Source organism: Bacillus sp. BB51/4, assembly GCF_008368845.1.
Taxonomy (GTDB): Bacteria; Bacillota; Bacilli; order Bacillales; family Bacillaceae_G; genus Bacillus_A; species Bacillus_A wiedmannii.
On record NZ_QOSC01000009.1, the window covers coordinates 1 to 230,686 of the forward strand.

The window sequence follows — 230,686 nt, forward strand, 5'->3', positions numbered from 1 at the left end:
CGTTTCTTTTTCATGGTGTTGGATGATTATTATAAAATAGCCTCTTCTAATGATTGAGTGCTAAATCCAAGAATTGATTTTTGAGTGTTATTTTCATGATCTTTTACAATGATATATGGAACGCCCTGTACCTTAAAGGATTCAAACTCTTCTTTTCCTTCTGGGGTATTAGGGGTACCGCCCCATCGCTATCAAGCTAAGATAAATTTGTATCCATATAATCAAAAAAACGCTATTCTTTTTGTAGAAATATACAGAAAGGATGGCGTTTTTGATGAATCCTATCATTTCCAATGAACTGAATCTTTTCGCACAAGAGCTACAATACTTTTTATCTCCAATAGTCCTACAAGATATCGCCAAACAAGTTGGTTTTGTACAGCGATCTAGTAAGTATCAAGCAAACGAACTCATTGCCCTTTGCGTATGGCTCAGTCAAGAAATCGCTAGCACATCGCTTACACAATTGTGCAGTCAGTTAGAAGCCTCAACTGGGGTACTGATGAGCTCAGAAGGATTGAATCAACGCTTTAATCCAGCAGCTGTCGCATTTCTTCGAGAAGTCTTTACTTCTCTTCTCACACAAAAACTCTGTTCAAATCACTCGCTTTCTGCACACATGATCTCTACTTTCAATCGTATCCGTATTTTAGATGCGACAGTGTTTCAACTGCCTGATCATTTCGCCACTAACTATCAAGGTTCAGGCGGGAGTAGTAATACGGCAGGCGTGAAAATCCAATTGGAATATGATTTACTTAGTGGTCAATTTCTTAACGTGCAGCTTGGACCAGGAAAGAATAATGATAAAACATACGGTACCATCTGCCTTGAAACCGTAGAGGCGGGTGATTTGTGTTTACGTGATCTTGGTTACTTCGATTTAGGAGACTTACAAACTATTCATGATAAAGAGGCTTACTATATCTCGCGGTTGAAGCTGAATACACGCATTTATATCAAGAACCCTGAGCCAGAATACTTCAACAACGGCACGTTAAAAAAGCAAACAGAATACATCCAGCTTGATATGGCACAAATGATGTCGGGTCTAATCCCAGGTGAAACGATAGAAATCCCCGAGGCATACATTGGCCAAAATCAGAAGCTTCCAGCACGTGTCATTTTCCATCGTTTAACCGATGATCAAACGCAAACACGCCTGAAAAACCAAGCGATACGTGAAAAGAAAAAAGGCATCGTCATGAAGGAGAAAAGTAAACGTTTAATGGGTATGAATGTATATATCACGAACACGTCTCTAGAAGGAGTACCAACGAACTACGTGCACTCATTGTATTCACTTCGTTGGCAGATTGAAATTTTGTTTAAAACGTGGAAGTCATTTTTTGAAATTGATGAATGTAAAAATATTAAAAGAGAACGCCTAGAGTGCCATTTATATGGACAACTCATCGGCATTCTCCTCTGTTCTTCTACGATGTTTCAAATGCGACAGTTTCTGCTTGAAAAGACAAAGCAGGAGCTGAGTGAATACAAAGCGATTTATATGATTAAAGATTACTTTCCGTTACTGTTTCAAGCGATAGCCGTTGGCACAGAAGAAATTTTAAAAATTCTGTATCGTCTTTATCTGCTGCTCAAAAAGAACGGTCGTAAATGTCATCGGTATAAGAAGATGACCGTCTTTGATATTCTAGGGATTGTGTATAAAACGACGGTGAAGCATAGACAATCTGCCTAGCGAAAAAATCACGTTTTAATAGGCTTCTTTAGCATGCCTACTTTTCTATCAATTGCTAGTTTTGAAACAAGGATCGTTTCTTATCTAGTAATTTACTTGGTTAGCTTGATGGGCATGTGATGCTACCCCAAATATAAGTATTGAGTCAATGTATTCATCTCAAAGCGTAAAAAAAGACACAATGGAAAGTGTCTTTTTTACGTTGACATGCTATGAAAGAAAATGTAGTGATTAATCATAGTTTGTTGGATTCTTCTTGGTTGATAGTAGTATAACATTATCATTAGTGCTTTTAAATGAGATTATACGTATATACAACTTTTGTTATATTTAGTTTGTAGCTATGTTTTTTCTTCTTATATATGGTGCACACCTTGAAATTGTATAATGTCCTTCCATAAATCCTCCCTCATTGAAGTAGAGCGAACATCTATACTAGGAAAGAAAAAAGGAACATTTTAATAATAGAACTAAATTTTATAGTAAAATAGATACCATCGTATGAATGTACATTTTAGATATAAGCCCAATGAACCATGTGCTTATAGAATTGAGAAAGACCTTAAAATAAATAAGTTGTTTATTTTAATACTGTAATGCTTCAAGCAGTATAGTTGGGAACGTCAGGAACTTAAATGATTCAATAAGATTCAAACTATATAAAAGTTAAAGTATACGACTCAGGAAAAGAAGGTTTTGTAGTGTGCTGCACATTCAAGAATTAATTCTTACGTAGGGAGTGCTTATATGAAAAGATTGAAACATGTAATATTGCTAGTATTTTGTTTCTTATGTCTAAGTAGTTGTAATCAAGCAAATGGAGCTGAGGTACAAGAATATATAAAAAAAAAACACGGTATTGATGTTGTTGTAACAGATTGGAGCCCGATAAATGAAAATAATGGTGGTAATACCTACCATACTGTGCAAGAAAAAAATAACAAATATCTAAAATTCCGAGTAAAGGTACAAGGTCTCCTCTATTCATATCCAGTAGGTGATGAATACCAATATGGAAAAAAAACATATGAGGAATATAAGAAATTCAAACCAACACTAGAAGAAATGAAAAAATTAGGCTACGTGGAATCTGAAACGGAAAATGCTCTTCAATATATTTTAGATAGTAAAGATCCAGATGAAGGAAAACCAACTAATGAATTATTATTAACTTTGCAAATGAGTAACGAGATTGACTTTAGCCAATTGGATTCAGTAGAATTAGATCGTTTATATGCTCTATTTCAACTCATTCAGAAGAATAATAAAAAGATAACAGAACTAGAGATTAAGGATCAAAATGGTGAATCTTTAGGCGGACCTTTTAAAAATGTACAAAAAATAATAACAAAAGAAGAACTGTTACAAACAATGAAATCTACGATGTCAGATGCCATAAACAAATATTAAGGATAGTTTATAGAATAAAAATTATTGTATCTACTCTATTGATATTTTCATATTTGGAGAGTAGATAGTAAATGGTTGAATGTAAAAGGGAGATTTCAAATTGAATTCTCCCTTTACAATTTACTTGAAAAATAATGTCCCCTTATAAGTTTCGATATAGATGCGTCCTTCTTTTTCTTCTTTTATTTCGCTATCAAAATATTTTATCCAATCAACAATCCCTCGATCACTTTCTGTGACATTTTCTCTTACATATAGATATGAATGAATTGATTTATAAAAAGTATAGTTAGTTAAAAGTCTTTGACCAAGAGAAATAGGAGTATCTGAATTTGGAGTCTCCTGAATTATATATGGAGATGGGAGAATGTTATTACTGTTAACATGTACATAATATTTGGATTGATTAATGGCCCATTTCATCCATATTATTTGAACTATTATTATAACTATGGTTACCGTTTTTTGTGTTTTTTTTAAATTTTGTCCTGTAAAAGAGTAGTAGGTAAAAATCGGAATAGTAAATAAACCAACCAAAGCTACCCATTTGTCTATTGGTGCACCATTTATCCAAAAGATAAATCCTAAAGCTTTTGTAAATAAAAATAAACAAACAAGACTTGTGAAAATTATTGATAAATAGTATGTTTTATTTTTCATGATTTTCTCCCAAAATATATGTTCATAAACAAATATAAAAGTATTTTAAAAAGTGTATATCATATAGATGTAAAGTGCAAAATAGTAACCTAAATTAAATATTGCAAGCATAACACGTTGGTAAGTTTTACTGGCTCCAGCTGAAAATAAAACGCCTATAAGTGGTGCAATTAAACCAACTTTCCAAAAGATATTCGCTGATCCACCTATTTGTAATGTATGCTCATTTATTATAGTTAAAAGAGCGTAAGGTACACATATTAAAGATAATATAGCCCATTTGTTCAAAGTCCCACCTCTTTTCGATGTTTTAATATAAATAAAATGTTAATTCTACTCATAGATTATTATATTAATTAAAGATTTGTATAGGAAATTTTGCTTTGGAATGCTAAAATAGTTTCTATTTTATATTTATTAAAAATAGAAAGTCAGAAAAAATAAATCCAAGCTATAAATATACTTCTGGTACAAGGATACTATTCTTTACAATTCAATATCTTAAAGTTTCTCTACGACTAGCTTTTTCACTTTTAATCTATACGTATTTTTATATAAATACACGGATGCTAATAATCTTGATAAACGAGTAAAAATTAAAAACGTGTTTTGAAAAAAGATTGAACAAATCAACCTAAGATTCTATTCTATATTTTTTTAGCTGCGTAATCACCATAAAAGTAAGTGACCCTTAACTCATCGTATTTAGGAGTAGCAATTATAGTGTATTTGCCATTTTCATCGACTTCAAACAAAGCTATGTTACTATATTCCGAACCCACAATATGATTTAGATTTGAATCATCTACTAACCTCTCAATCCGTTGAGGAGCATAATTTATTTTGGGAATGGGACAATAACAGCACTGGTAAGGCATACAAATTAGCGACACCGGAACAAGAAGAAGCATACATTCTAGAACAAGCGAAGTCTGAAAAACAATAAAGGGGTATTGTCACATCGGTATCAAACTAATAAAAAGAGATGCCCCTAAAATAAAAAAACACGCTACTCTTTCTGTAGATTGATAGGAAAGGATACCGATGAGATATTCCCTCTATTTGTCCCGTATCGATACGCGAGAAACAACATTATTTATTATACGCCAAAGCAATAACAAAAACGGACCTGTTATCAGGTCTCTTCTCGCATTTTACTGTTATATTCCTAAAAAAAATAACTTAAGTCATACAACCTTCTTTACTCCTAGTTACTAAATATTAATTATGTTCATAATTTTTTAACATGTATAGACGGGTATATATGTTATAATCAACTTAGCAAATTACAAATAAATTTGCATTTCCTGTGCCCCTTACCTCCCAGTAAGGGGCGTACCCTTTTATAAATAATTATTTCAATAAAACTTTTTTCACAGTACTTTCACGTCAATTTCCCAAATATAAGAACTCTCATATGTTAGACTTAGTACAACCTTTTCTAAGGAACTATATGCCGATACACGAATCCTTATTTATATAGGGATTTTTTGCATAAAACATAATAAGACATAAAAGAAGAATTCAAAAAAAGAAGGAGATTATCCCCTTCTTTTTTTGAATTATGTGTCCCTCATTATTTACTATAACCACGATTCAGTTTAGTTAACTTTTCATTAATGTTAAAAATTCTTACTCTAATATCTTTAACACCAGCTGCTTGAAGTCTGCCCTTGTGCATTTCCACATATTTTTCAGCATCTTGTTTTTCTTCAAATACATAAATGCCTCCAGCTTCTTTCGTTTCTTCATTCTCTGTCCATATTTTCCACTGGAACCCTTCTTCTTCGTTAATACTTTTTGCTAAATCCCGAAATGCTTTTTCCATCTCTTCACCAAAAGGACCTTCAAACGGAAAATCTACTTGTAGTAAATATGCCATTTTCACTCACTCCTATTTTCAATATTTTTCAATTCGAATGCAGGTAATATCTTAAATGAGTGCTGCTGTTATTCCTGCACTCATTTGAAATTTTATCTACATTTTCACAACCCCTATCTATAAAATAATTACAAAATAATATCAACTTGAACGCATAAAGTTTAACAGTTTTCGGTTATGTTTAAAAAATATGATACAAACTGATCCCTAAACTAAGGACAAACAAAACAAGCGCAGGTATTGCTTTCTTAAAGGGATCTCTCACTAGTACAATAAGAGTTAATGCAGCTGCAAGCATCGTACCACCTAACAACAATCCTGCTAATAAAGCTGCCATTGGAACCCAAATTCCTATCAACATTCCAATCGCTCCTACAATCTCAAAAGCTCCGGTTAAGAAATTAAAAAACGAAGGTAAACCAAATCGCTTGAACTCCTCTGCCATTTTCCCAGATATAATTTTCGTACCTGTCATTAAAAAGAAAACAAACAATACAACTTTTACTACATTGATTAATATTAAAATTGCAATCACATCTTTCTTATTTATTTGATAAAATTCACATGCTATAGCATATATAATATGAAAATTTGACTGGTACTAGGAAAAAAGGTGATTCTGAATCAATTATCATACAAAATAAAGCTATCTCTCCATTCCTTCAAATAAAAATATATGCTATAGCATATATTTTACCTAAAATACAATTTGTTCCTTATAAATAGCATAGCATCAATAAGGAACAAGTATTAATAGCGTGTATCATACAATTTGTTTAATAATGATTGTAATACTTTAATCTCTTCCTCGCTCAGATTACTCGTAACGAAATGGTGAGCATCTTTTACTACAGGCAGGATTTCTTTTTTTAACTCGTCACCTTTTTCAGTTAAAAATAGGTTGTGTGAACGCCTATCTTGGTCATTCAAAGCCTTCTTTACAATCCCTTTTCTCTCCATTGACTGTATCATTCTTACGACAGTAGTTTGATCTTTATCAATAGCTTCTGCTAACTCCTTTTGAGTAGTGCCCCTTTGGCTACAAAGAACACTAATAATCCCCCACTGCTCTGGCGTAACTCCATAAGGCTTTAATTTCTTCGTAAAATAATTAGTCATTTTCACATCAGTACGATGAACAAGATAGCCTATTAAATCATGTAAATTCATATATCACCTCTATAAATTAAGATATAAAAGGATATAGCATACCAGTCAATTATTCACAATGAATTTGTTTGTTTCACTATTTATATGCTATGACATATATATTAAATTAGGTCATTTTAATTGTCAAATGAATTAACTATTATTTTTCTACAGTATCAGTTCAGCTTATTTAAAAATAAGAAAATCCCGTATTCAATAATAATACGGGATTTTTATACATAAGTTTATTTTTTAAATTAACACTTATTCGAAAGAAGTTCATTTGTTACATATTACTTATCTAATTAAGAAACATTCAGATACCAGCCCAAACATCTTTTCCATATCGCCCTTCATCTTGCACACGATCTAACCAATTCCTTGCTTCTTGTTCACTGACTTCATGAATTTCTTGATATGCTTGACACAGCGTATCTTCTACGTCAGGAGCCATTTTACTTCCATCACCACATATATAAAGGTGAGCTCCATTATCTAATAGTGAAATTAAATTGATTCTATCTTGTTTTATTAAATGCTGTACATATGTTTTTGGATATCCTTCTAGGCGAGAAAAAGCTGTGTGTAAAGAGATTAATCCATCTCTTTCATCATTTTCTAGTTCTGTACGATAGAGATAATCCTTTTCAGGATGACGACAACCAAAATATAGATGTGCTTGTCCTAAGTTCATACCTTTTTGTTTTTGAACACGACGCGCTTGCAAGAATCCACGGAATGGTGCAATTCCAGTACCTGGTCCAACCATGATAATTGGTGTTTCTGGATTTTCAGGTAATTGAAAGTTCGATTGTGGCGTTCGAATGAAACAGATAATCTCATCTTTATTATGACGCTGAGCTAAATAATTAGAAGCGACTCCTTCATATGTCCCTTCCCCACTCCATGCAGGTGCATGAACAACACCAACCGTAATGCTCAAACGATCCTGTGCAACGAGTGGAGAGCTTGAAATAGAATAGTAACGCGGTTTGAGCGCAGGAAGAAGTTCTAAAAAGCGTTCAAATCGGAGTTCACAAGCCTCATACTTTTCAAGAAGATCCAACATTGACATACGTTTCTTTAATATTTGTTCATGATAAACTCCCTCTTCCAATAATGATTCCAATTCCTTTTTATGAGGAGGGCATGCTGTGAATGTCACCATTTCTCGTATTTGTGCTCGAGTGGCTGCTTCTTGAACTTCTACACTATAACTAAGAAGGTCAAATAAACTAACAGGACTGTCTAAAGGTATGTGATTTACACTCCGTCCACTTGCACTCAGTATGACTTGATCCTTCCCATTTAATCCAAAGCGTTTTAAAATTCGGTTGACATTTTTCTCACTATTAATTGGCAGCACCCCAAGGTGGTCACCTTCTTGATACGTAGCGCCTTCTGGCAAGGATATCTCAATATGTCGCGTGCTTCTTTCACTGCTAGATGATTGAAGTTCACGATTTTCTAGTATAGATGCATAAACTGCTTCATATGTTCGCGCAAGAGGCGATCCTCCAAGACGACTAACAAATTGTAAACTTAATGTACTGCGTTCTTTCTCAATATTTTTGTTAAGTTCCAATCCAAATGCCTTCATCGCATCAGACCACATACTTTGTTTCCATTGCTCGAGCTGTTCCTCGAAATCACCACTTGCATCCGCTTCTCCACGTGTAGAAAATCTTGTTGCTCCTTTTTGAGCCATTTGCTCATCAATGTATCTTGGAATTCGCTGATAAGTACTAGCCCAATTATGATCTCCACAACCAAAAACTGCGTATTGAACACCTTTTAGCTCATCCGGTTTTAATTCCTCCAACCATTGCACAAACTGCCCTGCATTACTTGGTGGTTTTCCATTATAAGAAGAAGTTACAATAAGAACCGCCCCTTCTTTTGGCAGACTTCCAATTCGATCGTTAAGAGCTACCACTTCCGTTTGAACACCTTCTAAACTAGCTGTATCTGCTAGTTCTCTTGCAATACCTTCTGCTACCCCTGTATCCGATCCATATAGAACAAGAAGTGAAAGATTATCGGCTCCAATAATAGAAGGAGTCTTCAGAACTTGCTGTTCAATTTCATCGTTTTTCAGTTTCTCCTCTATAGGCGCAAGAACAGTAGTATGGCTAATAGTTTGATTTCGGGGTAGAATCCTAATTTTAAAATCACCAGGCTTTAGCGTTAATGTTTGTTTTACGTCCAGCTGATAGTCTTGATAATCGATGAATTCAAAATGTTGAAGAAGCATTCCCATTACGAGTGTGGCTTCATGAAGTGCAAACTGCATACCAATACATGCTCGTTGACCATTTCCAAATGGCTTATAAGCATGATGAGGAACCTTATCCAGCTCTTCAAATCGTTCAGGTTGGAATTCTTCCACATTGTCTCCCCACGCGTCTTTATCCCTATGTAGCTGTGGAATAAGAACAGAAATACGATCTTCTCCTTTCTTAATTGGATATTTCCCACCAATCACTGTATCCTCTTTTGCATAGAGACTGAATGCTGGAGCAGTAGGCCATAGACGTAGCGATTCATTTAAAATCATCCGGATATACTTTAATTTCATAACTTGTTGGTATGTTGGAGTGGGATCTGTTAAAACCCGATCTACTTCTTCATAGGCTTTTTTCAATTTATCTGGATTCTTTAATAAAAAATAGATTGCAAAAGATAATAATCCACTTGTTGTTTCATGCCCTGCTATTAAAAAAGTGATAATTTGGAAACGAATATTTTCATCATCTAATTTTTCACCAGTTTCCGGATCCTGCACATTTAACATACGAGAAAGTAAATCATTTTCTTCCTGATTTCCACTACTTTTACGTTCAGCAATAATATTATCTACTAAAGAAAACATAGATTGAATATCATGCTGAAATTGACGTTTCGTTCTCCACATGAGTTTATCTTCTATATCCAGCCGCTGTAATTGGTGCATCGCCTCATCTAGAGCACGGCTCATGCTAGTAATAAAAGGATGAGGGGTCTCACGATAATAGCTATTAAATCGATAATTAAAACCACATAGACCAATTGTATCCAATGTAAGGCGAGTCATATCCTCCGGAACATCTACGTTTTCATTCGGATTAAGCCGTGCCCATTTTTGAACGAGTTGTACAGCAATATCGACCATCATAGCATGATAATCTTTCATTGCTCGTTGGCTGAATGTAGGCATCAAAATATTATGAGCTTTTTTCCAGTTAGGCTCGTGAGTCTCGCTTGTAAATAATCCGTCTCCAGCAAAGGCGCGAACTTTCGCTAAAGCACCCTCTATACTTTTATCAAATCTTGTTTCGTCACAGACTTCTGCTACCAGTTCATGTCCAGAAACGACAATGATGGTATCACTTAAAGTTTGAATTCGAAAAATGGGACCATACTCTTCCGCCAGCTTGATAAACGATAAGGTCGGTTTATCTTTATCGATTAATGGGAGATTCCCCAGCAATCCATATGTTTTAGGTTGAGGAATGGCAGATACTTTTTTATCCATTAAAAACACCCTTTCAAAAAAGCATGAAATAAAATATCCCATTCAATAAAAAGAAGATAGCAATGAATCGCCTGGGATAAAGATATGTAATTGATTACCTTATTTTATCTTTTCCCTAACTATTCACGATTATGATATTGCTTATCAGGTTGTTAATCTAAGTTGTTTGTTGATATTAGATTTATAACTTGCAGAGAAAATACTAAATTAAAATGAAGCGTATTATTATAATGTTTATCAGAAATTGAGAGCTAAAGATTGTAGTATTGGGAAAACCAGTAGTTCCTAATGTCAATTCAAACAAATACGATAAGCAAGTATACTGTGTTACTAATGAAATAGGATCTGATATGAATATCAGATCCTTTTTACTATATTTCACTGGTTCTTTTCCAAATTTAAATACCAGCGCCTTAGCAGCAGAAATTTGCATTTCTTCATAGTCTAACTAAACAGTAAAAACTTATAGGAATCATGATCTAAAGTTTTATTTTACTCTACCGATTTAACCTCTCGACAGCTTCCGCGCTTGTATCTACACGTTTAACGAAAAAAACTAATAGTAGTGCAACAATATTCATGCCAAGCGCTACATAAAATGAATATTGAATTCCAGATAATAAAGCCTTCTGAGTTAACATTGCCTTCGTAGCTTCTGTGAAGGTTGTTGGATCTACATCAGCCATTAGACTTTCAGCTTTTGTTTTTGTTACCGAATTCATAATCGTAACAAGGATAGCAGTACCAATTGAACCGGATACTTGTTGAGCTGTATTATTAACAGCTGTACCGTGCGGATTTAAGCGCGTTGGCAATTGATTAAGACCATTTGTCATAAGTGGCATCATCACCATCGCCATCCCAAACATCCGCAGTGTGTAAATAAGAATAATATGCGTGTGACTAGAGTCGAGTTGCAGATTTGCTAGCATATAAGTTGAAACGGCTGTAATGAAAAGTCCTACTATACCAAGAATGCGAGGGCCATATTTATCAAATAGTTTACCTGTAATTGGTGACATAATCCCCATTATTACCGCACCTGGAAGCATCATCAGCCCAGAGCTCAGCGGTGAAATACCGCGGACGTTTTGTACATAAGCTGGGGTTAAAATCATACCCGAGAACATGGCCACTGCGTTAACAATCGCAATTACAGACGCAAGTGCAAACATTGGGTACTTATAAACACGTAAATCCAATAACGGTTCATTCATTTTTAATTGACGTATAATGAAAGCAATTAGGGCAATAGCGCCTATGATTAAGGCTGTTAAGACCACTTTATTCGTCCAACCGTCGGTGCTTGCAGAACTGAATCCATATAACAAACCGCCAAAACCGACAGAAGATAATAGTAATGAGAGATAATCAAGTTTTGCATTTTTGTTTTGTTTCATGACATTCTCCGACTTCCAAATCCCTAACAGTAAGCTAATGATTGCTAACGGTAAAATCATTTCAAAAAGCAAACGCCAGTCATAATACTCTACAATATAACCTGATAGTGTCGGTCCAATTGCTGGAGCTGTAATCATAACTAACCCAAAAATCCCCATCGCTGTTCCCCTTTTTTCTCTTGGAAAGCTTACTAGCATAATATTCATTAACAAAGGCCCCATGACTGAAGAACCTGCTGCTTGAACCATCCGACCAGTAAGTAATAAACTAAAGTTCGGTGCTAAAGCCGCTAAGACCGTACCAAGAATAAAAATCAACATAGATGTAATAAATAAGCTCCTATTGGAGAAGCGGGTTATTAAAAATGCTGAGGCTGGAATTAATATACCACTTACAAGCATATACCCTGTAGAAAGCCACTGAATCGTTGAATAATCTTTTATGTCTAAATCCTTCATTATTGATGGCAAGGCTACATTTAAAAGCGAGTTATTTAGAAACGAAACAAATGCTCCAATAAAAAGGATTACAAGCATTAAATATGGTGGCTTTCTTTTATGTAATGTTTCACTCATATATTCATTTACCCCTTCATTATAAATTCCATTAATTCGTTTAAGTCGTTTGTATATCTGCACAAGAATACATTATCCTTGCAGTATTTTGCCAAACTCTTCGAATGGATATTCTCTTTTTAGTAATTCTATTTGCTCAACATAACATTTTAAAATCTTTTTTATTGATTAAACCTTTATAAACGCGTTTGTTAACCGAAATTAAATTAGGCTGAATTTTGAGGTGGAGTTGTCTTATTGCCCGCAAATAGTAGGATAAATCAACAAGACCATACACCTATTCCTCTAAATACAGGCTTGTAAATCTAGTTATGTAACCATCCATAAAAAGGAATATTACATAGGCTAAGTCTAACATTACATTTTTAAAGTGAGGGGAATAAGCTTATGCACCAATATTGGTATTTGAATTCAAAGGGCGACGAGGAACACTATAATAACCAAATTGCAATGTCATCATTATATTCACAGCCCCTAATAACTAAAGCCGAGGGAATGAATGGTCTGAGGATCTCTGAGAATTGTAGTCCTCGAGTCTATCCATTTGGTTGGGATTCACCAGCCAATTATACGGGTTTCAATCCTCAAACTCCTCCCTTCTCTTTAGGTCAGCCAATCCATTATGCAGGGATGATGCCCCAAGGACATCCTGCTAATTGGACTCCATTACCAGGCCATGCAGGTAATTTCCAAAAACCTCCCTTACCCTGGGCTCAACCATTCAATCATACAGGGATGTTCGCACAAGGTCATCTCGCCGCTTTACTATCGCCACCAGCTAAAGCTTTTAATTTTAATACCAATAATAACTGGGGTATTTTTGGAAACCCTCCAGGATGGGGAGGACAGGTAAGTCCTATGGGATGGGGGAATAACGGTCAGCCAGGAATGCTTGGAAACTTACTGACAGTAGGAAAAGGCACCATGAATGGAATCGGAATGCTTAGTAGTCTACTCGGTATGGGAAAGCTCTTCTTTTAGTTAATTAGAACGGGCGGATAAACATGTCCCCTCAATGTATTTATTGTATGGTTCCAGTACTCCCTCCAAGCTCGTTTCCTCTCCTTTCAAATTATAAAAACATCTATTACCTTGTATGTGGTAACTTGATAGAGATTTCGTACGCTAAGCAAAACGCTACAAAAAACCGGTTCCTTTACGAAAGAACCGGTTTTTTGTAGCGTTTATTTATTTGAAAAGTAGTCAAATCTTTTTTCACTAATTAACACTTTGAACACGGCCAATTTGTCCATCTTGTAATCGAACTTTAATGCCGTATGTATGTGTTTCACTATGTGTTAAAATGTCTTTCACAACACCACTTACAGTTTTACTATAGTCATTATCTAATTGAATAACTACATGTGAACCAACTGAAATTTGTGATCTTGTTGGTTTCCCACCTGTTGCTTGTGTGGTTTTTTCTTGTTTTTGTGTTCTCTCTTGTTGTATAGACTGTTGTTGCTGAGTCTTCTGCTCTTGTTGTTTACGCTTTTCTTCTACTCTTTGTTGCTCTTCTTGCTTACGTTTTTCTTCTTCTACTCTTTGCTGCTCTTCTTGTTTACGCTTCTCTTCTTCTACTCTTTGCTGCTCTTCTTGTTTACGCTTCTCTTCTACTCTTCGTCTTGTTTACGCTTCTCTTCTACTCTTTGCTGCTCTTCTTGTTTACGCTTCTCTTCTACTCTTTGCTGCTCTTCTTGTTTACGCTTCTCTTCTTCTGCTCTTTGTTGCTCTTCTTGTTTACGTTTTTCTTCCTCTGCTCTTTGTTGCTCTTCTTGTTTACGTTTTTCTTCCTCCGCTACTTTTTTATCTTCATCTATTTTTTGCTCATCTGATGCTACTTTTAACTTTTCTTCATCACCTTTACAAGCACTTAAAGACATTACACACAAACTCAAAAGTACAAAAAATAACAATTTCTTTAACATTAAAAAATCCTCCTATATATACATTACAAATCAATAACTTTCATAGCATAACAAAAATATATGTATTTCTTTGTCAAAATTTTTCGTAAATATTTAATTGCTACTAAAAGACTGACACTACAATAAAAGCAGAAATTATTATATCGATTCGTGCACAGGAATTACGTTCGTTTGCTAATCAAGTGAACTTAATTAATAAAATACAAGGAAAAACCTTCATCTTATGTATGAAAGGATCTTTCAATTAAAGATCCTTTCATATTGCTCATTTAACTAAATAAAGTGAAACTTTAATCAGTGGGGGTTTTCTTCATCCCCCACTGATTATTAGTTGAACCAATCGGACTTTTATGGGCAGTTGATCCCCCACCTAACTTCTTTGCTTTCGCTGAATTTTGAGGTGGGGGTCTTACTGCTCATTAAAGTGGGATAAATTGGTTAATTACATAACGCTTTTCTAACTTTCCTTGCGAAGCTTAGCGGATCATCAACGTCTTCGATATTAACGTAAATTAAATTCGGCTCATCACATAACCACTCATTGTGTATAGACGAAACGATTATTCCTTGTTTAATAATTGTAGCAACAAACCCATTGACTTCTCTTTGCAATAGCGCTACCCGGCCTAAACATAATGCTCGTCCAGTTTTATTATCTCGTGATTCGAATGAGAAGGAAGTTGTTACTCTAAAACGTTTTCCTAAGATAGTTGCTTGTATTTCATCCCGATTTATTGTTGCCACGCATTTTCCACCGGCGAATCCTTCTTGGCCACCGATAATTCTTGCAAACTGTTGACAAATTAATTCATCATTACACGCCATACCTTGAATCATCCCCCTTTTACTGTTAGGTTATGAATGAATACGTCGGTCTGAAACGGTAATGAATCTATTCTATTACAAAAAAGATTATCGGAATCTCACGAAATCTATTATATGGTAAAACATTTTTAGAGAGCATAAAAAAAACACCCTAAGGTGCCATCCTCCGACTTGAGAATCATATCTATGTATGGAGAAATTTTGAAAAGAGAAGTTTCTAACTATAATTTATAGAGCTCTTATACCATGAATTACTTACGTACATATTCCCTTATTTACCCGAAGAAGAATCCCGTTATATTACTTTCTGACCAGTCTCGTTAAAGCCATCCCAATAAATCCAGCACCCATCCCTATTAGCCATCCAGCATGCGTATCGCCTAATATAGATCCCACTCCTCCGCCAAGAAACATGCAGCCAACGAATACTAATCCTCCAATTCCCCAATTCGGTCGTTCCATAATGTAATCACATCCCTTCAATAAAACATATGCGATTAACTAGCCTAACTTTCTTGCATAGGATAGTTAATTATTTTGCTTATGCTTAGCACTTCAGGGAATTCAAAAAAAGCGGAGATTGAGCCATTTGAATGGATTGCAGAAGGAGAGTTTCATTTTTTCATATTAAATAACTTAAGAATGTGTTCCACAATTTATGACTCACCCCACCGCTATCCAGCTCAGAAAAGAAAGCAAAAACGAAAATTATATGCATCATTGACTACTGTTAATGAGACGTTATGTTAACCTCACATGAAGACCCTATTCATCCAAATTTACACAAAGTTGTCCTTGCTGATGGTACAATTAAAATCATGGAGGGATATCATGGGAATTTATTTTGTAATAACACTACTTCTTATAAACGGCACTGCAATATTCTTATTTTTCTTGTCTGTTTCACCAAAAATTAAGGCTAAAAACCTATCTTCAATAATGATCTGTTTAGGGATAAATCTAATCATAAGTCCAGCGGCTTTTCTTATAGGTGGGATAGCTGATTATGCAGGTGTAGCGGCTAATTATGGGGCTTATTTTGCGGGTGAGTCGGCAACAGCCCCTCCTCTAGTTAGTCGTGCACTTTATTTTTTCGGAGGATTTCTCTTTATTCAGGGAATTCCACTGCTCATACTACTTGCAGCTTTTTGGAAGTTTGCAAGGGCAAAGAAAATAAAACAAGTATAGAAGGATGAGTGGATGCCTTTTTAGAGTAGGGATCCGCTTTTTTCTTACTACTAATAATAGGATTTCATGTCATACGATAGAGTTAATACTAGAAAACTGTGAGGATGATTACGTTGATAAAATTTGCAATTAGTTATGCTGCAAGTCTGTTTGCTTTTATTTTTGGATGGTTCTTGATTTCATATATTTCTCATCCTAGCTTTATTCACCCGAACGTTGTATTAGGATTCATTAAAACGATCGTCACTTATGGTAGTATACCGGCTCTTGTAGCTTGTCTAATTGGGGAAGTGTTATACAGGAAAATCAAACGATGTAGAGAATTTCAATTTGGAATTCCTGTATTTATAGGACAAGCAGTTATCTATACACTTATACCATTTCTTTTACTTTTTCCTTTTAAATTTTCCCATTTCTTTGATTTCGTTGCACCTGTTATTATGGGGGCCTTATCTTTTTATTTAGTACGTAGAAAAATATAATTAACTTCAAGAGTGTGACAGGAAGAAGCCGGAGTGAATAAAACCATACTGTGCTCAAAAAACGCATCAATTCCTTGCAAAATCAACAATAAAAAGTATTTGTGGACCCTAGGATTAAACGGAACGAGAACAGTCAAAATGCCGGCATTGCTTTACTTAAAAGAAGAATTGAAAAGTTAGAGAAAAAGAATAAAGGGTTTGAGGAAGAAAATAAGTAATTGCGTGAAAAAGGAAATGTAAAGTTTACTGATTACTTCATGAAATTATAAAATTAGGACCGTACATATTAGACATATCTAAAATGTACGGTCCTTTTGTTTACTAGTGGTTCACTTATCTAACTTAAAGATAAGTATGTGGTCTTTTTACAATTTGAATTTCTTTTTAAGCTTCTTATATTTTCTATACGAACGTCTAACAATGTTTAACATAAAATACGGTATTTTAACAGGGAAAGGAAATTTATAAATGAAAGGCAAATAAAATGTAAAATATGCCTTTTCTAGGTCTCTCCACTTACTATCTTCTTTTGTTTTTAAGAAATCAGATACATCGACTACATATCCCCTTCCCTTTTCCATCATCACATTTTTTCCGTGAACATCACAAGGAGTTAATCCTTGTTCCCTTGCATACTCTAAAGCTGCATTGATATCAAGGATCACCTGCTTAGGAATTTTAATCCCTTTATGAACAGCATCGTATAAGGTAATTTCTTTTAAACGTTTCAATACTATGAAATTTTCTCCTTTATATATAAGCTTCGAATAAGAAGGATGATTTCCGATTCTTCGGTATACTTCTGACTCTTTTTCAATTCCTTCTCCTTCTCGTGCGTAAACTTTCACTACCCAATCTTTATATTCTTTGTGCATAAATACTGCGGCATAATTACCCATCCCTAAACACTTCCAAAGTCTAGGAATATCTTTAACTACTACAGGCTCGAATTCATCCTCACTTCTTATACTTACCTCTTTTAATAATTCGTCCTTTATCAATCCCACAAAACTGTTTATACTCATCATTTCCACTCCGGTTTTGCTAAAAGGGGGCCCACCCACATTTTAACGAAAATATACACTAAGTGAATTTTAGCATAAAACGAGTCATCTTTTTTCTTAAAATAAAAAGATGACTCGTTTTATTTGAACTGTTGAATACTTAATATTTATTCCACTATTCATAGCCAAAAACCGTACAACATAAAAATATCCCCAACTATTTTTACATATTTTCATTTTTTCAGAGGCAACCGTATAAGAGCTTTTATTAGTGCAAGTTCTCTTCGTTCATTGGCCATGCCAAATCCATGTTTGTTCATCGCATAAATATAACTTAACTTTTCATCTGGATCGGCAAGACAGAATGATCCTCCTGCGCCTGGGTAACCAAAAGAGGGATATCTGCTTTCAAATCGGATGCTTAGTACTCTATTTTATAATCTATAAACCTAACAGAAAAAGTTTCCTCAAAACGATAAAAATGAACCTCGGTGCTGTACAAAACACAAAATTATCGTTCTGGGGGTGGTGTGAGCTTTTAACTTGATGGGTATGGGGTACCGCCACATCGCTATCAAGCTAAGCTGCAGTAAGGACTAACTCAAATAGATCTTTTCTGTTTTCTAAAGAATTATTATGACCGATTTAAAAATCTGCATATCAAATAAACCCTAACGGGTTTCACTTTTTTGAATTAAGCGGCTTGATTATCAGACATGGTACAATTGTAAACGACACCTAATATATCAAAGACCGTTTTTTTCTCATACCAATGAGATTTTCTCCCGTTTTGCTGTAGGAGATTGAACAGGCGAAGTAACACCTTGGATAGCTCTTGGGTGTTTTTTTGTATAGTTTGGAATAGAAGAAGAAAATAGCCTTTAATCATATATATGGCTTTATACTCACTAAGCACTCGTTTTTTCTTCATGAGGAGCAATTGGCGCATTTGAAACATGATAGAAGAACAGAGTAGAATGGCAATCAGTTGCCCATACAAATGGCATTCCAATCGTTCTCGTTTTATCTTTTTACAATGATGAATGTGAAAGAATGATTTCCAAGTTTTAAATAAAATTTCAATTTGCCAACGTAAAGAATACCAATCATGCACTTGTCCCATCGGGACAATATCTGTAGGGGTGTTTGTCATATATACATTGATACCACTGAGTCGTTTACTACGAGGGGAATACTTCATTCCTTTCTTTTTTTCTCTTACTGCTTGATCTTGTAATCGTTTTTGTTGCTGTTGTTTTGTTAATCGATGAACAATTACACGAGCTGGCACTTTATCAATCATTCCTACATAAGCATCAGCTATTTCACATGTTTGTCCTGGTTGAAGGGAGTTCATTAACGTCTCCATATCTATCTGTATATACTCTGTACCTTTCTTAATTCTTCCATCTTGAAAATAATCAGGGTTAGGATTTTTTTGATATATACGTGTATTCGACTTGATACGAGAGATATAATAGGCCTCTTTATCTTGTATATATTGAAGGTCTTTTAAATGAAAATAACCTAAATCTCGGATACATAAATCATTCGCTATCACAGTTGGTGCACACAGAGAGCCGTAAGTGCGATCATGTTGTTTACCTGGACCTGTATGAATATGTAGAAACTGTCCACTTAACAAATCATACTCAAGTTGAATTTTTATCCCAGCTGTATGGCTGCATCCTCCTGCACCTGGATAAACCGATGAAAATACATCAGGGAGTTGAAATGCAGTTGAATCTAAAATACGAATACGCTTGAAAACAGAAGTGTATGGATAAGAAATCGGCATAGATGTGGCCAATTTTTTGGTTAGTAGTTCGGCCAGTAGGTGTTGTAAAAGTTGGACGGCCGCCTTATTAAATCGTTGATTCAGTCCCTCAGGACTGATAAGTACTGCTGTTGATGCTTCTAAACAGCTAGATAACTGAGCTAAAGAAGTCATAGCTATATTTTGGCTCACCCATACACATAAAGCTACTAAATCTTTTGCTTGATACTTACTGCTTCGTTGTACAAAACCAACATCTCTAGCAAGATCCCGCAAGGTATTTGGAGATAACAAACTTTGAATCTCTTGAGCAAATGGTTGTAATTCGTCAGACACAGAAACAGACATAAAAAACGCCATCCTTTCCTATGATTCTACAGAAAGAATAGCGCATTTTTTCATTTTAGGGTGGCATTTCTTTTTATTAGTTTGATAGCGAGGTGACGATACCCCTTTATTATTTTTCAGACTTCGCTTGTTCTAAAATGTATGCTTCTTCTTGTTCCGGTGTCGCTAATTCGTATGCTTTACCAGTGCTGTTATTGTCCCATTCCCATAATAAATTATGCTCCTCAACCGATTGAGAGAAATCGCCTTCATACCAACGAACCAACATCTTAAGGTACTGTTCTTTATATTGTAAGGTTCCACTATTACTTTCATCAATCGCTCGACGTACTTTTCCGATATTTTCTGGAGTCATTTTGATAAATCCTTGCTTTTCGTGAGATAATACTTTTTGATGAGTCATTTTGTGCATTGCATTGATTATATGACGATCAGAGTTGAGGTCAAGTATTACCTCTTCCCCTTTAATTCTCTCAGTCTGCTTTTCCTTAACGTCTGAACCTGCATACGTACCGACTTTGTAACCAGTAAAAATACCAACTGCTATAGCAATAACTAAGGTTGATGTGATTTTAATCCACTTTTTCAAACCTCTTACCCCCCTTTTATTGAAGTGTACCATAAAAGAAGAACTGTATACCCATATCTATCTGTGAGGTCTACATAACGCATCATTATCAGTAGTCAATGATGCATGAAATTGTCGTTCTGGGGGTAATTAAAAATCTTAGCTTGATAGCGATGTGACTCTACCCCTATATGGTCTTTTGTGAGAGTGATGGCAATCTTACATGTCAGCACGAGCGTCACCTTTGGTAGCAAGAAGTCCACTGGCGTTAGCCGGCTTGCCCCTTTAGAGGTGGGAGTGTCAATTCTTCTGTATATATTTGAAAAGATTGGCCTTTTTTTGCTGTTTACCTAACTGGGATACTATCAGGTCCCTCTAAGGGCCATTTCTCTTTCTATACTGTCTTTCTCAATGATTTTACATAACGTACTGTAATTAAAATCATACCAATGGTAAATGCAACTATTGATACCAATAATATAGCAATAGATAATATAACTTGATCAACTAATTCTATAGACTTGAATGGTAAAGACCATAAATATCCAAATCCCCACTTTGCTTCTGAAAAAAGAAATAAACCGATTAAAGATAGGATTATATTAACAAATGTAAAAGTGATAGATGTTTTTATAAATAAGAATAATAGGAGTTGCACTATTATAAGAGGAAATGTCGCAACAACAGAAATTAAAAATACTTTAATCATAAATTCTAAAGGAAATGGATCTGTAAAATCAAAATACATTCCTGATACATACAAGCTCATTAAAACTATTAAGTGTATTGCAGAAAATAATAACACACTAGATACAAATTTAGATAAAACAATTTTAAAATTAGTATTTGGAGATAGATGCATTATTTTCCAATTGGTTTTGTTTTCAAACTGACACAAGAAGGCTGTTACCATCCCTGAAATGACAGGGAGAAAAAAACCAACATAGAAAAAAGATATAAACATCCATACGCCCATCCATGAATTATCCAAACCGTGATTATACTCTCCTACCACGAATTTAGTATACATAATCATTGAATATATAATCGGACAAAGTGCTAAGATGAAAAATGTAATTTGTTGTGGGTGTTTTCTTATTTTTATCCAATCGGAATAAATTAAATTTATCATTTGAGATCTCCTTTGTTAGTTTTTATTATCCATTTTAATAAATAAGATGTATCCAATTCCTAAAATAAGAATAGTAATAGGAATTCCTGCTAGCATGTACCATTTATCGTATGACCATAACGTATTAAAAACATCTAGATTATTCACATAATTGATTGGAAAATATAAGATTTGATATGAAATAGGAAACCACCAAAGCTTAGTTGAGCTTAATATATCGCCGAAAAGATACGAAGCTAGAGCTAGTGCAACGATCACTGATTGATTCGATACATTAATGGATATAATGAACGCCAAAGCGCAAAATGGGATGCTAATAAGAAATGGATATAACGTAAAAACAAACACATGCTGCATGGAAACCGCATCTAAAGAAACACCTAAACCTGGAAGTAATAACACTGTACAAATCATATGTATTACGGTTGTAATAATAAGAGCAACCATAACAACAAGGAACTTATTTATATACACACTAAATTTCTGTACTGGATACGTAAATGTTCTTTTCCACGTAGAATTTTTATATTCAACATTGTTTACACTAGCTATAATAAACACCATAAAAAAGTTTAATATGTATTTTAAAATTTGCAAGTTTATACCGAATATAGTTTCTAATTTAATAGTATGAGAATTACTATAGTAATTTAGTCCAGCAAATTCACCTAATGCAAGTATAATAGGTCCTAAGATAACCAAAAACCAAAAATGACTTTTTCTATATTTTATATACTCAGTGGCTAATACATTTCTCATACACTTACAGCACCTTGTTCAACAATATCTAAATATGCTTCCTCTAAATTTTGCTTTTTGGTTTGGAAAGATTGAATAAAAATCTGATTCGTTACTAATAGTTGTTGAATATCATTCAGTGATTTTTCATCGTTATATTCAATACTAAAGATGTTATTATTTACATTGAATGTATAATTGGATTGTTCAAGTAATTTATCAGTAAGAGTCATATTATTAACACTAATTTCAACAATATTTAATGATTGTTTATTTTGTAAAGAAGATAATAAACCTTGGTACTTTATTTCTCCATGATGAATAATCCCGATATGATCAGCCATTTGTTCCACTTCACTTAAAATATGACTTGAAAGGATTATGGTAGAATTAAACATTTTTGGAGCTTTTTTTATTAATTCTTTCACTTCATAAACTCCCTGTGGATCTAAGCCATTAGTAGGTTCATCTAATATTAATAATTCAGGGTTATTTATGAAAGCAGCAGCTAATCCTAAACGTTGTTTCATACCAAGAGAATATTTTTTAAAAGCACGATTTCGATCCTCATATAGTTTAAATAAATTCAAAAGTTCTTTTATATGTTCTTTATCATGAACATTTTTCATTTTAGAAGCAATTAACAAGTTTTCGTATCCGGATAAATGCTCGTAAAAGGTTGGAGCTTCAATTAATGAACCTGTTTTAGATAAGATTTCTATTCTATTCTTTTGTATATCCATTCCCAATACTTCTACAGTTCCCTCATCAGCCTCTATCAATCCTAAAATGATTTTAAAAAATGTAGATTTACCAGCGCCATTCGGGCCTAATAATCCAAATATTTCACCCTTTTTTATAGTTAAATCAATCCCTTTTAAAACATGTTTGTCTTTATATTTTTTATGCAAACCTTTAATGTTTAAAACTTGATTATTCATCATATCAACCACCTGACGTTAGAATTTTAAATCAATTACACGACTCTGGAGGCCCATCTCCGGCACCCGCTATTTTTTTCAATTCATCTTCATCGATTGCACCAATTAATTTTTTTGTATCAAATTCTTGATTACGTAATTTAGCTAATTTTTCATTTTTAGACATAGTAACCATCTTTTTAGAATGTTCAGAAAACAAATATTAGAGTACTTCAAATTTCATTAACAAAGATTGGTGACAGGTTTAGATGTTATAGAAGGTAATTTATGTTGCCTTCTATCTCCAACATCACCAACCTTTTTTATTCCTTTAATATAAAGCTGTCTGTTTAATCCATTGTAAGACGATTAAAGGCATCATTATTTTCTTGAAATCAAATGATAGCTGAATTTGCTCTTCTAACTCTCCATGTATCTGCAATTGCTTTTGTAAGGCTAACATACACTCTGTAGTTTGGTCCTGTAACTTTGGATACATAAATTCTTTTGAATGCTGAATGCTTTCGCTTTGGTTTATCATATATCCAATAGCTATAGGTCCTTTTTCTTCACCTATTCCAGCCTTAAATTCTTGAACATTGATGTCTTTTAAATGAATAAAATAATCATTATAAAAATCTATTGCATAAGCACCTGGGGTAGATATACCAGTTACAATATTCGGTTGAAAAACAAATAGAATAGGTGCCAAAGCTGTAAATATTTGATTGTGAAATGCTTCATATAGAATTTGTGCTAAGGTATTAATATGAATAAATGGTTGAGCTAGACTAATCGATTCTTTTTGGGATGCTTGTTTATTCAATTGCTGTTTGTAAACATGATATGGCAATACGTCTTGTTCATTTGAAAAGTTTTTTAAACGTTGATTATTTTTCCCACCAAGATCCAAATGATAATTTATATTGTTTATCATATCTATAGAACTTTTTGTCTCTAGCATCAGATTAACCACCTCCTTGCTGTCTAACTTTCTGTACCTAAAATATACGTGATAATTTATGTTAATAACAATTAGTAAAATTCAGTTAAAAATATTTAAAATTATTGTTGTTTTTTTCTATATTATTTTACATGTTTTGTAATTCAGGAAAGTTTCTATAGGATTTAACCTTGTACAAATAAAAATATTGCTATCGTTGAAAATAAAATTAACTACTTAGTTTCGTTTAAAGCAAAGTTAATATAATAAAAAAAACAGGTGGAACTTACTTTCCGCCTGTTTTTTATCTATGGATTATTTAATAAGGGTATGTATTTGAAGGAAATCTTGAATATGGGGGATTAATTAATCAGCACCTGGTTGAATATCAGCGTAGAAAGTTGAGATGTCTTCTATACTAGTTTCTGCAGCTACATTTTGTGTAGTATCTGTACTAGTTATATTTTCAAATAAAGAAATACCGGATAACATAATAGCTGTAGTAAGAATGACATAAATTTTTTTGATTTTCATAATTCCAACCTCCAGTAGTAGTTGCTTTGTTAATTTAAATACTAATGGATGTCCTTTGTTACACGGAATTAGTAAAAAATTTTGATTTATAATTCCTTTTTTTTATAAAAACAAGTTACCTATTTAACCAATTTTATTTGTGATTTATCTTATGTTAAATTATATTAATCCAATACCTACTATTACTGCAGAATCACATAGAGGGGATATTGCGGATATCATTACCAAGATCCTTGATTAATCTCCCTCTATCTATGTATTTTTAGTTTGTTTTAATTCGTCGAATTTTCAATTGATATTTTTAGATATTTTGCTGACATTTTATAAGCGCGATTATCAAAAAAATAGTCTCCTAGTTCATGAGCCAGTTCACTTACTAAAGGATATTGTTTCTTTTCTAAACCAATTTCAATTGCTTTTTGCATCTGTTTTTCATATCCATAATCATCTCCTCTTAATTTAGATATCTGCCCCTTCAATCCATATAGTTGAACATTAGCGTAAGGTACATCAAAAATTGATAATAAATCAAACGCTTCATCCATAAATTTATTAACAGTTTTCCAATCTTTAAATTCTATATGAATCTCTATTAAGCTTCGTAATGCGTATACCTTTTGATGTTTTTGTTCGAGAAACTCACTTAATTGCAAACATTCTTCATAGTACTTAATAGCATTAGTATAGTCTTTTAAACCTTGATAAATTTTCCCATAATTATACGAGATTATAGGTGAATACATAGAATCTCCTTTATCTTCCAACCTACTTTCTGCCTGCTGTAAGCATTCAAGAGCCCTGTCATATAATCCATCTAAATCATACAGTATTGCGAGCATTAACAAAGTATCTATTACTTTATTCTTTATATTAAATCTCAAAAATATTTTGTAAGCTTTCTGCGCATACAAACGACTAATGCTTTTATCTTTATACAGCGCTTTATTTACAAGACACAGATTATAATATACACTGGCGTGTTGAGTAGTTTCTTCTAGATCAAGTAAACTCTCTATCTTCACGTAGATTTCATGTGCAGCCATATAATCTTGTTTATTATAAAAATAATAACCTCGAGCCATTAAATAATATATATAATCTTCAGTATACTGGAGGTCTATTTGATTTGGAATAACTTGCACAGCCTGATTTACAATTGCTTCTACATATACTAAGTTATTATTTCGGGAATGATAGTATATTAAAACACCATAAGCCTTTAATAATAAAAGAATAGAGTCTATATCACGAACATACAGTTCTAAAGAAGATAAATCTTTTTCACTTATAATTTTATCATTTTTATACTTATTACATATTCCAAGGAGCATAGGTTCTATATCCCCATAATCTGCATCTACAAGAAAATTGTAATCAACTTCCATCTTTTTAGCGACCTTTTCTAAAAAAGAAACAGAAGGTTTAATTTGTCCATTTTCAATTCTGCTTAAATACGTTATAGAGCATATTTCTGATACTAATTCCCCTTGCGTAAATTCTTTATGTATACGGATTTGTCGAATACGTTCACCAATATTCATATTTCCACTCCTTTCTTCGAATAACCTGGTTTGATTATTTTAGGGCAATATAATAAGAATAACGCCTATATTATCTATCATAGTATGTGTATAGTTTTATGTTCAGAGAGGGAAATGTTATTAATACTTATTTGGATGCATATGAAATTTGTATGCCCGATTTACTAATATCAGATTTTCCACCTTCCACTTACATTACTATATTATACCAATTTACTCATACTTACGCCTAACAAAATTTATCTTTTATACCTTCAGATCTTTAAAATAAAAGTCTTCTGTCTAAAAACGATAAAATAATTAAAGAACCTTATATGTTGCAGAAACTATCTCAAATCACGAAACATGTAAAACAATACAGAAAAAACTATAAAAAATTCACAATTTTTTAATTAAATTTTACTAATTGTTATTAACGGGGTACAGTCCCATCGCTATCAACCTAATAAAACAAAATACCCTCTAAAATTAAAAAATGAGCTGACTTCTCAAAATAAATAACTATAGAGAAAGAAAATTTTCATTTAGGGGGTACTTCAAAACCTTAGCTTGATGGGCATGGGGTACCGCCACATGCCCATCAACTTAAGAAAAGTAAATACCCCCAAAAAGAAAAAATGAGTTGAATTCTCAAAATAACTAATTGTAGAGAAAGAGAATTTTCATTTAGTGTGTACTTCAAAATAATACCATTTAAAATACCGGTTCTTATTAGAACCGGTATTTTTATTATGTATTAAGCTTTAGGATCCATTAATTATAGGATAGCCTATAGATTTAACACATTCCCCTATAGTTAGGTTACTTAGATTTTTTCAATTCTTTGTTTGCTTTATCTATTAACTTAGAAGCAGTCTCTAATCTTTCAAGCCCACCATCAACTTCATATTCTTTACCCTTATCTAAACCTTCTTGTATGATTTCCACCCCATCTTTTACATGAATCATCGCTACACCTACATTATGTTGTACTGGGTGATCTTTTACTTCATACTCTAACTTACTTATTTTGTCCACTAACTGTAAATAAGGTTTAGATACTTCTTTTAACTCTTCTGACTTTTTCTTCATTGACTTGCTACTTTTTACAATACCGTCTATTTCTTTAGATTGTTCGGAGAAATCTTTCATTAAATATGCTAGGTTCTTACTGAAGTCTTCTTTTTTATTCTGTTTAACAGAAGCTTCCATTGCTTCATCTTTCTTAACCTTAGTCTCACATCCAACCCCAGTTAACATTAACATTGGAACTACTAAAAAAGATAAAATCTTACGTTTCATTGACATATACCCCTTTGTTTTAGAATGCTTTTTCTATCCATTCCACTTTTCCTCAGCTATAGCTAGATCTTCAATAATAGTGTTAAACTCTTTATTTAATTGGAGTAGGTTACCTGCATAAATGTCTTCCTTTTTTGCATCATCTTTCGAAACAATAGCGTGCTCTTCATCTATTGCATTACTTCCACAACCAACTCCTCCTACTAATAGCATGAAGGATAACGCAAGTTTTAGTGCCTTTCGTTTCACATCTCTCCCTGCTTTCTTCAAACTCATTTTCTAGTAGTTCAGAAGATAACAAAATTACCACTGTATTAATTTATCTTTCTATTTGATGTCTTTCATCATCTCGTTTGCTTCGTCTATCTTCTTAGAAGCCTTAACTACTGCATCATTACCTATTGCTATTAATTTTCTATCTTTTAATTCTAGACCGTCTCCAATTGATTTAAGTGACATATCTAGTAAACCCATAGCAGTATCCATTGTAAATTGCACATCTTTATACTTTTCGTCATGCTTTAATTTTTTAACCTTTTCAGATGTTTCAAGTAAGTCTTTAGAAGCTAAATCAAATTCTTTCTTCTTCTCTTCTACTGACTTTTGGCCTGTTAATATGTCACTTACGACCTTGGACTGTTCAGAAACATCTTTCATTAGATAGGCTAAGTTTTCTTCATAGTCTTCTTTCTTATTTTGCTCAATAGAAATTTTACTGTCTACTTGTTTTTCTTTTGTAGTACACCCTGCTGCTCCCCCTGCTACAAACATAAGTGAAAATGCTAATAATATTAGATTCTTTACCTTCAAACCCCTACACCCCCAAAAAAATTGTAAGTAATTAACATATGAAACCATAACATAAATTACGTAAATAGACTATAAAAAAATAGCGATTCTTACGATAAATTTTGAGTATTCTAACAACCTTAAAATATGTATCACAATTATAAAGTATCTGGCTCCATATACTTTTTTAATAATCCTATATTCAACTTCTAAAGTTTAGTATTTTGTTGCTTTTTATGCTCCCTAGGATACCGTCAGCATTTTTCAAAATAATCTATGCTATGCCGAAAAATAAAATCAGCTGTCTATGTGGACAGCTGATTTACATAATTATCGATATCGGAAGTTGATTAATATTAGCTTATTTGTCTTATAAGTTAAATCGAGAACAATTAGATTCCAAAATATTTCAGTTCTTTTTGTATGTTATTTAAGGCAAACCTCTTTCGTTTTTTAAAGAAGTTCTTTGGTTCGTTTGAAGATAATCTCCAAAGAAGTCGTATATCCTGCGAGTGTTAGCGTAAGGACTTGAACAAATTCCCAACCATCCTCAGCATGTTCTATAATAATACGCTTATAATCTTCTTTGGGTTGCCCTTTCCATCCATCAATTTCGACTTTCACAAATTTGTAATCATACATATCCTTCCACCTCTTTTTCCCTAATTGTACCATTTAGAAGAAGCGATGTGTTGTACTTTTTTGACTGTATACTCTATACATATGGAGTTAACATAACGCATCATTATCAGTAGCAAGGACAAGGAGGAATCTTCCCCTTACAAGGGAACCTCCTTTCTTTGTTCTATCGACCTATGCATTTTTTATACATTCCTATCCTGGCACGGTTTTAGGGTTCTTTTTTGTTGTTGGATCAACAACAAAAATTGTATTAAATTTTGCATACTCCTAGGGGTCACTATATATGAACGCTACGTATTTGACTTTCTCAATGACCAACATTACTTAACGTGGTAAAATATTATTCGGATGGGAATCCAATGTTATTAAAATTAAAGTGGTTATCAAGTCGGAGGAAGATACCTTAGTGTGTCTTTTCTTTTTAAAATATATAAGCGCACCATCCCTTTCCTAATAGGGGCCTCCCCTCCAGCCTCCTTACAGGGAGAATGATAAGGCTTTTTTTATTTACCCAATTACCGAGCTCTCAAATATTTTAAATAGTTACAATACATGTATTGCTTCAATAACTTATGATTATTCTTAAGAATGTCATTGAAATGTACCAATAGATGTTAGTGCAGCAAAATAAATTGTGTTATGATGTGAGCAAATATAAAGCTATCTAACGGAGGGATTCACATGCCGCATGTTGTGTTTCGTGGAATTACTACTGAACAATTAAAACGCATAAGCAAGCCATTAGTAGAAGAGCTCGCAGAGATTTGTGAGTGTGGTACGGATAATTTTACGTTGGAACTACCAAGTTCTACGTTTGTATTCAATGGAGAAGAAATAGAAGCGTTTCCTCTTATTGAAGTGAAATGGTTCGAGCGTGGACAGGAAATTCGTGATCGATTTGCCAAGGCCATTACTACATATGTAATGGATTTTGGACTTCCAGAAGTAGAGGTTGTATTTACGGTTTTCACAGAATCAGCGTATTATATTAATGGGAAGCATTGTGCAAGTTAGAGCTATTTGAAAGATTTTTGTAACATTTATAAGGGGTAGAACCACATTGCCATCATGCTAAGAAAAGCGAATATCCAAACACAAAAAAATGAACTCAATTCTCATAGACAACTAACTGTGAAGAGATAAAATTTTTGTTTTTGGGGACATCAAAATATTAGCTTGATGGTGTTGTAGCGATCCCCCTTTTAAAATAGTAGAGTATAAACATGAAAAAACTCCTAACAAATTTTGTTAGGAGTTTTTTCAAATACGCGATATTTTTTTAATCTTCACTATTGATTTCTATTGTACCTGTTCTAGCACTAACCTTTAAACTATTTAACAGATTATCAGGTGTCTTGATTTCCACTTCATATTCAAATGTAGATTGTGCTAAGTTGTCATCTTCTAATTCGAATTCCTTTTTCACATTCATAATTTCTCCATTTGTATGCGCTAAAGAAATTTCACGAACTTGTTTCTCTGTGTAGTTTTCATTCTTTTTTGCATAATTGTAACCCATACCATAATATCCCCCAACAATAGCAATACCACTTACTAAAATAGCAATTACACTTATCATTATTTTCTTTTTATGTTTTAACATGTTCATCCACTCCTTAATAATTAATCATCTATTCCAAATCTTGCTTCAAGCGCATTTTCTGCTTGCTCTAATTGATCTTCCAGTATATCGCGTTCTCTTTCTTGCGCTTTATATTGTTCAATAGTTATCGTTCCGGCGTGATAATCTGCTTCTAGCTGATTATCAGATAGATCTATTTTGTCATCTAATTGATCAATTTCTTTTTTTGCTGCTAAGTACGTATTTAAGTTTTCTTCTTTAGCTCCAACTGGTTTCGTGTTATTTGCCTTTTCAACGATAGATGTGATTTCGTTTTTAAAATCTTGTATTTGCTTCGTATCATTCGTAGCAGGCCCTGTTTTGTGTGGTTCTTGTTGTAGTTGAGCACTTTCTTTTTGCAATGTATCATTTTCCACTTTCAGTTGTTGTACTTCTGTATTGTTATCAGCTTGAGTAGAACAAGCTGTTAAAATTAAACAAGACATTGCTCCAATCAACATCCACTTTCTCATTCTGTTTTCCTCCCTTTACATGTGCACCTTATCCTTGCCTTTATGTTACTGAACAAACATTAAAGGAAGATTAATGTACAAAAAAATAAAATGATATAATTAAATAGTTTCTAATCTTTCTTTAATGTTTTGGAATTATAGTGATACATATTAATAAGAAGAAAAGGAGAATGGTAATGCGAGTTCTTATTGTCGAAGATGAACAAGACTTACAAAATATATTGGTAAAACGATTAAATACTGAACATTATAGTGTCGATGCATGTGGGAATGGAGAAGATGCCTTAGATTATATAAACATGGCTACCTACGATTTGATTGTACTTGACATTATGATTCCCGGAATAGATGGCTTACAAGTATTACAAAGATTACGCGCGGACAATCATACAACTCCTGTCTTGCTTCTTACAGCTAAAGATACAATTGATGATCGCGTAACAGGACTCGACTTAGGTGCGGACGATTATTTAGTAAAGCCGTTTGCTTTTGACGAACTGCTAGCAAGAATTCGCGTGTTAATGCGAAGAAATACAGGAAATACATCTAATGTGTTTGAAATCGCTGACCTAGTGGTAGATTGCAATATGCATAAAGTAACAAGAGGAGGCCAGGTTATCACTCTTTCCAGTAAAGAATTTGCTATTTTAGAATATATGATTCGTAATAAAGACGTTGTGCTGACACGAGATAAAATTGAGCAACATGTGTGGAATTACGACTATGAAGGTGGCTCGAATATTATTGATGTTTACGTCCGCTATCTTCGTAAAAAAATTGATAGCCAGTTTGAAACGAAGTTAATTCATACAGTACGAGGAACTGGTTACGTATTGCGAGTAGAATCATGAAAAGACTATCAATCAAAATGAGAGTGACCCTGTGGTATACGGGGCTAATTGTAATTATTATGGCACTCGTGTTAGCTTTTATTTTAACTTCTTCAGATAAAGTTTTGCTTTTTAATATGAAAGATCAATTGAAGAGCACAGTAAAAGAAAGTATTGAAGATATCGAGTATAAGCATGGTCAATTAAAGATGGACGATGATTTTGAAACCTTTGAAGATGGAGTAAATATCATCATTTATAGTAAACAAGGTGAGCCGCTGGCAGGAAATAGTCCAACAAGCTTTAATAAAAAGATATCGCTTAAATCCGATGAAATACAAACTATTAAAGACGGTAATAAAGAATGGATTGTATATGATTTTCTCCATAATGCAGGCGGCGATGAGCAAGTCTGGATTCGTGGAATAATGACTATGAGCCAATTATCATCAACGATGAATACGCTTATCGTGATAACACTCATCTCATTCCCATTACTTATTCTCATTGCCGCAGTGGGAGGATATTTTATTACACAAAGAGCGTTTCGACCTGTGCAACAAATGAGTGATTCAGCTAGTAAAATTGGTGATGGTAAAGACCTTTCGAAGAGAATTCATTTACAAGGTTCACCGAAAGACGAAATGTATCATTTAGCACAAACCTTTGACAAAATGTTTGAGCGATTGGAAACATCGTTCGAAAGTGAAAAACAATTTACATCTGACGCATCTCATGAATTAAGAACACCAACATCTGTTATTATTTCACAATGCGAATACGCTTTATCACTGAGGAATAATCCGAAAGAAATGGAAGAATCGTTAGAAGTAATTTTAAAGCAATCACGTAAAATGTCCGCGCTAATCTCACAACTCTTATTATTAGCAAGAGCTGACCAAGGAAAGCATAATAATTTCCAATTTGAATGTATCAATATGAGTGAATTAACGGAAATCGTTGTAGAAGAGCTTTCATTAATGGTTCAAGAAGCTTCGATTGATATAACAACTCATATAGAGGAAGACCTGTTTATGAAAGCAGATCAAACATTGATGATGCGTTTATTAATGAATTTACTAACGAATGCGATTGCTTATAGCAAAGCGAACGGCACTGTGCATATGCAACTGTTCCGTGATGAAACCAACATAATAGGTAAAGTCTCCGATAATGGCATAGGCATCAGCGAGCAACATATTACGAAAATATGGGACCGCTTCTATCGAGTTGACGCAGCACGAACATCTTCAAGCACCGGAAACACAGGTTTAGGATTGTCGATGGTAAAATGGATTGTCGAACTACACGGAGGAGAAATTACAGTTGAAAGTAAATTAGGAGAAGGCAGTACTTTTACATTTAAACTACCAATTGAAAAACAAGCATAATTTATGAATGTGTGTAGCTCCAGAATAAAGATTCTTCAATCCTTATATAAAAGTAACCGACGCATTTTAATCAGCATCGACTTTATCATTTTGGACAACCTTTTCTGTTAAGTTGATATACATGTAGAAAAAACTATCGAAATAAAACCCCAGAAATCCAAAGGTCTCTGGGGCTTCATTATATATTTAGCTCTTTTTGCTTTTTGTTTTGTTTATGTTTATACAGCAATTTTCGGCTTATGAGAGAAATCAGTAATAAGACCAGTATTAGTACGAAAAGTTGCATAAATGATAAATCAAAATATTTAGCACCTGTAACGATTAACAGTGTAGAAATCGTACCTTTTACAATGAAAAAAATAATAATCCATAATCCGCCTTTTTTCCAGTTCATTTTTATATTACCCTTTCCTACGTTTAAATTCTTTAATGGGACACCTTATTAAAAATCTATTATATTAATAAAAAAGTCATGTCTAATTAAATGCGACGATTCCATAATAAATGAAAATGATATTCAATGTCAATTTTATTGACTATTTAAATACCTGTTTCTTCATCTCAATCTATTTCTACTTTATTTCTTACAGGTAATGAACTCTTGTTTTCAAACAAAAACACCTCCATTGAATTTACATACTTCGTATGTGAATTCAAGAGGTGTTTTTTCATATACCATCAGGTAAGATTTCCTGCTTTATTTATTTCTTGATACGTACCTATTTTCTAGTACACAATAACTGGATCATTCGTGTTCAAACTATCATATACAGTTTTTGCAACATTAGGTAGAAGGTTCACACACCCGCCTGATCCTCCTGTTAAATAAGCATTATTTGCCCAATCTTTTCGCCAGCCTGCATCATGGAATCCTTGACCGCTATTTGTGAATGGAACCCAGTAATCTACTTTAACTGCATAATCAGCTTTACCTACTGCGCTTCCTTTCAGCGTGTATGGTGTTCGTTTATATAGAACGTACCACACACCTGGTGATGTATCTTCACTCGTGCTATGTTTACCCGTTACTACATTTGTTGTGACGACTAATTTCCCATCTTTATAAATCCAAATTTGTTGATCTGCAATTGAAACTTCTGCATATGTGTCTCCGATGCCATTGTTTGCTGTTGTTTCATAACCGATCCCTTCCTTCTTCCAACCATTCCCGTGAATATTAGAAGCAGAAAGCGATTTTTCGCCTTTCTCAAAGGCTTCTTGAACTTGTTTTGTTTCTTTTTCCACATCTAGTGCCCAGCCGTATCCTTGCCCTTTTACTGATATGACTGAACCAGAATGTGTTTTAAAAGCGAAGTCTTTATGTAATGTAGATTTTGCCTTATTAATTTCAGCAACCTTATTCTTAATGTCGCTCGCATCGATTGTTACTTTCATATCCTTTGACATAGTAGCATTTTGAATTAAATCTTTCGCTTTTAATGAATACACTTCATCCTGCACTTTATAATCAACAGACTGCGTAAGAAGATTCTGTAATGCTTTCTCTTCTTTTTTGATGATTGGATCGTCTTCTTTAATAGGCTGTATGTATGCAGACTTTAGATGAATTTCGCTTTTATGCTTCTGCTTGTCGTAATCTTTTAGTAGATTCGTAACGTCATACTGTTTTCCATCAACGCTCTTCGCAATAACAACTTTTCCTTGTTCGAGCTTAGCCATAGCATCTTGAGGCGCTTTTAATTTTTCATTCATAGAAACAAGCTTTTCTTCTACAAGTTTTTTCATCGTTTCACTACGATACTGATCCGCTTCTTTCGGTAGCAATGAATAATCTTTTTCCTTTGTGGAAGGGAAAAATGTCCACTGACTTTTTAATAGTTTCTTAACTTGTGGCAAGTCTTTTTCCGTCAGTTCCGTTTTTGTATCTTGTTCATCTAAAATTTGTTGTTGATCAATATAGACTTTGTTTGCTAGTCCAGATGTTTTTAATTTCTGTATTGCCTGATCAGCGCTCAAACCACCGACTTTTGTATCGTTAATCGTAACATTCGAATTGAAGTGAGTTGCTTGATAATAGCTCATTCCTCCAATAAGAAGTGCAATTACACCGCCACCCGCTGCGATTAGCTTCCAATTTGTAAAACGTTTTTTTGATCTTACCCGTTTTTTCTCAACTTCTTCAACAGATTCATTTACTATATTGTTGTTCATCAATCTTTCCCCCGTATACATAAACGTCAATTGATTTAAACCAAAACCATTGATTAGTGTACCTTATTTTTCCTGAAATTTCATTATTTTTAACCAAGTTTTATTCCATTTAATCGATTAAAGTTAGATTTTTTAATAGAAAGATATATAAAGATGGTAGATAAAGTGAAAAAGGACCACACCAATCGAGTTATTATGAGCCCCTCACATTCACTGAATTTTGAAGGGCGATACTCTCTATAAACATTTTAACCTAGTAAAATAATTTTTAGAAGGTTAAAGTTAGAGGCTGGCACCATAGAATGTATATTATTTATGAAAAATATCCACAAAAAAAGGACTACATGTAGACTCTTTTTTGTGAATATTTTAATGTCGCATTTTTTATAAATTCAAATGCAAACTATTCTTCCCGCTTTTCACCAGGTTTCACAACCTCTACTATCAGCCTAACGAATTTCACCTTATGACCTTTATCATCAACAATTTCAAGTTTCTTAAAACTATTAAATATGTTTGTACCACGCTTTGTTGATACGTTTAATCTTTACAGATGTTGAAGTTTTAGACTCATTCTTTGGTGTAATCCTATTATTAGAACATCCTGCAATGGTGAGACAGCATGTAGCCAATAAAACTAATAATATTAACTTCTTCAAATAGCCACTCCTATATAAGGAAAATATTATATTGAGAAAATTAAACATAACATCGAATCTTTGTAAAAACAATATATTTCCTAGTATTATTATTCAATGGCGAATTAATGGAAACCTTAAGGTTCATTAATCTGCTTATAAGCGGAGAACCTCATGCTCATCAAGTCAATGTCCAATTTCCATTTTATCCGATTCTCAATATTTATTCCAATATAAAAAGATAGCTATTTTTGCTGAATACTAATTATCTCCAAAATGAAAAATACGAGCTGAGTTCCTATAACCCTATATACTTTTATTCAACTAGGTTCTCCCCTGTAACAATCTGAAACAAAGTGGCTGCATGTTTCCCTTCTAATTGAACGTACCGACTATCCCCCGCTATGATCTCTATTTTATCCTTATTAGGACTTACCCAAATTTGATACAACACAGCCTTCGCCTCTATTTTCGGATTTTTAAATTGAAAAATAAAGTGATAATCAGCTGGACGAGACATTTCCACTTTTTTATTTTCAAAATTAGCATCATTTAATATTTTCTTTACTTGCAACACTTCGTTATTATCTGCCACTGCCTTAAAATCTTCATATTCATTATCACCAATATGTTTTTGAACTTGAATTCTTTGATCTTCATTTTCTGATATATTTGAGCAGCCGGTTATTATGAGTATACAGATCGCAATAAAGACTTGAGACCAATTTCTAATTTTCATATTAATACCCTCTTTTCAATACAAAATATTTCGATTTGTAAAATAAAGGTAATTAATTTAAACTTAAAAATATAAATAATAAAGAGAAAGGAGTGTCGTTCTATGCAGTTAAAAACATACACTTGGAAAAGTTATATGTTTCTCATTGTAAGTATATTCGTTACTATTAATCTCTTTCTCTTCGCACCTATTTTAGACAGAGTTGGAGTAGAATATGTCGTGCCTTTCGCCTACTTCATATTAGCTTCCACTGTTATAGCGATCCTATTAGCGGTCATCTCTTTTTGTAGCCAATCTGAGAAAAAAATTTTAGCCATTATCGGTTTATGTTTTACTCTATTTAACACAGCAATTATTTTATTTTTCCTTTGGTTTGGTTACCATTTCACTTAATTGAAATATAAATAAACTCCATAAGCCACAAATAAAATTAGTAACATAGAAATGCTAAGTACCGTATATATGGTCCATTTTACATTTGAACTCATATACTCCCTCCTCTCACCTCCTAATAATTCCAGTATATAACAAAAAAGCATTGGATACCCAATGCTTTTTTACACTTACGCAAATAAAGATGTATTCGCGTATAACGCTGGTGAACCACCTGAATGTACGAATAAAATGTTGTCTTCTTTATTAAATGTACCTTTTTTAATTAAGTCGATTAATCCCGCTACCGCTTTACCTGTATACACTGGATCCAGTAAAATACCTTCTGTTTTCGCAAGTAATTGAACTGCTTCCACCATTTCTGGCGTTGGTAACGCGTAACCTGGTCCTACATATTCATCAAAGCATGTAACAGCTTCGCGCGGGATAAAGTTCGGAATACCAACGTGAGCTGCCGTTTCCTCTACAAGTTTTGCTACTTTCTCTTCTTGTTCTGCTTTTCCTCTACTTACGTTGATTCCGATTACAGGAATGTGACTTTGTGTTCCAGCAAAACCAGTAATTAAACCAGCGTGCATACCAGCACTACCACTTACACAAACAACTGTACTGAAATCAATTCCTTGGTCAAATGATTGTGCCATAATTTCTTGCGCACAAGCAACGTATCCCATTGCACCAGTAGGATTTGATCCACCAACTGGTATTACATATGGTGTATTACCTTTTTCACTTACTTCTTTCGCTACTTTATGCATCTCTTCCATAAGATCTGCTCCGTTTGGTACAACAATTACATTTTCAGCACCTAGTAAATGATATAAGAAATAGTTTCCGTTAAAGTCTGGCTTCTCTTCTGGCTCAAGCCCTTCTTCTAATACAAGAATACATTTCATTTTTTCTTTTACCGCAGCTGCAAGTGTTAGACGGCAATGATTTGACTGAATACCACCAGCTGTAATTAACGTATCTGCACCTTTTGCCTGTGCATCCGCAACTAGAAACTCTAACTTTCTCGTCTTATTACCACCAGCTGTTAAACCAAGTAAATCATCTCGTTTAAAATAAATAGTCGGCCCACCAAGTGCTTCAGAAAAATTGTTTAATTTTTCAATTGGTGTATATGACTCTGTATATTTTTTTCTCGGGAATTTAGCTAAATTCATTAATAACGCTCCTTTTGTACTTCTTTCACAATGTATGTAACGATACTATTATTACATGTAAAAATGATGAAGTCATCTTTCTGGTGGAAAAATGTATTGGAATTCGGTTTTTGTGAATGGAATTGTATTAATAATTTTAACTTTAATACGATACATGAAATTACATTAATGATTTTAACCTAATTACGGTACATGAAATTTATATCGACGATTTTTCAAATATATCGTTCATAACTTGAAATATATCAACGATTTTTTCAATATATCGACGATTCGACATGAGATATCGACTTGCCGACAAAAAGTGACAAAACAAAAAGAGCCCACTCATTCAAAAGTAGGCCCTTACTAATCACTTATTTGCCGAAAATCGAAGAAGCTGCGTTAATCCTGGTTCTAAGTTCATTTCGCCTTTATGACGTACGTATACAGTCTTGGTCCCATCAAATTTTTGAGGGTTCGCTGGATTATACGTCAACCACTCGTTCGTTCCTTCTACAGAGTACTCCATATATTCCGTTGCACCGACAATTACATTTTTACTATCATCAGCTGTTACATTTGGTGCCATTTGTGCGACTTTCGCATCACTAATTAATAGCTTCTTTATATCCTTATCACGTTTATAATCGTAAGCTGTTACCATTACATCGTTACCATATGCTTTCACTTGTAATCCTTGTTTAAATGAATATCCATCTGGAGCAGTCTTCTCTCCGCCATTTGGTCCAGCCGACATCCAGCCTGTTTCAATCCCACCCGTATTTACAACTGTAAATCCTTTTTCATCTCCGCCTGCAATTTTCTTTTTACCAGCCCAGTCTGGTAAGTTTAAATCCCAATGCGTATGACTCGTGAAGAAAACAACTTGCGGATAGTCTTTTAATATATCGTACAACTTATCGACGTTTAAATAATCTTGTAAGTACGGTGATTGTCTTGATCCAGATACTGTATCAGGTAAAACGTGATGAGAGAAAATGAAGATTGGCTTATTTTTATCTTTTTGACTGTACTCTTCTAAATTTTGTTTTAACCATCCTAATTGCTCATCACTCATAAATACTTCATCCCACATTTTTGAATCGTGGTATTTCATATATTTTTCAGTTCCTAAAAATAAAAGCGGATAACCGCCTAATTCTTTTTTATGATATACCTTTTCTTGCCCGCTAAATTGTAAGTAGCGGTTGAATAGCGTTTCTTCCGTTACACCATTTGGCCATGTACTTTGAGAGAGTTTCCCATCAGCTGTCCATTTACCAGCATAAAACTCATGATTCCCAACAGTTGACCATACATTCTCTGGATGCTTATTTTTGTTTAACACACGCTTCACATCATCATATTGCGACTGCTGTCCAGTTGGCGTTATATCTCCATTCATAATAAGCGCTCTAGAAAGTGGCGTCACTTTGTTCATATCTTTTAATACGTGATCAAAATCCCCTAAGTCCCCTTGAATATCACTAATAACGTTAAAAGTTGTAGCTGATTTTCGGATTTGCTCTTTCCCTTCCGCATGTGCTGAAAATGTCGGTAATAACGCCGCCATAACAGCTAATGAAGCAACTGCCTTTTTCATACAAATTCTCCCCCTAATAATAAAATGTACAAACTGACATGTTCTGCTTTCTCTTAGGTGCTTGTCCAATTCACATTATAGGGAGAGATTGTAAAGATAGATGACGTTAAAAGTTAAGTGTTTTTTAAGAGATTTTGTCGTTTTTTGCAAACCACAATTAGCGATTTACACCAATCTAGCTTTCTAGCTTTTAACATTACATACATGTAAATTTTGATGTTAAATCTTTTCGTTTCATACGTTGTTTTTTATTACTTCTAATTTTCGGGAAAAATCCACTAATTAATAATGTTATAATCCATACCATTATTAGAATAAAATTTATTGTATTACCGGAATTCAAGCTGAAAACTCTCCACAAATAGGCAGCACAAAAAACGAGGATAGCAGTAATAATAAGTAAAAATGTCCTAACTACTAATCCGATGTAGGATCTCTTCTCTTGCTTAAAAATGAAAGTTCTTCTACCTTTGTACAATCTAATTACAAATAGCAGCAAATATAAACCAAGTGTGGCTCCAATAACAATTGATGTAATAGAGTTGTTTTTTCTCTGCTCAGCTAGAGAGAAGTAACTTTCAGGTGATTTTCCAGTTTCATATTGAATCCATGCGTGGTAAATATCCTGTCGTAAGTCTATACCACCTTCACTATTCGTGAGGATTACCAATCCATCCTTTGTATTAGGAATGAAACCATAAAAAGAATGCCACCCTCGATTGTCACCAGAATGATAAATTAATTTCCATTGATTAGATAGTTTTTTTTCAAATATACCTAAACCATTCTCCCCTAATACTGGCTTTTGCATTTCCGTAACACGTTCACTTTTGATGACACCATTCCCTTTATTATGTGCATCCATGCTTGCAAGTATCAGTGTCATCATATCGGTAACATTTGTCTTAAGACCTGCAGCAGCCTGTTCAGTAAATTGGTAACTAGGGAGCTCCTCTCCAAAATATCCATAAGCTTTCGAAAGGTTATGGTTTTCAGGACCTTGTAAGAATGAACTAAATTTCATTCCTAAAGGTTTCATAATTTGTTCTTCCATATAACGATCAAACGGTATTTCGGTAACCTCTTCAATTACAAGTTGTAAAATTGTATATCCGCCACCAGAGTAAATTGTTTCTGAACCTGGTTTATTGGTAACCTCCACTGGTTCATTAAGCCATCCTTTTCCAGACAGAGACTCCTCAATAGAGTCAAGATGTTTCCCTGGTGTAACCCCGAGGTATCCTTTATGTGCAGACAGCCCTGCTGTATGGCTTAACAATCTTCTTATTGTGACTTCATTATTATTAAACTCTGCATTGGGTAATTTCCATTTGGTCAGATATTTTCCAACGGGATCATCTAGTGATAAATGCCCTTCATCTACAAGATGTAGGATTCCCCACGCTGTAAGGCTTTTAGATATGGAACCAGCTTGAAATAATGTATCATCATTCACCGCTTTTTTTGTCTTTTTATCTACATAACCGTAGTTTAGTGTATAAGCAATGCGCCCCTCATGTACAATCCCTATTGCAACCCCTGGTACCTCATAATTCCCCTGCCATTTTGGTACCTGTTCATCCAGCTTTTTTTTGAAATCCTCTATACTCCTATCAGTCAACGTGCCCGATTCTGCCCTCACCACATTTGTAAACCATGCTTCATTCGTAATAAATATACAAATGATGAAACATAAAATACTTTTGCATATTATCGATGCTTTTTGTCTATTCTTCATTTGCTCTACCCCTTTTTCAGAATATTCTTTCCATCAATTAGAGTACTCCATTCTAATATCCCATTCTATCGATTTTTATTACTTAACCTTACAAAATTGTAATAAAAATCAAATACCTACTATTGTCCTTTATGCGAGGGAAATGAAATTCATTAAAAAGATAGACATGCAGTTATATTTATGGTTTCAGTTAATGCTCCTAAAATACTAGTTCGGTTAATCAAATAGATATATTCCAAACTACAAAAATTTATAATAGAAAAGGTGGATTTTAGTTTTAATTAGAATTTGACCAAAGTATTGCTGCAAATATTTATTCTATAAAAAGAAGAACCCCACACATTTTGATTAAAATGTGTGGGGTTCTTTTGGCTTCCTTAAATTTTCATGAAAAAGATTGATTATTTTATGTAGCTTACTAAAAAAAACATTTTGTTCAATCAACTAACAGAACAAGATTAAACACTTAACTCGTATTAGTAATTTTTACTGTTTCTGTTGATAAATATAAAAATACTGCCTAACACACTTAATGAAAGTGCAAAATATAATAACAAATCAGGTAGAAATTTCAAAGGAATAATATCAATTAATTGTAAAACAATAATGGCAAGGATACCTAAATATAGAATATTGTACAAAACATTATTTGTTTTATATAGAATTTCTCTTCCTCTTTCGTCATTTGCTTCATCACTTGATTGAAATTTTATTACATACATCTTACTTATCACTATTAAACCAAATAATAAAATTTTTAACAACAACATATGTATCACTCCTCTAGATAATCAAATACGTCGGTTAACGGCTTTTCAAATACATTTGCGATTTTAAAGGCAAGAATTAGAGAAGGATTATATTTATTCTTTTCAAGAGTAGCGATAGTTTGACGACTAACTCCCACTCTTGTTGCCAGTTCTTCTTGGGTCCAACCTTTTTCTGCTCGACAAACTACAATTTTATTATGCAACAATAGTAACACCTCTTGAGATAATTGTAATTTATTTTTTACAAATTGTAAATTATTTTTTACAATATATTTTTAAAATTAAAAATCCTCATAAAAAAGGACATAAAGATTTCTCCCCATGCCTACTAATCTTCTACTTCTTTACTGTATGTATACATAATGCGCTGTTTCAAAAACTTAATAAAAAAGAGAACTACTCTTCAAGCACTTCTCTCTTTCATCCAAACGATAAATATAAAATAAATCATTAAAAATATACTATATAAATTCCATAACGTGGGTATTGCAGCTACACTTAAATAAAGAGTTCCTAGTAACAAGCAATCATAAAAGTTTTTTGTTTAAAAGCGATGTTTTTTTGCCATCGGTTCTATATATGTATTTAATATCCACATTAATACTTTCCATACCTTTTGTTGGCTAGGTGGTAGATGATCGTTATATACATAACTGTATTCGATCTGCTGTGTTGCACCACGATTTCGTTTGAACTCTCCAGCCCCAGCACTACAATGGCAAATTAAATTCTTTTCGATAGAATCCATTGTAATAAGGAGGGAAAGTATACGGTATAAACCTTGTTGCTGGTCAGAGTTTGTATTATAGCCAAGGATCGGCGTTGTCATAACTCCATCCCGAATAAAATAAGCAATGACACCATCAATTGTATCCCCTTTTTTTATGGCCTTTATCTCAAATAAACGATGCTGAAGAGCATTCCATAAATAAGCGGGTGTAAACATTGGGTTATGGGCGGAATATTTTTCGATATATAGTTGGTTGTATAAATGGGAAATTTGTAAAATATCCTCCTTTGTTAATTCTTCATTCGTAATGATTTCATAATTGCTTTTCTCTAATAAGCTTTTATCGTTTAATAAATCTTTTCGTTTTTTTCGATTCATTTTTTTATAGTGTTTCGGATCAAATAAGTATATAGAACGAGACATAATTTTCTTGTAACCTACTGTAGATAGTGCTTCTGTCGTTACAGGATATAATGCGTTATTTAAAGAGCGAAATAAAATTGTATGCTCCGGAAATTTCTCAACAAATAGATTCGTAATTTGTTCGATTTGTTGTTCGTTGATAGAGTGATAAAGGTTTGTTGAAAGCATCCAATTATTTACGACAATTACTTTATTAATATTCGTTCGTCGTAGCCAACTTCCCATAAGATGAATCGGATAGGTTAATAGCTTCTCTAGCCATGGTTTTTTCAACTCCCATAGCTCTTCTAACGCATAAGATACGTAATGTGTATAAGGAGAACATACATATGAATTTTCGAACTCTGCGTTATTAAGAGTAACTGGCAAGATGAGATCATCGATTTCTAATAGAAAGAGCTCCGTGTTAACATTTTCAATACATGCTGTAACGCCCTTTTGAAAAAGAGGCAGGAAACTATCTCGCACATATGCCCCATCTTTTTTGGATTCCCAATCAATACTATGCAAAGAATGAACATCATGTAACTGAATCATTTATGTTCACCAAGCCTTACAAGACTCTCTATTCTTTTTAATTTTTTATCATATACTTGAATATCGTAATGCGAAAAGAAGAACTGTGGTATCGCACACTTTTTAGTAGACCATAGTGTCTGTAATTCTTGCATTACCTTTGATTGACATAATTCCAGATTTTCAGGTAGTGCTTTAAGTTTAATTTCAATTTTGTCTACGCTATGCTGTATTACTTTAAATTCTTGAATGTCACTAGATGCAAACAAAATTGCTCTTCTAATGAAATCTGGAAAAATAGATATTTCTTTATTATCCAATTCACTTATTCCAATAAATATATCGTCACATCGACCATCAATTCGTTCTAACGCTAAGAATGGTGAGCCACAGCTGCACGGCGTTTTTTTCTCAATTAATATGTCATTGAGACGATAGCGTATAATCGGCTGTGTTTTCCTCATGAAATCAGTAATAATGGGAACGAATATCCCTTTCTCTTGATCTAAGTATTCTTTTTCAATATGAACGAGATCTTCATTAATGTGTAACGTCCCCTGCTTGCAGGTGGTAGCAAGAAAACCTTCTGTACATTGGTAAACTTGGTGTACTGTCTGCTTGAAAGTTGCACAAATAAAGTCTCTATCAATATCTTCAAGCACTTCTGCTACAGAGATAATTTTCTTAGGACAAATCGTAATCAGTCCTTCTTGCTGCCAGTCAGCAATGTTCCGTAACATAGACGGGGGTGCAATTAAAATAGAGGGCTGTATTTCATTTAATCGCGTGATATGCTGCTGAAACGAATCTAGTAAATCAAAAAAATGAAATGAGATTCGCTTATTTTTTGTCGCTTCGTATAAATTGCTATTTGCACGTAGGAAAAAAGCAATCGTGTGTTTATGTAGAATGCTAGAAGGAAGCACCTTTCCAATAATCGATCCAGCCCACAACGTTTGTTCTTCCTCAGAAACGAGAAAAACCCCACGATTCCCACTAGTTCCTGATGATAAACCGACAGTTATATTACGAATGGTTGGTGAGAAATTCCGGGTCTTTTCTGCTTCAAATGCTACATGAAACGCTTCTTCCTTTGAAATATGGGCTGTATTTAATGTATCAAAATGTTCCATCATTACTTCTTTATCAATAATAGGGAGCGCAGCCAAATTCCCCTTTTGAATTTCATTTAAAAAAGGCGTATATAACTGGCGATAAAAAGGAGACGCCTCTATCGTGAACAAAAGATGTTTTTCTATTTGTTGTTTATGAAACTGTTCCAACTGTTTACGATTTGAAAATCTCGAGCCATATTTTGTTTTCAAGTATTGCTTGAGAATTCGTAGTTTATTCATAGTACACCCCTGCTTTAATTTTATCCCATGTATGTTCACAATGAGTTGGTACAATTTCAATCTCAGGTGATGTTTGTGATAAATGGTGTAACTTCTCAATATTCTTTCGGTAAGATTTTGGATCGCTCGTTAAAAGGTTGGCAATCTTACTAGGAAATACAAGGTTTTGATACGTTTTACTTAGCCACACTGCGTCTGCACAAAGAAAGACAATTTTTTCACTCTGTAAATGGACGAATATACCGAATTGTCCTGTTGCATGTCCTGTTAAGTCAACAGCAAATAATGAGCCATCATCAAATACATCATACCCCTCTTCAAACTTTCCATATGTAGAAGGTAAGTTAAAGGATGGCTTTTGATCAATGAATGACATCCTTTTCTCTAAATCTATCGGCAGTGTATCTTTTAGACACCCTTTTAATAGAGCACCAAATTTACTTCTCTTTTTAATATCCTCATAAGCTTTTGCGAAGGTTACTATTTTCGCTTTTGGAAAGTCAGGTAAACCAGCTGTATGATCGCCATGAAAATGAGAAAGAATAATATATTTAATTTCTTCTGGCTGAATACCATCAAGAAGAAGTTGCTGTTTAATAGATTGCTCTTCCGTAAAATGAACAGGCGTAAGTTTTGCATATACAGAGTAAGGAAATTTTTTTGTCGCCTCTTTAAAATGCCCCGCGTATCCAGTATCAAATAAAATATAACCTAATACTGGATGTTGGAGTAATCCTACTGTAGCTGGAAAACGGATTTGTTTCCAACTGCCCTTGGAATATGCAATTTTTTCTGGATGTGTGCAATATCCTGTATCATATAGCTTTAAAGATTTGATTTTCATTGTATTTTCCACCAGTCTACAAATTTTGTAATTCCTTCTTCTATACTGATCTTTGGAGTATATCCTAGTTCTTCTTTAGCTTTATCAATATTTAATGTCTGGCTTTTTGACAGGACACTAACAGTATATTTTGTGAGAATAGGTTCTTTTCCAAATAAAATAGTTTTTGAGATTCCTTCTAGTATAGCCGCTAGTGAAAAAGCAGTTTTGTAGGAAATTTTTTTATATCTTACTTCCTTATCCAGACGCTTCATTACATTTTCTATGACCTCATATAAATTTACACGTTCGTCATTTGTTATATTGTACTTTTGTCCTAATGTATGTTTTGGGGAATGCATACAAAGAAGTAAAGCATCTACAACATTCTCAACATACGTAATATCAACAAGAACATTTTCTGTACCAATTCTCGGTAAGGCACCCTTTTCACATACTTTAATAAGACGCGGAAGAATAGCGTTATCTCCTGGTCCGAATAAAGCGCGCGGGCGTATTGTAATAACTGGTAAACCATGCGTGAAAGCTTGATCAATAGCTTGTTCAGCCATGTGCTTCGTTGTTGCATAATGATTTACAAATGTATCAGGAAGTTTCGCGTTTTCTACTACATTTTGTCGCTCATCATAATAGAAATAAATACTTGGTGTTGATACGTGGATAAGGCGTTTTACACCGTACTTTTGACTTCCCTCGATAATATGTTTCGTTCCTAACACATTCGCATTATAAAAATCTTCATATTTGCCCCAAGGAGAAGAAAGTGCGCCGCTATGAAAGATATAATCTTTATCTTTACAAACTTGTAGCACACGATCCCTGTCTTCAAGAGGACAATGAACAAACTCGATTCCATTTTGTTCTAATACCTTACCGATTGTTTTATTTCTCCCCGTTGCCGTTACTTCATAGCCCATATTCTTCAGTCGAAAGGCGAGTTTTTGTCCTAGAAAGCCCGTTCCACCAGTTACTAGCATTTTCATACATCTTCACCATCCCACGATATGTCATATGTTGTTTGCTCTAAAATAGTCCGTTCCTGTTTATAACTTTCACGCCACAATTTATACATGCTAAAAAACTGATAAAAAAATGGTTTCCAATCATTGTGACGATAAACGATATCTGGATAAGAGCATAGAACTTTTAACCATCGCTTACGTTTTTGTTTACTTTTTAAATAAGGAAATCCATATAGAAGCATCGCTAACCGAATTGCACACTCAGAGTTTGGTCTTGGAATGAGTGTATTGTTTACCTTTTCATGAAAGAAGGCCGGCAATATTTCCTCATCGAATAAATGTAATCCACTTGTAGTACGTGGATTACATTCAATCGGAATCGCATCTCCATCCTCTGTAACGATAAAATCAAAAGCAATTTGTCCTGAGAAATTTAGCTCTTTTACAATATGTCTAACAAACTGGTCAATTTTAGGATGATTCATATGCTGAAACGCAATGGTAGCACCTAAGCCTGCCGTGAATTCCGTTTTATACGTAGAGTGAGCTAACACTTCCCCAGATTGTGCAATACTATAGGAACAATGCTGCGTCCCTCGTATAAACTCTTGCATAATATAATTCGACTTATCTATCATGCTTTCTTTTAGAGCATCCTCTTTTGTAATAAATTCCACTTTATCAGAAAATCGGGAAAAAATCGGTTTTCGTACAAAAGGAGTATGAGCTGGTGTTTTATGCATCATTGAGCTTATCGCTTCTTCATCATCTATTCTATATGTTGCAGGTACTTGCCACCCTAAATTCGCTACGAACTGAATAAATTCCCACTTATTATGCAGTAATGAAAGTTTTTGAAAATCATCTACTAATACATGGCAAAATGCGCTTAATTCTTCTCTATATTTAGATATATAAAACACTTCTTCACAAGTAGGAATAAGTAAATCCACATTGTGTCGTTGAATAATGGATAGTAGCGCACGGATACTTTCATTTGTTTTCCATTTTGGAGAAGGAATTTCATAAAAGTAATCCGTACTCTTTGAAACTTTACTTAATGGATAAGGAATACTATCTGCAATAATAACGGTATGTCCAGCGTTATGAAACAGTCTGCATACATGCAGAGTTGCTGGTGCACGTGCCCCTGTAATTAATACTGTTTTCTTAGTATTCAAGAAGGATGCCCCCGATTGAAAGTCCTGCAGAAGTACCTAATAATAGTATTTTATTTCCACGTTGCACTTTCTTTTGCTTAATCGCCTCGAAAAGAGCGACTGGAATAGATGCGGAAATCATATTACCGTAGTCTTCAAAAATGGTCATAAAGCGCTCTTCATCAACCCCTAATTTTTTACGAATGAGTCTCATAGCTGGTCCACTTGCTTGGTGAGGAACAATTAAATCAATATCAGCCAGGGAATAACCAGTATCCATAAGTAGCTTGTCGATAAACTTCAACAAATACTTAGAAGATAGTTTAAAAATAGCTCTTCCATTCATATCGAACAAGAAGTCTTCTTTTCGTTCCTCACTATACTCCCGAGGATGAATCATCGTTCCACCGCCACGAATTTCTGATAAATGCGCACCAGAGCTATATGTTTCCATATGAGAAGCAATAATAGAAGATGTATGATCGCTTTTTGTTATGACTACAGCTGCCGCACCGTCACCGAATAAAATGCTGCTTTCATTTTGTCCCCAATTTAATCCAACGGAAGAAATTTCAGAAGAAATGATAACAACATTTTTATATCTTCCGCATTCCATTGCGTAAGAAATCGTATCAAGTGCTGTTATGAAACTTAGACATGTTGAATTGATATCAAAACATGGAATACCAGAATGCTGTAGCCCGAGCTGTTCTTGAATAAGTGATGCTGTAGAAGGAATTGCCTGTTGAATCGTTCCGCTTCCGCAAATAATACAATCAATATCATCCCAAGTTAACTTAGCATCTTCTACAGCTTTTTTTGCAGCTTCAGCCCCCATATAAGAAGACGTTTCCCCATCAACAAAATATCTTGTTTTTACCCCAGCTTTTTTTAATGTCCAGCCTTCTGGCACATGTAGCATACGATCTATTTCAAAAGAATCTACCTTTCGTTTTGGAAGATATGTACCGATTCCTTTTATACTAATATATCTTTTCATTTTCTATCGCCTCTTAATCTTTTTATAAATTTAAAAACCCTTTACATCTAAACATCGTTGAGGATACATGCAGAAAGTCCTTTTATAAAATTCTGCTATCCCCTTATGTACTTCTAATCCTATTTCTCTTCAAAAAAGAGCAAATTCTCTACTTGAGAACTTGCTCTTTTTGCATGAGAATTCTTCAAATACATACTCTAGAAAAAACTTTTATAGCAATTTAATTATATTATAACAATTATCCGAAAATATTTAATAGTATTTTTTGTAAATAAAAGTGAAAATGTGGTATGAATTTACGTGAGATGGTAGTTTATTGAGCAGCAAATATACACATATGGAGTGTACATACATGTAATTTCAACATCTTCTATTTTCTCTTTTGTTTCCAAAAAAGACACAGAGATTTCTCCCCATGCCTACTAATTCCTACTTCTTCACCGCATGCACATAATGCACCGTCTCAAAAGCTTTTAAATAATCGTTTCGTCCTTCAAAATATAATGTATGAATATCCTTTGGTGCTAAGTGCTCATAAATGAGTAAGCCCGCCTTATCTAATAGTGCTTCCATTTCGGTATAAGAAAAACATGATTTCATCGGTTCTCCGCCTACTGCAGCCATTTTTACCATATTTTCAACTCGATTGGACAATCCTTTTTCTGTAAATAAGTTTTCATCCGGATAATCGAATACGATAGAGCTCCCCTCTGGAATCATCTCGAATAAGTATTCTATTAAACTAGAAAGCTCTTCTTTCGTTAAATAGTACGTAACACCTAATAGGCTAAAGAAAGTCTTTTTATTTTCAAATCCTTCATTTACTAATGTTTGCTTCGAGAAATCTTTAGTAAAATCCATCGAAACAAAATGAAGATTGCTTGGCATTTCATACTCTGCTTCTTTCACTCTTTGTATTTTAAACGCTTGCGTAGAAGGATGATCCACTTCAAATATTTCTATTTTATTTTCTAATTCTCGGTGTCTAAAACTAAATGTGTCTAGGCCTGCACCGAGTATGACGTATTGTTTTGCACCTAATGCAATTTCATGTAGTAATACTCTTTCACAATATGCCGCGCGTGCCAAAGGTGTTGGTGATAATTGAACTTGTGTAATCCATTTTAATATTTCTTGTGGATTGTCTTGAAACTTCTGTGCAATGTCTGTATTGAAAAACTGTATTCCTTGAACCATATTCGTTTCAATATCGTTACGTTCTTTTTGTGGAATGAAATCTTTAGCTACATAATCATCAAAGATTTTAGGACGATCAAATTCACTATGATACGCCCTTCCGAAAGCTGATACTAGCGACGTTACACTCGCTTCACCTTTTTTCACACACATACACTCCTTCATTTTCACAACAAAAATAGGGTTCCCCTTGCCAGGAGAACCCTATTATACACTTTATTTTTATATTGGTAAATTATAGCATAAATAAGTTTTTTTGTCAAGTTTTCAGCCTGCTAGCACGCCAACAATTTGAATATTCTCTAACAGGAAAATTGTCGATTCACACCGAATACCCAAATTATAACAATACATATGGAGGCCAATATGAAAAGATTAGTGATCATTACCGTAGGAAAAACACACAGCGGAAAAACTACATTTGCTAAAGAACTAGAAAAAAAGTTACCCCACTCTTTCGTTATGGATCAAGATAACCAAGCTGAATTCATTAACACGCATTATGAAAAATTACAGCCGGACGAAGGCCCAAATACATTTAAGCACGGTCTTTCGAAATTCATTGTTGATTATGCAAAAGAATATACAAATCTACACCTTATTATTTGCAACTCCAATCGCAGTAAAAACGGAAGATTATATTTACTAAACGAATTATTTCCACAAAATAAATATGTACGCATACTCGTTCATTTTGACATTCCTGATGAAGTACTTTACGAAAGAATAGCTCGAAGCACGCGAAGTACCAATATTTTTAGAGGTGGTTATTCTAGTTTTAAAGAAGTACTCGATCGACAACAGGCTGAATCGCAACATGAAGATGTGGTGGATCCGATAGAAAACGAGGCTAATTATTTGTTTGTCATTCGTAATAGTAAGGATGTAAACTCTACTATAGAAGAAATTATTCATCTAGCTAAAGATTTGCCCCCTACTCCAAAATAAAAGAATTTAAAAATTACATAATCATAGATTATTATGCAAATCCTTCCTCTAACCACTTAACATGGTATATAATGATAAGATAATCTACTTCTATATGCTCAATTTTACACAAAACAGCTCATGCATATGAAAGAAAAGAGGTATAAAAATATGAAAACAAAACAAACAATCGCTGCGTCTACACTAGCTTTAGCAATGATTGCTGGCGCAAACTCTGCTCATGCGGAAGTAACTGATGCTACTCCTCAGCAAAGTACGGGAGATCGATTAGCTGAAATTAAGCAACATAGACAAGAGTTAGATGCGAAATTGCAGCAACACAAAGAAAACGTGGATCAAACATTGAATGAACTTAACAAGGTTAAGGAAAATGTTGATACGAAGGTTAATGAACTACATGAGCGTAAACAAGTTGCTGATGAAAAAATTAACGAAATGAAACAACGTAAACAAGAGTTAGATGCAAAACTTCAGCAAGACAAGCAAATCGCCGAAGATAAAATCGCTGAAATTAAAGAGCATAAAAAACAAGTAGAAGATAAAGTTGCTGAAGTGAAAGAACATAAGCAAAATATCGATAATACGGTTAATGAGATTAAAGAACATAAACAAACTGTCGATGAAAAAGTGAATGAAATTAAACAACATAAAGAAAATATCGATCAAAAGGTTAATGAACTTAAGGAAGTTAAAAAACAGGTAGATGAAAAATTAGCTGAGTTAAAGAAAGCAAAACAAACTGCTGAGGACAAACTTGCTGAGCTAAAAGAAAACAAGCCGAATACTGGAAACACGTTAGAGGAACTTAAAAAAATTAAAGGCAATTTAGATAGTCTTTCCGCTAACTTAGAACTAGCTAAACAAGATGTAAAAAACAAACTAGCTGAATTACAAAAAGCTAGAGAAGATTTACTAAATAAAATTAACGAAATGAAACAAGCGAAACAAACTGTTTCAGACGATTTAACAAAGAAAAAACAAGACTTAGATATTAAAATCAACGACTTTAAACATACTGAGAAAAAAATTGATGACAAATTAGCTGAGGTACATACTACGAAGCAAAATGTAGATAACAAAATTAATGAAGTATCTCAAGCGAAACAAACTGAAACAAAGACTGGTACTACAAACACAAACAATAATGCTAGAGAACTCCCTAACGCTGGTAGTGAGCAATCAAACAATATGGCTTTAGGTATGTTATCTGTCTTAGGCGGCGTTTTATTAGTAACACGAAATAAAATTAAAGCGTTATTCTCAAAATAAGGCCCTTATAACTATATTTTATAAAAAGGACAACCGCACATTTATGTGCGATTGTCCTTTTTCTTTATATTAACTTCCCATCTCTAAGCGTCAATATACGATCACATACATCAAGCATTCTTTCATCATGCGTAATCATAATGGCTGCTTTTTGACTTTCTTTCACTTCACGTTTCATCATTTCTACAACTTCACGTGCGCGTTTTGAGTCTAAGCTTGCCGTTGGTTCATCCGCTAATATTAAATCTGGGTTGTTCATGAACGCGCGAGCGATTGCTACCCTTTGTTTTTCTCCACCAGATAGTTGATTTGGATAATGATTTTTTCTTTCTCCTAATCCAAATGCTGCTAATAAGTGATCCGCGCGCTTTTCAGATTCTTGTTTGTTATCTTTTTTAAGCTTTGCAATGTAAAGCAATTGTTCTTTTACATTTAAGTATGGAACAAGATTTGCGAATTGGAAAATGAAACCGATTTTTTTCAAACGAATGTCTGTCATTTCCTTTTCTGATAACTTCGTAATATTTTGCTCACGAATGTAAATATCCCCTTTTGATGGTGATAATAAAGCACCCGCGATTGATAATAATGTACTTTTCCCTGATCCCGAAGGACCGACGATTCCGATAAACTCTCCAGCTTTCACATCAAGCGACATCGGATGAAGGGCTGTTACTTCCGTATTCCCTTCTCCGTACACTTTACTTACTTTGTCTAATTTTAATAATGAAGTCATTACATCCCGCCTCCAATTGCTTCTAATGCATCAACTTTTAATACTTGATATAACGAAATCAGTGTTCCTAAAATACTAATGACGATAAAGATTGCTGCATATTGTGCAATCATCGGTGTTGTTAATAAGAACGGCATACCTGCTGGTAAAATTTGTTCTAATCCTTGTACAAGAACAATGCTGATTACCATCGCCACAACTGATAAGAATAACGCCTGTACGACTAAGCTATTTGCTAAATAAGAGTTCTTTGTACCGATTGCTTTTAATACACCTAATTGCTGTGTTTTTTGCAGTGTAATGACGTAGAAGAATACACCGATTAGTAACGCAGCGATAACAAGTAAGAACGCAATAATCATCGTTAATGTTCCTTGCTCTTCTTTAAATCCTGGAATACTTTGTAATACTTCTTTTTTGTCGATAACATGTGCATTTTTAATATCTTTATCTGTATTCAGCGCAATTGCACTATAATCTTTTTGGTTTGGTTGTGAAATAGCACCCCATACGTCTTCATTTACATAAACGACTGGTGTATGGCTAAACATTTGATCTTTCGTAAATCCAACGATTTTAAATTCTTTCTTTGAAACAGGATCGATAATTGTATCTCCAATATCGATTCCTTTTTCTTTAATTGATTCATCAGCAACCATTTCGTTGTTTGCTGTACCTAATTTCTCACCTTTTACAATTTTCGGTTCTAAAAATGAATCGCGTTCACTTGAGAAAATAGCAACATCCACTTTTTTCGAACTGTCTTTCTTTTCATACGTTGAAACTTTCACACGAAACGGAACGGCCTCTTTCTCGCCTACTTGATTTACTACGTTATTTACATCGTCTTTCTTAATTTGTGAACGAAGTAATTTATTTTCCGCATCATCTGCTAAGACGAACTTATTTGCCTCCATATTTTGAATCGATGAAGCATTATCATATGATAATCCATTTGCTAATCCTGAAATAACAAGAACTAAAAATGATAATAACACCATAATCAGTCCGATTAATCCGTATCTTAATTTTGATTGTTTTAATTCACGCAGAGCTAAAAACATTTCGCTCGCTCCTTCCTCTTTCTTTCTATGCACTCATCATAAAAAAGAAATATGAACGGAATATGAACAGAAGATTACAGAGGATAAGATTAAATTTTCAGAAAGTATTGAAAATAATTTGAATCCTTGATACAATTCAGTAATAATATTGACCGAGTAATTTTATTTGAGGAGTTGATCATTTTGAAGCCCATGTTAACACTAACTACTTATAGCCAACTAAAAGCAATAAGCGATCCACTACGTGTCGAAATGATGATGCGTCTATGCGAACGACCTTATACAGGACAACTACTATCTGAAAAATTCGGCATTTCAAGGGCTAAAATTCATTATCATTTAAAAGAATTAGAGAAGAATGGTTTTATAGAAATTGTTTATACAGAAGAAAAGAATGGCATCGTTCAAAAGTTTTATCAATCTGTCGCTAGAGGTTTTACCCCTGCTGCTGAACTATTACCTCATTTAGAAATATTAAGTGAATCAGGTCACCAAATCTTTTTACAAATGACAGAAAGAACGAAAAGCCATATTCTCGCTGCACCAGAAGAAGCTTTTACATTACGAAAAGTAAGCGAAGATCCCGCTGAGTGGAATTACGTTTCGTCTTGCTGGGAGTTTGATGCAACGCCAGAACAATTTCAAGTATGGGTGAAAAAGTTTCATGAATTAATGGCTGAATTAAATGAGATTGCAAAAGACGCAGATAAAGATCCAAATAGTAAATCTTATTACATTTCTACTACTGCACTACAAATCGATGAACGAGCGATGCAGCGCTTTGTGAAAAAAGAAGAAAAATCGTAATACGATTTTTTTTACACTAACGGTCAAATTTATTTTACCGAATAATTTTTTTATAAAGGAGTAGATTAAATGGACATATTAAAAAACCGGAATTTCCTCTTATTATTTTTAGGGAGAATTTTTACAAACATAGGAGATAGCTTGTATTATGTAGCCGCGATGTGGCTCGTATACAAGCTGAGTGGTAATCCTTTTTATTCTGGATTAGCTGGTTTTCTTACGTTATTACCTTCTACACTTCAATTTCTTACCGGTCCATTCGTTGATAGATGGTCAATCAAAAACACCCTCGTCATCACACAAGTTTTGCAATGCATTCTTATTTTAATCATTCCTATTACACACTACTTCGATCTATTAACAGTTCAACTACTACTGATTATTATGCCCATCGTAGCCTTTATCGAACAATTCGCCTATCCCGCACAATCAAAAGCTTTACCACTTCTACTGCATAAAACACAATTATTAAAAGGAAATTCACTCTTTTCATTTGCGTATCAAGGCATTGATTTAATTTGCACGACGCTTTCTGGCATATTAGTAGCACTACTTGGCGCTATCACTTTATACGTAATCGACTCTTTTACATTCGCAATTACTGCCCTTTTGTTCTTTTCATTGAAAATGCCAAAGCAAGTAGAAACCAATACATCACTTTCAACTAAACAATATTTCTCTGATTTAAAAGAAGGTTTTTCGATCGTCTTCCGTTCATTAATAGGCGTATTCTTAATCGGTTCAGTAGTCGCTAATTTTTCAATTGGTATGACGATGGCGATACTCCCTTCTTTCGCTGATTCTTTAGGAGGCGTGAAATCATATGGCTTCTTCTTAGCCGCTATATCAGCCGGCAGTTTAATTGGAGCATTATTCAGTTCATGGGTTGGTAAACGCAATGTTGGCCACGTCTCTATTATTGGCTTTGCGACTGGCGCTATCTTTTGGTTTCTCTCTACCATTGTACCGTTTCAATGGCTATCTATTTTCTTATTCGGCCTAGCTTGGATTCCAATTGGTGCGACCAACATATTATTCGCGACAATTAGTCAAATTGTAATCCCAAATCAATATATCGGACGCATCAATACAGTCATAGGAAGTATGGGCAAAATTGCTATGCCGTTCGGTTCCTTAATTGGCGGATACACCGCAAATGTATTTAGTAGCCAACTCATTTTCGCACTCGCTAGCATCGGTATTTTCTTTATTTCTCTCGTATGGCTGCTTCATCCAAAATTACGAGCATTGCCGAAAGCTGATGAAATTACAGCGGATACTTTTGGGGTTCGGTTTAAAGTAGAGCGCGGGAAAGGTACGGCTTTATAGCAGGAACAAATTTAACCCCGTTCTAAATTGGGGACGGGGTTATAATTATTTAATTTTGAATGAAAAATCCTTCACTAAAAATATAACAATAGCACCCACTAAAACGTTCAATTATCGATTTGATGGCCAAGACCCCTGCATTTTCCTTAATTGAATAATTTGGCCTGTATGATAAGCATCATGAAGCATGATGTCTAGTAATTTCCCCTCTAATGAATTTTGTTCCAGCTCTTTTTCGGAAATTGCACTTAATACCTGCCTTAAATTACGCTGAGCATTTTCAGAACGTTCAACGACTTCCTTCCATTCTGTGTCATCATTAGATTGCTTAGTAAGATAAAAAGTGTCATTACCGTCAAGATTATGTGTCCATTCATGGCCTTCCAATTTTGCAGCAAGCCTCTCTTTGTAATAAATGAGATGATTAACGTTCTCCCAAATGGTATTCGTTGCCTCACCAGATGGTTTCCACATAGCCTGTTCGGCTGTAAGTCCTTCTATAGCATGTTTAAACGGTGCATACCAACTCTCTTTATCGAATGTTGAATCTAGTACGTTTAATAACAAGTCAATTCGTTTCAAAGTAATTTCCTCCCTAAATAGTTAAAGTCTCAATGAAATCCTTATAACTCTGTAGAGATTCTACATGTTTAAATAAACTTCCTCCTGAGCTCACTCCACAAACTCGTCCGATTATGTAATGAAAATGACTCACATCTTTTCACTTTACACGTATACTAGAAACCAAAAAAGAAGAGGCCCTTCCGAAGCAGCCTCTTCCATCTATTTCGGAAGCTCAACCTGAACGGTCGTCCCTTCCCCTTTCGTACTATACACTGAAACATTTCCATTATGCAGTTCCACAATCTTCTGCACAATCGATAATCCTAAACCACTACCTTCTACGTTTCTTGCTCTTGCTGTATCTACTTTGTAAAAACGTTCAAAAATACGATCCATTTCTTCTTGCTCCATACCGATTCCGTTATCTGATATAGAGATCATCACACTTGATTCTAATTCTTCTACAACAAATTCAATCGTTCCAGCATCATTTGAAAACTTAATGCTATTCGTAAAAATATTGCTCCATACTTGATGAAGTAAGTTTTCATCACCTTGTATTGTAATGTCCGGCACATCAAATTCCACAGCGATATCTTTTTCCCGCCATTTCCATTCGAGCATAAAAATGACGTCTTTAATTTGCTTCTGCAAATTGAATTCTTTTATTTGTAATACTTTCTCTTCTTTATCTAAAGAAGCGAGCGTAAGTAACTGTTTACATAAACTAGACATTCGCTTACTTTCACCCTCAATAATTCGTAAGTAATGATTTCTTTCTTCTTCACTCATCTTTTCTGATTGCAATGTTTTCGAAAAACCTTGTATAGAAGAAAGTGGCGATTGAAATTCATGCGAGACGTTCGAAACAAATTCTTGTCTCATTTCATCTAATTCTTTTATACTCTTCGTCATCTTCTGGAAGCTTGTAGATAACGTACCAATTTCATCTTTTCGTTTTACATCTAATTCAATTTCATATTTACCACTCGCAATTTTTTGCGTAGCCTTCGTAAATTTACGAATGGGACGAACGATGTAACCTGCTGCAATCGCAATAAAGATAATACTTAATAGTACGATAAATCCAAGTAATACCGCTAAGAAAATTCGCATCTCGCCAAATTGGTTCTGAATGTCGGGACGAATAAATAAAGCGTACTGTTTATCACCGTGTTGCACTGGTACACCGACACTATTTATTAATTCATTATCGAAAAATCCTGTAATAAATAAGCGCGTTGGATATGTGGAAACACCATTAAACGTTTCCCCTTGTAATACTTTATGAACTGTATCGTCGCTAATAGACGTCTTACGAAACGCATTTCCGATACGCTTTCCATTCTTTTGATCATCGACAATATAAATTTCATATCCTAATTTCGCAATAGAATATAAATACGTCTCTTTATTTTCTTCACTTTGCTTTTCATATAACGATTTAACTTCCTCAGCGTACTTTAAAATCTTTTCACTGTTATACGGTTTTAACTTCACTTGATAGTACACATTTGTTAATAAAAAACCGATAATACTACTAAGAAGCATAATCCCAACCGTCATAAATACAAATCTAGAGTATAGTGATTTCATTTTATTTCAACTCCAACTTATAACCGAGTCCGCGCACCGTTGTAATGTGAAAATCGTCTGTTCGTTTTGAGAAACGATCTCGTAGTCTCTTCACATGAACATCAACTGTTCGTTCATCTCCTTCAAAATCCATTCCCCATACTAATTCAATTAATTCTTCTCTTGAAAATGTTCTTCCAGGATAACTAGCAAGTTGTGATAATAACTCAAATTCCTTTAACGGAAGTAAAATCGTTTGACCGTTACACTTCACTTCAACACCTTTACGATCAATTGTCGTTCCGTGAAGTGTAATAATGTCAGCACTCAGCATTTGATAACGACGCAATAATGCTTTCATACGGAAAATGACTTCAGCTGGTTCAAATGGCTTTACAATATAATCGTCCGTACCAGAAATGAATCCTTTTTCTTTATCGACTAACTGATCCTTTGCTGTTAATAAAATAACAGGGATATCATGATACTTACGAATTTCTTCACATAACGTATAGCCATCAACGAACGGCATCATAATGTCTACTATCGCAAGATGAATGTTTTCCTTCTCTAATACTTCTTGCGCTACCTTCCCATCTTCCGCTTCAAAAACTTTAAACCCCTCTTTTTGTAAATGGTAATGTAGTAACTCTCTAATATGCTTATCATCATCAGCTAATAAAATATGTATCATCTTCATTAAACCCTCTCTCGTTCATCCTTCTACATCCTTACCTTAAGAAACAATTGGATTTTTTGCAAGAAAAAGAAAAACAAACCAACATTTTAAGATAAATAAAAAGAATCTATTTTGAAAAAAGATTATTCAAAATAGATTCTTACGTTTTAGTATTAAGATTATTTTAATGAAAAGTAATTTCTATGCTTTAGAAATATCAACGAATCCTTCTCCAAATACGTCACGAACATCGTGTATAGCGATGAACGCAGCCGGATCTGTAGTTTGAACAATCCGTTTTAGCTTCACTACTTCTTGCTTATTAATAACAACATAAAGAATTTCCTTCGGAGTTTTCGTGTAATAGCCATGACCTGAGTACACAGTAACCCCTCTGCCCATTAAGGTAGTTACCTTCCCGGCAATTTCATTCGGGTTATCAGAAATAATCGTAATGGCTTTCTTCGGATTTAAACCTTCAATTACAAACTCCATCACTTTCGTTGCTACATATAGCATAATAATTGTTATCATCAGTTTTTCTGCACCAATGATGAAATAAGATGAAAACGCAACAATTAAATCGAAGAACAGTAAACCATAGCTAATGCTCCATCCTAAATATTTATGCGTCATCCTTGCTAAGATAGTAGTACCTGCTGTTGTTCCGCCAACGCGAATAATAAGACCAATCCCGCATCCGATAAATATTCCACCGAAAATGGCATTTACGAGCATTTCATCAGAAGCAATCGTCCATCCTTCTGTTAAATGAAGAAATAGCGAGTTCGTAACTACAGCGATGATCGTATAAATTGTTGTGATCTTATTCAAAAATTTATAACCAGCTATTAACAATATCGCATTTAAAATTAAGTTAACTAAGCCTGGTGACCACTCAAATAAATAGTACGTAATAATCGTGATACCTGTTACCCCGCCCTCACCAAACTCGTTCGGAATAACAAACAAATTGACACCTAACGCAAAAAGAAATGCACCGATAATAATAAAAATAATGTCTGTCGTTCTTTTTTTCATACAGTACCTCACTTCTTATGTAAATATTTATTCTGTCATAAACTCTCACTATTATATCGTGGAATATTCAAATCGAACAGTGGTTTATTTTTATTTTAATATAGGATGATAAAACAACTTTATCCTATATCCACATGTAATTTAAAAAGTAAAACAACTGTATTTATTATGTACCACAAGTAAAGTTTTGATTTCACATGCAGTTGATGCTAAAAAAATGAATATGAACACTCACTCGCACAAACTTCGAATACAAAGCAAATAGGCGAAGCTATAGAATAGACTTCGCATCAAACATTTGATCCCAGAGATTTATATTCATACATTCCAGAAATAAATTTACTTATCTTTCTCCATATATTCTTTAATCTTTCGTTCTTCCCACTCTTTTCCGAATATCCCAACTGGAAAAGTTGTCAAACCATGTATAACGATACCGATCCCCCAACCTCCAAGTGGATATAAAAACCATAATTTACTTGAATCAGAGCTTATATTTATGAAAAAAAGCATTAAGTTAACTAGTATATACACCGTTAAATGAATATAAAACGCTTTTAAATTCTCCACCCTTTTTTTAGCTCGTAAATAATTCTCATCTCGCTCCATATATAAACACCTCTTTCATTATTGTATTTTTTAAATTCGCTCCGATTTAAACATCATATTCAAATCGGAAATCCCTTATTCTCAATAAAATACAAAACAAAAAAGTACCCATCAAATAATCATACACATGATCATTTGATGGATACTGCATGATACATTTGTTATTTACAGAAGTCTAATTAAGACCAAATCCAAACATCATCATTATTTTCAGCGTTGCTCTTTACCTCATGAACCTTTTCAATGTTGTCCGTTGTGTTCCAGTTAATAGAACTTCCGCCCCATCCTACATACTTCATATCAACTTTCACTTTCTCACCCGTTTTAAACACTTGCCCCTTTGTTAAGAAAACATCAATAATAACTTTCTTCCCGTTTAGCGATGGATATTCAACTACGACATATGTAGTAGCACCGTCTCCCTCATCTTCCATCGTTCCTATTTTTGATACTTCACCAATTACATAATCAGGAGAACCGTCTTCTTTCATATGCATGCCCAACTTGTTTGTTGTATTTTCAACTGCAGTTGCAACCATATATTCTGTAAAATTACGCATCATAGATCCAGTAGCTTTAACCTCATCCCCTACTTTCACATTTGAAAGGGTATCTATATACACACTTACAGGCTCCTCATATTGCTTAGATTTTACAACAATTACACCGTTATCTACTTCTACCACTCGTCCTTCTAATGTTGAGAAATTCGATTCAATAGAAGCAGCACTCGCTTTTGTTAGTTCTAACCCTGGTAAATTCGTTCCTGATAATGCTGCGATCCCTAAAGCACCTGCTAAAATTATTTTTTTCATACCCATATGTAACCTCTCCATTCATGATGATTTTATTTTTTGATTGGATACGACCAACCTGTAACTATTATAGTTACAGGTTGTAGAAAATAGCAACCATCTTTCTTATGCAATGTTGCATACTGTAACTTTTAAATATGCAGCAAGAGGACTAAATTCTCGAATTATAATAGTTAATTTAATTCAAAGCTAAAATAACCTTATGGGCACGGTATAAAGAAATTAAGAGCCGCTTTCGGTCCTAAAGTTAGCGAATAGCTTTATAAAAACTCAATCAAAATCTATTCAACGAATTGAAAAATGAACCATGTCGAATTTTATTTTCATAAAATTCAAATTTCAAGGAGGTTTTACAAAATATTACACAGAATTATTCGTATATCGTAATATAATTGGTAATTTTTTACGATTTATTTCATTTTATCTACCACGTTTAGACAAAATGGAAAACCATAGCAAAAGGAGAGATATAGATTGAAAAGAAAAATTAGTACAGCTGTTGTAGGTTTATCGGTATTCAGCTTTGGTCTTTTTGGTGTAAATATTGGGGATGGCGGCGTTGTAAAAGCGGAGCATGGCGATGTTCCTGCTCCTAAACTAGAGAGCCATGCTGATTTCCCTGCCCCAAAATTAGAGGGACATGGGGATTTCCCTGCTCCTAAACTAGAGAGCCATGCTGATCTTCCTGCCCCGAAATTAGAGGGACATGGGGATCTTCCTACTCCTAAATTAGATTCACATGGAGATTCATGGGCTCCTGCTTATGATCATGGAAGACCTCCTATTTCATCATATAATAAAGGGGATACTTGGGCTCCTGCTTTCAATATTGGCGATACTCCTGTTCCAAAACTTGAGGGGCACGAACATTTCCCTGCTCCAAAACTAGAAGCTCACGGTGAAACTATTTAACACCCCCCCCTAGCTATATAACTAGGGGGGTTATCTTTTCATCCTATTCAGACCTCATGCATACTTTCTCAACTTTTATTTTAGTACTGTGCATGTGACATCATTTTATTAAGATTCTATAGTTAATTATGATCCCTTTCCCCCAAAAAACATGGAAAACACTATAAAAACACAAGGATTGACAGGTTTTACAAGCTTTGAAAATTCAGAATATTGTTTATCAAGAAAAAATTCCATATAATTACTTTTTAATATGTTACCATTATAGTTACAATTATATAGAAAAATATACAAGGGGGCTAATATGAACATTTCATTAACGGGACATACGTATACAACAAAGCATTTAGAAGCTTGGTACCATGCAATCTTAACGCAAAACGTTAAGGAAGCACAAATTCAGTTTCAAGAAGCTAAAAAAGAACATGAAGAAATGCTTTTGAAAGAAACAGAAACATTTCCACTTTATCACTTATATTACGCATTACTCCAGTTCCGACATACAGCTCTGACAGATGGACTATCAATCACGAAAGATAGTTTTCAATTCATAGAAGACCAAGAAAAACCAGAAGATAAACATTTATCTTATCTATATCATTATTATAAAGCGATTCATTTTGCAGCAATTAATCATTATCAAGAAGCAGAAGAATATTTCTTAAAAGCACAAGCACTTTTATCCGGACACAGTCAAATTGAACAAGCTGATTTCTATTACCGATACGCTGCTTATCATTGTCACCAACAACAACCAAGTTTTGCGATTGTAAATGCTTCTAAAGCATTAGAATTTTTTGAAACGCAACACGGATGTGAAAGAAATATTTCATCCTGTTTAAGTGTACTTGGTGCTTCTTATGTAGACGTAGGACATTTTGAACAAGCTGAGGAAAGCTATAACAAAGCGTTAGATATTCTCCAAAAATTAAATGAAGAATCATTACAACTGTATGTGCGCGGTAATCTAGGTCATCTATATGCTAGCCAGAATCTTTCTGAAGAAGCGATTCGTCACTTGACACAAGTTGTTGAAAAAATCCCATCTCACTACAAAGCTATATTCTTACTTGCACAAGAACATGAAAAATTAGGACTTATCGACAAAGCAAACCACTACATTAAAATAGGGAAACAACTTATTTCTGAACTTGGTAATGAAGAGCACAAACATCACTTTGCTATATTAGAAGCTTTCACGAATCAAACTGAATTAGACAAAATTGAACCGATTGTTTTAGAAGGAATTGAATACTTCAATAAAGAATCTTTATATATCTATGTTTCTGAGTATCTTGAAAAACTAGCTCTTGCGTTTTATAACAAACAACAACATGAAAAAGCAAGTTTATACTTCTTTAATAGTACAATAGCAAAAAAATCAAATGAAAGAGGGTTAAAGAAATGAAAAAAACAATTGGTAAAATCGCTTTAGGTATTGCATTTACGGGTATTGCTGCATTTGGCTTAAACGCAGGTTTCACAAATCAAGCTGGACATACTCACTTCCCGTCTCCACCAGCTCCTTCTTTTTCTGAGGGCCATACTGGCGGCGCTCCTGCATTAAACATCGGTGACACTGGTGGGGCTCCTAAACAAGAAGGGCATGAACATTTCCCTGCTCCAAAAGTTGAATCTCATGGCAATACTAGCGGCGCTCCTGCTAATTCTGAGCATGGTACAGGTTGGTAAGTTAACAAAATTAAAAATAATTTAGATTACGTTCCTATATGTTTACAAGAAAACTATTCGATGTTATGTGGTTTTCAAGTCTAAAAAATACACCTAGTAATTAGGTGTATTTTTATTTTACCTCTCTATCTAATAATTAAAGAATACTCCCCTAAAAATCCCAACAAAAAAACCGAAGAAACTACCTATACCTCAGACACTTAAAGTACTACGAACGTTGCGATTTTTAGTGACACTCCGTATCCAATCTCACTTTCATCCCAAGTGTGCCTAAAGGCGATAGCTTTCTTATTCAGGAAAAGCTGTAACCTCTCCATTCATGATGATTATATTTTTTGATTGGTTACGACCAACCTGCAACCAATATAGTTACAATTAGTGAAAAATAGCAACCATCTTTCTTATGCAATGTTGCATACTGTACTTTTTAATATAAATCGATTATTCCTATATTCAACACTACTGCTAAATTCTTGCATATCAGCAGGTAAACGGATTGATGATGAAGAAACTAATGTCATGCATCATGTTTTTTCAATGATACAGTTTGTATAATCGTAGTCCATTACATTATGTAGGAGCGGAGTTAACATGTTAATAAAACCAAAGAGGTTACAAGCAGGAGATATCGTGGCGACAGTAAGCCCTTCATGGGGCGGTGCAGGTGATTCTGAAATAAGATGGCGATATGAGCAAGGAGTAAAAAGATTAGAAGAAGTTTTTGGTCTTACGGTTATTCCCATGCCAAATAGCTTAAAAGGTAGCGAATACCTTTATAACAACCCAGAGGCTCGTGCGGAAGATTTAATGACAGCATTTAAAGATACGCGCGTGAAAGCAATTATTGCGAATATTGGCGGTGAAGATAGCATTCGCTTACTTCCCTATATAGATTTTAATGTGATACGTGAAAACCCGAAAATTTTTATGGGATACTCTGACGTTACTATTTCACATTTATTTTGCCATAAAGCAGGGCTTTCCTCTTTATACGGTCCAGCAATTTTGACCGACTTTGCCGAAAATGTAGAGATGGATCGATATACAGTTGAAATGGTAAATCGAACTCTCTTTTCCAATGAAACGATTGGCGAGATTCAACCAGCTCATGAATGGACGAGTGAGCGTTTAGAATGGATAGAGGTAAATAAAGATAAAAGGCGTACGATGCAACAAAACAATGGATATGAACTACTTCAGGGCTCTACCACTGTACAAGGGCGTTTAATTGGTGGATGTATAGAAGTATTGGAATTTGCAAAAGGAACGGAGATTTGGCCTGAGAAAAAACATTGGGAGGATAGCATTCTCTTCTTTGAAACTTCTGAAGATCATCCAGAACCAAGTTATATAAAGTATTGGTTACGAAATTATGCAGCGCAAGGCATTCTGCAAAAAGCAAAAGGGATCATCTTCGGTAAACCGAAAGACGAAACATATTATGAAGAATATAAACATGAAATACTTACAGTTATGAAGGAACACCATTTAGAAGATTTGCCGATTCTTTATAATTTAAATTTTGGCCATACTGAACCGAAGTTTATTTTACCTTACGGTGCAATGGCAGAAATTGATTGTGAAAATGGGTCTTTCTCTATTTTAGAGAGTGGCGTGGAATAAAGGGGAACTTTAAATAAGTATCTAATTGGAGGGAGATTACGTTTATGGAAGTAACATTTACAGTAAGTAAATGGGATGAAAAACTAATCGATGATACTAGAAAAGATTTCCCTATCAATATTGCCCATGTTGAATATGATATTGATGGTGAATTAAAAGGAAAAGCTTTTGTTGAATACTTGTTATATTATTTAGACTCAAATATAAATGATGGTCACTTGGCTACTGCTAAAATTTCTGGATTTTTACACTTTGAAGGAATTTATAAGGGGCAACAAGGGACATTTACAGCTATAGAGCAAGGAATATTTGATAAAGGAAATCTAGATTCCCCAGGAACAATTATTAAAGCTACTGGTAACTTAGAAAATCTGAGAGGATCCTATCATTATCAGTTTACAGGTCAAACTAGTAAACTAATTTTAGAGTTTGAATTTTAACAAAATACCTTACATTTTAGCGGAAAGGACATTTCTTGTAATACTAGGAATGTCCTTTTTGTTGACGAGCTTATTCAACTATTTCCTAATAGTTAAGAAAAGAACAGAGTATATTACATAAAATTTTCGTTCTGAGAGGAATTAAAACTCTAAGTCTGAGAGGCATGAAGCCCCCACCTATTCATTACTTTTCCTACTAACTAAAGAATAATCCCAGAAAAACTCCCCTTCATTACTTCTTTTTCAATTTGATTTATACAAGTAAACATCGCAATAATTTTTGTTCGATTTTTTTCATCGGGCTCAAATTGTTCAATGGTTACGTCACAACGAATTGTATCACCGCTAAAAACAGGACGTAAAAATTCAAAATCCATCTTGCGAGCTAGTACGTTATAATCACCGCCAATTTTTGTAGGCAGCGTTGATGTTAACAGCCCTTGTACAACAAATCTCCCCTGCTCATCTGGAGTAACATGATGAACACCTTCATCTTTCGATACTTCCGTAAATAAAACAACATCCTCTTTCGTAAAAGTTCGCTCAAAGGTGATTTTTTCGCCTACTTGCAATTTCATCTATACCCCTCCTCAAAAACACTTTTAACATAAGAAAAACCGAAACTATAATCATTTCGGTTTTTCAATCTAAAGAAGTCTATATTTACTTTAAAGAATGTACAAACAACCCACTACGCAGTTTCGGTTCAAACCACGTTGATTTTGGTGGCATAACTTCTCCGGCGTCTGCGATTGCTAATAAAGCTTCCATTGATGTCGGATATAATGAAAACGCTGCTTTATATTCACCGCTATTTACAAGGTGTTCTAGTTCTTCTAATCCGCGGATTCCTCCGACAAAATCGATGCGTGAATCAGATCGCGGATCGTGTATTTCAAGTACTTGGCTTAATAAATGATCTTGCAGGATAGATACATCTAATCCTTTCACAAGATCGTTCGCATCAAACGTTTCCTCTTTCACTGTAAGCTTATACCACTTCTCATTTACATACATTCCAAAAGTTTTTGGCTCATTTGGTTTATACGGAGAAACAGCTGCTTCTTCTACATAAAAGTATTGCGTGATTTGCTTTAAAAACTGATCTTCTGATAAGCCGTTTAAGTCTTTTACAATTCGGTTATAGTCCCAAATGGATAATTCATCGTGAGGGAATAAAACCGATAAGAAGAAATTAAACTCCTCTTCTCCTGTGTAATTTGGATATTGTTCTCTTCGCATTAGCCCTACTTTTGCCGCTGATGCTGAGCGGTGATGTCCATCTGCAATGTAAAGACTAGGAATATCTTCAAATGCGTTTACTAAAGTAGCAATTACATCCTCATCAACTATTTTCCAAGCAACATGCTCCACGCCGTCTTCTGCTGTAAATGTATAGATTGGCGCATGCTCTTCTTTCCAGCTGGCGATGAAACGTTTCACTTCTTCTTTTGCATGATACGTTAAAAAGATAGGACCTGTATTTGCGTCACACACATCTACGTGACGAATGCGATCTAGTTCTTTTTCATGACGCGTTCTTTCATGTTTTTTAATTGTATCATCTTCATACTCATCGATAGATGTACAAACGACAAGACCTGACTGCGTTCTTCCTTGCATCGTCAATTCATAAATGTATAGCGCTGGCTCTTCATCTTGTATGAATACTTCTTCTCGTATAAATCGATTTAAATTTTCACCCGCTTTTTCATATACACGATCATCGTACGGTGAAAGTGCTGGGTCTAAATCAATTTCTGCTTTATCAACGTGTAAGAAAGAATACGGATTTCCTTTTACAACTTCTCTTGCCTCTTCACTATTTAATACGTCATACGGTAAAGCTGCAACTTCCGCTGCTTTTTCTTCTACTGGACGAATGGCCCGAAACGGTCGGATTTTTGCCAAGTTTTCCTCTCTCCTTTACACAATCATTCGAACGGCTACAACACCTGTAATTTTGCTTATATTTTCCACAATGTTCTCTTTTATTATATCATCAATTCCGTTATCAATATCAATCATTGTATACGCCCAAGAATGTTTACTACGATTAATCATATCCGCAATATTAATATGATGTTCTGCTAAACATCCTGTAATTTGTCCTACCATGTTCGGAACGTTTTGATGCATGATTGTAATACGTTTCTTTCCGATATAAGGGAGTTCAACGTTTGGATAGTTTACTGAATTACGAATATTTCCTGTCTCTAAATATTCACGTAATTGGCGCGCTGCCATGATTGCACAATTTTCTTCTGATTCAGATGTAGATGCACCAAGGTGAGGCGTCGCTGTTACATTTTTCATCTTTATCACATTTTCATTCGGGAAGTCTGTTACGTAATGCGTAATAACATCTTCTTCTAACGCTTTTTGAAGAACATTTTCATCTACAAGTTCTCCTCTAGAGAAATTGAATAAACGCATACCTTTTTTCATCTTCTCTACAGCGTGTTCACCAATAATTCCCTTCGTTTGATTCGTAAGAGGAATATGAAGTGTAATATAATCACATGTTGCGAAAATTTCATCTAAACTAAATGCTCTTTGCACATGTGTAGAAAGACGCCATGCAGTTTCAACTGAAATGTAAGGATCGTATCCGACAACGTCCATCCCTAAAGCTAACGCATCGTTCGCAACTAAAGCACCGATTGCGCCAAGGCCAATTACACCTAGACGTTTCCCTGCAATTTCTGATCCAACGAATTGTTTTTTTCCTGACTCAACAAGCTGCGGTACTTCTTCACCCTCTAAATTTTTCGTCCAGCTTACTCCATTAATAATGTTACGTGAAGACATAATAAGGCTGGCGATAATGAGTTCCTTTACTGCATTGGCATTAGCTCCTGGCGTATTAAATACGACAATCCCTTTTTCTGTACATCGCTCGACAGGAATATTATTTACACCAGCACCAGCTCTTGCAATCGCCTTTAAGTCTTTTGAAAATTCTTCTTGATGTAAAGAATAGCTGCGAAGTAAAATACCGTCTGGGTGATCCATTCTATCCCCTACTTCATAACGCTCTCCATCAAGGACTTGCAAACCCTTTTCCGCAATTTGATTTAACGTTTGAACACGAAACATAACCCCATCTCCCTATCTATTCTCAAGTTCAAATTCCTTCATATAATTTACTAATTGCTGTACACCGTGTACTGGCATCGCATTGTAAATACTTGCACGCATACCACCGACTGAGCGATGTCCTTTTAGCGTAACAAGGCCGCATTCTTTCGCCTTTTGTAAAAACTCATTGTTCAGCTCTTCTGACGGTGTTGTAAACGGAATATTCATAAGTGATCGATACGTAGGATCAACTGGTGAAGTAAACAATTTTGATTCATCTAAGAAATTGTAAAGAAGTGAAGATTTCATTCTATTCTGTTCTTCAATCGCAGATACCCCGCCTTGCTCTTTCAACCACTCTAGTACAAGTTTCGTTACGTAAATACTAAAGGATGGCGGTGTATTATATAAGGAGTTATTTTTGCTGTAAGTTTCATAGTTTAACATCGTAGGACAAGAGCGATCTGCTCCCCCAATTAAATCTCTTTTTATAATAGCAATCGTTAAGCCCGCTGGCCCTAAATTCTTTTGCGCTCCCGCATATATAAGACCAAACTTCGTAACATCATATTGTTCTGATAAAATATTTGAGGACATATCCGCAACGAGCGGTACTCTATCTAAACGCGGAATGTCCACATATTTCGTACCCTCAATTGTATTGTTCGTTGTAATATGTACATAATCTAGTTTTTCATCGCTTCGTAAACCATTCAGTTTAGGAATTGTCGTAAACTTCTCATTTTCAGAAGAAGCAAGCACTTGTACTTCCCCTATTTTTTCAGCTTCTTGCATCGCCTTTTTAGACCATGAGCCAGTTAATACGTACCCTGCTTTTTTGTACGTATTCATTACATTTAACGGTATCATAGAGAATTGTAATGACGCACCACCTTGTAAAAACAGTACTTCATACTCATCAGGAATGTTCATTAATTCACGAATTAGGCTACTCGCTTCATCTATAATACTTTGAAAATAAGAAGATCGATGACTCATTTCCATAATAGACATGCCTGTCCCGTTATAATTTACAAGCTCCTTTTGCACTTTCTCTAAAACTGGCAAAGGGAGTATTGATGGTCCAGCTGAAAAATTATATACTCTCTCCATCACCCTAATAACCTCCCTCTTTCTCATTCTTATTATTTTTTAAACTTTCTGAATTATAACCCGAAATATAATATACGGTCAATTTGTTTTCTATTATTACGGCGCAAGAAGCAATGGAATCGCTTGCATGTGCAAATACTTTTTTCATAAACATACAAAAAAGTGTTAAGTACATAATCGTACTTAACACTCTAGTAATAAAAGAATAATAGCTAATTGTTCGTAAAGAACCGATCAAAAATTTGATAAATAGCAGAAAGACCAAAGAGCCAATAAATAGTGTCCACAAGCGCCGGCATAGAACCAAACCATTTCTCAACTACATTGTAATCTAACGCCACAAATAACCAATTCAAACCGCCAAGAATCACCAAAATTACTGTAAGGTAAGACAAAAATTTCATTATGATTGCCCCCTAGGTGATAAGATGGTGAAAGGCCTTTCACTAGAAATATATGTGGTGAAATTCAAAACTTACCTATTTAATAAAAATTATTTTTGGTACCAGCCATTAATAACCGTTTCGGCTTCTTTACTATGTATTTGATACGCATGTGTACTATCATTAGAGCCAATAAACCAAATTGAAAAACCTTTAAAATACGGTTTCGGTTCTAATACATCACGGTAAGCGCGCCATCCGTTTAATTGTACGTCTTTTGAAAACACATTTGAAACATCTGGATTCCACGGATTTTGTAGTCCAAGTTCACGCGCTGGAACGTTAAACCCACCAAAATAAACTGGCTTTCCTGTTGCTTTATGTAATTGTTCCAATTGCTGAACAACGTTTTGCCCACGATTATATACTGTCGTCGCATATAAACTTTTCTTCACTTCTTCGTATGTTGGATTTCTATTTCCTGAAACTTCAAACCAACTATCGATACTAACAATGTCTACCTTCTTTAAATACGGACGGTTTATTTTCTCTACAAACTTCGCTTCATGAGATGGATCCCAATTTGCTGTTAACCACCAATTCATTTGATACAAAATATTTCCTTTATACTGCTGACGAACGAAATCAATCGTATCGCTCCAATATCCTTCTGCATATTCCATATTCACGAAATTAGAAGCAATCTTGAGCCCGTACACATTGTATTTACTTGTAATGGAATGAAAGATGTCTTGTAGAATTACCGTTTTCCAATTCCAGAAGAAATCATTAATATTACTTGGATTCCATTCCGTTTCCCCAACATTTCCTTGCTGAATATATGGGAACGGTTCCACAATAACTTGAATATTACGCTTTAATAATTCTTGAATTAAAATAATCGCCTGTTGCTTTTGCTCTTGATTAATTACCATGTTCGTAGAAGTCACGTTCGGAATATCTACCTGAATCGGTACATTTACTGTATTTAAATTTAAGCGCTCTACATCAGCTAACACTTTCGCCACATTTCCAACTTCCCATACCGTTACGTTTCCTGATTTTATTTTTCCAGATTGAACAGTATTTACATCTGCCTGTACATTTACTTGAAAACAAAAAGAAAGCAACATAATAAACACTCCTAAAAAACTTATTAAACTCTTATTTTTCTTCACAACTTTCCCCCTATAATTTTTGGCATTCTTGCTTATTCTATACAATGTTTCACATATATTCCATAAAAAAAAGGGGGGGATTTTCATCCATAAAAATGCTATTCATCCTTTATTCAACCCTTATTCATACTAACCTCCTAAAAATAGTAAGGTAAATAAAAAAGGAGCGTATTTCCGCTCCTTTTTTTCCCTTATATGATTGAATTTATTGACTTCCTTCAGGTAACTTAATTGGATCAAATTTATCATATGAATCAATTTTTATGCTCACAACTGTATCCAATTTTTCTTTATCCTCACTAGATTTCTTATCTGTATTACGTTCACTCAGTTTTATAGCTGTGCGCATCTCTTCAAATTTATAATCTTTTGTTATGATATATTCAACAGTTAACGCATCCATATTAAATCCTTCCGTTAATTTTTTCATATCTCCATTAATTTTCTGTAATGTATCTACTGCTTCTTTCCCCTTTAAGTCAAGTGTAAGTTTATATGTATCTCCATCCTTCTTTGCTTTCATTTTTTTAGCTAAAGCTTCCGGTAAATCTAACTCATTAAGTAAATTTTTACTTACCATTACGTCATCAACATTAAATTGATCATTTGGTATCGTAACTAACTCTCCTGTATTAGGATCTTTCACTTGAACAGCGACCTTTCCATCTACTTCGTACGTTATAATATCTGTTCCACTTATTTTCATTTCTGCTCTAGAATTCTTTCGTTTCGGCTCCATTTGAATGTTCATTTTAATCTCTTCTGATTGGCTGTTCCCCTTCATTGACATAAGAGACGTTAATGTGAGAAATTCCTCTTGTTTTAATTTATCACCTGCTTTTTTAAAAATATCTTTCGCTACTAATTCTTTTTCTTTTTGTACAGATACTGGTTTTGTAACATTCGTTTTCTCACTACTACAACCACTTGTCAAACCTACTATTAACGCCAAACTAGATGCTATAATCATTTTCTTCATAATGATCCTCCCCATTCCCTCTTAAAAATAATTACACTTCGTATATAGTAAATGAAATGAATTAATACAAAAACAGATACCATACTTATTTAACTTCTAAACTAAACCAGTTATTCAATCCATATATTAACGTAACTAATGCTCCTATAACACCAAAAACAACAATATTTATACCAATTGACGAACCAAATAAAACAGCCATCATTGACACCACCAGTAATAGCATGGCAATACTATTTATCTTAATTTCTACTACATCGCCATCCTTTACTTTCTTTTCTTTACTTCCAAAAAAGAATTGTTTCACTTTTATATTTGCTTCATCTAACTCGCAAGGAAGCGTATATTCTTCGTTATTTTCAAGTTTCATTACTACTTCATTATCTACCTTTACAGCGACTCTTGCTGCTCCTCCCATCATTCCTGTTGTCCTTACAACTTTAATACTCATGCTAAATCCCCCCTGCTTCAACACCTTGTGACTCTATTTTTCCAAGTAACTCTTCATATTTTTGCATCTCTTCTTGCGCATTATTCCAGCTCTCACCATAAATATGAGTTAACTTTCTTGACGTTATTTCAATAATAAAAGAGCTATCTCCATTTTGAAGTAATACATACGTTCTTGTATCTTCTTTATATATTTTCATAGGAGTTGCTTTTTTTAACTTCTCCCCGGCTGGCTGTCCTACTTTTTCTAACATAACCGGTACATAACTTTTCTCTATAGCTCCCTCGATTGTACTTCCATTCCAATCACCTTTTCTTAATACGTATAATACAGTTACTACTTCTAACTTATCGAATGATTCTTTTGTATCTTTGAGAGCTTTATCTTGTTGCTCCACAATAATATCCTTCGTTTCTTGGCTAATTTTCGGTGTCGTATGCGTCGCATTTGTATTATTTAAGTTATACAATTTCCCAATTTTAAATATAAAGGAGATCGATAAAACAATAATTAAACAAATATACCATTTATTATATTTAGGTGATTCAATATCTGAATATGATTGAATCTTTTTATGTTCAACTGATGATAAAGCAGGCTCTTTCACTGCCGCAGCAACCTCTTGCTGCCCCTCATACACAGTTCCTTTACTCCAAAACCCTTCTAATTGTGCTTCTAGTTCCTCTTTTGATAGTTTCGCAGTCGGAATAGTAGTAGCCTCTTCTTTTTTAACTGTACTCTCCATATTGGAAATTTCACGATTTCGAATGATTTTATTTCTTTTCACATTGTATTCAGCATCAAAGGGGGTTCCTAATCCTACTTCTTTATGAATCCGTCCTTTTATAATAGATGAAATGCTATACATCATAAAAATAACTATATACACGGAACCGGCATACCAACCTGTTAAATATACAGGGAGGATTATCCAACCTAAAAGGCTTAAAATAACTAAAATATAATGCAATTTAAGATTCCTCTTACTTGCAAACGAAAATATTTTACAAAACTTAGAAAAAGCATTCCAAAATGTATACGTAAAACTTGCCATAAAAGCACAATACTTGTTTTTCGTTCCGATTGTATCTCTATAAATTTTGTAGGCACCTTCATGATTCGGCTCTAATCGTATTGCAGTTTCAGCTAGCATTCTTGCTTTTTTAAAATTCCCTTTTTCTCTTGCTACATTTGCAAAAGAGACTAGATTTGTTACATTTTCCGGATTCAGCTCTAAAGCACGTTTTTCCGCCTTTATACCCTCTTCTATTCGTTTCGGATAATAACTCAAAAGAATAAAAGCATATCTTCCTACATACATATCATTTTCAGGTTCTAATTCTATCGCTTTGTTATAGTAAGTAATACCTTTATTTAGCGATTCGGTATGTATTTTTGCCTCGCCCACATAAAAGTAATATACGCCTTCTTCCGGATAATTTTTTATCCCTATTTCTGCTATCTCTTTTAATCTCTCAAAATTTTCTTGCGCATAAAAAATATCTAACGCTGTTAACAAAACATTTTCATCTAAGTGATCTATTTTTAGTGCTTCTTCTAAATATTTACTCGCTTCATCAATTTGACGAAAACCAAAGTAGTACACATGACTTAAACAAATATAACCAGTAGCATCTTCTGGATTTTCTTTAATCATCCATTCCGCTTCTTCTTTTGCGAGCTCAATATCACCAAGCTTCAATAAGTGCGAAATTCTCCTAAGTTGCTCTTCCATCTATTCCTTTCCCCCAATCTAATATCATTTACTTCAATTGGTGTTCTTCCATATACTCTAATACTTTGTCAAAATCTTTATTTACATCACTAAACGTTGCATAATTTTTTGCGGTTGAGAACCAGTCTAAAGTTGTCGGTTGCCGTTTTTTCATTGCTGTTAATAAATCTTCATTAGATAAGGGTTGTAACTGTCCTGTTTCAAATGAACGCTGAATAGCTTCATTAATAGCATCTTCCACTAAATACGTTAAATCGGCCCCTGAAAAATGCTCTGCATACTTCGAAACAAAATCTAACTGCAATTCCATTCTCGGTTTATCCTTTGTTTTCAGCTCTAGTATTGTCAGTCTTTCCTCGTTATTTGGTGGTGCCACAAAAACAAGTGAATTAAAACGGCCTGGTCGTCGTAACGCTGGATCAATATACCATGGTGTATTTGTTGCCCCAATTATATAAACACCTTCATTAAAAGAATTGCTTCCGTCCATCTCCACTAGCAATTGATTAACTAGCGTTCTTTGATGATGAGCCCCCATCTTCTGTCTATTCCCGCCATATGCGTCTAATTCATCTATAAATAAAATACAAGGCTTTGTTTTTCTTGCCTCTTCGAACACTTCATGTAAATTTTTCTCTGCTTCTCCTGACCACATCGAGAGTATTGCTTGCAGCTCTAAATGAATAAAATTAGCATTTATCTCGCCTGCAACTGCTCGCGCTAAAAATGTCTTACCACATCCAGGTGGCCCATAAAATAATAAACTGCCTCCTACTTTCTTACCAAAAGCCTGAAAATACTCCGGATTCTTAATCGGCATAATAAAGTCCATATTGATTTTCTTTTTAATATCTTCCATTCCGCCAACATCATCAAAAGTTATTTTACTCTCTTCCACTTCAACCATTTGATTTTTTTCTCTATCAAAAGAAATCACTTTAATTTTCTCTCGATATTTCTCCATGTCGTTCATTCTTGTATTTATCCCCCTATAAAACCCTTTAATTTAGAATACATGTATCCCTATTGCTGTAAAACCTTAAACAAAATATTCCAAAAAAAATTATAACAAAGTTCTACAGAATATTTTGTCAAATTTTGTCACATAACGAAAAAGAGACCCTTACCTATAGTAAGAGCCTCTTCTAACATTATTTCGGCTGTAAAGTTAACACCTTCCCCTCTATCCCCTCCGTATTCAGTGTAGTCGTATGATACGTTCCATTTACCCAATCATCTATTTGATCATGGTACCAATCGCTTCTAAAATGTCCCGATTGTCCTGGCCCTACAATATGATAACCGTTTGACATATCTTTCGTATCAATAACGAATCGCCAAGAAGCTCCGTGATTTACAATACCATTTTCTCCGTAACTCGCTGCTTGAACGGTAACTTGGCTTCCGCCGATTGGAATTGGTTTTTCACGATTAAATGCAAGTAGTGCTAGCATACTAGATGATTTTGAAATTGGATGTGTGAACGCCAGTTGATGGTAATCGCCCCACTTCCACTCCGCAACATTCAGTCCATATTCCTTCTGTAGTTTCTTCATTACATTCTCGTACGAAGTATGCACAACTTTCGTGAAGCCTCCGTACTTCATAAACCAAGCGCCGTTTTCTCCCGCTACTTCTTTTCGAATCAATTCATCAACAACTTGTGACTTCCCTTCAAATAACTCCATCACATCTTTCGGTATTTCTTTTGAAAATAACGTATTCGAAATCTCTTTCATTAATAAATGGAATAGTAATGGTGCCGCTTCATCTTTACTATCGTAAAAATTCCACTTTGTTAATTGTTTTACGCCTTCTTTCTCTACTTCATTTAAAGATGCTTTATTTAACTCTTTTAAAAATATAGGAGCAAACTCTTTCCCATATAAATTTTTTTGATCCATCTGTAAATCTTCTAAATCTTTCACCGTATACTTTTCTTTCTCTTGTAAAAACTCTTGAATACGCATTTGCCTATATGGCTGCGCCCACGTATTACTAATATGGTACGGATAATTATCATCAACAATTTTATTATTCGCAGTTGAAATAAACCCTTGTTTTGGATTTATTACTTTTGGAAGCTGATCAAACGGGATATACCCTTCCCATTCATATTCATCTGTCCATCCCGGCACTGGTAAACTACCATCTCCTTTTTTACGCACTGGTATATTTCCATTCGCTTTATACGCAATTGTGCCGTCGTTTGATGCAAACACAAAGTTTTGAGTTGGTGTATGAAAATCTTGAAGTGCAGTTTCAAACTCATTCCAATCTTTCGCCTTATTCATATTTAATACAGCCTTTAATTCAGCGGACGGTTCCAAAGCAGTCCATTTCAAAGCGAATACTGTTTTCGTTTTCTCTTTCCCTTTATCCGCAAACTCTGAAATAACTGGCCCATGCCTCGTAACCGTAACGTTATACGGAATTGTTTTCCCGCCTTTTACTTTAATAGATTCATCAACAACGGTAGCTTTTTCCCACTTATCGTTATACAGAAATTCATTTTCATTATTAGGATTTCGCTTCTCAATATATAAATCTTGCACATCAGGACCTGTATTCGTAACGCCCCATGCTATTTTGTCATTGTGTCCTAATATAACGCCTGGTACTCCAGCGAAAATAACGCCACTCACATGTAAATCTTTCATTTCAAGTTTTGATTGATACCAAATAGAAGGTGTCGCAAGAGATAAATGAGGATCGTCTGCTAAAATCGGCTTACCAGATGCACTCTTCTCACCACTTATGACCCAATTATTGCTACCGTTAAACTCTGGCGGAATGATCGTTTTTGCAAAACTTTGCGCTACGTCCACATTTGTATTTTTCAGTTCAGCTAACAATCTAGGCGCATCTTTCGGATATGTAGGAAATAGCTCATTTGCTTGCTCTTTCGGTAGATTTTTCAGCGCCCAATATCGAAACGCCTGTCCGTGCCAATGTCCTCCTAAATCAAACGCCATATACTTTCCAATCGTCAAAGAATCCACGATTGACCATTCAGCAGGCTCATAACCTAATACAGTAAACTCAACTGGCAATTTCTTTTCCTCTTTTGCCTCGCGTATAAAAGCGTTCACCCCATCAGCAAATGACTGCAGGGCATACTTCGCTTCTCCATCATATTGACTAACAGATGCTTCGGCTGCTCGCCGTAAACCGAGCGTTCGAAACAACTTATCTCGATCAACAGCTGCTTCCCCTACAACTTCACTCAACATCCCAGAAGCTTGCCTTCTACTTAAATCCATTTGAAACAAACGATCTTGCGCTTGTACATACCCTTGCGAAAAATATAAATCATGTGCATTTTCCGCTTTAATATGCGGTACCCCTTTACTATCCCGCTTTACCTGAACAGCATGTTGTAAATCCTCTATCTTTATCGTTCCATCTATCTTTGGCACAGAACTAAGCGTATATATGTTCAAAAAAATCACTGTACAAATAACTAACAAAAGAACGACACTACTAGACCAAATAAAAATTCTCTTACCCCTAGTTCGTTTCTTCTTTATAACGACTTCCACATATAACCCCTCCTTCCTGAAACTATTCGCTTCTATTTAAGGAAGCACCTTTTAGAAAAGTTGAAAAACCCATACTTTCTCATACTATGGATCATACAAACTACATACCGCTCTCTTATGTACGCCTTCCTTTCTTTCAATGAAATCTACTCGCCCTTTCTTACACCAATTCCTCAAAATTCCCTTCACATAAGCGAGCGTTCGCTTATTATGTTCAAATGCAATTTTAAGCGCCTCTATTACTGTCTTTCCTGAAACTTTTTGTATCCACTCTTTTAATTCCTTCACGATATATGGAGATAGACTACTTATATTTTGTTTGTAAAACTTATAAACTTCACTATGCGACGTACCCTCTTCTGTCTCTTCTATCTCTTCTTCCTTCTCCTCAACAACTTCTTGTAAACTACTATTATCCTCTTCTGCCGGCATACCAAAATGCTGCAATAATAATGGAATCTTCCATTCTTCTTCAAGACATGTACGTAAAAACGTATGTATGAACTCTTTATTTTTCACAGTCTTTAATTCCCTTAACACACACTTTTCTACATTCGCATTTAAAATAGGGTTGTAGTGTAGCCATTTTAGTATGTATAACTCTTTCGTTTCCGCATCGTATAAAATCTTTCCATATGCAACAAATCTATTTAACAGCTTCTCAACAGTTTCCATACTGTAGCCTGTTTCCAGTTCTGCCACACGCTTCGGTAATACGTAAATTCCACATTGCTTCGTTTTCGTACCAGTTAACAAATATATGTAAAAATAACGCTCCTCTGGCGTTAAATCTAATATGAATTCATCTTGCCAAAAGTTCACCTGCACATTACGGTACACCGCCATATGTTTCCCTCCTCCTTTTATTCATAAAAAGACAGAATTCAACCCTTCAATATACATATAGGAATGAGCGCTTTGTTTTTGCATTTGAATTCCAAATTTTTTTAACTACTACAACGCCGGTTTTATTTTTCCGCGCTTTTTTGTTCTTGTAGTTGTTTTTGTTTTTGTTTTGTTTTTTCTTAGTGATTTATTACTTGGTAGATGCTTATAAGGGGCTTGGGAGGGGCTTCATAGGGGCTAAAATAAAAAGGAGTTGTTCCAAATTTTCATTTTGGATAGCTCCTTTAACATCCTTATTACTTTTTCTTGCATCAGTACAAACTTTTACATACCATTCATTTATTTCTGCATAGAGTCTAACATCTTCACTAAAAAGGCAGCTGCCTCACCACGAGTTGTTGTACCTTTAGGATTAAACTTGTTATCTCCAACACCAGTAACTACCTGTAAGCTGTATAATCGCTGAACAGGCTGTTTGTATTCGATCAAATGTTGATCTGTAAATGGTAATGTGACTAAATTACCTGTAACACCTTTATACTGTAATGCCTTGTCAATCATAACCGATGCTTCTTCACAAGTGATTGGTGCATTCGGGTCAAAAATACCTCCACCACGACCGCTAATAATTCCTGCACTTGCACTTCGTTTCATACCGTTATGAAGTGACGGATGCGCTTTGTTAATGTCTACAAATGACTTATTTCCTTCTGGTAATTGAAGAGCATTTGAAATTAATGCAGCAAACTCAGCTCTCGTTACATTACGATAAGGCGCAAATACACCATTTCCTTCTCCGTGCATAATACCTAGACTGTGTAGTTTACGAATATGTCCCTCAAACCATCCACCTGTAATATCATCTTTTGGCTTTTGTACTTCTTCTTTTGGTACATTGTAGTTAATCTTAATCCAACTTGGATTATAGAAAATCCACTCTCCATTTCCTACTTTGTACCAACCGTTTTTAACTGCTAACACTTTGTAACGGTCACCTTTTGAAGCTTTACGAACAATATGATGCTCAAGGTCCGCACCACTACGTACGTTTATACCGTCACCATTCACTACAAGCTCCATGCTAGGTTCAGCTGGATTAAATTCATTTGAATCAAATAGCTCGTTTCTTTCTTGTAAAGGCGCGTCAATTTGCGCATTAACATTTGCATACCATTGAATATCTTGTACGAAGCCATTCCAATTTCCACGAGAAATTAAAATATCAGGACAGTTTTTTCCGCTCCATTGTTGATGCCTATAAATGTGATCCGTGCTAATTCCTTCTTTATTCATTAAGTATCTTGCAAGTCGCTTCGCATTCTCTAACGCTTTATTATAATCTCCATCTTGGTTAACTAAAATTTCAATACCGATAGACTCTCTGTTTCCTGAACCATCCCCATCTCCTGCATGCCAACCATTTTCATTTGTTGGTAAGTGCTGATAGATTTGTTTATCGTCCACAGTAAAATGCCACGAAGCTATTCGGAACGTACCTTCCGTTGCTTGTTTATACAAATATTTCGCATGATTTTCAGCATTCGCACCGCGGGCTGTGTTTTCAGTCTCATGAATTGTAATATAACGTGCTTTCATCGGATTAGCCGGGCGAATATCAGGATTTCCTGCTGGAACAATCCACTCTACAAACGGGACACCTGCAAGTGTTCCATATTTCTTTGTAGTCATCGATGCACTATATTGGATGGCTCTTGGCTTTTTAACCGGCTTCATTTCGCGAGTAGAACTATCATTTCGACCGTCTACATGTTCAAAAGCCCTTTCAATGTTTGAAATAGCTTCATCTTCCGCTACTTGACCTGTTTTAGCTTCTTTCATTTTATTTAGTTCTTCTGTTTCAGAATGTTTATGCTTATATTCTTCTAGAAGTATTTTCTCGTTTTCTGATACTTCCACTTCATTAATTTGCATGTGATCTGGAGTTTCTAGATTGAAATTAGAATAACTTAATCCGCTCGTTCCACGTTCCCCTTGTGCGATACGAAGCTAATCCGTTTGAAGGTTTTTACTCCCTTCTGCTGATATTGCTAAAGGTGCACTCCCTAACATTACTAAACTTGTTGATAGTGCCATTACTCTTTTTTTTATGATTGTATTCATTGCTGTAATCGATATCTACACTGTTCGTGCAGTATCTCAACCTCCCTTTATATTCTCATTAGTGAAAAACTATGAATCTACTATGTACTTTTAACAAAACTTTCATCACCTATGTATATTCACCCTTTTATACATACTTTCATTTTATCCCCAGCAGGTGAATGATAGTTTCCATAAAATTCCTTAACAGACATTATTTTATAACCAATTGCAATTGTCGTCAAAAGCACTTATCCCCCTTACACGCCACTGCTTCTCAAAAAATAGATTAGGATACCTTTTACTCATTTTCTTCAACTAGAAGGACCTTTACGTTTTTTCATAACTACTATGTATCTATTAATTAGATCCTGATTTAATGTAATTTCTCTATTTGAAAATACTTATATTTTTCAATTTTCCACTATAATATAGTTATCATCTTTTTACATTGAAAGGAGTTTTTATATGGAAGAAATTGCTCATATTTTACTCACTAATATTGATACATGAAATGAAGAAGACCAAAAAATTGTAAAGAAACTAGCTAGTAAGTTAAAATCTTTTGCTCATGCACCACTACATAAAAATCACTGCTGTTGAAATATTAAAATAAACAGTACGAGTTTATGAGATAATACGTTAAAGGGGATGAACGAATTGTTAGATACGATTGTTTATGATAAAGCGAAGTACCATTATGAAGGGGATTTTCCTGAGGACTTACCAATCGATCAAGCTTTTGTACATACTGGCATGTTTTTAGGATGGATAATTGAACGTAATTTATGTAGTCAAGAATTTGAAGAAGAGTCTCAAGACGAAATTAATCAGTTTAAACTTAGACAAATGACTAGCACAGAAATTTATATGAACTGGGATGGCGTTTTAGCAGACGACATGTTAAATAATGAGGGCAATCAATTCACAATGTACTACTTTAACCATGACGAGGACTGGAAATATATAAATGATTACAGTAATGTTTTTATAGATGAAGGCGAAACCCTCTACCATGTGCAAGATACTTGGGAAAACTATTTTAAATTAAAAGAAGTTATTGATAATAGCTATAATTTTTGGAAAGACAACTTACAAAATAAATAAGTATAAAAAGTCGATTTCTTATGTTAATAAGGAATCGACTTTCTTAATAGTAAACTTAAATATTTTTTCATTCTAGCCTCTATTACAAATTCCCTTTAACGTTTTCGACAATCTCATTTATCGTATTTCGATCAAACTTATCACTAATTTCGTATGACTCACGATCTCCTACTAATTGTACGCCTACAATATCATTGCGGTCCTTACCATATTGTACTTCAATAATGGATCCACGCTCTATTTGTTTCCAAACGAGACTTGCTTCATCTTTATTATCTAAAATAATACAGTCCTCAATATTTTCATCAACCCCAATTAACTTGTTGTCATCTATAAACCCAACCTCGTATTGTTGACGCTCTTTCGCTTTGCTGCTTACTAATATACCTTTGCTACCATATGAATAATCCATATAGTCCTTCTTCTCAGATTGTACCGCTTTCGTCTCTTGTGCTTTAGTTTTTTCAGCGTTCCCACAACCCATGATAAGACTAATTGGCATCACCGTAGTTAGTACTACTCTAGTAAATTTCTTTATCATTTATAAGCAACTCCCCATACTTACATTTAAATTCCGTTTATCAATTTATTAAAAAATAACATGATATAAAATAGGCAAAGCCAACGATAAAATATTCGTTGCATTCCCACAATTTAATTAAGGACCAGGCCATTTAAACCTAGTCCTACATAACTTTACCTTTGCTTCACATACTTAATTGTATTGAATGAAGTCTCATTAAATAATCGTAAGTTTTCCCCATCATAATCTTGAACTTTATATGCTATTTTCTTTTTTTGAATTGTATCTTCTACACCGTCTACTAAACGTTTATTGAGATGTAAATAGACTGTAAAAGCTTCCTTATCATATTCCCAAGTTCCTTCAATATAATTCTTTTTATTTGGATACTCACCTTTACCATACGTTTCAAATGTCTTATCACCTTTTAGAATGAGTGACATAATGAAACCGTCTGTTCCTTTGAATCCCCAATTACCGATTAATTCCGTACCATCTTTCACATTCTTCATAACATTATCCGTATTAATTCCAGCTTTCTTATCTAACTCTTTCAAATCTTTCACAGATACTGTACCGTCACCGATTTTAATATCCCCTTCAAGATCTTTGAATGCCTTAAGCCAGTAAATATCTCCTTCTTTCACTAACTTTTCGGATTTCTCGATTAACTCTTTATCAGTTTTATCGCCTTTTTCTCTTTTTTCTTTTCGGGTGAATACTTCATTTATTAAAGAAAAAGACTCTCTAAAATAACCAATTGCTTTTTCAAAATCCTTTTGTTGATTTACATACTCTGCAGGGGGATCTATCGACTCGAATTTATCTAACATTTTATTTAATTCTTTCACACTATCTACTACATCTGATTTCTTTTTCTTACCGTCAAAAACCTCTCTTGTAATATTGTTATGCTCCGCAAACAACTTATCAAACTCTACCCCTAATTTATACACTTTATTAGGATAGTCTTCCTTTGAAACTTTTTCTTTCTTACTATTAGACTTCGATTCTTTTACTTTAGACTCTTCCGTTTTCTCCTGTTTAGAAGTGTTCGTTTTCTCAGACACTCCACAACCAAATAACAACATGACCGGAACTGCTACCCCTAGTAGTTTCTTTGCATTCATGACTGATTTCTCCTTTTACTTGAATAAATTACTCTTACTATAGCCATCCTCTTTTTTATCTTGTAATTAAAGTTACAATCGCAATAACTCCTAGAATCGGTCCCCAATATTCCATTTTTATAAAAAATAGTGAGTGTTTTTTGTTAAACATAACTTTTTCACCAGTTTCGGCATCTATATAAACTTTCCCATTTGGCTTATTAATATATCTTCCTAAATACCAAGACATAACCCCTGATATAATTAACATTACCGCCATTGGCCAACTATGGTCTTGAAAATATGTAGCGTCCCCCGTTATAGATCCAAAGATAACCTTACCTAAAAGAGTATTAATAATTACAATAATTGCGACTAAAAAACCCCAACCAGACCAAATAATCATCTATTTCTCCTCCTAAAGCGCACAACTTTGTACCTTATGTTAATTTGAACTGCAAACGAAAACATTAAAAAAACCGAATATTCAGACGTAAACAATTATATTTATCCTACATTCGATTCTAACTTTAGTGTTCTAAATGCAAATGAACCAGACATAATTTGTAATATTGTTGGAATAAGTAAAAAGAATAATGACATAAATAACGTAACTATAGGAATCACAATCATACAAACTCCATAAACTTTATTATTAACCTTGTTTACTAAACATGATAAAATAAGCAACCCTATTTGAACCGTTAAAATAATAGAGTAATAAGCTAAAAGTTCATAATCAAAACCTTCCATAATATTAAACGCTACAACTATTAATAGTATGGAAATAATAATTCCTATAATGCCACCAATTAAACCTAGTACGAATTCAAGCGTTCTTTTCAATTCAATCCCCCTTTTATGAGCCACTAACAACTTGTATATTTTTCCCATTCACCATCATACCAAATATTCATTGGAAAAACTATACATACTTTCATTCTTCCTTACCTTACAGCGACCTTCTTACCATTATAGATAGCTTGTTGCGGTTACAAAATTAAAACCTTCACAATTACTAACTGGTTTCGATACCTTTAGAAAGTGGACATACCTCTTGAATACAATTAATATTAACATGAGAAGTATGAAAGACTTAAAAAGGCTTTTATATGAAGGAAGGAAGTGCACAACTATGGATTTTAAAACAGTTATGCAAGAACTTGAGGCTCTAGGTAAGGAACGAACGAAAAAAATATACATATCTAACGGTGCGCACGATCCAGTTTTTGGCGTAGCTACAGGTGCTATGAAACCAATCGCTAAAAAAATAAAATTAAATCAAGAGCTAGCTGAAGAGCTTTATGCCACAGGCAACTACGATGCTATGTACTTTGCAGGCATTATTGCCGACCCAAAAGCTATGAGTGAATCGGATTTTAATCGTTGGATAGATGGAGCTTATTTTTATATGCTATCTGATTATGTAGTAGCAGTAACTTTATCGGAGTCAAATATTGCACAAGATGTTGCTGATCAATGGATTGCAAGTGGGGACGAGCTTAAAATGTCTGCGGGCTGGAGTTGCTACTGCTGGCTTTTAGGAAATCGTAAAGACAATGAATTTTCCGAAAGTAAAATTTCCGATATGCTTGAAATGGTGAAAGATACAATTCATCATTCTCCAGAACGAACAAAATCTGCTATGAATAATTTCCTAAACACAGTGGCAATTTCATATGTACCACTACATGAAAAAGCAGTCCAAACTGCAAAAGAAGTTGGTATAGTTGAAGTCAAACGTGATAATAAAAAAAGCAGTTTGCTACATGCTACAGAGAGTATTCAGAAAGAACTTGATAGAGGCAGACTTGGTTTCAAACGTAAGTATGTAAGATGTTAAACAAATTCATATCTGGGTGTCAATTCGAGAAAGATTGACACCTTTTTCATTTAGGTTATATAATCCCCGCATTTACTTTTAACTTATATTAAAAAATAATATCCTGATAACCTACTTCCATTATCTTTTCATTTAATAAACGAACTCCTACACCATTTTCTATATCCCACATACAATTAAATGTAATTCCAACCTCTCGTCCTTCCGTAATATCTGCATACGGAACAACAATACCATCTAAACTGATCATCTCTAGTATTTGATCAGTTGTTTCAACTAATGGATAATTTTCTCGCACTCCAATACCATATCCTAATTCACATCGCCTTTGTTTGTAATAGTCTAATATAGACTGTAATAAACTTATTTGTACCTCTTCCCAATTTTTTATTAATGATTGATACGCTACATACTGCCCTTCATCAAACATCCCATCTTCTTCACCATCTATCATCAAATCAATCTCAGTTACATTACCTATAAAAGTTATAGGCATACACTTAGCCCAAGCATAAGTATATTCAATCTCTCCAAAAACTGAATCGTTCACTCTCATTTATCCGTCATTCCTCTCGCACTTATTACTAAGGTGTCCCTGCTTATTGTTAACTCCCATCAACACTTAACATTTGAAATATTCTTTCAAAAACATATAAAACGTTGGCCAACTCTCCTTTAATTCTCCATTTAAAAGTAATTCATCTCCACCTTCAAAATTTACTGAGTAAACTTTATCAGTTACACTATCAAGGACCAATGCAGCATTTGCTGTCATTTCCGTTAATACTAAATACTTATTAGGAAATCCATGTTCCTTTCGAGCAATAATTGTGTAGTATTCAATATTATTCTCTTCATCTATAATATCAAGTAGTTCATAAGGAACGTGCTCTTCCCAAAATGGTCCTGCAAATCGATAATAAAACTCTCTAAATGTATTAGACACTTTTACACCTAATCTATTCATTACTTCATTCACCTGATCTTTATCTTCCCGTTTATATATATCTTCTTCCAAAACTTCTTCTAAACGATTTGGCAAAGCATGCATTTGTATCCCTCCTTTACAAGGTTTATCTATGTGTTTATGAAATAAATTTGCAACTCCCTGCAAACTACCTGTACGGCATAGAACCAATAAATGTAACCTCTAAACCATCAAACATATCTTCTCTTTTCGCTTCATTATATTTAAAATCATAAAGAACAATAACAAAGTTAATATCGTTCGCTAAACTATCTCCATTTACTAGCTTTTTTATTTTAGGAATAATTCGTTCACTATAAGAAAAATCACTTAAAATATGTTCAACTTCCCTTTTATTATTCTCATAAAAACAAATTTCAATATTATCTTCATCATAATAACCGAATTCAAAGCTCGTCCCAAACTTTGAATGAACTGAATCACCATCTATCGTGTAATCTATATCGACATAATCCTCAAGATTTTGGAGTGATTTAGAAATTCCAAACCAAACTGAAACCATTCCACTATATTCCACTTTCCCACCCCATCTAGCCGGTCTATAATTCATATAAACATTCTTCACTTTACTATTTTTGTAACCTCAAACTAGAAATTAACTCATTTAAACTATTCGAAACCTCTGTAAACGACCCGCGTTCAAATTCCTCCAATTGAGTCTTTCCACTTACATTATTTAAAACAACTAGTGAACCATTTCCTTCTACCCTTATCTAGTCCCTTAATAACTCGTGATTAAGTCTTCGCCTTCATATCTAGGATCTTTCTCCACTTTACCATCTTTTGTTTTGATGACTTTTAGTCTACCTAACCACTCTGCTCCGTTATATGTCTCTTCACTTACCCATACATTATGCTTTTTACCGTCTACCTCAACTACTAATGTTGGGTGTGTAAATATGAATTCCTCCTCTACATGCCTACCTACTATTTCTGCATGTAATGATGTACCTTCTTCAACTAGTTTACTATTCTGATACCCTTCGATAATAGGTAATCCAATAAATACAAAGAATATCAGCCCAAATACAGTCACTTTCTTCTTTGTACTCCATTTATTCTTTTCTTTCAATTCCTTCTGTCTCGCTTCTCTTTCTTCGCGTTCATCCAAACTCTCATTTAAAGCGTCTTCCCACGCCTTAATTTCCGCTTCGATTTCTGCTTCAGCTCTTGCTAATTTTTCTAGTTGTTCATCGGTTGCTACCATCTCATATGAGTTATCTCCAACCACACGAATTTCAGCACCATTTTCTTTTACTTTCCGCAAGTCTTTTTCTGTACAATCAAACTCTCGAATGATTTCCCCTTGTGTGTTTACAAGTCTAACGTAAATGTTTTTTTCTCCTTCTTCTTAAACATCTGAACTCCCCCTTATTTGTTTCCTATCATAGATAACCCTACTGCAATTAAGAGAAAGAAAACGATAATAAGGAAAGTCTTCCCTTTGCTTAATTGTGTTGTACAACCTTCCAAGACAGCCCATATAAGAATTGGAAAAAGAAGAATACCTAGGAGAATATCGACCAACTTGTTGCTACTCTTCTTTAGTGGTTTTTCTTCTTCTACTATCGGTTTTATCCGAACAGCTTCTTTTCTTATTTGTTTCGGCTTCTTTTTCTTGCGTCTATGATTCACCCAACATACCCCTTTTAGAATAACTTTTTACAACTATAAAAATACCATCTATTATTATCTACACTTATTCACTAAAACTCCCTATTTCTTCTGTCCAAAAACATCCTTCCGTTAAAGCAACTGCATCAATTTTTCGAAGTGCATTAGAAATCCACTCCACCAAACCTTTAGGTATATTTTTTTCAATATAAGCCTTTCTTCCATTGGCAGCCTTTACTTCTTTTATAAATTCCACATAGACAAGTAAAGATTCTGCAAACTTCTCTATCGTACTATTTATAAGAACGACTTTATTTTCATTGTCATAATCTATATATACGAGTTGTGATTTAGATTCATCAATACAGATTGGATTTCCACTACCAGTAAATCCAAAGTATATAAACTTATCATACATCGTACCTAATTCATTTTGTATCTCGCTCAACCTTATCCCGCCACCGTTATCCGCAGATTCAAATGTAAGAAATGGAGGAGCAGACTCGGGAAAACCTGCTTTAATTAAGAAGTCTTTCGTTTCTTTCGAGAATGAAAACGAGTGAATGATTTTTTCATTATAATGAATTAAACCGTATATTTCTTCATTCCAATTCACTAAAAAATCTTGTGGTGAGATCATTTTATCCTCCTGTATATCATATTATTATCTCTGCTCCATTTTTAAATTACTTATCAACTCAACTAGGGAATTAGAAAGAAACTCCTTTTCTTCTGTTTCAAAGTTTTCTATTAATACTTCTCCTGTTTCATTGTCAAAAATAATAGCCTTATCTTCCGGAGAGATAAATCCTATCTGTATATACCTAAATTCTCCCCCTTCACTCTCCTCATACCGTTTCATTATTTGAATAAATTCTACTATAAATTAATAGGATTTCATTTCCTACTGAATTATTAATAATTGAAAAATAATTGGATTTCATACCCCACCTTCATACTAATAGTAAAGTTATATAGCGATTCTTATTACTTTTTCACTACAAATCTCTTCAATTGATCCTGCCTTATTTACACGTATTCTCTCGATTAAAGTCAAACGCTGCTTCAACACCATTTTTTAGTAATTTTTGTAATAACGTATCTAATCCTGCTTCGAAATAACATTGAATTTCTTCTTTATATAACGGTAATAGGGTATGAAAATAAACCGGCCAGTCACCCTCTATTCTTTTACCATCTTCACGAAATTCCATTTTGAATGCCCCTGAACACTGTGGAATTGGTGGCACAATCATAACACCAGAAAATTCCGTCTCTTTACTATATGGATGAATTGACGCATTGCAATCTTCCTTACCTTCATCTAATTGATTCGGAAATATAAGCCATTGCCCTAATCCATATTCCCTTGTCGTTTCTCCAAATCCTTGTAAAAGACGCAAAGGCCAACTGTATTTCGAACTCGCCAAAGCGGTTACTGAAACATCCCAATCCTTCGGTAGATGCATGACAAGTTCTGAATAACCACTATCTACACTTGATGGAGCTGGCATACGGAAATAGCTATTCCGATATGTTACTACTGTATGGTAATCAACTATTTTATTTGGTCCAACATCATATAATTCTACATCGGTAATCCTTTTTGTATTTGCTTCTATATGATTCGTAATCAGTCCATAATGCTGCTGAATATGTGATTTAAAATCTTCTATTGAGGTTGGACGTATCACTGGGTTATTTTCTATTTTTTGTTCATGATTTTTCTCATCGGATTCCCATACTAATTGAAAATTAAACCCCTTTAGTTCACTTTCCACAACACAATCTTTAAATTCATCTGATACAAATGTTTGTACAGATACAATTGGAAAATCTCCGTATTTATGCTTTGTGTTCATTGTACAAAAAATATGTTCTCCTTTAATTTCATCTGCAATAAAAGCAAATTTATCGAATCCACCAAAATCATCAGGTTTTGCATTTTTATAATCAATACATGCCAATACGTTTAATACATGTATTGCATAGCATTCGTATACTTCATGAACAAGCGGAAGAACTTCAACTTTCCCTTTTATTAAATCAAATACTACTTCTATCGCTGCTTTTGTAAAAACAAGTGGTATTTCACTTAATAAATCAGATACTTCTCCTTTATTTGATAATTTCATTTGCAATGGATTCCACGTATTAATTACTGATTGACCTTGAAAATAGTTATTAAAAATTTCTTGTCCTTCTTCATTCTCACACTCTAATTGATCAAACTGCGAATCTCCAATAATTTTCCATATTTTCATTATACTCCGCCTTTTACTCTATATAAAATACACATTTTCCCTGTCAACAACCATTTCTCATCTATTTTATCCTTTAATGCTTTTTATCGCCCACTGCTTATATGTATTTTTTATCTCACTATCTTCTTTACTATTTCTTTTTTACGATTTAACTTCTTCTAATCATGTAACTTATTTAAAAACTCCGTAAAATTATTAGCAATATAGAATACATTTTCTCTCGCTACTTCCTCTGCCTCCTCAGCCGTAATCCCTTCACTCTCCATCAATGTTTCCTTTTCCCATGCCCCCTCATGTTCCCAAAAGACGACAATTGGATCTTCTTCATGATTTTTATAATCAAAGCAGATTAAATTTCCTGCTGGATCAAACGCGAAAGGAAATAATTCTTTAGGTAATGTATTAATAAAATCACTATATACATCAACTATATATTCATCACTATTTTCATTAAAAGATAATAAAGTACCAAAAATTCTTTCGTGATTATTCACATTAAATAATTCTGGCTCTACATTGGCACCATTATTTACAGCTACACATTTTATATAATCAATTGGCAATTTAAAACCTATTTTATTACTAATCTCTCTCACAAAATCTTCATTTACAGCTTCATCAGCAAATTGCCATTCTACTTTTCTCACCAAGTTCCATCACCCCATTGTTATTTACTCTTAAATAATTTTACAAACTGCCCTATATGTTATCAAATAACATATTGTAATTTTTTATATTAATGGATTATCTTCTCGTTTAGAGCATCGGTTGATGAATGCTAATTCCTCTTTTGTCGGTGCAACTTTTTTGCTAATTACATCCCCATGTTTATCCCATTCTGTATAATGTAAGCAAATACCAAACTTAAATTCCCCTTCATATTTAAGTACTTCGCATTCATACCATTTTTTCCGTATCCCTCTTGTCTGTCCTTTTATCATGTAATCCGTAGTTTTCACTTTTCCGCTCTGATAAAACTTAACATAATTCCCTTCTTTAAAACCATCCCTATAGTAACAATAATACGCTAGGGTGCCATTGTCATATAACTCATATGCTAAACCAGTAAAAGGTTTCCCATTCTTTTCTTCTGGCTTATCTAGCACTTCATCACTGGATGAGGTAAACCATAGTTCCTCATCAAAATTTATTCCATGCTCTAATACGTATTTTTTACTTAGTACATCCATCTTATTCTCCAATTTTATTCACCTCTAAACAACAATCAAAGCTTTCCGTTATAGTAAAAATCACTCCTTAACAGAGTGCCATAGAATGGTTTTATTTTCATCACATATATCGTTTTCTTATACGACTACATGTCCATAAAAATACTTTTTACCAATCTTCCATTCTTTCTTTGTTAGAACATCGATATATGACATCAACTCTCTATTTTTTTCATTTGTTATTATCGTATCGTATTGAATTGGACATTTGATTCCACTCCAAATTGATAAAACGGAAGGTATAGTAACAACATTATAAGTAGTTCTATCTCTTAAAGAACTCATAACTTCCGAAACTAACTCCTTTGCCAAATCTCCAGGAAAAGATAGTCTATTACGATAATAGTATTCTTGCGTATCGTTATTTTCGATAAAACTAGAATAAGCTTCATTAAATTCTTCTAACGATACTTCATAATACTCGTCCTCAATTCCAAGCATCCATGAAAGTTCATTTCTTATAGCTTTTTCAACAAAGGTATCTTCCCACTCTTCTAGTAACGCTAAAAGATATGGTACTACATGATATGAAAGAGTTTCACCAGCACTTACTACAAAATTATGAACTCCATCCTCTGAAGCACTTGAAAGGAATTTCAAATTATTCGTTTCTAATAAATCATCGTGAGTAGCTACTGAACAAAATAGTCTAGTGCATAAATGTAAAACAAGCCCATTTCGAGTACTATTCATAAGTTCAATTAGTAATCCCTTAACGGAGAAATCACCTAACTTTAACAATTCGTTAATTAAAATAAAGGATTCTGTCTCTGCTACACTATCCCTTAAGTTAGACTTAAGAGTTTCAATTGTATGATTAGAAACTTCTCCATACCAAATATCTTTTTTTAAATGCTCTAAATCCATCATTCTCCCGCCTTTTATTGCTGCTTACATTTATACGAACCATTTTATATGGATAGTATTATTAATCATGTAACTTATTTAAAAACTCCGTAAATTTATTAGCTACAAAAAATACATTTTCTCTCGCTACTTCCTCTACTTCTTCAGCCGTAATCCCTTCACTTTCCATCAATGTTCCCTTTTCCCATGCCCCTTCATGTTCCCAAAAGACGACAATTGGATCTTCTTCATGATTTTTATAATCAAAGCAAATTAAATTTCCTGCTGGATCAAATGCGAATGGCACCAATTCATTTGGCAGAGTAGAAATATACTGGTTATATACTTTAACGATATATTCACTACTATCTACATCATAGGTAAGTAAAGTTCCAAATACTTTTGTTATCGTGCCTATTTCAAATTTATAAGGTAACACAGCCGAACCATTATTATTTATAGCACATTCTACATAGTCACATGGAAATATATAGCCTATCTCTTTTCCCACATTGTTTATATATTCTGCTGAAACTGGCTCATCCGGTACTGGCCATGTTAAGTCTTTTCTCATTTAACTTCACCTCCTAACAAATCACATCACGTTTATCCGAAATAACTAATTGCATCATCAACCAACCATGCGAGTCGTATGTCTTCTTTTGTAATCGTTTCATTGTTATGGAAGTCTTTCCACGCAATCAAATCAATTGACGCAGTCCACAAAATGTTGTCACCGCCTTTTGATGCACCGATTCCTAATGCCCCTGTGACAGCTGCTATTTCAATCACATTTTCTGAGAATCTATTTTCAAATCTACTTATTTCACTTGATTTACTCAATTTCGAATACATTCCTTTCATAGCCCACAGGCATAAGTACTTTGTGAGTTTTCCTGTTTTATTATAATTGGTCATGGTAACGCCTATATAGAATTATAGCTATAATTCTATATAGGCTTTTTTTTCACCTGGAATTTTAAATTTATTTACATCATATTCTTTAATTATATATACTTTTATAGCTTCAAAATCTTTACCAAAAGCAAGAAATGGATTTTTTAAGAAATATATTATTTCTTCGTCGTCATAAATTCGGGCTTTAATTATTTCTTTGTCCGAGTGAAACGATAAATTGACTCCTTTGTAAAAATATTCGTAGTATCCTTCTTCATCCTGCTCACTCTTATCTTCAAAAGGAACAGATTCAATATGATATATATTCCCATTTACATTTATTGATTTCATACAGCATCACTCCCTTTTCAAGAATATTCATAAGAAATTAAATAGTCTCTGTCAATCATACCAAAAATAAGGGATTTACTTTTAGAATTTATAAAAAATATATAGGATTAAATTAAAATCTTTATATTATTTTTCATATTACTTCATTATCTCTGTACAATTGTGTAATGTGTCACAGAAGTAGACATATTGCAATGAGTTGCAGTAAAGGGGAATATCCTTTGAGAATATAAAATAAGAAGATCAATCTAGAAAGACTATCTAGTTCGATCTTCTTTTATTGAATTTATAATTAATGCATTTTTACCCTTAAAATAATATAATCAACGGGTGGATTATTATTTACATCCTCAAAACTGGGTCTAATTTTAAAGTCAAATTCATTTGTTATATTTTTCAATGAATAAAGGTTTGTTCCATCTACACTTGTACGGGGGAGCAATGTATCCGAAAACGTAAAACGCATGAAGAATATGTTGCGGAACTATTAGAAAAATGCGGGTACGATATGCCGCAGAGGTTTTAGAAGTTCATGGCGATAATATCGAAGTTATAGGAACATACAAAGGCGCTAGAAATACCACAGAACACAAATGTAACTCATGTAAAAATATATGGGAGGCAGCACCAACAAATATTTTAAAAGGAAAGGGAGAGAAACATTATGTCAAAGTTATTACGTGAATTATCTAAACCGGATAGTGAGGCCCTGCGTTCCGAAGCACTAGAACAGTTGAAAGTTACTTCAGGTAAAATTGTTGCTTGTGATCCTCTTATTTTTAATGAAAATCACTTCGAACAAACAATTCAGCCAGGTACATATCCAATTGTTGCTTGGTGGCATAAGGAAGATGGAGTCATTGCTGGTGCTGAATTGAAATTGTCGGAGTCAAAAGCGGTAGGATGGAAGATGGCAACAAAACCAGGACAAAATGTAAGTGAACTGGAAGACGGATATATTTTTGGTTACCCAGTTGATACAGGCTTAGGGTGCTTTGCAGATGTTGAAGCAATTGGTAAATTAGAAGAAATAGAAGACAGGTTACAACAAGAACTAGGAGAAGAATTTACTAGTTTGTATGATGATCTTATAGATGACATACTAACAGAACATGATGAAGATTGGGGAAATTGCGTGGTGTGTGAGGAAACAGGAAGTAATATCATTATATTCCGTTCAGGTTATGGAGATGGATTTTATCCTTCCTATTGGGGAATCGATGAAGCAGGAAAAATCGTTTCACTTGTTACTGATTTCCAAGTGCTACATGAGGAAAATTGAGGACAACATCAATAATGATATAAGAGTCAATATTTTTTCTTTTACAGCGTCAAATATTCCTCGTCTAATATTTGTAAATAACCCGTGGGATAATCTCCTTATGTACTACTGGTTCTGATAAATAGGGTTATATTCTTAAGTGAATATAACCCTTCATTAATTCTAGTTGTTTATTAACAGTTTTTTATTTAAATAATTTATTAACTCTATACATAATGGTTGATTTTAGGGTTACTAGTGCACTGTTTTATCGCGATACAAATGAACTTCAGATATCCTTTGCTCCAAAATTACTTTTTCTATAATTTCCTGGCGATTATATTCTACCTGCACCGTTTCACAGTTCCCCCAATGAGTAGGAGCAATTTTTTCATTTGACTCAAATACCTCTAAAAGACGATTTAATATCTCTTCTTCTTTAAATGCTACTGTAGGATACATTGCGATTGTAAAATTATTCGGTTTCATTTTAATCCCCACTTTATTAGGAACGAGGTTATGTAACTATTTTCATTTATCACTGCCAGATAAGTTTGAATCCTTTCCCACTATTAATCACGTAACTTATTTAAAAACTCCGTAAAATGATTAGCTACAAAAAATACATTTTCTCTCCCTACTTCCTCTACTTCTTCAGCCGTAATCCCTTCACTTTCCATCAATGTTTCCTTTTCCCATGCCCCCTCATGTTCCCAAAAGACGACAATTGGATCTTCTTCATGATTTTTATAATCAAAGCAGATTAAATTTCCTGCTGGATCAAATGCGAATGGCACCAATTCACTTGGTAATGTGTCATTGTAGTCATTGAATACCTCAATAATATTTTCATCATCATCCATATCATAAGTTAGTAATGTACCAAAAACTTTTCTCTTCCCCTCAACTTCAAATACTTCTGGGCTAACATGTGCTCCGTTATTCTTCATTACACATTCTATATAATCTAAAGGAAAATGAATGCCCAACTCCTTTTCCACACTCTTTACATTTTCTCGCAATAAAGGCTTATCTGGTGATCTCCATTCTACTTTACTCATCTCTTGCCCCCCCACTGAATGTCCTCAAGTCTTTTTTCTCATTTATAATTGTTTGTTCACGCCATAAACATACTTCTATATTTCGATACCTCTTCACATTTCCTATATATCTTTCTACGACTATCTCTCAATCGAATTATAATTCGTTATTTTATTAATCTTCAATATTTTTAATATAGTGCTTCTTACTTGTTTAAACCGCTACTGAATTTTTTCGCATATAATATATCAAATTCAGTTGGTTCTATTTTTTGTTCTACAATATTCCCTTGTTCATCATACTTTTTAAAAGTCATTTCACGTCCCGCCATACATTCAGACTCATGCTTCTTCATTCCGTTTTGAAAAAATTCAACATGGTAGCCTTCAACCGTGCTTCTATTCATATTGCTGATTCTTTTTATATTTCCATCCATATATAACTCCACATACTCTCCTTGTTTAACACCATTTTCTACATAGAAATAACATTCTATATTTCCATTCTCATAAACATCATAAGCTAAGCCAGTAAACAATTTTTCTTTACCATCATCCGCACACTCTACTATTCCTAACCCATAAGGTCCCCCATATTCTAAACACTCTTCAAACTCAAGACCATTCTGTATTATGTACTCCTTCGTTAACACATCAATTAACATTTTCAATCCTCCTTTACAATATTAGCTAATGGATAAGCTGTTATGTAAAAGTAAGTTCTTATCGTAATATACTTCTATTTTTATTATGTAATTTCTATATACAATGAGAGATATTTTCTAATATTCGTTTATAACGTATGCTATCCATTATAGGCCTTTAAGTGTTCAAAATTCATTTACTTCTCACCATGTTTCATATTTGCTTTTTCATACTTCCTTCAAACTTGGCTCCTTCTATCTTTGCTCCCTTCCAAACTGTACCGTCAAGTTTAGCACCAGTGAAATTCGCATCCGTAAAATCCCCATTTAAAAGGATCGCTCCTGTTAAATTTACATTTCCCAAATATGCTTTTTCAAAATTTCCTACTCTAGCCTTTCCCCTTAATTCACTCTCACCTTCAACGAACTCATATATTTCTATACAATTTGTATTATTTATCCATTCATATAACTTATCACCAGACACACTTTTCTGTTCAATCCAAACCTCGCATTTACACAGTGCATCTCTTTCAGTAAATTAAAGCAATAGAAACTATCTTTAGTTTTTCTTCTTCTCTTATTTTTTCCCACAACTGTTTGCTAAGTGAACATGTTCATTAAAAATGTTGTTGTTAATTTGTTTTTCATATTTCTTTAATTCTTCATTGATTTTACTGCCAGTTTTACTTTCAAAACTTTTCTCTAATTCTGCTGCTATATCTCTTAGACTTGTTTGTAATTCATGAAATGCCCCTATGTTTTTTTGAAGAGCATATGTATCTTCTTTTATAATGTCTATTGATTTAAACCCTACTTCTGTTTTTAACATCATACGCTGCATTTCTCTTTCAATCTGTTTTTTAGCAGCTTGTAACTCCTCAACAACCTGATCCGCTAAATCTCCTGTAACACTTTCGATTTGCTTTTCTATCTTTTTAATTTCCTCCATAAAATCCATCATATAATTCTCTCCTTATCTAAACTGAAAATTCCCCGCTAATTGATTATCTTTATCCCTAAGTGAATTTGCTGCATCACTAATTTCGTCCCCAAATCTACTTAAACTTTTTTGTTCTTTTCTTAAAAGATGAATTAATTCTTCTGCCATGTATACATCGTGAAAATAGTCATTTCCACCTTCTTTCGTTTTGGCAATTCGTGAGATGGCTTCATCTATTTCATAGGCTTCTAATAGATGATATTTCCCACCTGGCCCTGTTTCATATTTTAATTGACTTTTCAACTTTTGAACCGCTTCAGCTTCTCTTCTTTGAAACTCTTCTATATTTTTTGCTATATCTGATAATCGATTACTGAGCATTTGAATTTTTTGTGCTTGTCTTATAATATCTTCAGGTTCTAATTTTAATAGGGGACTTCCATTTGAATGAAAGGATCCCATAAATGTATCTCTGCCGTGTCCGTCCATAGTTAAACGTGTAAAAAGTCCTTGTTTTGTATCGTTCTGTCTCACTGTGTATTGCTTACCAATTAGAGGTGCACCGAATTGAGTGTGGTTACCAATCGGGTCATTTTCATGTGTATAATCAGTTGCTTTATTTTCCATTTCCCCTTCATTTACTCGTTTTTTTGCTTCAGGACTTAGTACACCATAGGGATTCGGTGCAGCCCATGTAGTTGCATAACAATCTAATTCTGCAGCGATAAGGTCCGCTTCTGCACCACCTTTACTATGTCCAGTAGTATGAAGAGAAGAAGGGTTATATTTTGCTACGATGTCATTTTTTGCCCATTTTAATCCAGTATCAAATGATGTTTCAGAATCAGGTTTTATAGTTTGACTGTTACTTGGAGTAATTACTTTAGAATGTGTTTTAATTCCAAACGTAATCTGATCGATATCTGTTTCGAAATCTGCTAATTGCGTAGGCTCTGTTCCACGAAATGCTAGGATTATATCATCATAATGTGTTGCATTTTCATCATATTTGTCTGCTGGTACTACTGCGATAGCTTCTAATCCATTTTTTACTTTTTGACAATCTGCATCAATTGATTCTATAACTACCCACTTTTTACCATCTGCCATTTTTATTTCTTTACCTTTTTCTAAAACTTGGTCATCATAAACTTGATCTGCTAGTTCGAAATAATTTTCATCTGTCGCAATTGGATTCTTTTTAAATTCACCCATATGTTTCAACTCGTTTCATGGTATATTTTAACTATATTTAAATACAAGGGGATTTTCTATGAAGAAAAAAACGGTAATTATTTTATCCATTATTTGTATTATAGCAGGAGGGTATTTTACAATGGAATACTTAAAACAAAAAGAAGAAGAGGCAAAGTTTTGGAAAGTACAAGAAGCAAGGGTAGAAAAGTATATTCGTTATAATATTCAGGATGTAAAATCGATTACGTTTACAGAAAAGAGTGTAAGTCCTATGGGAGTCCCTAGATTAAAAGGCTATATAAATAATAATAAAGAATTAGATTTCATAGCTCGTATAAGTACAACTGAAAACTTTGAAGGCCAATTTACGCGTTCTGGGAAATTAGGAAAACTGATAAAAGACCCTGAAAAATCGGTATCCGAAATTGAAAAGGAGGAGAAAGAAAAACATCAAGAGTAGTCTTTGCACTACTCTTATTTTCTGTATCCTATTTTAAGAAGAGTGCAATGGTAAGTTTTTTATAAGGGGATTTTTTATGAAGAAAGTAATGATTTTATCCATTATTTGTATTATAGCAGGAGTTTTTTTTACAATGGAATACTTAAAACATAAAGAAAAAGAAGAAAAGTTTTGGAAAACACAAGAAACAAGGGTAGAAAAATATATTCATTATAATATTAAAGATGTGAAATCTACTACGTTTACAAAACATGAGGTGAACCCGATGGGAATCCCTACTATAAAAGGATATATAAATGGTGATCAAGAATTATGGTTTGTAGCAAGTATTAGTACCACAGAGAATTTTGAAGATCATTTTGGATGTTCTGGAGAACTATACGATAACTATGTTAAAAAACCGAAAAAATCAGTATCCGAAATTGAAAAGGAAGAGAAAGAAAAGAAATAAGAATAGTCTCTGCACTACTCTTGTCTTCCCTACCCCATTTTAAGAAGAATACAGTCGTACATTTTTCATAAGGAGATTTCCAATGAAGAAAGTAGTTATTTTGGGCGTATCTGCTTTGTTACTCATGGCAGGAGGATTTTTTACTTTGGAATACTTAAAACATAAAGAAGAAGAGGAAAAGTTTTGGAAAGTACAAGAAACAAGAGTAGCAAAATATATTCATTATAATGTTAAAGATGTAAAATCGATTACATTTACAGAACACGAAACTAGTCCTATGGGCGTTCCTCATATAAAAGGATATATAAATGATAATCAAGAATTATGGTTTGATGCTGGTCTTAATAGTAATAATAATTTCGAAAGGAAATTGGGGCGTTCTGGAAAACTTGGACAGCTTATAAAACAACCGGAAAAATCCGTATCCGAAATTGAAAAGGAAGAGAAGGAAAAGAAAAAAGAATAGTCTCTGCACTCCTCTTATCTTGCCTATCCCATTTTAAGAAGAATGCAATCGTAAATTTTTCATAAGGAGATTTCCAATGAAGAAAGTAATTATTTTGGTCGTATCTGTTGTGGCGCTCATAGCAGGAGGATTTTTTACTTTGGAATACTTAAAACATAAAGAACAAGAAGAAAAGTTTTGGAAAATACAAGAAGCAAGAGTAACGAAGTATATTCATTATAATATTAAAGATGTAAAATCGATTACATTTACAAAACAGGATGTAAGTCCAATGGGTGTTCCTAAATTGAAAGGGTATATAAATAAAGATGAAAATTTATGGTTTATAGCTCATATTAGTACTACAGAGAATTTTGAAGATGATTTTGGATGTTCTGGAGAACTATACGATAACTATGTTAAAAAACCGAAAAAATCAGTATCCGAAATTGAAAAGGAAGAAAAGAAAAAAATCAAAGAGTAGTCTTTAAGATTACTCTTTTGTTTTCCTATAAAAAATAAACCAAAAGTTGGTTATTTTTTATATAGTAATAATCATTTTACTATCTATAAGATAAATTTTTTTATATTTGATACCCATATGCCTATTAATCTCTTTATTTTAGTCTTATTCCTTTTCCAATCTTTATTATCTCTCATCTATCTTACGTTTTATGTATGCAGCGATTTCTATTCTCTTGTTTAGCTATGTCTCTTACATTTGTAGAAACATGAATTATTCAACCGAAGATTTATAATCACTCTTTACATTTTTTAATCCTTCTATTACATTATTTATTCTTATTGATAAATCTTTTATTTCCTCTACTGTCAATTCACCTTCTGCCTCTTGAAGGTTAAACATACTTAGCCTCTTTGTTATACCTTTGATACGCCCAACAAAGACCATATGATGATCGACTGCTATTTCTCCTATGGCAGTATCAACGATAACATCTTCAATCTTTCCTACATTATCAAATTCATCCGCTAGTTTTGCTATAGCATATCGATACCCTCTCTCTTCATCTAATAACTCTTCATACGCCTCCCGAATTGCATGAAATAATTCATTATACTCCCAATCTTTCATACATCCTCCCTCCAAAAAATCCCCACGCTTATGTGAAAATAATCTTTCAACACAAATATGAGGATTTCCTTATTTCATTACTATACTTTATACATTTTATTCGTTAGAATCTTCGTCTTTCAATTTATATACTCTATCTCTTTTCTCATCACTTTTGACAAAAATAAGCTTTTCTTCTTTAACAAAACCTTCTAATAGTAAGCATACTTGCCCATATGCTTTAGGCTTATTCGTTGTGAATCTTTCATCTGATATTTTACCAGCTCGTATTAATTGTTCGCATAACTCAAGTGCACTTATTTCTTCAGAATTAATTAACTCTAAAATATCCTTTTGTAAGGGCGATAAAGGTACGGGAATCTCAGCTACCTCCACCTTTTCTGGTTTGTTTTCTTCTTCAAATAAATCTTCGAATGAAATTTGATTCATACTTCTTTTCCTTTCTAACGATTGATTTGTATAACATGAACTGAATCCTATAGCGTATGTATTATTATGTATTACTTACCTTTTTTCATAAATCTCAAACTCATGTACATCGTTTCATATAGTATATTTCGATTATACCAAATATACGTTCTGTTTTCTATTGTAGAATTCATTATAATAGGAATGAAAGTAATTATGAACATTTTTCTCGTTGTTAGTCGTATAACCCCTGTAAAAAAATAGAAATACAATCTATAAATTTGTATAATAAAATAGCACGAGTGAAATTTTATTATAGAAAGGTTCTGGTAATATGTTAGGTATTCATGTTGAAAAAACAAAAGATGAACTAATTATTTCATGGCAATTCTCTAAAATTCATATTCCATTATGTGAAATCACTGAGGTAACGGAAGATAATACATATGCTGGTGTTGAAGAAAAAAGCGTAATCCGAATTGGAACAGCATATGGTACAACTGATCGTATTTTAATTAAGACAGTAAAGCAAAATTATTTACTATTCACTACTAATAGAGTATCCATTTTAAATAAAATAAAAGCTTAATTGTTTTTCTTCCTATATTTAAATGTTAAACGCCTACATTCTATTATAGGAAACGCTACAAAAGATTCGTTGATTACTCCTGCTCCTAATTCGGAAGCATATGGTGAAACTATATAACACAAACACCCTAGCTCTTCGCTAGGGTGTTCTTACTTTCAACCATAATACAACCCTTCTTAACCTTTATTAATACGATGTACTTATAACATCATATTAATAGTTTTATAACGGATTGATGTCTTCATTTTTCTACTTAAATCGCGACATCCTAATAACCTATTCTTGTTATTTCTTCATTTGTTAAACAAATATCTAACCCAAGAAAAGGAACAAACCCGAAACATTCATTCTATGTAAGTGTTCCATACTTTTCTATTACATCAATATGTGGCTTCCATCTCAAGTGTACATTTTTAAATATTCAGCGATTTCCACTTTTCCTCTTTCAATAGCAAATTCATAAGCTCCCATATCTTTCATAGTATCCCCTGTATACTTTACAGTAATATCAATACCGCTCTGAACAAGATACTTTACAATATTAAAATGTCCACCATAAATCGCTGAAAATAGAGGATTTCTATTTGGATCACTAACATCTAATATTGCACCATTATCAAATAAGTACTCGACAATACCCATTTCACCTTCACTAGCTGCATGTGCAATAGGTGCTGACTTTGGTACACCTTCATTACGGTTAATATCCATACCAGACTCAACAAGAAATTTGATCATATCCAATTCACCAGCTCTAGCCGAAACATGTAGCCAAGTTCCAAACGGTGTTACAAAATCAAGTAAACTTTTATCAGTGATAATTATCTCTTTCGCTTGTTCTATATCACCATCGCCAATTAAATCATAGATTTTTATCGCTTTTTCCCTACTTTTCATAGAATCCCCCTGCATTATTTTCATCTAGCTTAAGTAGTTAAACATTGACTACGATACATTTAGCTTATTGCTGCTGAGAGAGCAGATTTAAGCATAGTATCAAAATCGCAAAAAGTTTCCATATGCTCGCCTGAAGGCTTGTCTAGTTCAACAAATTTCTTTTTGGAAACATTATAACAATACCAAGCTATATCTGAATCTCCGAAAAAAATCAGCTCCTCTTCGTCTTTAATTGATTCCCATATTTCATTAGCATCAAAAAAACTATCTACCTGATTTATTGGCTTAAAGTCTAAAAAACTTTGGTCAATCCCATATATTATTAATCCATTAAATTCAATTCCATTAACTGTTTGTAAAAATTCATAGTACTGCTGTGGCAATACATCTTCACCAAATTTTTCTACTACAGATTTACGAAATCTTGATAACTCCTTTTCATTAGTAGGTAAATTCAATTTTCGATTTTGGTTTTCTCTTATTTTTGATATATGACTAATCTTCTCTCTCCACATAACTTCACCTTCTAATAAATATTCAATCCTTTTTTGGGCTAGAATTACACAAAGTAATCCTCAATAGTACGCCCCATTACAAGGATTGGTTTCAAATTGCCCATTGCTTTTGGCGTGCTATTCAAATATTTTTCGAAGCCACTCTAGCTAGTATTAACCATATGATTTATCTAGATTGATATTTTAATGAAACATATTAAAGCTATTTTCATGATCCTACACGCAAACTTTAGAGTTATTTTATAATTAAAGTATTAAATAACCTCTTTACAAATCAAATCAACTTTTTCAAAATATTGTTGTGGTTGTTTCTCACTTATTTCTTTCAAAATTTTAATAACGCCTTCTTTATTTGTAGTTTTAGCCTTCTTCAATACATTAATAAATGGAATAATAAAATCATCTGAAGCTAGAAGACTTCTATAGAACCTTTTAGCACAATATTTAGCTTGTGGCAAAACAATACTTATCCCTTCAATAACTTTACTTAAACCATCTTCAACTCCATTTTTTTCGATTATATAAAAAATCGATTCAATTAAATCACCAACAATCGAAGGTTCATCTATTTCATCATGAAATACACTGCATAGATCAATAATTACTTTATTATCTGCCTTTTGCAATATTTCATTTAAGATTTCTTCAAATAGCTCAATGCTATCATCTTCATGCTCCAGAAAACGTATTCTTTTTAAAATAGATATCTTTTTTTCTAATGACATTTATTCCCCTCCATACTTTGAGTATAGTTTATTAAAGCGTTTCAAAAAATTCATAGTTTAATAAAAGAATTAACTTTTAGAATACGAGTCTATCTTTTGCTATTAATTCAAATAGATTGGTAATTGATTTAACCATTCTTCAAAATTATCGGCTTCCTTAGTTACACCATGTTCTTCATGAAAATAAAAGTAAACTCCCGTTTGCTGACCCTCTTTTGAATGAAGACAAAAGTAATCTCCATTACCTATACTATAAAAAGGGATTAGTTCGTTTTTCCAAAAACCTTCTTTCATTTCATAATCATAAATAAATTCAATAGTATCATTTCCGTTCGTCTTACCACTAGAAACATTTAAAATATCCCCTGGAAATACATATTCAGACATTAGTTCAATAAAGCATTTAAATTCTTTAGGAAATTGACATCCAAATTTTTTCTCCAGTTCCCTCCAATCATTATCTGAAGGGGAATCTAAATCCTCTAATTCTTTATCTAACATACTGTCTAATAAGTTTGCAATTTCATCTTTTCCCACAAACTATCCCCCCTTATACTAGAAAAAAGGCTGAATTCTATTTTATTTACAAGTATTCTCTCGATTAAAGTCAAATGCTGCTTCAACGCCATTTTTCATTAATTTTTGTAATCATAGATCAAGCCCATTAGTAAAATAACAATATTTTTTTCTCAACTATTACTTGTATCTAGTTCTATACATATATTCCTTAGTAACATTTCGTTTACCAACCAGTATGTTACTAGGAAAAGACCCTCTTTTGAAAAAACGAATCAAAAGAGAGCCTTTCTTTATAACTATATTTCCTATCCATACCTTCTGTCTAAAAGACTAATTAATTATTATGCATTTCTACGTTTCATAAATAATATTGCTCCAAGAGTTAATAACAAAAGACCGGCTCCGACTGAGAACCACGTAAAGTACATATTTCCACCTGTAGCTGGTAATGTTCCAGCTTTTGATGTTTTTCCTGTTTTAGGTTGCTCTAATTGCGGCTTTTCCCGCTGTGTTTTTCCTAATTTTTCCATTTTGAACTTCACTGTATGGTCCGCATCTTCAATGTCAACGTTGATTGCTACTAAGATATCATCTTGATATAGTTTTTCAAATACTACTACTTCTTTACCTTGTAGTTTAGAAGCATTAAATGTGAAATCAAGTGTGATAGAACCATTCTTCTCTTTTGCAGTAAATTTAGATTCTACTGCTACTTCTTTACCGTCAACTAGTAAAGGTTTCTTTGTTGCTTTATCCATTAGTTTACCTTTTGCTACATATTCTTTTCCTACGATTAAGTCTTTGTATTCCACTTTATCTTGGATCGTGACAGATTCGTTTGCATGTATCTCTTTTCCACCATCTGCTTTGTTTGTTGCTGTTGTTTTGATTGTTGGTTCTACGAATCGAACTGTTTGCCCTACATCGTTAATGTCAGATTGAACTGCCACTAAAACACCGTCTTGATATACCTCTTCAAACACTACTACTTCTCTTCCTTGCTGCTCTGCACCAACGAAAGGAAAGTCTAGTGTTACAAAACCATTCTTTTCTTTTGCTGTAAACTTAGTCTCAGCTGTTACTTCCTTTCCATCTATTAATAATGGTTTGTTCATAACCTTGTTCATTAATTTACCTTTTACAACATATTCTTTTCCTACGATCAAGTCCTTATATTCCACTTTATTTTGGATCGTGATGGAATCTTTTGCATGCATCTCTTTTCCACCGTCTGCTTTGTTTGTTGCTGTTGTTTTAATTGTTGGTTCTACAAATCGAACCGTTTGCCCCACATCGTTAATGTCAGATTGAATTGCCACTAAAACACCGTCTTCATATACCTCTTCAAATACTACCACTTCTCTTCCTTGCTGCTCTGCATCAACGAAAGGAAAGTCTAATGTTACAAAACCGTTCTTTTCTTTTGCTGTAAACTTAGTCTCAGCTGTTACTTCCTTTCCATCAATTAATAATGGTTTGTTCGTAACTTTGTTCATTAGTTTACCTTTTACAACATATTCTTTCCCTACGATCAAATCTTTGTATTCTACTTTATCTTGAATCGTGATGGAATCTTTTGCATGCATCTCTTTTCCACCATCCGCTTTATTTGTAGCTGTTATTTTGAGTGTTGGTTCTACAAATCGAACCGTTTGCCCTACATCATTAATGTCAGCATGAGTTGCCACTAAAACACCATCTTCATATAGTTCTTCAAACACTACCACTTCTCTTCCTTGTTGTTCTGCACCAACGAAAGGAAAGTCTAATGTTACAAAACCATTCGTTTCTTTTGCTGTAAACTTAGTCTCAGCTGTTACTTCTTTTCCTTCAATTAATAATGGCTTATTTATAACTTTATTCATTAGTTTACCTTTTACAGTGTACTCTTTACCAACAACTAAGTTAGTGTACTCTACTTTGTCTTGGATCGTGATAGACTCCTTTGCATGCATCTCTTTTCCGCCATCAGCTTTGTTTGTAGCTGTTGTTTTCAATGATGGAATCTTTTCAATTTCCGCGCTAGCCTTTGGTAACATTAAATTAAAGAAAAGAGATATGACAGAGAGTAAAGCTAGAATCCTAATTACATATTTCCTCCCCATATTTACAACCTCCTGTTTGATTTAGATTACAAACATTTAAAATATTCTTACCAAAACACAATTCCATTATAAAACAAATAATTACATACTTTAACGTTTTATTTTAATTATAGGAATTTGCCAATGACTTGTTATGAAATGAAGCGTATTTCCTGAAACAAACTAGGAATTACGTGCTCGATTTAATTTATACATGAAAGATAATTCGGTGAGAATCATTGAGGAAAATAGGTTGTTGGCAAGAGTAAACGATGAGTTGTGTGTAACCATAGATAATAAGTATAAAAACGTATGAGATGAGATATTCGATACAGTAAAAAATGAGACACCTACCCTATGATAGGACAGCTATCATAGGATATCTATTTTCAAACACCTTATATCTATAACCCTAGTAAAGATCATTTTTGTGTATGAATATATTCTCTAATTAGTTTCACATCACTTTCTCTCTTTTCATCAGGAGAAACTCCTAACTTTTTATACTTCCATATAAGTAATCTCTCATAATGATTATAATTATTTTCTTCCTCTAATAAAGTATAATCAAATTCAACATCAAACTTACCAGTAGAGTATAACTCAAATGTTACATTAGTCCATGGTTCCTGCTTATTTCTTTTAAATTCTTCCCATAACTCTCTAAAGATACTGTCAAGAAGATTTAATTGGTGATCAGTCTCATCTTCATCAATCCCTTCCATATCTTCAATATCTAAACTGTATATCGGTTCCTGCTTATTTTTTGGATAGTAGAAAAATACCGTCGAATCACTATATTCATCAACTTCTGAATATACCATTACTTTTTCCCACGGTTCTGGAATAATACTGTTTAACTGCATAACTACTTTTTGATAAATACTTTCCACGTTCTCTACATTCATTTACTTTACTCCCTTACAGTAATATCCTTTTGTCAAAATAATAAATCTGAAAGCCTCTTTATCTTGCCTCCAGTTTCTTCGTTCATTATTCTATTGGACCTATAAATTGAGTAATGAAATAAACATGCTCGATAAGTTTAACCTTTTGTAAGTTTTCTACTTTTTCTGATCCACCTAATGGAAGTAACGGTGTGTACCCAAAACATTCATCAATTTCAAGGCTTCCGTACCTGTGTATTGCCTGTTTGTAAGGCATCCAATCCAATACTTTCTCTAAAAAATAGTCATCTTTCGTATTTTTAAAGAAAAACTTAAATTTTCCACCTGCTACATCTACCGTACCTTTTCGATACTTAAGTAATAATAAATAGTTATTTTCCCACACAAGAATATCTCCCATACCTGTTGTAAAAACCGGAATAGCCTCTTCATAACGGATATAACTTTCCTTTAATATATCTAAGTATTCTTCTGGATTTATCAACCTTAAATATCCGTTTAACATACTTCCAAATCCATATTGTTTCCATAAAGCTATTATTTGTTCAGGAACTTTACCTGTATACTTTTCAACAATCTCTTGTGACGACTTTTCGAAACATATAAAATCACTTATCTTTTCCATAGTATCTCCTTATCACAATTTCCCTAAGATTGAATTTACTTGTTCTAAATATAAATCTGGGTCGTCCTCTCTTATCTCAAGAAGAATTCCTTTAATTATTTGCTTTGTTGAACTATTTATATTTTCTAAAACATTCATATACGATACGACTAAACCTTTTGAATGTAAAAGTGTCCGATGAATTCTTTCCGCCCAGAATTCTGCATGAGGTAACATTTTAGGAATACTAATAGCTAATTTGTATAGCCCTTCCTCTACCCCGGAATGTTCAGCAATATAAAAAATCGTTTCAATAAGGTAGTCACCCGCTGATGGCTCAGCAATATCATCCTCAAAAATTATACAAAGATCAGAAATTATATCATTTGTCCCTTCATTCGCTAATTCATTGAGAATACTCTCAAAAACTTCAATATCATCCCCTTCATTCTCTAGAAAACGCATTTTATATAAAGTTGATATTCGCTCATTAAAATCCATTGACTTCTCCACCTTTTTATAACATCATTATTATAATTTTCCACATATTTCCACATCATTATGTTCATAATACGTTCAATTAATCTATTATAATAAATTATTACTTTCTAATAACTGATACCAATCATCCTCTTTACTACCAACAGTTTCGCTAATCCCTCTAAATTGAACAAACTTATTACCTAATTCACAATATTTTTTTCCTACATAAAAATGTTGTAAGAAATTATTAAAATCACCATATGATTCAATAATAAAATTTTGATTACTTAAATCTCCATACAAACAAGAAACTTCTCCATTCATCTTATTAATAAACAATGGATACCTTTCAATTTTCCCTATACAAATCCACTTATCAGCACCACCTGGCATGTCCTCCGTATAAAATTGAATACTTTCGCGTTTTAGATGACCATATATAGTAATTACTCCACCGTTCAACCTTTCATATTTTTTTATAATAAAATTATAATCTTTCAATGGGCCTTCTTCTAATTTTTCATCAAAATTTTTTTCTACCTCTATAATTTCACCAATAAGCAAACAAAATGGATTATTACCTAAAATATCCTTAATTAATTCTATTTTTTCTAATACTGATTTCTCCATTTTCTCCTCCCACTCATTATCTATTTAACTAAAATATAACTATTACTGTACCCCTTTTAAAGGTTATTATTTTTCACTTCATCAAACCACTCATCAGCAATATGGCTAGCTGTTTTAACTTCATCATTCGTATATACTAAATCATACTTATATTGAGCTTTAAACTTGCCACTTTGAACATCATATATCAATTTCATCTCAGTTGGCATGTCACGCTCATACCCTCTGCATAATTCTTCAATTTTCTCAATATCTTCACATATAATGCGCAATGCCATAGACTGTCTTTTGATAGACACATCATATCTGCCGCCTTCATCTTCCAATGCATCATTTACTTTATGACGTTCTACATACTTATTGTTAATGCAATAAAAGAAACTTCCCGAAATAATTCCTTCCTCACGCGAAGCATAAACGTACACTTTATCCGCTCTATCTTCAACATATTCCATGCATATAGATATCATATCAGCTTGCAATTCACTAAACTTTTCCTCAAATTCTTTCATACTACTTTTTCACTCCTTAGATTAAAATTCAAATGGCAACGTCTTGATACCCCACTTCAGCTACTTTTTCATTTAGTAGACGTATTCCTAGTCCATTCTCTGTATCCCACGTACAATCGAAAGTTATCCCAATATCTCGCTCTTCATGAATATCTCCATATGGGACTACAATTCCAACTAAAGTGATTCTCCTAAGTAATTGGTCAATAGTTTCGATATACGGATAATTTTCATTAAATCCAATATCATACCCTAATTGTTGACGCTCTTGCTTGTAATAGTCTAAAATTGCTTGTAAAAAAACTTGCTGCAATTGTTCCCAATTTTGCAATAATGAATTATAAGCAGTATATTGTCCTTCATCAAACTTACCGTCTTCTTCACCTTTTACTATCAATGCTATTTCAACTTCTTTTCCACAAAATTCAACGTTAATGTCCTTAACCCATCCATATGTATACTCAATCTCACCAAAAACTGCATCATTTATAATCATTTTTAACTCTCCCTATTTACTCCCTTGGATCCATATCGATTTCTCTATTCGTATGAAAGTTACCCTCTGATATTAACTGTTTTTTCCAGTAGTTTCTATACTCAGTATAGTACTATCAATTGCTAATTTTTCAATGAGTTTTTTCGCCTTCCCGTATGGAAATCTCTCTACTAATATATAAGGCAGATTTTTTGAACCCTTTAGCAAATCAATTGCGGAAATCTCAAGCCCTAATACGTTCTTTATTCTTATTACATCTTTCAAACCTTCACTAGGAGTTTTCACTAACACTATATTACAAATATCAGACGACTTATGTATCGTTTTCTGTTCTATTTCACTTACACAACCACTATTTACCCATTTTTTAAAATCAGTGGTAATTACAGTAGCATGGCTTGGATTCATGTCCCCAGAATCAATTACTACCACCTCTTTTTCCTCTGCATGTTGAGCCATTAAAAATACATTACCCCCACCGTCATCACCAATTGAGACATACCCCCTCGCATACTCATCTACTTCCCAAACCTCGTTCCTTTCTGCAATATGCTCCGTACCATAAATAAGTAACCCACTACCTATTGAAAAGCCATTTGTACATCTCAATAATTCCTTATATACATTAGGTAATGTAACATTCATGCGATTTTCTACTGCTTGAATTTCAATATCACTCGCTGCTGACTTTTCTATCAAATCTGGAATATTAAATAAATTAATCATTTAATAATCCCTCCTAAACTATCAAGATATTTAAACGTATCGCCTGTCCTCTCTCTATAATCGTTTCGCAATAGAGTTCATGAAATTTATAAAGTATGTCGGTATGTAAGCCTTCATTTTTAATTTGGTAAGTAGACAATCATTTTCCCTTTCATGTACTCACCTTTCCATCCACAAGGCCATCCTCCCATTTTATACACCTTAAATACCTTTTCATAAAAATTATCCACTTTTCCATTTACTAAACGATTTAGTGCACACATCTCAAGATCTCTTTCTACTTCTTCAAGAATATTTATATGATCAATAGAAATAAACGCCTGATAATAATTATAGTTATCAGAAAAAACTTCATATAACATCTCTTTTTTTGATTCCATATTAGGGTTATAAGTTCCTTCTAATAATTTTGCACTTTCATCCGATTTCATATCATCCCAAACGATTTGGGTAACATCCAAATCTTGAGACCAAGCCAATTCCTGTGCTTTATCAAAATCATGAATCATTTCAATGTCATGTAATAATTCATGTAACTTTATATCATTCCTATCAAATAAGCTTCTTTTTTGTATATACTCGATAACTTCCTCAACTAACTTAGTATTTTCACCATACTTCATCCCTGTATCCACCTTCCGCGTCCTTCGTCCTTCAGTCCCATTCTCCATACTGTATTCACTTATGGATATTCATTTGAATTTCATTGATTTTTTGTAAGTATCTTTGCTCATGCAGAGCTGCCTCGAAACCCAATGCCCTAAAGTCTAATCAAAAACAACTCTTAATCCTAGGTTTTACAATAAATAAAAAGAATCCATTTTGAAAAAAAGATTGATCAAAATGGATTCTTCTTCAGCAGATTTTTTGTTTCGGCTTTATAAAAATTCGAGCATTTTCTGCCTGTATTGCTCCATTCATCGTGCTTGATTATTCTCTTAAAAGTGAAGAGTTTCTATTAAACTTTTTTAATATACTCATACACTTCTTTAGGTTTTATATTAAGCATGTGAGCAATCTCCGTTATTTTCTTTCCTTCTTCCTTCATCTTTTTTACTTTTATCTCCATTGTTTGCTCATATTCTTCTGCAATATCAAATAATGGACTTAATAAAGAGTGCCATATTTCAAAATCAGTAAATTTATTTCTTTCCAAAAACTCATTTAGCAATATTTCCAATTCTTTAGTTTGTATCATTCTTTTACCTTCTAACACTTGTTTCTCAGTAAGAAAATCACCTATATCTTTCATAAAATTAATAAATGAGTCCATCGAATCTGCAAGAAAATCGCCACCACTCCAACTGTCCATTCCGTGCATGAGGGAAGATATAGGGTATCCTTCTTCACTTAAGTCAATAATAATTGGATCTCCACACATAGTTTCATATGCAATAACAATCCAATTTGCATCCCAAGTATCTTCCTCATCGGTTACAAAGGAGTTTCCATCGGTGTCAATGCTGTATCCTACTTGAAATTCATCTAATTGCTCAAAAGAACATACATCAAAATTTACATACTCTCTAATTTTTTTATGTTCTAAGTTCATAAGTTCTAAATTTCTCTTTATCTCTACTTTTTGATGATAAGAATTAAATTGTATCATTGTCATTTTTACTCCATCCCTATTATTACATTAAACTTCTAATCTTCATAAATTACCGATCCTATATACTTCAGATTTCTACCATTCATTTCCAAAGTATATAATATCCATCTTAACTGTTACTTCTTTTGGTGGTTTTTCTTTTAAAGCTGCAGCTCGTTTATTACGAATGAATAATAAAACAATATTATTGTCTCTATAAAAATAGGCTTCAAAATTTAAAGTACAACATCCTGATAACCTACCTCTGTTACTTCACCTTTCATAAGACAAAGGCCTAATCCATTTTCCATATCCCATGTACAGTCAAATATAAGTCCAATATCAAGAAAATCGATAAGATCATTATCTGGAACAAAAATTCCAACTAAAGTTATTTTTTCAAGAATTTGAGTAGCTGTTTCTATTAAAGGATAACTTTCGTTAGGCTCAACATCGTAACCAAGTTCATATCTTTTTTGTTTATAATAATCTAATATAGACTCTAAAATACTTTGTTGTAATTGTAGCCATCTTTCTATTAAAAAGTTATGTGCCGTATATTGTTCTTTCTCAAAATGACCATCATCTTCTCCCCTGACTATTAATGCCACCTTAACTTCGTTCCCAAAAAACTCAATGTTTTTATATCCAATCCAATCATAATTATTAAACTCAAGTTCGCCAAAAACTGTATCATTTATTTTCATTACATATCTCCTTTATTGTTTACTCTTTCTACCGAAGTTCGTTCCACCCTATTTACGTGTACTTCCATTAAGTTATGTTTCTTGATTTTTTATGAAGAATGGGGTATTGTCCATGTCTTTTGCTAATATATTTTTAATTATATAATATTAGCAAATTTTGTTAACTTGAATTCATATAAAATAAGTTTATAGTATTGCATGCACGAATAAAAAAGCACTTGCTTGCCTCAAGTAGACAATCAAGTGCATTAATTTCATATGTTTTTTAAATAGCATAAATTTTGTAGGTCTTAGCTTGATCTTAATCATATCTTTCTATAAAATACTGCAGTCCAATTGTATCTAACACTCGGTCTACACTTCATATCAGACATTTTTTCATATAAATGTTCTTAGTATATTATTTTTGTAACTTTAAATTAGAAATTAACTCATCTAGACTATCCGAAATCGCTTTAAACGAACCTCGTTCAAAATTCTCCAATTCAACCTTACCACTTACATTATGTAACACAACTATCAAACCGTTCCCCTCTACACCTATCGGAGTCTTATCAACCTTATTATGATTGTTTTTATACCCTTCTAAATTACTTTCGAAGGAATCCAATTCAATATTTGGTAATACAGGTTCTAGCCTAATATAATGATTACCAATAAATCCATCTAAATCAGCAAACCAATAAGAATTAAAATAATCATCAATTGAAGTGTGCAGTTTAATTTCAAACCTTTCCTCAATCATCGTTAAATCATTCTTATTATTTTTTTCAATAGGTTTCCATGAAATTTCTTTTTCATCATCCATTTCACCCTTATATATAAATGAAGCCACTTCTTCGCTGTATGGCGTTTTAAATAAAAAATCTAACCCTTTATCAAAATATTCTTTTCTTAAATTAAAATATTTGCTCATAGCATCCTTCATTACCAAAATAATCACCCTTACTTTTCTAATCGTTCAGCATATTTTTGGTTATTTCCCCAAACTCCTGCGATTTTCTCAGGATGATGAATCCACCCTAACCCTGGGTATGGCTTTGAGGGTACAGGCATAACCTGACCTCCACCAGGTAGAATCGGATTATAGTTCCATATGTGAGTCACTTTACCACTACTTGGATCAGTATAATAAATTTCACTATTCTTCCCCAAAGTCTTGGTTGAGGAGGAATCCCATTTAAATCGGGTTTATCACTTGATATTATCACAACAGGACTACCGTTTTTCGAAAGGATAGTGCAAGTGGGGAAACGATTGTTCGTTTCTAGTACCAACCAAAAACATACTTGGGGCATTACCATAAGGTGGCATGAATGCTAGAGCGTCAAACTTCCTAGCGATAGACGAAAAGACCTATCGTTCTAACTCAAGCCCCCACTGAAATGTTTCATCTCAGTGGGGGCTTGAGTTGATAATCTACAGCTACTTGCAAACTATCAGTCTTCTTTTCTTCTGCAACGTCTTTGCTAGAACAAGCTATTCCTGACAATGACATGATTGGAACAACTAAAGATAACAATTTACGTTTCATTTACATATTCCCTTTATTATTTTGATTTATCTGCAATACCCTTTGTTGCTTCATCAAATATCTTTGCACCTATACGTGTCTTACCCATTGACTCATGAAGTTTAGCTTGGTCTTCTTGCTCTATTGCATCAAATAGAAGTTGGAAAGCATCTTCATAATATTGCATGGATTGTTTTATCTCGTTTTGTTCTCCCTCAAATCCTGAAGGTGCTTTTAATTCCTTTAGTTTCTTAGCATTTGCTTTTGCTCCACCTACACTTAGTTGGATTTCACTTTTCTTCTGTACATAAGCCTTGATGTCTGAACCTGCTATTCCTTCAATTAAGTGCATTGTATCTGCAATTGCATTCGAACTGTCTATAATGTCTTGCTTATACTTCGTAACTTCTTCTAAATTAGATACATCGTTTGACTTAGGGGCATCATCTGTTCTTTTTATCGTGTCAGAGTCTGTATCCCCCAATGCACTCTGCTTATCCTTTACAGCTTTATTTGCATTCACAGCGCCTACTCTAGATGTTTCGTCTTGGACAGGTTGGAATCCTGATATCCAATACTTATTACCTCGTTCGATTAACTCTGTGATTTCCTGTTTCTTATCAGGGTCTATATCCTTCTCATTTGCTTTAAAATACTTAGCTTGTTTTGAGTAAGCTTTACTATAACAATCAACTGCTTTTAGTAAATCTTTATGTGATTTTGCATACTCTTTTGGTGGTTCAATCTTATCAAACTTAGCAATGATTGTTTGTAACTCAGATTCTTGTTTTAGGACTTCTTTCTTTAAAGTTTTCTCATCCTTTTCTTTATTCATTGCTACTTCTACTATATTCGTGATTTTTCCCATTAACTCAGATGATAAGCTAGTCATACGTACTGGATAAATGTCTTTCGATAACTTCTCTTTTGTTTCTGCTTTAGACTCTACTTTATCCTTCGCTTTTGAGTCTACTTTATCTGTCCCACAACCTACTAATAACATAACTGGAATTGCTAACATTACGAGTTTCTTTGCTTTCATTATGTATACTCCTATTTAAAAGTTTTTTAATTGACTACCATATGGAACTGTAACATAAAATAAATAAACAAATATAAGCTCATTTTTGCTCTTAAAGGAAATTTTAGGGATTTTAATAATATGATAACATGTATTACGGTTGTAGAGAATCCCCCTTTGTATACCTTTATTCCAAATTTATCCTTATTCATCCCGAAACAAAAATACATGTGATTTTTAGAATGGGTTGTTATAAAAACCTTAAGTTGATGGCTTTGGACTGAGACGTTCAAATATTGTGCGTTCTCATCAAATACCAAACATAAAAAGGATTTTACATTTAATTCACAGGAAATCTCTCTTTTACAAGATCTTCGATATTATTTGCTTCTTTAATTTCTTTTGATGATAACCAAGTTGTGTATAATGTTCCAGTCTTATTGGTTAAATCTATGACAAAATTTTTATTATCTAGTTCTTCTTTAAGCATGATGGTTACTTTGAGCAAATCCTCAATGAAAGGGGGATTATTTTCAAATATACCGTCGCTATTAAGTGCTAAAATTACTATATATTTTCGAAGTCCCTCATGATCCGAATTTATATAAGTAATATCTTTAATTGCAAATCGATCGTTTTGCATTTCATGTAATCTTTCTTCTACTTTGGTATGCGTTCTAATCCAATTTCCCCAATATTTATGGTATCTGACATCGTAGATTTCATTGTTTGTTTCCTTCATTTCTTCTACTATTTTTCCTTTTTCATCATATTTTTTAAAACTCACTAATCTCCCTAAAGCTCTATGTTCCATTAATCTTATAACACCATTTTCATAAAATTCTTTTGTATACCTTCTAAAGTATTATTCTCTATATGTTTAATTTCTTTAATTTGTCCATTTGGATAAAAATTAACCATTTCTCCATTTTTAATTCCATCCTTAACCATATAGTAATTTGCTAAATTACCATTCTCATAACAGTCATAAATGATTCCAGTAAAAATATGCTCATTATTGTCTTGATCATATTCTACTATAAAAGAATCGTATTCATCTCCTCCATATCCAAAATCCTCTCCAAACTTTTTGCCATTATTCATAACGTATTCTCCATTTAATATTTTATCTTCCAAATTTAGAAACCTCCGATATCATTTCAAATCCCTTCAATAAATATGAACAATGTGGACAACACTTGAACGTAATTTCACCAGGCTTATTCTTATTAATTCCTGTTCTTATAACATTTACAGTTAAATCTTTTACTCGAACATTAGGATTCCTCTTTAGTGCTTCTTTTACGCTTTCACTGAAGTTCGTTCACCGTATCTACGTACACTTCCATTAAGTAATCTCTTGGTCTACAATCATTTATTCAATCGGCCCCATAAACTGCGTAATTAAATAAATATGTTCAATCAATTTAACTTTTTGCAGATTCTCTACTTTTTCTGTCCCTCCTAATCCAAGAAGAGGAATATAACCAAAACACTCATTATAAGCTGGTATTCCGTAATTTTGGATGGCTACTAAATAAGGATTCCATTCCATGTCTTCTTCTAAATATTCTTCTTCCTCAAGAAACCTTAAAAATAGCTCAAAGTGAGCTTTCGATTTTCACCATATTAATATCCTCCCCTTAATTTATTTTCCATTAACAGTTGATACTCCGCCAGCATGAGTAAATTCCCTATGAATATCTTTATCCACAAGAATCATTGTTTTTCCATCTTGATGGTGATGCCATATATATCCCACAGGTGGCTTATCTAGTGCTGGTACCGGCGGATCAGAATTTTTATTCAAACCCGCCTCTATATTAGCATTTTTATAATCAGATGGACCATTCGTTAGGCTTGCAATTTCAATTTCTACCGGCTTAACAGTTGGATGCGCATATTCAGTGAAATCCGGATAACCATCAGGATACCTTACAGTCTGTCCTTTTTTATTTGTATATACCCAATTTCCATCCTCATCTATTTTTACAGTCCCACCTTTTTTCATCCACTTCTCTGGAACAGGTGAATATGATGGTTTAGTAGCAAGCTGTTCCTTTGTGAATTTTACTTCTAGGGTATCCTTACCCGTACCCTTATCAGATGGATTTACAAATTCAATATCTTTAGGAAAAGACCTCAATGGTATGTACGATAGGAATAACCTTCAAGATTAATTTTTCCATTTGCATAAAAAAACAGCAGAGATTTCTAGTACCTATCTCTACTGTTTTTTCATTAACTTCCAAAACGAACTAATTTTTCATACTCTGTTATGTGTATTTATAACAAATAGTAATGCTTAAATTGCAACATCTTGGTATCCTACCCTAGCTACTTCTTCATTTATTAGACGAATACCTACCCCATTTTCCATGTCCCATGTACAGTCAAATGTTAGTCCAATATATCTGCCTTCAAAGCGTCTAGCAGATGGGACATAAATCCCCACTAGCCTGATCCTTTCAAGAAGCTGATCAATCGTTTCAATTAAAGGATAATTTTCATTATATGAAACATCATACCCAAGCTCATGTCGTTTTTGCTTGTAATAATCTAAAATTGGTTGCAAAATACTTTGTTGAAGATGCCCCCAATTTTGTATTAAAGAATTATACGAAGCATACTGTTTTTCACTAAATTCACCATCTTCTTCACCATCTATCATCAAAGCAATATCGGCTTCTTTGCCGCAAAACTCAATGGTAGTATCTCTACTCCAGACATAATCATATTCAAGCTCACCAAAAACTTCATCATTTATTTTCATTTTAAATTTCCCCCTTTCTATTTATTGGCAAATTCCCCTGGCTTAAACGCTCCTGCATTTATCTCTCCTACGCCGCCAAGATGCCCAAATTTACCATTTATTTCTGATGGTACAAGTTGGATAGTCTTCACATCATTTAATTCGTGCCACGTTAACTTGTATTCTTCTCGATAATCTGCAATGTCTCCCGCTTTAATTTCCCCAGGAGTCATTCCAAATTTGCTTGCCAACTCTGGTGAATTGTTAAGCTGTTCAGCCAACTTTTGATCTGCTTGTTTAAAATTAATAGTTCTAGCTTTTGTTCCGTGCTTGCCGGTCCCGCCTAACATGTATTCAATTTCAAATTGCGCTTTTGCTACTGGTGAAAAATCAGGAACTCCATTTTTATACTCAATTCCATTAATACCAGCTTCATTTAAGATTTTCTGTAACGTAGGATCTGGTGGTGGTTTTAGGGTACATAAAGACTCACCTCTAACCCCTTCAAAAACGACATTTGAATTCGTTTCTGCGGGTGTTTGCTTGAATCTTGATTCATATGTACTGGCAAATTCCTCTTGCTTGAAGGCTGGTGGAATATCAGCATCTCTATTACCCGTATCCTTAACCCCACCACTCTCCAAATTCGAGATCCTACTCTGAATACTCGCCTTTGAGGCATCATGGGCTTCTTGGAATTTCCCGCTATAGTTCGTTCCAGTTCTAGCAACACTTCCATCTGGCAGTATTTCTACACCTTTAACAAATGGGGATACGGAGTCTACACCTTTTGCTAATGTATTTTCAATTATATAATACTAATAATTTCCGTTAGCTTTAATTCATAAAAATAATTTTTATAAATTTATAGTATACCTTTCAATTAAAAAAGCACTTGTTGCCTATCATAGACAATCAAGTGCTTTAAGTTCATACGTTTTTAAGTAGCATAAATTTGTAAGTTTTATAGTAACAGTATGACACCTTTTATATGTCATAACAACTACTACGTTAAAATTGACGAGTTTGTACGAGTTCATTAGTTTAATATACAATCCATGTGTTTATATTCGCCACCAAGTAAAATGTCATCCCACCTAAGCTCGTACTTCGTTTTCTATTCTATCATTGCACGTAATACTCTATGATGGTTGTACCATCATAGAGTATTATTTTCAAACTCCTCATTGTTTTCCTGTATCATTCAAAAATCTTTTTAGAGTTCCTTTATCTAGTTTTAATCATGTGATTTGTCTAGATAGATGTATTAGTGAAGCATACCCATAAATTCATCGAATGTATCTGCAACATGATGACTTACTGGTTCAAGTTCAGCAGAATTCTCATGATCCCACATACAAACTTTCGGGTTATTTCTTGATTCTCTAAAATCTAAACATAAAAAATCACCGGCAAATAATACAGCAATTGGTAATAAAGCTACTCCCAGTAAATCTCCATCATCTGTAAGTCTCTCATCTAGCTGGGTCCATGTTACATCAATATCAAACATACCTATTTCAATATTTTCTGGGGCTTCAAGAATACATAAAAACCTAATAACTGCATAGCTATGGTTATTACACACAAAAGATTTTTTTTCTGGGGAACCACCATTATTAACTTTTATGAAATTCTTATAATCTACCGGTAGTTGAACTCTCCAAAATTCTTCTTTCTTTAATATTAAACTATCAGACGGTAACGGATAAATTATAGATTCTTTTTTTATTTCCATTCAAAACACTCCTTTTTTTATTATCTTGGCGCATCTGACCACATTCCTTTAGTCCTTCCACCATTATGAACAGTACCATAAGGAACTAGTTGCATTTCCCCTGGTACTTCAGTATGATGCCACGTATAAGAACCATTTTCCACCATAGCCCTTATATCTTCTGGAAGCCTGTTGTTCAACCAGTCAAATTGCTCCACATCTCTTTTTAACCATAAATCTTTTGGAAGTTCATCTTTATGTACTACTAGACCAAGTCCTTCAAAATCAACAAATCCATAGCGCATACCTTCTACTTTTTTCACTTCAACTTTCGGGATAAGACCTAATTCTTCAGCTCGTTGTTTTATCATTTTCCTTTTATTACTTGTTAATTTGTTCCCACCTTTAATATTATTATTGGCCCAAGACCAGTTTTTAATATCTATTACCTCAATATAATGTCGAGCATAATCATCTAATACATCATCAAAATTCTTAGTTCCGTTAATAAAATCATCTATATTATTTAAATTAACTTCACTTGCTGTCTTACTTCTATTACCCGTACCCTTAACCCCACCACTCTCCAAATTCGAGATCCTACTCTGAATACTCGCCTTTGAGGCATCATGGGCTTCTTGGAATTTCCCGCTATAGTTCGTTCCAGATCTAACGACACTTCCATCTGGCAGTATTTCTACACCTTTAACGAATGGGGATACGTAGTCCACACCTTTTGCTAATTTTTCAATTATATAATACTAGTAATTTCTGTTAGCTTTAATTCATAAAAATAATTTCTTTAAATTTATAGTATACCCTTCAACTAAAAAAGCACTTGTAGCCTCAAGTAGATAATCAAGTGCTTTCAGTTCATCTGTTTTAAGTAACAGAATGACACCTTTTGTATGTCATGACAACTACTACATTAAAACTTACGAGCTTGTACGAGTTCGTTAGTTTATTGTCTTCCACATGTCATTATAGTTGTATCCTAATACGTATAGAATACACTATTTTATCCTTCCATTAACTTCTTCCTCATTTTATGTGTTTCTAAATCTGCTAATCTAACTGGAATAGGTAATCGACTTTCATTATTTATGCAGTTCATTACAACTTCAGTACTTGTATCTAAATCAATCCAGTTCCCACATGAAACAAAGATTGGCTTTACACAATACGAAGTCCTCAAAACTCTACCATATATATCACCATGAATTACAATGTCAGTGTAAGAACCTACTTCCTCTTTAGGCATCGTAGCGTCGACATTTTCTATTTTCAAATAGCTCTTTGCCACGCCAATTGTTGGTTTGTTTAAATACATTGCAGCATGGGTAGCAATTCCCATATGACGATAATGTAAATACCCATTTCCATCAAACATATATAAATCAGGTTCATTAGATAATTTCTTCGCGGCTTCAAGTATTAAAGGCAACTCACGAAAAGCAAGAAATCCTGATATATAAGGAATACTTATTTCTCCATAACTATATACCTTTTCAACAACTTCCTTTGTATAATAATCAATCATTACGATACAACATGTACCATACGTTTTATTATTTACATCCCAGTAAGCTAAATCTATCCCTGCAATGGTTTTGATTTCATTAACGTCAAATCTATTCTCAAGATTTACTTTGGATAACAATTCATTCTGAATGTCGGTAAATTCATTTATCAATTTCATATTATTTAAATCTAAATTCTTCATTAGGTATCACTTTTAGAAACAGATTCAATCAATTTTAAATCTGTTTCTGTAGGGAAAATTTTTTGTTTTATGATACGACCTTTTTCATCCCATTCTGTATAATGGAGAGCTATCCCAAATTTATATTCTCCTTCAAATTTTAATTCTCCACTTTCATACCAGATTCTTTCGGTACCATTACTTTGTCCATGAATCAAATTTTTCACTGATTTTAAATTTCCATTTTTATAAAATTCTATTAACTCACCCTCTATAAAACCTTTTACATAATTTGTATAATATATCAAATTACCATTATCATATAATTCGTAAGCTAAACCGGTAAAAGGTTTACCGTTCTCGTCTTCCGGATTATCTAAAACTTCATCACTATAAGATGTAAACCATAAATCTTCGTCAAAGTCAGTTCCATGTTCTATAACATATTCTTTACTTAATATATCAATTTGATTTTCCAATCTTTTTCACCTCTGAACTAAATTCAAATCCTTCAGTAATAAAATTACAATGTGGACAGGTTGGCATCATCATACCAGCCGGTTTTAATTTTTTACCAGAACGTACTACATGAGTGATAAAATTCGAAGCACTTGCTTGTGAATTTGCAAGTAACGCTTGATTTAATGAATAAACTTCTGCGTGAGATCCCTCCCCATACGTAAATGTATATCCCTCTTTAATATTTTTTGGCATATTGGTAATCCGTTGTTCTATTAATGGATGTAACTCTTCTGGAATCTTACCTAAAGTATTATTGATTCCAAAGTAATACTTACCTGTTGTTTTGTCAAAAGTTCCAGCAACCGCAGGCCCCATCTCCCTGTTAGAAAGGCCTAGATTATTTAATCTTTCAACTTCTTTCGCTACAGCATCACGCAAATTAATCCTATCGTTTAATTCTTGGTGAGTAAACCGACCATATTTATTACGCAAATATTCTATTCTACTTAAACTTTCACCACTATTAGAAACTTTACCCGTACCCTTAGTAACTTTTTTGAACGCCTCTTCAAATTCAACCCATCAAAAACTGTACCGTTTTCTTCTCAAGCCACTGGTTATTTTCTACAGGTACATCATAAGCCCCTGCTGGCCGCAGCCTTGAACCCAGATTTTCTCCAACTATTTTTACGTTTGTATATGTCGTATCTACTTTTCCCGCTATATTCAACGACAAGTTTTCAATTTTACTACCTACTAAATTAGTCGCATGTTGCGCTCGCTCTCTAAGAAAACTATCAACCTGCTTCAAACGAGATCCGCCTTCTTCCACCCCAACTTTGGAGGCACTTTTAATTGTAGTAGTACTATTACCTGATTTTAAACCTGTTGTGACATTTCCAAATGCATGCAATCCTTTAGCTACAGGTACTACATCGCGTAACCAACGTTCATTTGTGTCAAGTTCCCGTTGTATCAACAATCTTTTCCCATTACTGCACCGGAAACTTCCATTACACCAACACTCGCTGTAAAGGCAAATAATGCTGCACCAGCTAGTGGAAAGAACACTGTAGAACCAGCTAGCAATAGCGTCGTGCCCAGTATCCCCTCATCACACCAAACTTCCTTATGTTCATGTTGATCTTTGATTGAGTCATAGTTAAATGCACGGCTGTCTAATCTTCTCTTTTGATAGGTCTCATAGGACATGTTACTTTCCCGATTCTCTTTCTTATACGCCTCAAATTGAAATTATAATCTAATAACCTTTGGCTTGCACTCCTCAATAGCATAAATATAAAAAATGACTTTGGATTAATATCCCAAAGTCATTTTTAGTTCATATTCTCAAAATTTTTTTATTAAACTGGCCATTTTATAGAGTACAATTCATAATAAATTTAAGTATTTTTTTTAACTAATGCCCATATACCATATTTATTATAAAATACATGATCTTCTGAAAAATGCCTACACTCAGCATACCGTAAAATAAAACTCGGACTGTTCTCATCTATACTAAACGTAGAACCATTTTCTAATTTAGGCTGCTCAATGAGATTGTATAAGCAAAAAATCCGCATCAAATCTTGAGCATATTGTGTTGTTACTTGATTTTTAAAAGCAATAACATCTGGTAATCCAAAACAATGCATTCCACATGTGTAGTAAAAATCTTTTTCTTCTACTACTGTTACAAAAGCCTGAAATAAATCTACTGTATCATTTGTATTATATATATTAGCCCACTCTTCAATTGTATTTGCAGTACCTGATGATTCAACTTTAACCCCAAGTCCACCAGCCTTTAAAAGTACATTCGCAACTTCAAGTATCTTTACTACTTTATCAATAGATCCGCCTTCTCCAACTAAATATACAGTTAAGAAATGGTTTTTAATACAATCAAGTTGCTCTTCTGTAAATTTACCATTCCCTGCAATCTCGAAAGCTTCCGCCAAATGTTCATCATACCCATAAATCTCGGCTTCAAAAAATCCTATTGGTTCACCAAGCTTACCAATACTATTTCCTGCAAAAATATATCCTTCACTTTGTCTTGCCACTGATTCAACAATTTCACTTCTGTTTTTCCATAACCCTGGTATACATAAAATTATTTTTGAGCTTTCCATAGTAACCCTTCCTCACCATTAGTTATTTTCTATCAACTTCTTTTAGCTCGCTAAGAATTTCATTAGCAACGCCCTCGAATCTTTTAGGATCGTCAGAAATAATTTCATTAAGCAAATTGATTACTGTTAGTTTTATATCATGATTCATTCCTACAAGAATTTTAGCATACTCACTTCTATATAAATCATTATTTAAAATTCTTATGTTTAGTAGCATTGCCCACTCTTTTGCACTCTCAACCATTTTGGGTAAAGCTTTAGGCATCTCTGTTAGATATTTTTCCATTTCAAAATCTTCAATAAAATGAACTAGACCAAACATAACTTCTTCCTCTTGTGTTTCATCCTCAAATACTATACACAACTCTTTAATAAGCTTCTCATCATCACAATCTGCTAAGCTTTCTAATACACTGTCAAACTCTTCACATTCCGATTGATTTTTTAAAAATCTACAACTATATAATCTCTTGATCTCAGATTTGCTGTCCATATAAACTTCTCCTTTTAAAAGAATTAATAAAATTGTAACTGCTCAGCTATATATTTCATTTACAAGTTTGGTAAAAGGTACTCATTTTTCATCATATAGATTTCTGCCATGAAGATAAAAATGGACATACACTTCGCTGTCTTTCTATGTTTTAAAACTTTACGCGTGGCAGAAATAGGCCCTAACCGCTTCTATGTATGGCCAGTCCCTCTCGACCATTTAAAAAAATACTTTTCAATCGATTTTTTATAGAGTGGCTGAGTAGTTACATAAAATTAAATATTATTGAAATACATAAGACAAATAAAATTGAAAACTAAAATGTTCCTACTATTAGACTAGTAAAGTAAATCATCATTCTTTCTTTAATTCTTTTTTATAATAATCCTCTCTTGCTTGTCTAGCATACTCTCTCAAATTTGGGAGTATCTATTTATATACATTATCTTCCATGTATATTTTTCTCAAATTCAACAAATCAAAAGCAAGAGCATCACGCGGCTCTAAAGAATAATAGTATGCTTTCTCCTCATTAGTCATATTTCGACCGTATGTCTCAGTCCTTCTATGTCTTCCACCTGTTTTCGGTTGTTCTACATTCATTGCCATACCGTCATTTTTAGCTTTTTTAGAATCCCATTCCAGTTTTCTTACTAAGAATTCTGTTGAAGGCATGTGATGAGGTGTAATGTCATCACCAGGTGATCCTGCTTTAATTAGATCTTTATACGTTCCTATGTCCCCTTCATTTGGTAAAAGTTCTTTTGAATCTACATCTTTTACAGTATTACCTGTTCCCTTAGTTAAAACAAAAAGCGATAACTGGGTTACCAATTACCGCTTATTAAGTCACACCATTTGGTGCATTATAAAGTAACAATTATTTTATCATCTATGATAGTTTTCAAGTTGGTGTAATGTCTCATCATGTTATTACCATATGCACTAACAGCTTCATTACCATACACCCTACTTTCATAGTTATCTTTAAATTCTTTTTTATTGACTCTTCCAAACTATCGTAGCTGCTTAGTTTTTTTAATATTATCTACTTGAAATGGATAAGATTACTTTTTATGTTTTTAAATTAATGGCAAGCTATCCCTTTTTATATAATTACCGGTTTCGACACTACCGCTTAATGAGTAATTTTCTAATAGGTATTTTTTTATATTATTTAAACTTTCAACCTTAAAATAACCAGATTCTATCGCGTTTTCACTTAATATTCTTAATGTTTCATCATCAATTATTTCAACCACTTGAGGAACGAATTTTCTTTTTTCCTTTTTATACGCTTGATAAATTGTATAAGACACAGCATCTAATACTGAATACCATGCATACTGTTTTTGTGCATCTTTTTCTTCGTTCGCAAATTCAGCTACATCTATATAATCTTCGCTGTCTATATAGTTACACAAATCATCAGCATCAATTTTTTCACCTTCAAGCCACTTCCAGCAGGAATTTAGCGCTTCTCTACCAGTTTTATATCCATCTTCATCCATATTTATCATATTAAACATATTTTCTGCTATTATCAATCCTAATGCAACTTTGGCCTCTATATTGAGCTTATTAATAAAATCCATGACCATCATTCCCCACTTATTTTCTTATTTTAACCACACTTTCTATCAATCCATTTATTACCTCAAAAGATAATGTATCTCTTGGGTATTGTAAGCTTGGATCTATTTCAGTTGATACTTTAATTTTTAAATTTGGATACATTTCCGTCAATTTCTTAAATATTCCTCTTTTATCATCTGGAACAGAGTCAAACAAACCCTTTGTACATTTATTACAAATTCCATTTGGATTAGATTGATGCATGTATAGTGTCCCCTTCACACCTTCTGGTTTAAGACCTGCTTTTTTTACAGCATCTTCAAATTCAGCTATTACACCTTCTTCTGCATAATCCATGAACTGGGCATGACCTCTTCTTTCCCTACTATAAGGCGCTTTAATTTCACGATTTGGATACATTTCATCCAAACTTGGTAGGCCAGCTTCTTTTCTGACCTTTGGTGATCCACCTTCAAATCTAATACCTTCCATTCCTTTTACATCTGTTTCTCCTACTGCGATAGTATGTGTTCCTGGCACATTCCACTTCTTACGTAAGTTTTCTAAATCTTTATTTCCCAGCTCTATTTTATGTAAGCTTTCACCCGTATCCTTAACCCCACCACTCTCCAAATTCGAGATCCTACTCTGAATACTCGCCTTTGAGGCATCATGGGCTTCTTGGAATTTCCCGCTATAGTTCGTTCCAGATTTAGCAACACTTCCATCTGGCAGTATTTCTACACCTTTAACGAATGGGGATACGGAGTCTACACCTTTTGCTAATGTATTTTCAATTATATAATACTAGTAATTTCTGTTAGCTTTAATTCATAAAAATAATTTTTATAAATTTATAGTATACCTTTCAATTAAAAAAGCACTTGTTGCCTCAAATAGACAATCAAGTGCTTTAAGTTCAAGTGTTTTCTAAGTTTATAAGTCGTTAGTCACTTTAGGCTTATACGTACAATCATTTGATAATTACAGTATGGTACCCTGTATGTCTTGACAAATTTCATTAATCCAATTTAAACGCAACAATTTTTCCTTCTGGATAATCCCCATCCCAACCGCAAGGAAAAGCACCGAGTTGATATATCTCAAACAATTCTTCAACAAAGGAACTACTCTTTCCGTTTATCGCTCTATTGATGGCACAATTAGTAAGGTCAGCTACAACATCGTTATAAAATATACTATATTTAAATGAGCTTTTTCTCACATTATCATCAATAATTTCTAATAATTCTTCCAATCCTTTAGGCTTTTCATTTTCTGGCATTGCGTAATAAATACCCCAAACTTCACTCATTTCCAATTCTCTGATATCTTTCCAATTATACTCATCCTCGCCAAAAATCTCATCATAAGCTAAATGCTCTGCTTTTTTTATATCATTAATAATAACAATCTCATTGGAAATATTATTAGTAAGTTCGCTCTGGAATTTTTTCGAGAACTGAATTACCTCTTCAACTAAATTATTAAATTCACCATAGTTCATTACTTATTATACCACCTTTCCCAAAGGTCAACTGTTGCCCCTCCTCCTCTTTTCCATACAGGGGGCGCAACCTCTTTGTCCATTCTTTCTATTTTGTATTGTTCCAATCCAATTTCTTTAATCCTTTTAAGTTCTTTTTCAAGATAATTACCCTTCATGTATAGTGGTAATCCCTTTTCTTGAAGTAGTCTTAACTTTTGTTGCAATTCAAAAACTTGTTTTTCTATTATAGATATATCTTGCCTAATATCTATTTCATCCAATTTTCCCCTCACAAAATTACTATAAACTGCGTGATATCCTTTATGTCTAGAAGTTACACTAACATCAGCATCTGGAACTCGAAGAAAAAATCCATTTGAGGCATCGTCCATGTCCATGCCTATTTTTTGTAATACAGGATGACGTCTAAATTCCTTAGGAGTAATATGTTGCGCTTCATAAGGAGTTCGTTTTGTAGTTTTAGGCAAACCCATTTCTTCAAACATATTTTCCCCCAGTTTTGTAGAACTTCCTCCTGTCACCTTTCCGGGAGTACCGGGAATAAGCCTATTAACTTCACCCGTACCCTTAACCCCACCACTCTCCAAATTCGAGATCCTACTCTGAATACTCGCCTTTGAGGCATCATGGGCTTCTTGGAATTTCCCGCTATAGTTGTTCGTTCCAGTTCTAGCGACACTTCCATCTGGCATTATTTCTACACCTTTAAAGATTGGGGATACGGAGTCCGTACCTTTTGCTAATGTACTTTCAATTATATAATACTAGTAATTTCTGTTAGCTTTAATTCATAAAAATAATTTTTAAACATTTATAACATGCCTATCTAATAAAAAAGCGCTTGTTGTCTTTCGTAGACAATCAAGCGCTTTAAGTTCATCTGTTTTTAATTGGCATAAATTTGTAAGTTTTATAGTAACAGTATGACACCTTTTACATGCCATGACAAATACTACGTTAAAATCGACGAGTTTGTACGAGTTCTTAGTTTAATATACATTCCATGTGATTATATTCATCACCCAGTAAAATGCCGTATCGCCTAAGCTCGTACTTCATTTTCTATTCTATCATTGCACACAGTACTCCATGATGGTACAACCATCATGAGTCTTTACTTTTTTTACAGCCTGTTCTTTTGAGTTCACTTGTCTTATATGTGTTCATATTTTTAATTTTAGTACTACAAACTTTCTTCTCTTTTACATTGCTATAAATCTAGTATCATAGGTTGTAATGTTTATAAAAACATTATAACCAAACTAATTTATTTACTGTTATAAACTATAATTTAAACACGAGTATTACTTAGAGCAAAAAAGCTTTAAAGTTATTCATAAATATTAGTTATTTAAAATTCATGTTCAAAATCTATATCATATAAATCAATCCATCCTATAAATTTGGGTACTGATTTGGTTGTGATAAACTCTTTTATTATACGATACGCCATTTCACGATCCACATAACTACAATTAGGTATCATAATTATCAGCATTAGGATCAAAGTCCAGTATTACGCTATTAAGTTTATGATTGACATTATTTATTCTGGCCAAAAGATCCTCAACCTCTTCAGATAACAATTCCTTCTCTAATGCCTTCCTATCAATGCTTCCTAGATCTTTTTTTATAGTATCAACCACACCCACAAAAACTTTTGGATGTGTGACTACTATCTCTCCAATGGCTAAGTGAACTAATAAATTTTCTGTTTTACCCTCATTGCAGACGGTTTCGAATTCATAAAATGTTCTTGCAGTAGCATATTTATATCCTCTATCTTTATTTAACATATTCTCATACATTTCTTTAACAGCCTCAATTAATTCATTATACTCCCAATCTTCCATTTATATCCCTCCTATAGACTATGGTTTTAATCTGTTTCCGTTATTAGGGATAACCTCTAGTTCTATATTTTTATATTTTTGAGCAAATTCTGCTATTACCCTACTACAACTATAGCAAGTATCTAATTCTGTAAATAACTTTATTTTACCTTTTGCCTCAGTATTATTTCCAAGTCTGTTAGCTATATCATTTAGAATTTTATACTCAGTATCAGAATCTCTTGGGTACTCAATTCCATTCTTATCTGCTGCTTTTGAAGCTTTAAAAGTTGGATTATTAGGCTTTAATGAAATATCCGCTATCCTTTCCTCTAACACACCATTTAGTTCATTTATGCTACTTTGAGCAAAAAACTCTGATTTATCAATACCTTTAACATCTACTTCTGCCAAAGCAAAGTTCCCGGACTTTTTATATCCACTAGTTAATTTCCCTCTTAGCTCTTTCACTCTATCAATTATATGTGCTTCAGTTGCTGTATCAATTTCCCTTGTAGGATAGACTTTACCCGTACCCTTAGTACCACCACTTCCCCGTATCTCCGCAAGCGAAGCTCTAACACTATCAATCTCATCTTGTATCTTCTGATTACTATCAATGCAGTGCCCATGTACCCAGCCTTCTACGTTAGTTCCAACACGTTCGAGAGTTCCGTTATCATTTGTTCTGTAAACAGGAACCTTGACACTTGCTAAGACAAAATTAAAAGGAATGAATCCTACACAATACAAGATTCATTCCTCACTAGATGCTTATAATATTTGTCTAACTTTTTGGGTTCACTTCACAATCAAGTGTTTTTTTAAACTTTAAGTGCAGTTTAACAAAAAAATATTAAGAAACCTATATCAATTTATTACAAATAGCAATGCTCTATATGTCTAATATATGCAAACTAGCTTAATTATTCTTTATAAACAAACCAAGAGCTAAATATTATAAAAAATCCCCAAATTTATTACTTACTTAAAATATATTTATAAAATCTTCTCTTTTTGTTGGAATTTCAGTATTTGTACTCGAGTAATTATTAATAACTGTTTCCATTTCTTTGATTTCCTCTACAGTAATAAAGCTGGTTTCCACTGCACTATTTAAGAAAATTGTAATACTATCGGTAGTAATACTTTCTAATGACTGTGGTAAATATTTTACTTTTTCATTTTTATAGGCTTCCCAAGAAGTATAAGCGACAGCATCAACTAATAGTGACCAGATCCTAGCAATATTCAAATCTTCTTCTTCCTCTGCAAATTCTGAAATTCCTGTAAAGTCTGCGTTATCAATAAGCTCATATAATTCATCCCCAGTAACAGCATGAGATTCAATCCATAACCAACATTTGTCCAAGGCTTCCCTTCCATCCGGATATCTTTCATCATCCTTGCTGATTATAGAAAATACTCTTTCAGCAACTGCTAAAACAAAGCCTACTTTAACTTCTTTTTGTAAATTCTCGATTAATATATTACCCATGATTTCCTCCTTAAATTATTCAATGATCTTTCCATCTTTTAAAACAAAAGATAACAATCCATTAGTTTTAACACTGCCATCAATCTCCGATGTTACTTCTATTGTTAAGTTAGGATATTTTTTGCTAGCTTGATAAAATATACCACTCTTTTCAATAGGATGTGGTTTCAGTAATCCTTTGCTACACTTATTACATACACCTCTTGGGTTAGATTGATGAATTCTAAGTGTACCCGTTACTTCCGTTGGTTCGATTCCTGCTTTTTTTATAGCATAATCAAACTCATTTAAAACTCCTTCTTCAGCATGTCTTGTAAACTGTGCTAACTTAGGATTTTTTAAATGGTCATATGGAGCCCTAATCTCCCTATTTGGTAAGATTGTATCCAATGAAGGCAGTCCAGCTTCTTTTCTAACTTCTGGAGACCCTCCTTCAAAAGCCAAATCCCTAAGGCCTTTTACATCTGTTTTACCAACTGCTATTGTATTAGTCTCTGGAACATTCCACTTTTTCCGTAAAGCATCCAAATCTTCTTTACCTAATTGGATTTTACTATTACCCGTACCCTATGTTGTAATCTTAAACCCTCACAATAAAAAAACAAACCATATAAAACCTTATTAAACTACTTCTTTCTCTTGTACTATCGGCAATTCATATGCCGTTTTATATTTCAACATGCCATATACAATGTTTACAAGCCTTCTCATAATACATACCAATGCTTGTCCTTTTGTTTTTCCTTCTTTAAGCTTCTTTTGATAGTACGCATGAAACACTGGATTTCGTGGCATCTTACTGCCTTTTGCTACTTGCACTTGCTGTACTGCTAAATTATAAAATAAAGCGTGTAGCGCCCTGTTTCCTTGTTTGCTTTTGTATGTCTTACCTTTCCCACCAGAACCAAAGTAAACAGGCGCAATCCCCGCGAATCGTGCTAATTTGTTGGCATTTGGAAATCGCCTTACATCCCCAATTTCTGCAATTAATGCTGATGCCGTCACAAGTTCTATTCCCGGCATCGTCTCTAATTGATAATCTAGTAGATTTACTAGCTGTTTTAATTCTTTTTCGATGTATTTCATTTCTTTCTTTTTAAACTCAATCTCCCGTACAATACTTCTTACTAAAAAGTCTCGTGTGTCTTGATATTCCTTCATTGTATGTCCATCTTCTTTTACAAGTTTTAATATGTCGCTTGCTTTCTTTACTGAACATGTATTGTTGCTAACATCTAATAAAAAAGCTGTTAATTGCTTTATATTCGCCCCCTCTAAACAAGAGGGTGACGGATATTGCTGCCAAAACGCTAATGCTGTTTTCCCATCTAATTCTGAGAAAAACTTTTTATAACTTGGATAATGATGGTTTAATTGAATATGTAATTGGTTCTTTAATGCACTTTGTGCTTTTACTAATGCATTCCTTCTTGAAACCAGTTGTTGTATTGACCATAATAAATCGTTTGGCTTTGCATCTGGTAATTGATTAAATTTGTTTATCAATATGCGTGCCACACATTCCGCATCCCAACTATCATTTTTGTGTATCATCACTTGGCTTTTTCGTTCTAAAAATGATAAAGCTGGATTTACTTCTTTTACTACCTGTTCGTGATCTACTAAATATTTCGCTAATGCTCTTCCATAACCGCCAACATCTTCTAAACCAAATACAACTGATAAACCATCCCTCACATATGTCTCTACTTCTAATAAAAACTTCGAAAATGCAGATGGTTTATTATCAAATTGTATTTCTCCTAATTTTTCTTGCCAACAATTAATCATAACAGCCGTATGATGCTCCTTATGTAAATCTACTCCTACATACAAATAGTTCTGTCTATTATGCATAACTCATCCCTCTATTCAATGATTTAGTCATATATAAAAATGTCGGCAACCTTAGTTCGAGCGTTCATCTTCCGATGCGCATAGGTACGCAAGCCTATCCATTTTTCATCTCTTTAGTAGTATGTATAGTAAAATGAGCTAATTTTTTAAGTGAGTTTATAAAATAATTGCTGCATGTTGTCCTTTTGTTTGTATTTTCCCGTATTTATACATGCCACGATAAAAATTCTCTCTATCTAACATGCGTTTCACTTGTACTTTCGTAAATTGTTTACCCTTCGCTGTGCAGTAGCCTTCTACATTCAATTGTTCTGCCAATTGGGTAAATGACCAATTTTTAAAAATGTATCTTAACTCAAATAGTCTACGTACAACCACTGCTTTCCCAGCATCTACTTCTAACACCTTTTGTCCTTTTTTGGCCTTGTAACCAAACAGTACACCGCCACCTGCATACCCACCTCGTTCAGCCTTCTTTTTTCTACCTCTGCTTAACTTTAATGCAATTTCAAGTCTTTGATATTGGTCTAATAGTTCTAACATGCCATTCACCAAAAAGTCATTTGGATCATGTGTGTAAATACTATAGCTTGATTGTTCAATTGCCTTCACATCTACTTCATGTTTCTTTAGTTCTCGTTGTATCAATACTTTCGCCATATCGGACAATAGCTCTTGTAGTCCATCACGTTCAACTGTTAATCCCTCTTCATCAACAGTCGCTCCGCTTAATCCTCTATCTTCATACACACGAAGTAGTTCTAAATTATTTTCGTTACAGTAACGTTCAATCTCTTCTACTTGATACGCTAAACTATACCCATCACGTACTTGTCCTTCCGTTGAAACTCGTATGTAACCAACTACTTTCTTTCCCATCATAAATCCCCTCCCGTTACAGTAATTTTAGTCCCTGTAACGTTTACCCGTTTTTTGCAGATAACGTGTTCATAACGTCCATCCGTTAAAACGTACTTTACGATGACTTCAAAACATAATACAACCCTTTAGTTTTCCCTCTACTATCGTCATACACTGTACAAAGCCATTACAGTCTATTAAATTTAACACTTAATATATTTATAAAATCATACGTGTACCAACTTATTTCTACGCTAAAACACAAAAAAGCACTTGTTGCCTTTAATTGACAATCAAGTGCTTTAAGTTCATATGTTTTTAAGTAGCATAAATTTGTAAGTTTTGTAGTAACAGTATGACACCTTTTGTATATCATGACAACTACTACGTTAAAACTTACGAGTTTCTACGAGTTCGCTAGTTTTTTGTCCATTCCATGTGTTTATATTCATCACCCAGTAAAATGTCATCTCGCCTAAGCTCGTACTTCGTTTTCTATTCTATCATTGCACATAATACTCTATGATGGTACAACCATCATGGAGTATCTATTTTCAAACAACTTATTATTTTTTCTATCCACTTCACATAAACTTTATTTTTCATTCATCATTATATTTTTTAATCGTGTAATTCACTTAAAAAATCAGTAAATGTATCTGCAATGTAAAATACATTCTCTCTTGCACGTTCTTCCACTTGTTCTTCTGTTAATCCTTCTTCTCGCATCAACATTTCTTTTTCACCAGCATTTTCATGTTCCCAAAATACCACAACAGGGTTATCCAAAAAAGTTCATAAAATAATAGAGTAATAGTTAATTTTGTATTTGTAATTCCCTTAAAACTTCTGTCCGCAAATCACTCGCAATATTCCCATTCTTATAATCATCCAATAAAAAATTTATTCTCTGAATATAACTATCTGAATCCTCTATACATTTTGCGAAACAATCCATAAAATGGTCTACTAATGTATCATCAACTAAAGCAATTGGTTCTGGATAATATTTGACACCTTCTCTTTCAAATGCTTTTCTACTAGTATAAGCAACTGCATCAATGACACAGTTCCAAGCTATGACATCTGTTTCATTATCTGACATCTCTTGAATTATTGTTATACCATTTTCCTCATTATCTAATAATTGATAAAGAATATCCCCTATATTTTCTTTACCTTTTAGCCATCCCCAACATTTATATATAACTTCCTGGGCTAAAATTTGATCTTCCTTTTGAGAAAATACCGACAAAACTTTTTCTGAAAGTCCAAGAAAAAATATTACTTTACCATCTTCTGTTAAACTACTAAAGTTAGTATTAGCCATAATTAACCTCCAACTAATCAATATACTTTCCATTTTTAATCATTAGATTAAGCCTACCAGTTACTTTAATGCTTTCATCGATTTCCGATGTTACTTCGATTTTTAGATTAGGATATTTTAAACTTAATTGCTTTAACACACCAGGCGGAACTTTATCGTTCGCTAATCCTTGATAACACTTTCTACATACACCTGAAGGGTTCGATTGATGAAGTTTTAATGTTCCTGTTACATCTTCTGGTTTTATACCTGCTTTTATTACTGCTGAATCAAATTCATTCAGAACCCCTTCCTCTGCATGCCTAGTAAACAATGGGTTAGTCCCTGGGGCTTTAATATTCCTGTCAGGCATTACTTCATCTAAATCAGGTAATCCAGCTTCTTTTCGTACTTTCGGCGATCCTCCTTCAAAATTTAAATCTTCTAATCCTTTTACATCAGTTTTTCCAACTGCCACTGTTTCAGTTTCTGGAACATTCCATTTTTTCCTTAGTGCATCTATATCAGTTTTACCAATATCAATCTTACTAACTTGACCCGTACCCTTACTAGCAAGAGAAGCCTCTACACCCTTAATCTTATCATCTATAATCTTATTACTTTCTGTATGATGCTTATTCACCCAGCTTTGGAAATCTGTACCACCTTGTTTAGATATTAGTAAGCCATTTCCGTCAACTTCAAAACTTGCCGATTTGGCTGTCCTATCATCTATGCTTTTGGCTATTTTTTCGCCAAGTTGATACATCTTTTCATTTCCGGATTTCTCCATTTTAAGGCTCGTTAGTTTCAAACGGTCAAGCATAATAGCTTTATTATCACGCAATGATTGTACCACATTTCCACCCAAATTTGGATTAAAACCAGGCATTCCTTCTTTGAATTTTAATAATTTCGCTAAATCTGCTAATTCACTCGTGCCTTTGAATGCTTTTACTCCTTTTCCTAATAGCCCTACAACTGGGATTGCATCTAATCCGCCAAAAATGAAGTTTCCTGTCCGTTCTTCTTGGCTCAATTTCCTGTGTGTTCCCCAGTCTTCTCCGTCAATACCACTTTTTATTTGTACAGCGCCATATACAACTGCGGCAGCAGTCCCAAGTGGTGGGCAAAGGATTGTTGTGATGATGATTCCTACGCCTATTCCTATGTCTCGCACCATTTCTAGTTTTTTCTGTTCATCTTCTATCGATTTGTATTCGAATCCTCGTGTGGATGGGACTACTTTCTTGTATTCTTCATAATTTAGTTTTGCATCTGGATTTTGTTTTTTTAGTTCTTTGTATTCCTCTCTCAGTACGTTATCAAATGCGGGTGAATCTTTAAAAATATCTTCTACTGTTATTTTATCTTTCTTCTTCTGTATTGTTTGTGGTACACTTCCGTAGCCTGCATGCGCACCTGGTAATACTGTCGTTGTTGTAGAGCCAATTCTGTTATTTGTTTCAAAACTGAGAATAGATGTATCTCTCATTTTTTGAGCGAATTTATCCATTTCTACTAAAAAAGGTTTATCTATATGTTCAGAGACCAATCGCCCTGCTTCTCCGCAATATTTTTGTAATGTCGAATAGCTCTCGAGTAATTCCCCTATTTTTTGCGATTGATCTTTTGGGTTAAAATGTATACTACCATCCGTGTCTAAATCTCGTATTCTTCCATCAATTTTTTTCAATAATTCATTTGCGCGCTGTAATTTTATGAGTGCATCTTTTGTAATTCGATTCATACCATCCCCCATGTTTTGCCATGGTTCAGGTCTATATTTCACATCCATTTCGTTTTCATCCCCCAGCCGTATGGTGATTTCTACAACTTACTTAATATTTCACGTAATTGTTCGTCCTTTTCAAGCATTTCCACGCATACATTCCCTACAACTGTCGCCGACCTCGAATAGTGTTCAGCCAATTCAAGTGTTTTGTGTAATATATCAGGATATTTTTCAATTACTCTCATCGCTTCACCTTTTTGATAAAAATCACAGCTTAATAAACTCTCAATATTCGTTCCAATGACGTCTACATGGATTTTATATATATTTTCTAACTTCATTACTATATCAAGTAGTTCTTGAAAATTAACTAATACTTCTTCTCCACCACCAGAACCACTATCTCCCATTGATACTTGCATTATTCAATACCTCCTAACGAGAATTGTCTCGGGTCAATTAATTTTTTATACGGCATTTTTAACACGTCATACAATTTCTTATTTACCGCATAGAGACTCACCCAGTCATATCGATTACATTCTACATCTATTTGAACGAAATCTTCTCCTTCAGTGAAATATAAAAAACATTCCCATTTTCCTCCTCTATTACTCCGAGGCCTCGTATACGTTTCTATCGCTATAACATCTTTATTTGATAAATCTTTTTCCTCAAATGTTTGTTGTTCTTCTTCTGTCATTCTCTTTGAGAAAAATGTATCTTCTATGTCCCTCGGTTCTCTCAACAAGAAAGGGATGCGTGTTAATAAGGAAAAATATACGTCTGGCTTTGGTATGTAGTCGATCTCGTATTTTTTATTTGGTTCTATTTCTGTTAATACAGCCACTCGGTCTTTATCCTCTTTTAAAAAGCCAATTAATACATTATTCATTCTCGTGTATTCATGACAATTTTCATATTCCTTTAATAGCTCAATTATTTGAAAAGCTGCAGGGGTAATTCCATTTTCACTTGTAAGTAAGCCCTTTTCTTTTAAACTCGTAGTTGCTTTCGTGACACATTCTTCATCAAGTAAAATAATTGCGTCACGGTTTGGCAATCCAAATATATCGGTAACCCCAGCTGCACCTGCGAGAACATATAATTCAGCAGGTGCAAAGTTCATTTCTTTCCCCATTCTTTTATCCCTCATTTCTCCATCACAATTGTTTTATCGCCCTTACTTCCGATATATCGCCGTACGTTTGAATACTTTTCTCTAACTCTTTCAAAGCTTTCGTATGTCCTTCAAATGCCTCTACCATTTCTGAATTATATTGAATAATTAAATCTAGATAACTTAAAAAGGCATCTCTCGTTTTTCCATTCCAGTTCGCACATGTAACGTATGCTTTTAAGTTTTTCGCTTGATTTAAAGAATCCTTCATACCATTTTCAATATTTTGCGCGTAAGAAATGGCACTTGCTGTGTTACTTCCTATAATTTCAACCTCTTTGCCACTCATGTGGATTCCCTCCATTCTTTCTATACTTAATGGATAAGTTTTTCAATTTCCTTTTTCTTTTCTTCAAAAGCCTTGGTCGCTGCAGCGTATGCTGACGCTTTCTCCGCTTCTGCTTTTGCTTTATATTCCAAATACTTTGCATAAGCTGTACTTTTTGCAGATCCAACATCGCTTAATGCACTTGTAAAATAGGATACTAATGTATTTAATTCTTCATCCTTTTCATGACGTTTTTGTTCAAATTCAACTGCCGGAATTTTATTAGCTTCTAAGCCATTACTTTTACTCTCATAATCTCTCTTCGCTGATTCAGCCTCTTGAATAAATTGCTTCAACTCTCTTTCTTGATCTTTTAAATAATCATGTAAATCATCATATCGATCTCGTTTCCTCGCACTTTCTGTAAAACCAGACGCATTTAAAAAGGCATTGTACAATTCATCTAACATATTTCTCCCCCTTTAGCACAATAACTACGTAGTTAAATTCGTATATTTAAACATGAATATTCATTACATTGAGAATTTATAAATAATTATTTTTGCATATTGCTATTTTATCAAAGGGGTTTTAACATTTCCATATTTTATAAAAAGCTTTCGCATTTTTCTTCAATTAAATAGCAATGAATATTTATTATCTAAAAATTATAGTTTTATATAGATCGTTGGAATTTTATCCACATTAAGGAAATCAATGACAAATAATCATCATTTAAATGTTATAATTACGATGTATACATATAATAAAGTTAAATTAAACTGGGGAGGCTTTCTCAAATGGGAAAGCAAACAAGCAAAGCTAAAATTTTTTTCGGATTCGTAATCACCGCAGCTCTAGTAACTACAACGATAGTAGGCACAGCAAACGCACAAACAACTACGAATAACTATAAAGTAGCTGGCAATGCGAACACTGTATTTACAGATGTACCAAAGGACCACTGGTCAAAAGATGCTATTGATTACTTAGCGGCAGCAGGGATTTATAAGGGATATGGAAATGAGAAATTTGGTTTTGGAGACAACATTACTAGAGGACAGGTAGCTTCTTTAGTCAATCGACATTTAGGTTTAATAGCAGACGATAAACAAGGAAATATGTTTAGTGATATTACAAATCATATGTTTGAAAAAGATATTAAAGCCATTGCGAAAGCTGGAATTATGACAGGTGATGGAACAGGTACATTTCGTCCAGATGATGTATTAACTCGATATGAGATGGCAGTAATATTACAAAGAGCATTTCATTTAGAATTTAAAGGACAAGAGAAATTTAAAGCCGTACCAAAAGGTCAGTGGGCTTATGAAGCTGTAAATACACTGCGTAGTAACCGTATAGCACAAGGTGACGATGCGGGTAATTTTAATGGAAACATGATTGTGAAGCGTGAGCAGTATGCACAATTTTTCTATAATGCAATAGCAAAAAACAGAGATTATAATTTCAACATCAATTCAAAAGAAGAACTGAAACAAATGTTAACAACAGCTTTACAGAATGGGACGTTTGGTCCATTAAATTAGATGCACTAGGTAAAGATATATCTGAGGTGAAAAAAGAATATGGAGCGCCTGATGTTTGGAAGCAAGCACCATGTACAGAATGTGATGCACCTAATACAGCGGTATACGGCGATTATAATATTGACATGTACCCTTCGGACGCTAGATATATATAGGTAAAAATGGATATCACTATCAATGAATTAAATGGTGAACCAGATGGAATCGGAGCGGATATGACTAGTGAAGGCTTTATATATAATCGAGGAAGCTATTCTCTTTATTCCAGCTTCTCTGATGGTTATATTCAACGCGCTGAAATATCTAAAAATGAACATCATTAATACGTTACAGACAATATAAAATATATAAAGCATAAAAAATCCTTCAAGAACGTGCCTTTCCTTGAGGGGTTTTATTTTGTTCCTATCTATTATAATACAAAGCTGTAAAACTACTACTGATTAAAGTTTCACTTTATTTTTCTTAGTGCTCCGCATTCCATTCACTTAAATACGTTGCGTATTCTAGTTCATCTGGATCATCATCTAGCATAGAAATAAACTCTAATTTATTTCCATCACAATCTAGAAAATATACGCTTGCAGCTGGCATCCACCTTTGGACAATCGGCTCTTGGTTTCCTTTTCCCTGACTCCCTACTACCTCTATTCCACGTTTCTCTAACCATAATTTTGAAGCATTTAAAAACTCTAAATCTACACGAAAGGCGAAGTGTTTCGTCTCAAACTCTTCATTCATATGCATTTCCCATAACCCGAGCATTTGCTCTTTACTTTCTCCTACCCAAAAGAATGCAACTCGTCTTTTCGATAGTCTTTTTGCTAATGCTAAACCTAACTTATTTTGATAGAAATCTATCGCCTTTTCTAAATTTCTTACATGTAAATGAGTTTCATATATGCTTTGTATCATTATATATTTCTCCTTCCCCTACATTCTGATTTTTTAAAATATGTTTTGTTTTTATCATACAAATATTTATATTTTTAAGCATCCTACTTTTGTATCATTGTTCTTTCCTTCAAATGTATAGGTATCCAGCTTTAACGAATACCCCAACGCTGGAGTTCAATACAATGAAACTAGTGAGGTTTTATTCCCCCACACTAATCATGCTTTTATGGAAAATTGACTCTCACCTTCTTTCCTCCCATTAGAAGCTTTACTGCCCACAAATAGCAGGGTAAAAATTCTATTTACATTCATAAATTTTTATAATGTAATAAGATTAACATCTTACTAATAAGAGGAGGAACCATTCTGGATAAAACCAAAGTTATGGCTTATTTTAGTGCAACGGGTGATGTATTTCCTGTTGAAGCAATTACCAATGCCCTACGTATCGAGCCTACAAGAACTTATAAAAAAGATGATGTTGTTGCAAGACGTGATAATCCGAATCTTGTATCCACCAAAACCCTATATAGAAAAGAGACGGATTGGACTTTAAGCACTGGCTATCAAGAATCATACGATATAAATAATCAGTTACATGTTATTCTACAATCTCTTGAAGGAAAAACAGAGCAATTAAAACATCTCAAGAAGAAGTATGGTTTACAGTTTCTTTTTATGGTAGTAATTCAAGTGGAGAATAACGAATCACCTGCAATGTATTTACAAAAAGAGATTATTGATTTTGCTAGTTTCATTCAAGCAGAAATTCATTTTGATCTATATATTTCCTAAAAACAAAAACGCTATTGATATTGGCATCAACAGCGTTTTTTCATGTAACTATTTGTTTTATCTTATTTGTACCTGAAAGTAATTTTTTATATAACTTATTACTTCAATTTCCCCTCAAAGACAATCTTTCTACCGCACGGTTCAACTTCTGTTTTTCCGTTTTTCTTCACTTCATGAAAGATTGGTTCTTCCATACGACGAGACGGTGCGTAGCCTTCTTGTTCCATACGTGCTAAGCAGTCTGTAATTGTTTCGTTTTCGAGTACTTCAAATTTCTTTTTATTAGGTTGTTTTGTCATGCCCTAACCTACTTTCTATTTTTCTTGATGCGAATTGATTCTTCATGTAGACCATATATACCATTGCGAGAATTCCCATTATAATCATAACCGCAATAAAAAAGCTTGTATACTGTATTTTTTCTATAAATACGCCTCCTAATACAGGTCCCATAATACTTCCTAAACTAAAGGCGATTCCAGATAATATATTACCTGCTGGTAGTAAGTGCCTCGGTAATAAATCTGTCATAAATCCAAGACCTAATGAGAAGCACGATCCAATGACCATACCCGCTAACAGCATACAGGCAAAGACGATCCAGTAATATTGATCAAATACTGCTGCAAGTAGGAAAATACCTGTACTTACGCTGAACGTCCACGTTAAAATACGATCTCTTCCATATTTATCACTTAATATACCGAGTGGAATTTGTGTAATAATGCCCCCAACTGCAAACGCTGGTAATAAGAAGGATACATCTGAAACAGACCATCCTTTACGAAGCCCGTATACTGGCAAGTTACTATTTAACATTGCTTCCAGTACGCCATATGCAAGTGGTCCTAGTAATGCAACCCAACCTAATCCAACAACTTGTTTATAACGAGAAATTGATGATTCACTCTCCACTTCTCTTTCATCTTGCGCCGGGAATGCATTTTTCGTTGGAAGTAATAATAGCCAACCTATTAAGCAAAGTATAGTAGATATAATAAATGGTGTTGCAAGACCGTACTGCACAGTGCTTGCTAAATACGGGCCAACAGCAAAACCAATTCCGAAGAATACACCGTATATCGATACTTGTCTCCCTATTTTACTCGGGTCTGATGTTGTCGTAATCCATGTTTGTGTTCCGACATGAAGCATATGATCTCCGACTCCAACTAGAAATCTAAGAATAAACCATACCCAAAATGAAAAAGTTTGTGTAAAAAAGAATAATGAAATAATAACGAGAAACCCACCAATAACGATAATTGGCTTCATTCCAAACTTTTGCATCGGTTTTTCAAGAAACGGTGAAATAACTAATATCCCAATGTATAATGCCGTCGCATGAATACCGTTAATACTTGAACTAACCCCTTCTTGTTCAAAAATCATTGCAATGGCAGGTAAAAGCATCCCTTGTGATAAACCCGAGATTGCTACAATTCCAACCATAATCCAAAAAGTAAAACGCATCGACATCCTTTTCCCTCTCCTTCTCACGCTTTCCACTTTTCATTATAAACTGTTTCTCCAAATGCGTGTACGAATATTATGAATAAAAAAGAAGCTAAAAGAATGAACCTTTTAGCTTCTTATCCTTCCCATACTTGAGCTTTCACATTGTTATGGAATTGCTTGAAATACGGATGTTTATAAAAAGCAGTTTCATACACGTATTGCTGTGCATGAGCAATTGGTGGCTGCGGGTATTGCATTTGTAAAGGAACTACAGCTGGTGAAACTTGCATATACATCGGAGCTATCATTATTTTTGTATATAAGTGATGATTATATGGCGAATGCGCAATTAAGAACGGATGATGCATGGATAATCTCCCCTTTTACCTACAATGTTATAGTATATGCAATACCTCTCATTTCGGGGATTATTTCTATTCTAACCAGTCCTCTACATGTTTTATAAATACATCTAAGCAGTCTATAAACGGTGAGTGTCCGCAATCTTCTAATATCTTCAACTCTGCATTCAGTAAATGTTTTGCTAATTCCTCACCGACTACTTGCGGTACGACGTAATCTCTGTCACCTTGTATGACGAGTGTTGGAGCTTTAATATGATGAATTTGCTTATTTCCCTCTACAACCCCGTTATATTCATCCGAAATATTAAATGTAATGAGCGCATAATTTACATCCACGAAATTACGTTGCGTTAACATATCATCTAAATACTTTTCATAACGATCCGGTTCCGGTTGATTATGTGTATATATTAATAGATTCCATACTGTTCGGTAATATAATTTATTCATATTTTTTATCGCGTCTAGCACCGGTGCAATTTGTACGGGATCTTGCGCGATTTCTTCCTTCGTCTTTACTAAACTTGATACGATTGGCTGCCCGTTTATATCTTTTTTAAAAATTGGATATCCCTTCATGCCCACTGATTCTACTAAAATTAACTTTTCGACAAACGTTGGATGATTTGCTGTAAATTGCATCGCAACACCCCCGCCCATTGACCAGCCCATTAATGAAAATTTTTCTAGTTTTAATTGATCGATAAATAGTTTTACATCTATTGCAAAGTCTTGTAATGAATCTATCGATTGATTATATGTTGATTGGCCAAATCCTCTTAAATCAAGAGCGTAAATATGGTATCGGTCTTGCAGCTTTTCAATTACTAAATCCCAATGTTGTGACGACGTCATGTTCCCGTGAATGAGTACAAGAATTTCTGTATTTTGCCTTCCAACTTCCTGATACGCAATCGTTTCTCCGTTCGATAGTGAAACAAACTCCATTGTTGCAGGCTTAATCATCACAAGTTCCCCCATTCTTTTTAATAGAAAGAAAATTCTTTACTTACTTAAAGAATAGCATACAGAATATACGTTCGCAACATAAAACCTATACGAAATTTTTACATAAATCAACATGTCTATTACTAGACAATTATAATGAAAAAGTATATAGTTAGCTAGGTAACTAATTTGAAAGGATCAAAATACATGGACGAAAAACAACATTTTTTTCACATTGTCAGCCAGACTTCTCGCAAGTTTACGAAGAAATTTAATGAACGCGTATCTCCCACTGGGTTATTTAGTGCGCAATGGGCTGTTATTTTCCGCATCAATCAAACTGGTTCTTGTACACAAACAGAGTTATGCCAGTATTTAAATGTTGAATCACCAACGATGACTCGTACGTTAACACGTATGGAAACGATGGGATGGATTATTCGTACAGAAGGAAAAGATCGCCGTGAGAAGCTTATTTCTTTATCGGAAACAGCGATAAAAATGATTCCGGTATGGCAAGAAGAAGTTGATACTTTCGAAGAAAAAACACTAGAAAGTATTAACGAAGATGATTTACATCAAGCATTTGAAGTGTTACAAAAAATCATTAAAAATTTAGATTAAATTGGAGGGATGACGATGCAAAGTGAGAAACTTTGGACGAAGGATTTCCTCGGAACTTGTTTTAGTAGTCTATTTCTCTTCTTAACATTTTACATGCTTATGACTACTCTGCCTGTCTATGTAATAGACGGCCTAAAAGGAAAACCTGAGGAAATTGGTTTAGTTGCAACTGTTTTTCTTATTTCATCTGTTTTATGTAGACCATTTACAGGTAAATGGCTCGATGATTTAGGAAGAAAGAAAATATTATTTATTTCACTTTCATTATTTTTAGCTGCTACTGTTATGTATTTCGGTGCGCAAAGTTTATTTTTATTACTTGCCCTTCGCTTCTTACATGGTATTGGGTTCGGTATGGCAACGACAGCAACTGGTACGATTGTCACAGATGTTGCGCCTGCTCATAGACGAGGCGAAGCACTTGCCTATTTCGGCGTATTCATGAGTCTGCCGATGGTAATTGGTCCTTTTTTAGGTTTAACAATTATTTCTCATTTTTCATTTACTGTACTATTTATCGTTTGTTCCGTATTTTCATTGCTTGCATTTTTATTAGGACTACTTGTAAATATTCCGCATGAAGCACCAGTGAACAAACAAAAACGAGAAAAAATGAAATGGAAGGACTTAATTGAACCATCCTCTATTCCGATTGCTCTAACAGGATTTGTTTTAGCCTTTTCTTATAGTGGCATTTTATCCTTTATTCCTATTTATGCGAAAGAGATCGGTTTAGGAGAAGTTGCTAGTTACTTCTTTATTGTATACGCACTCGTTGTTGTAATTTCTCGTCCATTTACAGGAAAGATTTTTGATCGCTTCGGTGAAAATGTACTTGTTTACCCTGCTATCATTATTTTCACAATTGGGATGTTTATTTTAAGCCAAGCACAAACTTCATTTTGGTTCCTTGGCGCAGGTATGCTAATCGGTTTAGGCTACGGGACATTAATTCCTAGCTTCCAAACGATTGCAATTTCTGCCGCTCCAAACCACCGACGTGGTTCTGCGACAGCTACTTACTTCTCATTCTTTGATAGTGGTATTGGCTTTGGTTCTTTCATTTTAGGTATCGTCGCAGCGAAATCCAGTTACCATAATATGTATTTTATCGCAGCTATTATCGTTGCCTTCACTTTACTTCTATATTATGGATTACACGGACGAAAACAAAAATTCAAGAAACAGCATACAGATGAAAAAGTTTCCGCTTAACATGAATAAGGAAAGTAAACTTCCCCGTTTACTTTCCTTATTTTGTATTTCTTTTAATAGAAGCGTATACTTATAATAGAAATAAAAAAGGAGGGACCGATATGAAACTTAAAAAATCTCCCCTACTCTTACTCATAATCACATTCATATTTGTAATTACAGGGCTCGGTTTTACATACTTCAAACATAATAAAACAATCCCATCGAAAAATAACGTGACGAAGAAAAATTGGTTAGATGATCCTTACTTACGTTGGTCGTACACACATATGAAAGAATTCACTTTAATTAACGAGGTAAATAATAACCCGGATCACGTTTCCCACTTCTCTACCACATCGCAAAACTTAGACGATTTTGCTGTGGAGCGTAGATTTGGAAATACAACTCCTCTAAAAAAACTTTTAGACGATAACAAAACGGATGCTTTTGTCGTTGTACATAATGGACAACTTGTTTATGAACGATATTTCAATGGATATAACGAGAGTGAACCTCATGGCATGGCGTCATTAGCAAAGGTCTTTACCGGAGCAATTATACAATCTCTCGCTGAAGAAAACCGTATTGACTTAGAAAAAACAGCTGACGCATATATAAAAGAATTAAAAAATACACCGTTCGGTAATGCCACACTTCAGCAATTAATGGATATGCAAGTTTCTGTAGAATACCCTACTCATGGATATGAACATCCAGCGTTAGAAAATCAAGATGCACAACTATATTTAGCTAGCAATATTTTACCACGCGGTAAAAACTACGACGGTCCGATGAAAATTTATGATATGTTACGAGAAGCAGAAGAAACTGCACCGCCTGGTTCCGATTTTTCTTACGATAACGGATCAGCTGAAACGCTCGCTTGGGTGATTCGAAAGATCACAGGTAAATCATTAGCGGAAAATGTTAGTGAACGAATTTGGTCTCAAATTGGTATGGAAGAAAACGCGTATTACGTTACAGATGAAACGAAAGTAGAACAAGCAAGCGCTGGTTTAAATGCAACTGCTAGAGATATGGCTAGATTCGGGCAATTACTATTAAACAACGGGGAATATAATGGAAAACAAATTCTCCCTTCTTCTATTACTGAAGATATAAAAAATGTCCAAGAAGGTGAACTTGCAGTTGGCCCTGGAGCTTCCATTTCTTATCATAATCAATGGTGGATTCCGCACAATGAACAAGGTGCTTTCGAAGTGTTAGGCAGTTACGGACAAACACTTTACATCGATCCGAAAGCAAATATGGTCATTGTCCACTTCTCTTCTAACGCTACGCCAAGTAATGAAATACATTCAGTCTACTCAAATATGTATATTGATATTGCACATCATATAGAGAAGCTTCCACAGTAGTGGAAGCTTTTTCTTGTTGGGGTGTTTTATTTGAAGCCACTACCCTCATCAAAGTTATTCATCATTAAACTTTTTATTAGCAATCCAATAATACGTTACGAAGAGTGTCAATAAAATCCAAATAATCGTTAGTAGTACATTGATCATTGCGGTTGCATTCACTTCCCCTGTGACCAACGTTTCCATTGCATGTTTACTCATACTGGCTGGATTAACCTGATCTATTATTGGATTCAAACCGACGATTATTCTACAAGCTAAAAGAAAAGCAATTGAAATTAGCGCAATAATACCTTGACTGTGAAAAATAGCACTTATCATAGTTGTGAAAGATACGATAAAAAGAACCCAAATTAAATAAAATAGTAATCCAGTAATCATGTACGAAAACGGAACAACAGTAAAAAGATAGTTTGTATATAGATAAGAGGTAAAGTATCCAATCATTACACTAAGCGCTACTATTACATAATTTGATACTATTTTCCCCGCTATATATGAAGTAACCGTAACAGGTCTTGTTAAAATAAAAGCTAACATACCGTTAGCTTTATCTGTTTGAATGGCACCCATCATAGAGATTACTAGAATCATAAGTCCGAGCTGATCAAACTGAGACCCCAAAGTACCCGCTAGTACTTCGCCTCCTTTTTGTGATGTCATACTCGGATCGATGGTAATCCCCTGCCCTCCACCTAATGCTCCTAAAATGGATGGTAAGTAATGCGTTACTATTGGCTGTGTTGCCCCTAAAAATATAAAAACAATTGGTAGCCAAATGATCTTAAAATCACGTAACATTTGAACACATTCTTTTTTTATCAATATCATTGAGTTATTCATTTTTGCACCACCAATTTCAAGAAAATTTCTTCTAAAGTATCGTTGCTCATTTCAAATTTAACAATGTCCACTTTATGTTCGAGTGCATTTTGCAGTAACATAATTTTATTTATTTCGATACTCTCAACCTTCACTTTGACTTTAAGTCCTATCACTTCTACATCCTTCACATACGGTAAATTTTTTACAACGTCAATCCACTCTCGATCTTTAGCTGTAATTTCAATGATTAATTTATTTTCATTATTGCGGTGTAAAAGCTCAGTAATTGTTGTATCTTCTATCTTTGTTCCATCTTTAATCATGACAAATCGTTCACAAATTTCTTCTGCATCACTTAATATATGGGTTGATAATAAAATGGTCGTATCTTTTTTTATTTCTTCAATCAGATTTAATACTTCCCTTCTACCTATTGGATCTAATGCAGATACTGGTTCATCCATGACAATAAGCGAAGGCTTATGTAATAATGCTTGTGCAATACCAAGTCTTTGTTTCATTCCCCCAGAAAAGGTACTCACCTTTGAACCTTCTTCTCCACTTAATCCAACTTTCTCCAAAATTTTTGGTATCGACTTTGACAATGCTTCTTTTTTCATCCCTGAAAGTTGCCCCATAAACATAAGGGTTTCTCGCGCTGTCATCCAATGAAAAAAATTAGGGTATTGCGGTAAGTAGCCAATTTCCCTTTTCATTTTTGATATTTTTATCCCATTCAATAACACTTCACCAACATCTGGATTAATAATATCTGAAATCACTTTTATTAATGTAGATTTCCCTGCTCCATTTGGTCCGATTAACCCTACACATTCCCCCGATTGCAGTTCCATCGAGAAAGTATTGACAGCAATTTTTCCTTTAAATGATTTTGTTACATTTCTAATCTCTAATTTCATAATTTCTCACCGTCCTTTCTCCCTATAACAAAGTACAGAATAGGTCCCAATACGTTAACAAAGATAATAATTAGCGTCCATATAAGCACATTTTTTCTTGTATTTCTATGTCGGTATAAATCAATTAACGCAATGGAAACTAAAAGTGCTCCGACTGCAATAACTGGTAATATAATGGGTAGAAAAGCCATAATATCAATGTCTTTAAGATCATTCAATCCATAATGTATTTTCATTGTCATCACTCCTTTCAAATCTCATTATCATTATTGATAATGATAAAATAAAAACGGATGGATTGCAATCATTATTCTCATTATTTATAATGAGAATAAAAAAACAATACATAAGGTGATATAATGAGTAATAAAGTTGAAATTTTAATGCATCCTGTAAGAATGAAAATTTGCCAAGTGTTAATGAGAAATAAGGAAGATGGGCTAACACCATTAGAAATGGTAAAAATCATTAAAAATGTACCACAAGCAACACTATATAGACAGTTACAAACTATGGTTGATTCTGGTATCGTCCATGTAATTAAAGAAAAAAAGGTAAAATCTGTTTCTGAAAAATATTACGCAATCAATGAAGAAGATGCAAAAATTGAAGGAAGTGAATGGAAAGGCTTATCTGATGATCAAAAGTTAAACTACATTTCCTACTACCAGCTATCACTTATGACACAATATCAAAGTTACCTTAAGAAATTAGAGGAACAAAACAGTCAAGAAGATAAGGCTACTTTTTCTGTAGTAGAATTAAAGCTAGATGAAGAACACTTTGGAAAGTTTCAAAATGAACTTAACGAATTAATGATTAAATACTACAATAGCCAAAGTAAAAACGACGAAATTGAGGCTTCAATTCAGACCATCGCTATTACAATTATTCCAGAAACGTAAACTACATACCCCCATTTTGCCTGTCTAACTTAACTTAGTGCATTCTTCTAAATAAAAGTGAGCTATTTAACACTAACATGTTAAATAGCTCACTTTTTCAATCTAAATTAATACTTTTAATAAAATCAAAATGATTTTCATCAGCTAATTTATCGATATAACCCGTTATATACAAATTCGCTTTAGTCACTTCTGTATTCTTAAATTCAGAATAAAAATCAGGAGAAAATGATACTTCCAAAACAACACTATCCCCAGGTTTAACATTTAATTTATTACCTTTAGCTAACACTTTAAATGGATTAGTTGTTTGACCAGATTTTGTTGGGGATTTAGGAAATGAAAACATAACATTATTTTGCGCAATAACATAATCGGTATTATTCGTCATTTTTATTTTATAAGATATTTCAGTGTTCGTATTTGTATTTTTAGAAAGTAATTCATACACTATTCCCTTTTCAATATCTGCTTGTTTAAAAGTATTATTATTTTCACTAGAACAAGCACTCAAAATAAAAAACAAAACCAATATGATTATTCCACATTTTTTTTCATCGATTTATTACCACCTATTAGTAAACACTATATTCTCTTTGAATTGTCATACCATTTGAAACGTACGTAACACTAGTAGTACTAGTACTACTAACTGAAAATCCTGCAATCCCACCACTTACTCCACCTGAATTACTAACTGTTGTAAAAAATTTACCCGTTACTCCCAATGTCACACTAATCGTTGGATATGCCGTTGTCTTCCAAGAATTACTTTGTGCCCATGTAGCAGAATATTTACCCGCAGAAAGAGAAGAACCAACAGTAGCGCTATTAATTTGTCTAAAAGATCCAGAAGAATAAATTTCAATACTACCTTCTAAATCAGCTTTAAAAATAGAATTTCCAGAATAAGTTTGTGTCCAAGAAGCTTGTCTCCAAATAACATTACTACTAGCTGCTGCAGTAGGATTTATTTTACTTAAACTTTGAACAGTTCTAGCAGAAACAAGTTTATCAGCTTCTTTATATGAGATATTTTCATTCTTTGCTACGTTTTTAACATATTGTTCTCTAGTAATATCAATAATTTTAACTCCAGGAATTTCCTCGTTTGATAATAAATTAATTGGTTTTTGTTGTTGTGTAATATCATTTGTAACTAGGGAATCCGCGGAAGCTGGAAAAGCTGATGTGCTTAACATAGCAATCATTAAAGAAGATCCAATAAACAATTTCGTTTTGTTCATTACAACACCATTCTTTTTCCAAAATTAAGAATATTCACCGCTATTTTACAACCTATGTTATTTCAAATCAATAGTTATTTTGAATTCCCTTTGTATTTTTTGGTGTAAATGCTAGACATTTATATACTATATTAGAAATTCGCAATAATCTTGCTCTTATTTTTTCTACCTGTATAAATATCAGAATTTTCAGTATATTGAAGGTTATTCCCAAATCAACCTCGAATAATTGTAATAAACATACATAAGGAGGTTGATCTATTTTGTTTCGTTCTTTTACTAATGGTTGCGTCGCCTTAGTGCAACGTTTCTTGCCAGAACCGTTTATTTTATCATGTTTATTAACTGTTTTTGTTATCTTCTTCGGCATGTTTGCAACGCACCAAACACCTGTGGAAATGATTAATCACTGGGGTAATGGCATTTGGGGACTACTCGCCTTTTCTATGCAAATGGCACTTGTACTCGTAACAGGATCTGCTTTAGCAAATGCTCCTCTTATTAAAAAAGGATTAACGAAAGCTGCAAGACTACCGAAAACGAATGGACAAGGTATTATTGCCATTTCAATCGTAAGTTTACTAGGAGCATACATAAACTGGGGATTTGGTATTGTTGTATCTGTTTTATATGCAAAAGAAGTGGCCAGGCAGCTTGAAGGATTAGATTATAGACTAGCAATTGCTTCTTCTTACTCTGGATTTCTCATTTGGCATGCGGGGCTTTCTGCTTCTATTCCTCTTACGTTAGCAACTGGCGGCGAAACGTTAATTAAAACGACAGCGGGAAGTATAAAAGAAGCGATTCCAATAACAGAAACATTATTTTCACCATACGCACTCGTTCCAGTTATTATTTTTCTCGTTACGATGCCTCTCATTAATAAAGCGATGCATCCAGATGAAAAACATACGATAACAGTAGATCCTAGCGTATTTCATGAAGAAGCTGCCACTCAAGAAGTAGAGAACAATACGTTCGCTGAAAAAATGGAAAATAGCATCATTATTACACTTTGTGTTGGATTGTTAGGTCTCATTTATATTTTCAATTACTTTTATACGAAAGGCTTTAACCTTACTCTCGATATCGTGATTTTTATGTTATTAATTGCTGGACTTATTTTCCACCGTACTCCGATTCAATATATTCGCGCTTTTTCGGACTCTACGAAAAGTGCTTCTGGTATTTTACTTCAATTTCCGTTTTACGCAGGAATTATGGGAATGATGATTGGAGCAAATAGTGAAGGACTTTCACTTGGAGGAGCTATTTCGAATTTCTTTATTAGCATTTCAAACGAAACGACTTTCCCGCTCTTTACTTTTTTAAGTGCTGGCATCGTTAATATTTTCGTTCCGTCTGGCGGCGGTCAATGGGCTGTGCAAGCACCCATTATGATTCCAGCTGGTGCTGAACTTGGTGTCCCTGCTGCAAAAACAGCAATGGCAATTGCGTGGGGCGATGCTTGGACGAATTTAATTCAACCATTCTGGGCATTACCAGCATTAGCGATAGCTGGTTTAGGTGCCCGTGATATTATGGGATTTTGCGTTGTTAACTTACTATATGCAGGATTCATCATTAGTCTATGCTTCTTATTTATTTAAACGAAAAGCTAGTTTTATACTAGCTTTTTTACATAATAAATCACTTATTTCCCACGCAATTTATAACCCTTTCCCACTCTATCTCCGTAAGATATAACGCCTCAAATGCAAAAAAGTCTTCACATACTTTTTCAATTAGATGTGGATTTTTCTTAAGGAAATTCCACTGTAACGCTTTAGGAAGAAAATACGTTTCATACTCTTTACTTCCTCTTACTACCTCATCCACTTCTCTTTCACAGATTCCTCTTATTAAATAATCATTTCTTAATTGAATCTGTATTTGTTGAAACATTTCACTACATTTCTTCAATTGGATTAAACAATTAATATATGTACGAAAAAGTTCGTTATCATAATTGCAACACTTTATTATACGTTCCATTTCATTCATAATGTACGAGCCTTTTCTTCTATTTGTAATAACCACTTTTCCCGCTTCTCTCGTTTACTCGTTTTCACAGATTGAAAAACAGATCGTTTTATATCGCGAATGCCGCAAAAACGTAAAACCCCTCTTTTCATCATAATCCAATCTGCTGATCGATATAATAAGGCGACGTACCATAACGGTGAGTCTAACGTATTAATCACCCACGCCTTCTTCCCCTTCAATAATCCTTTCGGCAGGGCACCTTCATATTTATAAGCAAAGCCAGCAACGAAAATGCGATCAATAAACCCTTTTAAAATAGCAGGCATCCCCCACCACCATATCGGATATATAAAGAGAAGCGTATCTGCTTTTTCCACTAACGTTCTGTACCGGGCTGTTTCTTCTTCATTTACTAAATCACGTCTTTTCTTATCCTCATTAAATACAAGGACTGGATCAAATTGTTCTTTATATAAATCAAGTACCGTAACCGAATGATCTGTTTCTTGTAATCCTTTTTGCACATGCTTTAAAATCGCCGCATTAAAACTGGAAGGACTGGGATGAGCGTATACAATTAGTACATTCACTACAAAACAACTCCCTCTATAAGTTAAAGTTTCCCCTTCTTTAACATCTTCTCTACAATTTGCACGTTTTTTGAGCTTTGTAATAAACGGTTTAATACGGTAAGTAACTCTTCCTTGTCTAAATCTTTCAGTTTCTCTTTCACCGTACTTTCACCAGTGCCTTGAATATCATAAACAACTGCCGCCATATGTTTACAATAGTTTTCATAAGGACACTCGCAGCTACTTTCTGTAAAATCTTCAAGATCAATAATCACTTCATAGTTTCCTGCATTTCCAGTAACGAAAGCAAATATTTTCTTGTCTTGTATTTCAACATCTTCTACATGTCCCTCTTCATAATATTCATACCCTTTATCCATAATGTACTTAGGAATCCATTTCGTTATATCATGTAATAAGTAAGCGTACATAACAACACCTCTTCCTTTAATTCCCTTTTGACTTCCATAACCCCTGCATGTTATTCTAATAACTGTCAAATAGCAAGTCTATATGACAAAACGACTGACACCTATTCGGCGGAGGTGTCTCTTTTCATTTGCAGCCGATATGAAGTGCCTCTTTCAGGCACATTCAATCTTTGACACTACACACTCAACACCATTCCCTTGTATCAGGCTGCTCAAGCAGTCTTTTACTCTACATACTTCAAAAAAAAGAGAGCTTAGCTCCCTTTTCCCGCCTTATAAAATACCCCTTTTTCAGTATAGAGATATTCATCAGCTAATGTAATTTTCCCATCCAGTTTCAGTTCATCTAATAGTCTTGATAAATAAAATTGATGTAACATCTTTTTCGTGAATTTTCCTTCATGATGCGAAACGATATGTTCTTGAATATCTAACAATGATATTGGCTTACCTTGCTCTATCATATATTCATAAACTGTACTACGCAGTTTTACGTATTTTTCGAGTGTCACAGTACTTCGCAACCCCTTTCTTCTTAATATAAATTTTCGTAATCGGTTTTTTTGCAACAAAAAAACCTCTCCGATAAGAAGAAGTTACGTATATATCTTCGTCTTATCTCCCAGAACAAATATGTTCTGCTGGAATTAGCACCTGCATCGCGGTTGCTGGGTTTCATCGGGCCAGTCCCTCCACCTCTCTGGATAAGAAAATATTCACTTAATTCTTACTATACGTAATTTCATTTCAATTGTCAAACAAATACAACAAATTATATTTTCTTTCTTCCTGTTCATACTATACATATATGAATATGCAAGGAGGAGTATGAAATGCACGAAAATGCTCGCGGATATGTACAAGATTCTTTTCAATCATTACAAGAAGCAAAACATTGTTTAGAAGCAGCGCTACAGACTGTTGAAAAAGATTTTAATCGCGCTCGTATTGAACAATCACTTTATGCGATCGAACAAGCTATTCAACGCTGTGATTACACAGTTCATATTTTAGAACAAGATTGAAAAAACTTCCCATCATAAGGTGGGAAGTTTTTTCAAATGGCATACTTCATAATTATTACCGTTATGATTAAAAAATATACAGAATTAGCAATTTCTAAAATACCTACTTTTATAATAGAAATTTTTTTACCGTACAACATAATTGCTCGCATGACACTTGGTATAAAAATAAGAGAACACCACGGATTCATAGCAAATACAATGATTGTTAATACAATATGATAACCCCAAGATATAAAACGATACTTCGGGTTATTTTTCTCACGTATCATCGTTTTCACATAAAACGTACTTCCTAAAAAATATAAAAATGATATAAGTGCAATAAATAGTGCTGTTTTATCTATAAGTTTCATTGAAAAATAATAACTAACTAAACCGCCAATACAGAAAACAATAATCGCACTAATGTCATTTAGTAACGCTCTTTCATTCTTTTGACGAGCGTAATACATATTTACAATAAATAATGGAATCATTACTGCTACGAATAAAAGGATGCGCCATTCATATAATAGAGAAATCATTCCAAATACGAACGCGATGATAAAATATACAATTGCAGCATGTAACAACTCTTTTTTTCGTCTTTGCTTTATGTACATAAGAAATGGATACGTAGCTAAATAGATAAAGAACCAAGCTAAAAACAATGGAATATGATACATAGTAGGTTTCCCAAGAATAACACTTAATAGAAATGGTATAACGAGCATAGCCCATGCACCGTGTTGCTCCGGAATAACTAACTTCATTAACTATACACCTCCCTTTTGAAAATAACTCTCACCTACTATTATACAAATAATTTTATATAATAACGGATATATATTGAATCGATTTTTTGACAATAAAAAATGCTCCTTACAATATGTAAGAAGCATGAAAGAGGCAAACGAATATGTAAGTCGCGACCCTACCTTATATGAGTATGCTTTTCTATGCCATGTTATGCTTTTCTAATATGCCATATTTCTTTTTAAATCTTGTAAGAATCGTAATCCAAGACGTACTAAATAATAGTAAGAAAACAACATTCGAAATCGCATGGCTCAAATCGAAATAAAAACTTGCGATATAATACGAAATGACAGCTTCCCACGTTGCCTCACGTATGAAACCGAGAAGCCCCCAGAAGTTCATAATCCAGCCAAATAAAAATCCAACAAACAATCCGTATAGAAGTCTTCCCCATAGCTTTCGCATTAAAAATGTATTACGTAATAATCCAGCTATAAAACCAATCATACCCCACGAAAACATTTGCCACGGCGTCCACGGACCTTGTCCTAAAAAAATGTTAGATACGATAGCCGCTGTTGCACCAATCATAAAACCAGTTTCACTCCCAAACACAATTGCAGAAACGATAATGACAAATGAAGTCGGTTGTACACTTGGCAATATCGAAAATGGTACGCGGCTAACTGCTGCAATTGCCGCTAACACAGCAACGAGTACAATTTCACGTGAAACAAAAGCCTTTCTTTCAAAGCGGATATAAAACGGTAACATAATAACAACTAATAAAAACAAACTACTTAACATGTAATAACCGTCCATGATAAGTGTAGTAAAGAGTAATGTGCCTATTATTACTGCAAAAATACATATTATGAATGCAACATATCGTTTGGACACGCTTCGTACACATCCTCCCACGTTAATGCATATGGTAACTCTTTTCGAATAAATCGATTAATAGAGGTTGTATAAAAGAAGTTGCCACTAAAAAATTCTTTCGGTGTATCATTCATAATGACTGCTCCGTCAAATAACATCATACATTGATCAACGTATTTCGCTGCAAACTCAATATCATGCGTTGCCATTACAATTGTTGTACCTTCTTTTTGTAGCTTTCTAAATACCTCTCCTACTCTTTCTTTTTTCCACGGATCTAATCCCTTTGTCGGTTCATCAAGTAATAATAAAGTCGGCTTTGATAATAACGTTGTACATAACGCAAGTAGTTGTTGCTCTCCCCCGCTACAATCATGCGGATGGCGTTCTTTAAGCGAGCACAACCAAAACTTCTTCAACATATCTTCTGCTATTTCTTTTCCTTGTTCTCCGTATAACTCGCGTGCACGTTCATACACTTCTTCCCACACTGTATCAAATGTAAAATGATAATACGGATGCTGTGATACATACCCGATACTTTTAAATCGTTCTTTCGAATCAATTTTATGTATCACTTTCCCATTCCACTTTACTTTCCCTCTTCTCGCTTTTTGCAATCCCGCTAAAATCGTCAAAAGCGTGGACTTCCCGGTACCGTTTTTTCCAACGAGAGCTACCCATTTTCCTTTTTCAATCGATACGGTTAAGTCTCGTAAAATAAGTGGACTATTTTTTTCATATTGAAACGAAATATGCTCTGCATGTAAAATAACTTCGTGTTTTTCACTTTTTGCTACTGGCTCATTCACATATGATATCTCTGAAAAGTTATTCAGTTTCATTTGCGCTTCTCGCACTGTAAACGGAATATCTTCTACATTCCATTCTAAAAACAATCTTGGAATTTGCGGAATAAATGGACGGAACTTTTCAGCTTCCCACATGTTCGCTATAACCGTTTTAGGGCTGCCATCATACACGATTTGACCATTATTCATACAAATAACGCGTGTTGCAAGTGGTATCACTTCATCTAAACGATGTTCACTTAAAACAATCGTAATGCCAAGTTCTTCGTTAATACGTTTTAACAATCCTAAAAACTCTTTCGCTGCAATTGGATCTAACTGCGCCGTCGGTTCATCTAATAATAATAGTTTTGGCTGCATAACTAATACCGCAGCTAAATTGACGAGCTGCTTTTGCCCGCCAGATAACGTATGAACAGATTGGTGCAATAAATCTTGAAATCCTAAGAAGCTAATAAGCTCTGCTATTCGTTTTTGAATAATCTGTGATGGTAACCCGATATTTTCTAAAGAAAATGCTAATTCTTGAATGACCGTATCCATTACGAGCTGATTTTCTGGATTTTGAAATACCATACCAATTTCTTGTGCAGATAATAAATCAGGTACTTCCTCTAATAAAACGTCCTCATAAAAAATTTCTCCTGAACGTGTACCGATTGGAAGTAATTCCTTTTTAAAATGTTTCAATAAAGTCGTCTTTCCAGAGCCTGACCCTCCAGCAAGTGCAATAAACTCTCCTTTTTGAATAGAAAGAGAAATATGCTGTAACGCATATTCGTTCTCATCAGCATATACAAATGATAAATTGTTTATTTCTGCATGCGCCACCATATCCATTCCTTTCCTTCCATTATAATTGGTAGACTAATAAACATCATAAATACTCCGAACATCACTCCATCGTATTGCTGAAATAGAATAGATTCGACTTTCGGATAAATGATTAGCTTTCCCCCGCCATACGTATTACATATAATAGCAATGATAAGTAGAATACTTAAATAACTGAGCGTACACCAATCTCGTCTTTCCATTCTATACCGAATATATGTCGTACGCTTCGTTACACCAAATCCACGGGCTTGCATAGAATCTGCTGTTTGCAGCGCATCTTCTAATGAACAAATTAATAATACTTGTAGCAATTGCATACCATTTTTCACCCGTTCCACAATGGAACCTGCATCTACTTGTATACCTTTTGTCTTTTGGACGAGTGTTATTTTCTGTAATCGCCTCATAAACAATGGAACAAACCTCACCGTAATCATCGTTAACAATGCTACTTTCGGTGAAATTCTAGAAAACAAATATAAAAATTTATGACTTGAAATAATATCATTATACGAAGCAAACGTAAACATAATCGCAACTAATAATAACCCCATTACTAGTCCGAACATAATCGCCTCAAGCTTAATACGGCTATCACCTAACCAAAATAATGTAGTTCGGCCTCTATGCGTTAATAACGAATTAAATAAAATGACCATAAAAAAGAAAACGATTGTGCTCGGTAACATCTTTCTTATCTTTTCGCTATTCCCTTGCATCACATTGATTATAACGATTAATAGAATTGCCCCAATTAAAAAAAGAGGATGAAGACACATCATACATAGTATCATCACCCCGATATAATAGAAAAAATTCACAAAAGGATGTAAAGAAGAAAAACTTATTTTCATAGTCCTTTACCGAATGCCTTTCTTATTTTAATACATACACCCACTCGATTGTATCTCCTGGTTTAACTGTTACTACACCTGCACTATGGTTTGGAAACGCACCGTTCACACGATATTTCCATCCACTAGTAGCTGTAATATCTTTTTCATATAAATCATTAATCCCTTTTACATAAACATCGCCTTTAGATCCACTCGCATCCACATCTAAACCTGTACGTTGCAATACTTTATACACTGTATCGCCTTCTTGTACATCCATTTTTTTCGCACCTAATAAGTAGCCTTCATTACCTTTTACTGAGATCGTAACTTGTTTTGCTTGTGGTTTAGGTGGTTCTGGTGGTGGTACTGGGTTTGGTGGTGGTACCGGTGTTGGCGGAGTTGGTACACTATTGTTCTCTTCTGGATTTTTCTTTTGCTCCTGCTTCGGTGTTTCTTTCGGCTGATTCACAACCTTCGCTTCTTCTTTTACTTCTGGTGTTTTCGGTTGTTGTTGTTTCTCTTCTTGTGCTTTTTGTTGTTCTGGTTGCTTAGCGGCAGGCTGTTCCTGAGGTTTTTCTTCTTTCTTTACTTCCGGTTGTGCCTGTGTTTTTTCTTCTTTCGGCTTCTCTTCTACTTTTTGTTCTTGTTTCTCTTTCTGGTCGTCTTGCTTATTTTGCTCTTGTTCAGCTTGTTTCTCCTCCGGTTTTTCTTCCGGTTTCGCTTCATCTTTTTTCTCTTCTTGTTTTGCTACCTCTTCTTGCTTTGGTTCTACTTTCTTCTCAGGCTTTACAGCTGCTTCTTCACATCCGGCAAGTAACCCAAGTGAAAGCATTAAAGAAATGATCCATTTTATCTTACTCATGTTGTCTCTCACCTTTCATATTAAAAATTAGGAGCAAATGATTGCTCCTAATTTTTGTTAAGCTGCTTTACGTCTCCATAATACATATGCAGAAGCTATACATAATACACCCATACCTACTTCTGTAGCTGCACTATGAGAAGATGCTCCTGTTTTTGGTAACGTGCTACCATTTCCGGATTTTTTATTTTTAACCGGTTCGTTATCGACAACAACTTTTAGAGTGTCATCTCTCGTTTCTTGTTGTACTTGCTTTTGTTCTTCTGGTTGTTCAGTAACTTCTTTTTCTACTACAACATTTTCTGAATCCACATTTGGTTTCGTATCGATTTCAGGAACAGATACATTTGACCAGTCATAAATCGATTTTTCAAGATCTTTAAACTGAAGTAGTGCTAATAACGCTTGCTCTGTAGCCATTCCGCTACCGTTTTGATCACTTGGTAACCATTTGAATTCACCATTTGGAAGTTGATATGACAGTAGATTTTGCACTGCCTTATGTAGACGGTTTTGATCTACATCTTTCACAAGTGATAGTCCAATAATTGCTTGCGCAACACTATTAGAGTTTTCTTGTCCATCAGCAGAAAAACCACCATTTTCTAGTTGCTCTTTATATAAATAGGCAACAGCTTTTTCTACAGCTGTCTTCACATCTGGTCGATCTTGATATGGAGCTAATGCTGATAAAACCATACCTGTTACATCAACGCTACTAGCACTGTCTTTACTGCTTGCGCTATCGTAAGTCCAGCCGCCATCTGTATGCTGTGAGTTTAAAAGCGCATCTACTAAAGCAACTCGATTCCATTTTGAATTCACTGGCACTTCATATTTCTTCGTATCAAATGCAAGTAAAGCAAATGTATAACCTGTAACAGAATTTACTTTATCTGATTCATACAATTTTTGAACTAAATTATGTTCGCCAACCTTTGTAGGGTCTGCTTGCATTGCATTCATCATAATAATCGTTCTAGCTAAATCTGTCGCTGAAAAACGGTTAATGCGCTTTTCTACTTTTTCAGTTACTGACTTAACATAATTTAATTTCGCCTCAATTGGAACATTCTTTCCAGAAAGAGAAAGGCCTAAAGCTACCCAATCACTTTCAATTCCATCTTGTAACATCTTTTCAGATGTCTTAGAGATCGCGTCATTTACTTTCGCTGCTGGAACTTGAATGTTCTCTTGCTTTGGTTGTTCTATCTTTTCATCATTTGTTTTTGGTTCTTCTGGTTTTTCTTGTTTTGGATCATCCGTTTTTGGATCATCTGTTTTTGGTTCTTCTGGTTTTGGGTCATCTGTCTTTGGTTCTTCTACAGTTTTACAAGTACCAAATTTATCTAATGTTTGCTGTAATGTTTCCTGGCTCATATTGCTCCAGTCTGCAACAAAACGAAAGACAACAACATCTCCAGACTTTAATTTATAACTATCTGCTCCAACTTCTGCAGATTTATCATTTACATCATACAACCAGCCGCTTGTGTCCCCAGCCATTAAGCCGTCAATGCCTTTAACATACGTTCCAAACGACATCGTCTCTGCTGTTACTTTGTCCCCCATGACTTTTTGCAGCAAACTTAAAGCTGTTTCCCCATCTGTAATTTGCTCTTCTTTCGGACATAACATAATGCCCTTTTGTGATTCACCAATAATTGCAAGTTTTGCTGTATTTCCTTCAGCAAACGTAATATGTACTGTATTCGCAAAAGAAACAAATACAAGTGTAACTGCCATTAACGACGTAAGCAGCCATTTTTTTAACATTGCCATCCCAAAATTTCCTCCCTTACTACTATTCACACAAAAAAAGGCCCTTCAAGGGCGTGCAATTGACACTCTTTTTTTGTAAGTGTCGAACAAACTGTACAACACCTCCTACCCGCATCATTCGCGGCTATATTTGTATAGGAAAAATAATTTTGTTTATGAACGTATCATTGTGATAACATTCACTTTTCTAGGCACTACTTACTTCCATTTCAGTTATCGTAAAACGATAAACCTATACATTCTGTAAATTATAAATTTCTGTATTATTTTACTATTGACAAAGAATTTTGTCCATGCTTTATCGGATTTATTTTCTAAGAATAGTAACTTACTAGCCTTTAACGATGCAAACTCTTTTCACTAATAATGACGCCATCTTCATCCGCATACACATATTCATTCGGCTTCCATTCTACTTGTCCAAATTGCAACGAAATATTCCGCTCTCCTTTTCCTTCTTTTACACTTCTATTTGGCATCGTCCCTAACGCTAAAATACCAATATTCATATTCTTTAGTTCACTAGAATCACGAACATATCCATTCACAATAATCCCTGCTAGCTTTCTTTCCTCCGCAATAGCTGCCAAATTATCACCAAGTAACGCACAATTCGTAGATGCTCCGCCATCAACAACTAATACCGTTCCTTCTGGTAGTGTTTGCAATCCTTCCTTCACTAGTACATTATCATCCTTCACTTTTACCGTTGCAATTTTCCCGTGAAATTGTTCTTTCTTCCCAAAAGAACGAAAAGACTGGCGACATATTTGTAATTCCTTTTCAAACTCATCACATAAATCCGTAGTTTTCCACATCTTATTCCCCTCTTTTCCTTATTCTTTCTATATAACATATTCTTGGATTATTTTCGTTTCCCTGTCTAATGTTGCAAGAATTTGTATGTGCAGAAAAAGGACAGAAAAACTATTGCCTTAGGAAGCAACCTTTATTATAATCGATTTCACAGATAAGTTTCAGAATATTAAAAATTAACCAAGTGAAAAAGGAGGAGTTTTATGCAATTACAGACTGAGGCAAAAAAACAGCCGCGTAAACGAAAATTTAAAATGCCTGACGCGTACGTACTACTATTTTTTATTGCCTTACTTTGTGCAATAGCTACATATTTCGTTCCTGCTGGAGAGTTTAAAAGAGTTACAAACGGGACTGTTACAACGACAATACCAGGAAGTTATCATTCTGTTCCACAATCGCCGGTAGGATTTGTTTCTTTTTTTACCGCTATTGAAAAAGGAATGACACTTGCTGCTCCTATCATCTTTTTAATTTTATTTACAGGTGGAGCTATTGCGATTCTTGAAAAAACAGGCGCTCTTGACGGTTTAATCTATCATGTGATTAACAAATTTCGTAATCAGCAATTACTTTTCATTTGCATTGTCGCCGCACTCTTTTCTATTCTCGGAACGACTGGTATTATCGTTAACTCAGTTATTGGCTTTATCCCCATCGGCATCATCGTTGCACGTACATTAAAATGGGACGCTATCGTCGGCGTAGCAATTATTTATTTAGGCACTTATGCCGGTTTTAATGCTACTATTCTATCTCCCTCACCTTTAGGCATTTCACAAAAAATTGCAGAACTTCCGATGTTTTCGGGGATTGGTTTACGCACGGCAATTTATATCTCTTTTTTAATTGCTACCATTTTATATATTAATTGGTACGTAAAACGTTTAAAGAAATCGAATAAAGGAAGCATTCTCGGTGACAACTGGTTTCCAAGTAATGCTCTTTCAAGTGAGAGAGAAATAGAGAAAACAGAAGTTCCTTGGACAATACGCCACAAATTAATTTTACTCGTTTCAGCTTTATCGTTAATTGCATTTTTAATAGGCGCTTTTCGTCTACATTGGACAGACGCAGAAATGACCGCTACTTTTATTTTCATAGCAATTACAGCGGGAATAATAGGCGGCATGAAAGCAAACGATATCGCTTCTACTTTTCTAGCAGGCTGCCAAAATCTCATATACGGTGCTTTGATCGTCGGAATGGCTCGTTGTATTTCAGTCATTTTAGAACAAGGCAAATTGCTTGATACAATTGTGAATCAGCTAGCACAGTCTCTCGAAGGACAAAGCCCTGTATTTGGCGTTATCGGTATGTATGTAAGTAGTGCCGCATTACATTTCCTCATTTCATCCGGGACAGGAGAATCTGTTATTTTCATTCCGATATTAGCTCCATTAGCTGATTTCATGCACATTACACGCCAAGTTACAGTACAAGCTGTTATGCTCGGCGAAGGTGTGGTAAACTGCCTCAATCCAACTTCCGGTGTTTTAATGGGCGTACTCGCAGCGAGCGGCATTTCTTACGGAAAATGGATTCGGTTTATGGCTCCTCTTGCATTCATCTGGTTTATCATCGGACTTATTTTTCTTATTGTTGGCGTGAATATTGAGTGGGGACCTTATTAAAAGACTCATATTATACTTAACTTGATAAAATATCTATCCTATTCCCCTCTCCAATCCTATAAAAATCACTTATTCTAGTATAGATATAAATAGGGATTGATCATAGTGATCAATCCCTTCTCTCAAAGTAAAATATCTTTAAGTATTTTAGTTCCAAATTTTATTTACCCATTCCGGATGATCAATAAAAGGATTACGATTATGTTGATATTTCGTAAAAATCACTTCATTACGCTTTCGCTCTAAATCATCTACCGGGTCTTGTTCATTCCATTTTAGTAAAACGGATAGTTTGCCCATGTATGGATCTTTATTGTTATTCACCTTTTCATTTAATTCTAAGTCTATTTCCCCATTGTCTCCTTCATAACGAACAGCCATGTAAAATAGCATTCTAGCGATATCTCCTTTTACACTATCACGAGGCTCCCAAGAATCACTATCATATTTACATTCTGTCGCTTCCGAATGATTCACGCCACCATTATCAAAATCCAGATTTCCACGTGAACTATTTACAGATACATCCGTCGCTCTTAAATGATGCAAATCTGTTCCAGGTCCTGCAGTCGTGCCAAAATCACCGTGTGATTTTGCCCAAACATGCTCTCGATTCCAATTATCCACTCCTGAACCATTCGTAAGTTTCCCTTGCGAACGCCCAGTATATAAGAGTATCACATTGTTTTTATTATTTGGATCTTCATCAGTATCTCTTAGCGCTTCCCAAACCGCACTGTATGATAACTTTGTATGATCATCAATAATATTATGAAGTTCCTTCTTTAATTCTAAACCCGTTTTTCCTATTGCATTATTATAATATGTATCGTCATAGCTTTTTACAGTAATCTCTTGTGGTGATGCAGAAGCTACTTCACCGTGTATGATATCTGTGAATGATAGAGATGCAGTACTTAAAATAAAAAATGAAGATAGTGTAACCATAGCAAGCTTTGTATTCCGAAACTTCATATACCCATTTCCCCTTTAAAATATAATTTGAAGCTATTAACTAAAAAGAACTTTCTATCCCCCCAAAACTTTTAGAAAGCCATACCCACCCTTTTCTTTTTATTTAATACAAAAACTCTATTGAGTCTGTATCATTTCCCCACTTTGGTTTATCTACTTTTCAAGCAATTTCACTTTTCACAAGGAATATCCTTCTCTAGTAAAGATTATTAAAATATTCCTTACAATTAAAAAGTAGTTTAATGGTAACTCATAAATTTCAATTTTTTTATGCAATTATGCATATTTGATAAATCGTTCAAAAAACATTTTGAATAAAAATTAAGATGATAGTTCGACTTTTCCTTTTTCTATAATTGTCTTTATTTTTTGGTGTAAAACCCTTCTTCCTCTGAAGAATAAGTACAAAAATAGATTGGATACCATGTAGGCACCAATCTATTTTAATTAAAGAAACTTTGTTAATTCTGAGTTAATAACACATTGTGCAGTAATGATAACATTTTTATATTGAGACAGAACTACTACTATTTATTTGGTATCGAATCTATATACTTTTTAACTACTTCATATACATATTCTTGATTTGCCGCCGCTGTATTTGGATTGTATTTTCCACCGTTTGTTTTATTGTTAGATAATACTCGAATCCCTAAAAATGGTACGTCATAAGCTTTTGCAATTTGCGCTGCTGCAGCACCTTCCATTTCTTCTACAGATGTACCGTATTTTGTATGGAACCACTTAATTCTATCCACTTCATTATTCCAAACATCTGCTGAACCTATAGTCCCTTCCACCACTTTACCTTTTGTATATTTATCTTTCACCGCATTTGCTGCTGCAAGTAAATCCTTATCTCCCTCGTAGTATCGGATTTTCTCAGCATTTGGATCTTCTCCTGCACTTCCTTCCGAAGCCATTAAGTCCATTGAAATCCATTTTGTCGGTTCAATCCCTTGATTCTCATCCATATTTGTTGTTTTTAATGAACCTATATTCGCGACTTTTTTCCCTAAAACAATATCAAATACATGTAAATTAGGATCATGTCCACCTGATGTTCCTTGGTTAATAATCGCTATAGGCTTATATTTTTCAATAGCCACTGCTGTAGCGGCTGCTGTATTTTCCATACCTTTACCTGTTTTCGCAACAATTACAGGATAATTATCGACAGTTCCTTTATAAAATACGAAAGTTCCAGACTTTTCTTCTTTCACATTTTTTAACCTTTTTGCAAACTTTTCAGCTTCTATCGGCATTGGCCCTTGAATTAAGATTGGTTTTTGATTGTTTTTTGCCTCAACTTGTTTCGGACTCGCATTACATCCCGCAAGTATCGAGAATGAAAATGCAACAGTAGTTACTAGGGCAGCACATTTTTTCAACGTATTCTTCTTCATAAATAATCTCCTCTTTCTCTTGTTGTTTTCTATACTCGATGCTTTTGGTCCAAACAAAAAAGTTCTAGAAATTGTAGAAGAATCTCTACTTTCTAGAACTACGGTAGTCAAAGTTAATTGAGCAAAAGATAAAACAAATGCAAAATTATAGATCGATAGCGCTCATTGAACAGCACGGCCGAATACTTTAACCCGTAGTCCAGTTCTTTCATTGGGAACTAGGTAGAAACGCTCGGACCATATTACCGAGTATATACGAGTGATGATGTGTAAAATTATTATATTGGTAATATATCAAACTTTTAGTGTGCACGCAATCTAAATATGAACATTTTTATCAAAAATGTCTAAAACGTTCGTTTTTAAAGCTAAAACCAATAGGTTTTTTCATTATACAGGGGATAAAAACACAAAAAACTTACAACACAAATACTAAACTAGATTCACCTACAACAACCGATCGTATATCAACAATTGATTTTCCTCACTTCCACCTTATATTGAGTTGGAAGTCTTATTCCTCTCGTATTGCGAGATAAAATGCGCCTCTATCCAATTCACAATTATTTCTTCTAGCATCGGGTGAAGTGGCTTTCCCGCTCCCTCTTTATAGTTCTTTTGAAGCTCTAATACTTTAAAATCTCTTTCAAAACTTTTTAAACTATGATCCATATTTTTTATTACATGTACTGCTGAATCACCCTTCACATAATGACCAATTCGCTTCATTTCCCATAAGCTATGACGGTAATTACAAAACCTGAACACTACAAGATTATTATCTACTTTCATTGTTATACCAAACGTTACCTCTTATAAGACGGATTATATGAGGGGCGAAATAAATAGGAACACCAAATGTTTGGCTAAACCAAACCGAAATTCATCTCCCACCTACCGCTAGACTATCGCCTTTCACACGCCCCAGGAAGGAGACTCCTTTCGGATAATACGTTAACACTATGCAACTCTCTACCTAGTATTTCACCGTTATCTTATAATAATGACAAAAAGGATTGATTATAGTAATCAATCCTTTTCATTTTCATCGCTCCAAACTAAATCTCTGCAGCTAATAAATTGTACTCATTGTCAAAAGAAGCATGGATTCTATGTCCACCAAATAAATCTCCATCATTATATTCGCAATATATATCATTTTCTCTCATTACAATGTCCATCAGAGTAATAGACCGCTCAAATGTTTCTTTCGTCATATCATATTCTCCTGCATCTACAGCATCCCAATCTAAATGTTCATCATTCTCATCATATTCAGGCCAAAAATCATTTTTATACTCTATTAATTCTTCCGCTATAGCGACCTTAGCTTTTTTATCAAATTCCTCTAAACATACATAAAGCTTTTCTGCTCTTTTCATCATTTCATGTACATGTACACGTTCATTTCTAATATCCAATTCCCAATGTACTTCTCCTTCGTTTTGTTCATATGTATGAAAAGTTTCATTAAAGATAAACATTCCAATCAATTCACTTTTTATTGATTTTTCCATGATTTCATTTCCTTTCTATATGTGAAAGAGATACTGTTATATTTTAAGTAGTTATAGCGTTGACTTTCATATTATATAAAACCTGCATTATGGAGAAAGTAAAACTTTAATTGAATTGCAGTGAAGTATCCTATACTTCACCCCTCTGCCAATAAAACAGCAACCCCCTCCCGTTTTGGGAGAGGGTCAATCCTTATTTTGTTTTTCTAACAATTGAATAATCCTATCTAACTTTTGCTCAACTGGACCTTGCTTTTTGCGATTACTAGTATGCAAAATTATACGTATAATTCCTCCCAACAATACACCGATAATCAATGCGGTGATGGCGTAATAAATACTAGTTCCTAAAAACATTATCCAAACCCCTTTTTCCTTATTATACCATCCGGAAGATGTGATTTGTTGCGTAATTTCGATTGTATCAGTTATTCATGATACGTTAACATAATGTCTCATTGATGCTAATACATTTCCACACCTCTTATTATTAACACACAGGTCTTCTACAGGTCATCGCTCTCCCTTCCACTCTCCTCAAATCTGCCTAATTTTGATGCGTAAATCTTACTGCCCGGCAAATAGCGGGAGACATTTATTAATAAAAAATCAAAAACACTTGAAGTTGACGTTGGGTCATTTTATATACTGTTAAGTAGCTACTATTTAGCAATTTCATAAAAGAAATTAGAAAAATAGGAGGTTTTCAGATGAAACAGGGCGATATTATTATTTATGGATGTGTCATTATAGGTGCAGGAATCGGACTGATATTGGATCATGCATTTCCTGGTGTGCTAATTGGATTAGGAGCAGGCTACTTACTTAAAAATCTTTTTAGTAAAGAAGAATAGATGTGGTATGAAAAAAATAATCGTTAACGATAAAATCTTAACGTACAGAAAGGTAGGTTTATCAGTTGATACACATTAATAAAGTTGGAGAACTGACAGGCGTTACAGTAAGGACACTGCGTTATTACGATAAAATCGGATTATTAAAACCAGCATCCAAAACAGAAGGTGGCCATCGTTTATATACAAATGAAGAAATAAAAAAACTACAGCAAGTTCAATTTTTAAAAAAGGTTGGATTTCCGTTACAAGAGATTAAAAATATGCTCGACTTCAACAAATGGGATTGGTCGGATAGTTTACAGAGTCAATTATCTTATGTCATAAAAGAGCAGGAAAATTTAAAGAAAATAGAATTATCCTTACGGGAATTGATAAATGGAATTGCGATAGAAGGAGAAGAAAGCTGGATTGCGATTCAGAAGATTATGCAATTATCCAGCAAAGATAAAGATATACAACAGTATTATCGCGAATCAATATTTAAAGAAAAAGAAATACAGCTATTGGAAAAGGTTCCGAAAATGGCAAGTGACTGTTCTGATTCACTTGAATGGATTGCTCTCATCGGCCAGTTAAAGCGTTATATGAAGGATGGCCCAAAAGCAACAAAAGTTCAAAATATCATGAGAAGAATGGAGGAAAAACGCTTAGAAGAATTTGAAGGTGAGGATGAATTTCTAAATAAGCTTTTGGAGATAAGGATGTCTCCAAAACAATCAGAAAAACTTAGTTTATATCCAATTGATCAAGATGTGCTTCAGTTTATGAACGAGGCATATGCCATTTTTATGACTGAAAAAAATAATCCTGAGCCGAAATAAGGGGGCATGAGCGATGGATACAGAACAACTTCTCCTAATAGGCGGATTGGCTATATTGGACACGTTAAGCCCTACTACAATAGGAGTAACAATATATCTACTTTTAACAGATAAAGAGCGTCTTACGAAACGTTTATTCGTTTATTTATTGACGGTAGCTGGATGTTATTTTGCTGTTGGAATTTCACTCATGTTAGGATTAGATTTTTTGTTTAAGTTTATTTCTGGCGTATTTCAAAACCGAATCGTAAGCTGGTCGTTCTTTATTATTGGAGTCATATTATTCATCGCAAGCTTCTATATTCCATCTAAGAAAACTTCAGAGATCCCTTCACCAAAATCAAAAAGTATTTTTTCAATGATTGCGCTAGGATTCACTACTACATTAATTGAAGCGGGGACTGCATTTCCTTATTTTGCAGCAATTGGCATACTTACTACTTCTAATCTATCATGGATAGAATGGTCTTCTATTTTAGCAGGATACAACTTTATTATGGTACTGCCCTCTCTCGTGCTGTTTCTCTTCTATCTCCTATTTGGTCGATGGATGCAAAAAACCCTCGAGAGACTTCGAATGAAAATCGCTAATAGTACAGGATCAGCTCTGTCATGGATTATGTGTATAGTTGGCCTCCTCCTAATATTAAATAGCCTGAATTATTTATAGGGTGTTTTACCAAAGTATTAGAAAAGATCTTATTAGCTCAAAAGTGATGTTAAACGAATTAGAGAATTTACAATAAGGAAGGGATTATTATGCTTGAAATTACTAATGTAGAAGAACTTACACTTACACCTACAAGCTCAGGCCACACCAATCCTTCTTTTACAGGCAGTTACTCTCCCTTCCCTCTTCCTCATATTCATCTAATTTTGATGCAGGATAAAATTCGTATTCATCCAATTCGTAATTATTTCTTCCAGCTGCGGATGAAGTGGCTTATCTGCTCCTTCCACATAAATCTTTTTAAATTCCAACGCTTTAAAATTACCTTCGAAATATTTCAAGGTATGATCCATATTTTTTATTACATGTACTTCAGAATCACCTTTCACATAATCACCAATTCTCTTCGCTTTTTCAGGATTTGCCTGAAAGTCTTTATCACCAGCAATTGCTAGTACTGGACATGTTACTTTTATTAAATCTTTATAAATGTCATGCTGAAAATGCTCTCTAAACCACTTTGCATTCATTGGCTTAAAACCAATTTTCACAATATCTTTTTTGGAGTTTATCATTTTCTCTGTTGCTTTTTGCGCCTGCTTTTCTCCTCGTTTCTCAATATTGAGAAGACGCATTAACTTTCCTTTTATTCCTTTTTGCTCTTTTAACTCCTTATAAATAATCTCTCTTTGTCTTTTCGTAGCTTCTTCTAAAGATTCCGCAGCTCCTGTAAGTAATATGAGTCCATTAACTGGCGTTCTTGCGTTTACTACAGTTGCTAACATACACCCTTCACTATGACCAACTAAAATGATATTTTCCGAATCAACAAATGGCTGTTCTTTTACATACGTAATCATAGCCTCTATGTCATTAACTAAATCCCACATTCCAGTCTTCTGAAATTCCCCTTCACTCTTTCCTACCCCGCGCTTATCAAAGCGGAGCGTTACTACTCCAAGTCTCGCTATTACATGTGCTAAATCTTTGTAAATATTCGACGCAAGCTTTAACGGTACAATCATTCCATCACGATCAATTTCTCCAGATCCAGCAATAATGACAACCGCAGCATACTTCCCGTCAGCTTTCGGTTTAGTAATCGTACCGAGCAAGGTAAATTCACTATTTATCGCTACTTCATATTCGTCAAAGGTCATTATTTTGTCACCCCTCTATTCTTTTATATCCAATTTAAATTTTAAACTTGCTATTATATTTTTGTACTCTCTTACATCTTTCATCGGAGCGAAAACTGGATTCTCTACAATACTTTGTAACATGCTTCGCTTTATAATCTCTTCACTTCTAACCGTTTTAGCACCGAGTGGAAATTCTGCAAACCATTCATCAATCGCATCAAAATAGGAATCGCCATGTAAATGCAGGCTATTTACTGTGAAACTAGCTGCACAAACTGTTGCGTATTTCTGCAACATTTCTAATGCTCTTTCAAAATTTCCTTGCATACAATAGACTTGTGCAGCAGCATAGTATACTTTCAAGGTCATATTAGGGTGTAATGTTTCTATTTCATATATATCTATTAATATGAAAGCTCTATTTAAGATTATCTCTACCTTTTCAGCGTTTGAAGCATTTACTACTACATAATTCGGTATTGTCGCAACGAGGTGTATTAAATGTTGGTACATACTAATTTGCATCATTTCATTCGCCTTCTCAGCATTTCCAAGCATTTGATATGCTTGTGCGATTAAATCCTCTTCTGGAAAGTTAGGTCGTATCGTTTCGCCAAGTAATTGAAGCACCTCATTTGGTCTATTGAGTATAAGATAGCAAGTTGCTTGAAACGATACCGCCTCTTTCACAAGAGAAACATCATCACTTTCTTCCTGCACCCTGCTAAAAAGAGACATTGCCTCTTCTAAAATTTCAATTCTTTTATCCGTATCCTTTGTTAACATATGGTGGTTAATAAAAAGTAGTCCCATTTGAAGTAATAATGGAAAACAAGAATAATATTTTTTAATTATTCCCCTGCACTCCATCATTACTTCATCAAACGGTTCTTCACTAAAAGCTTCCGCTAGTCTATGATATAAATCCCTAATATCTCCCTGTTCCATTTGTGGTGTATAACAGATTAGTTCATCTATACTTATATTAAAGTACGATGCTAACAGTGGTAAAAATGTAATATCCGGATAACTCTGCCCTGTCTCCCATTTGGAAACAGACGCCTTCGTAATACCGATATACACTGCTAACTCTTCCTGCGTAATTCCCTTTTCTTTTCTCTTATCCGCAATTATTTTATGAATATGAATCTCTCTCACTGTATCACCTCTTACTTTTATTATATGTACTATATTCTATACAAAATATGGATTTAAAGTCGACTTTCGTTAACAAAATCAACTGTTAGGAAACATCTCTCTAAAATCAAAGGCAGGAACATATTTGTGATATGTTCCTGCCTTTTTATTGTGGGATCCGATACATAGCCATCTAGCTAAGATTTTGAAGTACTTCAAAATCAAACATTTCATCTCATCACAGTTTTCTATGGGAATCCAGTTAACAGCTTATTTGCATGATTTTCGTTAGCGGAAGTTAAATATTAATTTAATGTTATCAAAAACATTTATGTTTACATTCAAAAAAGTTAAACTTCTGACAAGGCAGAGGTGCTTGTGTTAAACATCCTGTATGTGCTTATATTCAATAAGTTGTTGACCACTAGCATCTACTCTAACGGTAATTTCATCAATACCATAGCCAATATGTGGTCCATAATAGGGGGAAACTCGTACTTTCACATCATAAGCTCCCCCAATACCATATAATTGTTTAATATTCATAATCTCAGTATCCCATCCTGCCCAAGATGGGATACCTTTTGTAGCATCATTATAAATTTCTGTTAAAGCTTTATCAATTGATGGACTGAGGCTTCTTATTAGAGCATATTTCACCATATCATTATCTGGTTCTTTTGCATTTGCTTGAAAAGAGAATGTAGAGTAAGAAATGATGAACATTAAGATACTTAGTACAATTAGAATTTTCTTCATAATATCACCTAAAATTATTCTGTCCACCTTGGCTAATATTATTGTACTAACACATACTTTAGTTTGAGTGAGATAAGAAAAAATAAAGAAATTCTATTGCATACGATATACATTTAAGGTTAACATAACGTCCTATTATCAGGAGTCAATGTATTATTTTAGAGACTATCAAAAGCCCTCCAGTTTAATTGATCTGGAGGGCTCTTATGTTCATATAATCAAGTGTTATCGGAAGTAAATACATGTGTTTTGCTTAACATTAGATAGATGAAATAAGGGAATTAAGCACTGATTTTAATTGTTCTCTCGTCGTAGAATCTAAGATTTCTGCTTTACTATTAATCTTGGTTCCTACGACACCAATTTGTAAAGTGCTTTCTTTTGGGATATTTGCTTCAATCATTTGTAATGTGAGCATTATTGATTCGTGTGCTTTATCTCCACCTGTAATACGTGAAGAAGCACTAATAACAGCTACTGGTTTATTCATAAATTCTCCCGATGATACAACCCAATCAAGAGCATTTTTTAGAACTCCTGGAACTCCCCTTGCATATTCAGGGGTACAAATTATTACACCATCAGCTAGTTTAAGTTGTTCACGTAAGTCCTTAACTGAAGCAGGAGGATCATCTGTATCTGCTTCAGGACTAAAGTATGGGAGATGTTCCAATCCTTCATAAAATTGAAAATCAATATTTTTCGATTTCAGATTAGAAATAGCATATAAAACGTTTGTATTAGAGGAATTCTTCCGTAGACTTCCTGAAATAGCGAGTATTTTCATTCTGTTTTCATTCATAGTATCATCCATTCTATTAACTACAAATTTGTTTTTAAATTCCTTAATATTCCATCCGTCATAATTATACTGTTTTTGAAGTGTCGTGTTCAACTAATTTGCTTCATCAGTTGAATAAAGAACCCTGTATATTTTATACATGTTAAATTAACATAACGTCTCATTATCAGCAGCAATGAAAAAGGAGAACCCTGCTCTCACAAGGGAATCTTCTTTCTTAGTTCTATGAATCTATACATTTTTTATACATTCCTATCCTAACGCGGTTTTAGTGTTCTTGTTTGTTACTGGATTAGCTAAAAAACTGTATAAAATCTTGCATACTCTTAGCGTAGGAGTTCCCCAAAATACTGGTCCCCCATACGTGCTTTCTTATGGGTATTTCTTGAACCCCCATTAAACACTCTCCCGTCACTTGTCTATCTTTAAGAGTAACTCTGCTTGTTTATTTAAAGTCCTCGCACCGAGGCTTTGTCCCCCCTCCCAAAGCCAAACAAACGATTCAGGTTACATGCTTATCTCAAACTGAACATTCAATCTTTATTCAGTTTGTAAATAAAAAGGACAATCAGCCCCATAATGGACTAACTATCCTATAAATTATTATCTAAATTCAATAAAACTAGAACTTCTTTTCCTATGTATCATTATTTCGTTATTTCACCAAACTGCGCTCTCGTCACTTTCGCCAAGTCATCCACTTTCAGCTCAATTTGTATACCAATTTTCCCGCCGCTCACTATGATCGTTTCAAGATTTTGAGCACTCTCGTCAATACATGTAGAAAATAACTTCTTCATTCCGACTGGTGAACAACCACCGCGAATATATCCTGAAACTTTCGTAATATCTTTTACAGCAATCATTTCAATTTTCTTTTCACTTACTGCTTTTGCGGCAGCTTTTAAATTTAGTTCCTCATCTACCGGAATAATAAACACATGATAATTTTTACTATTTCCTTGAGCGATTAACGTTTTATATACTTCTCTCACTTCTCGTCCAATTTTCTCAGCTACTGATACGCCATCAATTTTTCCATCGTCTGGATCATATGACATCATCGAATATTCAATTTTCTCTTTATCTAATATTCGCATCGCATTAGTTTTATCTTTTTTCATAACTGTCTCCTTCAAAGGTTATTTCATATTATTAAGTTTTATTATATTATACACCCTTTTCCATTTCTCCTACTTAACTTCACATTTTTGTAGATATATTTATGCATCATCCTACTAAGATTTTATTTCCCATTAAATTCAAACTCACATAAAGAAAATCGACATCGAGCCTTCAAACGGAAGGCTCGATGTCAATTTTACATTTAACGTCCAAACTCTTTATTAAATATTTTATCCCTGCCTGTATTGACTTCTGGACCTACTGCATTAATAGCAGTTACTAAAATATGTTCTCCTCCAATAGGTCCACCCACCCTTGTTTCAAATCCAAAAGTCCCACCAGCATGCCCCCAATACGATTGCCCGTCGGGTGTTTTGTCTTCATAAACTCCTAGTCCAACCTTACCTATAGGTGAATCTACTGTTGTGAACATCTGATCCATTAGCTCTTGATTTAAAAGCTTTCCACCCAACAGTGCACTGAAGAATGTAGTCAAATCTTTCACTGTTGAAACCATATCTCCAGCTGCATTTGCCCATGACTGATTAATTTCTGTCAAATCATATAAACGACCTGATCTATCCATATTATATCCATTAGCATGCTTACCCGGTATGTGCGAACTTGCTTCCATTACGAATGTCTCTTTTAACCCGAGCGGTTCAATAAATCTTTTTCTAATTTGCTCAGCATACGTATCTCCTGTTACCTTCCGAATAATTTCCCCGGCTATAACAGTATTTGTATTTGAATAGTCCCAGCCCTCCCCTGGTGCAAATACAGACGGCTTTGCAAGTGCTAAACTTATGAGCTCATCGGTACTATAATAACGAAATGGGTTTTGAGGCAATGTAATATCTCGCATATCTAAATCAGTATATGCTGCAATCCCACTTGTATGGTTTAATAACTGACGAATTGTAATTTTACTCCCATCATATCCGTTACCCTTTACAACTCCCGGCAACCATTTTTCAACTGTATCATCAAGGTTTAATTGTTTCTCTTCAGCCAATTGCAGTACAACAGAAGCAGTGAATGTCTTCGTTATGCTTCCGATACGGAACGAAAAATTCGGTTCTACAGGGCGTGGCATCTCGTAACTAGCTGTTCCGGTAGCATACGACCAACGCTTGCCATCCTTTAATCCGCCAGCTATAACACTTGGAATTTTTTTATTCGTTACTACTTGATCCATTACATTTTGCACTTCTTCTCGATGTTTACTTTTCTTTTCCTTATCTGTGGGTTCCTTTTTTGATTTTGCCGCAAATTCTGAAGCTAAAATATTATTAATCTGTTTCTCTGCCCCTAATACATTAATATTTATCGAGATAACATGTTGACCATCTTTCGTTCCACCAGCAAAGTTAGTAAAACCAGGAATACCACCACCATGTCCCCATACTTCAGTACCATCTGGCAATTTTGTTGCGTGAATACCAAGTCCATACTTTCCTAATGGGGTATCTACTGTGTTAGTCACCATCTCCTTCTGCATTTCGGGTGTCAGTAATTTCCCACCTAATAAGGCACGGAAGAACGTTGTCATATCTTCTCCTGTCGAAATCATTTCACCACTAGCATTAGCAAACGATGGATTAAACAAAGTAATATCTACTAATTTATCTCCCATATTTAAATAGCCACGTGCATTTTTTTTCGGAATATCCATTGAGCTTCCAGGAAGAACTGTTTCTTTTAAACTAAGGGGTTCCATAATTCGTTTCTTTATCTGCTCAGCATACGATTCTCCGGTTACCTTCTGAATAATCAATCCTATAATAACCATGTTTGTATTCGAGTATGACCAGCCTTTTACTGGTTCTAATTGTAGGGCACGAGAAATTAATTGTTCCGCTGTATACTTCTCGCTTGGATTCTCTATTAATTTCTCTTTAAGATCTGGAGTCAAGTAATCAGCAATTCCGCTTGTATGATTTAATAGTTGGCGAATCGTAATTTTGCTGCCATCATAGTCTTTCCCTTTTATAAGTCCCGGCAACCATTTCTCTACCGTATCATCAAGACTTAACTTCTTTTCACCCGCAAGCTGTAATACTACTGTAGCTACAAAGGTCTTCGTTGTGCTCCCAATTCTAAAAGCAGAATCAGCATCTACTTTATGATTTCTCTCAATATTACCTTCACCAGAAGCATACGCCCAACTTGCCTCTCCATTTTTCACAGTAACAATAACTCCCGGAACATTCTTTGCATCGGCAGCTTTATCGATAACTTGTTCAATTGATGTCCTTGTGTTTACCGCATGTACGTTTTCGTAAGAAGGTATCGCTAACGCTCCAACCAATATTGCCCCTGTTAAAGTAAGGGATGTTCCTTTTTTTAAGATAAATGACTTCATTATGCATCGCTCCTATTATTTTATATTTTTCTGTTGCCTCACTCCCTCACCTTAACTTCAATATTGTTAAATAACATAGTGACAAAACGTTTTAATTTACTTATTACGCTTTATGCAACTATGTCATATAAAACATGTGACAAACTGTCAACTGCTTCATATGACATACTTTATTGACTGTCTTTCTATTGACGATTTCAGAGATATGTTACATGATGAATCTGAATCATTGATAATTAATCTTAAAATACAAGTAGGTGCTTAATTTATGTTCTCATTCACAAAAAAATGGATTTGGTATGACTGGATATTTGTGCTCATACGAACATTTTGGCTAATTGTTATCATCGGCGCTAATTTTATGTTTCCAACATCCATTCATACATCAAGTATGATTGTGCTTTCTCTCACTTTTGTCGTTTACCTTATACCATTAATTATTCGATATAAGAAACCAGAATGGTACCCTGCATTCGATATTATCACTGCAGGTTGTTTTTATCTTTACTTAGCATCCGTAGCTCCAAATTTACTTTGGTCTTTCATTTTACTCGTAATCATTATTGGACTATGTAGTAATCAAAATAATTATATATGGAGCGGTATTTTTTGTGGATTTGCATTTCCACTATTGAATGCTTGGATTGCCAACCAACTGCCATATGAACTAATCGTTAGTTGTAGTCTCGGTTTTGCCATTGGCATTTCTTTTAATATATTAATTCAGTATCATAAGCAATCTCGAATTATTGAAGAGCAAAAACTACTATTAGAACAACATATTAAAAGAATTGAAGAGCTTACTTTAATAGAAGAGCGTAATCGACTGTCACATGAACTACATGACACAATTGGTCATACACTTACTTCTCTCATCGCTGGCGTCACATCACTAAGATCATCAGTACCGGATTCACAGTTTGAACGAATTGATTCGCTTATCAGCATTGCTCAGCATAGTCTAAATGACATTCGAAAGCATCTACACGAACTATCTCATAATCCACTTAGTAATTCATTAAGTGAATCACTACAACAATTAACAGAAGAATTTATGAAATCTACAGGTACAACCGTTACATTTCGTGTGATTGGAAACGAGACTCTTGTAATGCAAAAAGTGAATTTTTGCCTATATCGTTGTCTTCAAGAGTCGTTAACAAATGCTGTTCGGCACGGTAAAGCGAGCAACATATCCGTTCAACTACATTTCGACGGACAACAACTTCGATTGCAAATTGAAGATAACGGGATTGGAATGAAAGAAATTCAATTTTGCTTTGGACTCAGTGGAATGAAAGAGCGACTTGAACAAGTTCAGGGGACATTATCTCTTCATTCTAATGTTGAACAAGGAACATGCGTTGTTTGTAATATTCCATTACAAACAAAACCCACAAATGACATAATTCGCTTATTGGTCGTTGATGATCAGGCACTTATTACAAATAGTTTAGAGAAAATTTTAGAGCACCAAACTGATTTTATTGTTGCTGGTAAGGCGTACGATGGATCTGAGGCATTAAAATTATGTGAACAATTACAACCTGACATTGTACTAATGGACATTCAGATGCCAGAAATGAATGGTATTGAGGCTTTGCTAGAGATGAAGCGACGTTGGCCTAATATAAAGATTGTTCTTATGACAACATTTGAAGATTCCTTACAAGCAGCAACTGCACTCGAGCATGGAGCTGAAGGTTACATGTTGAAGTCTGTTCATCCGCAAGAAATGAAGGAGGCCTTGAAACTTATTTATAACGGTGGAACTTGGATTGACCAATCGGTTGCTACACGCATTTTTGAGAAAATGAAACTTCAACGTGAGCAATTAGCGAAAATCAAATCAACTAAACAAACTTATCCATATGGACTTACAAAACGGGAAATGGAAATTTTAGAACATCTATCAAACGGATTACGCTATAAATCCATTGCTGCTAAGCTATTTTTATCTGAAGGAACAATCCGTAATTACTGCTCAAATCTCTATTCAAAGCTAGGTGTTAACAATCGTGAAGAAGCGATAAAAATGGCACGAACAGAAAACATCTTGTAAGCAATGTGAAATGAATACATTTCGCTTCAAAACTAAAAATATTGATAATTCTAAAATCATCTGATATAATTTGGAAAAACTTATGTTAAGGAGAGATTTCTAATGCAAAATTTTAATACGTCTTTCCAACTTCATCATCATACGTAACGCCGTGTATCCGAAGAAAAATTTTTCTTCGTGGGTACAGGGCTTTTCCTGTTGACCCACGAAGCGTTCATAAAGCTATGTGGGTATTTTTATACCCATATAGCTTTTTTTAATTTAAAAAAGGAGTGATTAAGATGGAAATGAAAAACGTAAAAGGAACAAAGGACTATTTACCAGAGGAACAAGTACTACGAAACAAAATTAAAAGAGCGTGTGAAGACACGTTTGAACGATACGGATGTAAACCGTTAGAAACACCAACGTTAAATATGTATGAGCTTATGTCTTACAAGTACGGCGGTGGCGATGAAATTTTAAAAGAAATATATACGCTTCAAGATCAAGGAAAACGTGCCCTTGCCTTACGCTATGATTTAACAATCCCATTCGCAAAAGTCGTAGCGATGAATCCGAACATCCGCCTCCCTTTTAAACGGTATGAAATTGGAAAAGTATTTCGAGATGGACCAATTAAACAAGGGAGATTTCGTGAGTTCATTCAATGTGACGTTGATATAGTCGGTGTAGAATCAGTCATGGCAGAAGCGGAACTTATGAGTATGGCGTTTGAACTGTTCCGAACGTTAAACTTAGAAGTAACGATCCAATATAATAACCGAAAATTGTTAAACGGTATTCTTGAGTCCATTAACATCCCTACTGAACTAACGAGTGACGTTATTTTATCATTAGACAAAATCGAAAAGATTGGGATTGATGGTGTACGAAAAGATGTATTAGAGCGCGGAATTTCTGAAGAAATGGCTGATACGATATGTAATACCGTATTATCTTGTCTAAAGCTTACAATTGCTGACTTTAAAGAAGCTTTCAATAACCAACTCGTTGCCGACGGAGTAAACGAACTACAACAATTACAGCAATATTTAATCGCCCTCGGAATTAATGAAAATGCTATATTCAATCCGTTTTTAGCGCGAGGACTGACAATGTACACAGGTACCGTATATGAAATCTTTCTAAAAGATGGCTCGATTACATCTAGCATCGGTAGCGGTGGTCGTTACGATAATATTATTGGCGCATTCCGCGGTGATAATATGAACTATCCAACAGTCGGTATTTCATTCGGTTTAGACGTTATTTATACAGCACTATCACAGAAAGAAACGATATCATCTACAGCGGATGTATTTATCATCCCGCTTGGGACAGAATTACAATGCTTACAACTTGCCCAGCAATTACGTTCTACCACTTCCTTAAAAGTCGAACTCGAACTAGCAGGACGCAAATTAAAACGTGCCCTTAATTATGCAAATAAAGAGAATATCCCTTATGTGCTTATTATTGGTGAAGAAGAACTTAGTACAGAAACCGTTATGCTGCGGAATATGAAGGAAGGTAGTGAGGTGAAGGTTCCGCTTTCTTCTTTAAAAGACAATACACTAAATAAGTATTTTAATACGCCTACTACGTTATGATTGTGAAGTGTTTTCAAAATGTAAATGTTATAATAAAAAACTCCATTAAAAATAATGGAGTTTTTTCGCACAATTTAATTTTGTTTAAATATAAATGTCTGTTTATACTTTCTTTCCGCCTCACAGTCTTTTTGTCCATTTTCCAACGCTTTAGAAGGCTTTTCTTGCCAAGTTATAATAACTTCAAGTTCATTAGACTGAACGGATATAGGAAAATTCGCATGATTAAAAGCAACTTCTTTACTTAACACATGATCTTTTTTAGAAGTGAAAAGTTCATACTTCGTTTGAGAATCTGGTTCATTTCGAAATACTTCAATGGTTACATGATAAGCGTCCTTCCCAATATCTTGAACCTCGAAACCATACGTATCAAAAACATCCTTTTTAGATGTAACTAAACCAGTTTTTTTATCAGGTTGCTTAATTTCTATTTTCCATCGATCTGACGTTTGAGAAATCGGTAACTGCTTTGGAGAAAAAGCATGAACAGTGAAAGAACTTCCAATTACGAAACAAAATATGCATAAGAACGAAAAAAGCATTTTTTGCATTATGATAACCTCCATTGTTTTAAGTTTTGAATTACTGTTCCCTAAAAGCAATGGATATATTATCCCTTAAACGAAAAGCACCTTCATCCCTTTATAGAATCTCGTATACAAGTTTTTAAACAACTGAGATTAACTTAATAATCTAGTCAAATATTTTTCACTTACTGTCTGATCAATGTGGATAACGTCCCTTCCCCTTATTGAGTTGGTTTTTCTAATTTATAGATAACCAATAATTAGTTAACATAAAAAAATTACATTCTACTAAAATCTACAAATATATAATATCCAATTACCTATTATTTTTGGTAATATATAGATATGAATTATTTTAGGAGGATTCACTTTGAAAACCTACATCCAAGCACTAAAGTGGACTACAGGGATCTATCATCTTTTATTACTTCCTTGTTATTATTTATTTCTAAGTCACGTTAACCTATATGGGATACCTTTACTTCTATTGATTGTGTTACATATCACTACTATTTTATTAGCTAAAAAAGTAGACATGAATACGTACCCTCATTATATCGGCATTATCGTTACTCTAGTTGCCTTCTTTCCTTATATAGTAATCGTTCTACATATTATAGCAGCCATTTTCCTTTTATTAGATGCGGCTTCTATGAATGCAAAAAAAGTGTATGATTCATAACAGGATAAAATGAAACTTTAATCAGTAGAGTTTTGAAGTCGGTTAGCAAATTGCAAAATTTACACAATAACTTTATTGCTAACCCCCAAAAAGGATTTACTTTTTAAGTAAATCCTTTTTCAAATTACTCTCCTTACCCCAGACTAATAAAAGAATATTCTGTTTTATTTTTATAAAATTCTAAATATTTACAATATAACTTAATTATCATACATTTTATGTATGTAAAAAAACTAAGTGTAAAGGAGATGAATTCATGCTAAAAAAATTGATAGTAAGTGCAGTGGTAGCCATTTCATCATTAACTGTAGGATTGGGATCAGTATCAGCTAGTACCGAAAAGGATTATTCGATTACCTCTTTTGAATATGTAACTGTAGATGAAAAGACTGTAGATTCGTTTAACCAATTGGATGCTCCACCAAAGGAAGACGTAAAAATAACGTTAGTTCTACCGAAACAAAATCAAAATGGAGACTGGTTATCTTATGGATTTTCGAGCAAAGAAAGTTTAGAGTCTTTTATTAAAAAAGATAAACAAAGGTTGAATCATACAATCACTCCCCTTGGGGTTGGCGGGAGCGGACCTAATAGTACAGACTTCTATGAACATGCAAATAAAGGTGGCGAGTATTTTTCTCTTAGTAGTGGTTTTAAAAATTTGCCTCCTAGTTGGCAAAATAGAATTTCTTCCGTAAGTACAGCATCCCCTACTGCTAGCTATTCAACAACGCTATGGGAACGTACTTCAACTGAAGGATATGGAAAAGGTGTTGTTTTTAAACACGCTGATTGGTATGGCAAAACTGTAAACTTGCATGACTTTGCAATTTCAGCAGTTGAAGTTAAAAAGTAAAAAATATAGAAATAAAAGGTGTCTTCACATATGGAAAACACCTTTTATTTCTACAACTCTTAACTATTATTTTTCGTATTTCTACTCTCCAAAACTTTCTCCATATTATGAGTTGCCCATTCCATCATTAATAGAATCATTGGACGTAGTGATTCACCAAGCTCCGTTAACGAATATTCTACTTTTGGCGGCACTTCACGGTATACTTCACGATGTATAATGCCATCTGCTTCAAGTTCTCTCAGCTGCAGTGTTAACATTCTTTGTGTGATATTAGGTTTTAATCTTTTTAATTCATTAAATCTCTTTGTACCATCTAATAAATGATACAAAATAACCCCTTTCCATTTTCCGCCAATAACCTCAACCATAGCTTCCACTGGACAAGAATACTTATTTAAAAATGGGTAATTTATATTATTTTCGTTTGAACAATCCATCATAAGTCTCTTCCCTTACCAATAGTATCTTTTTTGATACTATAACACATAAATGTGCGTACTTGTATCTATGTTACTTTAAAAATATAATTTACTTACAAAAATAAATTAATGAAAAGAGGAACTTTTATGACAAATACAAAACAAATTACAAAAGAGAAAATTATGGAGGCTTTCCATTTCAGACATGCATGTAAAGAGTTCGATCCTATGCACAAAATTTCAGAAGAGGATTTTCATTTCATTTTAGAAACAGGCAGATTATCTCCTTCTTCTTTTGGTTATGAACCTTGGAAATTTATTGTCGTACAAAATAAAGAATTAAGAGAAAAACTACAACCTTATTCATGGGGCGCTAGTGGGCAACTTGCAACAGCTAGTCACTTTGTCATTGTTCTTTCAAGAAACATTAAAGATATGCATTATGATGCAGAGTATATTAAATATATGATGAACGATATTATTGGATTACCTGAAGACACTCAAAAAATCAGATATGAATTCTTCAAAAAGTTCCAGGAATCCGATTTTAACTTGTTACAATCGGATCGTGCTGTATTTGATTGGGCATCTAAGCAATCTTATATTGCTTTAGGTAATATGATGACGAGTGCAGCTCAAATCGGCATTGATTCTTGTCCAATAGAAGGATTTGATAAAGAGAAAGTAGATTCTTTACTTCGTCAAGAAGGTATTATAAAAGATGATAATCTTGAAGTATCTGTTATGGTTGCCTTTGGTTACCGTAAAGAAGAGCCAAAGCGTGATAAAACAAGACAAACTATGGATACAATTGTTGAATGGATTAAGTAATATAGCACTCACAAATAAAACTCCTTCTAGCTAAATACTTATTCTATTGAAGAATCAGTTGTTTTTCTAATGTATGAAATTGATTTTTCATGGAAAGATATGTTAGTATGTATGCAGTTTGAGCGCTCTATTTTTTAGAGTCGAACAGGAGGAGAATGGATATGTCTGATATTGAAGTTGGCGAAGTGTTTACTCTCAGTGATGAGAATAATGAGGATCAGGAAGTAGAAGTACTTGGAGCGATGGATGTCGAAGGCGCAGAATATATTGCAGTTGCCTTCGTAGAAGACATTCAAACAGAATCTGAGGAAGACATTGATATTTTCTTTTTAAAAGTAGAAGAAGATAATGAGTTTTCATACATTGAAAATGATGAAGAGTTTGATAAAGTATCTGCTGCTTTTGATAAAATTTTGGACGAGCAAGAGCAAGAATAATAAGAATGAAAAACACGAGGGTGGATGCATATCCGCCCTCTTTTTATTTATCCCGCTATTCGCCGGGCAGTAAGACTCCCACCTCAAAATTCGGCAAATGCGGAGGAGTTAGGTGGGAGATCAACTGCCCGTAAAAGCCCAATTGGTGAGGGCTGATAATCAGTGTGGGATGGACAAAACCCCCACTGATTAAAGTTTCACTTTATCACTCACCCAAAGACTTATGCAACAATTCCAGTACATCTTTCATCACAAAAGGCCCGTCTTTTTTCACATGCTCAGCGAATTCAGAAACGAGACGTAATGTTCTTACACTTTCAATTGGATGCTCGCCTGATGCACTTTCAGCAGAAAGCATAACTGCGTTCGTTCCGTCCAGTACAGCTTGAAACACATCAGTTACCTCAGCCCTTGTTGGAATAGAATGATCTACCATAGATTGAAGCATTTGTGTTGCTGTAATAACATATGTATTCGTTCGATTACATTCCTGAATCATCATTTTCTGCAAGAGCGGAATAAATTGATACGGCAACTCTACTCCTAAATCACCCCTTGCAATCATAATTCCGTCTGCTTCTTTACATATATCTTGAAAATTATCGATCGCTTCCATCGTTTCTATTTTGGCAATTACATTAGGTGATGTTTCTTTATACTGTTGTATAAAATCTCGTATTTCTTTTATATGACTAGGTTTCCGTACGAAAGAACATGCGATAAAATCAACATCCTCTTCTAAAAGAAACTGAATGTCTTTTTTATCTTTCTCTGTAATAGCTGGTAAACTAACGATTGCCCCTGGTAAGTTCACCCCTTTATGAGATGAGATATTACCACCTGTTTTGACCTTTGTTTCTATTTTATCCGCGCTTACCGTTTCAACGATTAACTCAACTTCTCCATCATTAATTAAAATTCTACTTCCAACTTTCACATCATTCGTGATTCCTTCATAATCAACACTTGCTTCTCTATTGCTCCCTGTAACTGCTTGCGTATGTAAAATAAAAGAATCTCCCGCCTGAAGTGTAATTTGTTCTCCTTTTACTTCACCTAACCTTATTTTAGGACCTTGTACATCGCCTAAAATTTCAATAGAATCGTCTAACGATTTGACTAAACGAATGATGTCTTTATGACTTTCATGCGTGCCATGTGATAAATTCAAGCGCACTATTTTCATACCATTGTTTATTAACTGTGCTAACGTTTCTTTATTATTACTTGCTGGCCCAATTGTACAAACTCGATCTATTGTCATTTTTATCACCATCCTTTTTCGTTAGGCTTCCCATAAACTTTACTTACACTCTCAACACAAAAAAGCCTACTTCCACAGTAGGCTTTTCAAACTACGAAAGTTTCGTTAATAACTGAGTTAAATCTTTTTTCGTTTTCGTCGTTAATGACTTCATTTTATTAATATCGATCTTTTCTTTCTCCGCTCCTACAATTAACGGATACATACTTTGCCCGATTGTTTTATATTCAGCTGGATGTGATGCTTCTAACTCTTTCTCGATTACATCCCACTTTTCATTAATTTGTTTTCCAAGTTTATTTACTGTATCTAATTTCGGATTAGCAGCTAATTGCTTGTCTAAGCTATCAACTAATGCAGCAACTTCTTTAACACTCGTTTTCACAGCTACGCTTTTCTTCGGATCTTTCGTTGTTTTTCCGTTTGAGTTTGTACTTGTACTTTGATCTGTTGTTTTTCCGCTAGTCGTTTCGTCATTCGTTTTTCCTGTCGTTTCTTTTTCTTTTGTTTTCACATTCTCATTTTGAGTTGATGTTTTGCCGTTACTCTCTGTTCCTGATGATTCTTTCGTATTTTTTGCATCCTTATCTGTTTTTTCATTTGAAGAAGTATTTGTATCTTTTTCAGTATCTTTCGTTGTTTTTGACGTCTCATCTGCACTTGTCGTTTTTGATTCTCCTTCATTTTGAGCTGTTACTTGCTCTTTCTTTTCTGTCTCTTTATCTGCTGAAGGACTACAAGCTGCCATAGTAAGCATTGTACCAATTGTTATCGATGCGATAGCGACCTTTTTCATTTTCATATAAATCCCCCTATGTTTACTTTATTTATCCTCCCCTTTACGATTCGATTTCCCCTTAAAAAATCCCTTTTCACATGAATTACCATCTTTCCGACAGTAATCTTCATAATAATACGTACAAAAACTGATAAACCCATTTGAATATTCGAGTTTCTTCTACTTCATTTTTCTTCTCTGTAGTAAAAGAAAAAGAGTATATTGTCACATAAGGAATTACTATCTTCATTTGACGATATACTCTCCTATCAAATTTTTATCTTTCTTGACATTTTATTTATACAAAAAAATAATATTTTCTTTTATTTTTTTGTTTCTCAACATTTGTTAACATAATATATTTATGAGTAACCGCCGTTCGAATGAATGACTTGCCCCGTAATCCATTTTGCTTCTTCACTTACTAAAAAAGAAATTAAGCGTGCTGCATCTGACGGTTCTCCTACTTTACCTTGCGGGAACTTCCACACTAAATGATGCTTCAGCTCCTCTGTAATCCATCCTGTATTCGTCGGTCCTGGATCAACAGCATTCACTGTAATTCCCTTCTCCATCGCAACTGGTGCTACTGATTTTGTAAATGCTTCAATTGCTCCTTTCGTCGCTACGTATGCTAGTTCATCAGGCATTGGCCCTAATGACTGTCCTGAAGTAAGATTAATAATACTGCCACTCGTTTTCAGTGCATAATGTTTTATAAATAATGAACTTAATAACATAGTAGCGCGAACATTCACTGTATAATGTTTATCTAACTGTTCTACATTTAATTCTTCAATTCTCGTATGAGTAGAATACGCTGCATTATTAATTAAAATAGATGGATCACCTAAACGTTCTGAGACCATATAAAACAAACGATTTGGCGAATACGACTGCGATAAATTGATTTCTGCCATTTCACATCGAACACCTAAACTTTCAATCTCCTCTTTCAACAAAAAGGGCTCTTTATCATGCATTCCCCACGGCATCGCTTTATCATACTGAGACCAGTACGTGAAAAAAATGTCTATCCCTTTTTGAGCAAGCACCTTGCATACAGCTGCACCAATTCCATTCAGACGAGTTGCCCCTGTTACAATTGCTATTTTCTTCACCTTTTCTCCTCCATCTATGGATAAATCCCCTGCACGAATACAGAGGATCTATCTTTTTATTCAATATTTGACAATATACGTTCTGCACCTAATTTTAAAATTTTAATGAAGATATAATTTACAATCGTAAACATTACAAATAAAACGATAAACATAACCCACAGTCCTACTTGAAGGAAGAAGTATAATAGACTTACTCCCGCTACAATAACTAAAGCTATAAAAATATTAGCTAAAAAGTTCCACAAAGTTGTATATCGGCTCTTAAATAATTTCTGCTCTGTATCCCAATGTATATCTGCAGTTTGTGCATCCCAGCGTGTACCGATTAAATTGATTAGCAATAAACCGTTCGCACTTAGTAAGAACCAAAGTACCATAAATACTGGAGATATCCCCGCTACAACTGCCATCGTAATACCGAATACTGCTAAAATAATTACATTAATTAACCAAGCAGTGATCGCTTTCGCAAAAAAGATATCCGAAGCTTTTACAGGTAAATAACGATTCACAAACCATGAACTTCCATCTCGTGAAAATGATGTTGTTGCGATAACATTACTTCCCATTAAAAATAACGATGCACAAAGACCAACGCCAATTGCAAGACCTGCTGATTCTGGATTATCAATATACCCTGTTATCCACTTTAAATTTCCATCTTGCACGAATAAAACAAAGAATAACATAATCGGCATAACGAAAGTTTGTACGATACAATTTAAGAAAAATTGCGGTGTACGGAATAACGTTTTAAACTCTTTTTTCACATACGCTTTCAAATGTGAACTTTGTACCGTTGATTTCTGTAAACCTTCTGCTGAAATGACCTCTTTTTTTGCTGTACTCGTTGAAAGTCCAATAACCCCTTTTAAATATGTACGCTCTGCAATGTAATAAAACAACACAAAAAATACAAATGAAATAAGTGCAAAAATTATTACGTATAAAGGACCCTTCCAATTTGCATTTTCTACTAATGCCACTGCTCCAAAATATGTAGTTGGAAAATAATTTGTCATTTGTACTAAAAGTGAAGATTCGTTGCTCGCAAGATAATTCGTAAGTGCATCTTCAGAAAATGAACTTTTATTTTTCCACTGTAAAAATACATTAATTCCTACAATAAATAGTATACTTACGATTCCAATAAATATATTGCCTCGATCTTTATTTTTCGCTATATTTGTATACCTCATAATAACTGTCATCAGTAATGAAGCTAATACTAACGGCACAATCGGGAAGAGTAAGTAAATAAAAATCATGTATATGTAATATGTAATAAATGCGCCACTTTTTAACCCGTACGTAATAAAGATTGGTAATAAAATAAATGAACTCATTACGTATTGTGTAATTAATACCGTTAGAAACTTTGCCGAAATAATCTGCGCTGGTTTCAATGGTAACGGCAATAACATTTCAATGTCATTACTATAGTAAAATACAGTTAAAATGTTCGTTATACTCATTAAAAATACCCATATACTCGCAATCGCAAGTCCCATTGCGATAATCATTCCTGGATCTTGCCCCAAATGTTTCATACCTTCATACATTCCGTGCGTCATCGAACCAAATATTAAAAAACCAACAAATAAAATGGCTGCAAATGAAAATACATACGCCCAGCGCTTCTTCTTATCTGTTATGAAATCTGCATAATTTAATTTCAATAATACTTTCGTTAACGTCCAAATTTTACTCATTGCCCGTCATCTCCAAGAACATTTTTTCAAGTGATTCATTGGATTTAAAATGATCTCTCATTTCATTTAAATTTCCTTTAAACTGAAGATTTCCCTTATTAATAATCGCGACGCGGTCACATATTTTTTCTGCCACTTCTAATACGTGCGTTGAGAAAAATACTATCTTTCCTTTATCCGCATGCTCTCTCATCATTTCTTTTAAAATATATGCAGATTTCGGATCAAGCCCTGTTAACGGTTCATCTAAAATCCATACATCTGGCTCGTGCACGAGCACACCAATAATAACAATTTTTTGTCTCATACCGTGTGAATAACTTTGAATTTGATCAGATAACGCATTATAAAGATCAAACTTCTTTGCTAAAGACTCGATTCGTTCTTGGCGTACTTCTTTCGGCACTTCATACATATCTGCCATAAAGTTTAAATATTCAATTCCCTTTAATCGTAAAAACATATCCGGACTATCTGGAACATAACCAAACGTCTTCTTCGCTTCCATCGGATTTTTCATAATATCTTTACCGTTAATCGTAATCGTCCCTTTGTCCACTCCATGAATACCAGTAATCATCTTAATTGTCGTTGATTTACCCGCACCATTCGGTCCTAAAAACCCAAAGATTTCTCCGCTAGGCACAGATAAACTTAAATCTTTTACTGCATAAGTAGACCCATTATAACTTTTTGACACATTCGTAATTTCAATCATTCCATCCAATCCTTTCCTTAATTACCAAATAACTATATTAACATTATAGCATACTTATATTTTTAGATTTTTATATTTTTTCAGTTTTTTCAACCTTTAAAATAAATATACAAGCCTAATCCAACGATTAAAACGACAGCTAGTATAATATAAATCATCGTCAGCCGTTTAATATTCCCTTTTGTCGCTTTACTATAATCCGCATCACCATTCCGCCCAATTAATACCGTTGCCACTACAGTAATCACTACAAGTAATACAACGATCATAATCCAAGTTAGCATTCCTTCCTCCCCCTCCTTACAACCATTTTACAATATTATCCTCTTTATTTCGCATTATATTTCCTCTTTTTACTATTATTATGAAAAGAATTGGAAAACTATTATTACTATACATTTTCATATGTGATATATTTATAACATAACGTGATTTATTTCTAACATTGAAAGGAGAATCTATCGTGAAAACAACTTGGATTAAATATTTAGGATTTCTCGGTTTCTTTGGATTCCTCGGCTTTTTTTATGAAAAAGGATTGTTTACTATGTTCTGTTTCTTCTCCTTTTTCACATCGTATAGAACAGTTCAACACGATGAACTGTTTGAACAAATCGTCAATAAATCGTGCCGCAATGCATTTATCGTTACATTACTAACGACCGCTATCATTATGTTTATTGAAATGTTATTTCCAAACCCGGCGCTACAAGAGATTGATATCGCTCTTCTTTTCGGCACACTCATTCTTACGTTCGGCTTCTCTATGTTCTTTTACGATAAACCAGTGGATGAATTGGAAGATGCACCATGGCGTTCGTAACGAAAATAAAAGAATACCGCGCCAAATTGAATATGACACAAGAAGATTTAGCGAAAACTGTTGGTGTACGTCGTGAAACGATAAGCCATCTCGAAAAAGGAAAATACAACCCTTCCTTGCAACTTGCTCACGATATTGCGAAGGCACTTCATAGTACAATTGATGAGGTTTTTATTTTCGAGGATTAATTGAAGACAAAAAATCATATAAAAATACCGGCATTCTTTCCATGAAGAATACCGGTACTACTCATTTATCACCCATACAAAACAGCATGAAATACGCCTAACAGTAAGTATTGATCCTCTATATAATCTTCATCATATACATCCATTTTGATATCATACATATCTTCCTCAAGACGAATATTCCAATCTGCGATTACATAGCCGTTTCGCAATAACTTTCCAAGTCCAATTGAAGTTTTGTGAACAACATATTCTTCTCCCTTATATGTAAAGGTAAATAAGAAATTTGCATCTAATAACTTTCCATCACATACAAGTATTTCATGCTCTGCATCATTATTATCGATGTACGTTACTAAAATCCTTCTTTGACGCTGCCTACTTACATCCTTTGCAATGACGCGAATATTGTCCCTACTATCCTTTATTTCATAAATGATATTACTACCGACTTTCGGAATAAAGTCTAGCACTCTCATCAACGTATTTTTATAATAGCCCCGTACTGCGCCTACTTGCTTGCTTTCATTGTAAACCTCTATCGACGTCGTATCCGCTTTACTATCGCACAGTCGTTTGTAAGAAAGCTGTATCACTCGCTCTCCTCTTAAATACTGATCAAACGTAACAGGATATTCTATCGCGCGCAGTTCCTTATTTAGCTCATATAAATAACGTTGAACGCTCTCTACTAATGCTGTCGTGGATATACGCTCTTGAAGTTCAAATTGTTGCCAACTAGAAGAAATTCTCCACTGATCTTCCTCTTCATAGAAGAATCCGAGAATTACTTCCTCACGGTCACTCGTTTCATAATTCATATGTACGTTTTGACCGTATTGTACTTGTTCCATCCACTGTCCTAAATAAATGCCGAGCTCTGCGACCTTCATACATGACTTCTGAAAAAGTACGCTGTCACTCGCGCGAATCGTTAAATCCCCTTCAATAAAGCCCTTTGTATAAGCATCATACTTTGGCTCATCCTCCTGCGGAATAGCCTTGTCTAACTCAAATAAAAACGTTAACATCTTTCACTCACCTCTAGTTATTACACCGATCGTACCTATAAATTGAACGCAACTCAAATTATATCGACACGATTAAAATGAAACTACCTTTTCTTCCGCCACTTCCACAATTTCTAAAATTTGTAGCAGGCTCTCCACTTCATAAGTCGGCTTAACATCTGTCTTATTTTCTTTCAAACTTGGATTATACCAACACGTATCAATGCCGTAATCTTCTCCGCCTTTCATATCAGAAGTTAGCGAATCTCCGACCATTAGTACACTTGATTTATCAGTAATCCCAAACTTCTCAAATGCATAATCAAAAATCTCACGTGCTGGTTTTTGATGACCAACCTCTTCTGAAATAATAATATGATCAAAGAAATTACATAAAGGCGAATTTCCAATTCTCGATTGTTGTACCTTCGTATATCCATTCGTAATAATACCTAACTTGCAATCTTGTAGTTTCTCACATAATTGCACTGCACCTTCTATAAGGTGTACTTCTTTCCCTAAGTTTTCAAGGTATACATCACTAAATTGCTGTGCATCTACTTCTATATTATGAATGGCAAATAATTGTCTAAATCGATCTACCGCTAATTCACTTAGCGTAATCATTTTATTTTCTAAATCTCTCCATAATCCATTACTAATCTCTTTATAACTTGCAAGATAATCATTATACCCTGTAGGCATCCCGAACTGTACAAACGCTTTATGCAATGCGTTTCTCTCCGTTTCAGGAAAATCTAATAATGTATCGTCTACGTCGAATAATATAACCTTATATTTCATTATGCTCTCCTCAACTAGTACGTTATTTACAACTTGTATTTTCTCATTAATTGGCTCTTAAGTCGAACTTTTTCCCTTTATAAATAGTAACTGTACAGAGAATTTAAAGTTGCTTTAAGGCATACGAGTTATGTTATTCAAAAATAATTAATTGTGAAAACACTATAAATTTGAGATAATTTGGATAATGACCCGATTTTAAAAAGGTAATACAGGAATAGAAAGGGGCGGAAAGACATAGTAAATTCGTGGGAAAGACCAAAAATACACATCCCAAAAACAAAAAGTGAATGGGCTGGAGATATCATTGGATATTCATTGTTCTTTGGATCAATCATTTTTTTGATCATCATTTGGGGAAGATTGCCCGAGGAAGTGCCCGCACATTATAACGCATATGGAGCTGTAGATCGCTGGGGATCAAAGTGGGAACTTTTGCTTTTGCCAGGAATAGGGCTATTCATACTCCTTTTAATGCAGGCTTTAGAAAAGTTTCCAGAAGTTCATAACTACCCACAAAGACTGAATGAATTAAACGCTAAACAGTTTTATTTAAACAGCAGAAAAATGCTAAATCAATTAAAAAATGTCTGTTTACTTATTTTTGCTTTCATCCAATTTGAAACCATTTCAATAGCTTTAAAATGGAGCGGCGGTTTCGGAAAATTATTTTTACCGATATTGTTAATTGGGACAGTTATTCCAATTGTCATAGGGATAATAAGGCAACGAAAAATTTCATAATAGAAACAGGAGGCTAATCCAATTAGCCTCCCCCCTCATTATTTATCCTCTAGCAATAACACTTTCATTTCCTCTAACGACTCTTTCGTAAAGCCAAGTGCTTTTTCAGCATATGCTTCAACTGAACCGTATTGCTTTTTCACTTCATCAATTGCAGCTTGTAAATATTCAGCGCGCGCTTCAAACATTGCACCTAATATTGCTCTGCTTTCGTCGTTTTGTAATTTTGCACCTAAAAAGGCCATCATTTTTTCATTTAACTTTTCACGGAAACCGTTACTTAGTAAGTAGTCTTCCATTACTGTTTTTTCCGGTACACCTAGTAAAAGTAATAACAGTGCCGATCCAAATCCAGTACGGTCTTTTCCAGCTGTACAGTGGTTTACTAACGGTAAGTTTTCTGGATTTTGTGCTAAGTTTAAGAAACTTACGAATGCTTCATTACCACTTACGAAATCTTGATTCATTTTCACAAGATACTCGCCTGGTTTCCCTAACATAGAAAGGTCACCAACTTGGAAAAATTCATTAATATTCAAGTCTTTCGCTAAATCTTGCATAACTGGTAAGCACACTTGACGAGCACCTGTAATCTCAGGATTCGGCTTATGCTTCACTTCAAAATCTGTACGGTAGTCACAAATTAACTTTAACCCAGACTTTTTTAAATAGTCGATATCCCACTCTGTTAGTCCTGCTAATTCTTCAGAACGGTACAACTTGCCCCATTTTACTTTACGGCCTTCAGTCGTTTCATAGCCTCCCATATCACGGAAGTTAAACGCGCCTTGTAATGGCAATCTACGCTCAGCTACTGTCACTGCTTGTCCATTACTTCCTACTATTCTAAAATATGGACGCTCATTTTCACTCGGGTTTTCAATTGTACATGATGATTCTCCATTTACCGTTGCAAGTAATTCTCCAGTTTCTTCAATATGATCTGGTGAAGTACTCCAATAAATACGAACTTCTTCTATATTATTTTCCCACTTTATATATAGCGTATTGTCTTCATTTCTTTCTACAGTCGCTTGTAACCAATTTCTTTGCTGCTCCATTCTTTCACCAACACTTTCTCGTATAATCGAATCTTTCTTTATTGTATTATAGAAATATCTATTTTGTCGTTCTCATTTTTCTTTTTATCTTACAAACAGGCAAGAAGTTCTTTTACTTGTTCAAAATTTGTACACGGATTCCCGTTAAACAAGTTCAAGAACCTTTTTCACCCTCCTAAACCTTCCTCACATATCGCTCAGTAGAACTTAATAACTGACATCCATTCTTTTCAAAAACATCCTTCATCCACTCATTTTGTACATTTGTCTCGCCAATATAATATGATGCGCCTATTTCTTTTAAGACAAACATTGCTCCTGTAAAGAATACCGTTTCATATCCTTTATTTCGCATATTTGGAGCAACTGCGAAATACATTAGTTTTCCTTCTTCTAACGTCCCCTTTTCAATATGCGGGATTACAATTCCTACCGGCTCTTCATCGACACTCGCTGTTAAACAATGCTCTTTCCATTGCTCACCAATTTCTTGCAACATCATATTTACAAATTGATCATAAGTGACTTGTTCTTCCGTCATTTCATTCCAAAGAGAATAAAAAGTATCTTCTCCTACTTCTTCAATAAGCTTAAAATCAATTTCACTTTCTACATCTTCTACTTCATATATATCCTTAAACACAATCATGTTTTCAGTAACATATTCAAATAAATACGTTTCAAAACATTTCTTATACACATCGTAATTTGGGCTTTTTGAAGAAATCTCAAAGTGTAAGTTTTCTATTCCCTCTTTTTCAGCCTCAGCAACGCAATATTGCATCATTTCCTTTAATTGCTCTTCTGTAAAAGACTCTGCATTATTTTCTTTTATCATGATAGAAGAAGCATTTCTTCTTATTTTAAAATGTTTTTCTAACTGTTCTATAGTCATCATATACTTCCCTCATCTATGTCATACTCGAATTTCTACTTGTTCTCCTTGCATGAGCAGGATTGTCCTTGAATATATAGAATACTAGAAAACATCGCATCTTTAAAGTGCGGAGGAGGTTCTCCATTGGATATTACAACGTTACAACAACAGTTAGAGCTTATACAACAAAATGACTATACGCAACTGCAACATATAGATATAAATGAGTTAACGCTCAATATGCTTCAGTATGTCGGAACGACTGATAGTTACGTTCGTTACCAACTTATATATAAATGCTTTTCCTATTTCATTCATCATGAATTCCTTATGGATAATCAGCTGAAATTACTTCTGCAAACTTGTTTAAGCGATGAGTATTTATATTGTGATATTCACTCCCCACATACAGATGGGGTTTTCACACGTTCTTACACTGTTTCGTTAATCGCGCTAATACTCCAATTCGCTAACTCGCACTACTTTTTCACAGAGGAAGATATTGAAGAAATAAAAAACAAACTCATTTCATATACAAACTTAGAAACGGATTTTCGAGGCTATATTGAAAATAAAGGATGGGCTCATTGTCTTGCCCACGTATCAGATGCCTTTACTGAAATTGTTCACAATTCCTATACGACCTTTGAATGGTATGAAGAATTAATTCATTGCTTATTAAATAAAATTTTTATCCCATCTGATCTTTTTCACAATAACGAAGACGAACGCATTATTACGCCGTTACTAGCAATGCTGTATCATGACTTTCCACAAGACGAGTTAGTCTCTATTATTCATAAAAAAATAAAAAGGCTTCCTCAAATTAGAAAACGCCTTTCGCTTAATGAGTATTGTATTTTATGTGCCAACATTAAAACCTTTTTACGCACATTATTTTTCAGAACAAAAGATGATCATAACTTAGCATTTACAGCACGTAAAACAGAAAGAATGTTAAAAGAACTTCCTAACTATTATTAAAATATAAGGAGAACAACTATGGGATATATTGAAGACATGAGAAATCTAGTAGGTAATCAACCACTTATTTTAATCGGTTCACACGCCATTATATTAAATGAGAAAAATGAAATATTACTGCAGCTCCGTACAGATTTTAACCGCTGGGGTATTATTGGTGGTGCCTTAGAATATAACGAAACGTTAGAAGAGACTTTAAAGCGAGAAGTATATGAAGAAACGGGACTTATCATTAAAAATCCAGAACTATTCCGTACATACTCAGGACCTGATTTCTTTCAAATCTACCCAAACGGCGATCAAGTACACGGTGTACTAGTCGTTTATATTTGCCGCGAATTTAACGGTGAACTTATACGTGATCAAACTGAGTCAAAAGAATTACGCTTCTTTCCACTTGATGAATTGCCTATTACGCTTCATCCAATCATTGAGAGGATTCTTCGCGATTTTCATCACTCCAATTAAAAATAGAAATAAAAAAACCTCATTTCCCGTCATGACAACGTGAAATGAGGTTATTATCGTTCACCGCAAATCCCTATTTCCCCAAAATGATATTAACGTTCTCTTTCTACAACTTTATATTCCTTTATAAAAAGGATAGTTATATAAGAAACAATAAATGAAAAAATAGTATACATGCCCACCCAAAAGAAAAATGGTGGATCGTACAATGTAACATTTAATATAAGAAAAATAAGAAATGTTACCATTGGTATCACGTAAAATGTACCTATTTTATAAGTCCCAGCTATTGAAAAAATACAAATAAGCAATGGATATATACAGAAAATCAAAATTGACTCACTCAATGTTATGTCCCCCTTTCTGAAGAAATAATAAGTTTCTCGTAAACATTTTGGGGAACAACAAAGTTTTATAGTTTTATTCGTTATTAGTAAATAAAACGTTAGATCGTTATCTCAATCTGATTTCCTTCAGGATCACTTACTACACTTTCATAGTAACCATCCCCTGTGGTACGCGGGCCGTTTAACACAGGGTATCCTGCTTCTCTTAATGTATTAGTTAATTCGTTCACTTTTTCTTTACTACCTACAGAAAAAGCAATATGCGCATATCCTATTGTTTGCGTTTGTACTTTCTCGTCTATCCCTACCTGTCTCATAAATTCTAGACGCGCACCACCTTCAAAAGTTATAAAATAAGATGCAAACTGCTTTTTCGGATTGTGATATAAGCTATTTTCTTCACCACCAAAGTACTGTTTATAAAAGTCACGCATACCTTCTAAATCATTCACCCAAATTGCTACATGTTCAATTTTCATAATCGACACCTTTTCTTTTACAGTATTCAACCAACATTTTGATATTTAATTTTCTTTACTTGTTCTTGTTATCATAAGATCTAGTCCAAGACTTTTTAGTCCATATAAATAATCTTCTTTCCAATCGCTCACTGTTATTTTCGGAATATGTTCTACCGGAATGTACTGCGGACAAGTTTTTACAATTTGATCTATTACAAATTGGTTCACTTCATCGTCACAGAAGATAAAGGCATGAGGGTTAATAATAGCTATACATGTAGCTATTAAACGAGTAATAGCATCTATATTATATTTCTCTGGATTATTTGCATTGTTAACTTCGTCTCCACTTCTTAAAGCTTGTAAGAAATTTTTATTATCATACTGCGGAACGAAAGATACCTCTCCTGAGAAAAAGGTGCTTCCTCGCACTACATCTCCATTTATCATAATCCCTGCCCCTGGGCCATTTTGACCTGAATACAAATACACAAGAGATGAATTGTCGTTATTTCCAGTGCTTTTATAATAACCAAGCACTGCGGCATTCATATCGTTTTCTATTACTACAGGTATTGAAAACAGATCCTCCAAGTGACTTTTTAAATTAAAGTTTTGGAACTTTTCATAACCAGGAATATAGAAAATACGACCATTATCAACCGAACCAGGCACACCAATTGATATAGAGCTTATTTTCGGGAATGTAGCGATAAGATTTTCAATATGTTTTGATAATAGATTCACGCCCGTATCCATCAATACACTTAAAGTAATTCCTTGTTCTTTTACTTCCCCTAAACAGTTAAAAATGGTATAGTTTGTTTCATTTTTCTCTAAAAATATCGCTAATCCTAACATATATTCTGGATTATACGCATATCGTTTCGCTCTTCTTCCGCCACTTGAATCATCTAAACCAACTAAAGTGACTTCACCATCTTGTTTCATATTTTCTATAAATTTACTTATCGTTGGAAAACTAATTTCTAATGTATTACTAAGTTCAACTTTCGTCGCACTTCCTTGCTCTAGAAGAGCTGTACGAATGCCGCGAAGGATCGTCTCTTTAATCGATTTTTGAGTAACAAATTGTTCACTCAAATCGCTCACCACCTTAATCAACATACTTATTAAACACTTTTAATAAGTTGCGTTGACAATATATCATACATCATTTTCTAAAGCAATAGAGATGATATATTTCCGCTGCATGCAATCCTTATTTAGCTCGGTGTATTCTCTCTCGTAATAGACGATACAATTCCAGACAAAAGAACAAATACTAAAACAGCTAGCAAGGCATTACGTATTCCGAATGCTTCCCCAAGTATCCCTAAAAATGGTGGTCCGACTAAAAAGGCTGTATAACCAATGATAGAAACTGCAGCAACATTAGAAGTCGCATTTTCACGATCATCTCCAGCAGCTGACAGACCAATTGGGAACCCTAGCGCTGCACCAATCCCCCACAGCACTACACCAAATGCTAGAAAATACGAATTACTCCCAAATATTATGATTGAAATTCCTAGAATCGCCATCATAATAGTGACACGTACGACAGCGACACGACCGAATCGATCAAGGAAATAGCTGCTACACATACGAGTTAACGTCATTGCTAATACAAAAATTGCGTACATAATAGAACCTGCCACTATACTTTGCTCATGTCCATCTACCATCACGATAGGTAGCCAATCATTTGCACTACCTTCTGCAAATGCCATTCCAAGCACAAAAAGACCAATTAAAAGCACCTTTTTTTCCATACGTAAGGAAGTACGCTTCTCTCTCCTTTTGTTCCGCGATTTCTCCTTCTTTCCTGTTCCATGCGGAAGAAAACGATACACCATACATACAAGTAATAGAAACACGACCGAAATCACAAGAAACTGATACAGAATCGGGATGTGAAACGACACTGCGACAGAACCACTGAGCGCGCCTACTAAAGTTCCTACACTAAAAAAGCCATGGAATTTCGGAAGAAGAGTTGTTCCTAATTTCTGCTCAATGGAAGAACCTTCTACATTCAATGCGACTTCCGCCAATCCGTAGCCTACTCCAAATACTAGTAAGCTACTAAAAGCCCCCATACTAGAAACAAAATAAATATTTATACCTAAACAAATCAATCCAACAATCATCAAAAACATACTGCCTATAATAACGTCTCTAGCTCCCTTACAGTCAATGAAGCGGCTTGCACTCAGTAAACCAATTATTGAACCAACAGATAGTCCGAACAAAATCCAGCCCATTTCTGCATTTGACACTGCTAACATATCTCGAGTAGCTGCTGTTCTTGAAATCCATGTAGCAAACGCGACACCTGGCAAAGCAAATAAGAGAAAAAGAGCGTTTCGAGAGGCAAGTAATGTCTTTGTATGGTTGTCCGCACTATATTTCTCCATATGAAACACCTTTCACATTGTCTATACGATAAGACACCAGTTTATTCATATACCCGTAAAAAATGATTTCTATAAGTCTATCGTTTTAATAACTTTAGCTGGATTACCACCAACAACTACATTATGAGGTACATCTTTTGTCACAACTGCCCCTGAGGCAATTACAGCGTTGTCTCCAATTGAAATACCAGGGTTAATTATAGCTCCCCCGCCAACCCAAACGTTGTTACCAATCTTTACAGGCTTTCCATATTCTTTACCAGAATTCCGTTCCACCGGATGTAAAGGATGAGTGGCCGTATAAATATGGACACCTGGTGCAAACATACAATTATCACCGATTCGCACTTCACAAACGTCTAAAATCACACAATTGAAATTTGCGAAAAAGCTCTTTCCAACATGGATATTGTAGCCGTAATCACAACGAAAATCAGGATTAATTTGGGATTTCCCATCAGCTGAAGAACCTAAAAGCTGATTTAACAAAGTAAAACGTTGTTCATCTCCTGTCTCCATCGCCTCGTTATAAAGACGTGTTAAACGTTTTGCCTTCACCCTATCAGCCACCAATTCTTCGTCATCCGCAATATACATTTCTCCTGCCACCATCTTTTCTTTCTCCGTTTTCATACAATCCTCTCCTTTATTATCGATTGAGCCCTACTTATTAAACGCCTTTAATAAGTGACTTGAATTATACTTATTAAACACATTTAATAAGTATCCCTATATTAGCATATTTTTTAATATGTGCAACTAATAAGTTTTGAAAGGAAATGTGAATTCTTACTTCACCTAACGAAATGACGAAGAAATAATTAAAATTTATATTGGAAAATAAGGGAACGCTCAGCATCCCCTCTCAAATCCAATCCGTTTTTTAATTTCCGCTAAATTTACCTTCGCAATAGCCCGTGCCTTCTCAGCACCTTTTTCTAACGCGTCATATAATAAATTGGGCTCCTGCATATACATTGCGTATTTCTCCCGAGGTCCTGCTAATTCGCGGTCTACAACGCGAAACAACTCTTTTTTCACATCGCCCCATCCAATGCCAGTTTCATACTTTTCACGCATCGACTGTATTTCATCTTCCTTCGCAAATTCTTTATATATCATAAATAATGTTTCTAATTCTTTCGGTTCATTTGGAAGTGAAGAATCTGTTTTGATTTTAAATATTAACTTTCGTAGTTTTTCTTGCTCCGCAAATAACGGAATCACATTCCCGTAACTTTTACTCATCTTTCTTCCATCAAGTCCTGGTAATATTGCTCCTTCTTCTTGTATGACATACTCCGGAAGCGTAAATGTCATGCCGAATGTATGATTAAAATACGTCGCAATATCACGCGCAATTTCGATATGCTGAATTTGGTCTTTTCCAACGGGCACATGAGTAGCTTGAAATAATAATATGTCAGCTGCCATTAAAATCGGATACGTATATAATCCCATATTCACTCCCGTGTCGACCTCTAACCCCGCTTCTTTATTTTGCTCTACCTTCGCTTTATACGCATGGGCACGGTTCATAAGCCCTTTCGGAGTTAGGCAAGCTAATATCCAAGCTAATTCTAGAATCTCCGGCACTTCTGTTTGTCGGTAAAAAATAACATCTTCTCCAAGTCCGAGTGATAACCAAGTAGCTGCTACCTCTTTCGTATAACTACTAAACTGACTTGGATCATGTACAGCATTTAACGCATGATAATCCGCTATAAAATACAATGCTTTTCCTTCATTCTTCTTTGACATTTGCAGTGCAGGTTTAATCGCACCAATATAATTTCCTAAATGCGGATAACCTGTCGGCTTAATTCCTGTTAACATTATTTTTTCACTCAACCTAACTCCTCCTTTCTCAAAATAAAAAGAGCCCCTCATCCTTAAAAAGGACGAGAGACTCCCGCGGTACCACCTTCATTAGCTATCATTAATAGCTCGCTTCAACTTCGTAACGTGAAGTAACCGTCTTTGCCTACTCATTTCAGCAAGAAGCTCCAGAGCCCATTCCATATTCATCCCTTACTGATTTCCACCACATATCAGCTCTCTGCAAAGTTTCGAATATGTACTCTTCTCTTTCATTGCTTTTTCGTTATTTTTTACAGTTTATCACATTCCCTTTCCAATTAAACCCTAATTTTCTGTTTTATATAGCAGGAATTTTCACCTTGATTGTCTAATAATATATAGGTTTGCAGAAATACTCGAAACAACTTTGGAGGTTTTTTCATGGTAAAATATATATCCATTTTAGGTTCAACGGGATCCATTGGCACATCTGCATTAGATGTCGTTTCCGCTCATCCTGAACATTTTAAAATCGTCGGTTTAACCGCAAATTATAATATCGATCTTCTCGAAAAGCAAATCGAATCGTTTCAGCCTCGTATTGTAAGCGTAGCGACAAGAGAATTAGCGGACACATTGCGTTCTCGTATTTCAACAAATACAAAAATTACATATGGAACTGATGGTTTAATTGAAGTATCTACCCATCCTGATACAAATCTTGTATTAAGTTCAGTTGTCGGTGTTTCAGGTTTACTCCCAACAATTGAAGCATTAAAGGCGAAGAAAGATATCGCCATCGCTAACAAAGAAACTTTAGTTGCAGCTGGACATATCGTAACCGAACTAGCGAAACAAAACGGATGCCGCCTAATTCCAGTCGATAGTGAACATTCAGCTATTTTCCAATGTTTAAATGGGGAAAATAATAAGGAAATCGAAAAATTAATTGTTACAGCTTCTGGCGGCGCTTTTCGTGATAAAACACGTGAAGAAATGAAAACATTACAAGCGAAGGATGCTTTAAAACACCCAAACTGGTTAATGGGGGCAAAACTAACGATAGATTCTGCCACCTTAATGAATAAAGGGTTTGAAGTGATGGAAGCTAAGTGGCTATTCGATATTCCTTATGAAAAAATTGATGTTATGATTCATAAAGAAAGTATCATTCACTCTTTAGTAGAGTTTATTGATGGATCAGTCATGGCACAGCTCGGTGCCCCTGATATGAGAATGCCGATTCAATATGCATTTCACTACCCTACTCGACTACCTTCATCCTATGAAAAATTAAATTTATTAGAAATTGGTAGTTTGCATTTTGAAAAACCAAATTTAGAGAAGTTCCCCTGTCTACAATACGCATTTGAATGTGGCAAAATTGGCGGTACAACTCCAGCTGTATTAAATGCAGCGAATGAAATTGCAAATGCACTATTTCTTAAAAATGAAATTGCATTTTTCGATATCGAAAAAACAATTTACAATACAGTTGAGGCTCATCATAATGTAAAAGATCCTTCACTCGATGCTATATTAGAAGCTGATCAATGGGCACGCCAATACGCAAATCAATTCTTAATAAAAAAGAGCTAAAACAGTTTTATCTGTTTTAGCTCTTTTTCCTACGTATTTAACTTAACAAATCTATAACTATGCGTTACTAACACTTTTAATATCGCATATCCTGGAATTGCTAAAATAATCCCCATAATTCCAAATAAATTTCCGGCAGTTAAAATAATAAAAATGATAGTAATTGGGTGAATGTCTAGCTTTTTTCCCATAACTTGCGGAGAAATAAATTTACCTTCTGCTAATTGTACGACCATCATTACAATAATTACTTTTAACACCATTGATGGCGAGTCAATAAATGCGATAATTAATGCTGGTGTAATTGCAATGATTGGTCCTACGTATGGAACGATATTTACAATCATTGCTAAAATAGCAAGTAGTACCGCATATTTAATACCAATAATAAGGTAACCGATTAATAGCATAATACCGATAAACAAGCTAACGATAATTTGCCCTCTAATATACGAGCTAATCGCATAATGCATATCATCTAGTATTCTCATCGCTGCTGGGTGTCTTTGTTCTGAAATAAACTTTAAAAAGTGGTTCGGTAATTGTTCACCATCTTTTAAAAGATAGAACAATATAAATGGAACCATTACAAACGTTAAAACGACCTCTGTAACAGTACTTAAAAATCCAGTTACATTTCCAGTTACTGATGATAACGACTTCGTAAAATCAACTGTGTAGTCTTTTACCATACTCGCTACATCAACATTTAAATTCTCTTGAATTTTCCCTAGTAAATTACTTTCCCCAAATCTACGTGCCGCTCGCTCAATTTCATGACCGAAATACGGTAAGTTATCTATTAATGCATCAATTTGATCTTTAATAATCGGGATTACTGTTACAACTAAAAACACAAATAATCCTAGTACTATTATATATATAGAAGCGATTGATACGATTCTTGAAACGCCTTTCTTTTCTAAAAGCGAAACGAATGGATGTAAAATATAAAATAGTACACCCGCTAATAATACAGGGAAGAAAATTGTTTTTAAAAAGACGATAAACGGAGTAAACACAAAAGAAATTTTCGTTAGCAATAATATGTTAATAAACAATAACGCAAATCCAAGTAACACCGCTAAATAATTTTGTTCTCTAAAAAACTTTTTCAACTTATCTCTTTTTCTTATATTTACTTTTTCCAATGAAACCACCTCTTCGAATGATGAAAAGCCCTTATTCAGGGCTCTTCATCATAATCTATATCTTTATTTTCTTGCAGCTTTCACTACAAATGATACAATAAGAATTAATACGATTGCTCCTAATAATGCTGGCACGACATGAATCCCACCAAATGATGGCCCAAAAGATCCAAATAATCTACCACCTAACGAAGCACCTAATAAACCTGCGATAATATTTCCAAACATACCACCCGGGAAATTTTTACCCGTTATAGAACCTGCAATTGCACCTATAATAGCACCAACTATTAATGTGATAATCCATCCCATCTTTAGTCCTCCATTTCTATTATGGTGTATTTCTTTTTGATACTAAATTATTATGTAACTATTATAATTATTATATCCAATAAAGAAAAATCTTGTCAAATCTATGAAAATAAAGCTTACAAGGAGGTTTTTACCGAGTGATTCAAAAATTAATAACAACTTCTCACAAAACCGCTACTTCTATTTTAAGCATTCAAATACCAGCTTATGAAATCGAGGCACAATATATAAATAGTACAGCTATCCCTCGCCTTTATGATACTGTAGCCGATATTCGATCATGTGATGAAATTTTCTACGGCTATTTTTATGAAGATACACTTGCCGGGTTTATTTCTTTTAAAATGGATGAAGAAGAAGTTGATATTCATCGTTTAGTAGTATCCCCCGATCATTTTCATAAAGGAATTGCTACAAAACTACTACTTTATGTATTTGACATGTTCTCCCCTTCACAAACATATATTGTACAAACAGGGAAAGAAAATACACCTGCTCTGTCTTTATATAAAAAACATGGATTTATTAAAATAAATGATATTATATTATCCGATGGAGTGGTTTTAACCTCACTAAAAAAATCAGAAAACATCAAATAGTTTGACTCGTCGATTTATTTGTGTTATCTTTTACTTTATAAAACCTTTTGCTGAGTCCAAAATTTGGAGCGGGGGAACCATTTTTGTAGCCATGCTACTTGGGGCGAATCTTTTTTAAGTAGGGAAACTCTCACTTCCCGAGTCCGACAGCTAACCTCGTAAGCGTAATGGGAGAGGAAGGTGCTTTTTGCCTATGTTACACAGCGTACCTCCTTAATTATAAATATGGGATCGATACCAATAGACACCTATATTTATAGAAAAGGAGACATGTATAATGTTACGTTTATCTGATCACGCAATAAAAATGATGGAGCAAAGACTTCGACTCGAACAACATCGCACATATCAAGCAAATAAAGTTGTAGATAACTTACATCACAAATACTTCTTTCAGCATATTTTTCAACCGAAAAGATAAAGAAAAAAACACAAGGTGTGTCTATACAGACATTCCTTGTGTTTTTTATATTCCTTATAGTATTCTCACTACATTTAAACTTGCCGTAATCGCACCTGCTATAGTCGTCACATGCCCTACACCTAACGGGCCATTTTGTAATATTAATGTTGAATTGGCACTCGTTACATTCACAAGAAGTGTATTTGAAATGGCTGGTTCGATTACTACCGTTGATGTCGTCACATTTTGTATGAAACTCCCTGTTACTTGTGTTCCATTTAATAGCAACCTAACAGATACTGTCTCATTCCCACCAGTCGCGTCCCCTTGGAAATAGTAGCTTACTAAATATATTCCTGGTGTGGATACTGTGACAGTTGTAGCACTAGTTAAAGATACACCCGTTCCATATACAGTTGATCCAGAATTAATTGGGATGTTGGCATTTGCTGCAATTGTACTTGTTGAGGTAGAGAAGAAATAGCCACCACCTGTTGATATGGCAGACGATCCAGTAGGACCTGTTGCGCCGGTTGCTCCTCTTATCCCTTGTAACCCTGTCGGGCCGGTCGCACCAGTCACTCCCGTCGCTCCTGTTGCTCCTGTTAGACCGGTTGGACCTGTTGATCCGGTTATTCCTTGTATTCCTTGAGGTCCAGTTGGGCCTGTTGGACCAATCGGACCTTGAATTCCTTGAAGACCTTGAATGCCCTGTGGACCAGTTGGCCCCTGGATTCCTTGTATTCCTTCTAGTCCTTGTAATCCAATATCGCCAACAGGACCTTGCTCTCCAGTATCACCAATGGCACCTTGTATTCCTTGAGCTCCCGTTGTTCCTCGCGAACCTTGTATGCCTTGAATACCTTGAGGGCCTTGTGGACCCGTTGCTCCTATAAGCGGAAGAGGCAGTGCCACTCCAAATTTTTTGCACTTTCTATGATGACGCACAACAATCCCCCTTCCCCAAAATAATTACACCTTTTATATGAAATGCATTTTTATAAGAAAAGTACACCTCTGAACTCATTTTTAAAAAAATAAAGAAGCCTATCATTTCATTTATTTGAAATGATAGGCTTCTTTTTATAAAGCACTTTACTTTCTCGCCTTAATAATAAAAGTCGTTGGCACCATTCTAGCTTTATATAAAGAATAATATTTCGTAGACGGCTCACCTCGTTCTTCATCAAATGAGCTAGCTGGTTCAGGCTCTTCTATTCTCTCAATTGTAAATCCCGCTCTATTTAACTCATTTATGTATGTACTTATTTTTCTCTTATATAATGTCGCTTGTACATTTTCTCCTTTAAATGTTTCAAACGTAATAGGTGTTTCCTCATGGTATGAAGACTTTAAAACAATTTCTTCTGTACCATACTGTAAGTTTGAATACACTGGATGCTCCCAGCTAAAAATAAAACTTCCGCCTGGCTTTACATACGAATAAATTAGTTCCAACGTTTTTCTTAAATTCGAAGTCCAACCTAATGCATAAATGGAATATACAATATCAAAATACCCTTTCGGAATATCCCCTTCCTCTTCCATTGCTCCGCATATTAATTTTGGATTCCAACACTTTAACGTTTCACTCGCTGTTTTAATTTGTTCACTTGAAAGATCAAGCCCCCATACTTCCTCTGCCCCGTGTTCTGCCATATATTGCAACGAATGCCCACTTCCACATCCAATATCAAGAACCTTTTTATTTCTAATTGAATCGAACAAATGAATCTCATCTTCAGACGCTGTATACGGACCATATTTCGGTAAACAATCCACTTGAAAGAAATATGGTGCAACTGTATCCCAACACTTTTTATTTAAAGCTAACATTTGTGTACCTTTCATATTCTACATTCCCCCATCCAATTTTCTTCCCCTAATATAAATTACACATTATAACCCGATCTCCCTTTTCTCTTCGCCCGGTAATTTTTCACTTTCGCAATCGTACCGCACGCTCTTCCTCCGGCTTCTCCAGCATACATACCGCACCATCTTTTACTTCCATTTCGCGAATGATCATAAAATACCCAGCGACAATCTGGGCATGCTTTTAACCTTCCCCACAAATTTTCTTGAATCGCCATTAAAACAACGCTTAATACTTTTGTATATACATTCTCTTCGTGCACAGGCTCATATGTAATACCTTTCATATCTTCTTTTACATGTACATGAAATGGGTATTTCTCTAACCACTTTTGCAATGATCCTTCGCCTTCAACGGTTAACCGAATATCTTCTCGAAAACTTTTTAATTCCTCTATCGTATGAAATGGAACCTCTTCATGAAAATATTTTTTCATAAAGAGCTTTATATCCTCTTCTGTTTGCAGCATATCAATTGGCTCTCTCGTATCGTTTGGTATTTTCCATGTATTTAAAAATTCCCGAATATATTCTAATTCATTTGGTGCATTTTGATTCAATTCCATCCACCTTCTTCTTAAAATTTACTTTTTTCTGACTTTATGTATAATTATAATATAAAATAGTTAACCATTAAATAATTTTACTGGTTACAATATTAGGAGGAGTTCTATGAAAAGTTTCTCAATACCGATACGTTTCATGCTTATTTCTTCATTTTTTATGTCTTTTGGGTATTTTGCAGTATACGCATTTTTAGCTATTTATCTATTAAGCTTTCTTCATTTTTCTGCTGTTCAAGTAGGAACAGTGTTGACGGTTATGACAATCACATCACGAGTTGTCCCATTATTCTCAGGTCTAATTGCTGACAAAATAGGCTATATCATTATGATGATAGCCGGATTATTTTTAAGAGGAATCGGATTTATCGCTTTAGGAATATGCTCTGATTTCTATACAACTTCTATTTCTTCTGCACTTATTGGCTTCGGAACCGCATTTTACGAACCTGCTGCGCGCGCCATATTCGGCTCACAACCAGCTCATATGAGAAAAAATTTATTTACATATTTAAACCTTAGTTTTAATTGCGGTGCAATAATTGGACCAATTGCAGGAGGGTTCTTACTCTTACTCGATCCAATCTATGCTTTTTCTCTAACAGGATCTCTTATGCTGTTATTTGCTTTTATCTTTTACTTACTTAAAAATCACTTCCAAGTCACTACTGAAAATACGTCTATTACATTAGGGCTACAGGCTATCTTACAAAACAAATCTTTCCTTTTGTTTTCATTTATTATGATTTTCTTCTATATTATGTTTACTCAGCTTACTGTCGCACTTCCACTTCATATGAAAAACATTAGTAATAGCAACCAGCTTGCTACACTAGTTATTACGATAAATGCAATAACAGGCGTCATATTTATGGTATTATTTCGAAAACTATTTCATAAATACAATACACTTTCGATTATTAAATACGGTGTTTTATTAATGAGTATTTCCTTTTTACTCATTCCTTTATTTCAACACCCGTATTGGCTATTTATTTGTGTAATTTTATTTACAATTGGCGAAACACTCGTATTACCTAACGCTGATATTGCTATTGCAAATTACAGTAACGAATCATATACAGCTACTTACTTCGGATTTTATCAACTATCACTCGCATTTGGTTTTATCATCGGTAATTATACCGGTACATCTTTTACATCCAACTTAGGCGGAATGTATACACCATGGCTTATTTTCGGTGGAATAGGACTTATTGGTTTTATTTCACTACATATTTTAAATATTAAAAAAGGATTCCCTAAAGAAGATATATACCTATGTAATCACATTACAATTGAGATGGTACCTTTAGACAACCGGCCTATCATAAAAAAATTCGACCGTCATATTTGACAGCCGATTTTTTTATTCTTCATATTCAAGATGATTATGTCTTTTACAGCCAAATAAATAGCATCCCCCTATATAATCCGTTTCAAATTCTAACCCTGGAACGTATCCAGATTTGATACGTTCTATCATTGTTTTATAACAATTATTCTCTTCTGTATATTCCTCAATTAACTCTTTCTTATCTTTTTCTGTCCAGTTTTCTTCTACCTCTTCATTCTGAACGTCTTCTATTTCTTCTGTTTTCGCTTCAATAGATTCCCGTATAACTTCATTCATACGGGAGTAATTATTAGCTTTATATAGAGCATACACAAATCTACTAATCCAATTGGGACTTTTCCAGCATTCTTTGTATCCCTTTTCGAACCATTCAATTGCTTCTTTATAGCAATGCAACTCAACATATAAATCTGCTACATTAATTTCTCCTAAAAAATTATCAGATTTCCTGTTAAAAGCATCTAACTTCTCTTTCGCTTCTGTCGTTCGCTCTAAATCAATTAAACATTTTACATAGCAATACATGATATAGTCCGAATCCCCTGCAACTCGCAAGAAAAATTTCGAAGCTTTTTCCAGCTCTCCAAGGTTATAATGCGCTACAGCTACATTGTGATATGCTTCATTGGATGGTTGAATCGAAATAGACTTTTGTAATACTTCTTTCGCTTCTGTCCACTTTTCTTGTTTTATGTAAATGTCCCCTAAAATGTTATAAGGGAAGTATGAGGAAGGATTCAACTTAACAACTTCTTTTATTAATTCAAGAGCTTTATCATCATCCTCTTCCTCATAAAAATACATCCAAGCAAGATTATTGAGGGATTGTACACCTCTAGATTCGTGTACTGCTCGTTGAAACAGTTCCATCGCTTCCTCATATTTATTTTGTTCAAACATTTCAATTGCCTTCTCGTTAATGTTCAAGTAACTACCTCCGAAGTAAATGAATTCCTCTATTCCCTATCATTATTTTAAAATGTAAAAATTGTAATTTCCATAAAAAATAAATTCATTATCCTACATTTGGACATCCAATTTATAATGCCTTTAGCAACACCGCTTTCTAACGAAAATATATACTTACTGTAAAAGTACTGATTCTCGGTCATAAGTAAGCTTTCCTATTATCCACAAATTGGATATATAACCTGTTTCACTTTACATATTATGGTACAATTAAAAAGAGTGCTAGCTAAACATTTACATAAAACACTACAAGCCTAGCAATACCAAAATCAAAAATCACTTGAAATCGGGGGATGTTATGAAAAAGAAATTAGCTTTTCTTCTATTCACTGGAATTATATTATCCGGATGTTCAACTATAGCAGAAAATTCTTTAGAAACGGGGAAAGGCAGTATGGAATTATTAACACCAACGATTACAACAAAAGATAATGAATTAGAAATTAAGACTGAAGGTATTGATGAAAATAAAGTAACTTTTATTTATGTTGCCAATAAAAAAGTATTGGCACAAAAAATAAAGAATGGTGAATCCTACAAAGTTAACATTAAAGATATCGAGCACGCTCATAGGACAGATTACAAACCAAAAGTCCAACTTTTGCAAACGAAAGATGATACTCAAGATGGAGACATGGTAACCTTTAAACAAGTTAGATATACAGTTAAAAAAAATTAATTTTATAGGTATTTCATTATAAATGTAACGAACGAAAATTTACTTTTAACAGAGGGTAAATTTAAGGAGTGCTAGCATGAAAAGAAGATGGATTTATTGGTGGATTGGTAACATATTTTGGATTATAACGTTCGGGATATTGACAGCTATCATTTGGCTAAGAGAGGTTGATGGGACCGGTGTTACTCAAACACTTGAGCTGAAATTAATTGCCTTTATCGTTTTATTAATTGCATTTATATTACCACTAATTATTCAAGTTGTATGGTTAATTGTTAATCTGAGAAAGAGTAGAAAAAAATAATACATAAAAAAGAGAGGAATCTATTTTAATGTAGATTCCTCTCTTTTTTATATAGGGATTATGACATGCTTTTACAGCTGCACAACTCCCTTTTCTTTACGATACATGTTCATCTTTCTTCTTCATTAATGCTCTTTTCTTCATCGCCTTCGTTAAATATCCGCCTTTAAATGAACGGATTTCATAAGAAGACATAAACGCTTTTGGTGCAATTTCATTAATAATTTCTAACAGTTCTTTTTCTCTGGAACGCTTTGCAACGATATCTAAGCGATAACGTATTGAATTAATTCCTTCGCCTTCAAATACTGTAACACCAAATCCAGAGTGACGTAGTTCATCTACTAATTCATTACAACGGTCTAGCAAACTAACTTGATACGTAATATATCCAATTGCTAATTTATTCTCTATATAACCGCCTAATAATAGTCCCGTACTAAAGCCAATGACATAGGCAATGATGTTCATCCAATTTGATAAATCTTGAAACACAATACCTAAACTGACAATGTAAATAGCTCCTTCTAACAATCCAACACCAGCAGCGGATCTTGTTTGATTCTTTACAAGCAAAATCGTACGGATTGTTAAAATTGGAACGTAAATAATTTGAAGCACAAAAATAAGTAACGCTTGTAACATTGGTATCCACCTCTTTCAAAAAGTCTTTTGTCATAATAACATACATAACCTTTAGAAATCGATGGGTTTTTTAATTTTTTTACATTATTTTTCATACTATTGAAAAACGTAAAAAAGAAGCGTATTATATTTGTCGTAAATTTGATTCCTTTCATTAACTCGCTTAAACCCAAAAAAGGAACCCCACTAGGTCCCTTTCATCATAGCTCTATGTTTTTCGAAGCATGTTCCCTTTGCTTCTCTTCTTCCTTCACTAACTGCATATTTGCATAAGCTAAATTCGCAATCATTAAAAAGTGACCACCTAAAATGCCTGTACCGAATGCCCACATTTCCATTTCATGCTCAATTTCATACATGATAATAGCCCCTAAAATGGCTGCTGCAAATCGGTTTAGAACTCCTAATCCAGGAGCCTTTTCTTTCATGACGATACTTTTCCCAAGTTTCTCCACTCTGCGAGCTAATAACCAAAGGCAATATGCACTTACAGCTAATCCGATACCAAACCCTGTTACTTGTTTTCCAAACGGAGTAATCGTCCACATAAGTAGTAAACCACTAAAGATCACATACAATTGTAATCGATATACACGTAAGGCTGCTTGAATCAAAATATCCGCTCCTAATTTCGCATTTTTTATACTTTAGAAGAAAAGCAGCAACTTACACAGTTGCTGCTTTCTCTTCTTCTTGTTCTTGCTCCATCTTACGAATTTCAACACGTTTAATTTGGTAAGCGTCTTTTTCTAACACTTTAAATGCATACCCTTCCGCCTCAACATGTTGTCCTTCTTCAATTTCATGATTTTGCATCATAATCCAGCCACCGATTGTATCCACATCATCTTCTTCAATGTGTAATCCAAATAAATCTTTCACTTCGGAGATAAGCACTTTTCCATCAACGATTTTATGGTGCTCATTCACATGCTGAATTGGTGGTGCTTCATCTTCATCATATTCGTCACGAATTTCGCCGACGATTTCCTCCAAGATATCTTCAAGCGTTACAATTCCGGCTGTTCCTCCGTACTCATCATATAAAACAGCCATCGGAATTCGCTTCTTCTGCATTTGAAGTAATAAATCGTGAATTGGAGTTGTTTCCATCACTTCAATAATCGGACGCATATACGTGCGAATCGATGATAAATCTTCTTTATCGTTGTTCATATATCGAATAAAGAAATCTTTTACATTGACCATACCGATAATATCATCTTTATCTTCTCCAAAAATCGGATAACGTGTGTATCGTTCATTTTGGATTACTTTCATGTGTTCTTCTACTGAATCTTCCAGGTAGAAACCAATGATTTCTGTTCGCGGTACCATAATCTCTTTTGCAATACGATTATCAAATTCAAAAATGTTATTTACATACTTGTATTCAGCCTGATTAATTTCGCCACTTTCATAGCTATCTGAAAGGATAAGACGTAATTCTTCCTCTGTATGAGCTACTTCATGTTCTGAAGCTGGTTTTAAACCGAATAAGCCAGTTACAACACGAGCTGAACCGTTTAATACCCAAATAAATGGATACATGACTTTATAGAACATCATTAACGGACCTGCCAATAACAATGTTACTTGTTCAGCCTTTTGAATTGCCATCGTTTTCGGAGCTAATTCCCCTACTACAACGTGTAGATACGTCATTAGCATAAAAGCAAGACCAAATGTTAATACTGATGAAATAGAAGGATTTATGTTCCATTTCTCAAATAACGGGTGTAATAACTTTTCAATTGTCGGTTCACCTAACCAACCTAATCCCATAGCTGTAACTGTAATACCTAATTGACAAGCAGATAAATATTCATCTAAATTTGTTGTTACTTTTTTCGCTGCTAAAGCACCGCGTTTCCCTTCCGCAACAAGCTGATCAATACGACTTGAACGTACCTTTACAATCGCAAACTCTGCTGCTACGAAAAATCCAGTAAATGCGATTAAAATCGCAACCATGACTAAATTAAATATTTCCAATGAATCCCCTTAGTTTAAAAAACTAAGGTGTCCACCTCCTGTATACTATAATGTTTTCTTATTTGTTTATTAGAAAACATAGCCCGATACAAAAATTAAAGAGGTCGGATTTCACTTTTTCTATAATAATAGAGCAAGTGTCTGTATTAAAGCTGTCGTTTGACCAGATAAAGATTTCGATATTTTTTCACGTTGTGAATCAGTCAATCCATCTAAAAGCGGCTTTAACTCCGTTAACTCTGCTTCTAATTGATGAATATGGTCTGTCACTTCATTCACTTGTTTCGAAACGTGTTCATTGATACCGAGCAGCTTCTTCTTCTCCTCGATTTTCTCTTTAATCTCACAAAGCGGCATATGCATTTCTTTGCACTTCTCAATAAATTGTAATGTCTCAAATGCTGTTTCATCGTAATAGCGATAATTAGATTGAGATCGCTCCGCTTTTAAGATTCCTAGATTCGTATAATAATCAATCGTGCGTTTCGACACGTGAGCCATGAGAGCCAACTGTCCGATTCGATACACCTTCCCAACGATCTTCCCCCCTTGTTTATATTACTAACATCATACAATACATAAACTGTACAGTCAAACGTGACGGTTTATTATTCATAATTTATACAAAATTTATCGCCTTATCTTATATGACCTAACCTATTAATTTAACTATATAGCAAAATACTCAAATTCAAAAAACCAAAACGAACAAAATATAACTATGAAATTGCCCGTTCCTTTCTAATTTAAGTACATATCATAATAACATCGATATCAAATTCTTTTTAATTGGGAGGAAAAAATGAAAGCTGTTATTCTTGCAGGTGGATACGGAACAAGGATTGGTGAAGAAACGCATTTAAAACCAAAACCTATGATTGAAATTGGAACAAAACCTATTCTATGGCACATTATTAGTTTGTATAGCCATTACGGGATTACTGAGTTTATTATTTGCTTAGGCTATAAAGGATATGCAATTAAAGAATTCTTTCTAAATTACAACTTACACATGTCCGATTTCACAATACATTTAAGCGATAATACAATTACTAGCCATTCTCATCGTGTAGAACCGTGGAAAGTTACACTAATCGATACTGGTGTAACTACCGAAACGGGTGGACGAGTAAAAAAGATTCAAAATTATGTTGGAGACGAACCTTTCTGCCTCACTTACGGCGATGGATTAAGCAATGTAAATATAAACGAACTCATTGCATTTCATAAAAAACACGGCAAAATGGCAACTGTTACAGCCGTACAACCTCCTGGTAGATTTGGTTCTCTCGTATTAGATAAACAGTCTGTAACATCCTTTCAAGAGAAGCCATTAGGTGATGGCGGATGGGTTAACGGTGGATTTTTCGTTTTAAATCCTGATGTTTTCAATTACATTAGTGGAGATAAGTCTGTTTTTGAAACAGACACTTTAGTTCAGTTAGTAAACAAAAATGAACTAGCAGCATATCAACATACTGGCTTTTGGCATCCAATGGATACATTGCGCGATAAAAATAAATTAGTCGAGCTATGGGAAAGTAATAACGCTCCGTGGAAGGTTTGGTAATATGGCTTCATCATCTTTTTGGAATAAGAAAAAAGTATTTATTACGGGACATACTGGCTTTAAGGGCTCATGGCTCACCCTTTTCTTAACTTCTTTAGGTGCAGAGGTATTCGGCTATTCTTCTCATCCTCCATCCATTCCTAACCTTTTTGAACAAGGTAACGTAGCAAAAGAGTGTATGACAATTAATGGCGACATTACAGATTACGATTCTTTATTCCAGGCCCTGAAACAACATAACCCTGACATACTATTTCATTTAGCAGCCCAGCCAATCGTCACCACTTCATATAAAAATCCTATCGAAACATTTAAAACGAATGTTTTAGGCACTGTTCACGTATTAGAAGCGGCTAAACATATAGAAAGTATACGTGGCATCATTAATGTTACAAGTGATAAATGTTATGAAAATGACGGGAGCGGTAACCGGGCATTCGTGGAAAGCGACCGGCTAGGAGGTTTCGACCCTTATAGTGCTAGTAAGGCTTGTGCTGAACTAGTTGCAACATCCTATCAAAAATCATTCTTCCGCACTAACACACTTAAACTTGCCTCAGTAAGAGCAGGTAACGTCATCGGCGGTGGTGATTGGGCAAAAGACCGATTATTCCCGGATATCATTCGTGCATATTTACAAGATAATACATTAAATATTAGAAACAAAAGCGCTATTCGTCCGTGGCAACACGTATTAGACCCTTTACATGGCTATATTCTTTTAGCTGAGAAGCTATGGAAAGACGCCAAATTTGCAGCAGCGTGGAATTTCGGCCCGATAAATGAAGCGAACAGAACCGTTCATGATGTCATCCAATCTATAATAAAATTATGGAATAAACCACTAACAATCATTTCTCCTCATACAAATACCCCTTATGAATCACCTATTTTAACACTCGATAGTACTAAAGCAGTAAATAAACTCGGTTGGACTCCTAAGTTATCAACAGACCATTCTATCGCTTGGACTGTTGATTGGTACAAAAAATATGCATCCGGTGAAAATATGGAATCTGTCACGCGACAACAAATCGATGCATTCAAAAATTTATAAGGGGGCTTAAAAATGGAACAGAAAAAATGCCGTTTTTGCCACTCATTACTTACAAATACTTTTTTAGATTTAGGTGTTTCTCCTCTCGCTAACTCATTTGTAGCTCCAGAACATTCATATAAAATGGAACCATTTTATCCATTGCACACGTTTGTTTGTAACTCTTGTTTACTTGTACAATTAGATGAATTTGAATCTCCGCACAATATTTTCCATGACTATTTATACTTCAGTTCTTACTCATCAAGCTGGCTACTGCACGCTAAGCAATATGTAGAAATGGCGATTAAACGCTTCCATTTAACGAAACATTCAAGGGTGATTGAAATTGCGAGTAACGACGGGTACTTATTACAATACTTTCAAAAAGAAAATATCGAAACGTTAGGAATTGAACCAGCAAAAAATGTAGCAGAAAGCGCTATCCAAAAAGGAATTCCTACTCAAGTAGATTTTTTCAGCAACGACTTAGCAAAAAAATTACCGCAAGCAGATTTAATCGTCGCAAATAACGTATTAGCACATGTCCCGAACTTGCATGATTTTGTCGCCGGTTTAAAAACGTTATTAAAACAAGATGGCACAATAACAATTGAATTCCCGCACTTATTAAACCTCATATCCTTTAATCAGTTTGATACGATTTACCATGAGCACTTCTCCTATTTTTCACTTATAAGTCTTCAAAAAATTTTAGCTCATCATCATTTACAAATTGTCGATGTTGAAGAACTTTCAACGCATGGTGGTTCATTGCGGATTTTTATAAACCATCATAGTGACTCATTTACTATCCATTCCAATGTTACAAAATCAATCCAAAAAGAAGTAGTTCACGGGCTAGATACATTAGATTGCTATCTCCTTTTTTCTAAACGCATAGAACAATTGAAAATAAATATTTTAAAGTTTTTTATCGAAGCAAAAGCTTTAAACAAACAAATTATCGGTTACGGTGCTCCTGCTAAAGGAAACACCCTTTTAAATTATTGCGGGATAGGAAAAGAGTTTCTAGCTTATACAGTAGATAAAAACCCTCACAAACAAAACCTCCTTCTACCAGGAACCCGCATTCCAATACAATCTCCAGAAGAAATTAAACGTACAAAACCTGATTACATTCTCATACTTCCTTGGAATTTGAAAGATGAAATTATGAAAGAATGCTCTTTCATTCGTGAATGGGGCGGCAAATTTTTAGTAACAATACCAGAAGTTGAGGTAATTGAGCCATGAAAAAAATCCTTGTAACAGGCGGTAGTGGATGGATTGGTAAATATGTTGTACATTCTCTTATTCAAAAGGGCTATGAAGTGCACGCCACTTACAATACAAATAAGCCTTCTCACCTTTCTTGCCATTGGCATAAAGTAAACTTACTTTACGATGAAGAAATAAAAAAACTCATTTACGACATGAAACCTAGTCATCTCATCCATTTAGCTTGGGAAGCAGTACCACCAGCGTGTTATGTATCTATTAATAATTACTATTGGCTTACATCCAGTATCTCATTGATCCAACACTTCACAACATGCGGTGGAAAGCGAGTCGTCGTTGCAGGTACTGGCGCAGAATATGAATGGTTTAACGGCGTATTATTTGAAGATTCACCGCTTCTTTCCTATAAAACCCCGTATTCATTATGTAAAAACGCACTGCACTCCTGGCTACAAACGTACGCCGAGCAAACCGGTCTCAGCATGTGTTGGGGCCGCATTTTTCATATGTATGGCCCTCACGAACAAGGGAATCGGCTCGTTTCTAACATTATCACTTCCTTATTAAAAAATGAGGAAGCACTATGTACACATGGAAAACAATCAAGAGATTTCCTCCATGTGGGCGACGTCGCTAATGCTCTCGTAACAGTATTAAACCGCAACGTTACAGGCACAGTCAATATCGCTTCTGGTCAATCTATACAAATTAAAGAATTAGCTTCTATCATTGCTAAAAAGATAGGAAAAGAACATTTAATTAAACTAGGTGCAATCCCTTTCTCTAAAGATGAACCTTTATTCGTCGGGGTTAATGTAGAACGTTTAAAAACTGAAGTAAACTGGAAACCAACATACGATCTAAATACTGGAATCGAAGAAACAATTTTATGGTGGGAATCATTTATACAAAAGCATAACGATATGCATTACTAAAACGTAAATCCTTCGTTCCTCTCGCTAATTCCTTATACCATTCTTCTAGTTTTTCCGGCGTAATAATATGATGCGTACCCATTCCCCCATGCTTACTAGCTTCAGAAAGAGTCGGACCAATTTGTAACTTTCTCTTTCTCATCGCATCGTTCCACGGGCTAAACCCAAACCATAATATACAAGCAAGAGGCGGATAAACCATAGATTCATGCGCAGATAAATGTCTTCCAACCGTATAACTTCCGTGTTCATGATTATGAATAAATCTACCTCTTCTCCATAATGGCCAATCTTCTGGTAAATAACCGTGAAATCGCTGTTTCATTAAAGGTATTCCAAAGTTAAGGTCCGGATAATTGTAGTTAGGATCATCAACCATAATAAGCCCTTCTAGCCAATACATCCTCCCCTCCAATTCATTAAGTGATTTCCAAAACTGATTTTTATCTTGCACACAAAGAAACTCAGTCGTATTTAAAATCATTTTCCACCCTTCTACTTCTTGTTCTACCATCATCACTTCATGATCTGTCGCAAATGCATCAAACTCTGGATTTGCAGAATCTCGTACTTCCCAGTGTGGTGCGAATTTTTTACAAATCTCAACCGAACGATCTGTTGAGCCTTTATTAATTAAAATGCCATGATCAAAAAGTTTCGTATGATGAGCAAGCCACCACGGTAATAAATATTCTTCATTATAAAAATGAGAAATAACGGTTGTAGTTATAACAATCTCCTCCTTGTTCTCTATTAATCTACTTTTTCATCCTACTCTTACTATACTTATCAATTATGTAATTGGTTTCTTTTATTTAAAAAATATGTTTTTCTACCATATAGTATGCTTGCTTAGACAACCACCATTTCCATCTTCTAAAGAAACATCCCAATAAACTGAAAATTAAGTTATAATATCATTATAAAATATGAAGGAGGAATGCACGCATGTACTACAACACTTCATTCGAAAACGATCAACCTGTAGGCCGTCTATAAACTAAGACGGGCATTCATATAACACGTGCATTATGCCTCGTCTTAGGGAACTCATAATACCCTAAAAATAGACGGAGGTACTTTAACATGAAACAAACAATTTTAGGAGCTATATGTTTATCACTAGCAGCTAGTATATGGGGCGGTATGTATGTTGTTAGCAAATACGTACTCGACTTTATCCCACCACTGACACTCGTTTGGCTACGCTTTATCGTTGCTTTTGTTGTTTTATATGCAATTTTGAAAATAGCTGAGAAAAAGCAAAAGAAAAAAATAACCATACGCAAAAAAGATTGGCTATTATTCGCTTGGATTGGATTTATCGGATACTTCATTTCGATCACATGTCAATTTATCGGAACAAAATTATCTGATGCTCATACAGGCTCGTTAGTAACATCAGCCACCCCTGCATTTATGGTTATCTTTGCAGCGATCATTTTAAAAGAAAAGCTAACCGCTCGTAGACTGCTATCTACTATCATAGCGACAATTGGCGTCATTATCGTCATTGGATGGGATATTGAAATTGGCTCCTATTTTATCGGTACGATCATATTAGTCGGGGCCGCTATTACGTGGGCTTTACTATCCATTTATGTAAAGATTGCTTCAGTTCGATTTTCATCTTTAGTGATTACAACGTACGCCATATTCTTTTCACTCTTTTTCATTACACCTTTTATGATATGGGAACTACAATCAACCTCTATCGAAACAGTAAATACGTACGTAATATTAGGCGTAATTTACTTAGGTGTCGTCTCAACGGCAGGTGCCTTTTTCCTTTGGAATAAAGGATTAGAATTAATGGACGCTAGCATCGGCTCTTTATTTTTCTTCTTCCAACCTATCGTTGGATCGTTGCTTGGTTGGCTCTTATTAAATGAGACATTAAATAGTAACTTTTTTATTGGTGGTATCCTTATTATATGTAGTGTTTTCATTACTACTTTTGAAAAGAAATGAAAAACAGGCAGAGATTCTTAATCTCTGCCTGTTTTTATACACTCTTTACGCACTCCAATGCGATGGACGGGACAATAATTTCGGTAATTTCGTATGTTTGTCCCCTCTCGCCGCATTAACTTGAACTTGCGTCAGAAAAATACTATTTGTAAAATCGGCCCCACGAATATCTGCATCCCGCAAATCTGCTCCGATGAGATCTGCTCCACGTAAGTCTGCGCCATTTAAATTAGCCGCAATTAAATACGCTCCTCTTAAATTCGCCCCTTGTAAATTTTTCTTTTTCAGATTTGCTCCCATAAGGTCTGCTCCGCGGTGAATGATTCGCTTCTTACGCGCAGCATTCATTTCCTTCCAAACTAGCTCACTCGTTTCTAAAAGTAAAACATTTACTTCTGCACGGTGTAACGGGATATTTACTTTCATTAACTCGTCCGCAGTTAAATTCGAAAGGCGCTCAGTCTCTTCAATTGCTTTATTTAGTTCTTTATGAATTGGCTGCGTCGCCTTTAATAGAATAGCCTCATTCAAATACCAAAGCATTTCATGAAGCTGATGCATAACTGGAAAAGCATCATACATTTCTCTTGCATGCTTAGCATCTTTCCGCCAATCAATCCCGTTAAATGTAACTTGAGAAATCTTCTGTCCAGCGCCGAAACATTCAAATACTGTACAACCTTTATAACCTTTTCCTCTAAGATCTTTATGTATGCTACATTTATAATCTGACTGTAAATTAGAACATGGCTTCCCACCATCTTTATTCACCGCAAAATCTACCGATGCTGCGAACGGTAACGCCACGCAACATAAACCGAAGCATTTTTCGCAGTTTGCTTTTAAATGATCGTTATGATTAGTCAAAATGTATACCCCCTGTTGTCTTTTGACTATTTCATAATATTCCAACTGCACAAAATAATCAATTTTAAAATAAATTGGCATCTTTCATTTCAAATCACAACTTTATCATTCGATTTCCTTTCAATTGAAAAAGACTAATTCTATCTAATGAATTATAATTAAATTATAAATTTTCAAACTAAAAGGAGACTTACTATGGCACTACAAATGAAAACAAACTGTCAAATTTGCGATCAATCGCTGGAGCAAGATTCTGAAGCTTACATTTGCGTGTATGAATGTACATTTTGTGCACCATGTACAGAAGAAAGACAAAACGTTTGCCCAAACTGCGGCGGCGAGTTAGTACGTAGACCGAAAAAGAAACAATAAAAAGCAAAGCGATATCGCTTTGCTTTTTTTAGACTTATGAAATTATATCAACGATTTTTCAAATATATCGAACACAACTTAAATATTTAAAAATTTAACACAAACAGGCTCTGGCACAACAACGTCAGATTGGATAAGCGTTAACTTACCTGTAGATTCACTTCTTGAAAATAACACAAGATTATGTGATTTTTCATTTGTAGCAACAAGAAACTTTTCAGTCGGGTCTAACACAAAGTCCCTCGGCCAATTTCCTTCTGTAGATGTATGTGCAACAAATGTAAGCTGGCCTGCATTTTGATCCACACTGAAAACAGCAATACTATTATGACCACGATTACCCGCATATACAAAACGGCCGTCAGAAGAAATATGAATCGCACTTCCTTGACTATTGTCATCAAATTCTTTCGGCACTGTAGCAATGTACTGTAATTCTGTAAAGGACCCTTCTTCTGGATTATATGATAACGTAATGACTTCCGAACTCAGTTCAGTCATCACATAAGCGTGCCTTCCGTTCGGGTGAAAAGTAATATGTCTCGGACCACTTCCTGGTTTTACAGACAAGCTATTTACTTCTTTTAACTTACTATCTTTTATTTCATACGTAATGATTTTATCTATCCCTAAATCAACGCCCACTACATATTTTTCATCAGGAGTATATCCCGCGTAATGTGCATGTGGTTTTTCTTGTCTTTCTTTATTCGGACCTGAACCTTCATGTGTAATAATAGATGTGGCAGCATTTACAGTTCCAGCTTCTTGATTAACTACGAAAGACTCTATCGTTCCTTTATGGTAATTCGCTGTAACTACCGTACCATTTTCACTATCCACACTAATATGACAAGGAGAAGCCCCTTCTACTACTTGTCTGTTTTGTTCCGTTAGCTCTCCAGTATGACTAATCGAATAAGCAGCTATACCACCAGATTCGCCTTCCTTAACAACAGAATAAAGATATTGATTATTTTTGCTAACCGTTACATATGTAGGGTTATCTAGCTTAGCCGCAAGCGTTACATTACTAACTTTTTGTGCTTCTGTATTTAATGTAAAAGTATATATCCCTTCACTATTTTCTTTCGTGTACGTTCCAACATATCCAATAAACTCTTTGTTATCCGTCATTTTCATAACCCTCTCCCTATATTTTTCATTCACCATACTTCTTAAAATATTTTATGTTGAAAGAGTATCCTAAAAAATCGGAGTACCTCTTTATAAGTTACCATATTTCCCTGCCAAATAGCCTCTAAACCCACTTTTTCTGAAAAGCCGCTATACTCTCATATTCTTCTTCCAGATGACGGGCCAGACGAATATAGATCGGTATTAATTCTTTATATTTCTCCACACTTTCCATGTTTGGCTCATGATAAAAATTGGCACCTACCATATGAGAAACTACATGTAATGTATCTATTTCACCTAAACTATATAACCCGAGGATTGCCGCTCCTAAGCAAGAGCTTTCGAAACTTTCAGGAACATATACGTCTTGATGAAAAATATCCGCCATCATCTGTCTCCAAAGTTCCGATCTTGCAAAGCCACCTGTCGCTTGAATTTTTTTCGGTTCACCAATTAGCTCTTTTAAAGCAAGAAGAACTGTATACAAGTTATAAATGATTCCCTCTAAAACAGCACGGATAAGATGCTCTTTCTTATGATGTAGCCCAAGCCCAAAGAAAGATCCACGCGCATTCGCATTCCATAAAGGAGCTCTTTCTCCTGCTAAATACGGATGAAATAATAAACCATCCGATCCAGGATTCACTTTCGCTGCTATTTCAGTAAGCAATTCATAAGGATCTTTTCCTAAGCGCTTCCCATCCTCAACTTCTAACGTACATAATTGGTCGCGAACCCACCTAAAAATCATGCCACCATTATTAACCGGTCCACCAATTACCCAAAGGTCCTCAGTTAACGCGTAACAAAAAGTCCTACCTTTCGGATCCGTTACAGGCTGATTTGTGACAACTCGTACTGCACCGCTCGTACCAATTGTAATAGCAACAACCCCAGGTTCTATTGCATTCACACCTAAATTCGATAGTACTCCATCACTCGCACCGACTATAAAAGGAGTAGTAACAAGTACATTCATCTCTCTTGCAAGTTCTTCATTTATCCCGATTAAACTATGCGTCGTTGGAACAACTGTAGATAGCTTTTCATTTGTAATTCCTGCAACACGAAGAACTTCTTCATCCCATTTTAAAGTTTTCAAATTGAACATTCCTGTTGCTGATGCAATAGAATAATCAATTACATACTCCTTAAATAACTTATAAAAAACATACTCTTTAATTGAGATGAATTTATAGCTTTTTGCAAATAACTCAGCATGTTCATTTTTAAGCCAAACTAATTTTGAAAGTGGTGACATAGGATGGATTGGTGTTCCAGTACGAAGGTAAATTTCATGACCATTCATATCATTTTTTATTTTTTCTGCCCAGCTTGCACTTCTATTATCTGCCCAAGTAATACATCTCGTTAACGGCTTCCCTGCTTCGTCTACAGCAATGACACTATGCATTGCCGAACTAAAAGAAACACAAAGAATATCAACTGGCTGCACATTACTTGATTGTATCGTTTCTTTAATCGTATGTATGACCGCTTGAAAAATCTCTTCTGGATCTTGTTCTGCTGTTTCTGGTTCGGGAGAATATAAAGGGTATTCAATCCCATGACTTGTAATAACTGATCCATCCACCGAAAACAAAACTGATTTTGTACTAGTTGTCCCAATATCTACACCAATCATATATTTCGAGTTCACTATGTAACCCCTTTCAAATTATTCCTATAACAAAAGAGCACCATGATGTATACAAAAAGACGCTCCCTTATGAGAGCTACGTTTTCATAAACTTCACTCTCATAAGGGGCTCCTTTTTATAACCATTGTGCTGTTTTGAAAATGCATGGTGTCTTTTCATATCGCTGCTTTCACGTAATAAGGTGCCAAACTCGGGATTTATTTTACAGGATGAAGTTACATAGAGATTGGTCCTCTCGTGAAAAAGCAATTTGTGAAAACTTTACTTCCTTATAACTTAGGCGCTTTCGCCCAATCCGCAGCAAACTTTTCAATACCTTGATCTGTTAGTGGATGCATAGCAAGTTGTTCAATGACTTTATAAGGAATTGTAGCAATATGTGCACCTGCCATCGCTACACGAGTGACATGGTCTGGGTGTCTGACAGAAGCCGCAATAATTTGTGTATCTAATTGATGCACATCGAATAATTCAGCAATTTTAGCAACTAATAGTACGCCATCTTCAGAAATATCATCTAAGCGACCTAAAAATGGAGAAACGTACGTTGCACCTGCTCGAGCAGCTAAAAGAGCTTGGTTCACAGTGAAAATAAGTGTAACGTTCGTTTTCACACCTTTTTCAGTAAGGTAGCGGCAAGCTTCTAATCCTGCTAGTGTCATCGGAAGTTTTATCGTGATGTTTTTATCGCCACCATTAATTTTAATCAGTTCTTCTGCTTGGGAGATCATTTCTTCAGCTGCTACAACATCTGGAGTTACTTCTGCCGAAACAGATTCAACGTTAGGTACTGCCTGACAAATTTCTGCAATACGGTCTTCAAACTTAATGCCTTCTTTCGCTACTAAAGACGGATTCGTTGTAACACCAGCTAAAACACCTAGTTTATATGCTTTTTTTATATCCTCAAGATTTGCAGTATCAATAAAAAACTTCATGATTTATTCCCTCCATTTTTTAAACGTTAACGAGTTATACTTTTAAAATGTTTATTTCTTTTCTACTGCATGTCCGCCAAATTCATTGCGCAGAGCTGCTACAACTTTCCCTGTAAATGTATCATTGTCTAATGAGCGGTAGCGCATTAATAACGACATTGCGATAACAGGAGTTGCTGTTTGAAGGTCTAATGCTGTTTCTACTGTCCATTTTCCTTCACCAGAAGAATGCATAACGCCCTTAATTTCATCCAGTTTTGCATCTTTAGAAAATGCATTTTCTGTTAATTCCATTAACCAAGAGCGAATGACTGAACCGTTGTTCCATACTCTTGATACTTTTTCATAATCGTAGTCAAATTCACTTTTCTCTAGGATCTCAAATCCTTCACCAATAGCAGCCATCATACCGTATTCAATTCCGTTGTGAACCATTTTTAAGAAGTGACCACTACCAGCTTTTCCAGCATATAAGTATCCATTTTCTACAGCTGTATCACGGAAGATAGGTTCAACGATGTCCCAAGCTTCTTGATCTCCTCCGATCATGTAACAAGCACCATTACGAGCACCTTCCATTCCGCCAGAAGTTCCTGCATCCATAAAGTGAATACCATCTTTCTTTAATTGCTCATATCGGCGAATAGACTCTTTATAATGTGAATTACCAGCTTCAATTAAAATATCTCCTTTTGATAACAGCGGAGTAATCTCATTAATAACAGAATCAACAACAGCGTGCGGAACCATTACCCAAAGAATTCTTGGTGATTCCAATGATTGAACGAGTTCGCTTAAACTAGATACACCTGTAGCACCATACTCTTTCATTTCTTCCACCGCACTCGTATTTAAATCGAATGCCGCTACTTCATGTTTATGATCCATTAAATTCTTCCCTAAATTTAATCCCATTTTACCTAAACCAATTAATCCTACTCTCATAATATAATTCCTCCTTGAATTACCTTTCATCATAAATACATGTTAATAAAATGATGAATATCTTTTTTGCGTATTGCTTTACTTATAAGAATGTACTTATTTTTTCAATCCCTCATCTAACCACCATTTAAATTCACTTTCTTGTAATAGAGCTTGAGCAGCATCCGGACCATACGAGCCAGACTCATATTCATGAAGAGGTAACAAGTTTTCTTCGAATGCTTCAAGTATTGGCTGCACCCATTCCCATGACAATTCAACTTCTCTCCAGTGTGCAAAGAATGTAGCATCTCCACATACAGCATCATAAATGAGTCTTTCATAAGCTTCAGGTATTCCCACTCCTGTTTGCTCACAAGTAAAATGAATACGGATCGGTTCAAGCT

At 34.2% G+C, this 230,686-nt stretch carries 257 protein-coding genes, 15 pseudogenes, 3 riboswitches and 1 other annotated feature (1 of these 276 cut by a window edge); of the genes and pseudogenes, 62 read left to right on the forward strand and 210 right to left on the reverse strand.

The window, feature by feature from the left end; translation table 11 throughout:
* Window positions 1-274: 274 nt before the first annotated feature.
* Both DN392_RS11040 and DN392_RS11045 read left to right on the forward strand, forming a co-directional pair.
* Window positions 275-1,705: an IS4 family transposase gene (locus tag DN392_RS11040; RefSeq protein WP_149238020.1), complete on the forward strand. Its 1,431-nt coding sequence runs from the start codon at window positions 275-277 to the stop codon at window positions 1,703-1,705.
* A gap of 747 nt (window positions 1,706-2,452) precedes the next feature.
* A pseudogene (locus DN392_RS11045) lies at window positions 2,453-3,112 on the forward strand (hypothetical protein); the annotation flags it as partial.
* A 123-nt stretch (window positions 3,113-3,235) separates the two neighbouring features.
* On the opposite strand, the gene DN392_RS11050 reads toward DN392_RS11045, so the two are convergent.
* Both DN392_RS11050 and DN392_RS11055 read right to left on the reverse strand, forming a co-directional pair.
* The gene (locus DN392_RS11050) at window positions 3,236-3,775 is read right to left on the reverse strand and encodes a hypothetical protein (protein ID WP_074650775.1); all 540 of its coding nucleotides are present in this window, start codon (window positions 3,773-3,775) and stop codon (window positions 3,236-3,238) included.
* Window positions 3,776-3,820: 45 nt separating this feature from the next.
* Window positions 3,821-4,063 carry a hypothetical protein gene (locus DN392_RS11055; protein WP_061671974.1) on the reverse strand — a complete coding sequence of 81 codons (243 nt, stop codon included), beginning with the start codon at window positions 4,061-4,063 and terminating at the stop codon, window positions 3,821-3,823.
* 508 nt (window positions 4,064-4,571) lie between these two features.
* On the opposite strand from DN392_RS11055, the gene DN392_RS30320 reads away from it, so the two are divergent.
* On the forward strand, window positions 4,572-4,721 hold the full coding sequence (locus DN392_RS30320) for a DUF6241 domain-containing protein (RefSeq protein ID WP_176542457.1): 150 nt from the start codon (window positions 4,572-4,574) through the stop codon (window positions 4,719-4,721).
* Between the two features lie 630 nt (window positions 4,722-5,351).
* Here DN392_RS30320 and DN392_RS11065 read toward each other — a convergent pair.
* The 5 genes from DN392_RS11065 to DN392_RS11085 all read right to left on the reverse strand — a co-directional run bounded on the left by DN392_RS11065 (window position 5,352) and on the right by DN392_RS11085 (window position 12,296).
* Window positions 5,352-5,657 (reverse strand): monooxygenase, encoded by a 306-nt coding sequence (locus tag DN392_RS11065; protein WP_088091626.1) that lies wholly within the window; start codon window positions 5,655-5,657, stop codon window positions 5,352-5,354.
* A 181-nt stretch (window positions 5,658-5,838) separates the two neighbouring features.
* Window positions 5,839-6,189, reverse strand: a complete 351-nt coding sequence (locus DN392_RS11070; RefSeq protein WP_048566310.1) for a DoxX family protein — start codon at window positions 6,187-6,189, stop codon at window positions 5,839-5,841.
* Between the two features lie 218 nt (window positions 6,190-6,407).
* Window positions 6,408-6,827: a MarR family winged helix-turn-helix transcriptional regulator gene (locus DN392_RS11075; RefSeq protein WP_001048560.1), complete on the reverse strand. Its 420-nt coding sequence runs from the start codon at window positions 6,825-6,827 to the stop codon at window positions 6,408-6,410.
* Between the two features lie 295 nt (window positions 6,828-7,122).
* On the reverse strand, window positions 7,123-10,320 hold the full coding sequence (gene cypD / locus DN392_RS11080; RefSeq protein ID WP_064449542.1) for a bifunctional P-450/NADPH--P450 reductase: 3,198 nt from the start codon (window positions 10,318-10,320) through the stop codon (window positions 7,123-7,125).
* 497 nt (window positions 10,321-10,817) lie between these two features.
* Window positions 10,818-12,296 (reverse strand): DHA2 family efflux MFS transporter permease subunit, encoded by a 1,479-nt coding sequence (locus DN392_RS11085; RefSeq protein WP_064449541.1) that lies wholly within the window; start codon window positions 12,294-12,296, stop codon window positions 10,818-10,820.
* A gap of 387 nt (window positions 12,297-12,683) precedes the next feature.
* On the opposite strand from DN392_RS11085, the gene DN392_RS11090 reads away from it, so the two are divergent.
* Window positions 12,684-13,277, forward strand: coding sequence for a hypothetical protein (locus DN392_RS11090; protein WP_064449540.1), 594 nt, complete (start codon window positions 12,684-12,686; stop codon window positions 13,275-13,277).
* Between the two features lie 237 nt (window positions 13,278-13,514).
* Here the strand turns inward: DN392_RS11090 and DN392_RS11095 are convergent.
* The 3 genes and pseudogenes from DN392_RS11095 to DN392_RS30325 all read right to left on the reverse strand — a co-directional run bounded on the left by DN392_RS11095 (window position 13,515) and on the right by DN392_RS30325 (window position 15,511).
* Window positions 13,515-14,224: pseudogene (locus DN392_RS11095) on the reverse strand (YwbE family protein).
* Between the two features lie 438 nt (window positions 14,225-14,662).
* Window positions 14,663-15,049 (reverse strand): DUF1259 domain-containing protein, encoded by a 387-nt coding sequence (locus tag DN392_RS11105; protein WP_002108098.1) that lies wholly within the window; start codon window positions 15,047-15,049, stop codon window positions 14,663-14,665.
* A gap of 300 nt (window positions 15,050-15,349) precedes the next feature.
* Window positions 15,350-15,511 carry a hypothetical protein gene (locus DN392_RS30325; RefSeq protein ID WP_000441005.1) on the reverse strand — a complete coding sequence of 54 codons (162 nt, stop codon included), beginning with the start codon at window positions 15,509-15,511 and terminating at the stop codon, window positions 15,350-15,352.
* A gap of 369 nt (window positions 15,512-15,880) precedes the next feature.
* On the opposite strand from DN392_RS30325, the gene DN392_RS11110 reads away from it, so the two are divergent.
* Both DN392_RS11110 and DN392_RS11115 read left to right on the forward strand, forming a co-directional pair.
* A complete protein-coding gene (locus DN392_RS11110; protein ID WP_000513488.1) occupies window positions 15,881-16,237 on the forward strand; it encodes a hypothetical protein in 357 nt (118 codons plus the stop codon).
* A gap of 104 nt (window positions 16,238-16,341) precedes the next feature.
* Window positions 16,342-16,719, forward strand: a complete 378-nt coding sequence (locus DN392_RS11115) for a hypothetical protein (protein WP_088321379.1) — start codon at window positions 16,342-16,344, stop codon at window positions 16,717-16,719.
* Between the two features lie 365 nt (window positions 16,720-17,084).
* Here the strand turns inward: DN392_RS11115 and DN392_RS11125 are convergent, their stop codons facing one another.
* The 14 genes and pseudogenes from DN392_RS11125 to DN392_RS11185 form a co-directional block, all read right to left on the reverse strand.
* Window positions 17,085-17,747 (reverse strand): serine/threonine protein kinase, encoded by a 663-nt coding sequence (locus DN392_RS11125; RefSeq protein WP_170771164.1) that lies wholly within the window; start codon window positions 17,745-17,747, stop codon window positions 17,085-17,087.
* Window positions 17,748-18,417: 670 nt separating this feature from the next.
* Window positions 18,418-19,848 (reverse strand): IS4 family transposase, encoded by a 1,431-nt coding sequence (locus tag DN392_RS11135; protein ID WP_149238021.1) that lies wholly within the window; start codon window positions 19,846-19,848, stop codon window positions 18,418-18,420.
* 109 nt (window positions 19,849-19,957) lie between these two features.
* A complete protein-coding gene (locus DN392_RS11140) occupies window positions 19,958-20,437 on the reverse strand; it encodes a PRK06770 family protein (RefSeq protein WP_064449640.1) in 480 nt (159 codons plus the stop codon).
* Between the two features lie 373 nt (window positions 20,438-20,810).
* A complete protein-coding gene (locus DN392_RS11145; protein ID WP_002160131.1) occupies window positions 20,811-21,548 on the reverse strand; it encodes an ABC transporter permease in 738 nt (245 codons plus the stop codon).
* A 15-nt stretch (window positions 21,549-21,563) separates the two neighbouring features.
* Window positions 21,564-22,307: an ABC transporter permease gene (locus tag DN392_RS11150; protein ID WP_001246721.1), complete on the reverse strand. Its 744-nt coding sequence runs from the start codon at window positions 22,305-22,307 to the stop codon at window positions 21,564-21,566.
* Window positions 22,304-23,230 (reverse strand): ABC transporter ATP-binding protein, encoded by a 927-nt coding sequence (locus DN392_RS11155; RefSeq protein ID WP_002160127.1) that lies wholly within the window; start codon window positions 23,228-23,230, stop codon window positions 22,304-22,306. Before DN392_RS11155 ends, DN392_RS11150 begins: the two co-directional genes overlap by 4 nt.
* Before the next feature lie 37 nt (window positions 23,231-23,267).
* Window positions 23,268-23,393 (reverse strand): annotated as a pseudogene (locus DN392_RS30735) (class II lanthipeptide, LchA2/BrtA2 family); the annotation flags it as partial.
* A 144-nt stretch (window positions 23,394-23,537) separates the two neighbouring features.
* Window positions 23,538-24,170: a hypothetical protein gene (locus DN392_RS11160; protein WP_002160126.1), complete on the reverse strand. Its 633-nt coding sequence runs from the start codon at window positions 24,168-24,170 to the stop codon at window positions 23,538-23,540.
* A gap of 345 nt (window positions 24,171-24,515) precedes the next feature.
* Window positions 24,516-24,683, reverse strand: coding sequence for a hypothetical protein (locus DN392_RS30330; RefSeq protein WP_165502251.1), 168 nt, complete (start codon window positions 24,681-24,683; stop codon window positions 24,516-24,518).
* A gap of 272 nt (window positions 24,684-24,955) precedes the next feature.
* The gene (locus DN392_RS11165; protein ID WP_064057490.1) at window positions 24,956-26,224 is read right to left on the reverse strand and encodes a helix-turn-helix domain-containing protein; all 1,269 of its coding nucleotides are present in this window, start codon (window positions 26,222-26,224) and stop codon (window positions 24,956-24,958) included.
* 801 nt (window positions 26,225-27,025) lie between these two features.
* Window positions 27,026-27,511 (reverse strand): hypothetical protein, encoded by a 486-nt coding sequence (locus tag DN392_RS11170; RefSeq protein ID WP_064057489.1) that lies wholly within the window; start codon window positions 27,509-27,511, stop codon window positions 27,026-27,028.
* A 27-nt stretch (window positions 27,512-27,538) separates the two neighbouring features.
* Window positions 27,539-27,754 (reverse strand): hypothetical protein, encoded by a 216-nt coding sequence (locus DN392_RS11175; protein ID WP_000822989.1) that lies wholly within the window; start codon window positions 27,752-27,754, stop codon window positions 27,539-27,541.
* A 78-nt stretch (window positions 27,755-27,832) separates the two neighbouring features.
* A complete protein-coding gene (locus DN392_RS11180) occupies window positions 27,833-28,315 on the reverse strand; it encodes a hypothetical protein (RefSeq protein WP_064449711.1) in 483 nt (160 codons plus the stop codon).
* A gap of 432 nt (window positions 28,316-28,747) precedes the next feature.
* Complete coding sequence (locus DN392_RS11185) at window positions 28,748-28,936, reverse strand: DUF4177 domain-containing protein (protein WP_000272493.1); 189 nt, start codon at window positions 28,934-28,936, stop codon at window positions 28,748-28,750.
* Between the two features lie 681 nt (window positions 28,937-29,617).
* Between DN392_RS11185 and DN392_RS11190 the strand changes: the two genes are divergently transcribed.
* The gene (locus DN392_RS11190) at window positions 29,618-29,950 is read left to right on the forward strand and encodes a DUF1904 family protein (RefSeq protein WP_001120967.1); all 333 of its coding nucleotides are present in this window, start codon (window positions 29,618-29,620) and stop codon (window positions 29,948-29,950) included.
* A 265-nt stretch (window positions 29,951-30,215) separates the two neighbouring features.
* On the opposite strand, the gene DN392_RS11195 is transcribed toward DN392_RS11190, so the two are convergent.
* Together DN392_RS11195 and DN392_RS11200 are read right to left on the reverse strand one after the other, a co-directional pair.
* Window positions 30,216-30,539 (reverse strand): PepSY domain-containing protein, encoded by a 324-nt coding sequence (locus tag DN392_RS11195; protein ID WP_000912144.1) that lies wholly within the window; start codon window positions 30,537-30,539, stop codon window positions 30,216-30,218.
* 20 nt (window positions 30,540-30,559) lie between these two features.
* Complete coding sequence (locus DN392_RS11200; protein WP_064449264.1) at window positions 30,560-31,030, reverse strand: hypothetical protein; 471 nt, start codon at window positions 31,028-31,030, stop codon at window positions 30,560-30,562.
* A 176-nt stretch (window positions 31,031-31,206) separates the two neighbouring features.
* On the opposite strand from DN392_RS11200, the gene DN392_RS11205 reads away from it, so the two are divergent.
* Both DN392_RS11205 and DN392_RS11210 read left to right on the forward strand, forming a co-directional pair.
* The gene (locus tag DN392_RS11205) at window positions 31,207-31,881 is read left to right on the forward strand and encodes a response regulator transcription factor (RefSeq protein ID WP_061672060.1); all 675 of its coding nucleotides are present in this window, start codon (window positions 31,207-31,209) and stop codon (window positions 31,879-31,881) included.
* Window positions 31,878-33,251, forward strand: coding sequence for a sensor histidine kinase (locus DN392_RS11210; protein WP_002108096.1), 1,374 nt, complete (start codon window positions 31,878-31,880; stop codon window positions 33,249-33,251). Before DN392_RS11205 ends, DN392_RS11210 begins: the two co-directional genes overlap by 4 nt.
* A gap of 178 nt (window positions 33,252-33,429) precedes the next feature.
* Here DN392_RS11210 and DN392_RS11215 read toward each other — a convergent pair whose 3' ends face one another.
* The 3 genes from DN392_RS11215 to DN392_RS11230 all read right to left on the reverse strand — a co-directional run bounded on the left by DN392_RS11215 (window position 33,430) and on the right by DN392_RS11230 (window position 36,800).
* The gene (locus DN392_RS11215) at window positions 33,430-33,645 is read right to left on the reverse strand and encodes a hypothetical protein (RefSeq protein WP_001104092.1); all 216 of its coding nucleotides are present in this window, start codon (window positions 33,643-33,645) and stop codon (window positions 33,430-33,432) included.
* Between the two features lie 332 nt (window positions 33,646-33,977).
* Window positions 33,978-35,423, reverse strand: coding sequence for a L,D-transpeptidase family protein (locus tag DN392_RS11220; RefSeq protein WP_064449266.1), 1,446 nt, complete (start codon window positions 35,421-35,423; stop codon window positions 33,978-33,980).
* 954 nt (window positions 35,424-36,377) lie between these two features.
* Window positions 36,378-36,800, reverse strand: coding sequence for a YhfM domain-containing protein (locus DN392_RS11230; RefSeq protein ID WP_000702376.1), 423 nt, complete (start codon window positions 36,798-36,800; stop codon window positions 36,378-36,380).
* A gap of 102 nt (window positions 36,801-36,902) precedes the next feature.
* Between DN392_RS11230 and DN392_RS11235 the strand changes: the two genes are divergently transcribed.
* On the forward strand, window positions 36,903-37,193 hold the full coding sequence (locus DN392_RS11235; RefSeq protein WP_001176306.1) for a hypothetical protein: 291 nt from the start codon (window positions 36,903-36,905) through the stop codon (window positions 37,191-37,193).
* 170 nt (window positions 37,194-37,363) lie between these two features.
* Here the strand turns inward: DN392_RS11235 and cuyA are convergent, their stop codons facing one another.
* The 12 genes from cuyA to DN392_RS11295 all read right to left on the reverse strand — a co-directional run bounded on the left by cuyA (window position 37,364) and on the right by DN392_RS11295 (window position 50,792).
* A complete protein-coding gene (gene cuyA / locus DN392_RS11240; RefSeq protein ID WP_001046584.1) occupies window positions 37,364-38,359 on the reverse strand; it encodes a D-cysteate sulfo-lyase in 996 nt (331 codons plus the stop codon).
* A 352-nt stretch (window positions 38,360-38,711) separates the two neighbouring features.
* Complete coding sequence (locus tag DN392_RS11245) at window positions 38,712-39,944, reverse strand: DUF4073 domain-containing protein (RefSeq protein ID WP_000710416.1); 1,233 nt, start codon at window positions 39,942-39,944, stop codon at window positions 38,712-38,714.
* Between the two features lie 196 nt (window positions 39,945-40,140).
* On the reverse strand, window positions 40,141-41,682 hold the full coding sequence (locus tag DN392_RS11250) for a serine hydrolase domain-containing protein (protein WP_088321381.1): 1,542 nt from the start codon (window positions 41,680-41,682) through the stop codon (window positions 40,141-40,143).
* Between the two features lie 476 nt (window positions 41,683-42,158).
* Window positions 42,159-42,452, reverse strand: a complete 294-nt coding sequence (locus tag DN392_RS11255; RefSeq protein WP_000925448.1) for a hypothetical protein — start codon at window positions 42,450-42,452, stop codon at window positions 42,159-42,161.
* A gap of 5 nt (window positions 42,453-42,457) precedes the next feature.
* Window positions 42,458-42,658, reverse strand: coding sequence for a helix-turn-helix transcriptional regulator (locus tag DN392_RS11260; RefSeq protein WP_000903049.1), 201 nt, complete (start codon window positions 42,656-42,658; stop codon window positions 42,458-42,460).
* Between the two features lie 338 nt (window positions 42,659-42,996).
* Window positions 42,997-44,142, reverse strand: coding sequence for a hypothetical protein (locus DN392_RS11265; RefSeq protein WP_061672055.1), 1,146 nt, complete (start codon window positions 44,140-44,142; stop codon window positions 42,997-42,999).
* Complete coding sequence (locus DN392_RS11270) at window positions 44,139-45,476, reverse strand: F390 synthetase-related protein (RefSeq protein ID WP_088321382.1); 1,338 nt, start codon at window positions 45,474-45,476, stop codon at window positions 44,139-44,141. Before DN392_RS11270 ends, DN392_RS11265 begins: the two co-directional genes overlap by 4 nt.
* Window positions 45,469-46,320 (reverse strand): MBL fold metallo-hydrolase, encoded by an 852-nt coding sequence (locus DN392_RS11275; protein WP_088321383.1) that lies wholly within the window; start codon window positions 46,318-46,320, stop codon window positions 45,469-45,471. Before DN392_RS11275 ends, DN392_RS11270 begins: the two co-directional genes overlap by 8 nt.
* Window positions 46,317-47,303 (reverse strand): NAD-dependent epimerase/dehydratase family protein, encoded by a 987-nt coding sequence (locus tag DN392_RS11280; RefSeq protein WP_061672052.1) that lies wholly within the window; start codon window positions 47,301-47,303, stop codon window positions 46,317-46,319. Before DN392_RS11280 ends, DN392_RS11275 begins: the two co-directional genes overlap by 4 nt.
* Window positions 47,300-48,463 carry an ATP-grasp domain-containing protein gene (locus DN392_RS11285; RefSeq protein WP_142292459.1) on the reverse strand — a complete coding sequence of 388 codons (1,164 nt, stop codon included), beginning with the start codon at window positions 48,461-48,463 and terminating at the stop codon, window positions 47,300-47,302. Before DN392_RS11285 ends, DN392_RS11280 begins: the two co-directional genes overlap by 4 nt.
* Window positions 48,453-49,442 carry a beta-ketoacyl-ACP synthase III gene (locus DN392_RS11290; RefSeq protein WP_016087203.1) on the reverse strand — a complete coding sequence of 330 codons (990 nt, stop codon included), beginning with the start codon at window positions 49,440-49,442 and terminating at the stop codon, window positions 48,453-48,455. The genes DN392_RS11285 and DN392_RS11290 overlap by 11 nt, the downstream gene beginning before the upstream one ends.
* Window positions 49,443-49,871: 429 nt before the next feature.
* Complete coding sequence (locus DN392_RS11295; RefSeq protein WP_081257512.1) at window positions 49,872-50,792, reverse strand: class I SAM-dependent methyltransferase; 921 nt, start codon at window positions 50,790-50,792, stop codon at window positions 49,872-49,874.
* A gap of 201 nt (window positions 50,793-50,993) precedes the next feature.
* Between DN392_RS11295 and DN392_RS11300 the strand changes: the two genes are divergently transcribed.
* Window positions 50,994-51,587 (forward strand): ATP-binding protein, encoded by a 594-nt coding sequence (locus DN392_RS11300; RefSeq protein ID WP_170771119.1) that lies wholly within the window; start codon window positions 50,994-50,996, stop codon window positions 51,585-51,587.
* Between the two features lie 150 nt (window positions 51,588-51,737).
* Entirely contained in the window at window positions 51,738-52,856 is a 1,119-nt protein-coding gene (locus DN392_RS11305; RefSeq protein ID WP_064449275.1) for an LPXTG cell wall anchor domain-containing protein, read from the forward strand.
* A gap of 64 nt (window positions 52,857-52,920) precedes the next feature.
* On the opposite strand, the gene DN392_RS11310 is transcribed toward DN392_RS11305, so the two are convergent.
* Both DN392_RS11310 and DN392_RS11315 read right to left on the reverse strand, forming a co-directional pair.
* A complete protein-coding gene (locus tag DN392_RS11310; protein WP_064449276.1) occupies window positions 52,921-53,592 on the reverse strand; it encodes an ABC transporter ATP-binding protein in 672 nt (223 codons plus the stop codon).
* Window positions 53,592-54,656 carry an ABC transporter permease gene (locus DN392_RS11315; RefSeq protein ID WP_064449277.1) on the reverse strand — a complete coding sequence of 355 codons (1,065 nt, stop codon included), beginning with the start codon at window positions 54,654-54,656 and terminating at the stop codon, window positions 53,592-53,594. The genes DN392_RS11310 and DN392_RS11315 overlap by 1 nt, the downstream gene beginning before the upstream one ends.
* Window positions 54,657-54,839: 183 nt before the next feature.
* Between DN392_RS11315 and DN392_RS11320 the strand changes: the two genes are divergently transcribed.
* Together DN392_RS11320 and DN392_RS11325 are read left to right on the forward strand one after the other, a co-directional pair.
* Entirely contained in the window at window positions 54,840-55,463 is a 624-nt protein-coding gene (locus DN392_RS11320; RefSeq protein WP_088321384.1) for an ArsR/SmtB family transcription factor, read from the forward strand.
* A 69-nt stretch (window positions 55,464-55,532) separates the two neighbouring features.
* Window positions 55,533-56,792 carry an MFS transporter gene (locus DN392_RS11325; protein WP_048566078.1) on the forward strand — a complete coding sequence of 420 codons (1,260 nt, stop codon included), beginning with the start codon at window positions 55,533-55,535 and terminating at the stop codon, window positions 56,790-56,792.
* A gap of 111 nt (window positions 56,793-56,903) precedes the next feature.
* Here DN392_RS11325 and DN392_RS11330 read toward each other — a convergent pair whose 3' ends face one another.
* The 6 genes from DN392_RS11330 to DN392_RS11355 form a co-directional block, all read right to left on the reverse strand.
* Window positions 56,904-57,374 (reverse strand): DinB family protein, encoded by a 471-nt coding sequence (locus DN392_RS11330; RefSeq protein ID WP_000821003.1) that lies wholly within the window; start codon window positions 57,372-57,374, stop codon window positions 56,904-56,906.
* A gap of 201 nt (window positions 57,375-57,575) precedes the next feature.
* On the reverse strand, window positions 57,576-58,952 hold the full coding sequence (locus tag DN392_RS11335; protein WP_064449278.1) for a sensor histidine kinase: 1,377 nt from the start codon (window positions 58,950-58,952) through the stop codon (window positions 57,576-57,578).
* Window position 58,953: 1 nt separating this feature from the next.
* Complete coding sequence (locus DN392_RS11340; protein WP_000781965.1) at window positions 58,954-59,631, reverse strand: response regulator transcription factor; 678 nt, start codon at window positions 59,629-59,631, stop codon at window positions 58,954-58,956.
* Window positions 59,632-59,811: 180 nt separating this feature from the next.
* Window positions 59,812-60,651, reverse strand: a complete 840-nt coding sequence (locus tag DN392_RS11345) for a YitT family protein (RefSeq protein WP_000747488.1) — start codon at window positions 60,649-60,651, stop codon at window positions 59,812-59,814.
* Between the two features lie 339 nt (window positions 60,652-60,990).
* Complete coding sequence (locus DN392_RS11350) at window positions 60,991-61,260, reverse strand: 2TM domain-containing protein (protein WP_000438995.1); 270 nt, start codon at window positions 61,258-61,260, stop codon at window positions 60,991-60,993.
* Between the two features lie 179 nt (window positions 61,261-61,439).
* Entirely contained in the window at window positions 61,440-62,081 is a 642-nt protein-coding gene (locus DN392_RS11355) for an ATP F0F1 synthase subunit alpha (RefSeq protein ID WP_048566075.1), read from the reverse strand.
* A gap of 468 nt (window positions 62,082-62,549) precedes the next feature.
* Between DN392_RS11355 and DN392_RS11360 the strand changes: the two genes are divergently transcribed.
* The 5 genes from DN392_RS11360 to DN392_RS11380 all read left to right on the forward strand — a co-directional run bounded on the left by DN392_RS11360 (window position 62,550) and on the right by DN392_RS11380 (window position 66,742).
* Window positions 62,550-62,987 carry a hypothetical protein gene (locus DN392_RS11360; RefSeq protein WP_064449279.1) on the forward strand — a complete coding sequence of 146 codons (438 nt, stop codon included), beginning with the start codon at window positions 62,550-62,552 and terminating at the stop codon, window positions 62,985-62,987.
* Window positions 62,988-63,291: 304 nt separating this feature from the next.
* Entirely contained in the window at window positions 63,292-64,395 is a 1,104-nt protein-coding gene (locus DN392_RS11365) for a tetratricopeptide repeat protein (protein WP_001027129.1), read from the forward strand.
* Window positions 64,392-64,679, forward strand: coding sequence for a hypothetical protein (locus DN392_RS11370; RefSeq protein WP_071743063.1), 288 nt, complete (start codon window positions 64,392-64,394; stop codon window positions 64,677-64,679). The genes DN392_RS11365 and DN392_RS11370 overlap by 4 nt, the downstream gene beginning before the upstream one ends.
* A gap of 591 nt (window positions 64,680-65,270) precedes the next feature.
* Window positions 65,271-66,302, forward strand: a complete 1,032-nt coding sequence (locus DN392_RS11375; RefSeq protein WP_048566073.1) for a S66 family peptidase — start codon at window positions 65,271-65,273, stop codon at window positions 66,300-66,302.
* Between the two features lie 44 nt (window positions 66,303-66,346).
* Entirely contained in the window at window positions 66,347-66,742 is a 396-nt protein-coding gene (locus tag DN392_RS11380) for a DUF3224 domain-containing protein (RefSeq protein WP_000454078.1), read from the forward strand.
* Window positions 66,743-66,942: 200 nt separating this feature from the next.
* On the opposite strand, the gene DN392_RS11385 is transcribed toward DN392_RS11380, so the two are convergent.
* The 13 genes from DN392_RS11385 to DN392_RS11450 form a co-directional block, all read right to left on the reverse strand.
* Window positions 66,943-67,320 carry a hotdog family protein gene (locus DN392_RS11385; RefSeq protein ID WP_000776363.1) on the reverse strand — a complete coding sequence of 126 codons (378 nt, stop codon included), beginning with the start codon at window positions 67,318-67,320 and terminating at the stop codon, window positions 66,943-66,945.
* Window positions 67,321-67,405: 85 nt separating this feature from the next.
* Window positions 67,406-68,653: a DUF1015 domain-containing protein gene (locus tag DN392_RS11390; RefSeq protein WP_064057467.1), complete on the reverse strand. Its 1,248-nt coding sequence runs from the start codon at window positions 68,651-68,653 to the stop codon at window positions 67,406-67,408.
* Between the two features lie 15 nt (window positions 68,654-68,668).
* The gene (locus tag DN392_RS11395; RefSeq protein ID WP_064057466.1) at window positions 68,669-69,841 is read right to left on the reverse strand and encodes a 3-phosphoglycerate dehydrogenase family protein; all 1,173 of its coding nucleotides are present in this window, start codon (window positions 69,839-69,841) and stop codon (window positions 68,669-68,671) included.
* A 12-nt stretch (window positions 69,842-69,853) separates the two neighbouring features.
* Entirely contained in the window at window positions 69,854-70,936 is a 1,083-nt protein-coding gene (serC, locus tag DN392_RS11400) for a 3-phosphoserine/phosphohydroxythreonine transaminase (RefSeq protein WP_064057550.1), read from the reverse strand.
* 212 nt (window positions 70,937-71,148) lie between these two features.
* Window positions 71,149-71,340, reverse strand: a complete 192-nt coding sequence (locus DN392_RS11405; RefSeq protein ID WP_000670802.1) for a DUF378 domain-containing protein — start codon at window positions 71,338-71,340, stop codon at window positions 71,149-71,151.
* Between the two features lie 89 nt (window positions 71,341-71,429).
* Window positions 71,430-72,497: a glycoside hydrolase family 113 gene (locus DN392_RS11410; protein WP_064459880.1), complete on the reverse strand. Its 1,068-nt coding sequence runs from the start codon at window positions 72,495-72,497 to the stop codon at window positions 71,430-71,432.
* Window positions 72,498-72,702: 205 nt separating this feature from the next.
* Window positions 72,703-73,476 (reverse strand): DUF6612 family protein, encoded by a 774-nt coding sequence (locus DN392_RS11415; protein WP_016087181.1) that lies wholly within the window; start codon window positions 73,474-73,476, stop codon window positions 72,703-72,705.
* Window positions 73,477-73,561: 85 nt separating this feature from the next.
* Window positions 73,562-73,927, reverse strand: coding sequence for a hypothetical protein (locus DN392_RS11420; protein WP_064449286.1), 366 nt, complete (start codon window positions 73,925-73,927; stop codon window positions 73,562-73,564).
* A gap of 1 nt (window position 73,928) precedes the next feature.
* A complete protein-coding gene (locus DN392_RS11425) occupies window positions 73,929-75,662 on the reverse strand; it encodes a tetratricopeptide repeat protein (RefSeq protein WP_064449287.1) in 1,734 nt (577 codons plus the stop codon).
* Between the two features lie 28 nt (window positions 75,663-75,690).
* Window positions 75,691-76,635, reverse strand: a complete 945-nt coding sequence (locus DN392_RS11430; RefSeq protein WP_016087178.1) for an ATP-binding protein — start codon at window positions 76,633-76,635, stop codon at window positions 75,691-75,693.
* A 178-nt stretch (window positions 76,636-76,813) separates the two neighbouring features.
* Window positions 76,814-79,204: a penicillin acylase family protein gene (locus DN392_RS11435; protein ID WP_064449288.1), complete on the reverse strand. Its 2,391-nt coding sequence runs from the start codon at window positions 79,202-79,204 to the stop codon at window positions 76,814-76,816.
* An 84-nt stretch (window positions 79,205-79,288) separates the two neighbouring features.
* Window positions 79,289-80,050, reverse strand: coding sequence for a DnaD domain-containing protein (locus DN392_RS11440; protein WP_088091642.1), 762 nt, complete (start codon window positions 80,048-80,050; stop codon window positions 79,289-79,291).
* Between the two features lie 339 nt (window positions 80,051-80,389).
* Window positions 80,390-82,051, reverse strand: coding sequence for an S-layer homology domain-containing protein (locus tag DN392_RS11450; RefSeq protein ID WP_255447968.1), 1,662 nt, complete (start codon window positions 82,049-82,051; stop codon window positions 80,390-80,392).
* A 759-nt stretch (window positions 82,052-82,810) separates the two neighbouring features.
* Between DN392_RS11450 and DN392_RS11455 the strand changes: the two genes are divergently transcribed.
* A complete protein-coding gene (locus DN392_RS11455; protein WP_088091643.1) occupies window positions 82,811-83,257 on the forward strand; it encodes a DUF7832 domain-containing protein in 447 nt (148 codons plus the stop codon).
* 82 nt (window positions 83,258-83,339) lie between these two features.
* On the opposite strand, the gene DN392_RS11460 is transcribed toward DN392_RS11455, so the two are convergent.
* The 4 genes from DN392_RS11460 to DN392_RS11475 all read right to left on the reverse strand — a co-directional run bounded on the left by DN392_RS11460 (window position 83,340) and on the right by DN392_RS11475 (window position 85,735).
* The gene (locus DN392_RS11460; RefSeq protein ID WP_088321385.1) at window positions 83,340-83,798 is read right to left on the reverse strand and encodes a hypothetical protein; all 459 of its coding nucleotides are present in this window, start codon (window positions 83,796-83,798) and stop codon (window positions 83,340-83,342) included.
* Between the two features lie 155 nt (window positions 83,799-83,953).
* Window positions 83,954-84,910, reverse strand: a complete 957-nt coding sequence (locus tag DN392_RS11465) for a DUF3994 domain-containing protein (RefSeq protein ID WP_064057457.1) — start codon at window positions 84,908-84,910, stop codon at window positions 83,954-83,956.
* Window positions 84,911-84,965: 55 nt separating this feature from the next.
* Window positions 84,966-85,295 carry a hypothetical protein gene (locus tag DN392_RS11470; protein ID WP_000587858.1) on the reverse strand — a complete coding sequence of 110 codons (330 nt, stop codon included), beginning with the start codon at window positions 85,293-85,295 and terminating at the stop codon, window positions 84,966-84,968.
* A 101-nt stretch (window positions 85,296-85,396) separates the two neighbouring features.
* On the reverse strand, window positions 85,397-85,735 hold the full coding sequence (locus tag DN392_RS11475; RefSeq protein WP_000831563.1) for a DUF4064 domain-containing protein: 339 nt from the start codon (window positions 85,733-85,735) through the stop codon (window positions 85,397-85,399).
* Window positions 85,736-86,024: 289 nt separating this feature from the next.
* On the opposite strand from DN392_RS11475, the gene DN392_RS11480 reads away from it, so the two are divergent.
* Entirely contained in the window at window positions 86,025-86,732 is a 708-nt protein-coding gene (locus DN392_RS11480; RefSeq protein ID WP_064057456.1) for a DNA alkylation repair protein, read from the forward strand.
* A gap of 88 nt (window positions 86,733-86,820) precedes the next feature.
* Here DN392_RS11480 and DN392_RS11485 read toward each other — a convergent pair whose 3' ends face one another.
* From DN392_RS11485 to DN392_RS11555, 15 genes and pseudogenes are all read right to left on the reverse strand, one after another.
* Window positions 86,821-87,288, reverse strand: a complete 468-nt coding sequence (locus DN392_RS11485; protein WP_064057455.1) for a DUF6985 domain-containing protein — start codon at window positions 87,286-87,288, stop codon at window positions 86,821-86,823.
* 66 nt (window positions 87,289-87,354) lie between these two features.
* A complete protein-coding gene (locus tag DN392_RS11490; RefSeq protein WP_064057454.1) occupies window positions 87,355-87,783 on the reverse strand; it encodes an SMI1/KNR4 family protein in 429 nt (142 codons plus the stop codon).
* 64 nt (window positions 87,784-87,847) lie between these two features.
* Window positions 87,848-88,270 (reverse strand): immunity 22 family protein, encoded by a 423-nt coding sequence (locus DN392_RS11495; protein WP_048544725.1) that lies wholly within the window; start codon window positions 88,268-88,270, stop codon window positions 87,848-87,850.
* Between the two features lie 19 nt (window positions 88,271-88,289).
* Window positions 88,290-88,433, reverse strand: a pseudogene (locus tag DN392_RS30740) (SecY-interacting protein Syd); the annotation flags it as partial.
* A gap of 8 nt (window positions 88,434-88,441) precedes the next feature.
* Complete coding sequence (locus DN392_RS11505) at window positions 88,442-88,987, reverse strand: hypothetical protein (protein WP_064449289.1); 546 nt, start codon at window positions 88,985-88,987, stop codon at window positions 88,442-88,444.
* Between the two features lie 104 nt (window positions 88,988-89,091).
* Window positions 89,092-89,355 carry a hypothetical protein gene (locus tag DN392_RS11510; RefSeq protein WP_001016550.1) on the reverse strand — a complete coding sequence of 88 codons (264 nt, stop codon included), beginning with the start codon at window positions 89,353-89,355 and terminating at the stop codon, window positions 89,092-89,094.
* Between the two features lie 64 nt (window positions 89,356-89,419).
* The gene (locus DN392_RS11515) at window positions 89,420-89,974 is read right to left on the reverse strand and encodes an SUKH-4 family immunity protein (RefSeq protein ID WP_064057225.1); all 555 of its coding nucleotides are present in this window, start codon (window positions 89,972-89,974) and stop codon (window positions 89,420-89,422) included.
* A 24-nt stretch (window positions 89,975-89,998) separates the two neighbouring features.
* Window positions 89,999-90,196 (reverse strand): SecY-interacting protein Syd, encoded by a 198-nt coding sequence (locus tag DN392_RS11520; protein WP_000833060.1) that lies wholly within the window; start codon window positions 90,194-90,196, stop codon window positions 89,999-90,001.
* 163 nt (window positions 90,197-90,359) lie between these two features.
* Window positions 90,360-91,598: a suppressor of fused domain protein gene (locus DN392_RS11525; RefSeq protein WP_088321386.1), complete on the reverse strand. Its 1,239-nt coding sequence runs from the start codon at window positions 91,596-91,598 to the stop codon at window positions 90,360-90,362.
* Window positions 91,599-91,756: 158 nt separating this feature from the next.
* Complete coding sequence (locus DN392_RS11530) at window positions 91,757-92,245, reverse strand: SMI1/KNR4 family protein (RefSeq protein ID WP_064057236.1); 489 nt, start codon at window positions 92,243-92,245, stop codon at window positions 91,757-91,759.
* Between the two features lie 84 nt (window positions 92,246-92,329).
* The gene (locus DN392_RS11535; protein WP_016087153.1) at window positions 92,330-92,788 is read right to left on the reverse strand and encodes a toxin-antitoxin system YwqK family antitoxin; all 459 of its coding nucleotides are present in this window, start codon (window positions 92,786-92,788) and stop codon (window positions 92,330-92,332) included.
* Between the two features lie 117 nt (window positions 92,789-92,905).
* Entirely contained in the window at window positions 92,906-93,694 is a 789-nt protein-coding gene (gene imm47 / locus DN392_RS11540; RefSeq protein ID WP_064057227.1) for an Imm47 family immunity protein, read from the reverse strand.
* A gap of 61 nt (window positions 93,695-93,755) precedes the next feature.
* A complete protein-coding gene (locus DN392_RS11545; protein ID WP_064057228.1) occupies window positions 93,756-94,247 on the reverse strand; it encodes an SMI1/KNR4 family protein in 492 nt (163 codons plus the stop codon).
* A 50-nt stretch (window positions 94,248-94,297) separates the two neighbouring features.
* A pseudogene (locus DN392_RS11550) lies at window positions 94,298-94,537 on the reverse strand (DUF7021 domain-containing protein); the annotation flags it as partial.
* Window positions 94,538-94,615: 78 nt separating this feature from the next.
* Window positions 94,616-94,921 (reverse strand): hypothetical protein, encoded by a 306-nt coding sequence (locus DN392_RS11555; RefSeq protein WP_000836238.1) that lies wholly within the window; start codon window positions 94,919-94,921, stop codon window positions 94,616-94,618.
* Window positions 94,922-95,585: 664 nt separating this feature from the next.
* Here DN392_RS11555 and DN392_RS11560 point away from each other — a divergent pair.
* Window positions 95,586-96,203, forward strand: coding sequence for a DUF4241 domain-containing protein (locus tag DN392_RS11560; protein ID WP_063218251.1), 618 nt, complete (start codon window positions 95,586-95,588; stop codon window positions 96,201-96,203).
* A 237-nt stretch (window positions 96,204-96,440) separates the two neighbouring features.
* Here DN392_RS11560 and DN392_RS11565 read toward each other — a convergent pair.
* The 6 genes and pseudogenes from DN392_RS11565 to DN392_RS11590 form a co-directional block, all read right to left on the reverse strand.
* Window positions 96,441-96,671, reverse strand: a pseudogene (locus DN392_RS11565) (hypothetical protein); the annotation flags it as partial.
* An 83-nt stretch (window positions 96,672-96,754) separates the two neighbouring features.
* A complete protein-coding gene (locus DN392_RS11570; RefSeq protein WP_064057231.1) occupies window positions 96,755-97,243 on the reverse strand; it encodes an SMI1/KNR4 family protein in 489 nt (162 codons plus the stop codon).
* A gap of 185 nt (window positions 97,244-97,428) precedes the next feature.
* Entirely contained in the window at window positions 97,429-97,887 is a 459-nt protein-coding gene (locus tag DN392_RS11575) for a toxin-antitoxin system YwqK family antitoxin (RefSeq protein ID WP_064057232.1), read from the reverse strand.
* Window positions 97,888-98,080: 193 nt separating this feature from the next.
* Window positions 98,081-98,251: pseudogene (locus tag DN392_RS31165) on the reverse strand (pentapeptide repeat-containing protein); the annotation flags it as partial.
* Between the two features lie 195 nt (window positions 98,252-98,446).
* Window positions 98,447-98,830: a hypothetical protein gene (locus tag DN392_RS11585; protein WP_064057234.1), complete on the reverse strand. Its 384-nt coding sequence runs from the start codon at window positions 98,828-98,830 to the stop codon at window positions 98,447-98,449.
* 12 nt (window positions 98,831-98,842) lie between these two features.
* A complete protein-coding gene (locus DN392_RS11590) occupies window positions 98,843-100,024 on the reverse strand; it encodes an alpha/beta hydrolase family protein (RefSeq protein ID WP_071743048.1) in 1,182 nt (393 codons plus the stop codon).
* A gap of 58 nt (window positions 100,025-100,082) precedes the next feature.
* On the opposite strand from DN392_RS11590, the gene DN392_RS11595 reads away from it, so the two are divergent.
* The 4 genes from DN392_RS11595 (at window position 100,083) to DN392_RS11610 (ending at window position 101,846) form a co-directional block, all read left to right on the forward strand.
* Window positions 100,083-100,466 (forward strand): DUF1433 domain-containing protein, encoded by a 384-nt coding sequence (locus DN392_RS11595; protein WP_046957991.1) that lies wholly within the window; start codon window positions 100,083-100,085, stop codon window positions 100,464-100,466.
* 76 nt (window positions 100,467-100,542) lie between these two features.
* Window positions 100,543-100,917: a DUF1433 domain-containing protein gene (locus DN392_RS11600; protein ID WP_016134936.1), complete on the forward strand. Its 375-nt coding sequence runs from the start codon at window positions 100,543-100,545 to the stop codon at window positions 100,915-100,917.
* Between the two features lie 82 nt (window positions 100,918-100,999).
* Entirely contained in the window at window positions 101,000-101,383 is a 384-nt protein-coding gene (locus DN392_RS11605; RefSeq protein WP_064057031.1) for a DUF1433 domain-containing protein, read from the forward strand.
* A 76-nt stretch (window positions 101,384-101,459) separates the two neighbouring features.
* Window positions 101,460-101,846: a DUF1433 domain-containing protein gene (locus DN392_RS11610; protein ID WP_064057030.1), complete on the forward strand. Its 387-nt coding sequence runs from the start codon at window positions 101,460-101,462 to the stop codon at window positions 101,844-101,846.
* A gap of 252 nt (window positions 101,847-102,098) precedes the next feature.
* Here DN392_RS11610 and DN392_RS11615 read toward each other — a convergent pair whose 3' ends face one another.
* Together DN392_RS11615 and DN392_RS11620 are read right to left on the reverse strand one after the other, a co-directional pair.
* The gene (locus DN392_RS11615; protein ID WP_048566041.1) at window positions 102,099-102,455 is read right to left on the reverse strand and encodes an Imm3 family immunity protein; all 357 of its coding nucleotides are present in this window, start codon (window positions 102,453-102,455) and stop codon (window positions 102,099-102,101) included.
* 96 nt (window positions 102,456-102,551) lie between these two features.
* A complete protein-coding gene (locus tag DN392_RS11620; protein ID WP_048566040.1) occupies window positions 102,552-102,884 on the reverse strand; it encodes a DUF3895 domain-containing protein in 333 nt (110 codons plus the stop codon).
* Between the two features lie 313 nt (window positions 102,885-103,197).
* Here DN392_RS11620 and DN392_RS11625 point away from each other — a divergent pair, with 313 nt between their 5' ends.
* On the forward strand, window positions 103,198-103,452 hold the full coding sequence (locus DN392_RS11625; protein ID WP_000900622.1) for a SunI/YnzG family protein: 255 nt from the start codon (window positions 103,198-103,200) through the stop codon (window positions 103,450-103,452).
* Between the two features lie 399 nt (window positions 103,453-103,851).
* On the opposite strand, the gene DN392_RS11630 is transcribed toward DN392_RS11625, so the two are convergent.
* The 54 genes and pseudogenes from DN392_RS11630 to DN392_RS11895 form a co-directional block, all read right to left on the reverse strand.
* Window positions 103,852-104,349 (reverse strand): ankyrin repeat domain-containing protein, encoded by a 498-nt coding sequence (locus DN392_RS11630; RefSeq protein WP_048566039.1) that lies wholly within the window; start codon window positions 104,347-104,349, stop codon window positions 103,852-103,854.
* A 59-nt stretch (window positions 104,350-104,408) separates the two neighbouring features.
* Window positions 104,409-104,864, reverse strand: coding sequence for a YrhA family protein (locus DN392_RS11635; RefSeq protein ID WP_048566038.1), 456 nt, complete (start codon window positions 104,862-104,864; stop codon window positions 104,409-104,411).
* A 254-nt stretch (window positions 104,865-105,118) separates the two neighbouring features.
* Window positions 105,119-105,589 carry an Imm30 family immunity protein gene (locus DN392_RS11640; RefSeq protein ID WP_048566037.1) on the reverse strand — a complete coding sequence of 157 codons (471 nt, stop codon included), beginning with the start codon at window positions 105,587-105,589 and terminating at the stop codon, window positions 105,119-105,121.
* A gap of 102 nt (window positions 105,590-105,691) precedes the next feature.
* Window positions 105,692-106,126 (reverse strand): SMI1/KNR4 family protein, encoded by a 435-nt coding sequence (locus DN392_RS11645; RefSeq protein WP_048566036.1) that lies wholly within the window; start codon window positions 106,124-106,126, stop codon window positions 105,692-105,694.
* Window positions 106,127-106,449: 323 nt separating this feature from the next.
* Window positions 106,450-108,213, reverse strand: coding sequence for a VaFE repeat-containing surface-anchored protein (locus DN392_RS11655; RefSeq protein ID WP_088321388.1), 1,764 nt, complete (start codon window positions 108,211-108,213; stop codon window positions 106,450-106,452).
* Between the two features lie 401 nt (window positions 108,214-108,614).
* Window positions 108,615-109,100: an immunity protein YezG family protein gene (locus DN392_RS11660; protein ID WP_048566034.1), complete on the reverse strand. Its 486-nt coding sequence runs from the start codon at window positions 109,098-109,100 to the stop codon at window positions 108,615-108,617.
* 85 nt (window positions 109,101-109,185) lie between these two features.
* Window positions 109,186-109,725, reverse strand: a complete 540-nt coding sequence (locus DN392_RS11665; protein ID WP_000411576.1) for a T6SS immunity protein Tdi1 domain-containing protein — start codon at window positions 109,723-109,725, stop codon at window positions 109,186-109,188.
* Window positions 109,726-109,737: 12 nt separating this feature from the next.
* Complete coding sequence (locus DN392_RS11670) at window positions 109,738-110,205, reverse strand: Imm30 family immunity protein (protein WP_048566033.1); 468 nt, start codon at window positions 110,203-110,205, stop codon at window positions 109,738-109,740.
* An 87-nt stretch (window positions 110,206-110,292) separates the two neighbouring features.
* On the reverse strand, window positions 110,293-110,817 hold the full coding sequence (locus DN392_RS11675) for a hypothetical protein (RefSeq protein WP_048566032.1): 525 nt from the start codon (window positions 110,815-110,817) through the stop codon (window positions 110,293-110,295).
* Window positions 110,818-110,873: 56 nt separating this feature from the next.
* Entirely contained in the window at window positions 110,874-111,329 is a 456-nt protein-coding gene (locus tag DN392_RS11680; RefSeq protein ID WP_016087127.1) for an immunity protein YezG family protein, read from the reverse strand.
* A 28-nt stretch (window positions 111,330-111,357) separates the two neighbouring features.
* Entirely contained in the window at window positions 111,358-111,825 is a 468-nt protein-coding gene (locus DN392_RS11685; protein ID WP_048566031.1) for a DUF2004 domain-containing protein, read from the reverse strand.
* 72 nt (window positions 111,826-111,897) lie between these two features.
* On the reverse strand, window positions 111,898-112,551 hold the full coding sequence (locus DN392_RS11690) for an SMI1/KNR4 family protein (RefSeq protein ID WP_149238022.1): 654 nt from the start codon (window positions 112,549-112,551) through the stop codon (window positions 111,898-111,900).
* A 119-nt stretch (window positions 112,552-112,670) separates the two neighbouring features.
* Window positions 112,671-113,174 carry a hypothetical protein gene (locus tag DN392_RS11695; protein WP_016087124.1) on the reverse strand — a complete coding sequence of 168 codons (504 nt, stop codon included), beginning with the start codon at window positions 113,172-113,174 and terminating at the stop codon, window positions 112,671-112,673.
* 335 nt (window positions 113,175-113,509) lie between these two features.
* Window positions 113,510-114,166 carry an SMI1/KNR4 family protein gene (locus DN392_RS11700; RefSeq protein WP_048566029.1) on the reverse strand — a complete coding sequence of 219 codons (657 nt, stop codon included), beginning with the start codon at window positions 114,164-114,166 and terminating at the stop codon, window positions 113,510-113,512.
* Between the two features lie 212 nt (window positions 114,167-114,378).
* Window positions 114,379-114,849: a DUF6985 domain-containing protein gene (locus tag DN392_RS11705; RefSeq protein WP_000700063.1), complete on the reverse strand. Its 471-nt coding sequence runs from the start codon at window positions 114,847-114,849 to the stop codon at window positions 114,379-114,381.
* A 400-nt stretch (window positions 114,850-115,249) separates the two neighbouring features.
* Window positions 115,250-115,765 carry a SecY-interacting protein Syd gene (locus tag DN392_RS11710; RefSeq protein WP_016087113.1) on the reverse strand — a complete coding sequence of 172 codons (516 nt, stop codon included), beginning with the start codon at window positions 115,763-115,765 and terminating at the stop codon, window positions 115,250-115,252.
* A gap of 143 nt (window positions 115,766-115,908) precedes the next feature.
* Window positions 115,909-116,078 (reverse strand): annotated as a pseudogene (locus DN392_RS31170) (ADP-ribosyltransferase); the annotation flags it as partial.
* A 161-nt stretch (window positions 116,079-116,239) separates the two neighbouring features.
* Entirely contained in the window at window positions 116,240-116,383 is a 144-nt protein-coding gene (locus tag DN392_RS30335; RefSeq protein WP_016087112.1) for a hypothetical protein, read from the reverse strand.
* A gap of 16 nt (window positions 116,384-116,399) precedes the next feature.
* Window positions 116,400-117,404, reverse strand: coding sequence for a DUF7018 domain-containing (lipo)protein (locus DN392_RS11720; RefSeq protein WP_016134950.1), 1,005 nt, complete (start codon window positions 117,402-117,404; stop codon window positions 116,400-116,402).
* A 319-nt stretch (window positions 117,405-117,723) separates the two neighbouring features.
* Window positions 117,724-118,112: pseudogene (locus DN392_RS11725) on the reverse strand (hypothetical protein); the annotation flags it as partial.
* 90 nt (window positions 118,113-118,202) lie between these two features.
* Entirely contained in the window at window positions 118,203-118,520 is a 318-nt protein-coding gene (locus DN392_RS11730; protein WP_048566028.1) for a toxin-antitoxin system YwqK family antitoxin, read from the reverse strand.
* A 238-nt stretch (window positions 118,521-118,758) separates the two neighbouring features.
* Window positions 118,759-118,989, reverse strand: a pseudogene (locus DN392_RS11735) (T6SS immunity protein Tdi1 domain-containing protein); the annotation flags it as partial.
* Between the two features lie 42 nt (window positions 118,990-119,031).
* On the reverse strand, window positions 119,032-119,529 hold the full coding sequence (locus DN392_RS11740) for an HNH endonuclease (RefSeq protein ID WP_053078802.1): 498 nt from the start codon (window positions 119,527-119,529) through the stop codon (window positions 119,032-119,034).
* A gap of 159 nt (window positions 119,530-119,688) precedes the next feature.
* Window positions 119,689-120,156, reverse strand: a complete 468-nt coding sequence (locus tag DN392_RS11745) for a DUF6985 domain-containing protein (protein ID WP_017673907.1) — start codon at window positions 120,154-120,156, stop codon at window positions 119,689-119,691.
* A gap of 17 nt (window positions 120,157-120,173) precedes the next feature.
* Window positions 120,174-120,947 carry an HNH endonuclease gene (locus DN392_RS11750; RefSeq protein WP_131233650.1) on the reverse strand — a complete coding sequence of 258 codons (774 nt, stop codon included), beginning with the start codon at window positions 120,945-120,947 and terminating at the stop codon, window positions 120,174-120,176.
* A 455-nt stretch (window positions 120,948-121,402) separates the two neighbouring features.
* Window positions 121,403-121,873, reverse strand: a complete 471-nt coding sequence (locus DN392_RS11755) for an SMI1/KNR4 family protein (RefSeq protein ID WP_064057449.1) — start codon at window positions 121,871-121,873, stop codon at window positions 121,403-121,405.
* A gap of 20 nt (window positions 121,874-121,893) precedes the next feature.
* Complete coding sequence (locus tag DN392_RS30750) at window positions 121,894-122,583, reverse strand: HNH endonuclease (RefSeq protein WP_071743040.1); 690 nt, start codon at window positions 122,581-122,583, stop codon at window positions 121,894-121,896.
* 54 nt (window positions 122,584-122,637) lie between these two features.
* A pseudogene (locus tag DN392_RS30755) lies at window positions 122,638-122,827 on the reverse strand (hypothetical protein).
* Between the two features lie 43 nt (window positions 122,828-122,870).
* On the reverse strand, window positions 122,871-123,575 hold the full coding sequence (locus DN392_RS11770; protein WP_048566024.1) for an endonuclease V: 705 nt from the start codon (window positions 123,573-123,575) through the stop codon (window positions 122,871-122,873).
* Complete coding sequence (locus DN392_RS11775) at window positions 123,575-124,033, reverse strand: toxin-antitoxin system YwqK family antitoxin (RefSeq protein WP_048566023.1); 459 nt, start codon at window positions 124,031-124,033, stop codon at window positions 123,575-123,577. The genes DN392_RS11770 and DN392_RS11775 overlap by 1 nt, the downstream gene beginning before the upstream one ends.
* Window positions 124,017-124,454, reverse strand: coding sequence for a YwqJ-related putative deaminase (locus tag DN392_RS11780; RefSeq protein WP_255309548.1), 438 nt, complete (start codon window positions 124,452-124,454; stop codon window positions 124,017-124,019). Before DN392_RS11780 ends, DN392_RS11775 begins: the two co-directional genes overlap by 17 nt.
* A gap of 136 nt (window positions 124,455-124,590) precedes the next feature.
* The gene (locus DN392_RS11785) at window positions 124,591-124,995 is read right to left on the reverse strand and encodes a hypothetical protein (RefSeq protein WP_048566021.1); all 405 of its coding nucleotides are present in this window, start codon (window positions 124,993-124,995) and stop codon (window positions 124,591-124,593) included.
* Window positions 124,992-125,228 (reverse strand): hypothetical protein, encoded by a 237-nt coding sequence (locus DN392_RS11790; RefSeq protein ID WP_048566020.1) that lies wholly within the window; start codon window positions 125,226-125,228, stop codon window positions 124,992-124,994. Before DN392_RS11790 ends, DN392_RS11785 begins: the two co-directional genes overlap by 4 nt.
* A gap of 191 nt (window positions 125,229-125,419) precedes the next feature.
* Window positions 125,420-126,154, reverse strand: a complete 735-nt coding sequence (locus DN392_RS11795; RefSeq protein WP_048566019.1) for a DUF4261 domain-containing protein — start codon at window positions 126,152-126,154, stop codon at window positions 125,420-125,422.
* Window positions 126,155-126,176: 22 nt separating this feature from the next.
* On the reverse strand, window positions 126,177-126,647 hold the full coding sequence (locus DN392_RS11800) for an Imm30 family immunity protein (protein WP_048566018.1): 471 nt from the start codon (window positions 126,645-126,647) through the stop codon (window positions 126,177-126,179).
* Window positions 126,648-127,076: 429 nt separating this feature from the next.
* Window positions 127,077-127,481 carry a hypothetical protein gene (locus DN392_RS11805; protein WP_088321391.1) on the reverse strand — a complete coding sequence of 135 codons (405 nt, stop codon included), beginning with the start codon at window positions 127,479-127,481 and terminating at the stop codon, window positions 127,077-127,079.
* 248 nt (window positions 127,482-127,729) lie between these two features.
* Window positions 127,730-128,242 (reverse strand): Imm6 family immunity protein, encoded by a 513-nt coding sequence (locus DN392_RS11810; protein ID WP_016087092.1) that lies wholly within the window; start codon window positions 128,240-128,242, stop codon window positions 127,730-127,732.
* Between the two features lie 16 nt (window positions 128,243-128,258).
* Complete coding sequence (locus tag DN392_RS30760; protein ID WP_229195334.1) at window positions 128,259-128,762, reverse strand: hypothetical protein; 504 nt, start codon at window positions 128,760-128,762, stop codon at window positions 128,259-128,261.
* Window positions 128,763-128,822: 60 nt separating this feature from the next.
* Window positions 128,823-129,023: pseudogene (locus DN392_RS31175) on the reverse strand (DNA/RNA non-specific endonuclease); the annotation flags it as partial.
* Window positions 129,024-129,243: 220 nt separating this feature from the next.
* Window positions 129,244-129,729 carry a hypothetical protein gene (locus DN392_RS11820; protein ID WP_016087090.1) on the reverse strand — a complete coding sequence of 162 codons (486 nt, stop codon included), beginning with the start codon at window positions 129,727-129,729 and terminating at the stop codon, window positions 129,244-129,246.
* Window positions 129,729-130,490, reverse strand: a complete 762-nt coding sequence (locus DN392_RS11825; protein WP_223272456.1) for an AHH domain-containing protein — start codon at window positions 130,488-130,490, stop codon at window positions 129,729-129,731. The genes DN392_RS11820 and DN392_RS11825 overlap by 1 nt, the downstream gene beginning before the upstream one ends.
* 717 nt (window positions 130,491-131,207) lie before the next feature.
* On the reverse strand, window positions 131,208-131,585 hold the full coding sequence (locus DN392_RS11830; protein ID WP_048566015.1) for an Imm3 family immunity protein: 378 nt from the start codon (window positions 131,583-131,585) through the stop codon (window positions 131,208-131,210).
* A gap of 18 nt (window positions 131,586-131,603) precedes the next feature.
* Window positions 131,604-132,317: a deaminase domain-containing protein gene (locus DN392_RS11835; RefSeq protein ID WP_239661017.1), complete on the reverse strand. Its 714-nt coding sequence runs from the start codon at window positions 132,315-132,317 to the stop codon at window positions 131,604-131,606.
* A 235-nt stretch (window positions 132,318-132,552) separates the two neighbouring features.
* Entirely contained in the window at window positions 132,553-133,062 is a 510-nt protein-coding gene (locus DN392_RS11840) for an Imm6 family immunity protein (protein ID WP_000526867.1), read from the reverse strand.
* Window positions 133,063-133,077: 15 nt separating this feature from the next.
* Window positions 133,078-133,590: a hypothetical protein gene (locus tag DN392_RS30765; RefSeq protein ID WP_016118296.1), complete on the reverse strand. Its 513-nt coding sequence runs from the start codon at window positions 133,588-133,590 to the stop codon at window positions 133,078-133,080.
* Window positions 133,591-133,683: 93 nt separating this feature from the next.
* Entirely contained in the window at window positions 133,684-134,919 is a 1,236-nt protein-coding gene (locus DN392_RS11850; RefSeq protein WP_048566014.1) for an IS110 family RNA-guided transposase, read from the reverse strand.
* A 156-nt stretch (window positions 134,920-135,075) separates the two neighbouring features.
* Window positions 135,076-135,798, reverse strand: a complete 723-nt coding sequence (locus tag DN392_RS11855; RefSeq protein ID WP_064057446.1) for a recombinase family protein — start codon at window positions 135,796-135,798, stop codon at window positions 135,076-135,078.
* 603 nt (window positions 135,799-136,401) lie between these two features.
* Window positions 136,402-136,566 (reverse strand): annotated as a pseudogene (locus tag DN392_RS11865) (SMI1/KNR4 family protein); the annotation flags it as partial.
* 31 nt (window positions 136,567-136,597) lie between these two features.
* Window positions 136,598-137,110 (reverse strand): Imm6 family immunity protein, encoded by a 513-nt coding sequence (locus tag DN392_RS11870; RefSeq protein ID WP_048566011.1) that lies wholly within the window; start codon window positions 137,108-137,110, stop codon window positions 136,598-136,600.
* A gap of 13 nt (window positions 137,111-137,123) precedes the next feature.
* The gene (locus DN392_RS11875) at window positions 137,124-138,887 is read right to left on the reverse strand and encodes a hypothetical protein (protein WP_064057445.1); all 1,764 of its coding nucleotides are present in this window, start codon (window positions 138,885-138,887) and stop codon (window positions 137,124-137,126) included.
* A 32-nt stretch (window positions 138,888-138,919) separates the two neighbouring features.
* A complete protein-coding gene (locus tag DN392_RS11880) occupies window positions 138,920-139,246 on the reverse strand; it encodes a hypothetical protein (protein WP_001198201.1) in 327 nt (108 codons plus the stop codon).
* On the reverse strand, window positions 139,246-139,965 hold the full coding sequence (locus tag DN392_RS11885) for a DUF5081 family protein (protein ID WP_048566010.1): 720 nt from the start codon (window positions 139,963-139,965) through the stop codon (window positions 139,246-139,248). Before DN392_RS11885 ends, DN392_RS11880 begins: the two co-directional genes overlap by 1 nt.
* A 22-nt stretch (window positions 139,966-139,987) precedes the next feature.
* A complete protein-coding gene (locus tag DN392_RS11890; protein ID WP_016087084.1) occupies window positions 139,988-140,293 on the reverse strand; it encodes a WXG100 family type VII secretion target in 306 nt (101 codons plus the stop codon).
* Between the two features lie 26 nt (window positions 140,294-140,319).
* On the reverse strand, window positions 140,320-140,742 hold the full coding sequence (locus DN392_RS11895; RefSeq protein ID WP_048566009.1) for a hypothetical protein: 423 nt from the start codon (window positions 140,740-140,742) through the stop codon (window positions 140,320-140,322).
* A gap of 330 nt (window positions 140,743-141,072) precedes the next feature.
* Here DN392_RS11895 and DN392_RS11900 point away from each other — a divergent pair.
* A pseudogene (locus tag DN392_RS11900) lies at window positions 141,073-142,145 on the forward strand (S-layer homology domain-containing protein).
* A 142-nt stretch (window positions 142,146-142,287) separates the two neighbouring features.
* On the opposite strand, the gene DN392_RS11905 reads toward DN392_RS11900, so the two are convergent.
* Window positions 142,288-142,737, reverse strand: a complete 450-nt coding sequence (locus tag DN392_RS11905; protein WP_048566008.1) for a VOC family protein — start codon at window positions 142,735-142,737, stop codon at window positions 142,288-142,290.
* A 366-nt stretch (window positions 142,738-143,103) separates the two neighbouring features.
* Between DN392_RS11905 and DN392_RS11910 the strand changes: the two genes are divergently transcribed.
* Complete coding sequence (locus DN392_RS11910) at window positions 143,104-143,514, forward strand: DUF4279 domain-containing protein (RefSeq protein ID WP_048566007.1); 411 nt, start codon at window positions 143,104-143,106, stop codon at window positions 143,512-143,514.
* A gap of 98 nt (window positions 143,515-143,612) precedes the next feature.
* Here the strand turns inward: DN392_RS11910 and DN392_RS11915 are convergent, their stop codons facing one another.
* The 4 genes from DN392_RS11915 to phaZ form a co-directional block, all read right to left on the reverse strand.
* Complete coding sequence (locus tag DN392_RS11915) at window positions 143,613-143,813, reverse strand: NETI motif-containing protein (protein ID WP_000166305.1); 201 nt, start codon at window positions 143,811-143,813, stop codon at window positions 143,613-143,615.
* Entirely contained in the window at window positions 143,797-144,993 is a 1,197-nt protein-coding gene (locus tag DN392_RS11920) for an MFS transporter (protein ID WP_088321392.1), read from the reverse strand. The genes DN392_RS11915 and DN392_RS11920 overlap by 17 nt, the downstream gene beginning before the upstream one ends.
* 113 nt (window positions 144,994-145,106) lie before the next feature.
* Entirely contained in the window at window positions 145,107-145,340 is a 234-nt protein-coding gene (locus DN392_RS11925; RefSeq protein ID WP_000546484.1) for a hypothetical protein, read from the reverse strand.
* Window positions 145,341-145,406: 66 nt separating this feature from the next.
* Entirely contained in the window at window positions 145,407-146,318 is a 912-nt protein-coding gene (gene phaZ / locus DN392_RS11930; protein WP_116891144.1) for an intracellular short-chain-length polyhydroxyalkanoate depolymerase, read from the reverse strand.
* A 174-nt stretch (window positions 146,319-146,492) separates the two neighbouring features.
* Here phaZ and DN392_RS11935 point away from each other — a divergent pair, with 174 nt between their 5' ends.
* From DN392_RS11935 to DN392_RS11945, 3 genes are all read left to right on the forward strand, one after another.
* The gene (locus DN392_RS11935; RefSeq protein WP_048566004.1) at window positions 146,493-146,909 is read left to right on the forward strand and encodes a MarR family winged helix-turn-helix transcriptional regulator; all 417 of its coding nucleotides are present in this window, start codon (window positions 146,493-146,495) and stop codon (window positions 146,907-146,909) included.
* Window positions 146,910-146,924: 15 nt separating this feature from the next.
* Complete coding sequence (locus tag DN392_RS11940; protein WP_048566003.1) at window positions 146,925-148,124, forward strand: MFS transporter; 1,200 nt, start codon at window positions 146,925-146,927, stop codon at window positions 148,122-148,124.
* Window positions 148,125-148,225: 101 nt separating this feature from the next.
* Window positions 148,226-149,485, forward strand: a complete 1,260-nt coding sequence (locus DN392_RS11945; RefSeq protein WP_048566002.1) for a serine hydrolase domain-containing protein — start codon at window positions 148,226-148,228, stop codon at window positions 149,483-149,485.
* 54 nt (window positions 149,486-149,539) lie between these two features.
* On the opposite strand, the gene DN392_RS11950 is transcribed toward DN392_RS11945, so the two are convergent.
* The 3 genes from DN392_RS11950 to DN392_RS11960 are packed head-to-tail and all read right to left on the reverse strand — an operon-like array spanning window position 149,540 to window position 151,466.
* Window positions 149,540-150,328 (reverse strand): ABC transporter permease subunit, encoded by a 789-nt coding sequence (locus DN392_RS11950; RefSeq protein ID WP_048566001.1) that lies wholly within the window; start codon window positions 150,326-150,328, stop codon window positions 149,540-149,542.
* Window positions 150,325-151,230: an ABC transporter ATP-binding protein gene (locus DN392_RS11955; RefSeq protein WP_000764129.1), complete on the reverse strand. Its 906-nt coding sequence runs from the start codon at window positions 151,228-151,230 to the stop codon at window positions 150,325-150,327. Before DN392_RS11955 ends, DN392_RS11950 begins: the two co-directional genes overlap by 4 nt.
* Window positions 151,227-151,466: a PLD nuclease N-terminal domain-containing protein gene (locus tag DN392_RS11960; protein ID WP_048566000.1), complete on the reverse strand. Its 240-nt coding sequence runs from the start codon at window positions 151,464-151,466 to the stop codon at window positions 151,227-151,229. The genes DN392_RS11955 and DN392_RS11960 overlap by 4 nt, the downstream gene beginning before the upstream one ends.
* Window positions 151,467-151,589: 123 nt before the next feature.
* On the opposite strand from DN392_RS11960, the gene DN392_RS11965 reads away from it, so the two are divergent.
* Entirely contained in the window at window positions 151,590-152,135 is a 546-nt protein-coding gene (locus DN392_RS11965) for a transcriptional regulator (protein ID WP_000066856.1), read from the forward strand.
* A 97-nt stretch (window positions 152,136-152,232) separates the two neighbouring features.
* On the opposite strand, the gene DN392_RS11970 is transcribed toward DN392_RS11965, so the two are convergent.
* Entirely contained in the window at window positions 152,233-152,667 is a 435-nt protein-coding gene (locus DN392_RS11970) for a hypothetical protein (protein WP_000242419.1), read from the reverse strand.
* Window positions 152,668-152,710: 43 nt separating this feature from the next.
* Entirely contained in the window at window positions 152,711-153,382 is a 672-nt protein-coding gene (locus tag DN392_RS11975) for a hypothetical protein (protein ID WP_088321393.1), read from the reverse strand.
* A 263-nt stretch (window positions 153,383-153,645) separates the two neighbouring features.
* On the opposite strand from DN392_RS11975, the gene DN392_RS11980 reads away from it, so the two are divergent.
* A complete protein-coding gene (locus tag DN392_RS11980; protein WP_088321394.1) occupies window positions 153,646-154,992 on the forward strand; it encodes a short-chain fatty acid transporter in 1,347 nt (448 codons plus the stop codon).
* 40 nt (window positions 154,993-155,032) lie between these two features.
* Here the strand turns inward: DN392_RS11980 and DN392_RS11985 are convergent, their stop codons facing one another.
* The 4 genes from DN392_RS11985 to DN392_RS12000 form a co-directional block, all read right to left on the reverse strand.
* Window positions 155,033-155,386: a hypothetical protein gene (locus DN392_RS11985; protein ID WP_001004513.1), complete on the reverse strand. Its 354-nt coding sequence runs from the start codon at window positions 155,384-155,386 to the stop codon at window positions 155,033-155,035.
* Window positions 155,383-155,958 carry an NAD(P)H-dependent oxidoreductase gene (locus DN392_RS11990; protein WP_001101662.1) on the reverse strand — a complete coding sequence of 192 codons (576 nt, stop codon included), beginning with the start codon at window positions 155,956-155,958 and terminating at the stop codon, window positions 155,383-155,385. Before DN392_RS11990 ends, DN392_RS11985 begins: the two co-directional genes overlap by 4 nt.
* A gap of 23 nt (window positions 155,959-155,981) precedes the next feature.
* Window positions 155,982-156,371 carry an SWIM zinc finger family protein gene (locus tag DN392_RS11995; RefSeq protein WP_000271508.1) on the reverse strand — a complete coding sequence of 130 codons (390 nt, stop codon included), beginning with the start codon at window positions 156,369-156,371 and terminating at the stop codon, window positions 155,982-155,984.
* 254 nt (window positions 156,372-156,625) lie between these two features.
* Window positions 156,626-156,943 (reverse strand): hypothetical protein, encoded by a 318-nt coding sequence (locus tag DN392_RS12000; RefSeq protein WP_002108033.1) that lies wholly within the window; start codon window positions 156,941-156,943, stop codon window positions 156,626-156,628.
* 40 nt (window positions 156,944-156,983) lie between these two features.
* A riboswitch (SAM riboswitch) is annotated at window positions 156,984-157,082 on the reverse strand.
* A 122-nt stretch (window positions 157,083-157,204) separates the two neighbouring features.
* Here DN392_RS12000 and DN392_RS12005 point away from each other — a divergent pair.
* On the forward strand, window positions 157,205-157,396 hold the full coding sequence (locus DN392_RS12005; RefSeq protein ID WP_000544998.1) for a hypothetical protein: 192 nt from the start codon (window positions 157,205-157,207) through the stop codon (window positions 157,394-157,396).
* A gap of 32 nt (window positions 157,397-157,428) precedes the next feature.
* Here the strand turns inward: DN392_RS12005 and DN392_RS12010 are convergent, their stop codons facing one another.
* The 7 genes from DN392_RS12010 to rraA all read right to left on the reverse strand — a co-directional run bounded on the left by DN392_RS12010 (window position 157,429) and on the right by rraA (window position 164,969).
* On the reverse strand, window positions 157,429-158,151 hold the full coding sequence (locus DN392_RS12010; protein WP_000779944.1) for a YwiC-like family protein: 723 nt from the start codon (window positions 158,149-158,151) through the stop codon (window positions 157,429-157,431).
* 184 nt (window positions 158,152-158,335) lie between these two features.
* Window positions 158,336-159,037, reverse strand: a complete 702-nt coding sequence (locus DN392_RS12015) for an ECF transporter S component (RefSeq protein WP_002108030.1) — start codon at window positions 159,035-159,037, stop codon at window positions 158,336-158,338.
* On the reverse strand, window positions 159,010-160,671 hold the full coding sequence (locus DN392_RS12020) for an ABC transporter ATP-binding protein (protein WP_142292460.1): 1,662 nt from the start codon (window positions 160,669-160,671) through the stop codon (window positions 159,010-159,012). Before DN392_RS12020 ends, DN392_RS12015 begins: the two co-directional genes overlap by 28 nt.
* Window positions 160,644-161,522, reverse strand: a complete 879-nt coding sequence (locus tag DN392_RS12025; RefSeq protein WP_002108021.1) for an energy-coupling factor transporter transmembrane component T — start codon at window positions 161,520-161,522, stop codon at window positions 160,644-160,646. Before DN392_RS12025 ends, DN392_RS12020 begins: the two co-directional genes overlap by 28 nt.
* Window positions 161,523-161,544: 22 nt before the next feature.
* The gene (locus DN392_RS12030) at window positions 161,545-162,369 is read right to left on the reverse strand and encodes a DUF4430 domain-containing protein (RefSeq protein ID WP_064449719.1); all 825 of its coding nucleotides are present in this window, start codon (window positions 162,367-162,369) and stop codon (window positions 161,545-161,547) included.
* A 57-nt stretch (window positions 162,370-162,426) separates the two neighbouring features.
* Window positions 162,427-164,151 carry a DUF4430 domain-containing protein gene (locus DN392_RS12035; protein ID WP_088321395.1) on the reverse strand — a complete coding sequence of 575 codons (1,725 nt, stop codon included), beginning with the start codon at window positions 164,149-164,151 and terminating at the stop codon, window positions 162,427-162,429.
* Between the two features lie 338 nt (window positions 164,152-164,489).
* Window positions 164,490-164,969, reverse strand: coding sequence for a ribonuclease E activity regulator RraA (rraA, locus tag DN392_RS12040; protein WP_064449721.1), 480 nt, complete (start codon window positions 164,967-164,969; stop codon window positions 164,490-164,492).
* 201 nt (window positions 164,970-165,170) lie between these two features.
* On the opposite strand from rraA, the gene DN392_RS12045 reads away from it, so the two are divergent.
* A complete protein-coding gene (locus DN392_RS12045; RefSeq protein WP_016087062.1) occupies window positions 165,171-166,601 on the forward strand; it encodes a YfcC family protein in 1,431 nt (476 codons plus the stop codon).
* 147 nt (window positions 166,602-166,748) lie between these two features.
* Here DN392_RS12045 and DN392_RS12050 read toward each other — a convergent pair whose 3' ends face one another.
* The 5 genes and pseudogenes from DN392_RS12050 to DN392_RS12075 form a co-directional block, all read right to left on the reverse strand.
* Entirely contained in the window at window positions 166,749-167,576 is an 828-nt protein-coding gene (locus DN392_RS12050) for an endonuclease I family protein (protein WP_064449722.1), read from the reverse strand.
* A 527-nt stretch (window positions 167,577-168,103) separates the two neighbouring features.
* The gene (locus DN392_RS12055; RefSeq protein ID WP_074650875.1) at window positions 168,104-168,982 is read right to left on the reverse strand and encodes a 5'-methylthioadenosine/S-adenosylhomocysteine nucleosidase; all 879 of its coding nucleotides are present in this window, start codon (window positions 168,980-168,982) and stop codon (window positions 168,104-168,106) included.
* Window positions 168,983-169,157: 175 nt separating this feature from the next.
* Window positions 169,158-169,261: riboswitch (purine riboswitch) on the reverse strand.
* Between the two features lie 216 nt (window positions 169,262-169,477).
* A pseudogene (locus tag DN392_RS12060) lies at window positions 169,478-169,708 on the reverse strand (hypothetical protein); the annotation flags it as partial.
* Between the two features lie 332 nt (window positions 169,709-170,040).
* Complete coding sequence (locus DN392_RS12070) at window positions 170,041-170,499, reverse strand: DUF2262 domain-containing protein (RefSeq protein WP_016087058.1); 459 nt, start codon at window positions 170,497-170,499, stop codon at window positions 170,041-170,043.
* Window positions 170,500-170,685: 186 nt separating this feature from the next.
* Window positions 170,686-170,856, reverse strand: coding sequence for a DUF4083 family protein (locus DN392_RS12075; RefSeq protein WP_064505216.1), 171 nt, complete (start codon window positions 170,854-170,856; stop codon window positions 170,686-170,688).
* A 353-nt stretch (window positions 170,857-171,209) separates the two neighbouring features.
* Here DN392_RS12075 and DN392_RS30360 point away from each other — a divergent pair, with 353 nt between their 5' ends.
* The 3 genes from DN392_RS30360 (at window position 171,210) to DN392_RS12085 (ending at window position 172,847) form a co-directional block, all read left to right on the forward strand.
* Window positions 171,210-171,353, forward strand: coding sequence for a hypothetical protein (locus DN392_RS30360; protein ID WP_170771057.1), 144 nt, complete (start codon window positions 171,210-171,212; stop codon window positions 171,351-171,353).
* Window positions 171,354-171,418: 65 nt separating this feature from the next.
* Complete coding sequence (locus DN392_RS12080; RefSeq protein ID WP_149238023.1) at window positions 171,419-172,177, forward strand: MerR family transcriptional regulator; 759 nt, start codon at window positions 171,419-171,421, stop codon at window positions 172,175-172,177.
* Between the two features lie 13 nt (window positions 172,178-172,190).
* A complete protein-coding gene (locus DN392_RS12085) occupies window positions 172,191-172,847 on the forward strand; it encodes a GAP family protein (RefSeq protein WP_088321396.1) in 657 nt (218 codons plus the stop codon).
* 200 nt (window positions 172,848-173,047) lie between these two features.
* On the opposite strand, the gene DN392_RS12090 is transcribed toward DN392_RS12085, so the two are convergent.
* The 6 genes from DN392_RS12090 to DN392_RS12115 all read right to left on the reverse strand — a co-directional run bounded on the left by DN392_RS12090 (window position 173,048) and on the right by DN392_RS12115 (window position 180,177).
* Window positions 173,048-174,007, reverse strand: coding sequence for an alpha/beta hydrolase family protein (locus tag DN392_RS12090; protein ID WP_064469118.1), 960 nt, complete (start codon window positions 174,005-174,007; stop codon window positions 173,048-173,050).
* 15 nt (window positions 174,008-174,022) lie between these two features.
* Window positions 174,023-175,147, reverse strand: coding sequence for a helix-turn-helix domain-containing protein (locus tag DN392_RS12095; RefSeq protein ID WP_088321397.1), 1,125 nt, complete (start codon window positions 175,145-175,147; stop codon window positions 174,023-174,025).
* Window positions 175,148-175,507: 360 nt separating this feature from the next.
* On the reverse strand, window positions 175,508-175,885 hold the full coding sequence (locus DN392_RS12100; protein WP_088321398.1) for a DUF3888 domain-containing protein: 378 nt from the start codon (window positions 175,883-175,885) through the stop codon (window positions 175,508-175,510).
* A 259-nt stretch (window positions 175,886-176,144) separates the two neighbouring features.
* Entirely contained in the window at window positions 176,145-176,687 is a 543-nt protein-coding gene (locus DN392_RS12105) for an NADPH-dependent FMN reductase (protein WP_061672886.1), read from the reverse strand.
* A gap of 647 nt (window positions 176,688-177,334) precedes the next feature.
* Entirely contained in the window at window positions 177,335-177,811 is a 477-nt protein-coding gene (gene ybaK, locus DN392_RS12110) for a Cys-tRNA(Pro) deacylase (protein WP_061672717.1), read from the reverse strand.
* Between the two features lie 203 nt (window positions 177,812-178,014).
* Window positions 178,015-180,177 (reverse strand): serine hydrolase domain-containing protein, encoded by a 2,163-nt coding sequence (locus tag DN392_RS12115; protein ID WP_048560009.1) that lies wholly within the window; start codon window positions 180,175-180,177, stop codon window positions 178,015-178,017.
* 268 nt (window positions 180,178-180,445) lie between these two features.
* On the opposite strand from DN392_RS12115, the gene DN392_RS12120 reads away from it, so the two are divergent.
* Both DN392_RS12120 and DN392_RS12125 read left to right on the forward strand, forming a co-directional pair.
* Entirely contained in the window at window positions 180,446-182,239 is a 1,794-nt protein-coding gene (locus DN392_RS12120; RefSeq protein WP_088321399.1) for a hybrid sensor histidine kinase/response regulator transcription factor, read from the forward strand.
* A 281-nt stretch (window positions 182,240-182,520) separates the two neighbouring features.
* A complete protein-coding gene (locus DN392_RS12125) occupies window positions 182,521-183,831 on the forward strand; it encodes a histidine--tRNA ligase (RefSeq protein ID WP_061672721.1) in 1,311 nt (436 codons plus the stop codon).
* Window positions 183,832-183,905: 74 nt separating this feature from the next.
* Here the strand turns inward: DN392_RS12125 and DN392_RS12130 are convergent, their stop codons facing one another.
* Complete coding sequence (locus DN392_RS12130; RefSeq protein ID WP_061672723.1) at window positions 183,906-184,385, reverse strand: hypothetical protein; 480 nt, start codon at window positions 184,383-184,385, stop codon at window positions 183,906-183,908.
* A gap of 346 nt (window positions 184,386-184,731) precedes the next feature.
* Between DN392_RS12130 and DN392_RS12135 the strand changes: the two genes are divergently transcribed.
* On the forward strand, window positions 184,732-185,043 hold the full coding sequence (locus DN392_RS12135) for a hypothetical protein (protein ID WP_088321400.1): 312 nt from the start codon (window positions 184,732-184,734) through the stop codon (window positions 185,041-185,043).
* Window positions 185,044-185,299: 256 nt separating this feature from the next.
* Window positions 185,300-185,899 (forward strand): hypothetical protein, encoded by a 600-nt coding sequence (locus tag DN392_RS12140; RefSeq protein WP_061672724.1) that lies wholly within the window; start codon window positions 185,300-185,302, stop codon window positions 185,897-185,899.
* A 59-nt stretch (window positions 185,900-185,958) separates the two neighbouring features.
* Here the strand turns inward: DN392_RS12140 and DN392_RS12145 are convergent, their stop codons facing one another.
* A complete protein-coding gene (locus tag DN392_RS12145; RefSeq protein WP_000340656.1) occupies window positions 185,959-186,339 on the reverse strand; it encodes a winged helix-turn-helix transcriptional regulator in 381 nt (126 codons plus the stop codon).
* 129 nt (window positions 186,340-186,468) lie between these two features.
* On the opposite strand from DN392_RS12145, the gene DN392_RS12150 reads away from it, so the two are divergent.
* Complete coding sequence (locus tag DN392_RS12150) at window positions 186,469-187,152, forward strand: NAD(P)H-dependent oxidoreductase (protein WP_000185618.1); 684 nt, start codon at window positions 186,469-186,471, stop codon at window positions 187,150-187,152.
* 155 nt (window positions 187,153-187,307) lie between these two features.
* Window positions 187,308-187,589: a DUF1292 domain-containing protein gene (locus DN392_RS12155; RefSeq protein WP_002008111.1), complete on the forward strand. Its 282-nt coding sequence runs from the start codon at window positions 187,308-187,310 to the stop codon at window positions 187,587-187,589.
* Window positions 187,590-187,794: 205 nt separating this feature from the next.
* Here DN392_RS12155 and DN392_RS12160 read toward each other — a convergent pair whose 3' ends face one another.
* The 6 genes from DN392_RS12160 to DN392_RS12185 all read right to left on the reverse strand — a co-directional run bounded on the left by DN392_RS12160 (window position 187,795) and on the right by DN392_RS12185 (window position 193,469).
* Window positions 187,795-188,865 (reverse strand): pyruvate kinase, encoded by a 1,071-nt coding sequence (locus DN392_RS12160; protein ID WP_088321401.1) that lies wholly within the window; start codon window positions 188,863-188,865, stop codon window positions 187,795-187,797.
* 79 nt (window positions 188,866-188,944) lie between these two features.
* The gene (locus DN392_RS12165) at window positions 188,945-189,655 is read right to left on the reverse strand and encodes a hypothetical protein (RefSeq protein WP_061672729.1); all 711 of its coding nucleotides are present in this window, start codon (window positions 189,653-189,655) and stop codon (window positions 188,945-188,947) included.
* A 338-nt stretch (window positions 189,656-189,993) separates the two neighbouring features.
* Complete coding sequence (locus DN392_RS12170) at window positions 189,994-190,752, reverse strand: SDR family oxidoreductase (RefSeq protein ID WP_000716969.1); 759 nt, start codon at window positions 190,750-190,752, stop codon at window positions 189,994-189,996.
* 56 nt (window positions 190,753-190,808) lie between these two features.
* A complete protein-coding gene (locus DN392_RS12175; protein ID WP_061672730.1) occupies window positions 190,809-192,467 on the reverse strand; it encodes a putative ABC transporter permease subunit in 1,659 nt (552 codons plus the stop codon).
* On the reverse strand, window positions 192,460-193,185 hold the full coding sequence (locus tag DN392_RS12180; protein ID WP_000570200.1) for an ABC transporter ATP-binding protein: 726 nt from the start codon (window positions 193,183-193,185) through the stop codon (window positions 192,460-192,462). The genes DN392_RS12175 and DN392_RS12180 overlap by 8 nt, the downstream gene beginning before the upstream one ends.
* Before the next feature lie 89 nt (window positions 193,186-193,274).
* Window positions 193,275-193,469: a hypothetical protein gene (locus tag DN392_RS12185; protein WP_064057432.1), complete on the reverse strand. Its 195-nt coding sequence runs from the start codon at window positions 193,467-193,469 to the stop codon at window positions 193,275-193,277.
* 179 nt (window positions 193,470-193,648) lie between these two features.
* Here DN392_RS12185 and DN392_RS12190 point away from each other — a divergent pair, with 179 nt between their 5' ends.
* Complete coding sequence (locus DN392_RS12190; protein ID WP_000859215.1) at window positions 193,649-194,008, forward strand: DUF3796 domain-containing protein; 360 nt, start codon at window positions 193,649-193,651, stop codon at window positions 194,006-194,008.
* Complete coding sequence (locus DN392_RS12195) at window positions 193,996-194,196, forward strand: helix-turn-helix transcriptional regulator (protein WP_000896309.1); 201 nt, start codon at window positions 193,996-193,998, stop codon at window positions 194,194-194,196. Before DN392_RS12190 ends, DN392_RS12195 begins: the two co-directional genes overlap by 13 nt.
* A 68-nt stretch (window positions 194,197-194,264) precedes the next feature.
* Here the strand turns inward: DN392_RS12195 and DN392_RS12200 are convergent, their stop codons facing one another.
* Together DN392_RS12200 and DN392_RS12205 are read right to left on the reverse strand one after the other, a co-directional pair.
* Entirely contained in the window at window positions 194,265-195,227 is a 963-nt protein-coding gene (locus DN392_RS12200; RefSeq protein ID WP_064470919.1) for a tubby C-terminal domain-like protein, read from the reverse strand.
* A 72-nt stretch (window positions 195,228-195,299) separates the two neighbouring features.
* Window positions 195,300-196,010 carry a YjjG family noncanonical pyrimidine nucleotidase gene (locus tag DN392_RS12205; RefSeq protein ID WP_000875923.1) on the reverse strand — a complete coding sequence of 237 codons (711 nt, stop codon included), beginning with the start codon at window positions 196,008-196,010 and terminating at the stop codon, window positions 195,300-195,302.
* Window positions 196,011-196,328: 318 nt separating this feature from the next.
* Between DN392_RS12205 and DN392_RS12210 the strand changes: the two genes are divergently transcribed.
* Entirely contained in the window at window positions 196,329-196,754 is a 426-nt protein-coding gene (locus DN392_RS12210; RefSeq protein WP_002108012.1) for a DUF1648 domain-containing protein, read from the forward strand.
* Window positions 196,755-196,792: 38 nt separating this feature from the next.
* On the opposite strand, the gene DN392_RS12215 is transcribed toward DN392_RS12210, so the two are convergent.
* The gene (locus DN392_RS12215; protein ID WP_000437825.1) at window positions 196,793-197,815 is read right to left on the reverse strand and encodes a tyrosine-protein phosphatase; all 1,023 of its coding nucleotides are present in this window, start codon (window positions 197,813-197,815) and stop codon (window positions 196,793-196,795) included.
* A gap of 175 nt (window positions 197,816-197,990) precedes the next feature.
* Window positions 197,991-198,713 carry a GNAT family N-acetyltransferase gene (locus tag DN392_RS12220; RefSeq protein ID WP_088321402.1) on the reverse strand — a complete coding sequence of 241 codons (723 nt, stop codon included), beginning with the start codon at window positions 198,711-198,713 and terminating at the stop codon, window positions 197,991-197,993.
* 123 nt (window positions 198,714-198,836) lie between these two features.
* On the opposite strand from DN392_RS12220, the gene DN392_RS12225 reads away from it, so the two are divergent.
* Together DN392_RS12225 and DN392_RS12230 are read left to right on the forward strand one after the other, a co-directional pair.
* On the forward strand, window positions 198,837-199,676 hold the full coding sequence (locus DN392_RS12225) for a DUF2785 domain-containing protein (RefSeq protein ID WP_088321403.1): 840 nt from the start codon (window positions 198,837-198,839) through the stop codon (window positions 199,674-199,676).
* Between the two features lie 18 nt (window positions 199,677-199,694).
* Window positions 199,695-200,144 (forward strand): NUDIX hydrolase, encoded by a 450-nt coding sequence (locus DN392_RS12230; RefSeq protein WP_000540481.1) that lies wholly within the window; start codon window positions 199,695-199,697, stop codon window positions 200,142-200,144.
* Between the two features lie 92 nt (window positions 200,145-200,236).
* On the opposite strand, the gene DN392_RS12235 is transcribed toward DN392_RS12230, so the two are convergent.
* The 6 genes from DN392_RS12235 to DN392_RS12260 form a co-directional block, all read right to left on the reverse strand.
* Window positions 200,237-200,491 carry a YbeF family protein gene (locus tag DN392_RS12235; RefSeq protein WP_000004305.1) on the reverse strand — a complete coding sequence of 85 codons (255 nt, stop codon included), beginning with the start codon at window positions 200,489-200,491 and terminating at the stop codon, window positions 200,237-200,239.
* A 98-nt stretch (window positions 200,492-200,589) separates the two neighbouring features.
* The gene (locus DN392_RS12240; protein ID WP_064057426.1) at window positions 200,590-200,970 is read right to left on the reverse strand and encodes a VOC family protein; all 381 of its coding nucleotides are present in this window, start codon (window positions 200,968-200,970) and stop codon (window positions 200,590-200,592) included.
* 45 nt (window positions 200,971-201,015) lie between these two features.
* Window positions 201,016-202,056 (reverse strand): ROK family transcriptional regulator, encoded by a 1,041-nt coding sequence (locus tag DN392_RS12245; RefSeq protein ID WP_142292461.1) that lies wholly within the window; start codon window positions 202,054-202,056, stop codon window positions 201,016-201,018.
* 122 nt (window positions 202,057-202,178) lie between these two features.
* A complete protein-coding gene (locus DN392_RS12250) occupies window positions 202,179-203,372 on the reverse strand; it encodes an MFS transporter (RefSeq protein WP_064057424.1) in 1,194 nt (397 codons plus the stop codon).
* Between the two features lie 69 nt (window positions 203,373-203,441).
* On the reverse strand, window positions 203,442-204,005 hold the full coding sequence (locus tag DN392_RS12255; RefSeq protein ID WP_088321405.1) for a maltose O-acetyltransferase: 564 nt from the start codon (window positions 204,003-204,005) through the stop codon (window positions 203,442-203,444).
* 219 nt (window positions 204,006-204,224) lie between these two features.
* Window positions 204,225-205,262, reverse strand: coding sequence for a tryptophan--tRNA ligase (locus DN392_RS12260; protein ID WP_142292462.1), 1,038 nt, complete (start codon window positions 205,260-205,262; stop codon window positions 204,225-204,227).
* A 4-nt stretch (window positions 205,263-205,266) separates the two neighbouring features.
* Window positions 205,267-205,475 (reverse strand) — a binding site (T-box leader).
* A 138-nt stretch (window positions 205,476-205,613) separates the two neighbouring features.
* Here DN392_RS12260 and DN392_RS12265 point away from each other — a divergent pair.
* On the forward strand, window positions 205,614-206,771 hold the full coding sequence (locus DN392_RS12265) for a 1-deoxy-D-xylulose-5-phosphate reductoisomerase (RefSeq protein ID WP_000241781.1): 1,158 nt from the start codon (window positions 205,614-205,616) through the stop codon (window positions 206,769-206,771).
* A 29-nt stretch (window positions 206,772-206,800) separates the two neighbouring features.
* Here DN392_RS12265 and DN392_RS12270 read toward each other — a convergent pair whose 3' ends face one another.
* Window positions 206,801-207,922 carry an AI-2E family transporter gene (locus DN392_RS12270; RefSeq protein WP_000416920.1) on the reverse strand — a complete coding sequence of 374 codons (1,122 nt, stop codon included), beginning with the start codon at window positions 207,920-207,922 and terminating at the stop codon, window positions 206,801-206,803.
* Between the two features lie 63 nt (window positions 207,923-207,985).
* Window positions 207,986-208,234, reverse strand: a complete 249-nt coding sequence (locus tag DN392_RS12275; RefSeq protein ID WP_000539721.1) for a GlsB/YeaQ/YmgE family stress response membrane protein — start codon at window positions 208,232-208,234, stop codon at window positions 207,986-207,988.
* A gap of 137 nt (window positions 208,235-208,371) precedes the next feature.
* Between DN392_RS12275 and DN392_RS12280 the strand changes: the two genes are divergently transcribed.
* On the forward strand, window positions 208,372-208,833 hold the full coding sequence (locus tag DN392_RS12280) for a GNAT family N-acetyltransferase (RefSeq protein WP_000615114.1): 462 nt from the start codon (window positions 208,372-208,374) through the stop codon (window positions 208,831-208,833).
* Between the two features lie 38 nt (window positions 208,834-208,871).
* A riboswitch (cyclic di-AMP (ydaO/yuaA leader) is annotated at window positions 208,872-209,014 on the forward strand.
* A gap of 96 nt (window positions 209,015-209,110) precedes the next feature.
* Window positions 209,111-209,254 (forward strand): hypothetical protein, encoded by a 144-nt coding sequence (locus tag DN392_RS30365; RefSeq protein WP_000945246.1) that lies wholly within the window; start codon window positions 209,111-209,113, stop codon window positions 209,252-209,254.
* Window positions 209,255-209,308: 54 nt separating this feature from the next.
* Here DN392_RS30365 and DN392_RS12285 read toward each other — a convergent pair whose 3' ends face one another.
* From DN392_RS12285 to DN392_RS12295, 3 genes are all read right to left on the reverse strand, one after another.
* Window positions 209,309-210,184 (reverse strand): BclA C-terminal domain-containing protein, encoded by an 876-nt coding sequence (locus DN392_RS12285; protein ID WP_088321407.1) that lies wholly within the window; start codon window positions 210,182-210,184, stop codon window positions 209,309-209,311.
* Window positions 210,185-210,331: 147 nt separating this feature from the next.
* The gene (locus DN392_RS12290; RefSeq protein WP_048565965.1) at window positions 210,332-211,087 is read right to left on the reverse strand and encodes a class I SAM-dependent methyltransferase; all 756 of its coding nucleotides are present in this window, start codon (window positions 211,085-211,087) and stop codon (window positions 210,332-210,334) included.
* A 41-nt stretch (window positions 211,088-211,128) separates the two neighbouring features.
* Entirely contained in the window at window positions 211,129-211,671 is a 543-nt protein-coding gene (locus DN392_RS12295) for a CGNR zinc finger domain-containing protein (RefSeq protein WP_002108006.1), read from the reverse strand.
* Window positions 211,672-211,783: 112 nt separating this feature from the next.
* On the opposite strand from DN392_RS12295, the gene DN392_RS12300 reads away from it, so the two are divergent.
* Entirely contained in the window at window positions 211,784-213,031 is a 1,248-nt protein-coding gene (locus tag DN392_RS12300) for an MDR family MFS transporter (RefSeq protein WP_000834831.1), read from the forward strand.
* Window positions 213,032-213,043: 12 nt separating this feature from the next.
* On the opposite strand, the gene DN392_RS12305 is transcribed toward DN392_RS12300, so the two are convergent.
* Entirely contained in the window at window positions 213,044-213,958 is a 915-nt protein-coding gene (locus DN392_RS12305; protein WP_001024474.1) for a tetratricopeptide repeat protein, read from the reverse strand.
* Between the two features lie 340 nt (window positions 213,959-214,298).
* Here DN392_RS12305 and DN392_RS12310 point away from each other — a divergent pair, with 340 nt between their 5' ends.
* Window positions 214,299-214,679, forward strand: a complete 381-nt coding sequence (locus DN392_RS12310) for a hypothetical protein (protein WP_000727606.1) — start codon at window positions 214,299-214,301, stop codon at window positions 214,677-214,679.
* 76 nt (window positions 214,680-214,755) lie between these two features.
* Window positions 214,756-214,983: a DUF3923 family protein gene (locus tag DN392_RS12315; protein ID WP_000830333.1), complete on the forward strand. Its 228-nt coding sequence runs from the start codon at window positions 214,756-214,758 to the stop codon at window positions 214,981-214,983.
* 96 nt (window positions 214,984-215,079) lie between these two features.
* On the opposite strand, the gene DN392_RS12320 is transcribed toward DN392_RS12315, so the two are convergent.
* The 4 genes from DN392_RS12320 to DN392_RS12335 form a co-directional block, all read right to left on the reverse strand.
* Window positions 215,080-215,628 (reverse strand): DUF2179 domain-containing protein, encoded by a 549-nt coding sequence (locus tag DN392_RS12320; RefSeq protein WP_000938437.1) that lies wholly within the window; start codon window positions 215,626-215,628, stop codon window positions 215,080-215,082.
* 200 nt (window positions 215,629-215,828) lie between these two features.
* On the reverse strand, window positions 215,829-216,242 hold the full coding sequence (locus tag DN392_RS12325; protein ID WP_000613585.1) for an ATP synthase subunit I: 414 nt from the start codon (window positions 216,240-216,242) through the stop codon (window positions 215,829-215,831).
* A 52-nt stretch (window positions 216,243-216,294) separates the two neighbouring features.
* A complete protein-coding gene (locus tag DN392_RS12330) occupies window positions 216,295-217,623 on the reverse strand; it encodes a hemolysin family protein (RefSeq protein ID WP_000402265.1) in 1,329 nt (442 codons plus the stop codon).
* Between the two features lie 120 nt (window positions 217,624-217,743).
* On the reverse strand, window positions 217,744-218,151 hold the full coding sequence (locus tag DN392_RS12335) for a MerR family transcriptional regulator (protein ID WP_000285633.1): 408 nt from the start codon (window positions 218,149-218,151) through the stop codon (window positions 217,744-217,746).
* A gap of 274 nt (window positions 218,152-218,425) precedes the next feature.
* Here DN392_RS12335 and rfbF point away from each other — a divergent pair, with 274 nt between their 5' ends.
* Genes rfbF through DN392_RS12355 form a run of 4 tightly spaced genes read left to right on the forward strand, consistent with a single transcriptional unit; the run spans window position 218,426 to window position 222,406 of the window.
* Window positions 218,426-219,193, forward strand: a complete 768-nt coding sequence (gene rfbF, locus DN392_RS12340; protein WP_000648786.1) for a glucose-1-phosphate cytidylyltransferase — start codon at window positions 218,426-218,428, stop codon at window positions 219,191-219,193.
* Between the two features lies 1 nt (window position 219,194).
* Window positions 219,195-220,250: a CDP-glucose 4,6-dehydratase gene (gene rfbG / locus DN392_RS12345; RefSeq protein ID WP_000168670.1), complete on the forward strand. Its 1,056-nt coding sequence runs from the start codon at window positions 219,195-219,197 to the stop codon at window positions 220,248-220,250.
* Window positions 220,251-220,262: 12 nt separating this feature from the next.
* Window positions 220,263-221,486 (forward strand): class I SAM-dependent methyltransferase, encoded by a 1,224-nt coding sequence (locus DN392_RS12350; RefSeq protein WP_000435762.1) that lies wholly within the window; start codon window positions 220,263-220,265, stop codon window positions 221,484-221,486.
* Window positions 221,483-222,406: an NAD-dependent epimerase/dehydratase family protein gene (locus DN392_RS12355; RefSeq protein ID WP_000723111.1), complete on the forward strand. Its 924-nt coding sequence runs from the start codon at window positions 221,483-221,485 to the stop codon at window positions 222,404-222,406. Before DN392_RS12350 ends, DN392_RS12355 begins: the two co-directional genes overlap by 4 nt.
* Here the strand turns inward: DN392_RS12355 and DN392_RS12360 are convergent.
* The gene (locus DN392_RS12360) at window positions 222,375-223,160 is read right to left on the reverse strand and encodes a glycosyltransferase family 2 protein (protein ID WP_033658726.1); all 786 of its coding nucleotides are present in this window, start codon (window positions 223,158-223,160) and stop codon (window positions 222,375-222,377) included. The two genes, DN392_RS12355 and DN392_RS12360, sit on opposite strands and share 32 nt — an antisense overlap.
* Before the next feature lie 332 nt (window positions 223,161-223,492).
* Here DN392_RS12360 and DN392_RS12365 point away from each other — a divergent pair, with 332 nt between their 5' ends.
* The gene (locus DN392_RS12365; protein WP_000814750.1) at window positions 223,493-224,377 is read left to right on the forward strand and encodes a DMT family transporter; all 885 of its coding nucleotides are present in this window, start codon (window positions 223,493-223,495) and stop codon (window positions 224,375-224,377) included.
* A gap of 45 nt (window positions 224,378-224,422) precedes the next feature.
* Here the strand turns inward: DN392_RS12365 and DN392_RS12370 are convergent, their stop codons facing one another.
* Window positions 224,423-225,244: a pentapeptide repeat-containing protein gene (locus DN392_RS12370; protein ID WP_064469134.1), complete on the reverse strand. Its 822-nt coding sequence runs from the start codon at window positions 225,242-225,244 to the stop codon at window positions 224,423-224,425.
* A 195-nt stretch (window positions 225,245-225,439) separates the two neighbouring features.
* On the opposite strand from DN392_RS12370, the gene DN392_RS12375 reads away from it, so the two are divergent.
* Window positions 225,440-225,616 carry a DUF1272 domain-containing protein gene (locus tag DN392_RS12375; protein WP_001207875.1) on the forward strand — a complete coding sequence of 59 codons (177 nt, stop codon included), beginning with the start codon at window positions 225,440-225,442 and terminating at the stop codon, window positions 225,614-225,616.
* Window positions 225,617-225,694: 78 nt separating this feature from the next.
* Here DN392_RS12375 and DN392_RS12380 read toward each other — a convergent pair whose 3' ends face one another.
* The 5 genes from DN392_RS12380 to zwf form a co-directional block, all read right to left on the reverse strand.
* Window positions 225,695-226,753 carry a lactonase family protein gene (locus DN392_RS12380; protein WP_048566297.1) on the reverse strand — a complete coding sequence of 353 codons (1,059 nt, stop codon included), beginning with the start codon at window positions 226,751-226,753 and terminating at the stop codon, window positions 225,695-225,697.
* 124 nt (window positions 226,754-226,877) lie between these two features.
* Entirely contained in the window at window positions 226,878-228,419 is a 1,542-nt protein-coding gene (gene gntK / locus DN392_RS12385; protein WP_033658725.1) for a gluconokinase, read from the reverse strand.
* Between the two features lie 267 nt (window positions 228,420-228,686).
* On the reverse strand, window positions 228,687-229,355 hold the full coding sequence (gene fsa / locus DN392_RS12390; protein ID WP_000667685.1) for a fructose-6-phosphate aldolase: 669 nt from the start codon (window positions 229,353-229,355) through the stop codon (window positions 228,687-228,689).
* Window positions 229,356-229,406: 51 nt separating this feature from the next.
* Entirely contained in the window at window positions 229,407-230,300 is an 894-nt protein-coding gene (gene gnd / locus DN392_RS12395) for a phosphogluconate dehydrogenase (NAD(+)-dependent, decarboxylating) (protein ID WP_001263673.1), read from the reverse strand.
* A gap of 96 nt (window positions 230,301-230,396) precedes the next feature.
* Window positions 230,397-230,686: the end of a glucose-6-phosphate dehydrogenase gene (gene zwf / locus DN392_RS12400; RefSeq protein ID WP_000445323.1), read on the reverse strand. The gene runs 1,195 nt beyond the window's last position; the window shows 290 of its 1,485 coding nt (coding positions 1,196-1,485); its start codon lies beyond the right edge, outside the window; it ends in the stop codon at window positions 230,397-230,399.

Coding starts and splice junctions, on each gene's coding strand:
- DN392_RS11755 (WP_064057449.1), bottom strand. CDS start 121,873: ATGGAAATAAAAAAAGAATCTATAATTTATCCGTTACCGTCTGATAGT.
- DN392_RS11460 (WP_088321385.1), bottom strand. CDS start 83,798: ATGATAAAGAAATTTACTAGAGTAGTACTAACTACGGTGATGCCAATT.
- DN392_RS11905 (WP_048566008.1), bottom strand. CDS start 142,737: ATGATACAAAGCATATATGAAACTCATTTACATGTAAGAAATTTAGAA.
- DN392_RS11380 (WP_000454078.1), top strand. CDS start 66,347: ATGGAAGTAACATTTACAGTAAGTAAATGGGATGAAAAACTAATCGAT.
- DN392_RS11620 (WP_048566040.1), bottom strand. CDS start 102,884: ATGAATCAAATTTCATTCGAAGATTTATTTGAAGAAGAAAACAAACCA.
- DN392_RS11275 (WP_088321383.1), bottom strand. CDS start 46,320: ATGAAAATCAAATCTTTAAAGCTATATGATACAGGATATTGCACACAT.
- DN392_RS11975 (WP_088321393.1), bottom strand. CDS start 153,382: ATGAACAAAACGAAATTGTTTATTGGATCTTCTTTAATGATTGCTATG.
- DN392_RS11925 (WP_000546484.1), bottom strand. CDS start 145,340: ATGCATCATCCGTTCTTAATTGCGCATTCGCCATATAATCATCACTTA.
- DN392_RS11375 (WP_048566073.1), top strand. CDS start 65,271: ATGTTAATAAAACCAAAGAGGTTACAAGCAGGAGATATCGTGGCGACA.
- DN392_RS12075 (WP_064505216.1), bottom strand. CDS start 170,856: ATGTTTTTAGGAACTAGTATTTATTACGCCATCACCGCATTGATTATC.
- DN392_RS11965 (WP_000066856.1), top strand. CDS start 151,590: ATGAGTAATAAAGTTGAAATTTTAATGCATCCTGTAAGAATGAAAATT.
- DN392_RS11625 (WP_000900622.1), top strand. CDS start 103,198: ATGTTAGGTATTCATGTTGAAAAAACAAAAGATGAACTAATTATTTCA.
- DN392_RS11695 (WP_016087124.1), bottom strand. CDS start 113,174: ATGAAGTATGGTGAAAATACTAAGTTAGTTGAGGAAGTTATCGAGTAT.
- DN392_RS11830 (WP_048566015.1), bottom strand. CDS start 131,585: ATGGAAGATTGGGAGTATAATGAATTAATTGAGGCTGTTAAAGAAATG.
- DN392_RS12150 (WP_000185618.1), top strand. CDS start 186,469: ATGACAAATACAAAACAAATTACAAAAGAGAAAATTATGGAGGCTTTC.
- DN392_RS11920 (WP_088321392.1), bottom strand. CDS start 144,993: ATGTCGATGCGTTTTACTTTTTGGATTATGGTTGGAATTGTAGCAATC.
- DN392_RS11890 (WP_016087084.1), bottom strand. CDS start 140,293: ATGAGTGGCAAAGAGGTTGAAATTATAGGAAGTAACACAGCAAGTGCC.
- DN392_RS11480 (WP_064057456.1), top strand. CDS start 86,025: ATGGATTTTAAAACAGTTATGCAAGAACTTGAGGCTCTAGGTAAGGAA.
- DN392_RS11385 (WP_000776363.1), bottom strand. CDS start 67,320: ATGAAATTGCAAGTAGGCGAAAAAATCACCTTTGAGCGAACTTTTACG.
- DN392_RS11595 (WP_046957991.1), top strand. CDS start 100,083: ATGAAGAAAAAAACGGTAATTATTTTATCCATTATTTGTATTATAGCA.
- DN392_RS11790 (WP_048566020.1), bottom strand. CDS start 125,228: ATGTCCTATGAGACCTATCAAAAGAGAAGATTAGACAGCCGTGCATTT.
- DN392_RS12175 (WP_061672730.1), bottom strand. CDS start 192,467: ATGAGTAAAATTTGGACGTTAACGAAAGTATTATTGAAATTAAATTAT.
- gnd (WP_001263673.1), bottom strand. CDS start 230,300: ATGAGAGTAGGATTAATTGGTTTAGGTAAAATGGGATTAAATTTAGGG.
- DN392_RS11105 (WP_002108098.1), bottom strand. CDS start 15,049: ATGGCGTGTAATGATGAATTAATTTGTCAACAGTTTGCAAGAATTATC.
- DN392_RS11935 (WP_048566004.1), top strand. CDS start 146,493: ATGGACGAAAAACAACATTTTTTTCACATTGTCAGCCAGACTTCTCGC.
- DN392_RS11575 (WP_064057232.1), bottom strand. CDS start 97,887: ATGTTAATTGATGTGTTAACGAAGGAGTACATAATACAGAATGGTCTT.
- DN392_RS11205 (WP_061672060.1), top strand. CDS start 31,207: ATGCGAGTTCTTATTGTCGAAGATGAACAAGACTTACAAAATATATTG.
- DN392_RS11220 (WP_064449266.1), bottom strand. CDS start 35,423: ATGAACAACAATATAGTAAATGAATCTGTTGAAGAAGTTGAGAAAAAA.
- DN392_RS12255 (WP_088321405.1), bottom strand. CDS start 204,005: ATGAAAACGGAGAAAGAAAAGATGGTGGCAGGAGAAATGTATATTGCG.
- DN392_RS11420 (WP_064449286.1), bottom strand. CDS start 73,927: ATGAGTATTAAAGTTGTAAGGACAACAGGAATGATGGGAGGAGCAGCA.
- DN392_RS11720 (WP_016134950.1), bottom strand. CDS start 117,404: ATGAAAGCAAAGAAACTCGTAATGTTAGCAATTCCAGTTATGTTATTA.
- DN392_RS11090 (WP_064449540.1), top strand. CDS start 12,684: ATGCACCAATATTGGTATTTGAATTCAAAGGGCGACGAGGAACACTAT.
- DN392_RS11875 (WP_064057445.1), bottom strand. CDS start 138,887: ATGGATGTGAAATATAGACCTGAACCATGGCAAAACATGGGGGATGGT.
- DN392_RS12055 (WP_074650875.1), bottom strand. CDS start 168,982: ATGAAGAAGAATACGTTGAAAAAATGTGCTGCCCTAGTAACTACTGTT.
- DN392_RS11245 (WP_000710416.1), bottom strand. CDS start 39,944: ATGAAAAAGGCAGTTGCTTCATTAGCTGTTATGGCGGCGTTATTACCG.
- rfbF (WP_000648786.1), top strand. CDS start 218,426: ATGAAAGCTGTTATTCTTGCAGGTGGATACGGAACAAGGATTGGTGAA.
- DN392_RS11915 (WP_000166305.1), bottom strand. CDS start 143,813: ATGACAAAACAACCTAATAAAAAGAAATTTGAAGTACTCGAAAACGAA.
- DN392_RS12355 (WP_000723111.1), top strand. CDS start 221,483: ATGAAAAAAATCCTTGTAACAGGCGGTAGTGGATGGATTGGTAAATAT.
- DN392_RS11325 (WP_048566078.1), top strand. CDS start 55,533: ATGGACATATTAAAAAACCGGAATTTCCTCTTATTATTTTTAGGGAGA.
- DN392_RS11485 (WP_064057455.1), bottom strand. CDS start 87,288: ATGAGAGTGAACGATTCAGTTTTTGGAGAGATTGAATATACTTATGCT.
- DN392_RS11370 (WP_071743063.1), top strand. CDS start 64,392: ATGAAAAAAACAATTGGTAAAATCGCTTTAGGTATTGCATTTACGGGT.
- DN392_RS12140 (WP_061672724.1), top strand. CDS start 185,300: ATGCTAAAAAAATTGATAGTAAGTGCAGTGGTAGCCATTTCATCATTA.
- DN392_RS11270 (WP_088321382.1), bottom strand. CDS start 45,476: ATGAATAAACTACGAATTCTCAAGCAATACTTGAAAACAAAATATGGC.
- DN392_RS11545 (WP_064057228.1), bottom strand. CDS start 94,247: ATGAGAAAAGACTTAACATGGCCAGTACCGGATGAGCCAGTTTCAGCA.
- DN392_RS11535 (WP_016087153.1), bottom strand. CDS start 92,788: ATGGATGTACTAAGTAAAAAATACGTATTAGAGCATGGAATAAATTTT.
- DN392_RS30335 (WP_016087112.1), bottom strand. CDS start 116,383: ATGAAACGTAAATTGTTATCTTTAGTTGTTCCAATCATGTCATTGTCA.
- DN392_RS12205 (WP_000875923.1), bottom strand. CDS start 196,010: ATGAAATATAAGGTTATATTATTCGACGTAGACGATACATTATTAGAT.
- DN392_RS12105 (WP_061672886.1), bottom strand. CDS start 176,687: ATGAATGAAAACAGAATGAAAATACTCGCTATTTCAGGAAGTCTACGG.
- DN392_RS12200 (WP_064470919.1), bottom strand. CDS start 195,227: ATGTTAACGTTTTTATTTGAGTTAGACAAGGCTATTCCGCAGGAGGAT.
- DN392_RS11235 (WP_001176306.1), top strand. CDS start 36,903: ATGCAGTTAAAAACATACACTTGGAAAAGTTATATGTTTCTCATTGTA.
- DN392_RS11210 (WP_002108096.1), top strand. CDS start 31,878: ATGAAAAGACTATCAATCAAAATGAGAGTGACCCTGTGGTATACGGGG.
- DN392_RS11950 (WP_048566001.1), bottom strand. CDS start 150,328: ATGAATAACTCAATGATATTGATAAAAAAAGAATGTGTTCAAATGTTA.
- DN392_RS11490 (WP_064057454.1), bottom strand. CDS start 87,783: ATGCATGCTTTGCCAAATCGTTTAGAAGAAGTTTTGGAAGAAGATATA.
- DN392_RS12125 (WP_061672721.1), top strand. CDS start 182,521: ATGGAAATGAAAAACGTAAAAGGAACAAAGGACTATTTACCAGAGGAA.
- DN392_RS12120 (WP_088321399.1), top strand. CDS start 180,446: ATGTTCTCATTCACAAAAAAATGGATTTGGTATGACTGGATATTTGTG.
- DN392_RS11885 (WP_048566010.1), bottom strand. CDS start 139,965: ATGGGGAAAGAAATGAACTTTGCACCTGCTGAATTATATGTTCTCGCA.
- fsa (WP_000667685.1), bottom strand. CDS start 229,355: ATGAAGTTTTTTATTGATACTGCAAATCTTGAGGATATAAAAAAAGCA.
- DN392_RS11115 (WP_088321379.1), top strand. CDS start 16,342: ATGATTACGTTGATAAAATTTGCAATTAGTTATGCTGCAAGTCTGTTT.
- DN392_RS11850 (WP_048566014.1), bottom strand. CDS start 134,919: ATGCATAATAGACAGAACTATTTGTATGTAGGAGTAGATTTACATAAG.
- DN392_RS11200 (WP_064449264.1), bottom strand. CDS start 31,030: ATGAGAAAGTGGATGTTGATTGGAGCAATGTCTTGTTTAATTTTAACA.
- DN392_RS11050 (WP_074650775.1), bottom strand. CDS start 3,775: ATGAAAAATAAAACATACTATTTATCAATAATTTTCACAAGTCTTGTT.
- rraA (WP_064449721.1), bottom strand. CDS start 164,969: ATGTGGAAAACTACGGATTTATGTGATGAGTTTGAAAAGGAATTACAA.
- DN392_RS12050 (WP_064449722.1), bottom strand. CDS start 167,576: ATGAAGTTTCGGAATACAAAGCTTGCTATGGTTACACTATCTTCATTT.
- DN392_RS30325 (WP_000441005.1), bottom strand. CDS start 15,511: ATGGAACGACCGAATTGGGGAATTGGAGGATTAGTATTCGTTGGCTGC.
- DN392_RS11125 (WP_170771164.1), bottom strand. CDS start 17,747: ATGATGAGTATAAACAGTTTTGTGGGATTGATAAAGGACGAATTATTA.
- DN392_RS11800 (WP_048566018.1), bottom strand. CDS start 126,647: ATGGACAGCAAATCTGAGATCAAGAGATTATATAGTTGTAGATTTTTA.
- DN392_RS12375 (WP_001207875.1), top strand. CDS start 225,440: ATGGCACTACAAATGAAAACAAACTGTCAAATTTGCGATCAATCGCTG.
- DN392_RS11145 (WP_002160131.1), bottom strand. CDS start 21,548: ATGATAAATTTAATTTATTCCGATTGGATAAAAATAAGAAAACACCCA.
- DN392_RS12180 (WP_000570200.1), bottom strand. CDS start 193,185: ATGATTGAAATTACGAATGTGTCAAAAAGTTATAATGGGTCTACTTAT.
- DN392_RS11515 (WP_064057225.1), bottom strand. CDS start 89,974: ATGATCTCACCACAAGATTTTTTAGTGAATTGGAATGAAGAAATATAC.
- DN392_RS12380 (WP_048566297.1), bottom strand. CDS start 226,753: ATGACGGATAACAAAGAGTTTATTGGATATGTTGGAACGTACACGAAA.
- imm47 (WP_064057227.1), bottom strand. CDS start 93,694: ATGGATTTAGAGCATTTAAAAAAAGATATTTGGTATGGAGAAGTTTCT.
- DN392_RS11840 (WP_000526867.1), bottom strand. CDS start 133,062: ATGGGTAATATATTAATCGAGAATTTACAAAAAGAAGTTAAAGTAGGC.
- DN392_RS11995 (WP_000271508.1), bottom strand. CDS start 156,371: ATGTACGCTTACTTATTACATGATATAACGAAATGGATTCCTAAGTAC.
- DN392_RS11660 (WP_048566034.1), bottom strand. CDS start 109,100: ATGAATGTAGAGAACGTGGAAAGTATTTATCAAAAAGTAGTTATGCAG.
- DN392_RS12155 (WP_002008111.1), top strand. CDS start 187,308: ATGGATATGTCTGATATTGAAGTTGGCGAAGTGTTTACTCTCAGTGAT.
- DN392_RS11280 (WP_061672052.1), bottom strand. CDS start 47,303: ATGAAAATGCTAGTAACTGGTGGAACGGGCTTTCTAGGACAAAAACTC.
- DN392_RS11655 (WP_088321388.1), bottom strand. CDS start 108,213: ATGGGGAGGAAATATGTAATTAGGATTCTAGCTTTACTCTCTGTCATA.
- DN392_RS11350 (WP_000438995.1), bottom strand. CDS start 61,260: ATGGAGCGAGATGAGAATTATTTACGAGCTAAAAAAAGGGTGGAGAAT.
- DN392_RS11255 (WP_000925448.1), bottom strand. CDS start 42,452: ATGTTGTTGTTAAAAATTTTATTATTTGGTTTAATAGTGATAAGTAAG.
- rfbG (WP_000168670.1), top strand. CDS start 219,195: ATGGCTTCATCATCTTTTTGGAATAAGAAAAAAGTATTTATTACGGGA.
- serC (WP_064057550.1), bottom strand. CDS start 70,936: ATGGAGAGAGTATATAATTTTTCAGCTGGACCATCAATACTCCCTTTG.
- DN392_RS11310 (WP_064449276.1), bottom strand. CDS start 53,592: ATGACTTCATTATTAAAATTAGACAAAGTAAGTAAAGTGTACGGAGAA.
- DN392_RS11265 (WP_061672055.1), bottom strand. CDS start 44,142: ATGATTCAGTTACATGATGTTCATTCTTTGCATAGTATTGATTGGGAA.
- DN392_RS12350 (WP_000435762.1), top strand. CDS start 220,263: ATGGAACAGAAAAAATGCCGTTTTTGCCACTCATTACTTACAAATACT.
- DN392_RS12240 (WP_064057426.1), bottom strand. CDS start 200,970: ATGAAAATTGAACATGTAGCAATTTGGGTGAATGATTTAGAAGGTATG.
- cypD (WP_064449542.1), bottom strand. CDS start 10,320: ATGGATAAAAAAGTATCTGCCATTCCTCAACCTAAAACATATGGATTG.
- DN392_RS12025 (WP_002108021.1), bottom strand. CDS start 161,522: ATGAAAATAAGTTTTTCTTCTTTACATCCTTTTGTGAATTTTTTCTAT.
- DN392_RS12195 (WP_000896309.1), top strand. CDS start 193,996: ATGGCGTTCGTAACGAAAATAAAAGAATACCGCGCCAAATTGAATATG.
- DN392_RS11190 (WP_001120967.1), top strand. CDS start 29,618: ATGCCGCATGTTGTGTTTCGTGGAATTACTACTGAACAATTAAAACGC.
- DN392_RS11065 (WP_088091626.1), bottom strand. CDS start 5,657: ATGGCATATTTACTACAAGTAGATTTTCCGTTTGAAGGTCCTTTTGGT.
- DN392_RS12220 (WP_088321402.1), bottom strand. CDS start 198,713: ATGATGACTATAGAACAGTTAGAAAAACATTTTAAAATAAGAAGAAAT.
- DN392_RS12035 (WP_088321395.1), bottom strand. CDS start 164,151: ATGGCAATGTTAAAAAAATGGCTGCTTACGTCGTTAATGGCAGTTACA.
- DN392_RS12230 (WP_000540481.1), top strand. CDS start 199,695: ATGGGATATATTGAAGACATGAGAAATCTAGTAGGTAATCAACCACTT.
- DN392_RS11700 (WP_048566029.1), bottom strand. CDS start 114,166: ATGACAATGATACAATTTAATTCTTATCATCAAAAAGTAGAGATAAAG.
- DN392_RS11710 (WP_016087113.1), bottom strand. CDS start 115,765: ATGAGCAAATATTTTAATTTAAGAAAAGAATATTTTGATAAAGGGTTA.
- DN392_RS12300 (WP_000834831.1), top strand. CDS start 211,784: ATGAAAAGTTTCTCAATACCGATACGTTTCATGCTTATTTCTTCATTT.
- DN392_RS11570 (WP_064057231.1), bottom strand. CDS start 97,243: ATGAGTAAAGTAGAATGGAGATCACCAGATAAGCCTTTATTGCGAGAA.
- DN392_RS11670 (WP_048566033.1), bottom strand. CDS start 110,205: ATGGATTTTAATGAGCGAATATCAACTTTATATAAAATGCGTTTTCTA.
- DN392_RS11910 (WP_048566007.1), top strand. CDS start 143,104: ATGGCTTATTTTAGTGCAACGGGTGATGTATTTCCTGTTGAAGCAATT.
- DN392_RS11155 (WP_002160127.1), bottom strand. CDS start 23,230: ATGATGAATAATCAAGTTTTAAACATTAAAGGTTTGCATAAAAAATAT.
- DN392_RS11855 (WP_064057446.1), bottom strand. CDS start 135,798: ATGGGAAAGAAAGTAGTTGGTTACATACGAGTTTCAACGGAAGGACAA.
- DN392_RS30330 (WP_165502251.1), bottom strand. CDS start 24,683: ATGAAAATCAAAAAAATTTATGTCATTCTTACTACAGCTATTATGTTA.
- DN392_RS12275 (WP_000539721.1), bottom strand. CDS start 208,234: ATGGGATGGATTATCACATTAATAGTTGGTGCTATTATAGGTGCAATT.
- DN392_RS11465 (WP_064057457.1), bottom strand. CDS start 84,910: ATGAATGCAAAGAAACTACTAGGGGTAGCAGTTCCGGTCATGTTGTTA.
- DN392_RS11610 (WP_064057030.1), top strand. CDS start 101,460: ATGAAGAAAGTAATTATTTTGGTCGTATCTGTTGTGGCGCTCATAGCA.
- DN392_RS11690 (WP_149238022.1), bottom strand. CDS start 112,551: ATGATTAATTTATTTAATATTCCAGATTTGATAGAAAAGTCAGCAGCG.
- DN392_RS11295 (WP_081257512.1), bottom strand. CDS start 50,792: ATGTGTGTGAAAAAAGGTGAAGCGAGTGTAACGTCGCTAGTATCAGCT.
- DN392_RS12250 (WP_064057424.1), bottom strand. CDS start 203,372: ATGGAGAAATATAGTGCGGACAACCATACAAAGACATTACTTGCCTCT.
- DN392_RS11305 (WP_064449275.1), top strand. CDS start 51,738: ATGAAAACAAAACAAACAATCGCTGCGTCTACACTAGCTTTAGCAATG.
- DN392_RS11150 (WP_001246721.1), bottom strand. CDS start 22,307: ATGAGAAATGTATTAGCCACTGAGTATATAAAATATAGAAAAAGTCAT.
- DN392_RS11705 (WP_000700063.1), bottom strand. CDS start 114,849: ATGAAAATAAATGATACAGTTTTTGGCGAACTTGAGTTTAATAATTAT.
- DN392_RS12315 (WP_000830333.1), top strand. CDS start 214,756: ATGAAAAGAAGATGGATTTATTGGTGGATTGGTAACATATTTTGGATT.
- DN392_RS11520 (WP_000833060.1), bottom strand. CDS start 90,196: ATGAAACGGTATGAGGAGAGTGAAGGGGGAGAATTTAGGTATATACAG.
- DN392_RS11590 (WP_071743048.1), bottom strand. CDS start 100,024: ATGGGTGAATTTAAAAAGAATCCAATTGCGACAGATGAAAATTATTTC.
- DN392_RS12130 (WP_061672723.1), bottom strand. CDS start 184,385: ATGCAAAAAATGCTTTTTTCGTTCTTATGCATATTTTGTTTCGTAATT.
- DN392_RS11365 (WP_001027129.1), top strand. CDS start 63,292: ATGAACATTTCATTAACGGGACATACGTATACAACAAAGCATTTAGAA.
- DN392_RS11675 (WP_048566032.1), bottom strand. CDS start 110,817: ATGGAGAAATCAGTATTAGAAAAAATAGAATTAATTAAGGATATTTTA.
- DN392_RS11640 (WP_048566037.1), bottom strand. CDS start 105,589: ATGTCATTAGAAAAAAAGATATCTATTTTAAAAAGAATACGTTTTCTG.
- ybaK (WP_061672717.1), bottom strand. CDS start 177,811: ATGAAAAAAGATAAAACTAATGCGATGCGAATATTAGATAAAGAGAAA.
- DN392_RS11795 (WP_048566019.1), bottom strand. CDS start 126,154: ATGGAAAGCTCAAAAATAATTTTATGTATACCAGGGTTATGGAAAAAC.
- DN392_RS11110 (WP_000513488.1), top strand. CDS start 15,881: ATGGGAATTTATTTTGTAATAACACTACTTCTTATAAACGGCACTGCA.
- DN392_RS11470 (WP_000587858.1), bottom strand. CDS start 85,295: ATGATTATTTGGTCTGGTTGGGGTTTTTTAGTCGCAATTATTGTAATT.
- DN392_RS12020 (WP_142292460.1), bottom strand. CDS start 160,671: ATGGATATGGTGGCGCATGCAGAAATAAACAATTTATCATTTGTATAT.
- DN392_RS11985 (WP_001004513.1), bottom strand. CDS start 155,386: ATGAATGAAATGGAACGTATAATAAAGTGTTGCAATTATGATAACGAA.
- DN392_RS11560 (WP_063218251.1), top strand. CDS start 95,586: ATGTCAAAGTTATTACGTGAATTATCTAAACCGGATAGTGAGGCCCTG.
- DN392_RS11600 (WP_016134936.1), top strand. CDS start 100,543: ATGAAGAAAGTAATGATTTTATCCATTATTTGTATTATAGCAGGAGTT.
- DN392_RS11355 (WP_048566075.1), bottom strand. CDS start 62,081: ATGGGTATGAAAAAAATAATTTTAGCAGGTGCTTTAGGGATCGCAGCA.
- DN392_RS12290 (WP_048565965.1), bottom strand. CDS start 211,087: ATGAAAGGTACACAAATGTTAGCTTTAAATAAAAAGTGTTGGGATACA.
- DN392_RS12005 (WP_000544998.1), top strand. CDS start 157,205: ATGCACGAAAATGCTCGCGGATATGTACAAGATTCTTTTCAATCATTA.
- DN392_RS11585 (WP_064057234.1), bottom strand. CDS start 98,830: ATGATGGATTTTATGGAGGAAATTAAAAAGATAGAAAAGCAAATCGAA.
- DN392_RS11770 (WP_048566024.1), bottom strand. CDS start 123,575: ATGAAGAATTTAGATTTAAATAATATGAAATTGATAAATGAATTTACC.
- phaZ (WP_116891144.1), bottom strand. CDS start 146,318: ATGGGGGAACTTGTGATGATTAAGCCTGCAACAATGGAGTTTGTTTCA.
- DN392_RS11215 (WP_001104092.1), bottom strand. CDS start 33,645: ATGAACTGGAAAAAAGGCGGATTATGGATTATTATTTTTTTCATTGTA.
- DN392_RS11425 (WP_064449287.1), bottom strand. CDS start 75,662: ATGGAAGAGCAACTTAGGAGAATTTCGCACTTATTGAAGCTTGGTGAT.
- DN392_RS12310 (WP_000727606.1), top strand. CDS start 214,299: ATGAAAAAGAAATTAGCTTTTCTTCTATTCACTGGAATTATATTATCC.
- DN392_RS11315 (WP_064449277.1), bottom strand. CDS start 54,656: ATGTTTTTAGCTCTGCGTGAATTAAAACAATCAAAATTAAGATACGGA.
- DN392_RS11810 (WP_016087092.1), bottom strand. CDS start 128,242: ATGGATTTTATTAATAAGCTCAATATAGAGGCCAAAGTTGCATTAGGA.
- DN392_RS11635 (WP_048566038.1), bottom strand. CDS start 104,864: ATGTGGAGAGAGAAGATTAGTCATATATCAAAAATAAGAGAAAACCAA.
- DN392_RS11630 (WP_048566039.1), bottom strand. CDS start 104,349: ATGAAAAGTAGGGAAAAAGCGATAAAAATCTATGATTTAATTGGCGAT.
- DN392_RS11340 (WP_000781965.1), bottom strand. CDS start 59,631: ATGAAGATGATACATATTTTATTAGCTGATGATGATAAGCATATTAGA.
- DN392_RS12215 (WP_000437825.1), bottom strand. CDS start 197,815: ATGGAGCAGCAAAGAAATTGGTTACAAGCGACTGTAGAAAGAAATGAA.
- DN392_RS11040 (WP_149238020.1), top strand. CDS start 275: ATGAATCCTATCATTTCCAATGAACTGAATCTTTTCGCACAAGAGCTA.
- DN392_RS11945 (WP_048566002.1), top strand. CDS start 148,226: ATGAAACTTAAAAAATCTCCCCTACTCTTACTCATAATCACATTCATA.
- DN392_RS12030 (WP_064449719.1), bottom strand. CDS start 162,369: ATGAGTAAGATAAAATGGATCATTTCTTTAATGCTTTCACTTGGGTTA.
- DN392_RS11165 (WP_064057490.1), bottom strand. CDS start 26,224: ATGAATATTGGTGAACGTATTCGACAAATCCGTATACATAAAGAATTT.
- DN392_RS12185 (WP_064057432.1), bottom strand. CDS start 193,469: ATGCTAACTTGGATTATGATCGTTGTATTACTTGTAGTGATTACTGTA.
- DN392_RS11745 (WP_017673907.1), bottom strand. CDS start 120,156: ATGAAAATAAATGATGAAGTTTTTGGTGAGCTTGAATATGATTATGTC.
- DN392_RS11940 (WP_048566003.1), top strand. CDS start 146,925: ATGCAAAGTGAGAAACTTTGGACGAAGGATTTCCTCGGAACTTGTTTT.
- DN392_RS12010 (WP_000779944.1), bottom strand. CDS start 158,151: ATGAAGTTAGTTATTCCGGAGCAACACGGTGCATGGGCTATGCTCGTT.
- DN392_RS11525 (WP_088321386.1), bottom strand. CDS start 91,598: ATGAAAATATGGAAAATTATTGGAGATTCGCAGTTTGATCAATTAGAG.
- DN392_RS12100 (WP_088321398.1), bottom strand. CDS start 175,885: ATGAAGAAAATTCTAATTGTACTAAGTATCTTAATGTTCATCATTTCT.
- DN392_RS11230 (WP_000702376.1), bottom strand. CDS start 36,800: ATGAAAATTAGAAATTGGTCTCAAGTCTTTATTGCGATCTGTATACTC.
- DN392_RS11345 (WP_000747488.1), bottom strand. CDS start 60,651: ATGAAAAAAAGAACGACAGACATTATTTTTATTATTATCGGTGCATTT.
- DN392_RS11185 (WP_000272493.1), bottom strand. CDS start 28,936: ATGTATGATTACAAATTTGTGAAAGTCGAAATTGATGGATGGAAAGGG.
- DN392_RS12145 (WP_000340656.1), bottom strand. CDS start 186,339: ATGGATTGTTCAAACGAAAATAATATAAATTACCCATTTTTAAATAAG.
- DN392_RS11195 (WP_000912144.1), bottom strand. CDS start 30,539: ATGTTAAAACATAAAAAGAAAATAATGATAAGTGTAATTGCTATTTTA.
- DN392_RS11615 (WP_048566041.1), bottom strand. CDS start 102,455: ATGAAAGATTGGGAGTATAATGAATTATTTCATGCAATTCGGGAGGCG.
- DN392_RS12160 (WP_088321401.1), bottom strand. CDS start 188,865: ATGGTGATAAAAATGACAATAGATCGAGTTTGTACAATTGGGCCAGCA.
- DN392_RS11135 (WP_149238021.1), bottom strand. CDS start 19,848: ATGTCTGTTTCTGTGTCTGACGAATTACAACCATTTGCTCAAGAGATT.
- DN392_RS30365 (WP_000945246.1), top strand. CDS start 209,111: ATGTTACGTTTATCTGATCACGCAATAAAAATGATGGAGCAAAGACTT.
- DN392_RS11415 (WP_016087181.1), bottom strand. CDS start 73,476: ATGAAGAAAATGATTATAGCATCTAGTTTGGCGTTAATAGTAGGTTTG.
- DN392_RS11495 (WP_048544725.1), bottom strand. CDS start 88,270: ATGAATTATAGACCGGCTAGATGGGGTGGGAAAGTGGAATATAGTGGA.
- DN392_RS11960 (WP_048566000.1), bottom strand. CDS start 151,466: ATGAAAATACATTATGGATTGAATGATCTTAAAGACATTGATATTATG.
- DN392_RS11170 (WP_064057489.1), bottom strand. CDS start 27,511: ATGTCAATGAAACGTAAGATTTTATCTTTTTTAGTAGTTCCAATGTTA.
- DN392_RS12070 (WP_016087058.1), bottom strand. CDS start 170,499: ATGGAAAAATCAATAAAAAGTGAATTGATTGGAATGTTTATCTTTAAT.
- DN392_RS12320 (WP_000938437.1), bottom strand. CDS start 215,628: ATGTTACAAGCGTTACTTATTTTTGTGCTTCAAATTATTTACGTTCCA.
- DN392_RS12045 (WP_016087062.1), top strand. CDS start 165,171: ATGCAATTACAGACTGAGGCAAAAAAACAGCCGCGTAAACGAAAATTT.
- DN392_RS11290 (WP_016087203.1), bottom strand. CDS start 49,442: ATGAAAAGATATATTAGTATAAAAGGAATCGGTACATATCTTCCAAAA.
- DN392_RS11665 (WP_000411576.1), bottom strand. CDS start 109,725: ATGGAAAAGATAAGTGATTTTATATGTTTCGAAAAGTCGTCACAAGAG.
- DN392_RS11405 (WP_000670802.1), bottom strand. CDS start 71,340: ATGAAATTTTTGTCTTACCTTACAGTAATTTTGGTGATTCTTGGCGGT.
- DN392_RS11880 (WP_001198201.1), bottom strand. CDS start 139,246: ATGCAAGTATCAATGGGAGATAGTGGTTCTGGTGGTGGAGAAGAAGTA.
- DN392_RS12165 (WP_061672729.1), bottom strand. CDS start 189,655: ATGAAAATGAAAAAGGTCGCTATCGCATCGATAACAATTGGTACAATG.
- DN392_RS11395 (WP_064057466.1), bottom strand. CDS start 69,841: ATGTTTCGTGTTCAAACGTTAAATCAAATTGCGGAAAAGGGTTTGCAA.
- DN392_RS11680 (WP_016087127.1), bottom strand. CDS start 111,329: ATGAAAGAATTTGAGGAAAAGTTTAGTGAATTGCAAGCTGATATGATA.
- DN392_RS11870 (WP_048566011.1), bottom strand. CDS start 137,110: ATGGCTAATACTAACTTTAGTAGTTTAACAGAAGATGGTAAAGTAATA.
- DN392_RS11440 (WP_088091642.1), bottom strand. CDS start 80,050: ATGGCGGTGTACCGTAATGTGCAGGTGAACTTTTGGCAAGATGAATTC.
- DN392_RS30360 (WP_170771057.1), top strand. CDS start 171,210: ATGAAACAGGGCGATATTATTATTTATGGATGTGTCATTATAGGTGCA.
- cuyA (WP_001046584.1), bottom strand. CDS start 38,359: ATGAATTTAGCTAAATTCCCGAGAAAAAAATATACAGAGTCATATACA.
- DN392_RS11085 (WP_064449541.1), bottom strand. CDS start 12,296: ATGAGTGAAACATTACATAAAAGAAAGCCACCATATTTAATGCTTGTA.
- DN392_RS12090 (WP_064469118.1), bottom strand. CDS start 174,007: ATGACCTTTGACGAATATGAAGTAGCGATAAATAGTGAATTTACCTTG.
- DN392_RS11955 (WP_000764129.1), bottom strand. CDS start 151,230: ATGAAATTAGAGATTAGAAATGTAACAAAATCATTTAAAGGAAAAATT.
- DN392_RS11300 (WP_170771119.1), top strand. CDS start 50,994: ATGGAGGCCAATATGAAAAGATTAGTGATCATTACCGTAGGAAAAACA.
- DN392_RS11160 (WP_002160126.1), bottom strand. CDS start 24,170: ATGCTAGAGACAAAAAGTTCTATAGATATGATAAACAATATAAATTAT.
- DN392_RS12085 (WP_088321396.1), top strand. CDS start 172,191: ATGGATACAGAACAACTTCTCCTAATAGGCGGATTGGCTATATTGGAC.
- DN392_RS11685 (WP_048566031.1), bottom strand. CDS start 111,825: ATGATTATAAATGATGCAGTTTTTGGTGAGATTGAGTATACATATGGA.
- DN392_RS11430 (WP_016087178.1), bottom strand. CDS start 76,635: ATGAACGACATGGAGAAATATCGAGAGAAAATTAAAGTGATTTCTTTT.
- DN392_RS11605 (WP_064057031.1), top strand. CDS start 101,000: ATGAAGAAAGTAGTTATTTTGGGCGTATCTGCTTTGTTACTCATGGCA.
- DN392_RS11895 (WP_048566009.1), bottom strand. CDS start 140,742: ATGTTAGATGAATTGTACAATGCCTTTTTAAATGCGTCTGGTTTTACA.
- DN392_RS11555 (WP_000836238.1), bottom strand. CDS start 94,921: ATGAAATCAATAAATGTAAATGGGAATATATATCATATTGAATCTGTT.
- DN392_RS12260 (WP_142292462.1), bottom strand. CDS start 205,262: ATGAGGGGCTCTTTTTATTTTGAGAAAGGAGGAGTTAGGTTGAGTGAA.
- DN392_RS12115 (WP_048560009.1), bottom strand. CDS start 180,177: ATGAAGTCATTTATCTTAAAAAAAGGAACATCCCTTACTTTAACAGGG.
- DN392_RS12265 (WP_000241781.1), top strand. CDS start 205,614: ATGGTAAAATATATATCCATTTTAGGTTCAACGGGATCCATTGGCACA.
- DN392_RS12365 (WP_000814750.1), top strand. CDS start 223,493: ATGAAACAAACAATTTTAGGAGCTATATGTTTATCACTAGCAGCTAGT.
- DN392_RS11250 (WP_088321381.1), bottom strand. CDS start 41,682: ATGAAGAATAGACAAAAAGCATCGATAATATGCAAAAGTATTTTATGT.
- DN392_RS11820 (WP_016087090.1), bottom strand. CDS start 129,729: ATGAACTATGGTGAATTTAATAATTTAGTTGAAGAGGTAATTCAGTTC.
- DN392_RS11075 (WP_001048560.1), bottom strand. CDS start 6,827: ATGAATTTACATGATTTAATAGGCTATCTTGTTCATCGTACTGATGTG.
- DN392_RS11335 (WP_064449278.1), bottom strand. CDS start 58,952: ATGAAATCACTATACTCTAGATTTGTATTTATGACGGTTGGGATTATG.